206 protein-coding genes, 3 tRNA genes, 2 pseudogenes and 1 other annotated feature (2 of these 212 only partly in view) are annotated in these 229,679 nt (G+C 65.1%); of the genes and pseudogenes, 98 read left to right on the top strand and 113 right to left on the bottom strand.

Annotated features, from left to right (window positions below; all coding sequences use genetic code 11):
* From rnr to ruvX, 7 genes are all read right to left on the bottom strand, one after another.
* On the bottom strand, positions 1-1,544 hold the 5' portion of the coding sequence (gene rnr, locus EMQ25_RS07340; RefSeq protein WP_127187895.1) for a ribonuclease R. It extends 733 nt beyond the left edge of the window; only the first 1,544 of its 2,277 coding nucleotides appear in the window; it begins with the start codon at positions 1,542-1,544; its stop codon lies off the left edge, out of view.
* A 9-nt stretch (positions 1,545-1,553) separates the two neighbouring features.
* Entirely contained in the window at positions 1,554-4,220 is a 2,667-nt protein-coding gene (gene topA / locus EMQ25_RS07335; protein ID WP_127187894.1) for a type I DNA topoisomerase, read from the bottom strand.
* Between the two features lie 145 nt (positions 4,221-4,365).
* Positions 4,366-5,493: a DNA-processing protein DprA gene (gene dprA / locus EMQ25_RS07330; RefSeq protein WP_127187893.1), complete on the bottom strand. Its 1,128-nt coding sequence runs from the start codon at positions 5,491-5,493 to the stop codon at positions 4,366-4,368.
* Positions 5,493-6,098 carry a glycerol-3-phosphate 1-O-acyltransferase PlsY gene (plsY, locus tag EMQ25_RS07325; protein WP_127187892.1) on the bottom strand — a complete coding sequence of 202 codons (606 nt, stop codon included), beginning with the start codon at positions 6,096-6,098 and terminating at the stop codon, positions 5,493-5,495. The genes dprA and plsY overlap by 1 nt, the downstream gene beginning before the upstream one ends.
* Positions 6,095-7,393: a dihydroorotase gene (pyrC, locus tag EMQ25_RS07320; protein WP_127187891.1), complete on the bottom strand. Its 1,299-nt coding sequence runs from the start codon at positions 7,391-7,393 to the stop codon at positions 6,095-6,097. Before pyrC ends, plsY begins: the two co-directional genes overlap by 4 nt.
* The gene (locus EMQ25_RS07315) at positions 7,390-8,376 is read right to left on the bottom strand and encodes an aspartate carbamoyltransferase catalytic subunit (protein ID WP_127187890.1); all 987 of its coding nucleotides are present in this window, start codon (positions 8,374-8,376) and stop codon (positions 7,390-7,392) included. Before EMQ25_RS07315 ends, pyrC begins: the two co-directional genes overlap by 4 nt.
* Before the next feature lie 69 nt (positions 8,377-8,445).
* Positions 8,446-8,904 carry a Holliday junction resolvase RuvX gene (gene ruvX, locus EMQ25_RS07310; protein WP_127187889.1) on the bottom strand — a complete coding sequence of 153 codons (459 nt, stop codon included), beginning with the start codon at positions 8,902-8,904 and terminating at the stop codon, positions 8,446-8,448.
* Positions 8,905-8,973: 69 nt separating this feature from the next.
* Here ruvX and EMQ25_RS07305 point away from each other — a divergent pair, with 69 nt between their 5' ends.
* The 8 genes from EMQ25_RS07305 (at position 8,974) to gatB (ending at position 14,672) form a co-directional block, all read left to right on the top strand.
* Positions 8,974-9,513, top strand: a complete 540-nt coding sequence (locus EMQ25_RS07305; RefSeq protein WP_127187888.1) for a hypothetical protein — start codon at positions 8,974-8,976, stop codon at positions 9,511-9,513.
* Positions 9,514-9,582: 69 nt separating this feature from the next.
* Positions 9,583-9,870, top strand: a complete 288-nt coding sequence (gene gatC, locus EMQ25_RS07300) for an Asp-tRNA(Asn)/Glu-tRNA(Gln) amidotransferase subunit GatC (RefSeq protein WP_127187887.1) — start codon at positions 9,583-9,585, stop codon at positions 9,868-9,870.
* 4 nt (positions 9,871-9,874) lie between these two features.
* A complete protein-coding gene (locus tag EMQ25_RS07295; protein ID WP_127187886.1) occupies positions 9,875-10,357 on the top strand; it encodes a GNAT family N-acetyltransferase in 483 nt (160 codons plus the stop codon).
* A 41-nt stretch (positions 10,358-10,398) separates the two neighbouring features.
* Complete coding sequence (gene gatA / locus EMQ25_RS07290; RefSeq protein ID WP_127187885.1) at positions 10,399-11,883, top strand: Asp-tRNA(Asn)/Glu-tRNA(Gln) amidotransferase subunit GatA; 1,485 nt, start codon at positions 10,399-10,401, stop codon at positions 11,881-11,883.
* 4 nt (positions 11,884-11,887) lie between these two features.
* Positions 11,888-12,205 (top strand): hypothetical protein, encoded by a 318-nt coding sequence (locus tag EMQ25_RS07285; RefSeq protein ID WP_192895639.1) that lies wholly within the window; start codon positions 11,888-11,890, stop codon positions 12,203-12,205.
* 124 nt (positions 12,206-12,329) lie between these two features.
* Complete coding sequence (locus tag EMQ25_RS18350; protein ID WP_244606513.1) at positions 12,330-12,638, top strand: chorismate mutase; 309 nt, start codon at positions 12,330-12,332, stop codon at positions 12,636-12,638.
* A gap of 27 nt (positions 12,639-12,665) precedes the next feature.
* A complete protein-coding gene (locus EMQ25_RS07275; RefSeq protein ID WP_158625993.1) occupies positions 12,666-13,181 on the top strand; it encodes a GNAT family N-acetyltransferase in 516 nt (171 codons plus the stop codon).
* A 12-nt stretch (positions 13,182-13,193) separates the two neighbouring features.
* The gene (gene gatB, locus EMQ25_RS07270; protein WP_127187882.1) at positions 13,194-14,672 is read left to right on the top strand and encodes an Asp-tRNA(Asn)/Glu-tRNA(Gln) amidotransferase subunit GatB; all 1,479 of its coding nucleotides are present in this window, start codon (positions 13,194-13,196) and stop codon (positions 14,670-14,672) included.
* Between the two features lie 81 nt (positions 14,673-14,753).
* Here the strand turns inward: gatB and EMQ25_RS07265 are convergent, their stop codons facing one another.
* The gene (locus EMQ25_RS07265; protein WP_127187881.1) at positions 14,754-17,531 is read right to left on the bottom strand and encodes an Rne/Rng family ribonuclease; all 2,778 of its coding nucleotides are present in this window, start codon (positions 17,529-17,531) and stop codon (positions 14,754-14,756) included.
* A 593-nt stretch (positions 17,532-18,124) separates the two neighbouring features.
* Here EMQ25_RS07265 and EMQ25_RS07260 point away from each other — a divergent pair.
* The 3 genes and pseudogenes from EMQ25_RS07260 (at position 18,125) to prfB (ending at position 23,287) form a co-directional block, all read left to right on the top strand.
* Positions 18,125-19,417, top strand: coding sequence for an N-acetylmuramoyl-L-alanine amidase (locus EMQ25_RS07260; RefSeq protein ID WP_158625992.1), 1,293 nt, complete (start codon positions 18,125-18,127; stop codon positions 19,415-19,417).
* Positions 19,418-19,551: 134 nt separating this feature from the next.
* A pseudogene (locus EMQ25_RS07255) lies at positions 19,552-21,969 on the top strand (penicillin-binding protein 1A); the annotation flags it as partial.
* 201 nt (positions 21,970-22,170) lie between these two features.
* Positions 22,171-23,287, top strand: a protein-coding gene (prfB, locus tag EMQ25_RS07250) for a peptide chain release factor 2 (protein ID WP_127187878.1) whose coding sequence is annotated in 2 segments (ribosomal slippage) — positions 22,171-22,239 and positions 22,241-23,287 — 1,116 coding nt in all. Because the reading frame shifts where the segments join, the coding sequence is not laid out codon by codon here.
* Positions 23,288-23,343: 56 nt separating this feature from the next.
* On the opposite strand, the gene EMQ25_RS07245 is transcribed toward prfB, so the two are convergent.
* From EMQ25_RS07245 to EMQ25_RS07235, 3 genes are all read right to left on the bottom strand, one after another.
* Positions 23,344-26,121: an autotransporter outer membrane beta-barrel domain-containing protein gene (locus tag EMQ25_RS07245; protein WP_158625991.1), complete on the bottom strand. Its 2,778-nt coding sequence runs from the start codon at positions 26,119-26,121 to the stop codon at positions 23,344-23,346.
* A 276-nt stretch (positions 26,122-26,397) separates the two neighbouring features.
* Positions 26,398-27,570: a M23 family metallopeptidase gene (locus tag EMQ25_RS07240; protein WP_127187876.1), complete on the bottom strand. Its 1,173-nt coding sequence runs from the start codon at positions 27,568-27,570 to the stop codon at positions 26,398-26,400.
* Between the two features lie 111 nt (positions 27,571-27,681).
* Entirely contained in the window at positions 27,682-28,161 is a 480-nt protein-coding gene (locus tag EMQ25_RS07235; RefSeq protein WP_127187875.1) for a peroxiredoxin, read from the bottom strand.
* A gap of 159 nt (positions 28,162-28,320) precedes the next feature.
* Here EMQ25_RS07235 and EMQ25_RS07230 point away from each other — a divergent pair, with 159 nt between their 5' ends.
* On the top strand, positions 28,321-31,773 hold the full coding sequence (locus EMQ25_RS07230; RefSeq protein WP_127187874.1) for a hypothetical protein: 3,453 nt from the start codon (positions 28,321-28,323) through the stop codon (positions 31,771-31,773).
* Between the two features lie 54 nt (positions 31,774-31,827).
* On the opposite strand, the gene tyrS is transcribed toward EMQ25_RS07230, so the two are convergent.
* Both tyrS and EMQ25_RS07220 read right to left on the bottom strand, forming a co-directional pair.
* Complete coding sequence (tyrS, locus tag EMQ25_RS07225) at positions 31,828-33,066, bottom strand: tyrosine--tRNA ligase (protein WP_127187873.1); 1,239 nt, start codon at positions 33,064-33,066, stop codon at positions 31,828-31,830.
* Between the two features lie 34 nt (positions 33,067-33,100).
* On the bottom strand, positions 33,101-33,763 hold the full coding sequence (locus EMQ25_RS07220) for an alpha/beta hydrolase (protein WP_127187872.1): 663 nt from the start codon (positions 33,761-33,763) through the stop codon (positions 33,101-33,103).
* 234 nt (positions 33,764-33,997) lie between these two features.
* Here EMQ25_RS07220 and EMQ25_RS07215 point away from each other — a divergent pair, with 234 nt between their 5' ends.
* The 8 genes from EMQ25_RS07215 (at position 33,998) to EMQ25_RS07180 (ending at position 41,241) form a co-directional block, all read left to right on the top strand.
* A complete protein-coding gene (locus EMQ25_RS07215; RefSeq protein WP_127187871.1) occupies positions 33,998-35,152 on the top strand; it encodes a cysteine desulfurase family protein in 1,155 nt (384 codons plus the stop codon).
* Between the two features lie 66 nt (positions 35,153-35,218).
* Entirely contained in the window at positions 35,219-36,724 is a 1,506-nt protein-coding gene (gene sufB / locus EMQ25_RS07210; protein WP_127187870.1) for a Fe-S cluster assembly protein SufB, read from the top strand.
* Positions 36,725-36,780: 56 nt separating this feature from the next.
* Positions 36,781-37,542 carry a Fe-S cluster assembly ATPase SufC gene (sufC, locus tag EMQ25_RS07205; RefSeq protein ID WP_127187869.1) on the top strand — a complete coding sequence of 254 codons (762 nt, stop codon included), beginning with the start codon at positions 36,781-36,783 and terminating at the stop codon, positions 37,540-37,542.
* Positions 37,539-38,747 (top strand): Fe-S cluster assembly protein SufD, encoded by a 1,209-nt coding sequence (gene sufD, locus EMQ25_RS07200; RefSeq protein ID WP_127187868.1) that lies wholly within the window; start codon positions 37,539-37,541, stop codon positions 38,745-38,747. The genes sufC and sufD overlap by 4 nt, the downstream gene beginning before the upstream one ends.
* A 35-nt stretch (positions 38,748-38,782) precedes the next feature.
* Positions 38,783-40,003 carry a cysteine desulfurase gene (locus EMQ25_RS07195; protein WP_127187867.1) on the top strand — a complete coding sequence of 407 codons (1,221 nt, stop codon included), beginning with the start codon at positions 38,783-38,785 and terminating at the stop codon, positions 40,001-40,003.
* A gap of 11 nt (positions 40,004-40,014) precedes the next feature.
* Complete coding sequence (locus EMQ25_RS07190) at positions 40,015-40,413, top strand: SUF system Fe-S cluster assembly protein (protein ID WP_127187866.1); 399 nt, start codon at positions 40,015-40,017, stop codon at positions 40,411-40,413.
* Position 40,414: 1 nt separating this feature from the next.
* Entirely contained in the window at positions 40,415-40,837 is a 423-nt protein-coding gene (locus EMQ25_RS07185; protein WP_127187865.1) for a VOC family protein, read from the top strand.
* Between the two features lie 26 nt (positions 40,838-40,863).
* Positions 40,864-41,241: a HesB/IscA family protein gene (locus EMQ25_RS07180; protein ID WP_244606512.1), complete on the top strand. Its 378-nt coding sequence runs from the start codon at positions 40,864-40,866 to the stop codon at positions 41,239-41,241.
* 14 nt (positions 41,242-41,255) lie between these two features.
* Here the strand turns inward: EMQ25_RS07180 and EMQ25_RS07175 are convergent, their stop codons facing one another.
* The 3 genes from EMQ25_RS07175 to parE all read right to left on the bottom strand — a co-directional run bounded on the left by EMQ25_RS07175 (position 41,256) and on the right by parE (position 46,127).
* Complete coding sequence (locus EMQ25_RS07175; protein WP_158625990.1) at positions 41,256-42,317, bottom strand: GGDEF domain-containing protein; 1,062 nt, start codon at positions 42,315-42,317, stop codon at positions 41,256-41,258.
* 136 nt (positions 42,318-42,453) lie between these two features.
* Positions 42,454-43,947, bottom strand: a complete 1,494-nt coding sequence (locus EMQ25_RS07170; RefSeq protein WP_127188159.1) for a DEAD/DEAH box helicase — start codon at positions 43,945-43,947, stop codon at positions 42,454-42,456.
* A 149-nt stretch (positions 43,948-44,096) separates the two neighbouring features.
* Entirely contained in the window at positions 44,097-46,127 is a 2,031-nt protein-coding gene (gene parE, locus EMQ25_RS07165) for a DNA topoisomerase IV subunit B (RefSeq protein WP_127187863.1), read from the bottom strand.
* A gap of 246 nt (positions 46,128-46,373) precedes the next feature.
* Here parE and EMQ25_RS07160 point away from each other — a divergent pair, with 246 nt between their 5' ends.
* Positions 46,374-46,820 (top strand): hypothetical protein, encoded by a 447-nt coding sequence (locus EMQ25_RS07160; RefSeq protein WP_127187862.1) that lies wholly within the window; start codon positions 46,374-46,376, stop codon positions 46,818-46,820.
* A 75-nt stretch (positions 46,821-46,895) separates the two neighbouring features.
* Entirely contained in the window at positions 46,896-47,261 is a 366-nt protein-coding gene (locus EMQ25_RS07155) for a hypothetical protein (protein WP_127187861.1), read from the top strand.
* Positions 47,262-47,642: 381 nt separating this feature from the next.
* Here the strand turns inward: EMQ25_RS07155 and glnA are convergent, their stop codons facing one another.
* Both glnA and EMQ25_RS07145 read right to left on the bottom strand, forming a co-directional pair.
* Entirely contained in the window at positions 47,643-49,052 is a 1,410-nt protein-coding gene (glnA, locus tag EMQ25_RS07150) for a type I glutamate--ammonia ligase (protein ID WP_127187860.1), read from the bottom strand.
* Between the two features lie 73 nt (positions 49,053-49,125).
* Positions 49,126-49,464: a P-II family nitrogen regulator gene (locus EMQ25_RS07145; protein ID WP_127187859.1), complete on the bottom strand. Its 339-nt coding sequence runs from the start codon at positions 49,462-49,464 to the stop codon at positions 49,126-49,128.
* A gap of 386 nt (positions 49,465-49,850) precedes the next feature.
* Here EMQ25_RS07145 and EMQ25_RS07140 point away from each other — a divergent pair.
* The 4 genes from EMQ25_RS07140 to EMQ25_RS07125 all read left to right on the top strand — a co-directional run bounded on the left by EMQ25_RS07140 (position 49,851) and on the right by EMQ25_RS07125 (position 54,333).
* A tRNA-Leu gene (locus EMQ25_RS07140) sits at positions 49,851-49,935 on the top strand.
* A 67-nt stretch (positions 49,936-50,002) separates the two neighbouring features.
* A complete protein-coding gene (tig, locus tag EMQ25_RS07135) occupies positions 50,003-51,397 on the top strand; it encodes a trigger factor (RefSeq protein ID WP_127187858.1) in 1,395 nt (464 codons plus the stop codon).
* 83 nt (positions 51,398-51,480) lie between these two features.
* Positions 51,481-52,965: an NAD(P)H-hydrate dehydratase gene (locus tag EMQ25_RS07130; RefSeq protein WP_244606510.1), complete on the top strand. Its 1,485-nt coding sequence runs from the start codon at positions 51,481-51,483 to the stop codon at positions 52,963-52,965.
* Between the two features lie 144 nt (positions 52,966-53,109).
* Positions 53,110-54,333 carry a M23 family metallopeptidase gene (locus EMQ25_RS07125; protein ID WP_127187857.1) on the top strand — a complete coding sequence of 408 codons (1,224 nt, stop codon included), beginning with the start codon at positions 53,110-53,112 and terminating at the stop codon, positions 54,331-54,333.
* 47 nt (positions 54,334-54,380) lie between these two features.
* On the opposite strand, the gene EMQ25_RS07120 is transcribed toward EMQ25_RS07125, so the two are convergent.
* Entirely contained in the window at positions 54,381-55,175 is a 795-nt protein-coding gene (locus EMQ25_RS07120; protein WP_127187856.1) for an ion transporter, read from the bottom strand.
* 171 nt (positions 55,176-55,346) lie between these two features.
* Here EMQ25_RS07120 and EMQ25_RS07115 point away from each other — a divergent pair, with 171 nt between their 5' ends.
* The 14 genes from EMQ25_RS07115 to EMQ25_RS07050 all read left to right on the top strand — a co-directional run bounded on the left by EMQ25_RS07115 (position 55,347) and on the right by EMQ25_RS07050 (position 69,027).
* On the top strand, positions 55,347-57,341 hold the full coding sequence (locus EMQ25_RS07115; RefSeq protein WP_127187855.1) for a BCCT family transporter: 1,995 nt from the start codon (positions 55,347-55,349) through the stop codon (positions 57,339-57,341).
* A 69-nt stretch (positions 57,342-57,410) separates the two neighbouring features.
* Complete coding sequence (locus tag EMQ25_RS07110) at positions 57,411-57,776, top strand: PRC-barrel domain-containing protein (RefSeq protein WP_127187854.1); 366 nt, start codon at positions 57,411-57,413, stop codon at positions 57,774-57,776.
* A gap of 128 nt (positions 57,777-57,904) precedes the next feature.
* Positions 57,905-59,179, top strand: a complete 1,275-nt coding sequence (eno, locus tag EMQ25_RS07105; protein ID WP_127187853.1) for a phosphopyruvate hydratase — start codon at positions 57,905-57,907, stop codon at positions 59,177-59,179.
* A 64-nt stretch (positions 59,180-59,243) separates the two neighbouring features.
* Positions 59,244-59,642, top strand: coding sequence for an FtsB family cell division protein (locus tag EMQ25_RS07100; RefSeq protein WP_127187852.1), 399 nt, complete (start codon positions 59,244-59,246; stop codon positions 59,640-59,642).
* Between the two features lie 113 nt (positions 59,643-59,755).
* Positions 59,756-60,781: a pyruvate dehydrogenase (acetyl-transferring) E1 component subunit alpha gene (gene pdhA / locus EMQ25_RS07095; RefSeq protein ID WP_127187851.1), complete on the top strand. Its 1,026-nt coding sequence runs from the start codon at positions 59,756-59,758 to the stop codon at positions 60,779-60,781.
* Complete coding sequence (locus tag EMQ25_RS07090) at positions 60,778-61,074, top strand: hypothetical protein (protein ID WP_127187850.1); 297 nt, start codon at positions 60,778-60,780, stop codon at positions 61,072-61,074. The genes pdhA and EMQ25_RS07090 overlap by 4 nt, the downstream gene beginning before the upstream one ends.
* Before the next feature lie 20 nt (positions 61,075-61,094).
* The gene (locus EMQ25_RS07085) at positions 61,095-62,498 is read left to right on the top strand and encodes a pyruvate dehydrogenase complex E1 component subunit beta (protein ID WP_127187849.1); all 1,404 of its coding nucleotides are present in this window, start codon (positions 61,095-61,097) and stop codon (positions 62,496-62,498) included.
* Between the two features lie 12 nt (positions 62,499-62,510).
* The gene (locus tag EMQ25_RS07080; protein ID WP_127187848.1) at positions 62,511-63,863 is read left to right on the top strand and encodes a pyruvate dehydrogenase complex dihydrolipoamide acetyltransferase; all 1,353 of its coding nucleotides are present in this window, start codon (positions 62,511-62,513) and stop codon (positions 63,861-63,863) included.
* 9 nt (positions 63,864-63,872) lie between these two features.
* Positions 63,873-64,532 carry an SGNH/GDSL hydrolase family protein gene (locus tag EMQ25_RS07075; protein ID WP_127187847.1) on the top strand — a complete coding sequence of 220 codons (660 nt, stop codon included), beginning with the start codon at positions 63,873-63,875 and terminating at the stop codon, positions 64,530-64,532.
* Between the two features lie 37 nt (positions 64,533-64,569).
* Positions 64,570-66,009 carry a dihydrolipoyl dehydrogenase gene (lpdA, locus tag EMQ25_RS07070; protein ID WP_127187846.1) on the top strand — a complete coding sequence of 480 codons (1,440 nt, stop codon included), beginning with the start codon at positions 64,570-64,572 and terminating at the stop codon, positions 66,007-66,009.
* Between the two features lie 40 nt (positions 66,010-66,049).
* Positions 66,050-67,093 carry a Gfo/Idh/MocA family protein gene (locus tag EMQ25_RS07065; protein WP_127187845.1) on the top strand — a complete coding sequence of 348 codons (1,044 nt, stop codon included), beginning with the start codon at positions 66,050-66,052 and terminating at the stop codon, positions 67,091-67,093.
* A gap of 80 nt (positions 67,094-67,173) precedes the next feature.
* The gene (locus tag EMQ25_RS07060) at positions 67,174-67,428 is read left to right on the top strand and encodes a GlsB/YeaQ/YmgE family stress response membrane protein (RefSeq protein WP_127187844.1); all 255 of its coding nucleotides are present in this window, start codon (positions 67,174-67,176) and stop codon (positions 67,426-67,428) included.
* 208 nt (positions 67,429-67,636) lie between these two features.
* The gene (gene lipA / locus EMQ25_RS07055; protein WP_127187843.1) at positions 67,637-68,590 is read left to right on the top strand and encodes a lipoyl synthase; all 954 of its coding nucleotides are present in this window, start codon (positions 67,637-67,639) and stop codon (positions 68,588-68,590) included.
* Positions 68,590-69,027, top strand: coding sequence for a type II toxin-antitoxin system RatA family toxin (locus EMQ25_RS07050; protein WP_127187842.1), 438 nt, complete (start codon positions 68,590-68,592; stop codon positions 69,025-69,027). Before lipA ends, EMQ25_RS07050 begins: the two co-directional genes overlap by 1 nt.
* Here EMQ25_RS07050 and EMQ25_RS07045 read toward each other — a convergent pair.
* Together EMQ25_RS07045 and EMQ25_RS07040 are read right to left on the bottom strand one after the other, a co-directional pair.
* Positions 69,015-69,506, bottom strand: coding sequence for a CinA family protein (locus EMQ25_RS07045; RefSeq protein ID WP_127187841.1), 492 nt, complete (start codon positions 69,504-69,506; stop codon positions 69,015-69,017). The two genes, EMQ25_RS07050 and EMQ25_RS07045, sit on opposite strands and share 13 nt — an antisense overlap.
* A complete protein-coding gene (locus EMQ25_RS07040) occupies positions 69,507-70,700 on the bottom strand; it encodes a bifunctional 2-C-methyl-D-erythritol 4-phosphate cytidylyltransferase/2-C-methyl-D-erythritol 2,4-cyclodiphosphate synthase (RefSeq protein ID WP_244606509.1) in 1,194 nt (397 codons plus the stop codon). It lies immediately after the preceding gene.
* A gap of 253 nt (positions 70,701-70,953) precedes the next feature.
* Between EMQ25_RS07040 and dusB the strand changes: the two genes are divergently transcribed.
* From dusB to hflX, 7 genes are all read left to right on the top strand, one after another.
* Positions 70,954-71,886: a tRNA dihydrouridine synthase DusB gene (gene dusB / locus EMQ25_RS07035; protein ID WP_127188156.1), complete on the top strand. Its 933-nt coding sequence runs from the start codon at positions 70,954-70,956 to the stop codon at positions 71,884-71,886.
* Positions 71,883-73,004: a two-component system sensor histidine kinase NtrB gene (locus EMQ25_RS07030; RefSeq protein WP_127187840.1), complete on the top strand. Its 1,122-nt coding sequence runs from the start codon at positions 71,883-71,885 to the stop codon at positions 73,002-73,004. The genes dusB and EMQ25_RS07030 overlap by 4 nt, the downstream gene beginning before the upstream one ends.
* On the top strand, positions 73,001-74,452 hold the full coding sequence (ntrC, locus tag EMQ25_RS07025; protein WP_127187839.1) for a nitrogen regulation protein NR(I): 1,452 nt from the start codon (positions 73,001-73,003) through the stop codon (positions 74,450-74,452). Before EMQ25_RS07030 ends, ntrC begins: the two co-directional genes overlap by 4 nt.
* Positions 74,453-74,596: 144 nt before the next feature.
* Positions 74,597-76,939 (top strand): sensor histidine kinase NtrY-like, encoded by a 2,343-nt coding sequence (locus EMQ25_RS07020; RefSeq protein ID WP_127187838.1) that lies wholly within the window; start codon positions 74,597-74,599, stop codon positions 76,937-76,939.
* Positions 76,939-78,321, top strand: coding sequence for a nitrogen assimilation response regulator NtrX (gene ntrX, locus EMQ25_RS07015; protein ID WP_127187837.1), 1,383 nt, complete (start codon positions 76,939-76,941; stop codon positions 78,319-78,321). Before EMQ25_RS07020 ends, ntrX begins: the two co-directional genes overlap by 1 nt.
* Before the next feature lie 191 nt (positions 78,322-78,512).
* The gene (hfq, locus tag EMQ25_RS07010; protein ID WP_127187836.1) at positions 78,513-78,767 is read left to right on the top strand and encodes an RNA chaperone Hfq; all 255 of its coding nucleotides are present in this window, start codon (positions 78,513-78,515) and stop codon (positions 78,765-78,767) included.
* Between the two features lie 89 nt (positions 78,768-78,856).
* Entirely contained in the window at positions 78,857-80,206 is a 1,350-nt protein-coding gene (gene hflX / locus EMQ25_RS07005) for a GTPase HflX (RefSeq protein ID WP_127187835.1), read from the top strand.
* Positions 80,207-80,208: 2 nt separating this feature from the next.
* Here the strand turns inward: hflX and mazG are convergent, their stop codons facing one another.
* From mazG to EMQ25_RS06965, 8 genes are all read right to left on the bottom strand, one after another.
* The gene (gene mazG, locus EMQ25_RS07000) at positions 80,209-81,024 is read right to left on the bottom strand and encodes a nucleoside triphosphate pyrophosphohydrolase (RefSeq protein ID WP_127187834.1); all 816 of its coding nucleotides are present in this window, start codon (positions 81,022-81,024) and stop codon (positions 80,209-80,211) included.
* A 319-nt stretch (positions 81,025-81,343) separates the two neighbouring features.
* Complete coding sequence (locus EMQ25_RS06995) at positions 81,344-82,180, bottom strand: MBL fold metallo-hydrolase (protein WP_244606508.1); 837 nt, start codon at positions 82,178-82,180, stop codon at positions 81,344-81,346.
* The gene (locus tag EMQ25_RS06990) at positions 82,177-82,956 is read right to left on the bottom strand and encodes a TatD family hydrolase (protein ID WP_127187833.1); all 780 of its coding nucleotides are present in this window, start codon (positions 82,954-82,956) and stop codon (positions 82,177-82,179) included. The genes EMQ25_RS06995 and EMQ25_RS06990 overlap by 4 nt, the downstream gene beginning before the upstream one ends.
* Positions 82,956-84,521 carry a methionine--tRNA ligase gene (metG, locus tag EMQ25_RS06985; RefSeq protein WP_127187832.1) on the bottom strand — a complete coding sequence of 522 codons (1,566 nt, stop codon included), beginning with the start codon at positions 84,519-84,521 and terminating at the stop codon, positions 82,956-82,958. Before metG ends, EMQ25_RS06990 begins: the two co-directional genes overlap by 1 nt.
* Positions 84,518-85,561 carry an AAA family ATPase gene (locus EMQ25_RS06980; RefSeq protein WP_158625989.1) on the bottom strand — a complete coding sequence of 348 codons (1,044 nt, stop codon included), beginning with the start codon at positions 85,559-85,561 and terminating at the stop codon, positions 84,518-84,520. Before EMQ25_RS06980 ends, metG begins: the two co-directional genes overlap by 4 nt.
* Complete coding sequence (gene tmk, locus EMQ25_RS06975; RefSeq protein ID WP_244606507.1) at positions 85,558-86,229, bottom strand: dTMP kinase; 672 nt, start codon at positions 86,227-86,229, stop codon at positions 85,558-85,560. Before tmk ends, EMQ25_RS06980 begins: the two co-directional genes overlap by 4 nt.
* Positions 86,230-86,278: 49 nt before the next feature.
* Entirely contained in the window at positions 86,279-87,439 is a 1,161-nt protein-coding gene (locus EMQ25_RS06970; protein WP_127187829.1) for a D-alanyl-D-alanine carboxypeptidase family protein, read from the bottom strand.
* 50 nt (positions 87,440-87,489) lie between these two features.
* The gene (locus tag EMQ25_RS06965; protein WP_244606506.1) at positions 87,490-88,548 is read right to left on the bottom strand and encodes a septal ring lytic transglycosylase RlpA family protein; all 1,059 of its coding nucleotides are present in this window, start codon (positions 88,546-88,548) and stop codon (positions 87,490-87,492) included.
* A gap of 219 nt (positions 88,549-88,767) precedes the next feature.
* On the opposite strand from EMQ25_RS06965, the gene metH reads away from it, so the two are divergent.
* Together metH and EMQ25_RS06955 are read left to right on the top strand one after the other, a co-directional pair.
* Positions 88,768-92,529 carry a methionine synthase gene (gene metH, locus EMQ25_RS06960; RefSeq protein WP_127187827.1) on the top strand — a complete coding sequence of 1,254 codons (3,762 nt, stop codon included), beginning with the start codon at positions 88,768-88,770 and terminating at the stop codon, positions 92,527-92,529.
* Positions 92,529-92,870 carry a hypothetical protein gene (locus tag EMQ25_RS06955; RefSeq protein ID WP_127187826.1) on the top strand — a complete coding sequence of 114 codons (342 nt, stop codon included), beginning with the start codon at positions 92,529-92,531 and terminating at the stop codon, positions 92,868-92,870. Before metH ends, EMQ25_RS06955 begins: the two co-directional genes overlap by 1 nt.
* Here EMQ25_RS06955 and EMQ25_RS06950 read toward each other — a convergent pair.
* From EMQ25_RS06950 to EMQ25_RS06935, 4 genes are read right to left on the bottom strand one after another with little or no spacing between them, the layout of a single operon-like run.
* Positions 92,860-93,762 (bottom strand): bifunctional methylenetetrahydrofolate dehydrogenase/methenyltetrahydrofolate cyclohydrolase, encoded by a 903-nt coding sequence (locus tag EMQ25_RS06950; RefSeq protein WP_127187825.1) that lies wholly within the window; start codon positions 93,760-93,762, stop codon positions 92,860-92,862. The two genes, EMQ25_RS06955 and EMQ25_RS06950, sit on opposite strands and share 11 nt — an antisense overlap.
* 59 nt (positions 93,763-93,821) lie before the next feature.
* Positions 93,822-94,565 (bottom strand): 5-oxoprolinase subunit PxpA, encoded by a 744-nt coding sequence (gene pxpA, locus EMQ25_RS06945; RefSeq protein ID WP_127187824.1) that lies wholly within the window; start codon positions 94,563-94,565, stop codon positions 93,822-93,824.
* Positions 94,562-95,446 (bottom strand): 5-oxoprolinase subunit C family protein, encoded by an 885-nt coding sequence (locus tag EMQ25_RS06940; protein ID WP_127187823.1) that lies wholly within the window; start codon positions 95,444-95,446, stop codon positions 94,562-94,564. The genes pxpA and EMQ25_RS06940 overlap by 4 nt, the downstream gene beginning before the upstream one ends.
* A complete protein-coding gene (locus tag EMQ25_RS06935; RefSeq protein WP_127187822.1) occupies positions 95,443-96,111 on the bottom strand; it encodes a 5-oxoprolinase subunit B family protein in 669 nt (222 codons plus the stop codon). Before EMQ25_RS06935 ends, EMQ25_RS06940 begins: the two co-directional genes overlap by 4 nt.
* 154 nt (positions 96,112-96,265) lie before the next feature.
* On the opposite strand from EMQ25_RS06935, the gene EMQ25_RS06930 reads away from it, so the two are divergent.
* A complete protein-coding gene (locus tag EMQ25_RS06930; RefSeq protein ID WP_127187821.1) occupies positions 96,266-96,988 on the top strand; it encodes a tetratricopeptide repeat protein in 723 nt (240 codons plus the stop codon).
* A 117-nt stretch (positions 96,989-97,105) separates the two neighbouring features.
* Here EMQ25_RS06930 and EMQ25_RS06925 read toward each other — a convergent pair whose 3' ends face one another.
* Positions 97,106-97,807: a VIT1/CCC1 transporter family protein gene (locus tag EMQ25_RS06925; RefSeq protein WP_127187820.1), complete on the bottom strand. Its 702-nt coding sequence runs from the start codon at positions 97,805-97,807 to the stop codon at positions 97,106-97,108.
* 261 nt (positions 97,808-98,068) lie between these two features.
* On the opposite strand from EMQ25_RS06925, the gene EMQ25_RS06920 reads away from it, so the two are divergent.
* Positions 98,069-100,303: a hypothetical protein gene (locus EMQ25_RS06920; RefSeq protein WP_127187819.1), complete on the top strand. Its 2,235-nt coding sequence runs from the start codon at positions 98,069-98,071 to the stop codon at positions 100,301-100,303.
* Positions 100,304-100,653: 350 nt separating this feature from the next.
* Positions 100,654-100,709 (top strand) — a sequence feature (sul1 is cis-regulatory element that is thought to sense ions involved in sulfur or methionine metabolism; They are found in Alphaproteobacteria).
* 61 nt (positions 100,710-100,770) lie between these two features.
* Positions 100,771-102,255 carry a SulP family inorganic anion transporter gene (locus EMQ25_RS06915; RefSeq protein WP_127187818.1) on the top strand — a complete coding sequence of 495 codons (1,485 nt, stop codon included), beginning with the start codon at positions 100,771-100,773 and terminating at the stop codon, positions 102,253-102,255.
* 182 nt (positions 102,256-102,437) lie between these two features.
* On the opposite strand, the gene EMQ25_RS06910 is transcribed toward EMQ25_RS06915, so the two are convergent.
* Positions 102,438-102,836: a winged helix-turn-helix transcriptional regulator gene (locus EMQ25_RS06910; protein ID WP_127187817.1), complete on the bottom strand. Its 399-nt coding sequence runs from the start codon at positions 102,834-102,836 to the stop codon at positions 102,438-102,440.
* A gap of 51 nt (positions 102,837-102,887) precedes the next feature.
* On the opposite strand from EMQ25_RS06910, the gene EMQ25_RS06905 reads away from it, so the two are divergent.
* On the top strand, positions 102,888-103,214 hold the full coding sequence (locus EMQ25_RS06905; RefSeq protein WP_127187816.1) for a nuclear transport factor 2 family protein: 327 nt from the start codon (positions 102,888-102,890) through the stop codon (positions 103,212-103,214).
* A 97-nt stretch (positions 103,215-103,311) separates the two neighbouring features.
* Here the strand turns inward: EMQ25_RS06905 and EMQ25_RS06900 are convergent.
* Both EMQ25_RS06900 and EMQ25_RS06895 read right to left on the bottom strand, forming a co-directional pair.
* A tRNA-Ser gene (locus EMQ25_RS06900) sits at positions 103,312-103,399 on the bottom strand.
* A gap of 122 nt (positions 103,400-103,521) precedes the next feature.
* Entirely contained in the window at positions 103,522-104,430 is a 909-nt protein-coding gene (locus EMQ25_RS06895; RefSeq protein WP_127187815.1) for a TerC family protein, read from the bottom strand.
* 176 nt (positions 104,431-104,606) lie between these two features.
* On the opposite strand from EMQ25_RS06895, the gene EMQ25_RS06890 reads away from it, so the two are divergent.
* A complete protein-coding gene (locus EMQ25_RS06890) occupies positions 104,607-105,776 on the top strand; it encodes an FAD-dependent monooxygenase (protein ID WP_158625988.1) in 1,170 nt (389 codons plus the stop codon).
* A 57-nt stretch (positions 105,777-105,833) separates the two neighbouring features.
* On the opposite strand, the gene EMQ25_RS06885 is transcribed toward EMQ25_RS06890, so the two are convergent.
* The 3 genes from EMQ25_RS06885 to EMQ25_RS06875 all read right to left on the bottom strand — a co-directional run bounded on the left by EMQ25_RS06885 (position 105,834) and on the right by EMQ25_RS06875 (position 110,441).
* A complete protein-coding gene (locus EMQ25_RS06885) occupies positions 105,834-106,505 on the bottom strand; it encodes an invasion associated locus B family protein (RefSeq protein ID WP_127187813.1) in 672 nt (223 codons plus the stop codon).
* Between the two features lie 136 nt (positions 106,506-106,641).
* On the bottom strand, positions 106,642-110,076 hold the full coding sequence (gene mfd, locus EMQ25_RS06880) for a transcription-repair coupling factor (protein WP_127188154.1): 3,435 nt from the start codon (positions 110,074-110,076) through the stop codon (positions 106,642-106,644).
* Positions 110,077-110,153: 77 nt separating this feature from the next.
* A complete protein-coding gene (locus tag EMQ25_RS06875; RefSeq protein WP_127187812.1) occupies positions 110,154-110,441 on the bottom strand; it encodes an FAD assembly factor SdhE in 288 nt (95 codons plus the stop codon).
* 115 nt (positions 110,442-110,556) lie between these two features.
* Here EMQ25_RS06875 and recG point away from each other — a divergent pair, with 115 nt between their 5' ends.
* The 3 genes from recG to EMQ25_RS06860 are packed head-to-tail and all read left to right on the top strand — an operon-like array spanning position 110,557 to position 113,384.
* Positions 110,557-112,659: an ATP-dependent DNA helicase RecG gene (gene recG / locus EMQ25_RS06870; RefSeq protein ID WP_127187811.1), complete on the top strand. Its 2,103-nt coding sequence runs from the start codon at positions 110,557-110,559 to the stop codon at positions 112,657-112,659.
* A 57-nt stretch (positions 112,660-112,716) separates the two neighbouring features.
* A complete protein-coding gene (locus EMQ25_RS06865) occupies positions 112,717-112,959 on the top strand; it encodes a type II toxin-antitoxin system Phd/YefM family antitoxin (RefSeq protein WP_127187810.1) in 243 nt (80 codons plus the stop codon).
* A complete protein-coding gene (locus EMQ25_RS06860; protein ID WP_127187809.1) occupies positions 112,959-113,384 on the top strand; it encodes a type II toxin-antitoxin system VapC family toxin in 426 nt (141 codons plus the stop codon). The genes EMQ25_RS06865 and EMQ25_RS06860 overlap by 1 nt, the downstream gene beginning before the upstream one ends.
* A 3-nt stretch (positions 113,385-113,387) precedes the next feature.
* Here the strand turns inward: EMQ25_RS06860 and glmS are convergent, their stop codons facing one another.
* Both glmS and glmU read right to left on the bottom strand, forming a co-directional pair.
* Complete coding sequence (glmS, locus tag EMQ25_RS06855) at positions 113,388-115,214, bottom strand: glutamine--fructose-6-phosphate transaminase (isomerizing) (protein WP_127187808.1); 1,827 nt, start codon at positions 115,212-115,214, stop codon at positions 113,388-113,390.
* 3 nt (positions 115,215-115,217) lie between these two features.
* Positions 115,218-116,573, bottom strand: coding sequence for a bifunctional UDP-N-acetylglucosamine diphosphorylase/glucosamine-1-phosphate N-acetyltransferase GlmU (glmU, locus tag EMQ25_RS06850; protein ID WP_127187807.1), 1,356 nt, complete (start codon positions 116,571-116,573; stop codon positions 115,218-115,220).
* A gap of 189 nt (positions 116,574-116,762) precedes the next feature.
* Between glmU and EMQ25_RS06845 the strand changes: the two genes are divergently transcribed.
* The 3 genes from EMQ25_RS06845 to EMQ25_RS06835 all read left to right on the top strand — a co-directional run bounded on the left by EMQ25_RS06845 (position 116,763) and on the right by EMQ25_RS06835 (position 118,574).
* Entirely contained in the window at positions 116,763-117,701 is a 939-nt protein-coding gene (locus tag EMQ25_RS06845; RefSeq protein ID WP_127187806.1) for a hypothetical protein, read from the top strand.
* Positions 117,702-117,762: 61 nt separating this feature from the next.
* Positions 117,763-117,837: transfer RNA gene (locus tag EMQ25_RS06840), tRNA-Lys, on the top strand.
* A 107-nt stretch (positions 117,838-117,944) separates the two neighbouring features.
* Positions 117,945-118,574, top strand: a complete 630-nt coding sequence (locus EMQ25_RS06835; protein ID WP_127187805.1) for a hypothetical protein — start codon at positions 117,945-117,947, stop codon at positions 118,572-118,574.
* 4 nt (positions 118,575-118,578) lie between these two features.
* On the opposite strand, the gene pgi is transcribed toward EMQ25_RS06835, so the two are convergent.
* The 9 genes from pgi to gyrA form a co-directional block, all read right to left on the bottom strand.
* Positions 118,579-120,210 carry a glucose-6-phosphate isomerase gene (pgi, locus tag EMQ25_RS06830; RefSeq protein WP_127188153.1) on the bottom strand — a complete coding sequence of 544 codons (1,632 nt, stop codon included), beginning with the start codon at positions 120,208-120,210 and terminating at the stop codon, positions 118,579-118,581.
* Positions 120,211-120,326: 116 nt separating this feature from the next.
* Complete coding sequence (tgt, locus tag EMQ25_RS06825; protein ID WP_127187804.1) at positions 120,327-121,454, bottom strand: tRNA guanosine(34) transglycosylase Tgt; 1,128 nt, start codon at positions 121,452-121,454, stop codon at positions 120,327-120,329.
* Complete coding sequence (gene queA, locus EMQ25_RS06820; RefSeq protein ID WP_127187803.1) at positions 121,451-122,530, bottom strand: tRNA preQ1(34) S-adenosylmethionine ribosyltransferase-isomerase QueA; 1,080 nt, start codon at positions 122,528-122,530, stop codon at positions 121,451-121,453. The genes tgt and queA overlap by 4 nt, the downstream gene beginning before the upstream one ends.
* Positions 122,531-122,632: 102 nt before the next feature.
* Positions 122,633-123,028 carry a hypothetical protein gene (locus tag EMQ25_RS06815; protein ID WP_127187802.1) on the bottom strand — a complete coding sequence of 132 codons (396 nt, stop codon included), beginning with the start codon at positions 123,026-123,028 and terminating at the stop codon, positions 122,633-122,635.
* Complete coding sequence (locus EMQ25_RS06810; RefSeq protein WP_127187801.1) at positions 123,028-123,507, bottom strand: peptidylprolyl isomerase; 480 nt, start codon at positions 123,505-123,507, stop codon at positions 123,028-123,030. Before EMQ25_RS06810 ends, EMQ25_RS06815 begins: the two co-directional genes overlap by 1 nt.
* A 21-nt stretch (positions 123,508-123,528) precedes the next feature.
* The gene (locus EMQ25_RS06805; protein WP_244606505.1) at positions 123,529-124,092 is read right to left on the bottom strand and encodes a peptidylprolyl isomerase; all 564 of its coding nucleotides are present in this window, start codon (positions 124,090-124,092) and stop codon (positions 123,529-123,531) included.
* Positions 124,089-124,586, bottom strand: a complete 498-nt coding sequence (gene coaD, locus EMQ25_RS06800; protein WP_127187800.1) for a pantetheine-phosphate adenylyltransferase — start codon at positions 124,584-124,586, stop codon at positions 124,089-124,091. Before coaD ends, EMQ25_RS06805 begins: the two co-directional genes overlap by 4 nt.
* A gap of 54 nt (positions 124,587-124,640) precedes the next feature.
* Positions 124,641-125,255: a LysE family translocator gene (locus EMQ25_RS06795; RefSeq protein WP_127187799.1), complete on the bottom strand. Its 615-nt coding sequence runs from the start codon at positions 125,253-125,255 to the stop codon at positions 124,641-124,643.
* Positions 125,256-125,355: 100 nt separating this feature from the next.
* The gene (gene gyrA, locus EMQ25_RS06790) at positions 125,356-128,061 is read right to left on the bottom strand and encodes a DNA gyrase subunit A (protein WP_244606529.1); all 2,706 of its coding nucleotides are present in this window, start codon (positions 128,059-128,061) and stop codon (positions 125,356-125,358) included.
* A 293-nt stretch (positions 128,062-128,354) separates the two neighbouring features.
* Here gyrA and EMQ25_RS06785 point away from each other — a divergent pair, with 293 nt between their 5' ends.
* Together EMQ25_RS06785 and EMQ25_RS06780 are read left to right on the top strand one after the other, a co-directional pair.
* Complete coding sequence (locus EMQ25_RS06785) at positions 128,355-130,598, top strand: efflux RND transporter permease subunit (protein WP_127187797.1); 2,244 nt, start codon at positions 128,355-128,357, stop codon at positions 130,596-130,598.
* Positions 130,595-131,119 (top strand): hypothetical protein, encoded by a 525-nt coding sequence (locus EMQ25_RS06780; protein WP_127187796.1) that lies wholly within the window; start codon positions 130,595-130,597, stop codon positions 131,117-131,119. The genes EMQ25_RS06785 and EMQ25_RS06780 overlap by 4 nt, the downstream gene beginning before the upstream one ends.
* An 82-nt stretch (positions 131,120-131,201) precedes the next feature.
* Here the strand turns inward: EMQ25_RS06780 and ssb are convergent, their stop codons facing one another.
* Complete coding sequence (gene ssb / locus EMQ25_RS06775; protein ID WP_127187795.1) at positions 131,202-131,699, bottom strand: single-stranded DNA-binding protein; 498 nt, start codon at positions 131,697-131,699, stop codon at positions 131,202-131,204.
* A gap of 412 nt (positions 131,700-132,111) precedes the next feature.
* Here ssb and uvrA point away from each other — a divergent pair, with 412 nt between their 5' ends.
* The 4 genes from uvrA (at position 132,112) to EMQ25_RS06760 (ending at position 136,472) form a co-directional block, all read left to right on the top strand.
* Positions 132,112-135,006 (top strand): excinuclease ABC subunit UvrA, encoded by a 2,895-nt coding sequence (gene uvrA / locus EMQ25_RS06770; protein WP_127187794.1) that lies wholly within the window; start codon positions 132,112-132,114, stop codon positions 135,004-135,006.
* A gap of 178 nt (positions 135,007-135,184) precedes the next feature.
* On the top strand, positions 135,185-135,337 hold the full coding sequence (locus tag EMQ25_RS18030) for a hypothetical protein (protein ID WP_158625987.1): 153 nt from the start codon (positions 135,185-135,187) through the stop codon (positions 135,335-135,337).
* Positions 135,338-135,535: 198 nt separating this feature from the next.
* Positions 135,536-135,685, top strand: coding sequence for a DUF1127 domain-containing protein (locus EMQ25_RS06765; protein WP_127187793.1), 150 nt, complete (start codon positions 135,536-135,538; stop codon positions 135,683-135,685).
* A gap of 139 nt (positions 135,686-135,824) precedes the next feature.
* Positions 135,825-136,472, top strand: a complete 648-nt coding sequence (locus EMQ25_RS06760; protein ID WP_127187792.1) for a LysE family translocator — start codon at positions 135,825-135,827, stop codon at positions 136,470-136,472.
* 2 nt (positions 136,473-136,474) lie between these two features.
* Here the strand turns inward: EMQ25_RS06760 and EMQ25_RS06755 are convergent, their stop codons facing one another.
* Positions 136,475-137,125, bottom strand: a complete 651-nt coding sequence (locus EMQ25_RS06755; protein WP_127187791.1) for a glutathione S-transferase family protein — start codon at positions 137,123-137,125, stop codon at positions 136,475-136,477.
* Between the two features lie 81 nt (positions 137,126-137,206).
* Here EMQ25_RS06755 and EMQ25_RS06750 point away from each other — a divergent pair, with 81 nt between their 5' ends.
* Positions 137,207-137,767: a type 1 glutamine amidotransferase domain-containing protein gene (locus tag EMQ25_RS06750; RefSeq protein WP_127187790.1), complete on the top strand. Its 561-nt coding sequence runs from the start codon at positions 137,207-137,209 to the stop codon at positions 137,765-137,767.
* 101 nt (positions 137,768-137,868) lie between these two features.
* On the top strand, positions 137,869-139,251 hold the full coding sequence (trmFO, locus tag EMQ25_RS06745; protein ID WP_127187789.1) for a methylenetetrahydrofolate--tRNA-(uracil(54)-C(5))-methyltransferase (FADH(2)-oxidizing) TrmFO: 1,383 nt from the start codon (positions 137,869-137,871) through the stop codon (positions 139,249-139,251).
* On the opposite strand, the gene EMQ25_RS06740 is transcribed toward trmFO, so the two are convergent.
* From EMQ25_RS06740 to aspS, 4 genes are all read right to left on the bottom strand, one after another.
* Positions 139,211-141,004: a DUF4153 domain-containing protein gene (locus EMQ25_RS06740; protein WP_127187788.1), complete on the bottom strand. Its 1,794-nt coding sequence runs from the start codon at positions 141,002-141,004 to the stop codon at positions 139,211-139,213. The genes trmFO and EMQ25_RS06740 overlap by 41 nt on opposite strands.
* 80 nt (positions 141,005-141,084) lie before the next feature.
* A complete protein-coding gene (locus tag EMQ25_RS06735) occupies positions 141,085-143,367 on the bottom strand; it encodes an NADP-dependent malic enzyme (protein WP_127188151.1) in 2,283 nt (760 codons plus the stop codon).
* A gap of 97 nt (positions 143,368-143,464) precedes the next feature.
* Positions 143,465-145,024: an EAL domain-containing protein gene (locus tag EMQ25_RS06730; RefSeq protein ID WP_127187787.1), complete on the bottom strand. Its 1,560-nt coding sequence runs from the start codon at positions 145,022-145,024 to the stop codon at positions 143,465-143,467.
* A 175-nt stretch (positions 145,025-145,199) separates the two neighbouring features.
* Positions 145,200-146,972, bottom strand: coding sequence for an aspartate--tRNA ligase (gene aspS / locus EMQ25_RS06725; RefSeq protein ID WP_127187786.1), 1,773 nt, complete (start codon positions 146,970-146,972; stop codon positions 145,200-145,202).
* A gap of 193 nt (positions 146,973-147,165) precedes the next feature.
* Here aspS and rnd point away from each other — a divergent pair, with 193 nt between their 5' ends.
* Complete coding sequence (gene rnd, locus EMQ25_RS06720) at positions 147,166-148,320, top strand: ribonuclease D (protein ID WP_127187785.1); 1,155 nt, start codon at positions 147,166-147,168, stop codon at positions 148,318-148,320.
* A gap of 50 nt (positions 148,321-148,370) precedes the next feature.
* Here rnd and EMQ25_RS06715 read toward each other — a convergent pair whose 3' ends face one another.
* From EMQ25_RS06715 to ltnD, 9 genes are all read right to left on the bottom strand, one after another.
* Positions 148,371-149,141, bottom strand: a complete 771-nt coding sequence (locus EMQ25_RS06715) for an SDR family NAD(P)-dependent oxidoreductase (RefSeq protein WP_127187784.1) — start codon at positions 149,139-149,141, stop codon at positions 148,371-148,373.
* 11 nt (positions 149,142-149,152) lie between these two features.
* A complete protein-coding gene (gene denD, locus EMQ25_RS06710; protein WP_127187783.1) occupies positions 149,153-150,142 on the bottom strand; it encodes a D-erythronate dehydrogenase in 990 nt (329 codons plus the stop codon).
* A 15-nt stretch (positions 150,143-150,157) separates the two neighbouring features.
* Complete coding sequence (locus tag EMQ25_RS06705) at positions 150,158-152,101, bottom strand: D-apionate lactonase family protein (RefSeq protein WP_127187782.1); 1,944 nt, start codon at positions 152,099-152,101, stop codon at positions 150,158-150,160.
* Between the two features lie 17 nt (positions 152,102-152,118).
* A complete protein-coding gene (locus EMQ25_RS06700; RefSeq protein ID WP_127187781.1) occupies positions 152,119-153,087 on the bottom strand; it encodes an ABC transporter permease in 969 nt (322 codons plus the stop codon).
* Positions 153,084-155,012 (bottom strand): sugar ABC transporter ATP-binding protein, encoded by a 1,929-nt coding sequence (locus EMQ25_RS06695; protein ID WP_127187780.1) that lies wholly within the window; start codon positions 155,010-155,012, stop codon positions 153,084-153,086. Before EMQ25_RS06695 ends, EMQ25_RS06700 begins: the two co-directional genes overlap by 4 nt.
* A gap of 96 nt (positions 155,013-155,108) precedes the next feature.
* Entirely contained in the window at positions 155,109-156,095 is a 987-nt protein-coding gene (locus tag EMQ25_RS06690) for a substrate-binding domain-containing protein (RefSeq protein WP_204569920.1), read from the bottom strand.
* Positions 156,096-156,144: 49 nt separating this feature from the next.
* Entirely contained in the window at positions 156,145-156,900 is a 756-nt protein-coding gene (locus tag EMQ25_RS06685) for a FadR/GntR family transcriptional regulator (protein ID WP_127187779.1), read from the bottom strand.
* Between the two features lie 164 nt (positions 156,901-157,064).
* Entirely contained in the window at positions 157,065-157,832 is a 768-nt protein-coding gene (otnI, locus tag EMQ25_RS06680) for a 2-oxo-tetronate isomerase (protein ID WP_127187778.1), read from the bottom strand.
* Between the two features lie 3 nt (positions 157,833-157,835).
* Positions 157,836-158,744, bottom strand: coding sequence for an L-threonate dehydrogenase (ltnD, locus tag EMQ25_RS06675; protein WP_127187777.1), 909 nt, complete (start codon positions 158,742-158,744; stop codon positions 157,836-157,838).
* A gap of 103 nt (positions 158,745-158,847) precedes the next feature.
* On the opposite strand from ltnD, the gene EMQ25_RS06670 reads away from it, so the two are divergent.
* The 3 genes from EMQ25_RS06670 to otnC are packed head-to-tail and all read left to right on the top strand — an operon-like array spanning position 158,848 to position 161,769.
* Complete coding sequence (locus EMQ25_RS06670) at positions 158,848-159,858, top strand: LacI family DNA-binding transcriptional regulator (protein ID WP_280177628.1); 1,011 nt, start codon at positions 158,848-158,850, stop codon at positions 159,856-159,858.
* A 31-nt stretch (positions 159,859-159,889) separates the two neighbouring features.
* Positions 159,890-161,134, top strand: coding sequence for a 3-oxo-tetronate kinase (gene otnK / locus EMQ25_RS06665; RefSeq protein ID WP_127187776.1), 1,245 nt, complete (start codon positions 159,890-159,892; stop codon positions 161,132-161,134).
* Positions 161,131-161,769 (top strand): 3-oxo-tetronate 4-phosphate decarboxylase, encoded by a 639-nt coding sequence (otnC, locus tag EMQ25_RS06660; RefSeq protein ID WP_127187775.1) that lies wholly within the window; start codon positions 161,131-161,133, stop codon positions 161,767-161,769. The genes otnK and otnC overlap by 4 nt, the downstream gene beginning before the upstream one ends.
* A gap of 1 nt (position 161,770) precedes the next feature.
* Here the strand turns inward: otnC and EMQ25_RS06655 are convergent, their stop codons facing one another.
* From EMQ25_RS06655 to EMQ25_RS06640, 4 genes are read right to left on the bottom strand one after another with little or no spacing between them, the layout of a single operon-like run.
* Positions 161,771-163,333, bottom strand: coding sequence for a Ppx/GppA phosphatase family protein (locus tag EMQ25_RS06655; RefSeq protein WP_127187774.1), 1,563 nt, complete (start codon positions 163,331-163,333; stop codon positions 161,771-161,773).
* Positions 163,330-165,501, bottom strand: coding sequence for an RNA degradosome polyphosphate kinase (locus tag EMQ25_RS06650; protein WP_127187773.1), 2,172 nt, complete (start codon positions 165,499-165,501; stop codon positions 163,330-163,332). Before EMQ25_RS06650 ends, EMQ25_RS06655 begins: the two co-directional genes overlap by 4 nt.
* Positions 165,494-166,189: a P-loop NTPase family protein gene (locus EMQ25_RS06645; RefSeq protein WP_127187772.1), complete on the bottom strand. Its 696-nt coding sequence runs from the start codon at positions 166,187-166,189 to the stop codon at positions 165,494-165,496. The genes EMQ25_RS06650 and EMQ25_RS06645 overlap by 8 nt, the downstream gene beginning before the upstream one ends.
* A gap of 20 nt (positions 166,190-166,209) precedes the next feature.
* A complete protein-coding gene (locus EMQ25_RS06640) occupies positions 166,210-167,379 on the bottom strand; it encodes an AI-2E family transporter (RefSeq protein WP_158625986.1) in 1,170 nt (389 codons plus the stop codon).
* A gap of 130 nt (positions 167,380-167,509) precedes the next feature.
* On the opposite strand from EMQ25_RS06640, the gene purM reads away from it, so the two are divergent.
* The 5 genes from purM (at position 167,510) to EMQ25_RS06615 (ending at position 171,071) form a co-directional block, all read left to right on the top strand.
* The gene (purM, locus tag EMQ25_RS06635; protein ID WP_127187770.1) at positions 167,510-168,586 is read left to right on the top strand and encodes a phosphoribosylformylglycinamidine cyclo-ligase; all 1,077 of its coding nucleotides are present in this window, start codon (positions 167,510-167,512) and stop codon (positions 168,584-168,586) included.
* Positions 168,583-169,182, top strand: a complete 600-nt coding sequence (purN, locus tag EMQ25_RS06630; protein ID WP_127187769.1) for a phosphoribosylglycinamide formyltransferase — start codon at positions 168,583-168,585, stop codon at positions 169,180-169,182. Before purM ends, purN begins: the two co-directional genes overlap by 4 nt.
* Positions 169,183-169,282: 100 nt before the next feature.
* Positions 169,283-170,173, top strand: a complete 891-nt coding sequence (locus tag EMQ25_RS06625; RefSeq protein WP_158625985.1) for a DMT family transporter — start codon at positions 169,283-169,285, stop codon at positions 170,171-170,173.
* Between the two features lie 70 nt (positions 170,174-170,243).
* Positions 170,244-170,594, top strand: coding sequence for an ArsR/SmtB family transcription factor (locus EMQ25_RS06620; RefSeq protein ID WP_127187767.1), 351 nt, complete (start codon positions 170,244-170,246; stop codon positions 170,592-170,594).
* Positions 170,595-171,071 carry an SRPBCC domain-containing protein gene (locus tag EMQ25_RS06615; RefSeq protein ID WP_127187766.1) on the top strand — a complete coding sequence of 159 codons (477 nt, stop codon included), beginning with the start codon at positions 170,595-170,597 and terminating at the stop codon, positions 171,069-171,071.
* A 6-nt stretch (positions 171,072-171,077) separates the two neighbouring features.
* On the opposite strand, the gene EMQ25_RS06610 is transcribed toward EMQ25_RS06615, so the two are convergent.
* Complete coding sequence (locus tag EMQ25_RS06610) at positions 171,078-172,229, bottom strand: pyridoxal phosphate-dependent aminotransferase (RefSeq protein ID WP_425290228.1); 1,152 nt, start codon at positions 172,227-172,229, stop codon at positions 171,078-171,080.
* Between the two features lie 143 nt (positions 172,230-172,372).
* Here EMQ25_RS06610 and EMQ25_RS06605 point away from each other — a divergent pair, with 143 nt between their 5' ends.
* The 6 genes from EMQ25_RS06605 (at position 172,373) to aat (ending at position 176,584) form a co-directional block, all read left to right on the top strand.
* Positions 172,373-173,218 carry a DsbA family protein gene (locus EMQ25_RS06605; RefSeq protein WP_127187765.1) on the top strand — a complete coding sequence of 282 codons (846 nt, stop codon included), beginning with the start codon at positions 172,373-172,375 and terminating at the stop codon, positions 173,216-173,218.
* Positions 173,219-173,306: 88 nt separating this feature from the next.
* Entirely contained in the window at positions 173,307-173,744 is a 438-nt protein-coding gene (aroQ, locus tag EMQ25_RS06600; protein ID WP_127187764.1) for a type II 3-dehydroquinate dehydratase, read from the top strand.
* A gap of 23 nt (positions 173,745-173,767) precedes the next feature.
* Positions 173,768-174,265 carry an acetyl-CoA carboxylase biotin carboxyl carrier protein gene (gene accB, locus EMQ25_RS06595; RefSeq protein WP_127187763.1) on the top strand — a complete coding sequence of 166 codons (498 nt, stop codon included), beginning with the start codon at positions 173,768-173,770 and terminating at the stop codon, positions 174,263-174,265.
* A gap of 12 nt (positions 174,266-174,277) precedes the next feature.
* On the top strand, positions 174,278-175,624 hold the full coding sequence (accC, locus tag EMQ25_RS06590) for an acetyl-CoA carboxylase biotin carboxylase subunit (protein WP_127187762.1): 1,347 nt from the start codon (positions 174,278-174,280) through the stop codon (positions 175,622-175,624).
* A 2-nt stretch (positions 175,625-175,626) separates the two neighbouring features.
* On the top strand, positions 175,627-175,932 hold the full coding sequence (locus EMQ25_RS06585; protein ID WP_127187761.1) for a hypothetical protein: 306 nt from the start codon (positions 175,627-175,629) through the stop codon (positions 175,930-175,932).
* Entirely contained in the window at positions 175,916-176,584 is a 669-nt protein-coding gene (aat, locus tag EMQ25_RS06580) for a leucyl/phenylalanyl-tRNA--protein transferase (protein WP_127187760.1), read from the top strand. The genes EMQ25_RS06585 and aat overlap by 17 nt, the downstream gene beginning before the upstream one ends.
* Here aat and EMQ25_RS06575 read toward each other — a convergent pair.
* Positions 176,581-176,985: a DUF2155 domain-containing protein gene (locus EMQ25_RS06575; RefSeq protein ID WP_127187759.1), complete on the bottom strand. Its 405-nt coding sequence runs from the start codon at positions 176,983-176,985 to the stop codon at positions 176,581-176,583. The genes aat and EMQ25_RS06575 overlap by 4 nt on opposite strands.
* A gap of 18 nt (positions 176,986-177,003) precedes the next feature.
* The gene (locus EMQ25_RS06570) at positions 177,004-177,387 is read right to left on the bottom strand and encodes an NADH:ubiquinone oxidoreductase subunit NDUFA12 (protein WP_127187758.1); all 384 of its coding nucleotides are present in this window, start codon (positions 177,385-177,387) and stop codon (positions 177,004-177,006) included.
* 480 nt (positions 177,388-177,867) lie between these two features.
* On the opposite strand from EMQ25_RS06570, the gene EMQ25_RS06565 reads away from it, so the two are divergent.
* Complete coding sequence (locus tag EMQ25_RS06565) at positions 177,868-181,584, top strand: vitamin B12-dependent ribonucleotide reductase (RefSeq protein WP_127187757.1); 3,717 nt, start codon at positions 177,868-177,870, stop codon at positions 181,582-181,584.
* Between the two features lie 121 nt (positions 181,585-181,705).
* Here the strand turns inward: EMQ25_RS06565 and EMQ25_RS06560 are convergent, their stop codons facing one another.
* The 9 genes from EMQ25_RS06560 to EMQ25_RS06520 form a co-directional block, all read right to left on the bottom strand.
* Positions 181,706-182,284, bottom strand: a complete 579-nt coding sequence (locus tag EMQ25_RS06560) for a carboxymuconolactone decarboxylase family protein (protein WP_127187756.1) — start codon at positions 182,282-182,284, stop codon at positions 181,706-181,708.
* A 93-nt stretch (positions 182,285-182,377) separates the two neighbouring features.
* Positions 182,378-182,917, bottom strand: coding sequence for a pseudouridine synthase (locus EMQ25_RS06555; RefSeq protein ID WP_127187755.1), 540 nt, complete (start codon positions 182,915-182,917; stop codon positions 182,378-182,380).
* A 64-nt stretch (positions 182,918-182,981) separates the two neighbouring features.
* Positions 182,982-183,416, bottom strand: coding sequence for a thioredoxin TrxC (trxC, locus tag EMQ25_RS06550; protein ID WP_127187754.1), 435 nt, complete (start codon positions 183,414-183,416; stop codon positions 182,982-182,984).
* Positions 183,413-185,170, bottom strand: coding sequence for a SulP family inorganic anion transporter (locus tag EMQ25_RS06545; RefSeq protein ID WP_127187753.1), 1,758 nt, complete (start codon positions 185,168-185,170; stop codon positions 183,413-183,415). Before EMQ25_RS06545 ends, trxC begins: the two co-directional genes overlap by 4 nt.
* Before the next feature lie 6 nt (positions 185,171-185,176).
* Complete coding sequence (locus EMQ25_RS06540; protein WP_127187752.1) at positions 185,177-185,503, bottom strand: protein tyrosine phosphatase family protein; 327 nt, start codon at positions 185,501-185,503, stop codon at positions 185,177-185,179.
* A 27-nt stretch (positions 185,504-185,530) separates the two neighbouring features.
* Complete coding sequence (locus EMQ25_RS06535; protein WP_127187751.1) at positions 185,531-186,424, bottom strand: MBL fold metallo-hydrolase; 894 nt, start codon at positions 186,422-186,424, stop codon at positions 185,531-185,533.
* A 20-nt stretch (positions 186,425-186,444) separates the two neighbouring features.
* Positions 186,445-186,882 (bottom strand): DUF6691 family protein, encoded by a 438-nt coding sequence (locus tag EMQ25_RS06530; protein WP_127187750.1) that lies wholly within the window; start codon positions 186,880-186,882, stop codon positions 186,445-186,447.
* A complete protein-coding gene (locus tag EMQ25_RS06525; RefSeq protein ID WP_127187749.1) occupies positions 186,882-187,310 on the bottom strand; it encodes a YeeE/YedE family protein in 429 nt (142 codons plus the stop codon). The genes EMQ25_RS06530 and EMQ25_RS06525 overlap by 1 nt, the downstream gene beginning before the upstream one ends.
* A complete protein-coding gene (locus EMQ25_RS06520; RefSeq protein WP_127187748.1) occupies positions 187,307-187,528 on the bottom strand; it encodes a YgaP family membrane protein in 222 nt (73 codons plus the stop codon). The genes EMQ25_RS06525 and EMQ25_RS06520 overlap by 4 nt, the downstream gene beginning before the upstream one ends.
* Before the next feature lie 84 nt (positions 187,529-187,612).
* Here EMQ25_RS06520 and EMQ25_RS06515 point away from each other — a divergent pair, with 84 nt between their 5' ends.
* Complete coding sequence (locus tag EMQ25_RS06515; RefSeq protein ID WP_127188147.1) at positions 187,613-187,921, top strand: ArsR/SmtB family transcription factor; 309 nt, start codon at positions 187,613-187,615, stop codon at positions 187,919-187,921.
* Positions 187,918-188,523 carry an SAM-dependent methyltransferase gene (locus EMQ25_RS06510; protein WP_127187747.1) on the top strand — a complete coding sequence of 202 codons (606 nt, stop codon included), beginning with the start codon at positions 187,918-187,920 and terminating at the stop codon, positions 188,521-188,523. Before EMQ25_RS06515 ends, EMQ25_RS06510 begins: the two co-directional genes overlap by 4 nt.
* Positions 188,524-188,568: 45 nt before the next feature.
* Here the strand turns inward: EMQ25_RS06510 and sorU are convergent, their stop codons facing one another.
* The 4 genes from sorU to EMQ25_RS06490 all read right to left on the bottom strand — a co-directional run bounded on the left by sorU (position 188,569) and on the right by EMQ25_RS06490 (position 191,519).
* Entirely contained in the window at positions 188,569-188,922 is a 354-nt protein-coding gene (sorU, locus tag EMQ25_RS06505) for a SorU family sulfite dehydrogenase c-type cytochrome subunit (protein ID WP_192895637.1), read from the bottom strand.
* 40 nt (positions 188,923-188,962) lie between these two features.
* Positions 188,963-190,138: a SorT family sulfite dehydrogenase catalytic subunit gene (gene sorT / locus EMQ25_RS06500; RefSeq protein WP_127187746.1), complete on the bottom strand. Its 1,176-nt coding sequence runs from the start codon at positions 190,136-190,138 to the stop codon at positions 188,963-188,965.
* Positions 190,139-190,237: 99 nt separating this feature from the next.
* Positions 190,238-191,002, bottom strand: a complete 765-nt coding sequence (locus EMQ25_RS06495; RefSeq protein WP_127187745.1) for a hypothetical protein — start codon at positions 191,000-191,002, stop codon at positions 190,238-190,240.
* Entirely contained in the window at positions 190,992-191,519 is a 528-nt protein-coding gene (locus EMQ25_RS06490) for an RNA polymerase sigma factor (protein ID WP_244606503.1), read from the bottom strand. The genes EMQ25_RS06495 and EMQ25_RS06490 overlap by 11 nt, the downstream gene beginning before the upstream one ends.
* A 192-nt stretch (positions 191,520-191,711) precedes the next feature.
* On the opposite strand from EMQ25_RS06490, the gene EMQ25_RS06485 reads away from it, so the two are divergent.
* Positions 191,712-192,581 (top strand): SMP-30/gluconolactonase/LRE family protein, encoded by an 870-nt coding sequence (locus EMQ25_RS06485; protein ID WP_127187743.1) that lies wholly within the window; start codon positions 191,712-191,714, stop codon positions 192,579-192,581.
* Here the strand turns inward: EMQ25_RS06485 and EMQ25_RS06480 are convergent.
* The 10 genes from EMQ25_RS06480 to EMQ25_RS06435 all read right to left on the bottom strand — a co-directional run bounded on the left by EMQ25_RS06480 (position 192,578) and on the right by EMQ25_RS06435 (position 201,124).
* Positions 192,578-193,228, bottom strand: a complete 651-nt coding sequence (locus EMQ25_RS06480) for a ThuA domain-containing protein (protein WP_127187742.1) — start codon at positions 193,226-193,228, stop codon at positions 192,578-192,580. The two genes, EMQ25_RS06485 and EMQ25_RS06480, sit on opposite strands and share 4 nt — an antisense overlap.
* Positions 193,229-193,292: 64 nt before the next feature.
* A complete protein-coding gene (gene cfa / locus EMQ25_RS06475) occupies positions 193,293-194,315 on the bottom strand; it encodes a cyclopropane fatty acyl phospholipid synthase (protein WP_204569914.1) in 1,023 nt (340 codons plus the stop codon).
* Between the two features lie 152 nt (positions 194,316-194,467).
* Positions 194,468-195,820, bottom strand: a complete 1,353-nt coding sequence (locus EMQ25_RS06470; RefSeq protein ID WP_127187740.1) for an FAD/NAD(P)-binding protein — start codon at positions 195,818-195,820, stop codon at positions 194,468-194,470.
* 22 nt (positions 195,821-195,842) lie between these two features.
* Positions 195,843-196,292, bottom strand: a complete 450-nt coding sequence (locus EMQ25_RS06465; RefSeq protein WP_127187739.1) for an RrF2 family transcriptional regulator — start codon at positions 196,290-196,292, stop codon at positions 195,843-195,845.
* Positions 196,293-196,440: 148 nt separating this feature from the next.
* Positions 196,441-196,659 carry a hypothetical protein gene (locus EMQ25_RS06460; protein WP_127187738.1) on the bottom strand — a complete coding sequence of 73 codons (219 nt, stop codon included), beginning with the start codon at positions 196,657-196,659 and terminating at the stop codon, positions 196,441-196,443.
* A 123-nt stretch (positions 196,660-196,782) separates the two neighbouring features.
* The gene (locus tag EMQ25_RS06455) at positions 196,783-197,823 is read right to left on the bottom strand and encodes a sulfate/molybdate ABC transporter ATP-binding protein (RefSeq protein WP_127187737.1); all 1,041 of its coding nucleotides are present in this window, start codon (positions 197,821-197,823) and stop codon (positions 196,783-196,785) included.
* 14 nt (positions 197,824-197,837) lie between these two features.
* The gene (gene cysW / locus EMQ25_RS06450; RefSeq protein ID WP_127187736.1) at positions 197,838-198,707 is read right to left on the bottom strand and encodes a sulfate ABC transporter permease subunit CysW; all 870 of its coding nucleotides are present in this window, start codon (positions 198,705-198,707) and stop codon (positions 197,838-197,840) included.
* Complete coding sequence (gene cysT, locus EMQ25_RS06445) at positions 198,697-199,560, bottom strand: sulfate ABC transporter permease subunit CysT (RefSeq protein WP_127187735.1); 864 nt, start codon at positions 199,558-199,560, stop codon at positions 198,697-198,699. Before cysT ends, cysW begins: the two co-directional genes overlap by 11 nt.
* A 5-nt stretch (positions 199,561-199,565) precedes the next feature.
* A complete protein-coding gene (locus EMQ25_RS06440) occupies positions 199,566-200,588 on the bottom strand; it encodes a sulfate ABC transporter substrate-binding protein (RefSeq protein WP_127187734.1) in 1,023 nt (340 codons plus the stop codon).
* A 161-nt stretch (positions 200,589-200,749) separates the two neighbouring features.
* Entirely contained in the window at positions 200,750-201,124 is a 375-nt protein-coding gene (locus tag EMQ25_RS06435; protein WP_127187733.1) for a VOC family protein, read from the bottom strand.
* A 78-nt stretch (positions 201,125-201,202) separates the two neighbouring features.
* On the opposite strand from EMQ25_RS06435, the gene EMQ25_RS06430 reads away from it, so the two are divergent.
* Positions 201,203-201,823, top strand: a complete 621-nt coding sequence (locus tag EMQ25_RS06430) for a 5'-methylthioadenosine/S-adenosylhomocysteine nucleosidase (protein WP_127187732.1) — start codon at positions 201,203-201,205, stop codon at positions 201,821-201,823.
* On the opposite strand, the gene EMQ25_RS06425 is transcribed toward EMQ25_RS06430, so the two are convergent.
* The 6 genes from EMQ25_RS06425 to fni all read right to left on the bottom strand — a co-directional run bounded on the left by EMQ25_RS06425 (position 201,824) and on the right by fni (position 207,551).
* The gene (locus EMQ25_RS06425; protein WP_127187731.1) at positions 201,824-202,444 is read right to left on the bottom strand and encodes a zinc metalloprotease; all 621 of its coding nucleotides are present in this window, start codon (positions 202,442-202,444) and stop codon (positions 201,824-201,826) included.
* 34 nt (positions 202,445-202,478) lie between these two features.
* A complete protein-coding gene (locus EMQ25_RS06420; protein WP_127187730.1) occupies positions 202,479-203,318 on the bottom strand; it encodes a substrate-binding periplasmic protein in 840 nt (279 codons plus the stop codon).
* Between the two features lie 72 nt (positions 203,319-203,390).
* The gene (locus EMQ25_RS06415) at positions 203,391-205,097 is read right to left on the bottom strand and encodes a pyrroloquinoline quinone-dependent dehydrogenase (protein WP_127187729.1); all 1,707 of its coding nucleotides are present in this window, start codon (positions 205,095-205,097) and stop codon (positions 203,391-203,393) included.
* A gap of 34 nt (positions 205,098-205,131) precedes the next feature.
* The gene (locus tag EMQ25_RS06410; protein ID WP_127187728.1) at positions 205,132-205,584 is read right to left on the bottom strand and encodes a CHRD domain-containing protein; all 453 of its coding nucleotides are present in this window, start codon (positions 205,582-205,584) and stop codon (positions 205,132-205,134) included.
* Between the two features lie 171 nt (positions 205,585-205,755).
* Positions 205,756-206,205: a c-type cytochrome gene (locus tag EMQ25_RS06405; RefSeq protein WP_127187727.1), complete on the bottom strand. Its 450-nt coding sequence runs from the start codon at positions 206,203-206,205 to the stop codon at positions 205,756-205,758.
* Between the two features lie 257 nt (positions 206,206-206,462).
* Complete coding sequence (gene fni / locus EMQ25_RS06400) at positions 206,463-207,551, bottom strand: type 2 isopentenyl-diphosphate Delta-isomerase (protein WP_127187726.1); 1,089 nt, start codon at positions 207,549-207,551, stop codon at positions 206,463-206,465.
* Between the two features lie 143 nt (positions 207,552-207,694).
* On the opposite strand from fni, the gene EMQ25_RS06395 reads away from it, so the two are divergent.
* Genes EMQ25_RS06395 through EMQ25_RS06375 form a run of 5 tightly spaced genes read left to right on the top strand, consistent with a single transcriptional unit; the run spans position 207,695 to position 212,136 of the window.
* The gene (locus tag EMQ25_RS06395) at positions 207,695-208,642 is read left to right on the top strand and encodes a polyprenyl synthetase family protein (protein ID WP_127187725.1); all 948 of its coding nucleotides are present in this window, start codon (positions 207,695-207,697) and stop codon (positions 208,640-208,642) included.
* Entirely contained in the window at positions 208,639-209,607 is a 969-nt protein-coding gene (locus tag EMQ25_RS06390) for an ABC transporter ATP-binding protein (RefSeq protein WP_127187724.1), read from the top strand. Before EMQ25_RS06395 ends, EMQ25_RS06390 begins: the two co-directional genes overlap by 4 nt.
* Positions 209,604-210,812 (top strand): ABC transporter permease, encoded by a 1,209-nt coding sequence (locus tag EMQ25_RS06385; RefSeq protein WP_127187723.1) that lies wholly within the window; start codon positions 209,604-209,606, stop codon positions 210,810-210,812. The genes EMQ25_RS06390 and EMQ25_RS06385 overlap by 4 nt, the downstream gene beginning before the upstream one ends.
* A 21-nt stretch (positions 210,813-210,833) precedes the next feature.
* The gene (locus EMQ25_RS06380; protein WP_127187722.1) at positions 210,834-211,595 is read left to right on the top strand and encodes a fatty acid desaturase; all 762 of its coding nucleotides are present in this window, start codon (positions 210,834-210,836) and stop codon (positions 211,593-211,595) included.
* Between the two features lie 13 nt (positions 211,596-211,608).
* Complete coding sequence (locus EMQ25_RS06375) at positions 211,609-212,136, top strand: sterol desaturase family protein (RefSeq protein WP_127187721.1); 528 nt, start codon at positions 211,609-211,611, stop codon at positions 212,134-212,136.
* A gap of 3 nt (positions 212,137-212,139) precedes the next feature.
* On the opposite strand, the gene EMQ25_RS06370 is transcribed toward EMQ25_RS06375, so the two are convergent.
* From EMQ25_RS06370 to crtY, 3 genes are read right to left on the bottom strand one after another with little or no spacing between them, the layout of a single operon-like run.
* On the bottom strand, positions 212,140-213,072 hold the full coding sequence (locus tag EMQ25_RS06370; protein ID WP_127187720.1) for a phytoene/squalene synthase family protein: 933 nt from the start codon (positions 213,070-213,072) through the stop codon (positions 212,140-212,142).
* On the bottom strand, positions 213,069-214,559 hold the full coding sequence (locus EMQ25_RS06365; protein ID WP_127187719.1) for a phytoene desaturase: 1,491 nt from the start codon (positions 214,557-214,559) through the stop codon (positions 213,069-213,071). The genes EMQ25_RS06370 and EMQ25_RS06365 overlap by 4 nt, the downstream gene beginning before the upstream one ends.
* A complete protein-coding gene (gene crtY, locus EMQ25_RS06360; protein WP_127187718.1) occupies positions 214,560-215,759 on the bottom strand; it encodes a lycopene beta-cyclase CrtY in 1,200 nt (399 codons plus the stop codon).
* Between the two features lie 164 nt (positions 215,760-215,923).
* Between crtY and EMQ25_RS06355 the strand changes: the two are divergent.
* Positions 215,924-216,388, top strand: a pseudogene (locus tag EMQ25_RS06355) (cell wall hydrolase); the annotation flags it as partial.
* 396 nt (positions 216,389-216,784) lie between these two features.
* Positions 216,785-218,260: an AMP nucleosidase gene (locus EMQ25_RS06350; RefSeq protein WP_127187716.1), complete on the top strand. Its 1,476-nt coding sequence runs from the start codon at positions 216,785-216,787 to the stop codon at positions 218,258-218,260.
* On the opposite strand, the gene EMQ25_RS06345 is transcribed toward EMQ25_RS06350, so the two are convergent.
* The 4 genes from EMQ25_RS06345 to yajC form a co-directional block, all read right to left on the bottom strand.
* On the bottom strand, positions 218,261-219,112 hold the full coding sequence (locus EMQ25_RS06345) for a phytoene/squalene synthase family protein (RefSeq protein ID WP_127187715.1): 852 nt from the start codon (positions 219,110-219,112) through the stop codon (positions 218,261-218,263).
* Entirely contained in the window at positions 219,109-219,492 is a 384-nt protein-coding gene (locus EMQ25_RS06340) for an Mth938-like domain-containing protein (RefSeq protein WP_244606502.1), read from the bottom strand. Before EMQ25_RS06340 ends, EMQ25_RS06345 begins: the two co-directional genes overlap by 4 nt.
* A gap of 1 nt (position 219,493) precedes the next feature.
* Entirely contained in the window at positions 219,494-222,043 is a 2,550-nt protein-coding gene (gene secD, locus EMQ25_RS06335; RefSeq protein ID WP_127187714.1) for a protein translocase subunit SecD, read from the bottom strand.
* A 248-nt stretch (positions 222,044-222,291) separates the two neighbouring features.
* Positions 222,292-222,633 (bottom strand): preprotein translocase subunit YajC, encoded by a 342-nt coding sequence (gene yajC / locus EMQ25_RS06330; RefSeq protein ID WP_127187713.1) that lies wholly within the window; start codon positions 222,631-222,633, stop codon positions 222,292-222,294.
* Between the two features lie 191 nt (positions 222,634-222,824).
* Between yajC and EMQ25_RS06325 the strand changes: the two genes are divergently transcribed.
* A complete protein-coding gene (locus EMQ25_RS06325; RefSeq protein WP_204569908.1) occupies positions 222,825-223,703 on the top strand; it encodes an ATP-binding protein in 879 nt (292 codons plus the stop codon).
* Between the two features lie 30 nt (positions 223,704-223,733).
* Here the strand turns inward: EMQ25_RS06325 and EMQ25_RS06320 are convergent, their stop codons facing one another.
* The 4 genes from EMQ25_RS06320 to tpiA form a co-directional block, all read right to left on the bottom strand.
* Entirely contained in the window at positions 223,734-223,922 is a 189-nt protein-coding gene (locus EMQ25_RS06320) for a DUF4169 family protein (protein WP_127187712.1), read from the bottom strand.
* 11 nt (positions 223,923-223,933) lie between these two features.
* A complete protein-coding gene (locus EMQ25_RS06315; RefSeq protein WP_127187711.1) occupies positions 223,934-225,562 on the bottom strand; it encodes a CTP synthase in 1,629 nt (542 codons plus the stop codon).
* 114 nt (positions 225,563-225,676) lie between these two features.
* The gene (gene secG, locus EMQ25_RS06310; RefSeq protein ID WP_127187710.1) at positions 225,677-226,192 is read right to left on the bottom strand and encodes a preprotein translocase subunit SecG; all 516 of its coding nucleotides are present in this window, start codon (positions 226,190-226,192) and stop codon (positions 225,677-225,679) included.
* Positions 226,193-226,257: 65 nt separating this feature from the next.
* Positions 226,258-227,013: a triose-phosphate isomerase gene (tpiA, locus tag EMQ25_RS06305; protein WP_204569905.1), complete on the bottom strand. Its 756-nt coding sequence runs from the start codon at positions 227,011-227,013 to the stop codon at positions 226,258-226,260.
* Positions 227,014-227,248: 235 nt separating this feature from the next.
* On the opposite strand from tpiA, the gene EMQ25_RS06300 reads away from it, so the two are divergent.
* Together EMQ25_RS06300 and trpE are read left to right on the top strand one after the other, a co-directional pair.
* Positions 227,249-229,126, top strand: a complete 1,878-nt coding sequence (locus tag EMQ25_RS06300) for a peptidylprolyl isomerase (RefSeq protein ID WP_158625984.1) — start codon at positions 227,249-227,251, stop codon at positions 229,124-229,126.
* A 2-nt stretch (positions 229,127-229,128) separates the two neighbouring features.
* Positions 229,129-229,679, top strand: the beginning of a protein-coding gene (gene trpE / locus EMQ25_RS06295) for an anthranilate synthase component I (protein ID WP_425290227.1). Its footprint extends 988 nt past the window's final position; only the first 551 of its 1,539 coding nucleotides appear in the window; its start codon is at positions 229,129-229,131; its stop codon lies beyond the right edge, outside the window.

The raw sequence follows: 229,679 nt of genomic DNA, 5'->3' as shown, positions 1-229,679 counted from the left end.
AGCGAGCTCAGGAATTCCCGAAGTGCGGCCAGCTTCTCCCGGCTCGGCGAATCGTGGACCCGGTAGAGCAGGGGGGTGCGCCGCTGCTCCAGCGTTTCGGCCGCCGCGACGTTGGCCGCGATCATCATCTCCTCGATCAGCCGGTGTGCTTCGAGCCGCTCGGGAACATGGATGCGGGTCACCATGCCCTTGTCATCAAGGAGTATCTTGCGCTCAGGCAGGTCGAGATCGAGCGGGCTGCGCTTTTCCCGCGCGCGCGTCATTGCATGATAGGCGGTCCAGAGCGGCTTCAGAATCGGCTCAAGGATGGGCCCGGTCACATCGTCCGGGTTCCCGTCGATCGCGGCCTGAGCCTGCTGATAGCTGAGGCGTGCGGCCGAACGGAACAGCACCCGGTGGAAGGAGTGGCTCTTCTTGCGCCCATCGGCGCCGAGCACCATGCGCACGGCAAGGGAGGGACGGTTGACGCCTTGCTTCAGCGAACAGAGGTCGTTGGAGATCCGCTCGGGTAGCATCGGGACGACGCGATCGGGGAAGTAGACCGAGTTGCCGCGGAGGTATGCCTCCTTGTCCAGCGCGCTACCGGGGCGGACATAAGCGGCCACATCAGCGATGGCGACGTAGACGACATGGCCCCCGGGGTTCTTCTCGTCGGTGTCCGGTTCGGCATAAACCGCGTCGTCATGATCCTTCGCATCCGCGGGATCGATGGTGACGAGGGGAATGTGCCTCCAGTCCTCGCGCCCCTGGAGGCTCGCTTCGGCAGCTGCCTCGGCCTCCTTCAGCACCGCATTGGGAAAGCGGTAGGGGATTTCGAGGTTGTGAATGGCGATGAGGCTGATGGCGCCTTCGCTCTCGGGATTTCCGACGACCGTGGTCACGCGCGTACGCGGGATCATCATGCGGCCAGAAGTCTTGACCTCCACTTCGACGAGGTCGCCATCGCGGGCCTCACCCAGATCTCCGCTGGCGATGCGCATCTCGCGCTGCTTCCGGTCGATCGGGACCAGCCGTGCACCGCCCTCATCGAGCCGCACGATGCCGATCTGACCGCGACGCGGCTTGTCGAGGATCTTCATGGCGCGCGCCGTATAGTGCGGCACGAGCTCGTCGCCGGCATCTATCCGGGCGAGGATGCGATCGCCGGGCCCGGGAACGACGCGTGCGCCCTTGGGCTGCAGGACTTCGACGCGAGGACGTTCGCCCTCGTCTTCCTCGTTCCAGCTGGCGGGATAGGCGATCAGATGATCAGGATCGGCATCGGCCGGAATATCGAGCACGGTGACCGCAGGCAGCATGGCCGTCGGGCGCAGGCTCTTACGCTTGCGCGCAATCAGGCCCTCGCCCTCCATCTCTCGCAGAAGCACCTTGAAGGGCGTACGCATATCGCCCTTGATGCCGAAATACTTTGCGAGATCCCGCTTTCCGTCAAGGTCGGGCTCGTTGGCCATCGCCTCGAGCACCGCCTCGCGGCTTGGCAGTTCGCCCACCGCAAAGTGGCGGGAGCGCTTAGAGGAGGGGCGTTTCGTCGGCGCCTTAGCCATTCAGCTCTTTCAGGCGGTGGCCGCCTTTTTCCGGGTCGCGGCCGTCTTCGCCGCTGTTGATTTGCTCGCGGCCGCCTTAGTGGTGGCCGACTTGGTTGTCTTGGTTGCAGCCTTGGTGGCGGTAGCCGTCTTTGCCGCGGGCTTCTTGGCAGCAGGCTTCTTGGCCGCAGCCTTACGCGCGGGTTTCTTGGCGCCTGTGGCCGCAGCGCGGGCGGCGATCCATTCCAGCGCCTGCTCGATCGTCACGTCCTCGGGCTTCAGCTCCTTGGGGATGGTGGCGTTGACCTTGCCCTGGTTCACATAGGGTCCATAGCGACCGGCTCGCACGGTGATTTCGCCATCGGCATGCTCGAAGCTCTTGATCGCAGCAGGGGCAGCCCGTCCGCGTCCGCCACCGGCGGCCTTCTGCGCTATGAGATCCACGGCCCGGTTGATGCCGACCGTGAACACTTCTTCCGCGTCGGGCAGGTTGGCGTATTTCCCGTCATGCAGGATGAAGGGACCATAGCGACCGAGACCCGCCGTGATCATCTTGCCCGTTTCCGGATGGAGGCCCACCTCGCGTGGCAGCGAGAGAAGCTGCAACGCCTCTTCCAGGGTCACTGCGGCAGGCTCGAGGCCCTTCGGGAGTCCGGCGCGTTTCGGCTCCGGACCTTCTCCAAGTTGCAGATAAGGACCGAAGCGGCCCGATTTCAGGAGGACCTGCTCACCGCTTTCCGGGTCAACGCCCAGAATTCCGTCGCCGGGTGCCGCCTCGCCCGCGCCGCCGGTTGCAGCGTCGGAGAGCTGCATGGTGTGGCGGCACTCGGGATAGTTCGAGCAGCCGATGAAGGCGCCGAACTTGCCCAGCTTTAGCGAAAGCGTGCCGGTCCCACAGGTCGGGCAGCTGCGCGGATCGGAGCCGTCCGGCTTGGCGGGGAAGATGTGGTCGCCCAGAAGCTCATTGAGCGCATCGAGGACTTCGGAGACCCGGAGATCCTTGATCTCGGTAGCGTGGCGGGAGAAGTCCTCCCAGAAATCGCGCAGCACCTGCTTGTAGTCGAGCTCTCCGGCCGAAATGCTGTCGAGCTGTTCTTCGAGATTGGCGGTAAAGCCGAACTCGACATAGCGGGCAAAGAAGCTCTCGAGGAAAGCCGTGACCAGCCGGCCGCGATCCTCGGGGTAGAGGGCGCGCTTCTCGAGCTTTACGTAATTGCGATCCTTGAGCACGGTCAGGGTCGCGGCGTAGGTCGAGGGGCGGCCGATCCCCAGCTCTTCCATCTTCTTGATGAGGCTCGCCTCGGTAAAGCGTGCCGGCGGCTGGGTAAAATGCTGCTCGATATCGACTTTACGCAACTCTGGCCGGTCGCCGACGGCCAGCGGCGGCAGTTCGCGGCTGTCCTCATCGTCCCCGTCCTCGCGATCCTCCTTGGCCTCGACGCCATAAAGAGCAAGGAAACCCGGGAACGTGACAACCGATCCGACCGCCCGCAGCGTGATGGCGCGATCGGTGCCAACCACCTCGATGTCGGCAGTCGTGCGTTCGATCTCGGCGGCGCGCATCTGGCTGGCGAGCGTCCGCCGCCAGATCAGCCCGTAGAGCTTCTGCTGGTCTGGCTCGAGATTGCGCAAGGTATCGGGGTGGCGGAACATGTCCGTGGGGCGGATCGCCTCGTGCGCTTCCTGCGCGTTCTTGGCCTTGGTCTGGTAAATCCGGGCCTTCTCGGGGAGATAGTTGTCGCCGAATTCCTTGGCGATCGCGCGGCGCGCCTGATCGATGCCTTCGGGCGCCATCTGCACGGCATCGGTACGCATATAGGTGATGAGCCCGTCCTCGTAGAGCCGCTGGGCGACCTGCATGGTGCGCGACGGGGAGAAGCCGGCACGCGAGGACGCGTCCTGCTGAAGGCTGGACGTGGTGAAGGGCGGGTAGGGATTGCGACGGGTCGGCTTCTTTTCAAGGCTCGCCACGTTGAAGAGGCCCGCGTCGATGGCTGCCTTCAGCGCTCCAGCCTCGTCGCCTGACTTGATGTCGAGCTTGTCGGTCTTCTTTCCGTCGACCGAATAAAGACGGGCCTCGAATGCCTTGCCTTTCTCCGCCAACGTCGCGATCACCGACCAGTATTCCTCGGGCTTGAAACGCTCGATCTCGGATTCCCGGTCGCAGACAAGGCGCAGCGCCACGGACTGGACGCGACCTGCCGAGCGCGAGCCGGGCAGCTTCCGCCAGAGAATCGGGGAGAGCGTGAAGCCGACGAGATAGTCGAGCGCACGGCGTGCGAGATAGGCGTCGACCAGCGGGCCGTCGATGTCGCGCGGATGCCGCATCGCTTCGGTGACGGCATCCTTGGTGATGGCGTTGAAGACAACCCGGCTTACCGACTGATCCTTCAGGGCCTTCTTCTGCTTCAGCACGTCGAGGATGTGCCAGGAAATCGCCTCTCCCTCGCGATCGGGGTCGGTGGCAAGAATGAGTTCGTCGGCGTCCTTGAGAGCCCGGCCAATATCGGCCAGACGCTTCTTGGCTGCCGTGTCCACTTCCCAGGACATTGCGAAATCTTCTTCCGGGCGCACCGAACCGTCCTTGGACGGCAGGTCGCGCACGTGTCCAAAGCTCGCGAGGACCTCATAGTCCTTGCCGAGATACTTGTTGATTGTCTTGGCCTTGGCCGGACTTTCAACGATAACGAGCTTCATTCACTGCCGCTTTCAGAAACGAGTGTCCGCCTGCAACTGGCGCGCATCAACAAGAGTTGCCCAGCCATGTAGGGGGTGATCAACGCGGCGCAACATGGTGAAGCCCGGGCCAAGTGTCAACGGGGGAGGCTTTGCCCCGGGGCGATCAGCGTGTCACCCGCAGGGCGACCAACTGCCCGCTGGCCCATTCGATCCGGCCTGCCAGATCGAGCTCGAGCAGCAGCATCTGCATGGCGCTTGCGGAGATGCCTGTTTGGCCGATGAGGTCATCGACGGCGACCGGCGTCACGCTCAATGCAGACAGCAGTCGGTCACGATCGTCTTCGTTAGGCGGCTCGGTCAGATCCGGTGCGCCGAGTTCCGGCTCCCAGTCCGGCTCGAAGAGAAGGTTCGTCGAAGGATCGGCAGAACCGATCGTTTCAACGATGTCGGCGGCGCAGGTGACGAGGCGGGCCCCCTGCTGGATGAGGGAATTGCCGCCCTCGGCACGTGGATCAAGGGGCGACCCCGGCACCGCGAAGACGTCGCGGTTCTGCTCGAGCGCGAGCCGTGCGGTGATCAGCGACCCGGACCGCTTGGCGGCCTCGACGACGACGATGCCGAGCGAAATGCCCGACACCAGCCGGTTGCGCCGCGGAAAGTCCCGTGCTCGTGGCTCCCAACCAAAGGGCATTTCGGTGACGAGGCCGCCGCCATGGTCGAGTATCTCCTCGACGAGCGGGACGTTCTCCTGCGGATAAATCCGGTCCATGCCGCCGGCGAGGACGGCAAGCGTGCCGGTCTGCAGGCTTGCGCGATGGGCAGCGGTATCGATGCCGCGGGCCAGGCCCGAGATCACGGTGTAGCCGGCCCGCCCCAGATCGCCAGCAAGAATCGCCGTCATCTTCTGGCCTGCGGTCGAAGCATTGCGCGCCCCGACGATGCCTACCGTCTTTTCGAGGTCGAGACGCTCGCCGCCTACCATGGAGACAAGTGGGGGTGGCCCCGAAACGTGGCGGAGGAGGGGTGGGTAATCTGGCTCTCCGACGGCGACGAGTCGGCCGCCGAGATTTTCGAGTGCGCCAAATTCGTCTTCGGCTTCGGCAAGGCTGGGTACACGCACCCCGGAGCGCCCTGCAAGTCTAGGCAGGGCTTCGAGTGCTGCTTCGGCCGAGCCGAGACGATTGAGCAGCTGCCGGAAGGTGACTGGGCCGACATTGTCAGTACGGATCAACCGGAGCCAGGCAAGCTTTTGAGCGCGCGTCAGGGCATGTCCGGTCCGCACCGCCTCCATCAGGGCGCCTCGGCTTTCCTGCCCCCGATGCGGGGTTCGGTGCCGGCTCTGAGGCGGGCGATGTTGGGGGCGTGCCGGTAAAAGAGTATCGCCGCCAGCACAGCGATGGTCAGTGCAAGTGCGGGTCCCTCAAGGAAGAAAGCGATGATCGGCGTGGTAGCGGCCGCCACGAGGGCGGAGAGAGAGGAGATTCTTCCGACAAGGGCAACGAGCAACCAGGTGGCGCAGAAGATGAGGCCAAGCACCCAGTTGAGGCCGAAGAGGACGCCGATCAGCGTGGCGACGCCCTTGCCGCCATTGAAGCGCAGCCAGACCGGAAAGACATGGCCGAGAAAGGCGCCTACCGCTGCCGCCATCGCGGCCTCGCTTCCCCAAAGCCACGCCGCGAGGAGCACGGGCACGGCCCCCTTGGCGGCATCCAGAAGGAGTGTTAGCGCGGCGAGCCATTTCTTGCCGGTGCGCAGGACGTTCGTTGCGCCGATATTGCCCGAGCCAATGGCCCGAATGTCCCCGAGGCCAGCGGCGCGCGTCAGCAGCAGGCCGAACGGGACGGAGCCGAGCAAATAGCCAAGCCCCAGTCCGAGAACGAGATCAAGCGCGTTCACGCGTTCAGATCCTGCATGGAATAGACTTCAACCCCCGCGACGTATGTCGCCATCACCTTGCCAGCAAGTCGCGCGCCTTCAAAGCTCGTATTGCGGGAACGGGATCGCAGCGCCCGTTCGTCGACCTGCCAGGGATAGTCCGGATCAAAGAGGATGAAATCGGCGGGTGCGCCTTTTTCGAGACGCCCCGATGGCAGGCGCAGGATTTCCGCGGGCCGCAGGGTCAGGGCGCGAAGGACCGTGACGAGATCGACATCCCCGGAGTGCACAAGCCTGAGGGCGGCGGCGAGGAGGGTTTCGAGACCGACGGCTCCGTCGGACGCTTCAGCGAAGGGTTTGCGCTTCACCTCGCTGTCCTTGGGATCGTGATCGGAATGGATGACATCGATCGTGCCGTCGCGCAGCCCCTCGATCATCGCGCGCCGGTCAGCCTCGGCCCGCAGCGGCGGGGAGAGCTTGAAGAAAGTACGGTAGGGTCCGACGTCGTTCTCGTTGAGCGAGAGATTGTTTATCGACACGCCGCAGGAGAGACGGTCGCTTTCGCCGCGTGCTCGAGACATGATCGCAAGCGAAGACGCCGATGAGACCTGTGCGGCGTGATAGCGGACACCCGTGAGCCGGGCCAGTTGCAGGTCGCGCGCCAGCGGGATCGTCTCGGCCTCGACCGGAATGCCCTTGAGCCCGAGTACGGAAGCAAAGTGCCCTTCGTTCATCACGCCTTCGCCGGCAAGGCCCTTGTCGACGACGTGGTGGACGATCGGCATGTCGAAATTGGCTGCATAGCTCATCGCCGTGCGGAGGAGGGCGCTCGACTGGATCGAGCGGCGCCCATCGGAAAGGCAAACCGCGCCGGCTTCCTTCAGCAGGCCGAACTCCGTGATTTCGGCGCCCTCGAGGCCTCGCGTTATGGCGGCGGCCGGCAATATGTTGACGCGGGCCGTGGCTTTGGCCCGGCGCACGATGAAGTCGACGAGCGCGCCATCATCGATCACCGGCATCGTGTCGGGCATCGCAACGAAGCTCGTCACGCCACCTGCGGCGGCGGCATCGCCGGCGCTCTGCAGCGTTTCACGATATTCGCGACCGGGCTCTCCGGTAAATACGCGCATGTCGATGAGCCCCGGTGCGAGGACCAGCCCTTTTCCATCGAGGCGTGTCGCACCTTCGGGCAGAGACGGCGCGCGACCGGCGACGCGATCGTGGATGACCCTATCTTCCACCAACAGTGCCCCAGGGCCATCGTGGCCCGAGGCGGGGTCGACGATATGGACATTGTCGACGACGAAGCGGGTCATCGTGCATCTCCAGCAGGCAGCAGGGCATCGAGCACCGCCATGCGGACGGCAACGCCCATCTCCACCTGATCGGTGATGACCGAGCGGTTGCCGTCGGCGATCGCCGGATCGATTTCGACGCCGCGGTTCATCGGGCCCGGATGCATGACGATGGCATCGGGCTTGGCAAAGGCAAGCTTTTCGGCGTCGAGGCCGTAGAAGCGGTAATATTCGCGGGTGGAAGGGATCATCAGCCCGTTGGCCCGCTCATGCTGCAAACGCAGCATCATCACGACGTCCGCGTCGCGCAGGCCCTCGCGCATGTCGGTGAAGACCTCTGTAGCCATGTGCTCGACGCCGGCGGGCAGGAGATTGCGCGGCGCGATCACCCGGGTGCGGATGTTGAGGGCCCCAAGGAGCAGCAGGTTCGAGCGCGCGACGCGGGAATTGGTGATGTCGCCGCAGATGGCGACCGTGAGACCCTCGAGCCGCTTCTTGTGCTGGCGAATGGTCAACGCATCGAGCAGCGCCTGGGTGGGATGCTCATGGGCACCGTCGCCGGCATTGACGACCGAGCAGCTGACCTTCTGGCTCAGCAACTCAACCGCGCCGGAAGCCGAATGCCGCACGACGATGACGTCGGGGCGCATCGCGTTCAGCGTGGCCGCGGTATCGCTCAGCGTCTCGCCTTTGGCGACCGAAGACGTCCGCACCGACATGTTGACCACGAGCGCGCCGAGACGCTTGCCGGCGATTTCGAACGACGCCTGCGTGCGGGTTGAATTTTCGAAGAAGAGGTTGATCTGCGTCTTGCCCGAGAGCGTGGGGTAAGACTTCCGCTCCTGTCGCGAGACCGGGATCATCGCCTCGGCCCGGTCGAGCAGCGAGAGGATCTCGACCGGATTCAAGTCGGCGATGCCGAGCAGGTGACGCTTGGAAAATGGAGGGAAGGGACCGCCCGCGGTCCCGGTAGCAGGGTTGCCGGATGGCGAAGTGGCGGCCATGTCGCTCCGTCCCGATGGGTTCGGGGCGGTCTAGCCGAGCGGAGGGGGCTTGTACAGGGCGGCGCCGCTTTATCCCCGCCGCAGGCGCTCGAGCGCTCCCTGGAGGATGTAGCTGGCAGCGAGTTTGTCGACCACTTCGGCCCGCTTGTCGCGGCGTGTGTCGGCTTCGATCAGCATACGCGTGACGGCACTCGTGGAGAGCCTTTCATCCCAGAAGACGATGGGCAGCGCAGTTTTTCCGGAGAAGTTGCGAGCAAAGGCCCGGGTGGATTGCGCGCGAGGGCCCTCGGAGCCGTCCATGTTGAGCGGCAGGCCGAGCACGATCCCGACCACTGCGTTCTGCGTGCAAAGGGTCAGCAGCGCTTCGGCATCCTGGGTGAATTTCTGGCGCTTGATCGTCGTCAGCGGGGTTGCCGAGTAGCGCATCGCATCTGAGACTGCCACGCCGATCGTCTTGGTCCCGAGGTCGAGCCCGAGCAGTTTTCCCGAGGGAGGGAGGGCTGCGAAATCGTCTGGGGCCTCTGTCATTTCTGGCTCGCGGTTGGCTCGGTCATGTCCCTCCTATAGGCTCCGGCCCGGCTTGACGATGGAGCGACGATGAAAATCACCTGGTTCGGCGGGACGACGGTGCGGGTGCACCTCGGTGGCATGATCCTCGTGGTCGACGCCGCCGGGGCGCCCACGGGTATTGATCAGGCAGAACTCCTCTCTGGGGCGGATCGCTCGGTTTCCCTCTCAAGCCCTGACCCGTCCCTTTCTGTCATCGACCCCACCGGATGGCGGCCCCGCCGCGTGCGCAGGGCGATCGACGAAAATGAGAGGGAGGAACCCGTCGAGCTCTTCCTCATCGGTGACGGTAGCCTCCTCATCGAGGCAGTGGGAGAGCCCCCGCTAGTGCTGCTGTGCGGTCCTCCGCCGCGCTTCGGGCGCTGGGCCGACGATTCGGTGCTGGTGATGTTCGGCGCAGGCGAGGAGATGGCGGCGAGCGCGACGCTTCTGCTCGATATCGCACGCCCCCGGCTGATTGTTCTCGCCGCGCCTGAAAGCGAAGTCGATCCGGCCATTTCCGCGATCGCGGAGCATCTGGGTGGCGCGGGACTGGTCGCGCTGGAAACGGGCCTCGCGCTCGAAGTTTGACACCGGCTGGCCGCGCGTTGTTAAAAGCGCTAGACAAGCCGCTCTTTCCCGGACACCGCGAGGAACCCGATGTCGGTCGACGCCGCCACAGTCAAGAAGATTGCCCGCCTTGCCCGCATACGCATCACCGATGACGAAGTTGCGGGATATGAGAGCGAACTCAACGCCATGCTGGGCTTTGTGGAGCAGTTGAACGAGGTCGACGTGGACGGCGTGGAGCCGATGACGTCGGTAACCCCGATGGTTCTCCGCCGCCGTGAAGACGTCGTCACGGATGGAGGCTATCCCGAAAAGATCGTGGCCAACGCGCCGCTGTCCGAAGACAATTTCTTCATGGTCCCGAAGGTCGTGGAGTAGGGACATGACGGTTACGGTCGGGGTCGAGACGCCTCTACAGGACGATGTGCGCGAACTCGTGGCGCTCCTGAACGCGCATCTGCTTCCTCTGTCGCCCATCGAGTTCCAGTTCAAGATGACGGTGGAGCAGATGGCCGGGGCGGACACCACGGTTTTCGTCGCCCGAAACGAAGACGGCGTTGCGCTCGGGATCGGTGCGCTGAAACTGCATCCCGAAGCCGTCGGCGAGGTCAAGCGCATGTACACGCGCGAGGCCGTGCGCGGCGAGCGGGTCGGGTCGCAACTCCTTGCCGCGATCATCGAACGTGCGCGCGCAGAGGGCGTGAAGCGCTTGGTGCTCGAAACTGGGGAGGGGCCGGGGTTTGCCGGCGCACAGCGCCTCTACGAACGGCGCGGCTTTACCCGGTGCGGAGCCTTCCTCGACTACCCCGAGAGCCAGTGGTCCGCCTTTTACGAAATGAACCTTGCGGGCGATGTCGCGGCCTGAAGCCGTGCCCCGCGCACCAACGCTTTGAACGGAACGTGCAATTGACCGAACTGACCCGCCTGAGCCTCGCCGCTGCCCGCAAGGGTCTCGATGACAAGGCATTCTCGGCCGTCGAACTAACGGAGGCCTATCTCGGCGCTATCGCCGCGGCCAATCCGAAGCTCAATGCCTATGTCGCGGTTACCGATGACCAGGCCCGCGAGATGGCTGCGGCAAGCGACGAGCGGCTGGCGGCAGGCAAGGGTGGCCCGCTCGAAGGCATTCCGCTCGGCATCAAGGACCTTTTCGGGACCAAGGGCAGTCACACCCAGGCCGGCAGCCATATCCTTGACGGCTTCAAGCCCGAGTATGAATCCACGGTCACGGCCAATCTCTGGCGGGATGGCGCGGTGATGCTCGGCAAGCTCAACATGGATGAGTTCGCCATGGGCTCCTCCAACGAGACCTCCTATTACGGCCCGGTCATCAACCCATGGCGGGGCGAAGGATCCAATCTCGACCTCGTGCCGGGCGGGTCCTCGGGCGGCTCGGCGGCTGCCGTCTCGGCCTGGCTCTGCGCAGGTGCGACGGCGACCGACACCGGCGGTTCGATCCGCCAGCCGGCCGCCTTTACGGGCACGGTCGGGATCAAGCCGACCTATGGCCGGTGCTCGCGCTGGGGCGTCGTCGCCTTCGCGTCCTCGCTCGACCAAGCCGGGCCGATCGCACGGACCGTAGAGGATGCGGCCCTCCTGATGACGTCGATGTCAGGCTTTGATCCCAAGGACTCCACAAGCGCCGACCTTGCCGTTCCGGACTTCGCGGCGGCCGTCGAGCGCGGCGTGAAGGGCCTCGTGATCGGTGTTCCGCGCGAGTACCGCATGGACGGCATGCCCGAGGAGATCGAGGCACTCTGGCGGCAGGGCCTCGAGTGGCTCAGAGCCGAAGGCGCGACCGTTCGGGACATCTCCCTGCCGCACACCAAATATGCCCTGCCGGCCTATTACATCGTTGCGCCCGCAGAGGCGTCGTCCAACCTCGCGCGCTATGACGGGGTGAAATACGGGCTCCGCGTGTCGGGCAAGGACATCACGGACATGTACGAGCTCACGCGCGCCGCCGGCTTCGGCCGCGAGGTGAAGCGCCGCGTGATGATCGGCACCTATGTCCTGTCGGCGGGCTATTACGATGCCTACTACGTGCGGGCACAGAAGGTGCGCACGCTGATCAAGCGGGATTTCGAGGCGGTATTCGCCGACGGTGTCGACGCCATCCTCACCCCTGCGACGCCTTCCGCCGCTTTCGGGGTGGGAGACGAGGACATGAAAGCCGATCCGGTGAAAATGTACCTCAACGACGTCTTCACCGTTACGGTCAACATGGCCGGTCTTCCCGGGATCGCCGTGCCGGCAGGGAAGGACGCGAGCGGATTGCCGCTCGGTCTGCAACTGATCGGCAAGCCTTTCGACGAGGAGACGCTGTTTGCCGCCGGCCGCGTGATCGAGCGCAGCGCCGGGATCGATTTTTCTCCCAAGGTCTGGTGGTAGCCCCATGAGCGAAGACGTTTTCTCGACCCAGGACTGGTCCCAGCCGCCCAAATCGCTCTCGCTGCCTCTGCAGGCGCTCTGGTGGATCAAGAAGGGCGGCATGATCATGGGCCCTGAATGGGAGAACGCCCACGCCATCGTGCAGATGCAGGAAGGCGTGCAGGAATTCGACTGGATCCATGCCCTGCTGCACTGGATCGAAGCCGATATGGGCAATGCCGACTACTGGTATCGTCGCGCTGGAAAGAAGCGGGCTACCCCGAGCGTGTCCGCCGAATGGACCCACATCGCGACCGCGCTCAGCGGAGAGACGCGGCACTGAGCATCGTGGCGGCCGGGGTGCAGAAACCCTGCCGGGATCTCCTTCATTGAAACGCCACGCCCGGTTGAAATTGGCGACCGCCCATTGCACACCAAGGCCGAAATTAGGACCAAGGATCGAGCCCGTGACCAAGCCTCCCGCAAAGTGTAAAACCAAGGAAGACGTGCGCGCAGAGATCGACCGGATCGACCAGTCGCTGCTGGCCCTGTTCGCCGAGCGGCACCGCTATGTCACGCGCATGGCCCAGATCAAGACCGATCCTCATGAAGCCTATGACAAGGCCCGCATCGAAGCGATCATCGTGCGCCAGCGCGAGCGGGCCGAGGACATGGGGTTGGATGAGGATCAGGCGGAGTTGATCTGGCGCACCTTGATCGACTGGAATGTGAACTACGAAAAGGGCATTATCGCAGCACGCCGCCGGGACGACTGACCGGCGCCAACACCCGGAGCCATGCCGATGTTGCCCCAGATCGTGATCCGCAAGGCTGTGGCCTCCGAGGCCGAGACGCTGGCAGACATCGGTTATGTCGCCTGGGAGAGGGATTTGATGCCGTTCCTGCGGGTCGGCGACCGCGCAAGGCGTGCCGAGCAGGATCGGCTGAGCGCAGCCGTGCGCGACTCCCTCGACCGGATCATCGTTGCCGAGGCTGAAGGCGTTTCGGTCGGCTGGTGCAGCCGGGCGCGGGGCAGGGCCTACATTCCCTACCTCTTCGTCACCCCGCTCCTGCAGAACCACGGGATCGGCACCGCGCTTCTGCGCAGGATGGAGTCCATTCTCGAGCTCGAAGGCGCCGACGCAGTGCAGCTCGATACGCTGGCCGACAATGTGCGCGCCGTGAAATTTTATGAGCATCAGGGCTATCACATCCTCGCGCTCGGCCAGCAGGGCCGCGCGGGGCAAGACACCACAATGAACGTGCGGCTCGAGAAGCGCCTGCACCCCTATAGCGGGCCGGTGCCCGACATCGAATAAGGACGTCAAGACTTGACCATCATCGACACGCGCACGCCGCACCGAAAGAGCTTCATCGCCGGGGCGACCGGGGATTGGGAAATCATCATCGGCATGGAAGTGCATGCGCAGGTGACATCGGAGAGCAAGCTGTTCTCCGGCTCCTCGACCGAGTTCGGCCGCCCTGCCAATTCCAATGTGAGCTTCGTGGATGCCGCGATGCCGGGCATGCTGCCGGTGATCAACGAGGAGTGCGTGCGGCAGGCCGTGCGCACCGGGCTCGGGCTCAAGGCGCAGATCAACAAGCGTTCGATCTTCGACAGGAAGAACTATTTCTACCCTGACCTGCCGCAGGGGTACCAGATTTCGCAATATCTTGATCCGATCGTCGGCGAAGGTCGCGTTCTGCTCGATATGGGCGAGGAAACGATCGAGATCGGCATCGAGCGCCTGCACCTCGAGCAGGATGCGGGCAAGTCGATTCACGACCAGCATCCCAATATGAGCTTCGTCGATCTCAACCGGTCCGGCGTCGCACTTATGGAAATCGTCTCCAAACCCGACCTGCGCTCGGCCGACGAGGCGAAGGCCTATCTTTCCAAGCTCAGGACCATCCTGCGCTATCTGGGGACCTGCGACGGCAATATGGAGCAGGGCTCGATGCGCGCCGACGTCAACGTCTCGGTGCGTCGCCCGGGCGGCGCGTTCGGTACGCGTTGCGAGATCAAGAACGTCAATTCGGTGCGCTTTGCCGGGCAGGCGATCGAATATGAAGCGCGCCGGCAGATCGACATTCTCGAGGATGGCGGCACGATCGACCAGGAGACGCGACTGTTCGATCCCAAGCTCGGGGAGACGCGATCGATGCGCTCCAAGGAAGAGGCGCATGACTATCGCTACTTCCCGGATCCGGACCTCCTGCCGCTCGAATTCGACGATGCCTTCATCGCCAAGCTGGCCGAGGGCCTTCCCGAACTCCCCGACGAGAAGAAGGCGCGCTTCATCGCCGAGTATGGCGTCACCGCCTATGACGCCATGGTGCTGACGCTCGACCGCGCCGGGGCCGACTTCTATGAGGCCATGGCCAAGGGACGGGACGGGAAGCTGGCGGCAAACTGGTTCATCAACGAGTTTTCCGCGCGCCTCAACAAGGAAGGCATGGACGTCACGCAGAGCCCGGTGAGCGCCGAGCAACTGGGCGGTATCGTCGATCTCATCGGCAAGGGCGACATATCGGGCAAGATCGGCAAGGATCTGTTCGAGATCGTCTGGGCCGAAGGCGGGGATCCGGCCGAAATCGTCGAGGCCCGCGGCATGAAGCAGGTCACCGATCTGGGCGCGATCGAGACGGTGGTCGACGAGATCATTGCAGCAAATCCTGATCAGGTCGCCAAGGTGAAGGATAAGCCCTCGATGATCGGCTGGTTCGTCGGGCAGGTCATGAAGGCATCGGGTGGCAAGGCCAACCCGCAGGCGGTAAACGAAATCCTCAAGAGCAAGCTCGGCATCTAGCGAGCCGCACTTCCGGGTCAGACCAGCAGAATAGAAAAAGCCCCGCCAATCGGCGGGGCTTTTGCATGCGGGAGGCGGCGATCAGCCCCCGAGGAAGCCGCGCTGCCACCAGCCGGCTTTCTTCTTCGGCTTCTCTTCGCCTTCGGTCACTTCTTCGGCGGGTGCGGCCGTAGAAGACACCACGATTTCGTCCGCCGGAAGTTCCTTGCGGCGACGACGGGCCGGCTTTTCGTCCTCCTGCTCGGCTGCAGGGGCCGCGGCCTCTGGCAAGACCGGCTCGGGCAGGATCGGATCGGTCGGCGGAGGAGCGAGTTCCTCAGGCGGATTGGCTTTCTGCTCCCGAACGCTTGCGGTCGCTTCCACCTCTTCCACCGCTACCGGATCGGCCTTCTTGCGGCGCGTGCGCTTGGGCTTGACCGGAGGAAGGTCGAGGGCCGGATCGAGCACCGCTTCGGCGACGCTGGCGATCGTCGCGGCGTCTGCCGCGGCTGCCGGCGTCTCCTCGACGACCTTCTTACGCCGGGTACGCTTGGGCTTGGCGGGCGGCGTGTCCTCCACCGGAGCTTCAGCGGCTGCGGGCGCAGTTTCGGGCTCGGCGGGGCTTTCCTCGGCAGGTTGCGGGGCTTCGATCACAGGCGCAGCGTCCGCCTCGGCCTCCGCCGCTACCGGCGCTTCCTCTGGCACTTCGGGAGCGCGCGTCTCAGCCGCGACCGCTTCGGCAGGTGCGTCCTCGATCAGCTCGCCATTCTCGTTACGGCGGTTGCGACGACCGCCGCGCCGGCCACGACGCCGACGCTTGCGGGGCTCGCCGGAGTCATCGTGGTCCCCGCCATTCCCGGCCGCCTCGGTGGCGTCCTCATCGGCACCCTGGTCGAGTTCGACGGCCTCGTCGTCAGTGTCGCTGGTCCGCACCTGCTGAGCCGGGGTGCTCTCGTCTCGATCGCCACCGCGCCTCCGGCGCCGGCGCCGGCGTCCGCTGCGCTCTCCGCCTTCTTCGGAGCGCTGCTGGCTGCGGGCTGCGGCGGGTGTCTCCTCGGCCTCCTCGGCATCATCGTCCTCGTCGACCGCGGCGTCGTCGAGATCGTCCATGGCAGCTGTGTCGACGCGGACATGAGTGGCGTCGACCGCAACCTCGGAGTGATGCTGCGGACGCGCTTCGCCTCGTTCGATGAGGTAGTGAGCGGACCCCACGTGATCATCGGCCAGCAAGGTGATGGAGAGGCCGTGCTTGGCTTCAAGCGCCGTCAGGGTCTGGCGCTTGTTGTTGAGCAGATAGAGCGCCACATCGGTCGGCACCTTGACGTTGATCGACTGCCCGGGCTTGCGCAGCACATGATCCTCGATCGCGCGCATGACGAGCAGTGCGATGCTCTCCACGGAGCGCACGATGCCGGTGCCATCGCAGGTCGGGCATTTGTGCGTCGAGCTTTCCACCACGCCGAACCGGATGCGCTGGCGGCTCATCTCCATCAGCCCGAAATGGCTGATGCGGCCGACCTGGATCCGCGCCCGATCGTTCTTCAGGCAGTCCTTGAGCTTGCGCTCCACAGCCCGGTTCGACCGGTTCTCCGTCATGTCGATGAAGTCGATGACGATGAGGCCGGCCAGATCGCGCAGCCTCAATTGCCGGGCGACCTCCTCGGCGGCTTCCAGATTGGTCTGGAGCGCCGTGTCCTCGATATTGTGCTCCTTGGTGGAGCGACCCGAGTTCACGTCGATCGAGACCAAAGCCTCGGTGGGATTGATGACGATGTAGCCGCCGGAGGGGAGGGTGACCTGCGGGGAGAACATCTGGTCGAGCTGAGGCTCGATATTGAAGCGCGAGAAGATCGGCTGATCATCGGTGTAGAGCTGCACGTTCTTGGCGTGGCTCGGCATGATCATGCGCATGAAGTCCTTGGCCTCGCGGTGCGCTTCGACACCGGCGACCATCAACTCGTCGATCTCCTTGGAATAAAGATCGCGAATGGTGCGCTTGATGAGGCTGCCTTCCTCGTAGACGAGGCACGGCGCCTGGCTCTTCAGCGTCAGCGAGCGAACATTCTCCCAGAGCCGCTGGAGGTATTCGAAGTCGCGCTTGACTTCCGCCTTGGTGCGCGACGCGCCAGCGGTACGCAGGATGATGCCCTGTCCCTGTGGCACTTCGAGGTCGCCCACGATCTCCTTGAGCCGCTTGCGGTCGGCAGCATTGGTGATCTTGCGGGAAATGCCGCCACCACGTGCGGTGTTGGGCATCAGAACCGAATAACGGCCGGCGAGGGACAGATAGGTGGTCAGCGCCGCGCCTTTATTGCCGCGCTCTTCCTTCACGACCTGCACCAGCATGACCTGCCGACGCTTGATCACTTCCTGGATCTTGTAGTTCCGACGTGCCGGCGACGGCTTGCGGCGCTCCGGCATCTCCTCGAGCGCGTCGCTGCCGCCAACGCTCTCGACGGGCTCGTTGTTGCGCGGCGCCTGCTCGATATGGCCATTGTCGCCATCGGCGTCGCCGTCCTGCTCGCCATCGTCGTCAGCAGGCTGGCTGACGGAGGTCTCGGCAATCTCCGCCTCGGCCTCGTTATGATCTTCCTCCTCCTCGTCGCGCAGCAGTGCTTCGCGGTCGGCGACGGGAATCTGGTAGTAGTCGGGGTGGATTTCGGAAAATGCGAGGAAGCCGTGGCGATTGCCGCCGTAATCGACGAATGCGGCCTGAAGCGAGGGTTCTACCCGCGTGACCTTGGCGAGGTAGATGTTTCCCCGCAATTGCCGCCGCTGGGCGGATTCGAAATCGAACTCTTCGAGCCGGTTCCCGCTAGTGACGACGATCCGCGTTTCTTCCGGGTGGATGGCATCCACCAACATTCTCTTGATTGCCATAAAATTCTACTCCGCGCGCTCGCGCGCCAACGGCAACGGACCGGCGAGCCGGCCTCGGTTCGGTTGCGCAATGCGAGGCGAATGGTTTGAGGACGGGGGCGCTGACTGCGCCATCGACGGGAAGCAGGCCGGCAGCGTGGCTATGCATGACAATGGCGCAATCAAGGCTGTGGATCGCGTCGCGTCTCGTCTGCCTTACGGCCATATACCTCTTCCTTCACGGGCGAGGGCAGATCGTAATCCGTGCTCGCCGTTCGGCCGTCGCGGCCGAAATTCCGTTCAGAGGCGGGAACTTGCCGCATTCAGCAGCGACCGGGCAGGTGCTGCCGCGCGCCGCTCTCCGCTGCCAGCATATGCGGAGCGCGCCTTATGGGCTGGGGCTTCGACAGGATGCAGGGCAGCAGACCACCTCTATATTCGCTTTAGGACTGTTGGTGCGGATTGGCAACAGGAAACTGGTCGCGCGCCCCCCTCGGGACGCTGCACCGAGCCGTGACTTGCAGGCCATCGCAAATCACGTCCTATTCGCCCGATGCCCAAGAATCGCCCGATCAGTCGGGCATCAGCCGCTGGACTTTGGGAGACCGACACTTTTGTACAACCAGATCGTCAGAAGCCTCGCGCTCTGCCTCATGATGTTCGCCCTTGTCATTGGTCCGGCGGCTTCTGCCTTTGCACAGGATGGGCAGGAGGAGAGCGTTGTCGAGGGGGGCGAAGCGGCGGCCCTTGAGGGCGCTTCAACCGCATTGCCCGACGTGCAGGATGTCCGCGTGTCGAACACGCCTCAGCGGGCACGCCTGATCATCGATCTGTCCAATACCACCGCATTTGCCATCGCCTCTCTTTCCGAGCCAAACAGGATTGCCGTCGACGTCCGTGCAGCATCGGTTTCGGACGTCCGGACGGCGCCCGTGGCTGGCGAGGGGCTAATCGAGAGCTATACGGTTGAGCTTGCCGAGCCTGGTCGCGCGCGGACGCTACTGACCCTCGCCGAACCCGCGCAGGTGCAGCAGGCCTATCTGCTCGACGCGGTTGACGAGCAGCCGGCCCGCCTCGTGGTCGATTTCATCATCGATACGCCCGAAGGGTTTGCGGCCCGCGTTGCCGAAGATCTCGCCGCCTACACCGCCAATCCGGACCAGGCAGCAACGCCGACTGCTCCAGGCGGCTCTGCAATCGAGGCGGCAACGCTTCGCCCGCTCGTAGTCATCGATCCGGGCCATGGCGGCATCGACAATGGGGCTTCGACGCCCAGTGGCATCCACGAGAAGAATATCGTCCTCGATTTCGCGCTTCGCCTGCAGGACGTGCTCGTGGAAGCCGGGCGCTTCGATGTTGCCCTGACACGCTCCGACGACAGTTTCCTCAGGCTCGAGGATCGTGTAGCGCTTGCCCGGGAGAACCGTGCCGATCTCTTCATTTCCCTGCATGCAGACAGTTTCCAGCAGCCCGAGATCCGGGGCGCGAGCGTCTATACGCGCGACGAAAACGCGACCGATATCCTCGATCGCATCATGGCTGACCGCGAAAACAAGGTCGATATCATCGCCGGCTTTGCGATGCCCGAGATGACGCCGGCCGTCGTCGATATCCTCGTCGACCTCATGCGTCGCGAGACCCGGCGGCAGTCCTTCACTGCGGCCGATGCCATAATCCACCAGCTCGAGCCCGCGGTCGAACTCCGCAGATTTCCCCTCCGGCAGGCCGATTTCTTCGTGCTCCAGGCTCCGGACGTGCCATCGATCCTGGTGGAACTCGGGTTCTTGTCCAATGCAGACGATATTTCCAACCTGCTCGAGAGCGGTTGGCGGGATCGGGTTGTCGACGCGCTGGCGCGCGGCATATCGACATATTTCGATGGGCTAGAGGTCGCGGGTATCGAGTAGGGAGCCGATCGGGGCGCTGCGCGTTTGCCGCGGGGCGGTCGCGGGGGCGTGATTGGGTCCACCTGTCTACAAGGGGCCACCGCTCTGCTATGATTCTCGGGCGGCTCGGGCGCCCCTAACGGTAAGAAACGCGTATGTTCAGACTTCTCGGCTGGCTTTTCGGCTTCGGCATGTTCCTATCCCTCGCCGGGGTTGGCGTCGGTGCGCTCTATCTCCAGCAGATATCCAATGACCTGCCGGACTACACGGTTCTCAAGGATTACCAGCCGCCGGTCACGACCCGCGTGCATGCCGCGGATGGTTCGCTGCTCACGGAGTACGCCCGTCAGCGGCGTTTGTTCCAGCCGATCGAGACGATCCCGCCGGTGATCGTCCAGGCGTTCCTCTCGGCTGAGGACAAGGATTTCTATCGTCATGGCGGCATTGATTTCAACGGCATCGCGCGCGAGCTGCGTGACTTCGCTGTAGCCGCGATCGATGGCCGGAGCACCCGCTTGGCCGGTGCGTCGACGATCACCCAGCAGGTCGCCAAGAACTTCTTTCTCTCCCCCGAGCGCGAGATCGAGCGCAAGATCAAGGAAGCGGTGCTGGCGCTGCGCATCGAGGCAACGTTCTCCAAGGACAAGATCCTCGAGCTCTACCTCAACGAGATCTACCTGGGCTCGGTTGGCGGCCAGACCTATGGCGTGGCTGCCGCCGCCCTCAACTATTTCGACAAGGCGCTCTACGAGGTCACCCTGGCCGAAGCCGCCTATATCGCCGCACTTCCCAAAGGGGCGGAGAACTACCATCCGTTTAGGCACCCGCAGGCCGCTATCGATCGCCGGAACTGGGTGCTCGAGCGTATGCGGGAAAACGGCTATATCTCGCCTGAAGAGGCCGAGGAGGCAAAGGCCGAGCCGCTGGTCGTTGCGCCTCGCGAGACCGGGACGCGCCTCTATTCCGCAGAGTATTTTACCGAAGAGGTTCGCCGCCAGCTCGGTGCGCTTTATGGCGAGGATCAGCTCTATGGTGGCGGGCTTTCCGTTCGCACCACGCTCGAGCCGCGCCTGCAGGAATACGCCCGCAAGGCGTTGATGGATGGCCTCATCGCCTATGATCGCGGGCGCGGCTTTCGCGGGCCGGTCGCGAGTATCGAGATCGGTGAGGACTGGGGCGTGGACGTGTCGCGGATCACTCCGCTCCGCGATGTTCCCGAATGGACGCTTGCCGTCATCCTTGAGATGGAGGGGAACTCCGCGCGCATTGGGCTCAGGCCGAGCAACGAGGTCGGCGGCCGGCTGAGTGAAACGCGGGTGACGGGGACCCTCGCAGGCGCCGACATCCCTTGGGTCAGCCGACAGCTTTCGCAGGTGCTGAACGTCGGTGACGTCGTCTACGTCTCGCCTGTCGACGGCAAGGCGGATCACTTCACGCTGCAGCAGGTTCCAGAGATCGAGGGCGCGCTGACCGCGATGGATCCTCGCACGGGTCGTGTGCTGGCGATGGTGGGCGGGTTCTCGTTTGCCGAGAGCGAGTTCAACCGCGCCACACAGGCCCTGCGCCAGCCGGGGTCCTCGTTCAAGCCCATCGTCTATGCCGCTGCTCTCGACAATGGCTACACCCCGGCTTCCGTCGTTCTCGACGCGCCCCTCGAGATCGTCAATGGCGACGGAAGCATCTGGCGGCCGGAGAACTACGCCCAGCAGTTCTACGGACCGCAGACCCTGCGGAAGGGCATCGAGAATTCGCGCAATGTGATGACCGTGCGCCTCGCCAAGGACATCGGCATGCCGCTCGTCGCCGAGTATGCGAAGATGTTCGGCATCTATGACAGCATGCTGCCGGTGCTGGCCATGTCGCTCGGCGCCGGTGAAACGACCAATATGCGCATGACCGCTGCCTATGCGACCATCGCCAATGGCGGCAGGCGGATCACGCCAACCCTGATCGACCGGATACAGGATCGCTACGGCAAGACGGTCTATCGGCATGACGAGCGCGTCTGCCAGACCTGCCGGTCCGAGGCCTGGGTGAACCAGGCAGAGCCGGTCGTTCTCGATAATCGCGAGCAGGTCCTCGATCCGATGACGGCTTACCAGATCACCTCGATGATGGAAGGCGTCGTACAGCGCGGCACGGGAACGGCGGCGCGCGCATTGGGCCGTCCCGTGGCGGGCAAGACCGGCACATCGAACGACTACAAGGATGCCTGGTTCATCGGGTTTACCCCGCAACTCGCCGTCGGCGTCTATATCGGCTTCGATCAGCCCAGAAACATGGGTTCGCAGGCGACGGGCGGTGGCATGGCCGTGCCGATCTTCACGAACTTCATGACGCGTGCGCTCGAGGGCGAACCGGTGCTCGAATTCACGCCGCCTCCGGGCATGCAGCGCATGCTGATCGACCCTGCATCGGGGATCGAGGCCAATGGCGGTGGCGCGATTGCGGAGGCATTCAAGCCGGGCAGCGGACCGAATGCGCCCAATTCCGTGATCGGAGTGGGGTCAAACCAGTATTTCACGCCGCCGCAGGATTATGCCCAACCCCAGCGCACGCAGGCGCGCGAGAGCCGGGGCTTTTTCGACCAGCCGCGCAGGGCGCGCCAGCAGCCGCAGCCGCAGCGCGATCGAGGCTTTTTCAGCCAGCCCCGTAGCGGCAACTTCTGGGACTGAGGTCGCTTGGAGCGCGGCCGATCGCGCGGGTGCGGTTGATCGGTCGTGCCTGCTCGTCTACATGACCACGCACTGTCACAAGAAAAGCGGGGAAAGCCGATGAGAGCAGAAACCGAGCAGGTCATCGATGTAATCCAGCAGGCGTTGACCCTGCTAAGGAGGCATCTTTGACTGGGATAGCGCACAGACACGCCTGGACGCGCTGAACGCGCAGTCCGAATCCCCCGATCTCTGGAACGATCCGGAAAAGGCGCAGGACGTAATGCGCCAGCGCCAGGAACTCGAGGCCGCGATTGCGTCGGTGCACCGCTTCGAGCAGGGCATCAGAGACAATGTGGAGCTCATCGAACTCGGCGAGGCCGAGGGCGACGAGGACATCGTGCGCGAGGCCGAGCAGGCGCTCGTGGCCCTCAAGAACGAAGCGAGCCGTGTCCAGGTCGAAACTCTGCTTTCGGGCGAAGCCGACAAGATGGACGCCTATCTCGAGGTGCATTCGGGCGCCGGGGGCACGGAAAGCCAGGACTGGGCAAACATGCTCCTGCGCATGTACACGCGCTGGGCCGAGCAGCGGAAGTTCAAGGTCGAGACACTTGAAATCCATGACGGCGAAGAGGCCGGCATCAAGTCGGCGACAATCCAGATCAAGGGGCACAACGCCTATGGCTGGCTGAAGACCGAGAGCGGCGTTCACCGACTGGTGCGCATTTCGCCCTATGACAGCCAGGCGCGCCGGCATACGAGCTTTTCGAGCGTTTGGGTTTACCCGGTGATCGACGACACCATTAATATTGAGGTGTCCGAAGCCGATGTGCGGATCGACACCTACCGGGCGTCCGGCGCCGGCGGGCAGCACGTCAACACGACGGATTCGGCCGTCCGCATCACCCATATCCCGACCGGGATCGTCGTGCAGTGCCAGAACGAGCGAAGCCAGCACAAGAACCGGGCTACGGCCTGGGATATGCTGCGGGCGCGCCTCTATGAAGCCGAGCTGCAGAAACGTGAGGAAGCGGCAAACGCGGAGGCCGCCAGCAAGACCGACATCGGCTGGGGCCACCAGATCCGCTCCTATGTCCTGCAGCCCTATCAGATGGTGAAGGATCTCCGCACGAACGTGGAGACCTCGAATCCTGGGGCCGTCCTCGATGGCGACCTCGACCCGTTCATGGAAGCCTCACTCGCCGCAAGGGTCGGGCTCGAGCTCGGCAAGGACTGAATGCGAAGGGGCGCCCCCAAGGACGCCCCTTCCGTCCGACTGCCCCCGAATGGCAGTCAGAACCGACCTTCGAGGCCAATCCGCCCCGAAGCGGAGACTAATCCCGCCAGAGCACTGGAAACATCGATCGCTCCGTTGACCCGGACGTCACCGCCCAGATCGGCACTTGCCCCAAGCCCGGCATAGGTTCCCGTTTCCGAGCCTTGCGGCAGGGTGCGCGTCTCTACGTCTCCGAGATGGCTGATGGCTATGGTGCTGGCTCCGAGGCTGGTTTGCGCGTAGGCGCCCACACGGCCGGTCATGACGAGATCGCCCTGCACCAAGCGCGCCTCGATCCCCAACCGTGCATCGCCAAGCGCAGATGCCTGCTCGCCGACTGCAACGGCTGCGGCAGATCCCGTCTCCGCAAAACCCGAAATGGTGCTCGCGACATAGCGGGCTTCGCCACGCAGGTTCACCGTCATGCTACCGGTGTCCAGAACGGGCACCATGGCGCCGAGGCTCGGGGCAAGGATGTAGCCATCAAATGCTGCCGAGGCGATATCGGCGCCGTCGAAGGCGGCGACGGACCGTTCGCCCTGATGACTTCCGTAGCCCGCGACAAGAGCCGCATCGAAGGCCACCCCGCCCAGATCGTAGCGCCCGTGGACCGCTGCCATCACTGCGTCGGTCTGTAGACGATCCTCACCCGATCTGGCATCGCCAGAGAGATAGGCCGCTGCGACGCCGATCTCTGTTCTGGCGTCCAGCTGGCTGATCGCGCCAGCGGCCAGCCCAGCGTGGTAGGCGCTGTCCGTACCGTGCTCTGCCCAACGCCCGCCCGTGATTGCGCTGCCCCAGATGCGCGGACCCGTCAGCTGTTGCCCGGTGACCGCCAAGATGGGGTCGGTCGCCGGTGCGTATGAGAGCGCATAGCCCGGTGGGGCCGACCTCGCGCCGGCCATGATCTGGTCGGCCACGCTCGTCGCGAACTGCAGCACCATCGCTGACGTCTCACGCCCAGCGAGAGTGAAACCGTCGAGCGCCACAACGTTGATATCCTCGAAATCGGTGCCGGCAACGGCGTTGCGGAAGACAACCCGGTCGCCGCCGGAAAGGGTTTCGAGACCCTCGACGCGCAGCAGGGCGTTGCCTCCATATGCGGAGACATCGAGCGCGTCTTCCCCACCGCCGAACAGCACGTTCCCCAGGATCCTCGATCCATCGGCCAGGATGAGCCGATCGGTGCCATCCGGCCCGAATGCAATCGCTACGCCGTCGAGACCTGAAATCAGCCCACTATTGTGGATCGTTGCCCCGTCGAATGGATTTTCGGTGTCGATGAGAATGCCCGTGGGTCCGATGATGCGACCGCTGTTATCGAGCCTGAACGTCTGCCCATTGGCAACGAGCAGACCTGCTCCACCGGACCTCCCAAGGCTCTGGATGGTGCCCGAGTTGTCCACCCGGTCGACCGTCCCGAGGATCGTGAGGCCGCCCGACCGCTCCAGCAGTCCATCGGTACTGATCAAGCCAGTGTTGATCACGGCCCGGGCGCCGAACGTTGCAAGTCCGGCCGATTGCGCCCCGATTATCTGGCCTGAATTCGAGATCGTTCCGGTTCTGCCGAAGAACAGCGCACCGATGCCGTTCGCTTCGATCAGGCCCGAGTTGACGAAGCCGGCGGTGTCGCTATCGGCATCGGATCCGCTAAAGAGGGCAAAGTCTCCCCGCGTCCGGATGGTGCCAGAATTGTTGCCATCCAAGATATGTCCGGTGACGAACACCGCGCGCCCGTCGGTCGTTTCGATCAGTCCTCGGTTTTCGAACCGATCCATGCCAAGGCGGCTTCGCACCGCGCGGTCGAATGCGGCTATGGTGCCCGTGTTGAGGAAGCTGTCGATGACATCCGCCCCAACTCCGAAGCTTTGCCCTTCAATCGTGCCTGAGTTCGAGAAGGCGCCGAGCTGTCTCGCGGAAACCGCATAGGCCTCCGGTTGCGCGTCATCGGCGTCATCGATGACGTTCAGGGATCTGATGACGCCGGAATTGGTGAACGTCTGCACATCGTAGAGCACACGGACTGCGGACGAGGAGAGGCTCTGCAGCAGCCCGGCATTCTCGAAGCGCGAGACGTCGTCTTCGATCAGCACCGCCTCCTGATCGCGCCCGTCGATCCACCCACCGGCCAAATTGCGGAAGACGTCTACGCTACCGATCTCGAGGCCATTATTGCCCCCGGAGACCCGGCCCGCATTCTCTATGATGCCGGCGGAGAAGATGATGACTGCATCGTCGCGTCCGATGATCTCGCCGTCCGCTTCATTGCGAAACTGGCCGATCCTGCCCAGTTGAATGGCATCGCGCTCGGCGCTGCTGAGGTGCCCGGAATTGACGAAACGACCGATAAAGCCGCTGTGCTCAATGGCTCGGAACGTTGAGGCAACCGTGCCCTCGTTGACGAAAGTGCCGATTTCACCCTGCAGATCGATGCCGACGCCGATGGATCGGATGACGCCCGTACTACTATTGAGGAAAGTGTTTTCCACCGCGTTCTGGTCGCTGTCGACCCTCAGGCTTACGGCCGGGGCGTTTATCAGACTGCGGATCAGGCCATTGTTGGTGAAGTCGACAAGCGTGCCGGATCCGTCGCCATAGACCGCGGCATTGCCGATAGCGGTATTGCTTATGCTCCCATTGTTGAGGAACGAGGGGAGCGTCACCTCCACACCCGTTGTGATGGTCGGGCCGGCATCGACGACCTGCGCCTGAGCGCTGCCCGTCACGGTTGGGCCGAGAACCAGCGACATTAATGTAGCCGCGCGGATACTGCGGATTCGCGAAATCGTGGTCATCGTGGCTCCGTCGTCGGCACATCGTCTCGCCATCACGTGACGGAGGAAAAGTCTACGTGCGTCGATCTGGCGCCGGAACACCCAACACTAGGCATGACGTTCCAATTCTTGTGCGACCGTCCCGATGGGGTCGGTTCATTGCCGAGCGCGAACTCGACTCGGCACGAACCGCACCGCGCTCACCTGTGGTCGCCTGGGACTTGCCTCGTGGACGAACAAGAAAAAGCCCCTCGCGACGGTGCCGGAGGGGCTGGAGTACAACTCAGGCCACGGAGGTCAGACTGAGGTCAGGAAACGCTGGAGGCGGCGGCCCGCCTCGATGAAGGCCGTCGGGTCCAGGGGGCTGTCACGCCGACGGACTTCGAAGTGCAGGTGAGGGCCGGTGGAACGCCCGGTCGAGCCGACGCGGGCGATAGGCTGGCCGGCTGCAACCGACGCTCCGGGCGAGACCAAATAGGCCGAGAGATGCGCGTAGCGCGTGACAAGGCCGCTCTCATGGGTGATCTCCACCGTCTTGCCGTAGCCCGAACGCGTCCCGACGAAGCTGACCTTGCCGGCGCCTGCGCTCAAGACCGGCGTGCCCGTCGGCCGCGGAAAATCGATGCCGGCGTGGAAGGCGCGGCGGCCGGTGAAGGGATCCCTGCGGGTTCCGAAGTTGGAGCTGACGCGTCGGCCACCGTCGATGGGCAGGAAGATCGGGGCAGTCGAAAGCGCGTCGCGTGCAGCTTCAAACCGGATCAGGGCATCGATCGCCGCCTCCGCTTCTTCCGCGATCTCCGCGGCATCCTTTGCGTCGGTCGCAGGCACGAACGGGCCGCCCATGCCCTCCTGCAGGTCAGGAAGTCGCGCGTCGATCCCGATGGCCTTCAGTTCGGAGACAATCTCGGCGGTAGATCCCGATGCCGCCTGCGATATCGCTGAGAGCGCGTCCCGGCTCTCCTGCATCATCGCCGAAACCAGCGCTGCGTGCGCAGCAATGTCGTCGACGGCGGGCGAGGTCATCGGGGCAGGGGTCTTGTGTGGCGACCCGGCCAGGCTGAGGCTTCCCGTGACAAGCGGGGCCTCGGTGACGGAAGTCTTGATCGATGCCGCATTGATACCGAGTTCGGAGGCGCGACCGGCAATCTCCCGGATGTATTCGTGCTGTTGGCTCAGCAGCGACTGCTGCTGGGCGAGGTCCTGCAACTGAAGGTTGATGTCCCCGGCCTGCGCGTACTGGCGCGAGTGCAGGCGGTCAACTTCCACCCGCAACTGCACGATGCGGTCCTCATAGGCCGAAAGAATCTCCGCGTTCCGTCCGTTGAGGAGGGCTGCCACGTCGGCGCTCATCAGAAAGCCGACGAGGGTCAGGGCATTCGTCCCGCACAGAAGGGCGAAGAGCGTATAGGCCAGTGCCGGCCTCATGCCCTTGTGGTGTCGCGCGGACACCGACGAGTGGGGCGTGCGCATCGATCCAGTTACTCCTGACGCTGGGGCATTGCCCCCTGGATGTGACTGGAGCCGATGATGATCGGTTAAGGTTAATAAAGGGCCAAAACCTGGGAGAACTCCGTATCCGCCTCAGGCCCCTAAGGCTTTCGCCGCGTCAAGTACCTTAGCGGCGTGCCCCTTGATCCGCGAGACCGACCAGAGCCCGGCAATGCGTCCATCAGCATCGACCAGAACTGTCGTGCGGACGAGGCCCATATATTCGCGCCCATAGAGGCTCTTCTGTCGCCACAGGCCATAGGCCTCGATGGTGGTCCGCTCCGGGTCTGCGAGCAGTCGCATGGGCAGTCTGTATTTCTCGGCGAACCGGGCGTGGCAATCGACATCGTCGGGTGAGACGCCCGCCAGCGTGACCCCAGCCTCAGCGAAAGCGGTGGAGAGCTCGGAGAATTCGAGGTTCTCGCGCGTGCAGCCGTCGGTATCATCCTGCGGATAGAAGTAGAGAACGACGGCGCGACCCCGGTGGGCAGAAAGGCTGAAGGCCTCGCCATGCTGGTCCAGCAAAGTGAAATCCGGGGCGGTGGCTCCGATCGTCAGGTCGATTGCGGGCATCGGGGGAAAGGGTCCTTGGAGGTTGGTGGGGGTGTCGGCGCCATATTCCAGCCGGTATCATTGGGCAAGAGACCGCTCGCACAGGTTGATTCCCGGGCGTAGCATGCCATTGACGATCACGCTTTACGCCGGAAGACAGTGAAACCAGCGGCCAGCACAGTGCAGAGCGGGAAGACGCCCGGTCGGGCGGGACGGAGAGTTCGGCTTGCCGCCTGGCTTGCCGGCATCCCGATCGCACTGCTGGTTACGCTCTATCTCATTCTTCTGATCACTCCGATTCCGCTGCCCTTCGTGCGCGACCAGGCGCGCGACATGGTTCTCGCCAATCTGTCGGAGGCCAGCGATCTCGAGCTGGGCGACATGTCGCTGGCGCTCGAAAATTTTGTGCTCCCGGTCCTCCAGTTTTCCCCTGTCGTCTTCAAGGACAAGAAAACGGGTGGCCAAGTGCGCATGGAGGCCCTCGAGGTAGGGTTTTCGCCGTTGCGGGCTCTGGTTGGCCAGCCCGGGGCCATGGTCACCATGGTGGGGCCACACATCCAGATGAATCAGGATCTGTTTGGTCCACGGCTTTCGACGCTCGAGGTCATAGATGATCCAGACGGTGGGCCGCCGACCGTGCGGGTGCTCGAAGGATCGGATGCCTTCCCAGCCGTCGGGATAGGAGCCGAGGGCGTCGCAGTTCGAGGCCCCATGCCCGGCGGACAGCTCGGCGACCCCCGTTCGGACAATGAATGGTTGATCTACAATCTTGAAGCAATGGCGCAGAGCCTTGCCGACATCGTACTGCAAGCGGAGCGTGGGGTGTTCTCGCGTCTTGTCATCCGGGATGGCCGGATGGATATGAATGACGCTCTTTACGGCCTCTTCCGAAGCTTCAGCGCCATCTCTCTCGATATTGCGCCACGTCCGAACGGGCGCCTAACGGAAGGCCGCTTCTCCGCGACCTTCGGTGGACAGCGTATGGCGGGCGCGATCGCGCGGGAGGTCGAGGAAGACGGCAGCTCGCGGCTGCGTGCGGATGTCACGAATGTCGACTTCTCCGCCTTCATGCCCTTCATCAACGATCCCGAGGCGATGGTTTCGGTGGTTGGGACAGGGGCGATCTCGATCGATGTCGGCTTTAACCAGAGCGGCAAGATCGAAGAGGGTGTGTTCGACGTCGACATGACCGGCACCGATCTTCGGTTGCAGACGGACTATTTTCCCGTCGCCAGCAACATCATGCGGATCAATTGGGAGCCGGACGACGCCCGGTTCACCCTGGCCGAGACCCATCTGACCATCGGCCGGAGCACCGGGCGGATGTCCGGGGTATTCGTGCTCGGTCTGGACGATGCTTTCGGCCCCACTGTCGCGATATCCGTTCGGGCGCGTGATGTGGCGCTTCATCCAAACGACATGGAAGCGCCGGCGGAGCCCTTTGATGAGATGAACTTTTCGGGCTGGTCGGCGCCGCTATACGGCGCGGTCGGCATCGACCACATGGAGGCGCGCAAGGCAGACGCCCAGATCGAAACGCGTGGTCGCATCGACATGCTGCGGCGCGGCATGGGCTTTGATCTCGACATCGGCGGCGAAGGGGTGACGGCGGACGATCTGAAGCGGCTCTGGCCTTATATCATCGCCACAGAGTCGCGGGACTGGTTCGTAAAGAACGTCACCGAAGGCGTCGTGAAGACCTCGACCATGCGCTACTCTTTCCCGGTCGGCACCGTTGCGGTGCCCGGCGAGCCGCCCAAGCCGATCCCCAACAACGCCATCCACATCGACATGGTGGGGGAAGGCGTGAAGATCCAGGTCACCGAGAGCATGGAGCCGGTCGCCATCGACGGCGATACGCGCCTGCTGATGCGCGACGACGAGGTGACGATTGCCGCCGACGGCGCGACCATCGCGACGGACGGCGGAGAAATCGGGTTCGCGAATGCGGCGCTGGTGATGTCGGCCGGCGGCGACGATGCCAATGTCATCGAAATCTCGGGGGATGTGTCGGGAAGCATTCCCGCCATCGTGGCGCTTGCGAAGTCGCAGCAGCCCGACGCGATCGCCAATGCCGACATGCCGCTCGATCTCGATGCGCTGGAAGGTGAACTCGACCTGGCGCTGGTCGCCACGATCACCAATGGTCCTGAAGGCACGACACCCAGCCTCGACTACGTAATCAACGGCACGGTGGTCGATTTCGGTAGTGCGACGCCGATAGAGGCCCGCTCTATTGATGCCGGGCAGCTTTCGTTCACCGCTTCGCAGGCCGGCTATAGGGTGGTGGGGCAGGCGCAGATCGATGGATTGCCGGCTGATGTGGTGGTCGAGGGCACGCTCGAGGGCACGCCCGACATGCTGCTGAGCGCGACGCTTGCGGCCGAGGATCTCGCGGCCATGGGGTTCGATGCATCCGAATTTCTGACAGGCGAGGTGCAGTTCGTGGCGCGCCCGATGGCGGACGGCGCCATCCAGATGGCCGTCGACATCACGAGAGCAGGGCTCAACATTCGCGATCTCGGCGTCACCAAGCGCGCAGGCGTGGCCGGCAAGCTCGAGGCACTCATTCGCCAGGAGGGCACGACCACCGAGCTCAGCCAGATCAGCCTGGCCTTCGGCAATGTCAATCTTCGCGGCAGCCTGGACTTCGATGCCGAGGAAGGACTGCGCTCGGCGGAATTCTCGTCCTTCGCACTGAGCTCGGGCGATCGGGCGCAACTGGCGCTGACACCGATCCGCGGCGGCTACGCTCTACGGTTGCGCGGCGAGCAGCTCGATCTCAAGCCCATGCTGCAACGCTTCTTCGGGCTTGGTGAAGGATCCGGCGGGCCTCAGGCAACTCAGTTCACGCAGACCCTATCGCTCGATGTCGAACTCGAGCGAGCGCTGGGTTTTTATCGCACGACCGCTTTCAACGTCGATCTGGACATGTTGATCCGTGGAACCGACCTGCAGCGCGCAAACCTTCAGGCCCAGTTGGGCGGGGATCGCAGCGTCTCGATCACCACCAATCCCACGCCGGATGGACGCGTGATGTCGGTGGCCTTCAACGATTTCGGCACGCTGCTGCGGCTCGTGGGCGTCTACGCCAATATCGAGGGCGGCATTGGCAGCCTCGTGCTCAATGGCAATAGGTCGGCGAGCGTTGATCGCGGCACCTTCAACCTGCGCAACTTCGCGATCGTGGATGAAGACAATGTCGCTCAGATTCTCGGCAATCACAGCGAATCGCGCCAGTTGATCGCTCGGCAGAACAAGCTGAGCTTCACCTCGGGCAAAGTGGATTTCATCCGCCGTTCGGACCGGGTGGAGGTCACCGAAGGCGTGCTGACAGGCGACACGGTCGGCGGCACCATGCGAGGCTTCATCTATACCGACCGACGTCAGTACGACCTGGCGGGTACCTACGTGCCGCTCTTCGGGCTCAACAACGTCTTCCAGAAGCTGCCGATCTTCGGCCCGCTCCTCGGCGGGCGCGACGGCGAGGGGCTGCTCGGCGTGACTTTCGCCGTACGTGGGCCGCTCGACAGCCCCGATTTCCTGATCAACCCGGTTTCCATGCTGGTCCCGGGGGCGTTTCGCGCGCTCTTTGAATATCGCGCACGCGAGCAACCGAGACCCGCAGAATAAAAGGCCCGCCGTCCTTGGAGACGGCGGGCCGAATGTGAGGCGACTGGCCGGTGGTCAGACGGGCTTGAGCAAAGCGTGGCGCTTGCGGCCAACCGAAAGCTTGATCACGCCTTCGGGCAGAAGAGCATCGTCGCCGAGAGCGAGCTTCTCGTCATCAATGACCGTATCGTTGATACGCACTGCGCCCGAAGCGACGTGCCGCCGTGCTTCCCCATTCGAGGATGCAAGCCCTGCCTTTACCAATGCGCTGAGCACACCGATGCCCGAAGAGAGATCGGTAAGCGCAACTTCTGCTGTCGGCAAGGACAGGTCGATCGCGCCGGTTTCGAATGTGGCGCGGGCCGTTTCCGCTGCCTCCTGGGCGGCCTGCTCTCCGCGCAGCATTGTCGTCACTTCGGTCGCGAGGCGTTTCTTGGCCTCGTTGATGTCGTCACGGACGATCCGAGCGATCTCGTCGAGCGGGAGAACCGTGTAGAGCTTGAGGAAACGCTCCACGTCCGCATCCTCGGTATTGCGCCAGTACTGCCAGAAATCATAAGCCGAGAGCATGTCGGCGTTGAGCCAGATGGCGCCGTTCATCGACTTGCCCATCTTCTGGCCGGAAGCGGTGGTCAAGAGGGGCGACGTCAGCGCGTAGAGCTGCGGGGTTGCCATCCGATGGCCGAGGTCAATGCCATTGATGATGTTGCCCCACTGGTCCGATCCACCCATCTGCAGACGGACGTCGTAGCGCTTGTTGAGCTCCACGAAATCATAGGCTTGCAGGATCATGTAGTTGAACTCGAGGAAGCTCAGCGACTGCTCCCGGTCCAGCCGCTGCTTCACCGAATCGAAGCTCAGCATGCGGTTTACCGAAAAATGCTGGCCCACATCCCTCAGAAACTCGAGGTAGTTGAGCGGCAACAGCCACTCGGCATTGTTCACCATCAGCGACTTGTCGCCGGCAAAATCAAGGTACCGGGAAAAGACCTGCTTGATGCCATCGATATTGGCCTGGATCGTCTCGGCGCCCATCAGCTTGCGCGCCTCGTCCTTGAACGATGGATCGCCGACCATGCCGGTGCCGCCACCCATAAGCGCGACTGCGCGATGCCCTGTCTTCTCGAGCCAGTGCAGCATCATGATCTGGATGAGGCTGCCCACATGCAGCGACGAGGCCGTGGGATCGAAGCCGATATATCCGGTGACCGTCTCGCGCGACAGCAGGTCGTCCAGCCCGGTGTCGTCGGACATCTGGTGGATGAAGCCGCGCTCCGACAGGGTGCGGAGAAAATCGGACTTGTACTGTGCCATGGTGGTCCTGCTCGTCAGGGTAGGGGCAGGGGCCTCAGCGGCCCATGCCTGCCGCAATCTCGGCGCGGCGTCGATCGAGATACTCGCTCGAGGCGTCGATCAATGTGTCGACCTTGCCCTCGAAGAAGTGGTTGGCGCCTTCCACGATCTGCTGCTCGATCGTGATGCCTTTCTGGGTCTTCAGCTTGTCGACGAGCTTCTGCACCGAACTGGGCGGCGCGACGCGGTCCTTGTCGCCATGGATGATCAAACCCGAAGACGGGCAGGGGGCGAGGAAGGAGAAGTCGTAGAGGTTCTCCGGGGGCGCAACTGAAATGAAGCCCTCCACTTCAGGCCGGCGCATCAGAAGCTGCATGCCGATCCAGGCGCCAAACGAGAAGCCCGCGATCCAGCAGCCACGGCTTTCGCGGTTCAGCGCCTGCAGCCAGTCCAGCGCTGCTGCAGCGTCAGAAAGTTCGCCGATGCCGTGGTCGAACATGCCCTGGCTGCGGCCGACCCCCCGCGAGTTGAAGCGCAGCACGGAAAAGCCGCGCTCAGCGAACATGTAGAACAGGTGATAGACGATCTGATTGTTCATCGTGCCCCCAAATTCCGGGTGGGGGTGGAGCACGATGGCAACGGGCGCGTTGGGCTCCTTGCCCTGCTGATAGCGCCCCTCGAGGCGGCCCTCAGGCCCGTTGAAAATCACTTCTGGCATGGAAACTTTCCCTTGAGCCGTAACGCAGCACCAACCGGGCTTCGCCGGTCCTGTCGGCTTGACGAATGATCCGCTGCTACCTAAAACAGGGTTCGAAAACCAGTTTAGAATAATTCGAAACTGGCAGCCGCAGCAGGCGACGACCCTTAAGGGCCACGCCGCGCGCGGCAAGCGCTCCTTTTAATGAATGTGGGCGCCGGATTTCAAGAAGTGTTTCTCTAGGCCAGGCGCTCCATGTCGCACCGTGCGATCTATCTCGACCACAATGCCTCAACACCGCTTCTGCCCGAAGCGCGTGACGCATTAGTCGACGCCCTTTGCCTGACGGGCAATCCCTCGTCGGTACACGCACATGGCCGTGCGCTGCGGAACCTGATCGAAAGGGCGCGGGACCAGGTCGCCAGGCGCGCCGGAGCTGAGCGCGGCCAGGTCGTCTTCACGGGGTCCGCGACCGAGGCTATCACCCAGGCGATCGTCGGCGGCGTGCGCGCATTCGACATAGATGGCATCATCGTATCCAAGGGTGAGCACGTCTCGGTACTGAGGGCGGCCGAATCGACCGGTCGACGGCTGGCGCAGGCCAATCTCGACGCCGACGGCCGTATCGATGTGGAGCAGGTGGCCGAATGGCTACGCCAGGGTGAGGCCATTGGGCAGCGACTTCTCGTCGCGGTCCACAGTGTGAATGGCGAAACGGGGGTCGTGCAGCCCATCGAGGCGCTTGAGCGGCTGGTCGGGCCCACCCCGCACGTGCTTTTCGTCGATGCGGTGCAGAGTTTCGGGCGTGCACCGGTGGACTTTGCGAGTCGGGCTATCGATATGATGGCCGTGAGCGCGCACAAGATCGGCGGACCGGCCGGTGTGGGTGCGCTTCTGGTCAAAGGCCACGCGGATAGCGTTCGCCTCGTGCCCGGCGGCGGACAGGAGCAGGGAAGACGTGGCGGCACGGAGTCCGCGGCGCTCATTGCTGCGTTCGGGGCTGCTACTGAGGCCTTTCCCGATCGTTTCGACCGGTCGGCGGCCTCGGCTTTGGGTCATTCGATCGAAAGCGGGCTTGCGGCGCTGTCGCCTGATGCCGTGATCTTTGGTGCTGGTGTGGATCGTATCGGGCATGTCGTCAATTTCGCGGTTCCGGGTCTGAAGAGCTCGGTCGCGATGATGGGGCTCGATCTGGCGGGAATATCCGTCTCGTCCGGATCGGCATGCGCATCGGGCAAGGTGGGCGTGAGCCATGTGCTTGTGGCAATGGGCGTCGAGCGATGCCTCGCCGAGTGCGCGCTGCGCGTAAGCCTTGGCTGGACGTCGACCCAGGAGGACGCGACGGCGTTTCTCGCGGAATTTGAACACGTCCTTTCCCGGCATCGCAGCCGGCAAGGGCAGGCGGCCTGATCGGCCCCAAGAGATGAAATGCGCCGGACCTCGGATGCGGGTTCGGCGCCTGTCAGGAGAAGCTACATGTCAGCGCTCGATATCCCGACGCTCAAGGAAAACATCGATCTGGAGACGGTCGAGAAGGTCCGCGCGCTCGACGTGGACAAGTACAAGTATGGTTTCGAGACGACCATCGAGTCCGACCGCGCGCCCAAGGGCCTGAGCGAGGACACGGTCCGGTTCATCTCCGCCAAGAAGGGCGAGCCCGAATGGATGCTGGAGTGGCGGCTCGACGCCTTCCGGCGCTGGCTTACGCTCGACGAGCCGACCTGGGCGCGGGTGCATTATCCGCAGATCGATTTCCAAGACATGTACTACTACGCGGCGCCCAAATCGACCTCCGGGCCAAAGAGCCTCGACGAGGTCGATCCTGAACTGCTCGCAACCTACGAAAAGCTTGGCATCCCGCTGCGCGAACAGGAGATCCTCGCCGGGGTCGAAGGCGCGAGCGCCAATGTGGCTGTCGATGCTGTGTTCGATAGCGTCTCGGTCGTCACGACGTTCCGTGAAGAGCTTGCCAAAGTGGGCATCATCTTCTGCTCGATCTCCGAGGCGGTTCGGGAGTACCCCGATCTCGTGCGCCAGTATCTGGGCTCCGTCGTGCCGGTCAGCGATAATTTCTATGCCACGCTGAACTCGGCGGTCTTCACGGACGGCTCTTTCGTCTACATCCCCAAGGGCGTCCGCTGCCCCATGGAGCTGTCGACCTATTTCCGCATCAATGAGCGGAACACGGGCCAGTTCGAGCGGACGCTGATCATTGCCGAAGAGGGCAGCTATGTGAGCTACCTCGAAGGCTGCACGGCACCCATGCGCGACGAGAACCAGCTCCACGCGGCCGTGGTCGAGCTCGTGGCGCTCGATGATGCCGAGATCAAGTACTCGACGGTGCAGAACTGGTATCCGGGCGACAAGGACGGCAAGGGCGGCATCTACAATTTCGTCACCAAGCGCGGCGACTGCCGTGGCCACAACTCCAAGATCTCCTGGACGCAGGTCGAGACCGGATCGGCGATCACCTGGAAATATCCCAGCTGCATCCTGCGCGGCGACAATTCGCGCGGCGAGTTCTACTCGATCGCGATCTCCAACGGCCACCAGCAGGTCGACAGCGGCACCAAGATGATCCACCTGGGCAAGAACACGTCGAGCCGCATCATCGCCAAGGGCATCGCCGCCGGGTTCTCGGACAACACGTATAGAGGCCAGGTTTCGGCACATGCGAAGGCCAAGAACGCACGCAACTTTACCCAGTGCGACAGCCTGCTGATCGGCGATACATGCGGGGCCCACACCGTGCCCTATATCGAGAGCCGAAATGCCAGCGCACACTTCGAGCACGAGGCAACGACCTCGAAAATCTCGGACGACCAGATGTTCTACTGCATGCAGCGCGGGCTTTCCGAAGAGGAGGCCGTTGCCCTCATCGTCAACGGGTTCGTGCGCGACGTCCTCCAGCAGCTTCCCATGGAGTTCATGGTGGAAACCCAGAAGCTCATCTCGATCAGCCTCGAAGGCAGCGTCGGCTAACCATCAGCGTCATCCGGGTGGCGCCATAGGCGACCCCGGCACATTGGAGAAAGACAGTGACAACCCCCGTTCTCGAAATCCGCAACCTCCACGCCCGCATCGAAGAGCGTGAAATCCTCAAGGGCGTGAACCTCGTCATTCCCGCAGGGGAAGTCCACGCCATCATGGGCCGCAACGGCTCGGGCAAATCGACGCTCTCCTACGTCCTCGCGGGCAAGGAAGACTATGAGGTCACCGAGGGCGAAATCCTCCTCAACGGCGAAAACATCCTTGAGATGGAGCCGGACGAGCGGGCCGCGGCGGGCCTGTTCCTTGCCTTCCAGTACCCGATCGAGATCCCCGGCGTCGCGACGATGACCTTCCTCAAGGCTGCGATCAACGCGCAGCGCAAGGCTCGTGGAGAGGCAGAGCTGTCCACCCCCGACTTCATGCGTGCCGTGAAGGAAGCGGGTGCCCAGCTCCAGATCGACAGCGACATGCTCAAGCGCCCCCTCAATGTCGGTTTCTCGGGTGGCGAGAAGAAGCGTGCGGAAATCCTGCAGATGGCTCTTTTGAAGCCGTCGCTTGCAGTCCTCGACGAGACCGATTCCGGGCTCGATATCGATGCGCTGCAGGTCGTCTCCAAGGGCGTCAACGCCTTGCGTGACGGCCAGCGCTCGATGCTCGTGATCACGCATTACCAGCGGCTGCTGAACCACATCGTCCCGGATGTCGTCCACGTGTTCTCGGACGGCCGTATCGTCGAGAGCGGCGACAAGGATCTCGCGCTCCAGCTCGAGGCCAAGGGCTATGCCGGCTTTGACGGGGAGGCGGCATGAGCGTCCTCACTCCCGTCCGGCTCGGGCCTGCCGAGCAGACCCTCATCGCGCAGTTGCAGTCCGCGGGAGCGGCCGCTCAGGCGGAGCGTCTCAGCGGCTCAGGCCTGCCGACGCGTCGGGTCGAAAGCTATCACTACACCGATCTCAAGCAGCTGCTGCGCAGCGTGCCGCCGTTGGCCGGTGCTGCCCCCGGCGCGAGCGCGCCGGCACTCGAAATCGCCGGTGCATATCGGCTGATGATCGCGAACGGTCGCGTTCAGGATGCGGGGACGGCGCCTGCCGGGGTGATTGTCGGTCGCTCCGAGGGCTCGGTTCTAACGATGCGCGACGACGTGCTCGTCCGGCTCAACGCCGCCCTTGCGGGGGAAAGCCTCAGCCTGACCCTCGAGGGCAGTGTCGATCCGGTGATCCAGATCGATCGGCGCAGCGAGGGCGAGGCAGCCCATTCGGCCGGCTCGGTGCGCATCTTCGTCGCCGACGGCGCGAGCGCGACCATCGTCGAGACATATTCGGGCAGCGACGCTGCGCACGTGTCGAACCACGCCAGCTACATCTCGCTGGGCAAGGGCGCACGTCTCAGCCACATCGCGGTCGATCTCTCAAGCGGCCAGGCAACGCATTTTGCGACGCACGAGTACCAGCTCGCCGAGGATGCGAAGCTTCATACGCTCGCGATCCATGCAGGCGCCTCGCTAGCCCGCACTCAGATCTTCGCGCGGTTTGCAGGCGAGGGATCGCATGCCGATTTCTCGGGCCTCAACCTCGTGAAAGACGGGCAGCATCTCGATATCACGCTCGACGTGAACCATGCTGTGCCGAACACCACGAGCCAGGAGCGCTTCAAACAGATCGCCCGTGGCCGTTCGCGCGCCGTGTTCCAGGGCAGGCTCGTCGTCGCGCGCCACGCGCAGAAGACCGATGCCAAGATGATGATGCAGGGCCTGATGCTCTCGGACGAAGCCGAGATTCTCAGCAAGCCTGAGCTCGAAATCTACGCCGATGACGTGGTGTGCGGCCATGGTTCAACCTGCGGACAGATCGACGAAACCTCGCTGTTTTACCTGATGAGCCGCGGCATTCCGCGTGCCGAAGCCGAGACCATGCTTGTCCGCGCTTTCCTTGAGGAGCTCGTCGATCCGATCGAGGACGCCGAACTCAACGAGGCGCTGACGGCGGTGATCGACGGATGGTTGCTCGGCCGCTGAAAGTGGTCGGATCACCCCAACACGCAGGGAACGCCATGAGCTTCGCGCTGGAACAGGTTCGAGCCGACTTTCCGATCCTGGATGAGAAGATCCACGGCAAACGGCTAGTCTATCTCGATAACGCAGCATCGGCACAAAAGCCGGTGCAGGTGCTCGAGCGCATGGACCATGCCTTTCGGCACGAGTATGCAAATGTGCACCGCGGGCTGCATACGCTCGCCAACCGCGCGACCGAAGCCTACGAAGGCGCGCGCGAGAAGGCGCGACGCTTCCTTAATGCATCTCGCGTCGAGGAGGTGATTTTCACGCGATCGGCCACTGAGGCGATCAATCTCGTCGCGCAGAGCTTTGTCGCGCCGCGCATAGGCGAGGGTGACGAGATCGTCATCACGATGATGGAGCATCACTCCAATATCGTGCCTTGGCACTTTCTGCGCGAGCGCAAGGGCGCGGTCATTCGCTGGGTCGATATCCGGGACGATGGTAGCTTCGATATCGATGCCTTCGTTGCCGCGCTTGGACCACGGACTAAGATGATCGCCGTCACGCACATGTCGAACGTGCTCGGCACGCTGGTGCCGATCGCCGAGATCGCCGCCATCGCCCGGGAGCGCGGTATCCCGCTGATGGTCGATGGCAGCCAGGGCGCCGTGCACACCAAGGTCAATGTGACCGACCTCGGCGTCGACTTCTACATTGCGACCGGTCACAAGCTCTACGGGCCGACGGGGATCGGTCTGCTTTACGGACGCTATGATCTGCTGGCCGCCATGGAACCCTATCAGGGCGGCGGCGAGATGATCGAAACCGTCACGCAGGAGGGGGTCGTCTATGGCGCACCGCCCAACCGGTTTGAAGCGGGTACGCCGCCGATCATTCAGGCGATTGGCCTCGGCGCTGCCCTCGACTACATGGAAGCCCTCGGGCGCGATGCGATTGCCGAGCATGAGGCTGACCTGACGGCCTACGCCAGCGAGCGCCTCTCGCGCATCAATGCCCTCCGCATCATCGGGTCCGCCCCCGGGAAGGGTGGCATATTCTCCTTTGCCATCGAGGGCGCGCATGCCCATGACGTGTCGACCATTCTTGATCGCTACGGCATAGCGGTACGTGCCGGCACCCATTGCGCGCAGCCACTCCTCGCACGCTTCGGTGTCAGCTCTACATGTCGGGCATCGATAGGCCTATATAACGGCAGGGACGACATCGACGCGCTCGTCGAAGGCATCGAGAAAGCGCGGACATTCTTTTCGTAAAGGTGGTCGACATGACCGGAGACGACACAACACCCGCAGAAGCCCCCGCACCGAGCGATGCGCGGATTGCGCCCACGCACACCGGAAGTCTGCCTGCTGACGAGGTGGAGCGCCTGACGACCGACCTCATCGCGGCGCTGAAGACCGTCTACGATCCGGAGATCCCGGTCGACATCTATGAGCTCGGGCTGATCTACAAGGTCGACCTGGATGACGATCGCAACCTTGAGATCGACATGACCCTCACCGCGCCTGGCTGCCCCGTTGCCGGTGAGATGCCGGGTTGGGTAGAGAACGCGGCGCGCTCGGTCGAGGGCATACAGGACGTCAAGGTCAACATGGTCTTCGATCCTCCCTGGAGCGCGGAGCGCATGTCGGAGGAAGCGCAGGTCGCGCTCAACTGGTGGTAGGATGAACCGGCCGGCCCTGACGGGACTTCTGGAAACCGGCGTCTACGTGACCGACGTCGCGAAGTCACGGGCATTCTATGAGGGTCTCTTCGGCTTCAAGGCCATGGTCGCGGACGAGCGGATTTGCGCTTTTGATGTCGCGCCCGGCACGGTCTTCATCCTCTTCCGGCGCGAGGGTACGTCCGAGCCTGTCGCCGTCCACGGTGGTGGCATCATCCCTCCTCACGATGGTGGTGGACGTCAGCATTTCGCCTTTTCCATCCCTGAGGGTGCAATGGCGGACTGGAAGACCTATCTGGAAGAGCGGAACGTCGCGATTGAAAGCGAGGTTGACTGGCCGCAGGGTGGGCGTAGCCTCTATTTCCGCGATCCGGACGGGCTGCTCGTCGAGCTTGCCACGCCCGGCCTCTGGTCGAACTACTGAACGGCGCTTTGCGCCCGGAGATGAAAATGGCCTTCAAGATCATGACGCTGACCGAGAACGCGGTGGAGCGGATCAACGAGATCATCGAAGACAGCGAGCGTCCTGTAACGGGCGTGCGGGTCGGCGTCAGAAATGCCGGCTGTGCGGGGATGGCCTACACTCTCGACTACGTCGCGGAGCCGGTAGCCGGTGACGATCATGTCGAGCAGGACGGTGTCCACGTCTATGTCGAGCCCAAGGCGACGATGTTTCTTCTTGGCACGATCATGGATTTCGAGCAGAGCAAGATGAGCTCGGGCTTCACCTTCAAGAACCCGAACCAGACCGGTGCCTGCGGCTGCGGAGAATCAGTGCAGCTGAAGCCTGCCGATCTCAAGGCCATCGCCGAAGCGCGAGCCGTCTGAAGCCTGGCTGACAGTCAGGCAGCGACGATGTCGCCGCTCTTGATCTGGTCCTCGCCGATTACGCGGTTGCGGCCGGCGTTCTTGGCGGCATAGAGGCAGCGGTCCGCTCGCTCGATGAGGCTTGCGGCGTTATCTTCGGGGAGCAGCAGCGCAACGCCTAGCGAGGCCGTAATCCGCCCGAGCGTCTCATTCGTTGAGCGCTTCAGCAACTCCTTGGCCTGAACAGCCTTCCGGATATTCTCGGCAACCGTCACTGCGCCCGCCAGATCGGTGCGCGGCAGGATAGCCGCAAACTCTTCGCCGCCATAACGCGCGACGATATCCCGGCCCTTGACGTTCGACTTCAGCGTCATGGCAACGAGCCTCAGGACCTGATCGCCCGTCTGGTGGCCCCATGTGTCGTTGAAGCGCTTGAAATGGTCAATGTCGACCAACAGCAGGCAGAGTGGCGTCTCAAACTCCCGCGCGTCTTCGATGGCCCCGATCAGGCCCTCATCGAAATATTTGCGGTTGAAGATCTTGGTCAGCGGATCGAGCATGGATTCGCGCCGCACCTCGTCGAGATCGCGCTGCAACTCGGCCATGTCTTCCTGGGAAGCCGTCAGCTTGTCCTCAAGCTCGCCATTGGCCTGCTGCATGCGCATCGTCTCTTCGAGCAGCCGGGCGACGAGATCGCGCAGGAGTTCAGCCGACACGTCGCCGCCAAGATCGCTCGACGCCGTCCGCAGCGATCCCGAATAGCCCTCGGCCGTGCTCATGACGCTGTTGATCGCCGCATGGACCGCCCCGATCCGCGCGGACATGCGTTCCGAGACGCTCGAGATCCTGGCGCTCGCATCGTGAGAGCGAAGGAACTCGTTGTATAGCGTCTCGGCAATGTCCAGAGTTGCAGTGCCGTCGCGCAGCAGGGCGTTGATGCGCTGATTGAGCGAGGGGTTTACCCCTGTGGCATAGGTATAGAACAGCTCGTAGAACTGTGGATAGGGCGCAATCCCGCTTCGCTTCAGAAGCTCGATGGCAGCGTTGGCATAGCCGAGCGCACGTTTGAATTCCTGATCCGACAAAAGAGTCCCCACGCTTTTTCTCGGTCTTTGGCGCCGGCCATTCTTTGCCATACCAATTAAGTTGGCGTTAAACCGACCCTTTCAACACGGCGCCACCATGTCGATCGGGTGCATTCAACTTAGGTGCGCTCCGAAGTCCGCGGCGGCACTATTGTAGCTTGGCAGATCGAAGGAGAAAGGCGGGGATGGGGCTGTCCGGACCGAACGGTGAATCCGGATAGTTTCCGCTCGGCGCAGCCGCGTCGTCAGCGGTCTTATCGACCGGACGTCTCTGGCTTTGTTCAGATTTCCGACCGCGGCGCTGTCGCCCGCCAGACGTGGGCTCCGACTTGGCCTCGATTTTTTCCGGCTCTACCTTCGGCTCGACCTTCTCGGGTGCCCCCTGGGACTTCGGAGCTCCAGCTTCTGATTTCGCTTCGGGTGTCTTCCGACCGCCACGGCTCGTGCGCCCGCGGCTCCGCGACGCGCGCGGAGCGTCTTCAGCGCTTTCAGCTGACTCGTCCACCGTTGATGGCGATCCCTCGTGCAGCGGAATCGACCTCTGGATCAGCTTTTCGATAGCGTCGACATATTTTCCGTCTGACGGCCCGACGAGCGTGACCGCAGAGCCCGAGCGGCCCGCACGCCCCGTTCGTCCGATCCGGTGCACATAATCTTCGGCGTGGGTCGGGGCATCGAAATTGTAGACGTGGCTCACCGCGGGAATATCGAGCCCGCGGGCAGCGACATCGCTGGCGATCAGGAGCGTCAAGCGGTTGTTGCGGAAGGCGTCGAGGGTTTCGGTGCGGCTCTTCTGGTCCATGTCACCATGGAGCGCTCCGGCATTGAACCCGTGGCGCTGCAAAGAGCGGGCAAGGGTCGCGACGTCACGCTTGCGGTTGCAGAAGATGATTGCGTTGGTCAACCCTTCGGCGTCGCGCAGCAAGCCCCGCAGGGCGGCGCGTTTCTCGTCCGGCTTGCCGGACACGCGAAGCTGGCTCTGCGCGATCGTATCGGCAGTGGAGTTCTGCCGGGCAACTTCGATACGGATCGGGTCGCGAAGGAAGCGGCTCGTCAGCCGCTGGATTTCAGGCGGCATCGTCGCGGAGAAAAACAGCGTCTGGCGCCGTGCCGGCAGGAGGCCGCAGATGCGCTCGATGTCCGGGATGAACCCCATGTCGAGCATCCGATCCGCCTCGTCGATGACGAGGATGTCGACGCCGGTCAGGAGAATGCGCCCACGCTCGAACTGGTCGAGCATACGGCCGGGGGTCGCGATCAATACGTCGGCGCCGCGGTCCAGTTTCTTGTTCTGCTCTTCGAAGGAAACGCCGCCGATCAGCAAGGCAACCGAGAGGCGGTGATTCTTCCCGTACTTCTCGAAATTCTCGTGAACCTGTGCGGCAAGTTCGCGCGTCGGCTCCAGGATGAGCGTGCGCGGCATGCGTGCTCGCGCTCTGCCCTTCTCGAGGAGCGTCAACATCGGCAGGACGAATGAGGCCGTCTTGCCGGTGCCCGTCTGTGCGATGCCAATTATGTCCTTCTTATCAAGGACATAGGGTATCGCCTGGGCCTGGATGTCGGTGGGCTTGGTGTAGCCGGCTGCGGCAACCGCTTCGGTCACCTTGGTGCTGAGGCCAAGCCCGGAAAAGTCACTGGTCAAATTTTCTGTCCATGCAGGGTGGGGTGGTACGGCGGCCACCCGTATGGCGGCCGTCAGCGGACGTACCCCTTGCGCAGCGGGACCATAGGGCAAACACCTGTCGAATCAAAGTGTTTCCTACCGCTTGATTAATGCCCAGCGTTCCTTGGCTAAATATCGAGCGCCGTGACGAACTCTGCGTTCTCCTGGATGAAGGCGAACCGCATTTCGGGTTTGTTTCCCATGAGACGGTCCACCGACGATGCGGTATCGCTTCGGTCCTGCAGAAGTTTCACCTGCAACAGAGTGCGTGTCTTCGGGTCCATGGTCGTTTCGCGGAGGTGCGCATGTGGCATTTCCCCCAGTCCCTTGAAGCGCGTGATGTCGATCTTGCTCTTGCCGTTGAACTCGGCGGCGATTAGCTCGTCCTTGTGCCGATCGTCCATCGCATAGACCGTCTTCGCGCCCTGGCTGATCCGATAGAGCGGCGGCATTGCGAGATAGAGATGACCATCGTCGATGAGCTTCGGCATCTCCTGGAAAAAGAAGGTCATCAAGAGCGACGCGATGTGGGCCCCGTCGACATCGGCGTCCGTCATCAGGATGATCTTGTCGTAACGCAGATCATCCTCACGATAACGGTCGCGCGTTCCGCAGCCGAGGGCCTGGATCAGGTCGGCGATGGCCTGGCTCGAGGCCACCTTGTCGCGGCTCGCGCCCGCAACGTTGAGGATCTTGCCGCGGAGCGGCAGCACTGCCTGGCTTGCACGGTTGCGCGCCTGCTTGGCGCTACCACCGGCCGAGTCGCCTTCCACGATGAAGATCTCGGCGCCCTGAGCGGCAGTTTGCGTGCAGTCGGCGAGCTTGCCGGGGAGCCGAAGCTTTCGGGTCGCGCTGGCCCGATCGATCTCCTTCTCCTTGCGCCGACGCATGCGTTCTTCGGCGCGTTCTATCGCCCAGTCGAGCAGCTTGCTGGCCTGGTTGGGCGAGGCCGCCAGCCAATGGTCGAATGCGTCGCGAAGCGCTGTATCGACGATGCGGGTCGCTTCAGGAGAAGAGAGCCGATCCTTGGTCTGGCCGACGAATTCGGGCTCGCGCACGAATACCGAAAGCATCGCGCTACAATGCCCGAAGACGTCTTCGGCCGTCAGCACGGCGGCGCGCTTGTTGTTCGTGAGCTCTGCATAAGCTTTGAGGCCGCGGAGCAACGCGGTGCGCAGCCCGGTCTCGTGTGTGCCGCCCTCTGCGGTCGGGATCGTGTTGCAGTAGGACGAGACGAACCCATCCCCGAGACACCAGGCGATCGCCCACTCAGTCGCCCCATGCGTCCCGGGCTTGCCGGACCGGCCGGAGAAGACTTCATCGACAATCCGGGGCTCGCCCTCGATCCTGTCGGTCAGGAAGTCCCGCAGGCCGCCAGGATAGTGGAAGCTGGCCTTGACCGGCACCTCGGCGGTCGCGACGGCCTCATCGCACGACCAGCGCAACTCGACGCCGCCGAACAGATAGGCCTTCGCACGGGTCATCTTGAAAAGGCGGGCAGGGGAGAACTCAGCCTTGCCCGCGAAAATCTCGGGATCGGGATGGAAGCGGACAGTGGTCCCGCGGCGGTTTTGCACTTTGCCGATCGTTTCAACGCCGGTCACGGGCTTGCCGCGAGCGAATTGCTGGCGATAGAGGATCTGGTCCCGGGCAACTTCGATGACCAGCATGTCCGAAAGCGCGTTTACGACCGATATGCCGACGCCATGCAGCCCGCCCGAGGTTTCATAGGCCTTGGAATCGAACTTTCCGCCCGCATGCAGCGTCGTCAGAATGATCTCGAGCGTCGAGCGGTTGGGGAACTTCGGGTGCGCCTCGACCGGAATGCCGCGACCATTGTCGGTGACGGTCAGAAAACCATCCGCGCCGAGATGCACTTCGATCCGGTTGGCATGGCCGGCGATCGCTTCGTCCATGCAATTGTCGATGACTTCAGCGAACAGGTGGTGCAGCGCATTGGCGTCGGTGCCACCGATATACATTCCGGGCCGACGGCGCACCGGTTCGAGCCCCTCGAGCACCTCGATGTCTGCCGCCGAATAGCTTTCGCCTCCGGACTTGACAGGTGCCATGGTAGGCGGGACGACAGGCTCTGTAGCGGGGGCAGGGGGCACGGAAGGGGCTGCCCCAAGGCCGAAAAGATCATCGCTTTGCGACATGAGATTCCTGAAGCTGGCGTCGAATCGGTGGGATCCGGCTCATAGCATGGTGGGAGTTTACCTAGTGTTTCCGATCCGTTCCGGCAAGGCGGCCCGATTTCCACGGCTTTTCGCGCCGAGAGCGCTCCGGGGCACCAAAATGAACGCAGCATGAATGGCGAATTCCGGATCCGTTCAACCCTGCGGCGCTAGCTTACGAACATCGCTTCTGGCTCAGCGGCGCAACCCCTTCGAGGAGACGATCAAATGTCCGCTCTTTCCACCCTGAAGACCACCGGCCGCGCCGCGGTCATCGCTCTGGCCCTCGGTGCCGCTTCGCTTGGCGCGACGCCAGCGAGCGCCCAGTCCTTCAACTTCAATCTTGGCGTCGACTCGGGCGGCCAGCCCTCGTTCGGGTTCGGCGTCCAAAGCGGCGAGCGCGGCTTTCACCGGCCCGGTCGCGGTGGCGGACGCTGGGAGCGGTACTGCTTGACCAACCGGGAAATCGTTCGCGGCCTGGGCAGCTACGGCTACCGCGATGCCGACATCACGCGCAATCTCGGCCGTGATCGCGTCGAAGTGGTCGCCCGCTATGGTCGCGATTGGTACCAGATGCGCGTCGATCGCTGCACCGGTGTCGTCGACCGCGTCGAGCGGCTGCGCCGGCCCGGCGGGCGTCCGGGCGGCGGGTTCGGCCTGCAGTTCAACTTTTAGCGGCAGCGTCCCGCCAGTGGAACCGGCCCCTTGTGGGCCGGTTTCTGCATTTGGGGAGTGAGAGGAGAGATCGAAATGAGAACGACGCGAGACTTCAGACGTATCCTGCGTTCCGCCCTTGTCGGCCTTTCGCTCGCGGCCGCGAGCGTAACGGCGATGCCGGCGCAGGCGCAGCCCGGCTTCGACATGCATTTCGGATTTGGCACGGGGTTTGTGGATCGGGACAGGGATAGGCGCCCACGCTTCTTCCAGCCGCCTTGCCTCACTGATTACCAGATCCGGCAGCGCATTGCCGCGCGCGGCTACTCGAACATCTATCTCAATGTCGCCCGGCGGCCCTACATCCAGGTCCGCGCCACCGAGGGGCGCTGGGTCTACCTGATCGAGTTCGATTTCTGCCGCGACGAGATCGTAGGCCGCGAGCGGCTCCGCCCGGCCTGACGTTTACCAAGCGTTTGCATCTTGTAAGCGGTTTTTTAAGCCTGTCGCGCTAAACATAGGCCATACGGTTTTTGTTTGGAGTTGCCGTATGGCTGGGGCCGCGAAGCGATGCGTAGCGTATCTGTCGCTGCCGCCCGAGCAGACTGCGAAATGGATGCAGGCCGGGATAAAGAGTATCGCGTACCGGCCTGCTCATTTTGCCTTGCCCCGCACGATAATCATCTGCGCCGTGGCCGCTGTGTTCTTCATCATCTAGAAATAGTCTGACTTCCACGCCTCTCTACCGTGAAGAGAGCAGACGCGCTTGCATCAGTTCTGTTGATAGACACCGATGCAAAAAAAGGGGCCCCGCAGGGCCCCTTCTTCGTTCGGGTCGACCGATCAGGCCGAGTAGTACATCTCGTACTCGACCGGGTGCGGGGTGTGCTCGAACTTGATGACTTCTTCCATCTTGAGCGCGATGTAGGCATCGATCTGATCGTCGTCGAAGACGCCGCCGGCCTTGAGGAAGTCGCGGTCCTTGTCGAGGTTCTCGAGCGCTTCACGCAGGGAAGCCGAGACGGTCGGGATCGAGAGCAGCTCCTGCTTGGGCAGCTCATAGAGATCCTTGTCCATCGGGTCGCCCGGGTGGATCTTGTTCTTGATGCCGTCGAGGCCGGCCATCAGGAGCGCTGCGAAGCCGAGATAGGGGTTCGCCAGCGGATCGGGGAAGCGCACTTCGACGCGCTTGGCCTTCGGCGACTGGCCGAAGGGGATGCGGCAGGAAGCCGAGCGGTTGCGAGCCGAATAGGCCAGCAGCACGGGGGCTTCGAAGCCAGGCACCAGGCGCTTGTAAGAGTTGGTGGTCGGGTTGGTGAAGGCGTTGATCGCCTTGGCGTGCTTGATCACACCGCCGATGTAATAGAGCGCTTCCATCGAAAGGCCCGCATACTGGTCACCGGCGAATAGCGGCTTGCCATCCTTCCAGATCGACTGGTGGCAGTGCATGCCCGAGCCGTTGTCGCCATAGACGGGCTTGGGCATGAACGTCGCGGTCTTGCCATAGGCATTGGCGACCTGATGGATGACGTACTTGTAGATCTGCACGTCGTCGGCCGACTTGATGATGGGCGCGAACTTGATGCCGAGCTCGTGCTGGGCCGACGCCACTTCGTGGTGGTGCTTCTCAACGACCACGCCCATCTGCGCCATCGCCTCGAGCATCTCGCCGCGGATGTCCTGTGCGCTGTCGAGCGGGGGAACGGGGAAGTAGCCCTTCTTGGTGCCGATGTGATGGCCGGTGTTGCCCATCTCGTATTCGGCGTCGTTATTGGTGGGCAGCTCGGTCGAGTCGACCTTGAAGCTCACATTGTAAGGCGTGGCCGAGTAGCGCACGTCGTCGAACAGGAAGAACTCCGGCTCGGGGCCGAACACGACCGAGTCGCCGATCCCCGACGCCTTCACATAGGCCTCGGCCTTCTTGGCCGTGGTGCGCGGGTCGCGGTTGTAGGGCTGGTAGGTCATGGGTTCGAGAATGTCGCACACCACGGCCAGCGTGGACGCACCGAAGAACGGGTCCATGTAGGCCGCGTTCGGATCGGGCATCAGGACCATGTCGGACTCGTTGATGGCCTTCCAGCCACCGATCGACGAGCCGTCGAACATCGTGCCTTCTTCGAAGAGATCCTCGTCGACCACCGAGGCGTCCATCGTGACGTGCTGCAGCTTGCCGCGCGGGTCGGTAAAGCGCAGGTCCACGTACTTGATGTTCTCGTCCTTGATCTTCTGGAGGATGTCGCTTCCGGTCGTCATAGGTTCTTCCCCTGTATAAGTCGGAAATCGTTGGTTCTGGTAGTCGGCGCGTTACGGCTCAGGCGGGAGGGGCCTAGAGCGCGTCGTCGCCGGATTCGCCGGTGCGGATGCGGATCGCCTGCTCGACGGAATAGACGAAGATCTTCCCATCGCCAATGCGCCCGGTCTGGGCGGCATTGCGGATAGCTTCGACGGCCTTGTCGGCGAGATCGTCTGGGCAGACGACCTCGACCTTGACCTTCGGGAGGAAGTCCACGACGTACTCGGCGCCGCGATAGAGCTCGGTATGGCCCTTCTGGCGGCCGAAGCCTTTCGCCTCGGTCACGGTGATACCCTGCAGGCCCACCTCCTGAAGCGCTTCTTTGACTTCGTCGAGCTTGAAAGGCTTTACGATAGCCTCGATCTTTTTCATGCGGGCCTCCACAAGAGCATTTTCGGTTCGGCGACAAAAAGCCTCCGATCCGCACTAGAAGCGTCCGCTGGTTGCAGCCGCTCGTGGCGTGTCATCCACGCCGCCCACCTTAATGCATGGTCCGTGCCACACCGGCCAAGTCCGAGAAAATCCTTTGGATATAGCGGGTTAGCTGCAACGTAACCGGCTCTCTCAGAACGTGAGGCGACCGCTGGTGCTTAAATCTTAAGCGAAGTGGCTAGGAATTGCGCAGTCATGGATGTATGGCGCGTGACGGATTGCGTAAGGAATGGGCGGGCCGGCAGGCAGTGGCCATGGAAACAGGCTTTGACTGGCCTCCCAACTTACGCTAGACCCTCGCGACCCCGGCCAAAGGGCGGTTTCTCGCGGGTGTGGCGGAACTGGTAGACGCACTGGATTTAGGTTCCAGCGCCGCAAGGCGTGGAGGTTCGAGTCCTCTCACCCGCACCAGTACCGGTATTCCGGGAGCTTGCACGACGCCTCGGCCAACTGACAGAGACGAAAGACGGTATTACCCATGCAGGTCACAGAAACCCTCAATGAAGGCCTCAAGCGCAAGCTCGCCGTCACGATTCCGGCGCAGGATCTCGCTTCGCGGCTGGATGCCAAGCTCGATGAGATCAAGGGCAAGGCAAACCTAAAGGGTTTCCGGCCCGGCAAGGTGCCGATGGCGCACCTCAAGAAGATGTATGGTCGCTCCGCCATGTCCGAAGTCATGCAGGAAGCGATCAACGCCAGCGTCAACGAGACGCTTTCCGGCCGCTCCGAACGCGCCGCGACCCAGCCCAAGATCGATCTCACCGAAGATCAGGCTGAGATCAATCGCGTGCTCGATGGCGAGGGCGATCTCGCCTTCGAGGTGAGCTATGAAGTCCTGCCGTCCGTCACGCTGATGGAACTGAGTGGCATCGCCTACGACAAGCCCGTCGTCGAGGTCGAGGCAGCCGATGTCGAGAAAGAGCTCGAGCGCCTTTTCCGTGAGCGTCGCGGCTATGAAGACAAGGGCGATGACGCGGTTGTCGAAGACGGCGACCGGCTCGGTCTGTCCTTTGTCGGCAAGATCGACGGCGAGGCCTTCCAGGGTGGGAGTTCTGATCACGCTCACCTGACCGTAGGTTCGGGCGAGTTCATCCCCGGCTTCGAAGAGCAGCTGGTCGGCCTCAAGAAGGGCGAAGAGAAGCAGATCGAAGTGACCTTTCCCGAGGATTACGGGAACAAGGAACTGGCCGGCAAGAAGGCAACCTTCGACGTCACCATTCTTCATGTCGATGGCCCGAAGTCGGGCGAAATGGACGATGAGTTCGCCAAGTCGCTCGGTCTCGACGATCTCGACAAGCTTCGCGAGATCGTGAAGTCGCAGATGGAATCGGCGCTGGGCTCCATGGGGCGCCAGCACATCAAGCGTCAGATTCTCGATGCGCTCGATGAGGGGCACAAGTTCGACGTCCCCGAGGAACTGGTGGAAGCCGAGTTCAACGCGATCTGGAACCGCGTGAAGCACGAGATCGAGCATCACGGCCGCAGCTTCGAGGATGAGGGCACGACCGAGGAAGAGGCTCGTGCACAGTACCGGACGATCGCCGAGCGCCGGGTGCGCCTTGGCCTCGTGGTGGCCGAGATCGGCAACACCAACAAGATCGACGTTACTGACGAAGAGCATCAGCAGGCGCTGATCGCCGAAGTCCGCCGCTTCCCGGGTCAGGAGCAGCAGGTCTACGATTACTATCGCAAGAACCCGCAGGCTCTGGCTTCGCTGCGCGCGCCGGTGTTCGAGAACAAGGTCGTCGACTACGTCGTCGGGCTCGGCACGGCGAACGACAAGCCGATGACGCGCGAGGAACTGGCCAAGCTGATCCAGGCCGAGGACGATGGCGAGGAAGGTGATCACGATCACCACCACCACGACCACTGATCGAAGCTTGACGTTTCGCCTCTTTGAGGGCCGCCCGGGAACGGGCGGCCCTTTTTGCTGTTTGGAATTGCGGGAGGAAACTTATGAACGGCCCGAGCGCGAAGGACGTCCTCCTTCTGACCCCTCAGGAAATGGCCGCGGCTGACCGTAGTGCAGCCGCGCTGGGTATTCCGACCCTGGGCCTCATGGAGAGGGCAGGAGCCGCCGTCGCGGATGCGGTGATTGCGCGCTTTCGACGTCAGGATGTGACGGTTCTCTGCGGCCCGGGGAAAAATGGCGGCGACGGGTTCGTCGCTGCGCGTCTGTTGCGCGATAGGGGGTGGTCCGTTCGCGTCGCGCTGGCGGGCGAACGTGACGCTCTCAAAGGCGATTGTGCCACAAACGCTTCTCGCTGGGGCGATGCGGTGCTCAATGCTGATGCATCGGTCCTGGACGGCGCACCCATCGTGATCGACGCCCTATTCGGGGCCGGTCTGTCTCGAGACATCGATGGCGCGGTCGCCCGCCTGATCGAGGCCCTGAACGCCTCCGGCCTGCCGGTGATCGCAGTGGACGTGCCCTCAGGATTGGACGGTGCGACGGGGGCGGTGCGCGGCATCGCGGTCAAGGCCGATGTCACCGTCACCTTCGTTCGGAAGAAACCTGGGCATCTTATTCTGCCTGGCCGAGAGCTTTGCGGAGAGCTCGTGCTTGCCGACATCGGGATGCCTGATGCAGCTTTTGCAACCTTAGGCGCCAACGCCTGGGAGAACGATCCGGCTCTGTGGCAACTGCCTCCGGCAGATCCGGCCGGACACAAGTACGGAAGGGGGCATTGCGTCGTTGTTTCGGGTGGCGCGCTGGCGACCGGCGCCACGCGGCTTGCCGCTTTCGCTGCCCTGAGGAGCGGCTCTGGCCTTGTCAGCCTTGCAGGTGCACAAGACGCCCTTATGATCCATGCTGCTCACGTCACCTCGATCATGCTGAAGGAGGCGGACAGCCCGGAGGCGCTTGAGGCACTGCTTGAAGATCGTCGCTTGAACGCGGTCGTCTATGGCCCCGGCGCGGGGCGGGGCGAGGCGGTGAGGGGGCGCGTCCTCGCACTTCTGCGCACAGGCGCGTCGATCGTGCTCGATGCCGACGCGATGACGGCATTCGCCGACGATCCGGAAGCGCTTTTCCAAGCTATTGCCAGTCTGCCAGACCGGGTGGTCGTCCTGACGCCGCATGAGGGAGAGTTCGCCCGGCTTTTCGGCAAGATGACTGGCGACAAGGTCACGCGTGCCCGAGAGGCGGCAAGGCGCGCCTCGGCCATTGTCATTCTCAAAGGCTCTGACACGGTGGTCGCTGCACCGGATGGGCGAGCGGCGATCAACGCAACGGCGCCCGCCTGGCTCGGTACGGCCGGGGCCGGCGATGTGCTCGCTGGTATGGTTGCCAGCCTCCTGGGGCAGGGTATGCCCGGCTGGGAAGCGGCCGCCGCGGCCGTGTGGATACATGGCACGGCGGCGCAGGCTTTCGGTGGTCCCGGGATGATCAGCGAGGACCTGCCGGGCCTGATCCCCGCCGTTCTCAAGGGTCTCGGCTAGGCTTTGCACGGCGCCGCTAGGGTAACCTTACCCGTCGCTTAATCGCTGCAGAACAAATTGCTGCAAATCGCATGGGTCTTAAACTCGTCTTTACCTTAACCGCCTAGCTTCAGGGGTGTTGAGTACCTGTGTTCGAGTGGACTGATGAGTAAACGCATGACCGGTAAGGCGCTTAAAGGCACTGTAGCATTGGTCGGTATCCTTGCCGGCGCCGTCGCCCTTTCAGGGTGTACAGCGATTGGCGGCCGGGCGTTCGGAGATCCCACGGTAACGGGCTCGGCCAGTGCCGGCGGAACCGGCAACCTGTCCCAACCCATGCCGATGGCGCTGGCCTCCTCCCAGCGCGTTGCGGCTGGTCCCTTCACGCCCCCCGCCGAGATCGGCGGCGGTGGCGGTGGTTACGTCACGGGCCCCTCCGCAATGGTCGGCGGGCAGGGCGCCATGACCACGGTTTCGACCGAGACTTTGCCTCCGCTCAATTCCTCAAACGGGAACCTCCCAGCCATGCCCGCTCAGCAAGCCCTCGCACCCGCGATGGCGGACCGTATGCCCGTCCCGCCTGCCGTCGCCGCTGCATCTGCTCCCAATCTCGTCTCCGTCTCGCAAGACGGGTACACCCATGTGATCGAAAGCGGCGAGTCGCTCTATACCATCGCCCGCCGCTATGACGTGACTGCGCAGTCGATCATCCAGGCGAACGGGCTGTCCTCCCCGGACAAGATCGTCGTCGGCCAGCGGATCACCATTCCCGGGCGCTCCGACCTCGGCGCGCGCAGCCAGGTTGCGGCCAACGACGCTCCGACGCAGAGCCCGATCCTCGGTTCGATCCCGCAGCGTCCTGAGAACACCGCAGCCATCACCGATGCATCGCTGATCGAAGCACCGGCAGCGCGCGCGGAGAGCACCGCTGCCGCAGCGCAGACGCTTAACGAGGCTGCGCGTCCCGCTCAGCAGCAGCAGGTTGCTTCGCTGCCCGCCCCGGCAGAACCGCAGATGTCCGGCGCGGAGAAGTTCCGCTGGCCCGTCAGCGGGCGCGTGATCACCGATTTCGCCTCTTCCCGCGGCACCGGCATCAACATCGAAGCGCCTGAAGGCGCGACCATCCGCGCCGCCGAGAACGGCACCGTCATCTATACGGGCAGCGGCGTCGAGGGGTATGGCAATCTGATCCTCATCCGCCACCCGAACGGATATGTATCGGCCTATGCTCATCTGGGTTCGATGACCGTCAATCGCGGCGACGTGGTGAACCGCGGCGACAGCATCGGGACCGCTGGCACAACCGGATCGGTAACGCGTCCTCAGCTCCACTTCGAATTGCGCAAGGGCGCGACGCCAGTCGACCCGATGCCGCTTCTGGCAAGCTGAGCGCCGCTCCCCAGACTTCAAAGGGCCCCGCCGAGCGCGGGGCCTTTTTATTTGTTGCGGTATTCGTTGCGCATTTCAGCGAGCTCGCCGCGCAGCAGGCGCAGTTCGGCCATCACCGCCTCGTTGGCGTCCTGGATTGCATGCCGATCCTCGCTGGCGGCGGCCTCGCTCTCGTGCTGCATGGCCGAGACGATCACACCGATGAAGAGATTGAGCACCGCGTAGGTCGTCGAGATGATGAACGGGACGAAGAACAGCCACGCCATCGGGTAGACTTCCATCACCGGTCGCACGATCCCCATCGACCAGCTTTCGAGCGTCATGATCTGAAAGAGCGAGTAGAGCGAACGGGGGATCGACCCAAACCAGTCCGGGAATGAGGCGCCGAAGAGGTTGGTGGCCATGACAGAGAAGACGTAAAAGACCATCACCAGCAACACGATGATCGAACCCATGCCGGGCAGGGCCGCGATCAGTCCGCCGATCACGCGGCGGAGAGACGGGACAACCGAAATCAGCCTCAAGACCCGCAAAATGCGGAGTGCACGCAGCACCTGAAGCGGGCCGGTGGTGGGAAAGAGCGCGAGCGCCACTATCGAAAAGTCGAAGATGCTCCATGGATCGCGGAAGAACGAGAGCCGGTGGACGTAGATGCGCAGCACGATCTCGATCACGAATATCGCGAGGATGACGCGATCGAGGAGTTCGAGCAGGTCGCCAAAGGCTCTCATGACCCGAGCGTCGGTCTCCAACCCGAGTACGATCGCATTGGCAATGATGATGCCGATGATCGCGGCTTCCCAGGCGCGGGATTCGATGAGGGCTTTGAGGCGGGCGCGCATATGGTGACCTTGTGTGGAGCTTTCGCCGCAGAGGTCAATATGAGCCGGGTCCCGGCGTCAAGCGCATCATCGCTGCCCGAATTGGAACACAATTTGCTCGGGCGGGTTGTCGTTGCCGGAGATCAGGCTTTAGGCTTGGTACCAATCCCCAACAGCCAAGGACGATGATGCATGGCCGATGACGCCCCGCGCACCCAGCCCGACAAGCCGGTCCGGATCCTGATCAACCCTCCGGTCTTTTTCGGGTCCGCCGGGACGATCGTTGGTTTCTCGCTCTTTGCGATAGTCTTCCCGGAGATTGCGGCAGGTGGGTTCGGCACGGCGCAAGCCTGGATCCTCGATACGTTCGGCTGGCTCTATGCGCTTGCCGTGGCCGGCTTCGTGATCTTCTGCGCGGTGCTGGCCTTCGGCGAAACGGGCAAGATCAAGCTCGGGCCGGACCACGCGGAGCCCGAATATTCGTACCCTTCATGGTTCGCCATGCTGTTTTCCGCCGGTATGGGCATCGGGCTGATGTTTTTCGGCGTTGCCGAGCCGATCCTGCATTTCTCAGCGCCGCCCACAGGCGATGGCGGCACGCTCCAGGCGGCGCGGGACGCCATGGTCACGACCTTTTTCCACTGGGGCATTCACGCCTGGGCCATCTATGCGGTCGTTGGACTCTCCCTGGCCTATTTCTCCTTTCGTCATGGGCTACCCCTGACGATCCGGTCCGCGCTGCACCCGCTGATCGGGGACCGCATTCATGGGCCGATTGGGCATGCCGTCGACATCTTCGCCGTCGTCGGGACCGTCCTTGGCGTGGCCACCTCCTTGGGTTTCGGGGTCGCCCAGATCAATTCGGGCCTCGCATTCCTCATCGGGATCGAGGAATCGGTCACCATGCAGGTGGTGCTCATCGTCACCATTACCCTGATTGCAACCGGATCGGTGATGACAGGACTCGACAAGGGTGTGCGCAGGCTGAGCGAGCTCAATCTGGGCCTCGCGTTCGTGCTGCTTCTATTCGTTGCCGTACTCGGCTCGACCACGTTCCTCCTGCAGGCCACGGTGCAGAATCTCGGCGCCTATCTCAGCCAGTTCGTCGACCGGACCTTCCGACTCTATGCCTATGAGCCGAATTCCTGGCTCAATGACTGGACGCTCTTCTATTGGGCGTGGTGGATCTCCTGGTCGCCCTTCGTCGGCATGTTTATTGCGCGCATTTCGCGCGGGCGCACGATCCGCCAGTTCATCGTCGGCGTGCTGCTGGTCCCCCTCGGGGTGACGGCGGTCTGGTTTACCGTGTTCGGCAATTCGGCCATCGCGCTCGATCTCGGCGTGGCGGCCGGTGCAATCAGTGCGGCCGCAGCCGCGAACACGCCGGTGGCACTCTTCACGTTCCTCCAATACTTCCCGTTCGCGGGGGTCACCTCCGTCATCGCCGTCATCCTCGTCGTGATCTTCTTTGTCACCTCATCGGACTCGGGCTCTCTGGTGGTCGACACGATCACCGCCGGCGGGCGTGATGATGCGCCGGTTTGGCAACGCATCTTCTGGGCGATGGGGGAGGGGCTGGTCGCAATCGCGCTTCTGCTGGCGGGCGGGCTCGGCGCCCTTCAGGCTGCTACGCTCATCGGGGCACTCCCTTTCACCATTGTCATGCTGTTTGTCTGCTATGGCCTCTGGAAGGGCCTGGCCGACGAGCGCATTCGCGCCGGAAGCGAGCGCCTCCCAGTGCCGCCAGCCGGCGGCAAGCCGATCAGCTGGCAGAAGCGGCTGTCCATTCTTCTCGATTATCCCACCCGCCAGAAGGCAGAGGCTTTTCTTTCCGGGCCGGTCCGTGAAGCTTTGGATGCAGTCGCTGCCGAAATGCAGACGCGCAGCGTCGATGCGAAGGTCAGCTCGGACGAGAAGGGGATCGCCCTAGAAACCGGATCACGCGAGGCGCCCGAGGCCTTCCGCTACGCCGTGCGCGTGCGCGCCTATCACGTGCCTGACTTTGCGATGCGCGATCTGCCCCCATCACGCGGAGACGAGCGTCGGCGGTACTACCGGGCCGAGGTCTATTTGCGGCAGGGCGGACGGAATTACGACGTCATGGACTACACCCGTGAGCAGATCATCGCGGATGTCCTCACCCAGTATGAGCGGCACCTGCATGCGGTGCACCTCGGCGCTGGATAGGGCGCGGGGATCGGAACCGGCCCAGCGACGGTTCGTTGTGTTACCGAACGTCCAAGAAGGAGAACAAGAATGACCACTGCATCAGGTCACACAACGGCAATTCGCGCGTCGCGCGTCATCGGAACGACGGTAAAAGATGGTTCGGGCGACACGCTGGGCAAGATCGAGGACATCATCCTGGACAAGACCGACAACACCATCATGTTTGCGGTGGTCGGGTTCGGCGGGGTCCTCGGAATCGGTGAAAAATACCATCCGCTACCCTGGTCGGTGCTCGATTACGAAAAGGACGCCGACGCATATGTCGTGCCCTATACCCGCGAGCAGCTTGAAGCGGCTCCCAGCGATACGATCAGCGAGCTGACGAAGGACGACGGCGCGCAGTACCGCGATCGGGCCTACGAATATTACAAGGTTCAGCCCTACTGGAGCTGAGACAAGAACAGCTGAGCAATGGGCGGCCCCGGTGGTCGCCCATTTTTTTATGGGTCGACCCTTTTCCTCAGTCGCGCCAGTCAGTAGACAAAGCGCTCGGGTTCCCCAACGAGCGCAAAGGGTTTCGCATGTCCGCAATCATAGATGTCACGGGCCGACAGATCTTCGACAGCCGCGGCAACCCCACGGTCGAAGTCGATGTGGTGCTCGATGATGGCAGCTTTGGCCGTGCAGCCGTGCCCTCGGGCGCATCGACCGGTGCCCACGAGGCCGTCGAGTTGCGCGATGGTGGCAAGAGCTATGGCGGCAAGGGCGTCACCAAGGCGGTCGACAACGTCAACACGCTGATCTTTACCGAGATCCAGGGCTTGGATGCGCTGGACCAGATCGTGCTCGACCGCACGATGATCGAACTGGACGGCACCCCCAACAAGAGTCGCCTTGGCGCAAATGCGATCCTTGGCGTGTCGCTTGCCGCCGCCAAGGCCGCGGCCGACTCGTCCGACCTTCCGCTCTATCGCTATATCGGCGGCCCGAACGCCCATATGTTGCCCGTACCGATGATGAACATCATCAATGGCGGCGAGCATGCGGACAACCCGATCGACATCCAGGAATTCATGATCATGCCCGTCGGCGCCGAAAGCGTCGCGGATGCGGTGCGGATCGGCGCGGAGATCTTCCACACCCTGAAAAAGGGTCTGGCGGCCGAGGGGCACAATACAAACGTCGGGGACGAGGGCGGCTTCGCGCCAAACCTCTCGTCTACGGACGCAGCGCTCGGCTTCATCATGGCCTCGATCGAGAAGGCCGGCTATCGCCCCGGAGAAGATGTCTATCTAGCGCTCGATTGCGCTTCGACCGAATTCTTCAAGAACGGCAAGTACGAGCTCTCCGGTGAAGGGCGCTCGCTCGGGCCCGACGAAATGGTCCGCTACCTCGCCGACCTCACCACACGCTTTCCGATCATTTCGATCGAGGACGGAATGGCCGAGGATGATTGGGACGGCTGGAAGGGATTGACGGAGGCAATCGGCGACAAGGTTCAGCTCGTCGGTGATGATCTCTTCGTCACCAATACCGAGCGGCTTCGCTCGGGGATCAAGATGGGCGTCGCCAACTCCATTCTCGTCAAGGTCAACCAGATCGGGTCGCTGAGTGAAACGCTCGATGCCGTCGATACCGCCCACCGTGCCCGCTACACCTCCGTGATGTCGCACCGGTCCGGCGAAACCGAGGATTCGACCATCGCTGATCTCGCGGTCGCCCTCAATTGCGGGCAGATCAAGACGGGTTCGCTCGCGCGCTCCGACCGGCTCGCCAAGTACAATCAGCTGATCCGCATCGAGCAACAGCTCGGGCAGGCGGCGCGTTATGCTGGACGGACCATCCTGCGCGGCTGAGACTTCAACCTCACCTTAACCCTACGGGGGCGATCATGATGTCAGAAGCATCTGGATTGCCCCCATGTCGACACGCCTCAAACGCCCAGCCTTCTGGCGACCGCTCGCGGTCAGCGTCGCTCTGTTCGCATTCCAGGGCTATCTCGGCTACAACGTAGTGTCGGGCCAGTTCGGCATCGAGAGCCAGAAGCAGATGCACGAGGATATCGCGGTCCTCCAGATGCGCTCCAACGTGCTTCAGGCGGAGATTGACGCCTATCGCCATCGTGTCGAGCTGTTCAATGCCGCCAAGCTGGACCCTGACATCCTCAGCGAGCGTGCGCGCGCGCTTTTGAGCATGGCGCAGGCCGACGAGGTGCTGATCATGGTTGACCCGCGGACGGGTTTACCAATTCTAGGTTCATCCGAGCAGTTATCTCAAAATCAGTTAACTCGACTTATAACAAGTGCTTCAACGCGATAGCTGTCCAGGCTGCGATGAAATCTCCGTTGGTATGAGCGCCCTGAAGGCGCTAATATGGGAGGGCAGGGTCCGTATCGGTTCCCGCTCAACGCCTTCCACTCGGAGCAAAGCCAATGGCGCGTAAAGCGGCCGCAAATGCGGCAAAGAACCAGAGCCCAACAAACTTCCCCGAGTTTACCGCAGAGGAAGAGCTTCAGGCCTATCGCGACATGCTGCTCATCCGCCGGTTCGAAGAGAAGGCGGGGCAGATGTATGGCATGGGGCTGATTGGCGGCTTCTGCCACCTCTATATCGGTCAGGAAGCGGTCGTTACCGGCATTACCATGGCTTCGGAAAAGGGCAAGGACGCCCAGATCACCGGCTATCGCGATCATGGCCACATGCTCGTCATGGGTCTCGATCCGAAAGGCGTCATGGCCGAGTTGACGGGCCGGCAGGGCGGGCTCTCCAAAGGCAAGGGCGGCTCGATGCACATGTTCTCGAACGAGCACCGCTTTTATGGCGGGAACGGCATCGTCGGCGCGCAGGCGTCGCTTGGTACCGGCCTTGCCTTCGCCAGCAAATACACTGGGGACGGTTCCGTCAGCATCACGTATTTCGGGGACGGCGCGGCCAACCAGGGCCAGGTCTATGAGAGCTTCAACATGGCAAAGCTCTGGAACCTGCCGGTGGTCTACATCATCGAGAACAATCGTTACGCGATGGGTACGTCAGTCGAGCGTTCGTCCGCGACAACGGACTTTTCCCAGCGCGGTGCGTCGTTCGACATTCCGGGCGAGCAGGTCGACGGCATGGACGTGCGGATGGTGCGCGACGCCGCTCGCCGCGCCATCGAACACGCCCGATCCGGCAAGGGTCCCTATATCCTCGAGATGATGACCTATCGCTATCGCGGGCACTCCATGTCCGACCCTGCCAAGTACCGTTCAAAGGACGAAGTGACCTCGATGCGTGCCGAGCGCGATCCGATCGAGCAGTCCAAGAAGCGTATGCTGGAGCGTGGGATCATCGACGAAGCCCGGCTCAAGGAACTCGAGACCGAGATTCGCGCCATCGTGACGGAGGCGGCTGATTTCGCCACCAACGACCCCGAGCCCGATACGGCCGAACTCTGGACGGACATTTACGCCCCGGCATGAACGTCCTCATCCTGATCCTTGCTGCGCTGGTCTGGCTGGTGGCCCTTGTCGGGTTTGTCCAGATCGTGCGCGGCGCGGTCGGGATTGCCCGGCTGGCGCCAGTCGGCACCGGGCCGGTGGAGGTTCTCTGGCCGCTCGGGCGGCTCGACTACCCGGCCATCGAGGCACGCCTCGGCCAGGCCGCTGCCCCACATGTCGCTCGCTTTCGCAAGGGGATCAGGTACTTCGTCATGGCAATCATCCCCTTCTTCGCCCTCATTATCATGAACATCGTCACAGGCCAGGCGGCCTGATCCGCATTCCGGAGCCCCAAATGCCCAATATCCTCATGCCCGCCCTGTCGCCGACCATGGAAGAGGGCAAGCTATCCAAATGGCTGGTCAAGGAAGGCGACACCGTTTCGCCCGGTGACGTGCTCGCCGAAATCGAAACCGACAAGGCGACGATGGAAGTCGAGGCCGTCGATGCCGGCACCGTCGGCAAGCTCCTCGTGGAGGAGGGCACGGACGCCGTAAAGGTGAATACGCCGATTGCATTCCTCGCGGTCGAGGGCGAGGACGAAGCCGCACCGGCCGAAAAGGCGCCAGACGCGGCCGCGCCCAAGGAGTCCGAGCAACCCGGGCCTGATGCGGCCGAGGCGAAATCGAGCCAGCCGACGATTACTGAGAAGGCCGCGCCGGCTGCTCCTCAGTTCACCGCCGAGAGCGACCCCGACCTGCCTGAGGGCGTGGAAATGGTCGAGATGACCGTCCGCCAGGCGTTGAACGAGGCCATGGCTGAAGAACTTCGTCGTGACGAGCGCGTCTTCGTGATGGGCGAGGAGGTGGCCGAATATCAGGGTGCCTACAAGATCACCCAGGGCCTGCTGCAGGAGTTCGGTGCACGGCGCATCATCGATACCCCGATCACCGAGCACGGCTTTGCCGGCCTCGGCGTCGGCGCCGCCTTCGCCGGGCTGCGGCCCATCGTCGAGTTCATGACCTTCAACTTTGCGATGCAGGCGATCGACCAGATCATCAATTCGGCGGCCAAGCAGCTCTACATGTCCGGCGGGCAGGTCTCGGCGCCCATCGTTTTTCGCGGCCCCAACGGTGCGGCTGCGCGCGTCGCCGCCCAGCACAGCCAGGACTATTCGGCCTGGTACAGCCACATCCCGGGCCTTTACGTCATCGCGCCTTACAGCGCCGCCGATGCCAAAGGCCTTCTGAAGGCTGCGATCCGCTCCGACACGCCGGTCGTCTTCCTCGAAAACGAGATTCTCTACGGTCAGACCTTTGAAGTGCCCAAGGTCGACGATTACGTGCTGCCGATCGGCAAGGCGCGGATTGCCCGCAAGGGCAAGGATGTGACCATTGTCGCCTACTCGATGGGGATGCGCTACGCCACGCAGGCGACCGAGAAGCTGGTCGCCGCGGGGGTGGACGTCGAGCTGATCGACCTGCGCACGCTGCGCCCGCTCGACAGCGCGACGGTGATCGAATCGGTCAAGAAGACCGGCCGCTGCGTCACCGTCGAAGAAGGCTGGCCGCAGGGGTCGATCGGCTCGGAGATTGCGGCGCGCGTGATGGAAGAGGCGTTCGATTATCTCGACGCGCCCGTCATGCGGGTTACCGGGAAAGACGTGCCGATGCCCTATGCGGCCAATCTCGAAAAGCTGGCCCTGCCCAATGTCGACGAAGTGATCGCGGCCGTTAACGCCGTGACCTACCGCTCGTAAGGAGAGTTCGCGATGCCGATCGATATCACAATGCCGGCGCTCTCTCCGACCATGGAAGAGGGCAAGCTCGCGAAATGGCACGTCAAGGAAGGCGACAGCGTCTCCTCGGGTGACGTCATCGCAGAAATCGAAACCGACAAGGCTACGATGGAGGTCGAGGCCGTCGACGAGGGCAAGATCGGCAAGATCGTCGTCGCCGAAGGCACCGAGAACGTGAAGGTCAACTCCGTCATCGCGGTTCTCCTCGAGGATGGCGAGAGCGAGAGCGACATGAAGGCTACGCCGCCTGCCGAGGAGAAGAAGGCACCCGAAGCGCCCAAGGCCGATGCGCCCAAGGATGCCGGCGCTCAGCCGCAGGCGAGGGGGACATCCGCCAGTGCCGCCGATGCTCCAGCTCCGGGCAAGGCCGAACCGCAGAAAGCCAGCAAGCGCCCGGACGGCGAGCGCGTGTTTGCATCGCCGCTCGCCCGCCGGCTCGCCAGGGAAGCCGGCCTCGAGCTTTCCGCAATCAACGGCACCGGCCCGAAGGGTAGGATCGTCAAGGCGGATATCGAGGGCGCAAAGGCCGGGAAGGGCGGAGCGAAACCGGCTCCGGGCGCTGCCGCCACCGCTCCGGCGGGCGGCATGACCAAGGATCAGGTCATCGCACTCTACGAAGAGGGTAGCTACGAGCTCGTACCCAATGACGGCATGCGCAAGGTGGTCGCCCAGCGGTTGACCGAGTCCAAGCAGACCGTGCCGCACTTCTACCTCACGCTCGATTGCCGGATCGATGCGCTCATGGATGCCCGCGAACAGATCAACGGGCTGGCACCGAAATCCAAGGACGGAAAGCCTGAGTACAAGCTCTCGGTCAACGACTTCATCATGAAGGCCTGGGCTGTCGCCCTGCAGCGCGTGCCGGCCGCAAACGCGACCTGGGCTGGCGATTCCATCCTCTACCACAAGCGCTCCGACGTGGCTGTTGCGGTGGCTGTGCCTGGGGGGCTATTCACGCCGGTCGTGAAATCCTGCGACACCAAGAGCCTGCGCCAGATCTCCGAAGAGGTCAAAGACCTCGCCGGGCGGGCCCGTAACAAGAAGCTTGCGCCTCATGAGTATCAGGGCGGGGCCTCTTCCGTGTCCAATCTGGGCATGTTCGGCATCAAGCATTTCGCTGCGGTCATCAACCCTCCGCACGGCACGATCCTTGCGGTCGGCGCCGGCGAGGAACGCGTCTATGCCGAAAAGGGCCAGATCAAGACCGGCACGTTCATGACCGTCACTCTGTCCTGCGACCACCGCGCCGTCGACGGCGCGCTAGGGGCGGAATTGCTGGGTGTCTTCAAGGGCCTGATCGAAAATCCTGTCATGATGCTGGCCTAGGAGCCATCGATGAAGACGATCCTCGCCTATGGCGACAGTCTGACTTATGGCCACAATGCCGAGGGCTGGGGAACGCCCGACGCCGGAGGCGGCCGGCATGCCTTCGAGGATCGTTGGCCGTCGGTTCTGGAGGCTGGTCTCGGTGGGCGGGCGCGGGTCATCCCCGAGGGGCTGGGCGGTCGCACGACGGCTTTCGACGACTGGAGCGCGGTGACCGATCGCAACGGGGCGAGAGTGCTTCCGACCATTCTCGGCAGCCACATGCCGCTCGATGCTGTCGTGATCATGCTCGGAACGAACGACCTCAAGACCTATCTCAATGGCTCCGCCTTCGGCGCCGCCATGGGGGTCAAGAGGCTGGTGGAGATCATCCGGACCTTCCCCTACGCGCCGGGCGTTGCCGTCCCGCAAGTGGTGATTGTCGCGCCGCCCCGCGTGGTAAAGACGAGGCATCGCGATCTCTCGCACATGTTCGCCAACGGACTCGATGAGTCAGCGCTGTTCGGCACACACTACGCCCGCGTCGCCGAGGATCTCGGCTGCGCTTTTTTCGACGCCGCTACGGTCGCGACCGCGACCGAACTCGATGGCGTCCATCTCGATGCGGAAAATACGCGCGCCATCGGCACTGCGCTCGTTCCGGTCGTAAGCAAACTCCTCGGCCTCTGAGTGCCCTCGGGCACCGGCCGATTGAAAAGAGGTAATTATGGCTGACCAATACGATCTCATCGTCATCGGCGCGGGTCCTGGCGGCTATATCGCTGCCATTCGCGGCGCGCAGCTGGGGATGAAAGTCGCGATTGTTGAACGCGAGCACATGGCCGGCATCTGCTCGAACTGGGGCTGTATCCCGACCAAGGCGCTGCTGCGTTCGGCCGAAGTCTACGGGCACATGGCCCACGCAAAGAATTACGGGCTCACCGCCGACAGCTTCGGCTTCGACATGGGCGCCATCGTCAAGCGCTCGCGCGACATCGCTGCGCAGATGAACAATGGCGTCCAGTTCCTGATGAAGAAGAACAAGGTCGACATCATCTGGGGCGAGGCGAAGATCACCAAGCCCGGCGAGATCAACGTCGCGCCGACCAAGAAGAAAATCGTCCAGCCTCAGGGCCCGGTGCCGAAGAACACCTTGGGCGAGGGGACCTATAAGGCGAAGAACATCATCGTCGCGACCGGAGCGCGCCCCCGCGTGCTACCAGGGATCGAACCTGATGGCGACCGCATCTGGACCTATTTCGAAGCGATGAAACCGGCGGAAATGCCAAAATCGCTGGTCGTCATGGGCTCGGGGGCGATCGGGGTGGAATTCGCTTCGTTCTATCGTTCCATGGGGGCGGAGGTGACGATCATCGAACTGCTGCCTCAGATCATGCCGGTCGAGGATGCTGAGATCGCGGCTCATGCCCGCAAGCGCTTCGAGAAGCGCGGCATCAAGATCATCACCGACGCGAAGGTGACCAAGGTCGAGAAGGTCAAGGACGGGATCACGGCCCATGTCGAACTCAAGGGTGGCGAGAAGCAGACGGTTACGGCCGAGCGTCTGATTTCGGCAGTTGGCGTCCAGTGCAATACCGAGGGTCTCGGCCTCGAGACCGTCGGGGTCAAGATCGATCGCGGGGCGATCGTGGCGGACGGCCATGGCCGCACCAATGTTGCCGGCATCTGGGCCATCGGCGATGTCGCTGGCCCGCCAATGCTGGCCCACAAGGCCGAGCATGAGGCGGTTATCACGGTCGAGACGATCGCCGGCGAGAAGGTTCACGGGCTCGACAAGTCGAAGGTCCCCGGCTGCACCTATTGCGAGCCGCAGCTGGCGAGCGTCGGGCTGACCGAAGCCAAGGCCAAGGAGTCGGGGCGCGAGATCCGTGTCGGGCGCTTCCCCTTCATCGGCAATGGAAAGGCCATCGCTCTCGGCGAGCCGGATGGTCTCGTCAAGACCATCTTCGATGCCAAGACCGGCGAGCTGCTGGGCGCGCACATGGTAGGCGCCGAAGTCACCGAACTCATCCAGGGTTTCGTCGTGGCCATGAACCTCGAGACCACCGAGGAAGAGCTCATGCACACGATTTTCCCGCATCCGACGCTAAGCGAGACGATGAAGGAAAGCGTGCTCGACGCCTATGGTCGCGCACTGAACATGTAGTTCGCGACCCATTGCGCCCTGGCGCGCAGGAAGGCCTGACATGATCAAGGCGATACAGGTGGGCCTCGGCTTCTGGGGCTTCGACTGGACACGGAAAGTGCTGCCTAACGTCCCGACGGTCGAGATGGTCGGCTATGTGGATGCGAACCCCGATGCACTGCTGCGCGTCCAGAACGAGCTCGGCATTCCGGCTGCGCAGTGCTTCACCAGCCTTGCCGAGGCGCTGAAAGCAGTCGACGCGGCGGATCTGGTGATCGCGACCCTGCGCACCGAAGCGCATTTCCCGGTGGTGTGCGAAGCGCTGGAACTGGGTCTCAATGTTCTCGTCGAGAAGCCCTTCACGACCACTATGGCGGAGGCCAAGGCGCTCGTGGCGCTGGCCGAGCAGCAGAGCCGCCTTCTCATGGTCAGCCAGAACTATCGGCACCAGCCGGCGCCCATCGCGGTTGCCGAACTGATCGGTGCGCAGAAGTTCGGGCCGGTGAACATGGTTTCGGTGGATTTCCGCCGCCACGCACCCACACAGGGTTATCGGTACTGGGATTTCCCCGATCCGCTACTCGCTGACATGTCGATCCACCATTTCGACCTGATGCGCATGGTGCTCGGCGATGATCCGAGGCGCGTGTCCTGCCGCACCTGGAACCCGGCCGGCAGTCCGTTCGCCCACCACCCGGTCGGGCTCGCAACCATCGAATTCGAGCGCGGCACCATCGTCAGCTATCGCGGCTCGTGGATGAGCAGCGGCCCGGTGACGCCCTGGGCCGGGGAGTGGGCGGTCGACTGTTCGGGCGGCGAGATCTGGTGGACTTCTCGCGACGAGTTCCTGGGGCAGTCCGGTTCAGATCGCGTTCGCCTTCGCCCCCTGGAAGGCGAAACTCAGGATGTCGCTCTTGTGGCGCCACGCTATGCCGATCGGCTCGGCACGCTGGCATCCATCGCGCAGGCGATCGAGACCGGCGCAATCCCGGCGCGCTTTAGTTCCGGGCGCGACAATCTCTTCAGCCTTGCCCTCGTTCAGGCCACCATCGCGTCCGCCATGCGCGACGGTGAATGGGTGGATATCGATGAAATCATGGCTTGAGCGCGGCTTGTTTGAGATTGGCGCGCATCCCTTTGCCGACATTGACGTTGTCGTGATGTCAACGGTCTCAGGAGGGACATATGGAAGGCATCGGCTGGATCGGGGCGATCATCATCGGCGGCATTGCCGGTTGGATCGCAGAGAAAATCATGAAGACCGACCACAACATGCTCATGAACATCGTCATGGGTATCGTGGGGGCATTGGTGGCAAACGCCATCCTCTTCTTCATCTTCGGAAATACGCTTGGCGGCGTGATCGGTCAGCTCATTGTGGCGGTGATCGGTGCATGTCTGCTGATCTGGATCTTTCGCGCAATTCGCGGGCGCGGATAGCGGCGGGGCTGCGCCTTCGGGCGCACTCCGCTCCTCACCACATCGCTGTTATGGGGCCAGCAAATAGCTGGCCTGCGGGCCGGCCCATTTGTGGTGCCGGCCTTCTGCGCTATATAAAGTCCCAAACCGAAGGGACAGCGCCACGACCTGTCCCCCGATACAAACCTTCCGCAGGCCTCGTGCTGCGGTACGCCCTTAGGAACGCGTCTTGGTCACATTGATCGATCTGCGGGACGAGGCTCGTCCCCGCCATCCCGAGAAGGCTCATCGCCCCGATACGGAGATGCTGCGCAAGCCCGACTGGATCCGGGTGCGTGCACCCGGTTCTGCGGTCTACAAGGAAACCCAGAAGATCGTTCGCGAGAATAATCTCGTGACGGTGTGCGAAGAGGCGGGTTGCCCGAACATCGGCGAGTGCTGGTCCAAGAAGCACGCGACCATGATGATCATGGGCGAGATCTGTACGCGTGCCTGTGCTTTCTGCAATGTTCGGACCGGCCTACCGCTGGCGCTCGATCCGCATGAGCCCGAAAATGTCGCCAAGGCGGTCGAGACCCTCGGGCTTGAGCATGTCGTCATCACGTCGGTGGATCGTGACGATCTGCCGGATGGCGGCGCGCGGCATTTTGCCGAGGTGATCCTAGCCATCCGCGCGCGGACGCCGCGGACCACCATCGAAATCCTCACGCCTGATTTCCTCCGCAAGGAGGGAGCGCTCGAGATCGTCGTGGCGGCAAAGCCCGACGTCTTCAACCACAATCTCGAGACCGTGCCGAGCAAATATCTGAAGGTGCGGCCTGGGGCGCGCTACTTCCACTCCATCCGGCTCCTGCAGCGGGTCAAGGAAATCGATCCGACGATATTCACCAAGTCCGGCATCATGGTCGGGCTCGGCGAAGAGCGGAACGAAGTTCTGCAGCTGATGGATGACCTGCGGTCGGCGGACGTTGATTTCCTGACCATCGGTCAATACCTGCAGCCGACCCGCAAGCATCACCCGGTGCTTCGCTTCGTCACCCCGGAGGAGTTCAAGTCCTATGCGACGGTGGCGACGGCCAAGGGTTTTGCGCTGGTGTCGGCGAGCCCGCTGACCCGGTCCTCGCATCACGCCGGCGAGGATTTTGCACGTCTCAAGGCCGCCCGGATGGCAAAGCACGCCTGATGAATCTCTATCTCGAACGTCATGTGCCGCATCTGCCGGAGCGGATGCTTTCGCTGGTCGGCGACCTCGACACCTATCCGCGGTTCATCCCCAATTGCCGGGCCATGGAGGTGCGGCGCGACCCCGTCGATCCGGACGTGCGGTTTGCGAGGATGACGATCGGGTTTGGTCCGGTGACACAGTCCTACACCAGCCGTGTCGCAATCAATGAGGCCGCGCGCACCATCAGCGTTCGCGCCGTCGACGGGCCTTTCTCATATCTGGACAGCACGTGGCGTTTCGAGCCCGAAGGGCAGGGGACCCGCGTGCGGTTCGACATCGACTTCAAGATCTCCAATCCATTGCTCGCCAAGGTGGCCGAACCTGCTTTCGCGGCCAAGCAGGACGAAATTCTCGATGCTTTCGTTGCCGAGGCGGATCGGCGCTACGGGGCCTGAGCGTCCAGCACCATCTGGAGCGCGACAAGTATCGTGGCTGCCCGCACCTGTGCGCGCCCGAGATCGCCGAAGCGCTCTACGCGGTGGGTCGTGCCGCCTGGCGCCGCGCATGCGAAATGAACCAGCCCGACGGGTTTGACTGCGCTTCCGCCTCCTGGCCCGGCAATCCCCGTGACGGCAATCACGATGTCCGCGCCGCTTGCGGTGCGGCCACCCTCCGCCATCGCGCGCGCTACTGGCTCCGAGACCGCACCATGGGCGACGAGCAGTGCTTCCGGAACGCCGACCATCGCCGATTTGGCGCTATTGGAATAGGTGACGAACCCGCCATAGACCGCAGCCGAAGACCCTGGAATTTCGGTGAGGGCGCCGGCGATCAATCCGCCCGTGCAACTCTCGACGGTGGCGATCGTCAGCCCTGACGCGGTGAGCTTTGCGATGACGGTCCTCGCGAGACTGTCGATCTGCGGGTGCGCCATCTAGGCGCTCCGGGGCAGTTCGACGCTCGCCGAGGCAAGTGCGACCATACCCTCCCTGCGGCCTATGAAGCCGAGCCTTTCATTGGTCGTCGCCTTTACCGCGACCCGGTCAGGCGTAATTCCGCACATGGCAGCAATCGCTTCCCGCATGGCCGGCACATGTGGGCCGATCTTTGGCGCCTCGCAGACGAGCGTAAGGTCGAGATTGACGATACGGCCTCCGCGGGCTGCGACGAGGCTGGCCGCGTGTTCGACGAAGATGCGCGAGGCCGCGCCCTTCCACTGGGGGTCGCTTGGAGGAAAGTGCTGACCGATATCGCCCTCGCCGATCGCGCCGAAAAGCGCATCGCTGAGGGCGTGGAGGGCCACATCGGCGTCCGAATGGCCTTCCAGCGTCCGATCATGCTCGATCCGCACGCCGCCAAGAAAGACGGCATCGCCCTCGGTGAAGGGATGGACATCAAAGCCAGTCCCGATCCGCGTTTCCATCGTCGGGATGTTTCCGGTCATCAGGCGCTCCGCGCGTTCGAAATCTTCAGGCAGGGTGATCTTGATGTTGCGCGAACTGCCGGGCGCAAACGCCACTTCGAGGCCGGCCCATTCGGCAATCGCTGCGTCGTCGGTGAACTCGCGAGGCAGGCGTTCGGCGCGCATGTGTGCCGAAAAGATCTGGGCGAAGCGGAAACCCTGAGGCGTCTGTGCGGCAAATAGCCGGCTACGCTCTTCGGTCAAGGCAACCCTGCGCCCATCATCGGAGCGCTTGATGGTGTCGGTCACCGGAACGACGGGCAGGGTGCCGGCGCTGTCCGCGAGGCCGGCAATGACCCCGTCGACAATCTCGGGCGTGACCATGGGCCGGGCTGCATCGTGGATCAGCACGAGGTCCGGCTTCATGGGGGCAATTGCCTTCAACCCTGCCAATACGGATGCCTGGCGGGTCGCGCCCCCGTGGACGGGTGGGAGCAGGCGAGCATCGCTGATGCCGATGCCTTCATAGCGCGCATCGTGTTCGGGATGGATCACGGCCAGCACATGGGTGATGCGGTCGGCGCTCAGCAGGGCCCTCAAAGTATGCTCCAGCACCGGTCGCCCGGCGAGGAGATGGTACTGTTTGGGATCCGCGCTGCCGGAGCGTGCGCGTTCGCCCCGACCGGCTGCGACGACGATGGCGACAATTGTGGACGCTGCGCTCAAATCTTCATCCTGATGTCGTTTTTCTGCTGCACTGAAGCCTCTGACGGTCTATCCGCGGGGCCCGACCACGGCAAGCTGCCCGCTCCCAGATTCCCGATCAGCGGCGGTTTGTCCGGTTGCGTCTGGCATGATTTTGACTATTGTGCGGGCATTCTGCGCGCTCTGAACAATTCCGGTGCATACGTTGACCGACACTGCCTGCGCCTTGAGCATTGGACGGCACACGCTAGCCAATCGCGCTCTCCTCGCCCCAATGGCCGGGATTACCGATGCCCCCATGCGTCAGCTCGCCGAGCATTATGGGGCGGGTCTGGTCGTGTCCGAAATGATAGCCAGCGCGGCGCTCGGCACCGGGCATGCCGATATGGTGCGCAAGCTCGGAAAGTCCGGCCAGCTCCCGCATGTCGTGCAGCTAGCCGGGTGCGAAGCGCAGTGGCTGGTCCGCGGAGCCGAGATTGCCGCTGACGCCGGCGCGGACATCATCGATATCAATCTGGGGTGCCCCTCGAAGCGGGTCACGAACGGCTATGCGGGCTCGGCCCTCATGCGCGTCCCGGACCAGGCGCTCGCTCTGATCGAGGCGGTGGTGAAGGCGACCGCACTTCCGGTGACCGTGAAGATGCGTCTCGGATGGGACGACGACAGCCTCAATGCGGCGGATATCGCGCGCCGGGCGGTCGATGCCGGCGTGCAGATGATCACCGTTCACGGACGGACCCGGCAGCAGTTCTATAAGGGCACTGCGCGTTGGGCGCTCGTGCGGCCTGTGGTTGATGCGGTCGATGTGCCGGTGGTCGTCAATGGCGACATCACCGACATCTCCAAGGCCCGCGAGGCACTCAAGCTTTCAGGTGCTGCGGCGGTGATGATCGGGCGCGGCGCGCAGGGGCGGCCCTGGTTGGTGGGCCAGATCGGGGCTGCGCTCAATGGCGCGCCGGTTCAGGCGGCACCGCAAGGAGCGGAGCTGGCCGAGCTCATTGCCGGGCAGTACGAGCGGATGCTCGTCGAATACGGCCAAGAGGTCGGCGTACGTGTCGCCCGCAAGCACCTCGACTGGTACCTCGAGGGAAATGAAATCCAGATCGACCGGGAGAAGCGCAAGACGCTGCTGGGCTCGGAGGATCCCGCACAAGTGATGCAGATGATTGGCGCGATCTACGGCGCCGGCTGGAAGGACGCCGCATGACCAAGACCATCCTCCCCGAGCTGTCGACCGCGGTGCTGCAGGCGCTGCCGCAGCCGGTGATCGTCTGCGAGGAAGATCATACCATCGCCTTCGTCAACTATGCTGCAGAAGCGTTTTTTGGAGCGTCTCTCTCGGTCCTGACGCGCCAGCGGCTCGACGATCTCATTGCTTTCGGCTCGCCGATTCTGTCGCTGCTCGAGTCCGTCATAGAGCGGCGCGCACCAATGACGGAGTACCGCGTGCGTGTAGGCTCCTCCCGGTTCGGTGATGAGCGGATCGTCGACGTTTTCGCAAGTCCGATGCCTGAGGCCGGAGACCGCGTGGCGCTGCTCTTCCAGGAGCGGACCATGGCCGACAAGATCGACCGGCAACTCGTCAGCCGGGGTGCGGCGCGCTCGGTCACAGGGCTGGCGTCCATGCTCGCCCACGAAATCAAGAACCCGCTGTCGGGGATTCGCGGTGCGGCCCAATTGCTGGAACAGAGCGTCACGAGCGAAGAGTTGCCGCTAGCAAGGCTGATCCGTGAGGAGACCGACAGGATCGTCGACCTCATCGACAAGGTGGAGGTCTTCGGGGACGAGCGGCCTATGGAGCGAGAGCCGATCAACATCCATGTCGTGCTCGACCGGGTGAAGCTTCTCGCGCGGAGCGGAGTGGCGCGCAACATCAGCTTTTCCGAGGAGTATGACCCGTCCCTGCCGCCCGTGCTCGGCAACAGGGATCAGTTGATCCAGGTCTTTCTCAACCTCGTCAAGAATGCCGCCGAGGCACTCGAGCGGACGCAGAAGCCCGAAATACGGTTCTACACAGCCTTCAGGCCGGGCATCCGCATCAGCGTCACGGGCGTCTCCGAACGCATCTCGCTGCCGCTCGAAATCATCATAGAGGACAACGGGCCGGGGGTTCCGCCGGACCTGCTGCCCATCCTCTTCGATCCCTTCGTCACCACCAAGGCGAACGGGTCGGGACTGGGTCTGGCGCTGGTCGCCAAAATCATCGGCGACCATGGGGGGGTAATCGACAGCGACAGCCGACCGGGGAGGACGCGTTTCCGCATCCTCCTGCCGGTGGCGAGCGGAGGGTCGCTGCCTGTTTCAAAAGAGGCTGAATCTCTATGAGCGGACATACCGTCCTTCTTGCTGACGACGATGCGGCGATCCGCATGGTGCTCAATCAGGCACTGACGCGGGCAGGATATGAGGTGCGGCCCACCGGCAACATCTCGACCATGTGGAACTGGGTTTCGCGCGGGGAAGGCGACATCCTCATCACCGATGTCGCCATGCCCGATGGCAATGCCTTCGACGTGATGCCGAAGATCAAGAAGCTGCGTCCCGATCTGCCGATGATCGTGATGAGCGCTCAGAACACCTTCATGACGGCCATCCGCGCAAATGAGGTGGGTGCCTATGAGTACCTGCCCAAACCCTTCGACATCACCGAGGTCCTCTCGGTGGTGGCGCGGGCGCTCGCTGATGCCAAGAAGCCGACGCCCGCGGAGCGACGGGCCGAGGAGCCGGGCGAGCACATGCCGCTCGTCGGCCGTTCGGCGGCGATGCAGGACATCTACCGCGCCCTGGCGCGGCTCATGCAGACCGATTTGACGGTCATGATCACGGGGGAAAGCGGGACCGGCAAGGAACTGGTGGCGCGAGCGCTCCATGATTTTGGAAAGCGCCGCAACGGGCCTTTCGTCGCCATCAACATGGCCGCGATCCCGCGCGACCTGATCGAAGCAGAGCTTTTCGGGCACGAGAAGGGCGCCTTCACCGGCGCCACGGCCCGGTCCTCCGGCCGCTTCGAACAGGCCGAGGGCGGAACGCTCTTCCTGGACGAAATCGGCGACATGCCGATGGACGCCCAAACGCGCCTCCTGCGCGTGCTGCAGGAGGGTGAGTACACCATGGTCGGTGGGCGCACGCCGATCAAATCGAACGTGCGCATTGTCGCGGCGACGCACCGCGATCTGAGCCAGATGATCCGGCAGGGGCTCTTCCGCGAGGATCTGTATTATCGCCTCAACGTAGTGCCCATCCGCCTGCCGCCGCTGCGCGAGCGTTCGGACGATATCGGCGATCTGGTCATGCACTTCCTGCGGGCCGCCCAGCGCGAGGGCGAGCCGGTGAAGACGATCTCGCCAGAAGCCATCCGGCTGATGCAGAACTATTCCTGGCCGGGGAACGTGAGGGAGCTCGAAAACCTCGTACGCCGGCTTTCCGCACTTTATGCCGACGAATCGATCTCGCTCGAGATCGTCGAAAGCGAGCTCAACCTCGCAGACCGGCAGCCCGTGGTTAGTGCCTCGGGGCATGTCGATGTTTCGACGGCGGTGGAGGCGCATGTATCGCAATTGCTGCGGGAGCATGAGCCGAACCTTCCGCCGGCCGGGCTCTACCAGCGCGTGCTCGACCGGGTGGAGGCGCCGCTGATCGCCATGGCCCTCAACGCGTGCGGTGGCAACCAGATCAAGGCTGCAGACCTGCTCGGCCTGAACCGCAACACGCTGCGCAAGAAGATCAGGGCGCATGCGATCGAAATCGTGAAGCAGAGCCGTCGGCAGGGCTGAGGCTGGCAGCAAGGGAAGCGCCTCCCAGTCGCCAAGTGTCACATTTTGGCAACATTTGTCTTGAAGGGTTGCGACAAGTCGGCCACACTATGATGCCATGATGTTTCGATAGCTGGACGGCCACTCCCAGCAGCAAGTGTGGACATGAGCGAGGCAACCCTGGCACCAGAAGCGATGCGCTCGCCCATCGATAGCGGGGCCGATGCGCCCCCGCGCGCGCCCGCCTTCTTTGGCAATCGCAGGGGTTTCCGCTTTCTCGGGCTGATCGTCGTCCTCGCCTCGGTGCTCGTCTCGTCGGTCTCGTTCCTCGTCATGACGGGCACGACCGAGATCGATCCGGCGCCCGAGGTCTGGACAGTGATGTGGGTGCTCAACGGCATCCTCGTCATGATGGTGGTTGCGCTCGTCCTGACCGAGGCGGTGCTCCTCATCCAGGCGCGCATGCGCAATCAAGCCGGCTCCGGCCTCCAATTGCGCATGGTGGGGATGTTTGCGTTCGCAGCTTCCGTCCCCGCCGTCATCGTCGCGGTGGTGGCGATCATCTCGCTGAACCAGGGTCTCGACCAATGGTTTTCGGACCGGACGCGCACGATCGTTGAAAGTTCGCGGCTCGTTGCGCGCTCCTACATGCTCGAGCACGCGCAGGTTCTGCGCGACGATATCATCTGGGTGGCAAGCGAACTCGAGCAGGCGCGGGGGACATTCGAGAGCGATCGCAGCCGCTTCGAGCGCATCCTCACTGCGCTCGCCATCACGCGGTCTCTACCCTTCACCTCCCTTATCTCGGGGGACGGGGACACGCTGATGCGCGCGCAAATCAATGCGCAGGGCACGCCTCCACAGGTGCCGGATGGCCTGACCGAGGGTGTCGAGGAGGGCGTGCCGACGCTCATCGCCCCGGGACGGACCAATCTCGTCGGCTCCGTCGTCAAGCTGCGCAATTACGAGGATACCTTCCTGTTCGTCGCCCGTCCCGTCGACCCCGAGGTGCTCGAATTCATGCGCCTGACGGACGAGAACATAACCGAGTATCGCGAGTATGCGTCCAACCGCCTTGTGTTCCAGATCACGTTCACGATCATGTATTTCGGCCTGGCGCTGGTGCTGCTACTTGCTGCGCTCTGGATCGGCATTGCGCTGGCCAACCGCTTCGTCGATCCGATCCGGAACCTCATGGTCGCCTCCAACCGCGTCAGCCGCGGTGATCTCGATGTTCAGGTCCCGGTTCAGGAGGGCAGGGGCGATCTTCGGGATCTCAGCAACCGCTTCAACCGCATGACGCAGCAGCTGAAGAACCAGCGTGAAGCTCTTGTTCGCGCTAACGAAACCAATGAAAAACGTCGGCAGTTTACCGAAGCCGTGGTGGAGGGCGTCTCGGCAGGCATCGTGGGGCTCGACGCGTTTGGCGCGATCACGCTGGTCAATGCACGCGCCAGCGAAATGTTCGGGGTAGACGAGATCACCCTGATTGGCCGCGGCATCGATGAAATGGTGCCTGCGCTTGCCCCCATCATCGAGCGGGCCAAGTCCTCGCGGCGCGGGCAGATCCGCGACCAGATCGAGATCGGCTCCGGTCCTGACTATCGCACCTATCAGGTGCAGCTGACGCGCGAAGGGACGATGACGGAATCCAAGGGCTATGTCGTCACGCTGGATGACATTACCGACCTGCTTTCGGCGCAGCGCACCGGCGCCTGGGCCGATGTCGCCCGCCGCATTGCCCACGAGATCAAGAATCCGCTGACACCCATTCAGCTGTCCGCCGAGCGCCTGCGCCGCCGATATGCTTCGAAGCTCTCGGACGATTTCGAGGTCTTCGACAAATGCATCAACACCATCGTGCGGCAGGTCGGAGACATCGGGCGGATGGTGGATGAATTCTCATCCTTCGCGCGTATGCCCGAGGCCACGCTCGAGCGGGGAGACCTCTCGGACACCGTCCGCCAGGCCGTGTTCCTCGAAAGCGTTCGCCTGCCCGAGATCGAGATTGCCATCGATCTGCCAGACGAAACTCTGGAAGCCGTCTTCGATCACCGTCTGATCTCACAGTGCCTGACCAATCTCATCAAGAACGCGGTTGAGGCCATCGAAGGCGTCGGGCTCGACCAGATCGAGGCGCCACGGATTATCGCCAGTGCCCAGCGCGAGGGGGATTTCGTGCGCGTCTCGATCTGCGACAATGGCAAGGGCTGGCCGAAGGACAACCGCCAGCGCCTGCTGGAGCCCTATATGACCACCCGCGAAAAGGGCACTGGGCTCGGCCTAGCCATCGTCGCCAAGATCATCGAGCAGCATGGCGGCACGGTGGAACTGGTCGACGCCGATCCAGATCCGCATGGCCGCGTCGGCGCCTGCTTCACCTTTACCCTGATGGCGCACATGCCTGAACGGCAGGCCGAGGAGGCAGCCGATCCGCGGACGGCGGACGGCACGTTCGGGCCCCAACAACAAGAGGAGCCGCTCTTGCCAGCGGTCGCAAACAAATAATGGCGCTCGACATTCTCATCATCGATGACGAGGACGATATCCGCGACCTCATCGCGGGCATTCTGGAAGACGAGGGCTATGAGACCCGGCAGGCCCATGACGCGGATTCGGCGCTGAACGAAATCGCGCGCAGGCGCCCCAGCCTCGTCTTTCTCGATATCTGGATGCAGGGCAGTCGTCTCGATGGATTGCAGCTGCTCGACGTTCTGCAGGCGCACCATCCGGAGATGCCCGTCGTGATGATCTCGGGGCACGGCAACGTGGAAACGGCCGTCTCGGCGATCCGGCGCGGGGCCTATGACTACATCGAAAAGCCATTCAAGATCGACCGCCTCCTGCTCATCACGCAGCGGGCCATGGAGGCAACGCGGCTCAAGTCTGAAGTCGCGGATCTGCGAGAACGCTCCACCGGCAAGACGGTGGAGATGGTCGGGACGTCCCCGGCGCTCCACCAGATCAGGTCCCTTATCGAAAAATCCGCGCCCACCAATTCCCGCATTTTCATCTCGGGTGCCTCGGGAACGGGGAAGGGGCTCTGCGCCCGCCTGATCCATCAACGCAGCCCGCGCGCCGATTCTCCATTCGTGGAAATCAACTGCTCGCTCTATTCGGCCGACGAAGTGCAGGTGGTGCTGTTCGGAAGAGAGACGCGCGAAAAGACCGGGACCTTGCGGACGGAAGTCGGGGCTCTCGAACGCGCGCATGGGGGTACGCTCTATCTTTCCGAGATCACAACGCTGCCTGCCGCGGCCCAGGCCTCGCTGCTGCGTACGCTGGTCGAGAACAAGTTCAACCGCGTCGGCGGAGCGGTTGCGGTGCCGATCGACGTCCGGATCATCTCCTCGAGCTCGCAGAACGTCGCGCAGCAGATCGAGGAAGCCCAGTTCCGTTCCGACCTCTTTCATCGTCTCTCGATAGTCCCGATACAGCTCACGCCGCTCCGAGAGCGCCGCGAGGATGTGCCGGCGCTGGTCAAGGTGTTCATTGAGCAGGTGTGCCGAATGCACAATCTGGCGCGGCTCAGCATCGGGGAGGATGCCGTCGCTGTTCTTCAGGCCCAGGAGTGGCCGGGCAATGCCCGTCAACTCCGCAACTCGCTTGAGCGCCTCCTCATCCTCCTGAAGGACCAGGCGCCCGAGAACGGGGTCATTACCGCTGCAATGCTGCCTTCGGACATCGGCGAGGTGCTTCCGACAGTTGGGGATACGGACGCTTCGGCGCATCTGATGAGTTTGCCGCTGCGTGACGCTCGCGAAGTTTTCGAGCGTCAATACCTGCTTGCGCAGATCGAGCGCTTTGGCGGCAACATCTCCAAGACCGCCGAGTTCGTGGGGATGGAACGCAGCGCGCTCCATCGCAAGATCAAGTCTCTCGGGCTCTGAGGCCGGCCAAAGCATCAACCGGCCCATGCATTTGCGCCGGGTAGGCAGCGTTTTGCAAACATGCCATACTCTTGATGTCGCTCCTCAAGGGAGTGACACCTCCCGGGGGACGGGGCGGTATCTCCGGGGTGGACAAATTGGCGATCCGAAGGATCGTTGAAGACACACTGCCGCCGAAAAAGAGGCCAAAAATGCCCGGCGAAAAGACGCAAAATCTTCAGGACGCGTTCCTGAACCACGTGCGCAAGCAGAAGGTCCCGGTCACCATCTTTCTGGTCAATGGGGTCAAGCTTCAGGGCGTCATCACTTGGTTCGACAATTTCTGCCTGCTGCTGCGGCGCGATGCTCAATCGCAGCTCGTCTACAAGCATGCGATCTCGACCATCATGCCCGGCGCACCCATCCAGCTGTTCGACCCGGAACACAACGCTGCCGACAGTGATTAACTCTGCAGTGCCGCGCCTTCGGGTCGCGGCAGATGCAGAACAGGAGAGCGCGCCCGTCACGCGTTGAGCGGGGCAGGGCGCCATAATTGATGGGCGAATTCGAAGAAGAGGAACTTGGTCTACAGCCTTTCGTGGACCAGACGATCGCGCCGACCCGCGCTGGGCTGATCGTGCCCGACATCCGCGGGCGGTTTTCTCGTCACAGCATCGAAGCGCGTCAGGCCGAATTCGAAGGGCTTGCCGAGGCCATCCGCCTCGACGTGCGCTTTTCAGAAGTCGTTCGCGTACGTGAGGTCAAGCCGTCGACGCTCCTCGGAGGCGGCGTGGTCAAGAGCCTGGCCGACCGGGTGAAGGCTGACGACATCGAGCTCCTGCTCGTGGATGCAGCGCTTACGCCGATCCAGCAGCGCAACCTCGAGCGCGAGACCGGCGCCAAGGTGCTCGACCGTACCGCGCTCATTCTCGAGATTTTCGGCGAGCGCGCGGCAACGCGTGAGGGCGTGCTCCAGGTCGAGCTCGCCCATCTCAACTACCAGAAGAGCCGGCTCGTGCGCTCCTGGACCCACCTTGAGCGCCAGCGCGGTGGCTTCGGCTTCCTCGGTGGGCCAGGCGAGACGCAGATCGAGAGCGACAGGCGCCAATTGCAGGAGCGTATCGCGCTTCTCGAAGAACGCATCGAGAAGGTGCGGCGCACGCGCTCCCAGCAGAAGGGCAGGCGCGATGACGTGCCGTTCCAGGTGGTCGCGCTGGTCGGGTACACCAATGCGGGGAAGTCCAGCCTGTTCAACGCACTGACCGGCTCGGAGGTGTTCGCCAAGGATCTGCTGTTTGCGACGCTGGACACCACCGTGCGCAAGATTGCGCTGCCGCATGGGCGAGAAGTGATGCTCTCGGACACGGTGGGGTTCGTCGCCGATCTGCCGACGGACCTCGTCGCGGCGTTCCGGGCAACGCTCGAAGAGGTCGTGGATGCCGACGTCGTCCTGCATGTGCGGGACGTCGCCAATCCCGACCACAATGCGCAGGCCGAGGATGTCCTGAAGGTCTTGGGCGATCTGGGTGTCACCGCCGACAGTGCAGCGATCATCGAGGTCTGGAACAAGATCGATTTGATCCCGGCGGAAGATCGCGAGGTGCTGCTCGAAGGCGTGCATCCGGCGGGGAGGGTGGTTGCCACAGTGCCCGTCTCGGCAGTAACGGGCGAGGGGCTGGACGACCTCAAGCTTGCCGTTGAAACCGCGCTCGCAGAGCAAAGCCGGCGCTACAAGCTTTATCTGCCGCACAGCGACGGTGCAGAGGTCGGATGGCTCTACAACCACGCCGAGATCATTTCCCGCGACGAGAGTGACCCGGAGGGCGTCACATTCGAAGTGCGGGTCGAGCCTCGACATAGTGCAGCCTTTGCAAGCCGCTATGCCGGCAGGATCATGCCTGCCTGAGTTCAGCGCTGCTTATCGGCGCGGCGTATTTCCGTCCAGTAAGCCTCCAGTTGAGCGAGGCCGGCCTCGTCGAGGGCCACACCATCCTCGCGGCAGCGCTCTTCCACATGGTGAAACCGTCGGGTGAACTTGCGGTTGGCATCGCGCAATGCGCCTTCGGCATCAACACCCAGATGGCGCGCCAGGTTGGCAACCGAAAACAGTAGATCGCCGATCTCCTCATGCATGGCCGGCTTGTCGCCATCCGCCATGGCGCCCCGAACTTCTTCGAGCTCTTCTTCGACCTTGTCCAGCACCGAGGCGCCATCGGGCCAGTCGAAGCCGACCCGCGCCGCACGCTTTGCCAGCTTCTCGGCGCGGGCCAGGGCCGGCAGAGGCAGCGGGACATCGTCCAGGACAGAAGACGTCGCCTCGACAGTCTTCCGCGCAGCTTTCTGAGCACGCTCATCGGCCTTGATGTCTTCCCAGCGGGCCTTGGCGCCGCCAGCATCTGCGGCCGCGACGTCTCCGAAGACGTGCGGGTGACGCCGGATCAGCTTACGCGTGATCGCCTCGATCACGTCGCCAATATCGAAGAGCCCGCGCTCGGCGGCCATTTGCGCGTGGTAGATCGGCTGCAGGATCAAATCACCGAGTTCCTCGCGAAGGTCGTCAAAATCCTCTCGCTCGATCGCGTCGGCAACCTCATAGGCTTCTTCGATCGTATAGTGCCGGATCGATGCGAAATCCTGTTCCAGGTCCCACGGGCAGCCGGTCTCGCGATCGCGTAGCGCAGCCATGATCTCGACCAGTCGTGAGAGCTCGCGTGAAGGCTGCATCTGAGGCTCCTGCAGGAATCGATGACGCACCGTAGCGGAAGATAAGGGGGCTCGCATTGGTCGACGACGCAGTGGTGGCCGGGCTGAGGGCTCGATGCAGGTTCACGAAAAGGGGACGGCATCAGCTGATCGAGAGGCCAGCAAAGGCCAGTCGTACTGGGACAACGTCACCGACCCGGTTTTCGCATAAGAGATATTATGGAACTTTTGGGTAGATCGATTTGTTGATTTTGCTGCGTTTTCAGCGCTCCAGCGCTGCGATTGCCGATTATGGCTTGGATACGGGAGGCGTGGATAAATTCCCGCGCTGCCGCTTGTCTCAGTCGAGGACCCTACCGGCGGTGACGTCGATCTTCATGCCGTCGAATGCCGGCTGGACGTTTGGCGGGGTCGTCGCCAGCAGCTCAGTGTAATCGAGATCGATGTGCAGGTTGGTCAGCACCGCCTGGCGAGGCGCAAGCTGCTCGATGAGCCTGAGCGATTCCGGCAGGCTCAGATGGCTCGGATGCGGCGTCGGCCGCAAGGCGTCTAGAACCCAGATGTCGAGATTGCTCACGCTTGGCAGCGCCTGTGGCGGCAAGGCTGAGAGGTCGCAGGAATATGCGAAGCCGCCAACGCGAAAGCCCAGCGAATTGATGTTGCCGTGGATCTGGTCGAAGGCGCGCACGGTGATCGTTCCGCCCGGACCATCGACCTCGAGCGTATCGCCAGGCTCGATGATGTGCTGGTTGAGGATGGGCGGATAGTCACTGCCGGCCGGCGCGGTGAAGCAATAAGCGAAGGACGGCACGATCCGGGCGGCGGCTTCCTGGGTGAAGTAGACGTTCACCCGGCGCCGGTTGTTGAGCGCCAGGACCCGGAGGTCATCGATGCCATGAGTGTGGTCGGCGTGCTCGTGGGTGTAGAGAACGGCGTCGAGCCGGTCCACTTCGGCCTCGAGAAGCTGCTCGCGAAGGTCGCAGCCTGTATCGATGAGGACGCGTGTGGGCGCCGTAATGCCCTCGGTAAACCCTTCGAGCAGCAGCGAACAGCGTCGCCGCCTGTTGCGCGGCTCGTTTGGGTCGCAGGCGCCCCAGATATTGCCGATGCGCGGGACGCCGCCGGAGGATCCGCAGCCCAGGATTGTCGCGATGATCCTCTGGGCAGCAGGCATCATGCCATTCCGGTCTTGGAGAACAGACGCGCGAAGTTCGCGGTCGTCTGGTCGGCCAGTTGGCCGAAGGATACGCCGCGGATCTCTGCCAGTTTCTCGGCAGCGTGTCGCGTGTAAGCCGGCTCGTTCGCCTCCCCACGATGCGGGATCGGCGCCAGATATGGAGCGTCGGTTTCGACGAGTATCCGGTCGCCAGGCACTTCACGGGCGATCGCGCGGATCTCCTCGGCATTCTTGAAGGTGATGATGCCCGAGAAGGAAATATAGCCACCCAGCTCGAGGCCGACCCGCGCGAGTTCCGGCCCTGCGGTGAAGCAGTGCAATACGAAGGGGAAGGCCCCCTCCTCCGCTGACTGCTGAAGGATCCGGACCATGTCATCGTCTGCCGCACGGCTGTGGATGACCAGCGGCAGGCCGGTTTCCCGGGCGGCGACGATGTGGCGCCGCAACCCTTCTGCCTGTGCCTCGCGCGGGGCGTTGTCGTAGAAATAGTCGAGGCCCGCCTCCCCGATCGCAACGCATTTGCGATGCTCGGAGAGCGCGATCAGGTCCTGCGCGGCAATATCCAGTTCCTCATCGGCATTGTGCGGGTGAGTGCCCACCGAGCACCAGACCTGGCTGTAGGCGTCGGCGATCGCGGTGATCGTGTCGAATTTCTTGACCCGCGTGCATATGGTCACCATCGCGCCGACGCCGGCGGTCTCGGCGCGCGCCAGCACCGCCGGTAGATCGGCCGACAGGGCTTCGAAATCGAGATGGCAGTGGCTGTCGACCAGCATCAGGCGCCAGCCTTGTCGCGCTCGAAGCGCTGGAAGACGGGCTCTGGCGTCAGCAACACCGTGCCGGGCTTCAATGCACCCGCGTCATCGGCATCGGACATCAGCCGGTCGGCATCGGAAACCGCGAGGAAGTCGAGGATCTTGCCTGCCGATCCGGGGATGAACGCCAATGCGGGGATCGTGACACGCCTGATGGTTTCGGCGGTAACGTAGAGCACCGTGCCCATCCGCTCGAAATCGGTTTTCTTCAAGGCCCAGGGTTCCTGGCTCGCGAAGTAGCGGTTTGCTTCTCCGACCACCTCCCAGAGTGCGGCGACTGCCTCGTGCACGAGCTGCCGGTCCATCGCCTCGCTCGCGCGGGTAATCGCGGTATCGGCGAGGGTGAGCAAAGCCTGGTCGGCTTCGCTATAGGCACCAGGTTTCGGCACGACGCCGGCGCAGTTCTTGCCGATCATCGAAAGCGAACGCTGCGCCAGGTTACCGAGGTCATTGGCGAGATCGGCATTGTTGCGATTGATGAATTTGTCGCGGCCGAAATCACCATCCTGCCCGAAGCTGACCTCGCGCAGGCAGTAGAACCGGACGGGGTCGATGCCGAACTCCTCGATCAGGGCGAACGGATCGATGACGTTGCCGAGCGATTTGCTCATCTTCTTGCCCTCGACCGTCAGGAAGCCATGGGCGAAGACGCGGTGCTGCACCGCAAGGCCTGCGCTCATCAGGAATGCCGGCCAGTAGACGGTGTGGAAGCGCACGATGTCCTTGCCGATGACGTGCAGGTCTGCCGGCCAGTAGCGCCTGAAGCTTTCGCTTTCGGTATCGGGATATCCGACGCCGGTGATGTAGTTGGTCAGGGCGTCCACCCAGACATACATCACGTGCCCCGGAGCGTCGGGCACGGGGATGCCCCAGTCGAAGGTGGTGCGGGAAATCGAAAGGTCCTGCAGCCCGGATTTGACGAAGGACATCACTTCATTGCGGCGCTCGCGCGGTGCGATGAAGTCGGGGTTGTCCTCGTAATGCTTCAGCAACCGGTCCTGATAGGCCGATAGGCGGAAGAAGTATGATGGCTCCACCACCCACTCGACCGGCGCGCCGGAAGGGGCAAACTTTCGCCCCTCGCCGTCCTCGGAAAGCTCGCTCTCGTCGAAATAAGCTTCGTCGCGCACCGAATACCAGCCTTCATAGCTCGACTGATAGATGTCGCCATTGGCGAGCATTTTGCGCCACAGATCCTGAGCGGACCTGTGATGCCGCTCTTCGGTCGTGCGAATGAAGTCGTCGTTGGAAATGTCGAGCGCACCCGCCAACGCCTTGAACCGTGCGGCGTTTCTTTCTGCGAGCTCCTGCACGGTGATGCCCTGGGCCTGGGCGGTCTGCACCATCTTGATGCCGTGCTCGTCAGTGCCCGTGAGGAAAAAGACGTCCCGGCCCTCGAGTCGCTTCCAACGCGCGATCGCATCGGTGGCGATCATCTCATAGGCATGCCCGATATGCGGGTCGCCATTGGGATAGGAGATAGCAGTGGTGACGTAGAAGGGTTCGCGGTCTTGCTTGTCGGTCATGGTCGCTCGATCGGGGGCGCGTGAAGCTCGGCATGGCTGCGGATCGCGTCGAGAACCGCAGTCAGGGTCTGCCGGGCATCGAGGTTGAGGCTATCCGCCTCGGCAAACAGGGCGTGCGCCTTGTCCCATAGCTCGTTTGCGGAGGCAAGCCGGCTGCGCTGAGCCGGGCCGGCGATCGCCGCCTCGCGCGCCTCGCGAGCGAGGGCAGCCAGAATGAGTTCTCGGGCAAACCCCGCTTCCGCCCCGGCCTTGTCGGCTGCGATGGCGTCGGCAATTGCCATATGGGCGGCCGGCGTCATGAGCGGGTTGTCGAGCCATCCGGATAGAACGGGCAGAACCCCCTCGCCGCCCAGCATCAGCGCCTCGAACCCGCGGCGTGGTCGGCCGGAAGCGAGTTTCACCGCCTCGCCGATCTGGGCACTATCCGACGCTCCTCCGTTCGCGCTCAGCACTGCCCGGACGTCCTCATCGGGCAACGGCCGCAGCGCGACGACATGGCAGCGAGAGCGGATGGTTGGCAGCAACGTGCCCGGGCGGTGCGAGACGAGCAGGAAGACCGTATCGGCGGGCGGCTCTTCGAGGGTCTTCAGCAGCGCGTTGGCAGCGCTCGGATTACAGTCGTCTATGCTGTCGATGATGGCGATGCGGTGGCCCGCGCGCCCCCGCGTCCGCCGCATGCGCTCGCGCAGATCGCGAATCTCGTCGACGCGGATCACGGTATAGAAGCTGCGTGCGTCCTTGAGCTGTTTGCGCAGCACGAACAGGTTGGGATGTGCGTCCGCAATCACCTGCTCGTCGACGCGGTGGGCGTCCTCATCCCCAGTCGCGGTGAGGATGTCGCGGGCAATGCGGAAGGCCAGGGTCGCCTTGCCGATGCCCTGTGGTCCATGCAGCAGGATTGCTCCGGGCAGTCGGCCTGCCGTGATCTGCTCGCGGATCGCCGCAAGTGGCCCGGCGTGACCGAAAAGATGCGGCTGGTGTTCGGGCAGTGGGACGCCGTCGAGCTGGTCCGGTTCGCGCCGTTCGTCCGTCCCGCTCACGATCCGCGCCCGGCAAGCAGCTCGGGGAAGCGTTTGGTCAGGACCGACCAGATGCGGATCTCCAGCGCATCCGGGGTCTGGGCCGCGGGAATGACCACGCACCGCTCGGGATTGTTGCGCGCGATTTCAAGGAACGCCTCGCGGAGCCGGCTATGCCATTCAAGGTCTTCCTTCTCGAACCGGTCGCCGGTTTCGACCAGGGCGCCCTCCAGTTCCCGGCGGCTGACGCGGTCGAACGCTTCCTCGGGGTCCATGTCGAGCACTATGGTGAGATCCGGGGCGTGCCCGTCGAGCGCGAGCACCTCGAGGCCCGTGATCAGCTTCTCGTCTACCCCGCCGGTCAGTCCCTGATAGGCGCGGGTGGAATCATGGAAGCGGTCCGAGATCACCCATTTCCCCGATGCGAGGCTCGGGGCGATCAGCTCCTTGACGTGGTCATGGCGGGCAGCCGCAAAGAGCACGGCCTCGGCTCCGGCACCCCAGCTCTCGCTGCGCCCCTGCAGGATGTAGGAGCGGATCGCCTCGGCCTTGGGGGTGCCGCCCGGTTCGCGCGTCGCAACCGCGTCAACCGAGAGGCGGCGCAGCGTCGCGAGCAGGCGCTTGACCTGGGTGGACTTGCCGACCCCCTCGCCGCCTTCAAAAGTGACGAAGCGGGCTGGGCGCGGCAAAGGCACATCCAGCATGGATTGATCTATCCCGATTATGTCGCCCCTGGGCTCAGAGCCAGCCAATGGCCAGGTGCTTCAGGGCGTCCGTTGCCTTGCGCATGAGATCGCCCTCGCCGACATCGCGGCCGGCAAAGAGTGGCGTCTGCTGCACCAGCACCCCATTGCACATCACGTGCAGTTCGGCAACTTGCGTTCCCTCGGCCACCGGGGGCCGGAGGGGCCCGCGATAGACGATGCTCGCCTGCGGGCAGTTCTGTGCGCCGCGGGGAATGAAAAGGTCGATCTTGCCATTGCCGACCAGCGGAACGCTGGGCTCGGCACCGCCATAGACGTCGGCGTGCCCGACCACGGCGCCTTCGGGATAGATCGGCAGCAGCTCGAACCCGCGCGTGCCCCAGGTGATGAGCTTACGCCCCTCTTCGGCGCGCTCGCGCATGCTGTCGAGGCCGTGCACGACCGCGATCAGCCGACGTCCGCCCGCCGTGGTCGAGGCGACGATGCCATAGCCGGCAGCATTGGTGTGTCCAGTCTTCAGGCCGTCCACGCCGATCCCCATCTCGACCAGCGAGTTTCGGTTCTGCTGGCGGATGTTGTTCCAGGTGAATTCCTGCTCCGAGAACATGTGATAGTGCTCGGGATATTCCCGGATCAGATAGCGTCCGAGATCGGCCAGATCGCGGGCCGTCGAATACATGTCGGGGTCGGGAAGCCCGGCGGCATTGGTGAAGTGGGAGTTCTCGAGCCCGATCCGCTGGGCGGTCTGGTTCATTACGAGCGCGAAGGTTTCTTCAGTTCCTGCAATGCCTTCGGCGAGCGCGATGGAGGCGTCATTGCCCGACTGGATGATGACCGATCGCAGCAGGTCCTCGACCCGGACGCGGGAATTGAGCTCGGCGAACATGGTGGAGCCCCCCGATGCAGCGCCGCCGGTGCGCCAGGCATGTTCGGAGATGAAGAACTCGTCATCCATGGTGAGCCGGCCGCGCCGGATCTCGTCGAAGACGACGGCGATCGTCATCAGCTTGGCCATGCTGGCCGGCTCGAGACGCTCGTCGGCATTCTTCTGATAGAGCATCGTGCCCGACTCGAAGTCCATCAGCGCGGCGAACTCGGCGGTGGTGGAGAAGTCCTGTGCGCCGGCAGTTCCGCCGAACGACGCCAGACCCAGGACGGCAAGGACTGCGCCTATCCTTCTGATGCGGTTGAGCATGTCCATTCTCCCACCCATAGAATTCACCAGGTTGCCCGCCCGGCTGCAGTCTAGCGCAAGGAGAGGCCCGTGAGACCCAGCCTGTCGGCCAGCGCGATCACATCGGTGCGACCGACGCCGGGCTTGAGTCGGGTCAGCGTCAGCTGCGTTGCGCGCCGGCCGCCGATCTCGATCTCCGTTTCTTCGACCGCGCCGAGCAGTGCGAACTCGGTAGCCAGCCTATCGGCATTGTCGCGATTGGCAAAGGCGCCGAGGCTGAGCCGGATGGCGCGGGCATCTTCGTCGATGGTCTCAGCCCAGGCGTCGAGGGCGTTCGGTCGCGTGGCCATGGCTTCGGCCGCCGCGTGTGCGGCGCTGATGGCGCGGGCGCCTTCGGCAGGGTCGGCATAGCCGAACATGCCGCCGATGAAGTCGCTCGCCATGCCCACGAGGGAGGTCGGGCGCCCTCCTCCGCTCGAGGCTACGCGGGTGTTTCCCTGCTGCGGGAGCGGGGGACCGGAGACGCTGGCGAGGAGCATGCGGGTGTCGTCGCCCTCGAGCGGCGCGGGGCCGACATAGGCGACGTGGACGTTGGTCGAGCCCTTGTTGACATAGCCGAGGAGCTCGGCGGACCGGTGCGAGAGGTCGATGATCCGGCCCGCGACGTAGGGGCCGCGGTCGTTGATGCGGACGGTGACGGCGCGGCCATTGTCGAGATTGGTGACCCGGACATAGGACGGCAGCGGCAGCGTGGGGTGGGCGCCGGTGATTGCGTTGGCCGAGAAGATCTCGCCATTGGCCGTCTTGCGGCCGTGGAAATCCGAGCCGTACCAGGACGCGGTGCCGGTGGCGCTATAGTCGGGTTGGTGTGCAGGAGTGTAGGTAACCCCCCGCACCGTATAGGCATTTCCGACCTGATAGCGCCCGCCGCCGCGTGGCGGGTTGGGGTTGGTGGTGACGCGGGGGGAGACCGCGACGCCATATTCGGACGAGGTGAAGGCGGCCCGCTTGACGGTCGCTCCGGTGCCTACGAAGCCGCCTCCGCTGCAGGCGGCGAGCAGCGCTCCGCTCGCAATGCAGAGGACGGAAAGGCGGGCTGCCCGGCGAAGGGAGCGGGGGTTGGAAGTCAAGAGCACATACCTCGAGTCGATCCTGACGGCGACCATAACCAAGGTTCGCCGGCTTATCCCCCATCGGACGCGATCGTGGTTGCCCTGCGGTTAATTCGATACAATGTGGCGTCAAATTTTATCGAAATTACACAAGTTTGAAATCGGGCTGGCCATCATATAAAGAAATCTTTATATGCTCGACCCGAATGTCGCGCCAACCAGTATCGGGCACGCAGAATGACCGCTTCCTCCTCATCCGCCCCCTCGCCTCTTCCCCGTCAAGACGGAAAAGAAATCCTCGCGGCGTTGAACGCTGCGGCAGCGGAGCGAATCCTCATCCTCGACGGTGCGATGGGGACGATGATCCAGAAGCTCGGTTTCACCGAGGATAACTTCCGCGGCGAGCGGTTCGAGGATTGGGAGCGCCCCCTGCAGGGCAATAACGACCTGCTGGTTCTGACCGAGCCCAAGGCGATCGAGGATATCCACTACGCCTACGCGATGGCGGGCGCTGATCTGCTCGAGACCAACACGTTCTCCTCGACGACGATCGCCCAGGCCGATTACGGCATGGAGGCGCTGGCGCGCGAGATGAACGTCGCGGCAGCGCAGATCGCGCGTCGGGCTGCCGACCGCGCGCAGAAGGATGATGGCCGACGCCGTTTCGTCGCCGGTGCGGTCGGCCCGACCAACCGGACCGCATCGATATCCCCGGACGTCAACAATCCCGGCTATCGAGCGGTGAGCTTCGATGAGTTGCGGATCGCCTATGGCGAGCAGATCGAGGGGCTGATCGAGGGCGGCTCGGACATCATCCTGATCGAGACGATCTTCGATACGCTGAACGCCAAGGCGGCGGTGTTCGCGTGCAACGAGGTGTTCGCGCGGATGGGCGTGACGCTGCCGGTGATGATCTCGGGCACGATCACCGATCTGTCGGGCCGGACCCTGTCGGGCCAGACGCCGACCGCCTTCTGGTACGCGCTGCGCCATGCCGAGCCCTTCACCATCGGGCTCAACTGCGCCCTCGGAGCCAATGCGATGCGGGCGCATCTGGCGGAACTGGCCGGAGTGGCCGATACGCTGGTCTGCGCCTATCCCAATGCGGGGCTGCCCAACGAGTTCGGGCAGTATGACGAAAGCCCAGAGGCGATGGCCCACCAGATCGAGGGCTTTGCCCGGGACGGGCTCGTCAACATCGTGGGCGGCTGCTGCGGCTCGACGCCCGAGCACATCGCGGCGATCGCAAAAGCCGTCGGGCGGCACGCGCCGCGCGCGGTGCCCGAAGCCGAGAAGCTGATGCGGCTATCCGGGCTCGAGCCCTTCACGCTCACTGCGGACATCCCCTTCGTCAACATCGGGGAGCGCACCAATGTCACCGGGTCGGCCCGGTTCAGGAAGCTGATCACCGCGGGCGACTACGCGGCCGCGCTCGATGTCGCGCGCGACCAGGTCGAGAACGGCGCCCAGATCATCGACATCAACATGGATGAGGGCCTGATCGATTCCGAGAAGGTGATGGTGGAGTTCCTCAACCTCGTCGCCTCCGAGCCCGACATTGCGCGGGTACCGGTGATGATCGACAGCTCCAAATGGGAGGTGATCGAGGCCGGGCTCAAATGCGTGCAGGGCAAGCCGCTGGTCAACTCGATCTCGATGAAGGAGGGCGAGGAGACCTTCCTGCGCCAGGCGCGACTCTGCCGAGCATATGGCGCCGCAGTGGTCGTGATGGCGTTCGACGAGAAGGGGCAGGCCGACACCGAGGCGCGCAAGGTCGAGATCTGCACTCGCGCCTACAAGCTCCTGACCGAAGAGGCCGGCTTCCCGCCCGAGGACATCATCTTCGATCCCAACGTCTTCGCGGTCGCCACGGGCATCGAGGAGCACAACAATTACGGCGTCGACTTCATCGAGGCCACGCGCCGGATCATCGAGACGCTGCCGCACGTGCACATTTCGGGCGGGGTTTCGAACCTCTCCTTCTCGTTCCGCGGCAACGAGCCGGTGCGCGAGGCGATGCATGCGGTGTTCCTCTACCACGCCATCCAGGCGGGCATGGACATGGGGATCGTCAATGCCGGGCAATTGGCCGTTTATGAATCGATCGACCCCGAGCTCCGCGATGCCTGCGAGGACGTGATCCTCAACCGCAATCCGGATGCGACGGAGCGGCTGCTCGACCTTGCCGAACGCTATCGCGGCGCCGGCGGACGGGAGGCAAAGGCCAAGGATCTGTCCTGGCGCGAAAAGCCGGTCGAGGAGCGCATTGCCCATGCGCTGGTCAACGGCATCACCGAATATATCGATGCGGACACCGAAGAGGCGCGCCTCAGGGCGGAGCGCCCGCTGCATGTCATCGAGGGCCCGCTGATGGCGGGCATGAACATCGTCGGCGACCTGTTCGGCGCGGGCAAGATGTTCCTGCCGCAGGTGGTGAAATCGGCCCGCGTGATGAAGCAGGCCGTGGCGGTGCTGCTGCCCTACATGGAAGCCGAGAAACTCGCAAATGGCGGGGAAGGCCGGCAGAGCGCAGGCAAGATCCTGATGGCGACGGTGAAGGGCGACGTGCACGACATCGGCAAGAACATCGTCGGGGTCGTGCTCGCCTGCAACAATTACGAGATCATCGACCTCGGGGTCATGGTGCCGGCGAGCAAGATCCTCGAGACGGCGAAGGCCGAGAAGGTCGACGCGATCGGGCTTTCGGGGCTGATCACCCCCTCGCTCGACGAAATGGCGCACGTTGCCGCCGAGATGGAGCGCGAAGGCTTCGACATTCCGCTGCTGATCGGTGGGGCGACGACCAGCCGCGTCCACACGGCCGTCAAGATCCACCCGCGCTATGCGCGCGGGCAGACCGTCTATGTAAACGATGCGAGCCGCGCGGTGGGCGTGGTCTCCAACCTGCTCTCGGACCAGATGCGGGAGGGGTTCGTGCAGACGGTGCGGGACGAGTACCGGCAGGTGGCCGAGCGCCATGCGCGCAGCGAGGAGGAGAAGCTGCGGCTGCCGCTGGAGCGGGCTCGGGAGAACGCCTTCCGGCCCGACTGGTCGAGCTATGTCCCGCCCCGCCCGAGCTTTCTGGGCACGCAGGTGTTCGAGGACTGGGATCTCGAGGAGCTGAGCCGCTACATCGACTGGACGCCCTTCTTCCAGACCTGGGAGTTGAAGGGCCGTTATCCGCAGATCCTCGAGGACGAGCGGCAGGGCGAGGCGGCGCGGCAGCTCTTTGCCGATGCGCAGGCGATGCTTCAAAAGATCATTTCGGAGAAATGGTTTACGCCCAAGGCGGTGGTGGGCTTCTGGCCGGCCGGCGCCGTTGGCGAGGACATCAGGCTCTTCACCGATGAGGCGCGCACGAGCAAACTTGCGACGCTCTTCACCCTGCGCCAGCAATTGTCCAAGCGCGACGGGCGGCCGAACATGGCGCTGGCCGATTTCGTGGCTCCGGTCGAGAGCGGCAAGGCCGATTATCTCGGCGGGTTCGTGGTGACGGCCGGCACCGGGGAGATCGAGATCGCCAAGCGGTTCGAGGCGGCCCATGACGACTATTCCTCGATCCTCGTGAAGGCGCTGGCGGACCGCTTTGCCGAAGCGTTTGCCGAGCGCATGCACGAGAAGGTGCGCAAGGAATTCTGGGGCTATGGGGCGGACGAGACCTTTACCCCCGAGATGCTGATCGGCGAGCCTTATCGCGGCATCCGCCCGGCGCCGGGCTATCCCGCCCAGCCCGACCACACCGAGAAGACGACGCTCTTTTCGCTGCTCGACGCCAAGGCGCGGATCGGGGTCAGCCTGACCGAAAGCTATGCGATGTGGCCGGGCTCGTCGGTTTCGGGGCTCTATTTCTCGCATCCCGAAAGCTATTATTTCGGGGTGGCAAAGGTGGAGCGAGACCAGGTGGAGGATTATGCCGCCCGCAAGGGCATGGCGGTGGCCGAAGTCGAGCGCTGGCTCGGGCCGATCCTCAACTACGTGCCGGGCGCGAAGGCCAATTGATGAGCAGCCCGGGCGATGCCCGCATACCAGTGAACGTGGTGGCGGGGCCCCTGCCCCCGATGTCCGAGGGCGTCGCGGTCGTGACCCTTGCCGGCGCGCTCCACGCGCATGCGCCGGGCGCGGAATGCCCCGCCTGCGCGAGCCGCGCCGATGTGCGCACCGCGCTTTTCAATCTGCTCGAGGAAGCGCGGCTCGGGCTGCGCCCCGAGCCGCTGGAGGTGATCGTGGACGCCGGATCGCCCGAACGGGCCGAGCGGGCGCGGGCGGCGCTTTCAGGTCTATTGCCGGCGACGGGGCTGCGCGACCACAGGGTCGCGCGCCGGTTCGTCCTCAAGGCGTAAGGTCGCTCGGGGGCACGAGCCCGTTGATCAGCGAGGCCGTGGTGACCGTGTTGGCGAGGAGGCAGGCGATGGTCATCGGGCCAACACCGCCCGGCACCGGGGTGATCGCGCCGGCGATCCCCAGGGCGCTTTCATAATCGACATCGCCGACGAGGCGGGTCTTGCCCTCGCCCTTTTCGGGCGCAGGCACGCGATTGATGCCGACATCGATGACGGTCGCGCCGGGCTTCAGCCATTCGCCCTTGACCATCAGCGGGCGCCCTACGGCGGCCACCACGATATCGGCCTGCGCAAGCAGCGCGGGCAGATCGCGGGTGCGCGAATGGGCGATGGTGACTGTGCAGTTTTCCCGCAGGAGAAGCTGGGCCATCGGCTTGCCGACGAGATTGGAGCGGCCGACGATGACGGCGTTGAGCCCCGACAGCGTGCCGAGCTGGTCGCGCAGCAGCATGAGACAGCCGAGCGGCGTGCAGGAGACCGGCGCCGGCAACCCGATGGTGAGCTTGCCGACATTGGCCGGGGTAAAGCAATCGACGTCCTTTTCGGGCGCGATGGCTTCGATGACGCGGATGGGGTCGATGTGATCGGGCACGGGCATCTGCACGAGGATGCCGTGGATCGCGGGGTCGGCATTGAGCCGGCCGATCAGCGCGAGGAGCTCGGCCTCGGGGACCTCCGCGGCGAGCTCGTATTTTTCAGAATGCATGCCGACTTCGGCGGTCTGGCGAGCCTTGTTGGTCACGTAGACGCGGCTGGCGGGGTCCTCGCCCACGATGACGACCGCTAGGCCGGGCGTGATCCCGTGATCGGCCTTCAGCCGTTCGACATGGCCGGCAATGCGGGCGCGCAGGCCCTCGGCATAGCTCTTGCCGTCGATGATGGTCGCAGTCATGGCAGACCCCCGCTTGTTGTCGGGCGGGATATGAAGGAGATCGCGGCCCGGCGCAAGGTTCAGAGGGCGGCGCGGATGGCGATGCCGGCCCCGGTCAATGCCGCGCGCACCGCACGGGCGATGGCGATGGCCTCGGGATTGTCGCCATGGATGCAGAGCGAGCGGGCGCGGGTGCGCAGGATCGTGCCGTCGCTGGCGACGAGCTCGCCCGATTCGGCGAGGCGAAGGGCGCGTGAGGCGATGGCGGCATGGTCGTGCAGGACGGCACCGGGTTCGGCACGGGGCACGAGGAGCCCGTCGGCGCGATAGGCGCGGTCGGCATAGGCTTCGGCGATGATTGCGAGGCCGAGGGCATCGGCGGCGCTGACCTGGGCGGTCGCGTCGAGCGCGAGGATGGCGAGGCCGGGATCGAAGGCGCGGACGGCCGAGAAGCAGTGGCGCGCGAGGGCCTCGTCTTCGGCGGCCATGTTGGCGAGCGCGCCGTGGAGCTTGACGTAGCGGAGCGGCACAGCCTCCTCGGCGGCGATGGCGGCGAGCGCTTCGAGCTGGGTGCGGAGCTGGCGCTCGAGGGTGGCGGGCGCGAGGGTGAGCCGGGTGCGGCCGAAATTTTCGGGATCGAGGAAGCCCGGGTGGTAGCCGGCGGTGACGCCATGGCGGCCGGCGGCGCGGAGGGCGGCGCGCATGGAGGCGGGGTCGCCGGCATGGCCGCCGCAGGCGATCGAGGCGCTCGAGACGATGGCGAGCATCTCGGCATCCCCGCCCAGGCCTTCGCCGAGATCGGCATTGAGATCGAGATGGGTCACGGGCGGGCTCTATCGAGAGTGACGGACCGGAAGCGGACGGGCGTGCCGGGGCGGAGCTGGGCGAAGCGGTCGCGATCGGCGGAGATGATGGTGGCGATGCGCGGATAGCCGCCGGTGGGCTGGTGATCGGCCATCAGCACGATGGGCGTGCCGTCGCCCAGGATCTGGATGTCGCCGGGGACGATGGCGTCCGACACGAGCGAGAGGATGGCGGCGCCGGCAAAGACCCCCTCCCCGTCATCGAGGCGGACGCCCATGCGGTCGAGCCGGCGCGAGACGGTGAAATCGGCCTCGAGGAAACGGGTGCGGAGCGCTGCGGGGAAGCGATCGGCATGGAGACCCCAGAGGATGCGGATGGGGCCATCGGCGGGTGCGGGTGGGACGGGTTTGGCGGGCTCCGGCGCGCAGGCGGGGCCGAGCGGGACGCTATCGCCCGGGGCGAGCGCGCGGCCGGCGAAGCCGCCGAGGCCGATGGTGAGATTGGTGGCGCGGCTGCCCATGAGGGGCGGCACGAGGATTTCCCGGTCGAGCCGCAGATAGCCGTAATTGCCCGAGGGGCCCGGCGCGATGGCGATGCGGTCACCGGGCGCGAGGCGGGCGTGGCCGGGCCAGGGGAGCGGGCTGCCATTGCGGGTGATGGCGAATGCCCCGCCGGCAAAGCCGATCAGCGTCGGGCCGCCCGCAAGGGTGAAGGCGAGGCCGGCGGCGGTGAATTCGAGCCCGGCGGTACCGCGGGCGGGAAGCGCGGCGCCGGCAGCGGCGAAGGCGGCGCGATCCATGGGGCCGGAGGCGGCGACGCCGTGGCGGAGCGCGCTGAAGCGGCCCGCATCCTGGATCGAGACGAGCGGGCCGGCACGGGTGATTTCGAGGGCGGCGCTCATGGAACGGACCGGAAGGCGACGAGATCGCCGGGGGCGAGGCGGGTGACGGGCTCGCGCGCCGGATCGAAATTGCGCAGATCGGTCCGCCCGATGACGTGCCAGCCGGTGGGGATGGCGGTGGCGGCGATCGCGGTCTGCCCGGCGGCAAAGAGCACGCTGCCCGCGGGCACCGAGCGGCGCACCGCCTGCCGGCGCGGCAGGTGGAGCGGCTCGGGATGGAAGCCACAATAGACGAAGCCGGGCGCAAAGCCGGTGGCGAGGACGCGGAGCGGGCCGGCGGCATGGGCGGACAGGAAGCCCGATCGGGTGAGGCCGGTGGCGGCGAGCACCTCTTTAAGATCGGGCCCGTCCGGGCCGCCATAGGCGATTGCGATCTCGTGGGTCACCGGGGATTCGGCTTCGGCGGGCGGGAGGCTGCCGACCCGGAGGCGGATTTCGCCCGCCAGATCGGCAAAGCGCGTTCTGCGCGGATCGTAGCGGAGGAGGACCGAGACGAGGCTGGGCTGGATTTCGAGCACGCCCTGTGGCGGGGCAGCGAGAAGCGCGCGGCCAAGCGCAATGGCGGCTCGGTTGGCCGGCTCGGAGAGCGCATCGGCAAAGCGGATGAGGAGCGCCGCATCGCCGAGGGGCAACAGCGTCGGGCGGAAGGACGGATCGGGACTCATCGGGCGGTGGCGGGCATCAACGGCATGGCGCGACGATAGGAGGGTTCGGGCGCGGGGCCAAGGGCAAGCGGGCCCCCTGCCCCGAACGGGGGGTTGTCTCACGCGTGGGGCAGCTTAGCCTTTGCGGGTTGGTTGAGTATGGCCGGGGTGAGGCATGGATTTTCGCGCGGCGTTTTCGCGGGTGCTGGGCGGGCGGCCCGCGGGGTTCGAGGATGGGGTGGCGGCCCATGAGGCGGGCGACTATGCCCGGGCGCTCGCGATCTTCGGGGGGCTGGCGGAGGCCGGAGACGCCGGGGCGGAATATTGGCTGGGGGCGATGCACCAGCTGGGACAGGGGGTGGCGCAGGACCATGCGGCCGCCCTCGCCCATTACCGGCGCGCGGCGGAAGCGGGGCACCTCCATGCGCAGTTCAGCATGGGGCTGGCGCACATGCTGGCGCGGGGCGTGGCGCGCGACCATGTCGAGGCGACGCGGTGGTACCGGATGGCGGCCGAAGGCGGGCTCGTGGACGCGCGCTACGCCATGGGGGTGGCGCACCGGGACGGGCTCGGGGCCGAGCGCGATGCGGACGAGGCCGTGCGCTGGTTCGCACTCGCCGCCGAACAGGGCGATGCGGCGAGCCAGTACGAAATGGGGATCCATTGCCTCTTCGGGGACGGGATTTCGCGTGACCCGGCGCGGGCGGTGCACTGGCTGGCGCTTGCGGCAGCGCAGGGCCATGCCGGGGCGCAGACGCGGCTCGGGCTGTGCCTGCGCGACGGCGTGGGGGTGGCGCCCGACGAGGCGGATGCGCGCCGGATGCTGGAGCTGGCGGCGGCACAGGGGGATGGGCTTGCCCGCCATGCGCTCGAGAAGACCGCGAGCGGCGCCGCATAGAAAAGCCGCCTGCCCCAGGGGAGGACAGGCGGCCAGGTCGGTCAGGCGTCGTTTGTCGTTGCGAGGGGAGAATGCGGGGCGCGCACATGGGTTGCGCGGCTAACCGATGTTAATCCTTCAGACGACGGTGCCGAAAAGCGCGCCGATGGCGGCGGTGAGGCCCATGGCGAGCGCGCCCCAGAAGGTGACGCGCAGGGTGGGCCGGAGGATGCCGGCGCCCCCTGCCCTCGCCCCGAGCGCGCCGAGGAGCGCGAGGAAGGCGAGCGAGGCGAGCGCCACGCCCCCGACAAGCAGCGATGGCGGCAGGACGAACACCATGAGGAGCGGCAGCGCGGCCCCCACCGCAAAGGTGGCGGCGGAGGTCAGCGCCGCCTGCACCGGGCGGGCGGTGGTGATCTCGGAGATACCGAGCTCGTCGCGCGCATGGGCGCCGAGCGCATCGGCTGCCATCAGCTGGTCGGCGACCTGCCCGGCGAGAGCGGGATCGAGACCGCGCCTGACGTAGATTTCGGCAAGCTCGGCGCGCTCGAACTCGGGCTGGGTCTCGAGCTCGGCCCGCTCGCGCGCGAGATCGGCCCGCTCGGTATCGGACTGGGAACTGACCGAGACATATTCGCCCGCCGCCATGGACATGGCGCCCGCCACGAGCCCGGCAACGCCCGCGATCAGCACTTCGGACGTGCCCGCCGAGGCCGCGGCGACGCCGACGATGAGGCTGGCGGTGGAGACGATCCCGTCATTGGCCCCCAGCACCGCCGCCCGCAGCCAGCCGATCCGCTCAATCAGATGATTTTCGCGATGGGGATGGAATGGCGACATGTCGGGCCTCCGGGGGCGGAGGATAGCAGGTGTAGGGTGTGGGCGGGAGGGGGTGTGGGGGGTGTCGGTCGGGATACGACGCCATCCCGGCCGGTCGATTGGACTTGGTAACTTCCGATAAGCGGACACTGTCAGGCCGCCCAACTATCAGGTGGACGCAGCCACCTCCCACTTGGCACATCGGTTGCCGCTACCAGCATAGTGGACCCAACCCAGATGCCAAAGGATCAATCTCGGGCTAGTGTTCAGGCGGAGGTAAACATGGCATTCGAGGGCACTACCGAAGACCAGCTAGAGGCAACGGCCGCCTCTCTCCTCTCAGATATGGAAGATCTGGCCGCACGGATGCGGGCGATCATTGCCGCGCAGCCACCGCACGACCTGCTGGGATACATCCAGGCGCAGCGGGCTATGGGTGCCATGTTCGAATCCGACGCGGAACACCCGAAAGAAACGGACGCGACGCGGTTAGACCTGATCAACGATAGCCAGTTCCTGCTTGAGTACGTCCACGCTGTCCTGGCGTCGGACCCCGAGACGGACGCGGAGTTCGACGAGGCCGCCTGTGTCGAACTTTGTGAACTCAGCAAGAAACTGCGAATGCAGGCCATCATCCACGCCATGGCCACCTCGGCAGACACCGAAACCGGCATCTTCGGACCAAGCACGGCTGAATTGCAGTTCCGGGCGAAATCCAACTGGGTCATGCTGCGGGGTAATCGATACCAAGTCCTAGAAGGCGAATTTTTCGCCTATGTGCTGGCCCCACACGACGGGATGCTGCGCGATGCGTATGGTGTGGGCGCTGCCGATATTGCGGCGGGCTTTCAGGACATGGCTGACGCTGCCCGTGCCGGCCACGCCAACGCCTTTGACGAGGTTGCCAAACACTTTGACGCCGCACAAGCCTTTGCGGAGGCTCGGGGGAAGTCATTTGATGAAGTGGCGGCCGAGTGGGCCGAAACCCATTCCGCTGATATTCGGGCGGCGGCGCTTGCCATGGATGACATGGTTAGGGGTGGCACAAGCAACGTGAGCCGTCACACGAAGCTCCCCGGCGACCTTCTAGCCGACCTGGCTTACCGACGCGGCGAGGAAACGGAGTTCTTTGCTCCCGGTTCCTATGCCGGGACACCATATAGGACGTTGCCCGCGCGGAAGAAGCCGCTAATCCAGCTAGGCAAGGAATACTACGCCGTCGATCCGTGCCTGCCTCGCGACGCGGGCTACCGCGCGTTGCTTTGGAACCTGCTGAACCGCAAGCCGGAGTACAAAAAGGACTTTGAGGACCGCCAGAAGGCTCTGGGTGAGACCGCATTCGCTGACCTGCTATCTTCGCAGCTGGAAGGCGCGACGATCTACAACGAGGTCTACTACCGCGACCCCGTAAGCCGGCAGTGGGTAGAGAATGATACGCTCATTCTTCTCGACGATGTGCTGTTTCTGGTTGAGGCCAAGGCGGGTGCCGCCGCTACAATCGCCTCTCCCGCCCTCGACTTCGATCGCCACGCACAAGCAGTGCAGGACCTTGTGGTCAAAGCCTACAAACAATGCAGGAGATTTTTCGACTATCTCGACTCCGCGGACGAGGTGCCGATTTTCACCTGGACGGGCAAGAAGTACCTCGAGTGCGGCCGCCTTCGGCGCGCGGACTATCGCGCCATGTTTCCGGTTGGCCTTACAGTAGAGTCGTTTTCGCCGTTTTCCGCCTTCTGCAAGGAACTTCCGGAAATCCTACCAATACTGGGGAGACACGCATTCGTGTCCCTCTCGATTGACGACCTCTTCGTACTGCGGCGCTTCCTGCCCACGGCGGGTGAGTTTGCGCATTACATGGAGGTGCGCCAGGCCGTTGCGGGCATGCGCGGTGCCCACCTGTTCGATGAGTTGGACCATCTGGGAGCCTACATCTGGAAGAACCGGTTTGACATGGAGATCGCGGACCAGCAGCGAGCGCAAGGGCGGCCCAGCCTAATAATCTGGGACGGCATGAGCGAGAAGGTGGACCGTCACTTCGAAGGTGAGGATTGGGCGGCGCGCCCTATTCCGCGTCAAGCCTATCCTGATGGAGTTTTGCAGCTGCTCGCGGCATTAGAAAAAACGGGCGCAGCCGGGAGGCTGGGTGCGGACAGCCATATCCGCAACTATGATGAGAACACCCGTGTCGAGCTTGCCAAGATGCTTGAGAAGTGTCTTGGGACCCTCAAAGAGCATCCTGCGCGGTACTTTTTGATCGCGGGCGAACCTTCTCTGTTCGTGTGGCTTCAACGAGCAGATGCCGCTCTAGATTGGGCCTCGATGCAAGACAAGGCCAGTGCGGCGGCGCTCTCCGTGCAGGCGATGAGTGTTGTCGGACTGGTGGTGGCGGCGTATGCGGGCGGCGACATTGTCGATGCGCGGCAGGTTCAAGTGGCGGTTCCAAGGACGAAGACCGCGGACAACGCGCACATATATATGGATGCGGAACGGATGTCTGGTCGTGCAGTGAAGCTCTAGCGAACGATCGGTGACTGGCTGCCACCGAAGCTTGGGATGGGCGCCGCAAGCGGAGACTAGTGTGGCCATCGAGTACCAGCCGTAATGGGCGCTGGTCGCACGTAAAGGTCCCACTACAGAGTGCGCAACCCCACCCGGACCGTCCGGTTCTCGTCAAGCAGCTCCCATAAGCTGCCAGTCTCCAACCCACCACCATCCGGTCGCAGGAAGCGCGGCGGCGACAGTGGCGCGGTGCACGGTCTCTGCGCAGCGGTCGGCTATGGCCATCAAGTCCGCCTGAACCCGCCGCCCCCTCCCCCAACTTATCAGTTGTTGCCTCATCCCGAGTGTGGCAAAGGGTGGGCACTCATCCTGGACCCGGTGCAATTCCGGGTGGCTCTTCCGGCCGCCGATCCGCCGGACAATCAAGAAAACCCAGATTTGCCCGGGCGCGCCTTGCGCACCGCCGGCTGGGATTTGTGATCTTGATGCTCAAAATCGAAACCATCCGCCGTGACTGGTTCACGGATATCCGTTCAAACGTGCTTTCGGGCGTGGTCGTCGCCCTTGCCCTGATCCCCGAGGCGATCGGCTTTTCGATCATCGCCGGGGTCGACCCGCGGGTCGGGCTCTACGCTTCGGTGGTGATCGCCATCGTCATCTCGTTCGCGGGCGGCAGGCCGGCGATGATCTCGGCTGCGACAGCCGCCACGGCGGTGCTGTTCGGTGCGCTGGTGCGCGATCATGGCCTCGACTATCTGCTGGCGGCGACCATTCTCGCGGGGATCATCCAGATCGTCGCGGGCTGGCTGCGCGTGGGCTACATCATGCGCTTCGTGTCGCGCTCGGTGCTGACGGGGTTCGTCAATGCGCTGGCGATCCTCATCTTCATGGCGCAACTGCCCGAACTCATCGGCGTCACGTGGGAAACCTATCTGATGATCGCGGCGGGCCTTGCGATCATCTATCTCTTTCCGCGCATCACGCGGGCCATCCCCTCCCCGCTGGTCTGCATTCTCGTTCTGACCGGGGTGGCGCTCGCCATCGGCATCGACATCCGCACCGTGGCCGATCTCGGGGAATTGCCCGATGTCCTGCCCGTGTTGCTCTTTCCCAACGTGCCCTTTACCCTCGAGACGCTCCTGATCATCCTGCCCACTTCGGCGGCGGTGGCGGCGGTGGGGCTGCTCGAAAGCCTGCTGACGGCCTCGATCGTCGACCAGATGACCGATACGGGCAGCGACAAGAACCGCGAGAGCGTGGGCCAGGGGATCGCCAATATCGCGAGCGGCCTCTTCGGCGGGATGGCCGGCTGCGCGATGATCGGGCAGTCCGTCATCAACGTGAAATCGGGCGGCAGGACGCGCCTCTCCACCTTCGTGGCGGGGGCGTTCCTGCTGTTCCTGCTGCTGGTGCTTGGGGATCTCGTCGGGCTCATCCCGATGCCGGCGCTGGTCGCCATCATGATCATGGTGTCGGTCAGCACGTTCCGCTGGACATCGCTGCGGGACCTCGCCCACCATCCGCGGCGCTCGAGCCTCGTGATGCTCGCAACCGTCATGGTGGTGGTGTGGACGCACAATCTGGCGCTGGGCGTGGGCGTGGGCGTGCTGCTGTCGGGCATCTTCTTTGCCTGGAAGGTCGCGCAGATCTTCCGCCTCACCTCCCGGCTCTCCGAGGACGGGATGCGGCGCGACTATCTGGTCGAGGGGCAATTGTTCTTCGCGTCGGCGGAGGATTTTCTGGGCGCCCTCGACTTCGCCGAGCCGGTGAAGACGGTCGTCATCGATGTGAGCAAGGCCCATATCTGGGACCTGACGGGCGTCAACGCCATCGATATCGCGGTGCTGAAGTTCCGCCGGGCGGGTGTCGAGGTGGAGGTGATCGGCCTCAACGAGGCGAGCGCCACGATCATGGACAGCCTTGCGAGGCACGACCAGCCCAACGCGATGGCGAAGGTGCTGGGGCATTAGGCTGCGGCGGGGGGGCGTCAGGCGGAGGCGTCTTCGTTTTTGGTCGAGGAGGTCAGCCCTCGACCGTAAGCGATGAGCCATCACCGAGCGCGATGATTTCGGCTTCCTGGGCGGCGCCAGCGGCGCTCATCAGGCCAGAGAGGATGCCCTCCCCCGATCGGGGGGCGGGGACACGCTCGTTTCTAGGGGGCTGCGGGATCGGGCGACGGGGTATGCTCGCTGCGCTCTGCGCTCCAGGCGAGGAGGGCGTCGAGCGCGGGGCAGAGGGCCTGGCCCCACTCGGTGAGGCAATATTCGAACTTGGGCGGCACCTGGTGGTGGACGATCCTCCTCACGATGCCATCGGCTTCGAGCTGGCGGAGCTGCTGGATCAGCATTTTCTGCGAGATGCCGGCGATGGCGCGTTCAAGGTCTGAAAAGCGCCGGACCTGGCCGCCGAAGAGATGGAAGAGGATGATGAGCTTCCACCGGCCCTCGAGCATCCGCAGGACGCTCTCGACGCCATCGGCGGCGGATTCCCGCGTGTGGGAATTGGGCTCACCTGCGGGTAAGTACCCTACTTTTTCGTCCGTTCTTGTCATCCCGTCAGATTAGGCCGATCTCAGCGCGGAGACAATCGATGGAGATTTTCGATGCCAATCCCCCTGCCCGCGCCGATCGCGGCGTATTTTGCCGCCGATCGTGAGGACGCCGACGCCGTCGCCCGGTGCTTTACCGAAACGGCCGTCGTTTCGGACGAGCGCCAGACCCATGTGGGGCGCGACGCCATCCGGAAGTGGAAGACGGAGACTTCGAGCAGATTCAGCTACCGCACCGAGCCGTTCGCGGTTGCGGAGGCGGATGGCGAGACGGTGGTGACCGGGCATCTGACGGGCGATTTCCCGGGCAGCCCGATCGATCTGCGCTATGCGTTCGTACTCGAGGGCGAGAAGATCGCGCGGCTCCGCATCGCGCCGTGACGGGACCAGAGCGTGAACGTAAGAATGGCTAACCTCGGGATAGGTTAGCCAAGTCCAGCCCTTAACCACTTAAAATCATTGATGACGAACGAGGGGGTGGCGGAAGGGGTGGGATTCGAACCCACGGATGGTTGCCCATCGGCGGTTTTCAAGACCGCTGCAATCGACCACTCTGCCACCCTTCCGGACCCGGCGGGCGCGGGGCCGGCCGGGGCGTTTGCGGTTTAGGCTTTTTGGGGCGGGCTGTCCAGATCGGCTCGCGGGATGAGAAGCCCCGGCCGCGGGCTGGACGCGGCCGGGGGAGACGTCACTTCTTGCGGGGCGCGGATTTGGGGCGGGCGCGGGCGCGGCTCGCCGGGGTCGAGCGTGGGCGGATGCGCGGTTCGGCCGGCTCGGCGAGAACCGGGCCGGGACCCGAGGGGATCGCTGCGGCGAGCGCCCCCTGCCCCGGCAGCGTCGCGGCTGCGGCAAGGCGCGTGGGGTTGGCCGTGTGGCGAGCCTTTCGCCGCCGGGCGAAGATGTGGAACGCCTCGACCAGCACCGAGAAGGCCATGGCCGAATAGATGTAGCCCTTGGGGATGTGGAAACCGAGCCCGTCGGCGACCAGCGATACGCCGATCAGCAGGAGGAAGGCGAGCGCCAGCACCTTGGTGGTGGGATTTTCCGCAACGAAATGCGCGATCGGGCCCGAGGCGAGGAACATCACCGTAACCGCGACGAGCACGGCGGCGATCATCACGACGACCTGGTCGGCGGGCACCATGCCGACGGCCGTGACGATGGAATCGATCGAAAAGACCATGTCGATGATGACGATCTGCCCGATGATGGCCGAGAAGGTCGCCGAGACGGCTTTCTTTTCAAGATCGGCCTCGTGCGGCTCCTCGATCTCGGCATGCATTTCGTGGGTGGCCTTGTAGATCAGGAAGAGGCCGCCGGTGAGAAGGATGATGTCCTTCCAGGAGAGATCGAAGCCGAAGGCGCTGATCACCGGCTGGGTGAGCCCGATGATCCATGTGATCGCGAACAGCAGCAGGATGCGGAAAACGAGCGCGAGGCCGATGCCGATCTTGCGCGCACGGTCGGCCTCGGCGGCGGGGAGCCGCGAAACGAGGACCGAGATGAAGACGATATTGTCGATGCCGAGGACGATCTCCATGACCGTCAGGGTGCCAAACGCGATCCAGATGGTGGGATCGGTGAGAAGTTCCAGCATTTGAAGGGGGCTCCGGGCCAGTGCCTTGGCGAATGTAGCGCGGCCGGTGCGCCCTGCCCATGGGCTTTGCATGGGGCGCGGACGGGCCGGACGTGCGCCAATAACGCGCGGCCGGTCGGCTGGTTCAGCACGGTACGGAATGTTACGTCTCTCTCATGAAACGGCAGGAGGCGGCGATGGTCCGGGTCCATGAAGCAGTGGTCGTAGGCGGGGGGCTGACCGGGCTCGGTGCGGCGCATGCACTGGCGCGGGCCGGGGTCGACACGCTTCACCTCGCGCCGAAAGGGCGGCCCGATGCGCGGACTTCGGCGCTGATGATGCCGAGCGTGCAGTATCTGGCGGAGGCCGGGCTGCTGGCCGATCCGGCGGCGATCGGGACGGCGCTCGAGGCGATCCGGATCATCGATGCGACGGACCGGCTGGTGCGGGCGCCCGAGACGCTCTTCGAGGCGCGCGAGGCAGGGCTCGAGGCTTTCGGGTGGAACCTGCCCAATGCACGGCTGGCCGAAGCCTTCGAGGCGGCGGGACGCGCCCTGCCCGGCCTGACGACGCTCGACATCGGCATGAGCGCGATGGCGGCGGGCGAGAACGGCAGCCATCGGCTGACGCTCGGGGACGGCTCGATCGTCGAAGCGGCGCTGGTGGTGGGCGCGGACGGCAAGGGGTCGCCCGTGCGCGGCGCAGCAGGGCTCAGGGTACGCGAGCGGGCGTTCCGGCAGGCCGCTCTCGTCTGCGACCTGACGCTGGAGCGGCCGCTCGAGGGCGTCTCTGTGGAATTTCACTATCCGGACGGGCCGTTCACGCTCGTGCCGGCGGGGGAGAACCGGGCCAACCTCGTCTGGATCGACCTGCCCGAACGGCTCGAGGCCGCGCGAGGCGCGGGCGAAGCAGGCTTTGCGGCAGCGCTGATGGCGAAGTCGAAAGGTCTATTCGGGGCGCTGAAGCCGGTGACCGGCGCTTTCGTCTTTCCGCTCAGCACGCTCGGGGTCGACCTCGCCGGGCGCGACGGAGTGGTGCTGGTGGGGGAATCGGCGCACGCGTTCCCGCCCATCGGCGCGCAGGGGCTGAACCTCGGGTTGCGCGACGTGGCCGATCTGGCGCGTGTCATCGCGCTCGAGGGCGGGCGGCAGGAGGGCTGGGCGGAGCGGGTCAGTGCAGACTATGCCCGATCGCGGGCGCCCGACCTGTTGCGCACGGGCGCGATGGTGGACGGGCTCTTCCGCTCGCTGTTGAGCGAAATGCTGCCCGCACAGACCGCGCGGGCGGGCGGGCTCTGGGCGCTGAAGCTGCTGCCGGGCCTGAGGCGCCGCGCCTTCGGGCTGGGCATGGGCGCAACAGGGCGCTGAGGCCATGAAAAAGGGCGCCCGAGGGCGCCCTTCGCATGTGGGTCGATGCGAGCCCGATCAGGGCGCGGCCGGAGCCTCGGGAGCAGCCGGCGCGGCGCCGGCACCGTCGAGCTGCTGGCGCATCTGCTGGGCGCGATCCTGAAGGACCTGCTCGAGGGCGGAAGGCGTCGTGCTTTCCTGGGCGAATTCGTCGAAGGTCAGCGTCGCCTCGCCATCATAGACGGAGGTGAAGCCGGCCAGATCAATCTCGATGACGAGATCCTGATTCTGCCGGTTCTTGGCGGTGAGCTTGAGCTTGCCGCCGCGCTTCAGCGACGTCACATAGGCTTCGTTGATGACGAGCTGGGTGGCGCAGGACTGCGGGTCGCACAGCATGAAGGGCACGCGGATCGGGTTGCCGCCATCGATCTGCCAAGTAAGGCCGAAGGGCAGCAGCACGCCGAGCGGAACCGCGGCGACGGCGAGCAGGCGGCTCTCCTGACCCGGATCGTCGCGCAGCAGGAAGGAACCGAGGAACTGGCCATTGTTCAGCACGACCTGGCGCATGATGCAGGCTTCTTCGCCATTATCGAGCGGGTCGCAGACCTTGAGCCAGTTCTGCTCGGGCGTGCGCGGCGCGGCAGCGGCGGCAGGCGCTGCGGCCTCGCCATTCTGCGCGAACGCAGCACCGGCCGGCATGACGAGGGCCGCGGCTGCTAGACCGGCGAGGAGAATGTTTTTGAGGGTCATCGAGTGTCCTTGGAGCTCCCTTGGCAGGTCCGGTGACGCTCGGCCATCCGGCTGTAGACCACGCCCTTCAAGGGCTCAAATCGGGCAATAACATGACACCCCGCCCTTACAGAAGCGTTATCGCAGAAGGTGTTGCCTAGGCGCTGCTGCCTTCGGCGAGGCGGGCAAGGCGCGCAAGGATTGCCGCGGTGCCCTTGAGGCGCTGCTCGGGCGTCGGCCAGTTGCGCGCAAAGACGAGCTTCTGGTCGGGCTTGATGCGGACATTGCTCGCCGGATCTGAGACGAGGCGCACGAGACCGGCCGGATCGGGGAACTCGTTGTTGCGCAGCGTGACGACTGCGCCCTTGGGCCCGGCATCGACCTTTTCGACATTGGCGGTGCGGCAGAGCGCTTTGACCAGGATGATCTTGAGGAGCGCCTCCACCTCGTCGGGCAAAGGACCGAATCGGTCGATGAGCTCTGCGCCCAGCGCGTCGATCTCGCGGGCATCGGCGAGATCGCCGAGGCGGCGGTAGAGCTGCATGCGCAGCTGCAGATCAGGCACGTAGTGCTCTGGGATCATCACCGGCATGCCGAGCGAGATCTGCGGGCTCCACTCATTGGTATCCTCGTACTCCGCCTCGCCCGAGCGGAGGGCGGCGACGGCTTCCTCCAGCATGGACTGATAGAGCTCGAAGCCCACTTCGCGGATGTGCCCGGACTGCTCCTCGCCGAGGAGATTGCCGGCGCCGCGGATGTCGAGATCATGGCTTGCGAGCTGGAAGCCGGCGCCGAGGCTTTCGAGCGATTGCAGGACCGTGAGGCGCCGCTCGGCGGTATCGGTGAGCTTCCGGTCCGCAGGGACGGTGAAGAGCGCGTAGGCGCGCTGCTTGGAGCGCCCGATGCGGCCGCGGATCTGATAGAGCTGGGCAAGGCCGAAATGATCGGCCCGATGCACGATCAGCGTGTTGGCATTGGGGATGTCGAGGCCCGATTCGACGATGGTGGTGGCGACGAGGACATCGAACTTGCCGTCGTAGAAATTGTTCATGATGTCGTCGAGCTCGCCCGGCGCCATCTGGCCATTGGCGACGACGAAGGAGACTTCGGGCACCTGGGTGCGCAGGAACTCGGCGATGTCGACCTGGTCCTTGATGCGCGGAACCACATAGAAGGACTGGCCGCCGCGGTATTTCTCGCGCAGCAGCGCCTCGCGGACGCTGAGCGCGTCGAAGGGCGAGATGAAGGTGCGGATGGCGAGGCGATCGACGGGCGGGGTCGCGAGGAGGCTCAGATCGCGCACGCCGGTGAGCGCCAGCTGCAGGGTGCGCGGAATCGGTGTCGCGGTGAGGGTCAGGACGTGGACGTTGTCGCGGAGCTCCTTGAGGCGCTCCTTGTGCGCGACGCCGAAATGCTGCTCCTCATCGACGATGAGGAGCCCCAGATCGGCGAACTTCACGGTCTTGGAGAGGAGGGTGTGGGTGCCGACGACGATGTCGACCTGGCCCGCGGCGAGGCCCTCCTTGGTTGCCTTGAGCTCGGCGGCGCTGACGAGGCGGGAGGCCTGCGCGACGCGCACCGGGAGGCCGGAGAAGCGCTCGGCGAACGTGCGGTAGTGCTGGCGCGCGAGGAGCGTCGTGGGCACGACGACGGCGACCTGGCGACCCGATAGCGCGACCGCGAAGGCGGCGCGGAGCGCGACCTCGGTCTTGCCGAAGCCCACATCGCCGCAGACGAGCCGGTCCATGACGCGCCCGGAGGTCAGATCGTCGAGCACGGCGCCGATGGCGTTGAGCTGGTCCTCGGTCTCGTCATAGGGGAAGCGGGCCGCGAATTCATCATAGGCGCCGACCGGATATTCGATGGGTTCGGCGCGCGAGAGCTGGCGGGCGGCCGCGATCTTGATGAGCTGCTCGGCCATCTCGCGGATGCGTTTCTTGAGCTTCCCCTTCTTGGCCTGCCACGCCACGCCGCCGAGCCGGTCGAGCTCGCCACCCGTTTCTTCCGAGCCGTAGCGGGAGAGCAGCTCGATGTTCTCGACGGGGAGGTAGAGCTTGTCGCCGCGCGCGTATTCGATCTCGACGCAATCATGGGGCGCGCCTGCCGCTTCGATGGCCTTGAGGCCGATGAAGCGGCCGATGCCGTGATCGACGTGGACGACGAGATCGCCGGCGGCGAGGCTGGTCGCCTCGGTGAGCGCGTCGCTCGCCTTCTTGCGGCGCTGCGGGCGCAGGAGGCGTTCGCCCAGAATGTCCTGCTCGGAGAGGACGAGCATTTCGTCCGTTTCGAAGCCGGATTCGAGCCCCAGGACGACGAGCGCGGTGGTGTTGGGCGAGGTGGTCGCCGCATCCTGCCAATTGGCGGCGAGACGCGGATGGGCGAGCCCGTGATCGGCAAGGACCTGTGCCATGCGATCGCGCGAACCCTCGCTCCAGCAGGCGATGATCGTGCGGCGGCCGGATTTGCGCTGCTCCTTGAGGAGCGCGACGACGGCGGCGAAGAGGTTGGTCTCGGGGCTCGCGCGCTCGGCAGCGAAATTGTGCGCGAGCCGGCCGCCGGCATCCTCGATGCCCCTGCCCTCGCCCGGCACGAAGGGCGTGAACTGGACGATGTCGCCGCCCGGCAGGTGGGCGATGTCGGCCTCGATCTCGTAGAGTTCGCCGGGTGGCACGGGCTTGTAGGGGGCGCCGGAGGTCGTCGCCTGCTTTGCGGTGCGGGCGTCCTCGCGGGCCTCGTAATAGTCGGCAATCTGGGTCTGGCGGTCGGCAAAGGCCTCGCGCACCTGATCATCGAGGACGAAAGGCGCATCGCCCACATAGTCGGCGAGCCGGTCCATGTGGTCGTAGAAGAAAGGGATCCAGTGCTCCAGGCCGGGAAAGCGCTGCCCGGCGCTGATGCTGGTGTAGAGCGGATCATCGACCGTGTTGCCGCCGAAGGCGGCGGTGTAGCGGGTGCGGAAACGGCGGATGGTCTCGGCGTCGAGCACCACCTCGCTCATCGGCGCGAGCGCAATGCGCTTGAGATTGCCCGTGCTGCGCTGGCTGTCGGGATCAAAGGTGCGGATGGTTTCGAGCTGGGCGCCGAAGAAATCGAAGCGCAGCGGGCTCTCCATGCCGGCGGGGAAAAGATCGATCAGCCCGCCGCGAACCGCATATTCGCCGGTCTCGCGGACGGTGGGGACGCGCAGATAGCCATTATTGGCGGCCCAGGCGATGAGCTTTTCGCTATCAACCACCTGCCCGGCGGCCGCCGAGAAGCTCATGGTCGCGACGGTTTCGCGCGGCGGGAGCTTCTGGATCAGCGCGTTGACGGCGGTGAGGACGATGGCGCCTTTGGTCGCCGGATCGGTGAGCGCGGCGAGCGCGGTCATGCGGGCGGAAATGGTGACGCCATTGGGCGAGACGCGGTCATAGGGCAGGCAGTCCCAGGCCGGCAGGGTGAGCACCGGATGGCCGGGCAGCATCTGCTCGAGGATCTCCGCCATGCGCTGCAGGCGCCTGCCGTCGCGCGCAACGAAGACGGCGGCGACCGGCGCGTCGGGCTCGGCAGCGAGGCGCTGCTCGAGCTGGCGCGCGAGCACGATCGGCTGCATGCCGTCGGGCACATTGGCGATGGTGCGGATCGGGGACGGAAGGTCCGTCTTGGACGTCTTTGCGGTCACGGGGCGGATTACCGGGAGGAGGACTGGCGGAAGGCGACAAGCTCGGCGATGAGCTCGGAATCGGCCGAGGGCGGTGGAGGTTCCTGCCCCATCACCCATTTGAGCAGCAGCACGTCCTCCTCGGCGATGAAGGCCTCGAGCCGGTCGAGGGCGGCGCCGTCGAGCCGGTCGAGATGTGCATCGACATAGGGGCCGAGAATCAGGTCCATCTCCTGCGTGCCGCGATGCCAGGCGCGATAGCGCAGGCGCTTGCGGCGCATCAGGATGTCTTCTCCGGCTGGGGACTGGTCGGCCATGAGCGGACGATCTCGCAATTTGAAGGCGCTTTCCTTACGCTCTGGCGTGGTAAATGTCAGCCCTTAGCCACAGCGCGCCTTGCCGCAGGCGCATTCGAGCATTCAGAGCCCACCTTTGTCCCGTCCCGCCATACTCGATCCGCTGTTCCGTTCGCTGCGCTCGAGCAAGGGCGTCGGGCCGCAGCTGAGCGCGCTGTTGGCGCGGTTCTTCGGCGCGCCCGAGGGACAGGACGCGATCGCGCTCGACCTTCTGATGCACATGCCGTCGGGCTTCGTCGACCGGCGGCGGATGGACGGGGTGGCAAACACCTATCACGGGCACATCTCGACGCTGAAACTCCATATCGACCGGCATCTGCCCCCGCCGCGCGGCAAGCCGCACGTGCCGCATCGGGTGATGGCCCATGACGAGACGGGAGATATCCAGCTCGTCTTCTTCCGCGCGCAGGGGGGATGGGTGGAGCGGGCGCTGCCGGTGGGCGAGACGCGCTTCGTTTCGGGCGAGGTCGGGTTCTTCAACGGCGAAAAGCAGATCACTCATCCCGACTATATCGTCGAGCCCGAGAAATTCGAGACGCTGCCGCTGGTCGAGCCGGTCTACCCGCTGACCCATGGGCTGAGCGCCAAGGTGCTGGTGAAGCTGACCCGCCAGATCCTCGATACCGTGCCGGAGCTGCCCGAATGGGTGCCCGAGGCCCGGCGCGGCCCCTGGCCCGGCTTTCGCGAGGCGATGGCGCGGGTGCACCTGCCGCAGAACCCGGCAGATGCGGAACTGGGCGGAGCAGCGCGCACGCGGCTCGCTTACGACGAATATCTCGCAGGCCAGCTGGCGCTGCTCCTCGTGCGCAGCGAACTCGTGGCGCCGCGCGGCGTTGCGCGCGTCTTTACCGGCGCCATCACCGAGCGCGTGGCGGCCGCCCTGCCCTTTTCGCTGACGGCGGGCCAGCAGGCGGCGCTCGAGGACATCCGCCGCGACCTCGCCGCGCCCGAACGCATGTCGCGGCTGCTGCAGGGCGATGTCGGCTCGGGCAAGACGGTCGTGGCGCTGATGACGATGGCGGCGATGGCCGAAAGCGGCGCGCAATCGGCACTGATGGCCCCGACCGAACTTCTGGCGGCGCAGCACTACAAGACCCTGAAGCCGCTCTGTGAGCGGGCGGGGCTCGGCATCGTGCTGCTGACGGGCAAGCAGAAGGCGGCAGAACGGCGGGCGGCCCTGGAGGACCTGGCGAGCGGCGCGACCTCCATTGCCGTCGGGACCCATGCGCTCTTCCAGTCGGGCGTCGCGTTCCGCGATCTGGGGCTGACGGTGGTCGACGAACAGCACCGGTTCGGCGTCCACCAGCGGCTGGCACTGTCGGAAAAGGGCCGGCACACCGATCTGCTGGTGATGACGGCGACGCCGATTCCGCGCACGCTGGTGCTCACCCATTTCGGCGACATGGCAGTCAGCATATTGCGCGAGAAGCCGGCGGGGCGTCAGCCCATCGACACCGCGGTGCTGCCGATCGGCGAGTATGAGCGCGTGGTGGCCCGGCTTCGGGCGCGGATCGATGAGGGGGCGCAGGCCTTCTGGGTGTGTCCGCTGGTGGAGGAAAGCGAGACGCTGGACGTGGTCTCGGCCGAGGACCGGTTCGCCGAACTGCAGGCTGTGTTCGGCGCGGAGGTGGCGCTGGTGCACGGGCGGATGAGCGGAGCCGCCAAGCAGGCGGTGATGGCCGATTTTGCCGCGGGGCGCACGCGCATACTGGTGGCGACTACGGTGATCGAAGTGGGCGTCGACGTGCCCAATGCCTCGATCATGATCATCGAGCACGCGGAGCGGTTCGGGCTGGCGCAGCTGCACCAGCTGCGCGGGCGGGTCGGGCGCGGGGCAAAGCGTTCGGCGTGCCTGTTGCTCTTCAAGACGCCGCTGAGCGAAACGGCGGAGGCGCGGCTCGAGACGATCAAGTCGACCGAGGACGGCTTCGTGATCGCCGAACGCGACCTGGAACTGCGTGGCCAGGGCGATGTGCTCGGGACGCGGCAGTCCGGCATGCCGGGCTATCGGCTCGCCGTGCCGGACGTGCACAGCTATTTGCTCGAATGGGCCCATGAGGATGCGATTGAGGCGCTGGCGCGCAATCCGGGACTGGCCGGCGCCGAGGGCGAAGCCATGCGCGTGCTGCTGCACCTCTTCCGCAAGGACCTCGCCATCCCCCTGATCCGGGCGGGTTGAGATTGGAGAGGGGCCGTCCAGATGTTATATGATCAGGGAGATGGTCAGGAGGCCGGGATGAGTGCAGTCAGTCTTGCCGATGCGAAGGCGCGGCTCAGCGAACTCGTCAATCGTGTGGAAGCCGGAGAGACGATCGAGATCACCCGGAAAGGCAAGGTGGTGGCGCGGCTCGGGCCCGCGGTGACGCCGAAACCGCCGGTGGACGTGGAGCGCCTGCGCGCACATCTGGCGCGCATCCCTTTTCAGGATGAGCCCGCTGTCGACACTGTTCGCGCGATGCGCGACGACGATCGCTATTAATGATCTACGTCGATACCAGCCTGCTGGTCGCGATGCATGTGACAGAACGGGACAGCGAACGCGCACTCGGCTGGTTCGCCCGGATTGCAGGCGCGCAACTGGCTCTCTCAGACTGGACGGAGCTGGAGTTCGCCTCAGCACTCTCGCGCAAGATGCGTAGCGGAACGCTCAGCATGGACACACGCCTGCTGATCGATGAGGCCTTCTCGGTTACGCAGGCCAGCAACTTTCAGCGGCTCGAAGTCGGCAGCGCCGATTTCACCCTCGCCGCTGCCATGGTGCACCGCTTTCAAACCGGACTGCGAGCAGGCGATGCGCTGCATCTCGCCCTCGCCAAACGGCACGGGGCATCTCTCGCCACGCTCGATCGGACCCTCGTCGCCGCTGCAGGTGAATTCGGCGTTGTCGCTGAGATTGTCGACTGACCCCTACTCCACCGTTACCGATTTGGCGAGATTGCGGGGCTGGTCCACGTCCGTGCCCATCATCACGGCGGTGTGGTAGGCGAGGAGCTGGACCGGGATCATGGCGAGGATGGGCGCGACGAAGCTCTCGACCTTCGGGATGACGATGGTTTCGGCGACGCCTTCGCCGACGGCGCGCGCGCCATCCTCGTCGGTGATGAGGATGATCTGGCCACCACGGGCGGCGACCTCCTGCATGTTGGAGAGGGTTTTCTCCATCAGCTCGTCCGAGGGCGCGACGACGATCACGGGCATCGCCTCGTCGACCAGCGCGATGGGGCCGTGCTTGAGCTCGCCTGCTGCATAACCTTCAGCGTGTATGTAGCTGATTTCCTTGAGCTTCAGGGCGCCTTCCATGGCGACAGGGAACATCGGGCCGCGCCCGAGATAAAGGACGTCGCGCGCCTTGGAGAGCCGCCGGGAGATCTCGACGATCTGGCTTTCGGTGCCGAGGGCGGCGGAGACGGCGCTCGGGAGGGCGACGAGCGCCCGGACGAGTTCGGCCTCGCGGGTGCGATCAAGCGTGCCGCGCGCAACGCCGGCGGCGATGACGAGGCTGGCGAGCGCGGTGAGCTGGGCGGTCAGCGCCTTGGTGGAGGCAACGCCGATCTCGGGCCCGCAAAGGGTCGGGAAGACGACCTGGCTTTCCCGGGCGATGGTGGATTCGGCGACGTTGACGATGGAGGCGACGTATTGCCCCTGCCCCGCGCAGTAGCGGAGCGCGGCGAGCGTGTCGGCGGTTTCGCCCGACTGCGAGATGAAGAGGGAGAGGCCGCCCTTTTCGAGCGGGGGCTCGCGATACCGGAACTCGGAGGCGACATCGACATCGACCGGCAGGCGGGCATGGCGCTCGAACCAGTATTTGGCGATCGCGCCGGCGAAGGACGCGGTGCCGCAGGCGCTGATGGTGAGCCGCGAGAGATCCGCGAAATCGAACGGAAGCGCCTCGCGCAGGGCGACCGCTTCATTGCCCATGTCGACGTAGTGGCTCAGCGTGTGTGAGATGGTCTCGGGCTGCTCGTAGATCTCCTTGGCCATGAAGTGGCGGTGATTGCCCTTGTCGACGAGGAGCGCCGAGGCCTGCGAGAGCTGGGTTTCGCGCCGGACGATGCCGTCCGAACCGTCGCGTATGGTGACGCCGGCGGGCGTGATGACGGCCCAGTCCCCGTCTTCGAGATAGGTGAGGCGCGAGGTGAAGGGCGCGAGCGCCATCGCATCGGAGCCCAGATACATCTCGGCGGTGCCGTGCCCGATGGCCAGAGGCGCACCGCGCCGCGCGGCGATCAGCATGCCCTCTTCGCCCTTGAAGAGGAAGGCGAGGGCGAAGGCGCCGCGCAGGGCCTTCAGCGTCGTGGCCACGGCCGCTTCGGGGGCGAGGCCGCGATCGAGCTCGCGGGTGACCCAGAGCGCGACGGACTCGGTATCGGTCTGCGTCTTGGGCAGATAGCCGTCCTTGCCGAGATCGGTGAGAAGCTCGCGGAAGTTCTCGATGATTCCATTGTGGACGATGGCGACGCGCTCGGTGGCGTGGGGATGGGCATTGTGCTCGGTCGGCGCGCCATGGGTGGCCCAGCGCGTGTGCCCGATGCCGATGGTGCCGCCCAAAGGCTCGAAGGCGAGTTTCTGGGCCAGATTGCCGAGCTTGCCCTCGGCGCGGCGGCGACCGATCGTGCCGCCATCGAGCGTGGCGACGCCGGCGCTGTCATAGCCGCGATATTCGAGCCGCCGCAGGGCCTCGACGAGGCGCGGGGCGACGGGTTCGGTGCCGATGATGCCGACGATGCCGCACATGGATTACTTCCCCGATTTCTGGGCCTTGAGCGCGCGGGCGCGCTCGCGGAGGGTTGCGGCATGGCCGGGCTTAACGACCTGGCGGGCACGCCCGAGCGCCAGAGCATCCGCCGGCACGTCCTCGGTGATGACGCTGCCCGAGCCGACGAAGGCGCCCTCGCCGATCTCGACCGGCGCGACGAGCGAAGAATTGGAGCCGATGAAGGCCCCTGCCCCGATCACCGTGCGGTGCTTGTTGGTGCCGTCGTAATTGCAGGTGATGGTGCCGGCGCCGAGATTGGCCTTCGCACCGATGCTGGCATCGCCCACATAGCTCAGGTGGTTGACCTTGGCGCCGGCAGCGATCTCGGCCTTCTTGACCTCGACGAAATTGCCGATTTTCGCACCGTCGCCGATTTCGGCGGCCGGGCGGAGGCGCGCGAAGGGCCCGATTTCGGCGCCGGCGCCGATCGTCGTGCCCTCGAGATGGCTGAAGGCGCGGATGATTGCGCCCTCGCCGATGCGGACGCCCGGACCGATGAAAACCGAAGGCTCGATCAGGACGTCGCGCGCGATTTCGGTATCCCAGGAGAGCCAGGTGGTCGCCGGATCGCGCAGGGTGACGCCGGCGGCCATGAAGTCCTGCCGCCGCAGATCCTGGAACTGGCGTTCGGCCTGGGCGAGCTGGGCGCGGTCATTGACGCCGAGCACTTCATCGGCCGGAGCGGTGGTGAAGGCGACCTCGCGTCCATCGGCATTGGCGAGCTCGACGGCATCGGTCAGGTAGAATTCGCCCTTGGCATTGGCATTGCCGATGCGATCGATGATGGCGCGCAGGGCCTCGGCGCGGAAGCCCATGATGCCCGAATTGCAGAGCGTGACGGCGCGTTCGGCTTCGCTCGCATCCTTGTGCTCGCGGATGGCGCGCAGGCGGCCGCCCTCGGTGAGGAGGCGCCCATAGCCCGTGGGGTCAGGCGTATCGAAGCCCACGACGACGATGTCCGCGCCCGCCTCGAGCCGGGCGGAGACGGCGGCGATGGTGTCGTGCCGGACGAGCGGGCCATCCCCGAAGAGGACGACGACATTGCCGGTCCCTGCTGAAAAGAGGTCGCGGGCGGCGCGCACGGCATGGGCGGTGCCGAGGCGCTCGGCCTGGGTCACCATCGCGGCGCCCGGATAATCGGCGGCGACCATGGCGGCGACACCCTGATGATCGGGGCCGATGACGACCGAAAGGCGAGCGGCGCCGGCGCGCGTGGCCGAAGCGAGGACGTGGCCCAGCATGGGGCGACCGCCAATGGGGTGCATGACCTTGGGAAGGCTCGAGCGCATGCGGGTGCCCTCACCCGCTGCCAGCACGATCGCCGCTAGTTCAGCCATTTTCGCTTCCTGCCTCTTTCGTCGCTGTTTTGGCCGGGATTGGCACGAAACTAAGGCCGATCCCTTGGCAAACCGATAATGCCCGCGGCACTGGCGGGGCTGCGCCCTTCGATTTCGTTCCAACCGGACGTGGCGAAACACTAAACTGCACGGATCGGCGATGATTCGACACTCCGTCCGGGGGGACGCTTGGCGCGTGCTGCAGACCAGTTCCGGCAATCGGACGTGACCGCATGGGCGCTGGTGGCGCTCTGCTGCGGCGCGTTTGCCGTGCTCGCCGCCAATGTGGGTGCGCGCGTGCCCCCGCAGGTCTTCGCGGCACTGCATGCGAGCCGGGCGGACGGGGCGACGCTCAACCAGCTGCATGGCGAGCTCATCAGCCAGCAGGCGGCGATCGCTCAGCTGCGGCAGGAAAACGCCACGATGTCGGCGCGGTTCTCGCTCGCCGAGCAGCGGGGCAGCGAGACGTCGCGGCGGGTGGGTGCGCTGGAGGTCTCGATACCGGACCTGCTCGAAATCCTGCCCGACAATGCGCCCATCGACCGGAGCAATCTCACCGCCTCGATCGGCGCGGCGGCCGAGAGCGGAGATGCGCCCGAACAGTTCGACGTGTTCGGCGGGACGATGAGCGTGCAGCGCGGGCCGATGATGCCCCAGGCGGCAGTTCTGGTGGCGGGGGACGGATCGCTGCAGCCCATGCCGCCCGTGCCCGAGCCGTTGGCGGAGCCCGAGCCCGAGGCCGACGCCCCGGCAGGCGAAGAGGAGGCGGCGCTCGAAGTGCCGGCTGCCCCTGACGCCGAGGATGACGGCACGGCGCTGCTGGCGGCGCTGCAACTCGAAACGATCGAAGAGCTCGAGGCGGCGCAGGCGGTGGCGCTCGGGCCGGATGTGGCGCGCGGCGACGCGGACGCCGCGTGGACGGACATCGCCGCCAAGGTCGGCATGCTGCTGATCGGGCTCGAACCGCGCTTCGATGGCGAGGGCGAGGCCGGACGGCTGGTTGTGGGCCCCCTCGCCTCCCCGAATGCGGCGTCGGCGCTCTGCCAGCGCCTGCTGCCGGTCGGCATCACCTGCGACCCGGTGCCCTATCGCGGGGAAAGGCTGGGCGGAGCGGCGGAAGCGGGCTGAATTGCGGTTGACAGGCACGGGCCAGCGACTATGTTCCGCGCCCAGACGTTCCGTCCCCGGAGCGCCGGTAGCTCAGTGGTAGAGCATTCGACTTTTAATCGAATGGTCGAGGGTTCGACCCCCTCCCGGCGTACCAATCTCTCCTGATCGAAGGCGATGATGCGGCAGGGCCGCGACGGCCCCGTGCAACTCGCGGGGCTCTGGCGCCGTTGGACGTCAAAAGATGCCATGGAGACGCCACACATGCAGCGCCCGCCCCTCCTGCTCATTGCATTGCTCATCCTCTCGGCCGCCCCTGCGCTGGGCCAGCCGGCGGCTGAAGGTTCGGGGCTTTCGGGCACAAGCGTCGAAGCGTTGGGCGGAAGCGTCGGGGTTTCGCTCGATGTTGGCGGCAGTCTCGATGCGCGGCCGAGCGACGGCAGCATGGGTGGCTCCGGTAGCGTCGGGGTTTCGACCGGGATCGGCTCGGTCGGGGCGGGTCTCGATGTGAGCCTGCCAACGGGCGGGCAGCGCGGGGAGCCGGAGAGCGTGCCCGTGGGGACGACCATCGGGCAGGCCTCGACCGGGATCTCGACGCAGCCGCTTCCGACCGAGACCGAAGAGGTCGCGGCATCGACCTGCAGCGACACCGTGTCGGGTCGCCTGATGCATGCGGCCGAGATCGTGCCGATCGGCGCAGAGAGTGCCGTCGCCATCGTGCCGCTCTGCGACGGGGTTTCGATCGACGGATCGGGCATGGCCGAACTCGCGCCCCTCGTGGCGGACAATGCCCGGCTTGCCGATGCGCTCGCGACCGCCGGGCACGATGCCGGTGACGTCGTCGCGATCACGAGCGCCGAAGGGGCGATCGTTCTCTATGTGCCACAGGGTTGAGCGCTCAGGCGCTCAGCGCGTGGAAATGCTCGAGCAGGCCGCGCGTGGAGCTGTCGTGGTCTTGGGCGTCTGCTTCGCCCGTCACCTTTGGCAGGAGCGCCTTGGCAAGCTGCTTGCCGAGCTCGACACCCCATTGATCGAATGAGTTGATGCCCCAGATGGTGCCCTGGACGAAGACCTTGTGCTCATAAAGCGCGATGAGGCGCCCGAGCATGCGCGGATCGAGCTTCTCGTAGATTAGGGTGTTCGACGGCCGGTTGCCGGGAAACACCTTGTGAGGAGCGAGCGCGGCAATGGCGGCTTCGTCCAGCCCCTCGGCGCGCAGTTCGGCCTCCACCTCATCGCGCGTCTTGCCCAGCATCAGTGCTTCGGACTGGGCGAGGCAGTTGGCGACTAGCTTGGCATGGTGCGGCGGCAGCTTCTCCTGCGGGACGACGGCGAGCAGGAAATCGCAAGGGATGACGTCGGTCCCCTGGTGGATCAGCTGATAGAAGGCGTGTTGGCCGTTGGTGCCGGGCTCGCCCCAGACCACGGGACCAGTCGACCAGCCGACCGGCGCGCCCGAGAGCGTCACCGATTTGCCGTTCGATTCCATGTCCTGCTGCTGGAGGTAAGCGGGAAAGCGGCTCAGCCTCTGGTCGTAGGGCAGCACGGCGTGGGTCGGGAAACCCCAGACATTGCGGTACCAGACCCCGAGCAGGCCCATGATGACCGGCAGGTTCTGCTCGAGCGGGGTCGTGCGGAAATGCACGTCCATCTGCGCGGCGCCGGCGAGGAAGGCCGAAAAATTGTCGAACCCGATGGCGAGCGCGACGGGCAGGCCGATCGCCGACCAGACCGAGTAGCGGCCGCCCACCCAGTCCCAGAAGCCGAAGATGCGATCTTCCTGGATGCCGAAGGCGGCGCAGGCGGTGAGATTGGTGGAGACGGCGGCGAAATGGCTGCCGACGGCGCCCTCCCCGAGCGAGCGGGCGATCCATGCGCGGGCAGAGCCGGCATTGGTCATGGTCTCGTCGGTGGTGAAGGTCTTGCTCGCGACGACGAAGAGCGTCGTTGCAGGGTCGAGGCGCTTCAGCGTGTCATTGATGTGGGCGCCATCGACATTGGAGACGTAGTGGGCGCGCAGGTCGGGCCGCGTGTAGGGCTCGAGCGCGAGTGTGACCATGGCCGGGCCGAGATCGGACCCGCCGATGCCGATGTTGACGATATCGGTGAAGCGCCGACCGGTAGCGCCGGTAAGCGCGCCGCCGCGTACCGCATCGGTGAAGACGCGGATGCGCTCGAGCGTCTCGCGCACGGCCGGCATGACGTCACGGCCGCCGAGGAGGACGCGGGTATCGTCCTGATGGCGCAGAGCCATGTGCAGCACGGCGCGGTTCTCGGTGGTGTTGATCGCCTCGCCCGACCACATCGCGTCACGCCGCGCCTCGAGGTCGGCCGCGCGGGCGAGATCGAAGAGTGCGGTCATCGCCTCAAGGTCGATGCGGTTCTTGGAATAGTCGAGCAGGAGGTCGCGCTCGGTGGCCGAGAAGGTGCGGAAGCGTTCCGGATCGGCGGCGAACAGCGTGCGCATGTCGGTGCGCTCGAGCCGAGCGCGATGGGCGCTCAGGCCCGCAAAGTCTGGAGCGTAGGTCATATCGTTCATCGTCTTTTTGGCCCCTTGATTGCCGGCCTGAGGCCGACGCAGCAAGACTGGCCCAGATGGCCCCCGGGGACAAGCCCGGACCCCAAGGGTCAAGGCCCCGTACGATTTCAGACCGGTGGCAGGTCGCCTTTTGCCCAGCCCTCGCGCGTCTCGGCGGCGAAGTCGGCGAATCGGCCGGCTTCGATCGCCGCGCGGGCGCCTTTGACGAGGGTCTGGTAGTAGTGGAGGTTGATCTGGGAGAGGATCATGGCGCCGAGGATTTCCTCGGTGCGCACCAGATGGTGGAGATAGGCGCGCGAGAAGCGGCGGCAATTGGGATTTTCGGAATTCGCATCGAGGGGACGCGGATCATCCTTGTGCCGGGCGTTCTTGAAGTTGACGACGCCCATCGCGGTATAGGCGTGGCCATGCCGGCCGGCGCGGGTGGGATGGACGCAATCGAACATGTCGATGCCGCGCCCGATTGCGCCCAGAATGTCGTCGGGCTTGCCGACACCCATGAGGTAGCGCGGCTTTTCCTTCGGCATTTCGGGGGTGAGATCTTCGAGAACGCGGAACATCACCTCCTGCGGCTCGCCGACCGCGAGGCCACCCACCGAATAGCCGTCAAAGCCGATGGAGGCGAGCCCGGCGGCCGAGCGGGCGCGCAGCGCGGCATCGTCGCCACCCTGCACGATGCCGAAGAGCATGCGCGCCGGCTGCTGACCGAAGGCGGCCTTGGACCGGTCGGCCCATCGGAGCGAGAGCTCCATCGCGCGTTCCATCTCCTTGTGCTCGGCGGGCAGCGCGATGCATTCGTCGAGCTGCATGATGATGTCGCTGTCGAGCAGGAGCTGGATTTCGATGGAGCGCTCGGGCGTCAGCTCGTGAGCCGACCCATCGATGTGGGAGCGGAAGGTGACGCCGCGTTCATCGAGCTTGCGCAGCTTTGCTAGCGACATCACCTGGAAGCCGCCGCTATCGGTGAGGATGGGGCGCTGCCAGTCCATGAAATCGTGCAGGCCGCCAAGGCTCGCGACGCGCTCGGCGCCGGGGCGCAGCATCAGGTGATAGGTGTTGCCGAGGAGAATGTCGGCGCCGGTGTCACGCACCTGCTCGGGATACATCGCCTTGACGGTGCCAACGGTGCCGACGGGCATGAAGGCGGGCGTTTCGATTGCGCCGCGCGGCATGTCGATGCGGCCGCGCCGGGCGAGGCCGTCGGTGGCCGAAAGGGTGAACTTCGTCTTGGTCATTCGTCTTCGTCCCGGCTCCGGTCGCGCATGAGGAGCGAAGCGTCCCCATAGGAGTAGAAGCGGTAGCCGTCCTCGATCGCATGGCGATAGGCGTCGCGCATGGTGTCGAGCCCCGAAAAGGCACTGACGAGCATGAAGAGCGTCGAGCGCGGCAGGTGGAAATTGGTCATCAGCATGTCGGCGACGCGGAAGCGGAAGCCGGGGGTGATGAAGATGTCGGTCTCCCCGCTGAAGGGCGCGAGGCGGCCGGTGGCACGGGCCGCGGTCTCGAGAAGGCGGAGACTGGTCGTGCCCACCGCGATGATGCGGCCGCCGGCGGCGATGCGGGCATTGAGCCGGTGTACGGTTGCCTCGGTGATCTCGCCCCATTCGGCGTGCATGCGGTGCTCGGCGGTGTCCTCCACCTTGACAGGGAGGAAGGTGCCCGCCCCCACATGGAGCGTGACGCGCTCGAGCCCGACGCTGCGGTCCGACAGGGCCTGGAGCAGGGTTTCGGTGAAATGCAGGCCCGCAGTGGGCGCGGCGACGGCGCCATCGACCGCCGCATAGACGGTCTGGTAGTCGACGGCATCGCGGGCCTCGGGCTTGCGCTTGGAGCCGATATAGGGCGGCAGCGGCATCGCGCCATGGGCCTTGATCGCCTCGTCGAGCTCCGCACCGCCAAGATCGAATTCGATGGTGACTTCACCCGTGTCGCCCTTGCCGGCGAGGGTGGCGCCGAGCTTCGGGCCCTCCCCCTCGCCCAGTTCGAGCCGGTCGAGCAGCCCGAGGCGCTTGGCAGGGCGGGCGAAGGCGCGCCAGGTGTGCGCGTCGACGCGCTTGTGGAGGTTGAACGAGACCGCGGCGCGCGACTCCCCGCGGATGCGCTCCCCGGTGAGCGCGGCGGGCAGCACGCGGGTGTCGTTGACGACGAGCACGTCGCCGGGGGCGAGAATGTCCACGAGATCGCGAACGTGCCGGTCGGCGAGACCGGTCGCGGGATCGACCACGAGCAGGCGCGCGGCATCGCGCGGCTCCACCGGATGGAGCGCGATCAGGGAGTCGGGGAGCTCGAAATCGAATTCGTCGACGCGCATGGGACGGGGTCCGGGATCTGGAGGCCGCAAGGAAAAGGCCGGCACTCGCGCGCCGGCCTCTCCCCACTAAGCATTGTCGGCCTGGATCGCAAGCGGGGTGGCTCAGGGCCCCTCGCAGACCATCGCGTAGGCGCCCACTCCGGGCATGGCGAGCGTGCCGGCCATGACGAAATCGCGGCCCTCGCTCGCCTTGGCGAGACGCAGTTCACCGACGATGTCGTTGACGGCTTCGTCGGTGAAGCTCGCCCAGAGACCATCCTCGGTCTCGAAACCCTGGCCGGCGACGATCAACGTGCCGGGGGCGATCACGGGATCAGTGCTCCAGCTCTCCTCGCCAATGGTGATCTCGGCGCGGAGGATGGAGAGGACGCTGAGCGTCCCCACCGAAAGCGTCATGGTCGCATCGCCCGCGGGATCGGTGCAGGTGATGGTGCCTGTCGCCATGGCCGGCTGGGCGAACCCGGCAAGCAGCAGGACGGCCGGCAGCAGGGTCCGCATCAGGCTGCGAGGTCCGCCGCGACCTTGACGCTGACCATCTTGTCGGGGCTCTGGACGGGCTCGCCGCGCTTGATCTGGTCGACGTTTTCCATGCCCTCGATCACCTTGCCCCAGACCGTGTACTGACGGTTGAGGAAGGGCGCGTCCTCAAAGCAGATGAAGAACTGCGAGTTGGCGCTGTCGGGGTTCTGGGCGCGTGCCATGGAGGCGGTGCCGCGCACGTGGGGCTCGGAATTGAATTCCTGCTTGAGGTTGGGGTATTTCGACCCGCCGGTGCCGGTGCCGTTGGGGCAGCCGGTCTGGGCCATGAAGCCCTCGATCACGCGGTGGAAGGCGATGCCGTCGTAAAACCCCTCGCGCGCCAGCTTCTTGATGTGGGCGACGTGGTTGGGGGCGAGGTCCGGGCGCATCTCGATGACGACGTTGCCCTTGGTGGTCTCGATGACCAGCGTGTTCTCGGGATCCTTGTAGTCAGCCATTATCGGCTCCAATCTTGCTCGTTAGCGATATTCGATGGTTGCGGAAACGATGCTGTCGGGGTTGGCGACGGCGCCGTTATTGCGGGGATCGCCCTGCTCGAGGGCATCGACGTAATCCATGCCGGAAACGACGTTGCCGAAGACGGTGTACTGACCGTTGAGGTGCGGCGCATCGGCATAGACGATGAAGAACTGGGAATTGGCGGAGTTGGGGTTGGCCGAACGGGCCATGCCCAGCGTGCCACGGACGAAGGGCGTGCTGGTGAATTCGGCAGTGAGGTCTGGCAGGTCGGACCCACCCATGCCGGTGCCGGTCGGATCGCCGGTCTGCGCCATGAAATCGGTGATCACGCGGTGAAAGACGACGCCATCGTAGAAGCCCTGCTCGGCAAGGGCGACGATGCGCTCGACATGGTTCGGCGCAAGCTCTGGCTGGAGGGCGATCTCGACGGTGCCATCCTCGAGTTCGAGCAGGAGATGGGGCGTGCCATCCTGGGCGAAGCCGGCGGTGCTGCCGAGAGCGAGGACGGACGCGAGGGCCAGCGTGCCGGCAAGGCGGCGGGCGGTGGTCTTGAAGAGCATCATGCTTTTGTCAGTGCCTTGAGTACGATGGTGGGGACGAAGGCGGAAATGTCACCGCCCATCTCCGCTATCTGGCGCACGAGTGTGGCCGAGATGTGCCTGACATGGGGGCTGGAGGGCACGAAGACGGTCTGAAGGTCCGGCGCCATCTGCGCATTCATGCCCACCATCTGCATCTCGTAATTGTAGTCGGTGGTGTCGCGCAGGCCGCGAATGATGAGCGTTGCGCCGTTCTGGCGGGCGGCGTGAACCATGAGCCCGCCGAAATCGACGATCTCGAATTCGGTGGCGGTGCGCTTGCCCACGGGCTCGAGCGTCTGGCGCAGAATGGCCATCCGGTCGGGATGGGAAAAGAGCGGCTGCTTGGAGTGGTGGGTGCCCACGGCGACGACGAGCCGGTCGACGAGCCGGCAGGCGCGTTCGATGACGTCCAGATGCCCATTGGTGAGCGGATCGAACGAGCCGGGATAGAAACCTACGAGTCGGGTCACGGCCATGCCTCCACTGCCTTCTCAAGCCCTTGGGGCTTCTCGCACTTCAAGCGTACAAACTCAATGCTGGAGCGCAAGCCAGACCGCGGCGCCGATGAGGAGCGCGCCGGCAATCTGGTTGACCCGGCGCGCACTGCGCCCGGCGAGCAGGTGCCGCGCCCGGGCGGCGATGACGATATAGGCGCCGTCGGTGATGAGTGCCGCGCCCATTTCGATCAGCCCCAGCACGAGGACCTGCGGCCAGGCGGGATAGGCGGGATTGACGAACTGGGGGAGGAAGGCGCCGAAGAAGAGGAGCGCCTTGGGATTGGACCAGAGCACCATGATGCCCGAGAGGACGAGCCTCCCCGGTGCGCCGGCATCGTCGACGCGGTCGATCTCGACCGTGCTGCGCGAGGTGAGATAATTGACGCCCATCCAGAGCAGGTAGGCCGCCCCGACATATTTGATGAAATCGAAGGCGAAGGTGACGAAGCCGACGACCGCTTCGAGCGCGACGGCGACGACGATCACCATGCCGAGCCGCCCGATCTGCGCGCCGAGCTCGAGCCAGAAACCGGCGGCAAGCCCGCGCGCGAGCGAGGTGGAGACGATGGCAGAGACCGTCACCCCCGGCACGATGGTGACGACGAAGGCCGCGACGATGAAGGAAACGAGCGTGGGAAGATCGAACATCGGGGGGCCGTGAAAAGCGGTCTTCAGCGGAAGGCCCGCCCGTGGCAGATGCCAGGGCGGGCCTTTCTAATGCGTGCTGACGAGGTTGCGCGGGGCCGGATCAGGCCTCGCCGCCCTCCCCTTCAGCGGTCGGCTCCTCGCCGTCCTCGGCATCGTCCTCGCTGCCGGTGTCGTTGATCCGCTCGACCGAAACGACCTTCTCGTCCTTTGCGGTGTGGAAGATGCGGACGCCCTTGGAGGCGCGGCTGGCAAAGCGGATGCCTTCAACCGGCACGCGGATCAGCTGGCCGCCATCGCTGACGAGCATGAGCTGATCGGACTCTTCGACCGGGAAGGCCGCCACGAGCTGGCCGATTTCGTCGAGCTTGGAGAGATCGGTCGCCTGGATGCCCTTGCCACCGCGATTGGAGATGCGGAAATCGTACGAAGACGAGATCTTGCCGAAGCCCTTCTCGTTGACCGTCAGCACGAATTGCTGGGCCGCATCCATCTGGGCGTAGCGCTCGACCGAGATCGCGGCCTCGCCGGCATCATCCTCGGCATCCTCGCCACCCTGCGGCTCGGCATCGGCGTCCTCGCCCGTGACGGCACGCCGATTGGCGGCGTACTGGCGGATGAAGGTGTTGCGCTCGGCGGGGGTCGCATCGAAATGCCGGAGGATCGACATGGAGATGACGCTGTCCCCCTCGCCCAGCGAGACGCCGCGCACGCCGGTGGAATCGCGGCCCTTGAAGACGCGGACGTCCCCGATCTCGAAGCGTATGGCGCGCCCGAGCGCAGTGGTCAGCAGCACATCGTCGCTTTCGCGCGCGGTCTCGACGCCGACGATGCCCTCTTCGTCATCGAGCTTCATGGCGATCTTGCCATTGCGGTTGACGGAGGTGAAATCGGCCAGCGAATTGCGGCGCACCGAGCCTGAGGTCGTGGCGAAGACGATGTCGAGATCGCTCCATTCGCGCTCGTCCTCGGGCAGCGGCATGATCGAGGTGATCCGCTCGCCCTGGTGGAGCGGGAGGATGTTGACCAGCGCCTTGCCGCGGGCATTCGGCGCGGCCATGGGCAGGCGCCAGACCTTGAGCTTGTAGACGATGCCACGCGAGGAGAAGAACAGCACCGGGGTATGGGTGCTGGCAACGAACAGGCGGGCGACGAAATCCTCATCCCGCGTCGCCATGCCCGAGCGGCCCTTGCCGCCGCGGCGTTGCGCCCGGTAGCTCGAGAGCGGCACGCGCTTGATGTAGCCGCCGTGGGTGACGGTGACGACCATGTCCTCGCGGGCGATAAGGTCTTCGTCCTCGAAATCGGCGGCGCTTTCCTCGATCGAGGTTTTGCGCGGGGTGCCGAACTGGTCGCGGATCTCGGTCAGCTCGTCCCGGATGATGGCGCGGACGCGATCGCGGGACCGCAGGATGTCGAGATAGTCGGAGATCTCTTCGCCGAGGCCGTTGAGCTCGTTGCCGATCTCGTCCCGGCCGAGCGCAGTGAGGCGCGACAGGGTCAATGCGAGAATGGCGCGGGCCTGCACGTCGGACAGGCGGAACGTGCCGTCCTCCTGGATGCGGTGGCGCGGATCGTCGATGAGCGCGATCAGGGGCGCGACATCGCGCGCCGGCCAGTCACGTTCCATGAGGCGTTCACGGGCAGTCGCCGGATCGGGCGCGGCGCGGATGAGCGCGATCACCTCGTCCACATTGGCGACGGCGACGGCGAGGCCGACGAGCACATGGGCGCGGTCGCGCGCCTTGTTGAGGAGGAATTTGGTGCGCCGGGTAACGACCTCCTCACGGAAGTCGATGAAGGCGGAGAGAATGGGCTGCAGCCCCAGAAGCTCGGGCTTGCCGCCGTTCAGAGCAACAAAATTGCAGCCGAACGAGGTTTGCAGCGGGGTGAAGCGGTAGAGCTGGTTCAGCACCACGTCGGCGACGGCATCGCGCTTCAGTTCGACCACGACGCGCATGCCGCTGCGATCGGATTCGTCGCGGATGTCGGAGATGCCCTCGATGCGCTTTTCGCGCACGAGATCGGCGATCTTCTCGATCATCGTCGCCTTGTTCACCTGGTAGGGAATCTCGGAGATGATGAGCGCCTCGCGCTCCTTGCGCACCTCCTCCACCTCGACGCGGCCGCGCATGAGGATCGAGCCGCGCCCGGTTTCATAGGCCGAGCGGATGCCCGAACGCCCGAGGATGATCCCGGCGGTGGGGAAGTCGGGGCCCGGCATGATCTCGAGGAGGTCATCGACCGTGATCTCGGGATTGTCCATGGTGGCGAGGACGGCGTTGATGACCTCGGTCAGATTGTGGGTGGGGATATTGGTGGCCATGCCCACCGCGATGCCGCCGGCGCCGTTGACGAGCAGGTGCGGGAACTTGGCGGGCAGGACGACGGGCTCTTTCTCGGAGCCATCGTAATTGTCCCGGAAATCGACGGTGTCCTTGTCGAGGTCGTCGAGCAGCGAGCCTGTGACCTTTTCCATGCGCACTTCGGTGTAGCGCATGGCGGCGGGCATATCGCCATCGACGGAGCCGAAATTGCCCTGGCCGTCGATCAGCGTGACGCGGAGCGAGAACTCCTGCGCCATGCGCACGAGGGAGAAGTAGACCGCATCATTGCCGTGCGGATGGTATTTACCGATGACGTCGCCGACCACGCGCGCCGACTTGCGGTAGGGCTTGTTATATTCATAGCCCTGCTCGTGCATGGAATAGAGGATGCGCCGATGCACGGGCTTGAGCCCGTCGCGCACGTCGGGCAGCGCCCGGCTCACGATGACGCTCATGGCGTAATCGAGATAGGACTTGCGCATCTCGTCGGAAATCGAGATCGGCGCGATGTCACTCGGGCCGCCGGGGCGGGCCTGATCTTCTGGTTTGTCTGTCACTGGGCTCTTGGCGGTTGGCAGAATTGACCATGATATAGGCGATTCCTGTCGGGTTTGCCACGCCGGTGCCCTCTCCGGCCCGATCCCTGCCATTGGCGTGGTTGGGCGGGACCATGCTTTTTGGATCACGTTCGGGACGGGAAGCGCCCCCGCGGCTGGACGCGCGCGAGATGAGCCCATAGTAATCCACGGGCTTGACTGTTGGGGGAACAGAATCAGTGTCTATCGGCTTCGGACTCGAGCGGCTGGGCCTCCTGACGCTCCGCTATCCGCGCATCGTTGCGGCTCTCGTCATTGCGTTCACGGCGCTCTGCGTCGCGCAGACCCCCCGGGTTTCAGTCGATGGCGACCTGATGCGCGTGTTCAACGCGTCCGGCGAGCATTTCGAGCGCTATGAGGATTTGACGGCGACATTCGGCACGTTCGAGGACGATGCCTATGTGCTTGTCACCACCGATCGGCTGACCGATCCCGACGTGATCGAAGAGCTGCGCTTTCTCGCCTTCGAGCTCGAGCTCAACGACTATGCGGTGGGCACGCTCTCGCCCTTCTCGCTCCGAAAGCCGGCAGGCGACGACCAGACCGTGCCCGCGGTGCCCGAGAACATGTCGAGCCCCGAGGAAGTGCGGCAGGTGCTGACCGAGCTGCGCCAGACCGACCCGATCATGCAGAACCTGATCGTGGAAGACCTCTCGGGCATGGTGATGATCATGTTCCCCAACAACGAGCTGACGAGCGCGCCGGGCGGCACGCAGGCGATGATCGCGAGCCTGCGGGAACTGGTCGCGCTCTATGACAGCGACGACGTGCGGGTCGAGCTGACCGGTCCGCCGATCTGGACATCCGAAATGCTGGACGCGAGCATGGCGGACCAGACCAAGTTCTCGATCTTCGGGTTCCTCATCGGGGCCGTGATCGCGCTTCTCACCCTGCGCAACATCTGGGCGGCGCTGATCGCGACGGTTGCGCCGGGGCTTGCGGTGCTCTGGGTGATCGGCACGGTGATGCTGCTCTTTGGCTCGTTCACCTTCCTCACCATCATCGTGACGACGCTGGTGCTGGTGCTGTCCTTCGCCGACAGCATGTATTTCACCTTCTCCTGGATCCGGCTCTGGAACGAGGGGATGGACCCGCGCGAGGCGCTGCGACAGGCGATCATCAGGGTGTTGCCGGCCGCAGCGCTGACCTCGCTCACCACCATGGTGTCGTTCGCCACGCTGACGGTGGTGCAGGGCCAGGGCATCGAGGAGTTCGGGCTCTCTGGCATGGTTTCGGTCGGCATGGCCTATGTCTGCGTTGCGACCTTCTCGCCCCTGATCATGCTGCTCGCGATCCGGCTCGGCTTCGTACCGCCGCGCAAGCTGTCGGTCGCGGTGACGGCGCCCATTCCACCGGCACGCATGCTGGTCAATTCCGGAGCCAAGGCGCTGGCGATCGGCGGGCTGATCGCCGCCGTCGCGATGCTCTATCCGCATTTCCAGCTGCAGCCGCGGTTTTCCTTCGAGGATTTCCTGCCCCGGGATTCGGCGGCGCTGCAAACCGCCGAGAGCATCGATTCGGGCGTCGGCGGGGTGGCGCCCGTCTATGTGCGCGTGCCGCTCGAGGGCAATGATCCGAACCTGACCGATGCGGACTTCGAGCGCGTGCGCCAGGTGCACGAGATTCTCGAGGCGAGCGTGGGTGAAGGCAAGGTGATCTCGGGGGCGAGCCTCTTCACCTATTCGGATGCGGGGTTCAGCCGCGAGCAGATCTTCGATGCGGTCGGGCCATTCCTCAGGCAGCGCTTCGTGACCGATGACGGCAGCCAGGCGCTGGTGACGGGTTTTCTTCCCACCATCATCGATTCCAACGAACTGCGCCGGATCGTCAACGACACCGATGCGGCGCTGGCGGAGGCGGGGATCGCGGCCGAAACGTCCGGCTATCGGCTGATGACGACGTTTGCGAGCACCGACATCATCGAGGCGCTGCGCAATTCGCTGATGGGCGCGATCGTGCTCAACATCTTCCTGATCAGCCTCGCCTTCCGGTCCTGGAAGATCGGCCTCGTCTCGCTCGTGCCGAACGTGCTGCCGATCCTGGGGACCGAGCTCTATCTCTACTTCTCGGGCACGGGCCTGCAGATCACCACGGTGATCGCTCTCACCATCGCCTTCGGCATCGCGCTCGACGACACCATCCACTATCTCTCGACCTATGTCCGGCACCGCCGCAATGGCGAGAGCAACAAGGAAGCCGTCGACGCCGCGCTGGTGCGGGTGGGGCCGGCCATCGTCGCGACGACGATGATCCTCTGCGCCGGCGTGTCGGTGGTCGCGTTCTCGGCGCTCCCGCAAGTTGCTATATTCGGCACACTCGTTGTGATAACGCTGCTCTGGGCAGTCTTCGCCGACCTGTTGATCCTACCGTCTCTATTGATCGCCGGGGGGCGCTTCTTTGATTCACTTGGAGAACAGAAATGATTGAACCGAGGCAGCTGATGCGTGCAGCCGCGCTCGCCGGGATACTGGCCGTGTCGGGCGGACAGGCCGTGCCCGTCGCCGCCGCCCCTGCCGATGTGGCGCTCCTCAAATCCTATGTCGGGGAGTGGCGCGGGCGCGGGCAGATGCGCGGCGCCAACACCGAAACCGTGGTGTGCCGCCTGTCGCTGACCGAGGGCAATCAGGACCGGGTCAACTATAACGGCCGCTGCACGCTGGCGGGCGCGAACCTGTCGATCGCCGGCACCCTGGCCTATGTCGATGCGAACCGCCGCTTCGAGGCGGTGATGAGCTCGAACACCGCCTTCCAGGGCGTGGCGATCGGGCGCAAGCAGGGCAACAACCTCGTCTTCAACCTGCGTGAGCGCGATACCAGCGAGGGGAACGACATGACGATCACCTCCAACATCACGCTCTCGGGCAGCCAGATCAGCGTCGACTTCAACGTCGTCGACGCGAAGTCGGGCAGCACGGTCTCGGCGCGGGTGCCGTTCTCCAAATAGGCATCTGCCGGGCTGAAATAAGGAAAGGCGGCCCTTGGGACCGCCTTTTTCATTTCGCGTTCGCTGTCGAGCCGCCCTGCGATCAGAACGGGATATCGTCGTCGGAGCCACCCGATTCGAAGGCCGGCATGCTGGATGGACGGCGACCGCCGCCCTCCCCGCCGCCACGACCACCTTCGAACTGGCGCGGGCTGGAGAAGCCGCCGCCACCGCCCTCACCGCCCTCGCCGCGCCCGTCGAGCATGGTGAGGGTGGAGTTGAACCCCTGCAGGACGATCTCGGTGGAGTATTTGTCCTGGCCCGACTGATCCTGCCATTTGCGGGTCTGCAGCTGACCCTCGATATAGACCTTGGAGCCCTTGCGCAGATATTGCTCGGCGACGCGGGTCAGCCCTTCGGAAAAGATCACCACGCGGTGCCATTCGGTGCGTTCGCGCCGCTCGCCGCTGTTCTTGTCGCGCCAGTTTTCCGAGGTGGCGACGCTGAGATTGACCACCTTGCCGCCGCTCGGCAGGCTGCGTACCTCGGGATCGGCACCCAGATTGCCGACGAGGATCACCTTGTTCACACTGCCTGCCATGTTCCGTCCTTCCTGAACTTCCGGGGCCGACTGGCCCGATTTCGGCGCGCATCCTAAGACTTTTGCGCCCCGATGTCGGGCGACAAATCCGATATGGCGTCGCGTAACCCACAGGGAAAGCGAGGCCGATGCGCATAGGTTCCGTTTATGTTCTTCCGAACCCGCCCGGAGTCAAGGGGCCTGGCGGCACGACCCACTTATCCACAGGCGCTTGCCGAATCCCCGTGTTCCGCATATGTTCCTGATCGTGCCCGCAGCGCATGGCTGGGGTGAGGCGAGCGGACGCCTCCTCGCTTGCGGGTGCGCAGCCTTGCGCCTATCTGAACCACGAGCGCACTCCGCCCGTTGAGGGGCACAGCAGCATCGACCTGCCGCACCGTCCGGCGCGGGGGCACATCCACGGACGGTATTGATGGCCGACACTCCCAATCCCAATCGCGAGATCGTCATTCGTGGCGCCAAGGAGCATAACCTCAAGTCGGTCGACCTGAGGCTGCCGCGCGACAAGCTGATCGTGATGACGGGGCTGTCGGGATCGGGAAAATCCTCGCTCGCCTTCGACACCATCTATGCCGAGGGCCAGCGGCGCTATGTCGAGAGCCTCTCGGCCTATGCGCGCCAGTTTCTCGAGATGATGCAGAAGCCCGATGTCGAGCAGATCGACGGGCTCTCGCCGGCGATCTCGATCGAGCAGAAGACCACCTCGCGCAATCCGCGCTCGACGGTGGGCACGGTCACCGAGATCTACGACTATCTTCGGCTGCTGTTCGCGCGCGTCGGCGTGCCCTATTCGCCGGCCACGGGCCTGCCGATCGAAAGCCAGACCATCAGCCAGATGGTGGACAAGGTGCTGGCGCTGCCGCCGAGCACGCGACTGTTCCTGATGGCGCCGATGGTGCGGGGACGCAAGGGCGAGTTCAAGCGCGAGCTCGCCGAGCTGATGCGCAAGGGGTTCCAGCGCGTCAAGATCGACGGGGAATTCTACGACATCGAGGACGCCCCTGCCCTCGACAAGAAACTGAAGCATGACCTGGAGATCGTCGTCGACCGCATCGTCGTCGGGCCTGAGATCGCGTCGCGGCTGGCCGAGAGCTTCGAGACGGCGCTGCTCCTCGCCGACGGTATCGCGATCGCCGAATTCGTGGACGAGAAAGAGAAGGACGGGAGCGCGCGGCGGATGACCTTCTCGGAGAAGTTCGCCTGCCCGGTTTCCGGCTTCACGATCGCCGAGATCGAGCCGCGGCTGTTTTCGTTCAACAATCCCTTCGGCGCCTGCCCGGTCTGCGACGGGCTCGGGACGGAAGCCAAGATCGATCCCAATCTCATCGTCTCGGATGTGACGCTGTCGCTGCGCGACGGAGCGATCGTGCCTTGGTCGAAGACGTCGGCGCCATATTACCAGCAGACGCTGAACGCGGTGACCAAGCATTTCGGTGCCTCGACCGGGACGACCTGGCAGGACCTGCCCGAGAACGTGCGCGATGCGGTGCTCTACGGCACCGGCCGGACGCCGATCAATTTCGTCTATGACGATGGCCTGCGCACCTACAAGAGCACCAAGCCCTTCGAAGGCGTGATCGGCAATCTCGAGCGCCGCTACCGGGAAACCGAGAGCGCAGCCATGCGCGAGGAAATCGAGAAATACATGTCCTCGGCGCCCTGCGTCGCGTGCAATGGCTATCGGCTGAAACCCGAGGCGCTGGCGGTGAAGGTCGGCGGCGTGCATATCGGGCAGGTCACCGAGAAATCGATCCGGCAGGCAGCGGTCTGGTTCGAGACGCTGCCCGAGGCGCTCAACGAGACGCAGCGGGCCATCGGCGAGCGCATCCTCAAGGAGATCCGCGAGCGGCTCGAATTCCTCAACGATGTCGGGCTCGACTATCTGACGCTGGCGCGCAATTCAGGGTCGCTCTCGGGCGGCGAGAGCCAGCGCATCCGGCTCGCGAGCCAGATCGGCTCGGGACTGACGGGCGTACTCTACGTTCTCGACGAGCCCTCGATCGGGCTGCACCAGCGCGACAATGCGCGGCTGCTCGACACGCTGCGGCGACTGCGCGACCTCGGCAACACGGTGATCGTGGTCGAGCATGACGAGGACGCGATCCTCACCGCCGACCATGTGGTGGACATCGGCCCGGGCGCGGGCGTCAATGGCGGGCGCATCGTCGCCGAAGGCACGCCGGACGATATTCTGCGCCATCCCGACAGCCTCACCGGCCAATATCTCTCGGGGCGGATGGGTATCGCGACGCCGCCCGAACGGCGCAAGCCGAACGCGGCGCGGGCGCTCCATCTCGATGGGGCGACGGGCAACAATCTGAAGAATGTTTCGGTCGACGTGCCGCTCGGGCTCTTCGTCGCGATCACCGGGGTTTCGGGCGGCGGTAAGTCCACCCTGATGATCGACACGCTCTATCAGGCCGTGGCGCGCCGGCTGAACGGTGCGCGGGTCAACCCTGCGCCGCACAACCACCTCACCGGGCTCGAGCACCTCGACAAGGTGATCGATATCGACCAGAGCCCGATCGGGCGCACGCCGCGCTCGAACCCCGCGACCTATACGGGCGCCTTCACCCCGATCCGCGAGTGGTTTGCCGGCCTGCCGGAATCCAAGGCGCGCGGCTACGGGCCGGGGCGGTTCTCGTTCAACGTCAAGGGCGGGCGCTGCGAGAAGTGCGAGGGCGACGGTGTCATCAAGATCGAGATGCACTTCCTGCCCGACGTGTACGTGACCTGCGAGGTCTGCAAGGGCAAGCGCTACAATCGGGAGACGCTGGAGGTCGAGTTCAAGGAGAAGTCGATCGCGGACGTCCTCGACATGACGATCGACGAAGCTGTGGAGTTCTTTGCCGCGGTGCCCTCGATCCGCGACAAGTTCGCGACGCTGCAGCGCGTGGGGCTCGGCTATGTGAAGGTCGGCCAGCCTGCAACGACGCTTTCGGGCGGCGAAGCGCAGCGGGTGAAGCTCTCCAAGGAATTGTCCAAGCGCGCGACGGGGCGGACGCTCTACATGCTGGACGAGCCGACGACGGGCCTGCATTTCCACGACGTCGCCAAACTCCTCGAGGTGCTGCATGAGCTGGTGGACACCGGGAACACGGTGCTCGTGATTGAGCACAATCTCGAGGTGATCAAGACCGCGGATTGGGTGATCGATCTCGGGCCCGAGGGCGGCGACGGTGGCGGGGAGATTGTCGGGATGGGAACGCCCGAAGAAGTGGCGGCCAACCCGCGCTCGCACACCGGACGCTTCCTCAAGGAAGTCATGGAGCGCCGGCCCGGCAAGATCGGCCAGGCGGCGGAATAGCCAGACTGGCCGGATTGGCCATCCGGGAGTTTGGGCCTTTTTGGAATGTGACGATTGTGCGGTCGCGGCATGCGAGTGGCGCATGGCGACCCTGAGGGCGAGGTGATGGCTGGCCGCCGCGATTCGCGCGATCATGGTGGCGTTCGGAGCTGCAGGACGCAAGCCGAGAGGAACGCCGATGTTCGTAAGAGCCGTATGGCGCACGAGGCGCCTCGTGGATGTGAAGCAGACCCTGCGCGAAAACGACGTGCCCTCGACCAGCGGGACGGGCATGCTCGGGATCGCCGGGCCCGACTTCACCAAGATGACCCGTGGATTGTTCGACCGCTGAAGCCTTACGGCGGTCTCAGGTATTGACGGCCGCCGGAGCGCCCGGCGGCCGTCGCGTTTTGGCCATCGCGCTTAATGCAGTGTGAAGGAAAACCGATCGAGGCCTGCATCCGGCGCATGGCAAATCTGAGCAATCTGGGTCTGCTCATCGGGACCGACGAGGACTAGATATCTCCCTGTAAGACAAGGAGACAGACAAATGGACATTCGCAAGACTTTCAAGAAGTGGGCCGCCTACCAGCAGACCGTCCGTGAGCTCGCCGCTCTCGACAATCGTCAGCTCTCTGATCTGGGCATCACCCGCACCGACATCCAGCGTATCGCCCGCGATCATGCCAACACCCTCTAAAGGTTGTTGGTCAGCATCTAGCGTCGAAAAGCATCGAACGCCCGCTTCCTGAAAGGAGCGGGCGTTTTGCTTTGTGCGGACAGATCTGGAAACGTGGCGGCGCGCGAGCTAAGCTGCTTCTTTGAAAGTTGCTTTACCCATGATCGACGCTGGCGCACTTACCCTCTATATCGCTGCGGCCCTGCTCCTGGCCATCACGCCCGGGCCGGGCATTTTCTATGTCGCGGCGCGGACTTTGTCGGGCGGACGGGCGGAGGGCATCGCGTCGAGCTTCGGGACGGGTGTCGGGGGCATCGTGCATGTCGTCGCCGGCGCGGCGGGCGTATCGGCGATCGTTCTCGCCAGTGCCGAGCTCTTTACCCTTCTCAAGATTCTGGGCGTGATTTATCTCGCCTGGATTGGTGTGCGCACCATCCTCGCCGCCCGGCGGGAGCCGCTTCGTTTCTCCATCGACAATGGAGGTGCAGCGCCTTCGGGCGTGAGGCGGGCGTTTCGCGAAGGGGTGATCGTGGAGGCGCTGAACCCCAAGACCGCCGCGTTCTTTCTCGCTTTCATTCCCCATTTCGTCGATCCGTCTACCGGCAGTGTGGCGCTTCAGTTCGTGGTGCTCGGCCTCGTTTCGGTAACCCTGAATACGCTGGCCGACATCGTCGTGGCGTTTATTGCCGGGCGGATTTGCGACGGCGCAACGACGCGGCCCAAGCTGGTCCGGCGGCTTCGGGCGTTTTCCGGCGCCAGCATGATCATGCTTGCGGCACTTCTCGCCACAGCTCGGCGGCCGGGATAGCCTCAGAACGCCAGCCGGCCACGCAGCTCTTCATAGGAGACGCAGACGGCCTTGCGGTAGGCGGGGCGGTCGAGGAGGCGGGCGTACCAGGCTTCGAGATGGGGCAGCGGGGTGCGCTCCACGTCCATGGTCATCCAGCGATACATCGATGCGCCCGAGACGATGTCGGCGTAGGTCAACCGATCGCCGGCCATGAAGGGCGTCCGTGCCAGCTGACGGTCCATGATCGCATAGGCCTCGTTGGCGCGTGCGACGGCGCGATCGATGGCCACCGGGTCCTGCTCCTCGGGCGGGGTGCGCACGAGCAGCCAGAAGACCTGCAGCCAGCCCTGCTGCAGGGTGGTCGCGGTCCAGTCGGTCCACTGGTCGACGATGGCGCGCTCGGCGAGCGGCTCGGGGCAGAGCGTGCCCATCCCGTAGGCGGCGGCGAGATAGCGGACGATGGCGTGGCTCTCCCAGAGGACGAGGTCTCCGTCGCGCAGCGTGGGCACGAGGCCGTTGGGGTTCATGGCGAGATATTCGGGCGTCCTGTTGCCGCCAAAGCTGCCGGCGAGCGGGATGCTGGCATAGTCGAGCCCGAGCTCCTCGAGCGCCCATATGGCCTTCTGTACGTTGGACGAGTTGAGCCGTCCCCAGATCGTGATGTCGGCCATGGTCCAATGCTCCCTATAGGCTGGAACCGCGCTGCGCGGCGCGCCGTTGAAGCTCCATACCAACAGATATGGAGCAGAATCATGCGTGATCTTTCAGGCAAGACCATCGCCATCGTCGCGACCAACGGGTTCGAGCAGTCCGAACTCGAAGTGCCGCACAAGACGCTCAAGGATGCCGGTGCGACCGTGCACATCATTTCGCTCGAAGCCGGCGAGATCAAGGGCTGGGACAAGACCGACTGGGGCAATGCGGTCAAGGTCGACCGGACGGTGGATCAGGTTTCGGCGGACGATTACGACGCCATCGTGCTGCCGGGCGGGCAGATCAACCCGGACCTGCTGCGCGTCGAGACATCGGTGCTCGATCTCATCAAGGCATTCTGGACGCAGAAGAAGGTCGTCGCGGCGATCTGCCATGCGCCCTGGCTGCTGGTCGAGACCGGCATCGTCAAGGGCCGCAAGGTGACGTCTTATCCGTCGGTCAAGACCGACGTGATCAATGCAGGCGGGCTCTGGGAAGACAGCACTGTCGTCACCGACCAGGGGCTGATCACGAGCCGCAATCCGGACGATCTGCCGGCTTTCTGCGACAAGATCGCAGGAGAAATCCTCGAGGGCCGGCACGAGCGTCGCGCGGCCTGAGACGACAGATCACCGAGCCTTGATGGGGGGCGTGCCGGAAGCGGCGCGCCCCTTTTGCCGGCGCGATTGCGCGGGGCCCGGGCGCCTGCTATCAGCCGGCCATGTCAACAGAACCCATTCATATCATCGGCGGCGGGCTCGCCGGATCAGAAGCTGCGTGGCAGGCCGCCGAGGCGGGCGCCCGCGTCATCCTGCACGAGATGCGACCGGTGCGCGCCACCGATGCGCACCACACCGACGGGCTCGCAGAACTCGTCTGCTCCAACAGCTTCCGCTCGGACGATCACGAGCACAATGCGGTGGGGCTGCTGCATGAGGAAATGCGGCGCTGCAACTCGCTGATCATGAAAGCGGCGGACAAGCACAAGCTGCCGGCAGGCGGCGCGCTGGCGGTCGACCGCGATGCGTTTTCCGAGGAGGTGACGCGCACCATCGCCAACCACCCCTCGATCGAGATCGACCGGGCAGAAGTGGCGGGCCTGCCGCCCGCGGAGTGGACCAACGTCATCATCGCAACGGGTCCCCTCACCTCCCCGGCGCTGGCGGAGGGGATCGCGAAGCTCACGGGCGAGGATTCGCTGGCCTTTTTCGACGCGATCGCGCCGATCGTGCACGCCGACAGCATCGATCGCGACATCGTCTGGGCGCAGTCGCGCTATGACAAGGCGGGACCGGGTGGCACGGGGGCGGACTATCTCAACTGCCCGATGGACGAGAAGCAGTACAACGACTTCGTGGATGCGCTGCTGTCCGCGCCGCTGCATGAATTCAAGGACTGGGAGAAGGTGCCCTATTTCGACGGGTGTCTGCCTATCGAGGTGATGGCCGAGCGCGGCCGCGAAACGCTGCGCCATGGGCCGATGAAGCCGGTAGGCCTGACCAATCCGCGCAACCCCACGGTCAAGCCGCACGCGATCGTGCAGCTGCGCCAGGACAATGCGCTCGGCACGCTCTGGAACATGGTCGGCTTCCAGACCAAGATGCGGTATGGCGTGCAGACCGAGATTTTCCGGATGATCCCGGGGCTCGAGAACGCTCAGTTTGCGCGGCTCGGCGGACTGCACCGGAACACGTTCATCAACTCGCCCAAGGTGCTGGGACCCGATCTGAAGCTCAAGGCCGATCCGCGGCTGCGGTTCGCCGGCCAGGTAACGGGCGTCGAAGGCTATGTGGAGAGCGCAGCGATCGGGCTCGTCGCTGGCCGGCTTGCCGCGGCGGACGCGCGGGGCGAGACCCTGCCCACGCCGCCGATGACGACGGCGTTCGGCGCACTCATCGCGCACATCACGGGCGGCCATATCGAGGCGGAAGCCTATTCGGGTGCGCGCTCGTTCCAGCCGATGAACGTCAATTTCGGGCTCTTTCCGCCCGTGACCATCAGCAAGCCCGAAGGCGTGAAACGCTGGAAGTCGGTCGAGAAGACGCAGGCCAAGCGCCGGGCGATCACCTCGCGCGCGCTGGCAGACCTTCAGGGCTGGGTCTGACCTGCTCCAGCGGACGCTCTGAAAAGAGCGTTCCGGCGAGGTTGGTGAGGCGGCGCGCGACGGCGTCGCCTTCTTCGCGCAGCTCGATCGAGGCGCTGTCGAGCGCGATGCGATAGCGCGTGCCGCCGATCAGGAAGTCGATGACCGGATCGATGGCGGTGCCTTCATGCTGGCTGGCGACCCAGTCGGCAAGGTCGATCTCGACGAGGCGGAATTGCTGGCGGACCTGCAGGCGGTTTTCGGTAAGCCGGAAGGCGAGCGGACCGGCATTCGAGGCAAAATCCCCGGCCTGCACCGCGCCGACGAGATGGGGCGTCCTCGAAACGTCGACACTGCCGCCGAAGCGCTGCCGGTCTACCGACAGGTAGGTCGTCCCCGGCCCCACAAGGCCTTCATCGGGAACACCCCAGCCGCTGAGCAGGGTTTCGATGGGCCGGCGCGCACCATCATAGGCGACGCCATGGCGCGCGAGAACTTCGCGCAGCGCGGCGCTGTCGCGCGCCTCATAGGCGAGATAGGTCATCGCGCTGCGGGCGGCGCGGGCCTCGGCGACGGTCCAGCGGGCAACTGAGTCCGGGCCGGTGATGCCACCCGAGACCAGCAGCCGCTCGAGGCGGGCCGACTGGTCCCAGCGCGGTGCGTTCTCATAGCTCCACGGGCCGACTGAAATGAGGGCGAGGATTATTGCCGCAATGGCGGGGATAAGGCGGATATCGCCGCGCCGGAGGATGAAGAAGGCTGCGAGGAGCGCCGCCCAGACGCCGCCGGCGACGAGGAAGATGCGCTCGGAGGTCAGCCCGTAGGCATCGACGCGGATCCAGACCGCGACGGCGAAGAGCCCCAGCGGCACGAGGGTGAGCCAGAACCATATCCGACGGAAGAGCCGGACGAGCGCACGCTCGCGCATGAAGGCGGGGTGCAGAAGAAGATAGGTGGCGGCGCCGCTCACGACATAGCCGAGCACCATCCAGCCGAGCATGCCCTGGGGCAGCGTGCCGGTGACGGCGATCTGCACGGTGTAGGCGAGGAGGATGCCCGCATAGGCGAACAGCACGGGGGCGAGGATGAACTGGCCCAGAAAGCCGACGGCGCGGGCGAGAAAATCGGGACGGCGCAGCGCATTGGGGTCATAGGCATCGAGCCGCGGCAGCGTCGTCAGCCAATATACGGGCGCGAGGAAGGCCCCGACCACGGGCAGCACGACATCGTAGAAGAAATCGCGTGTTTCGAGGCCGAAGAGGATGGCGAGGGAGCGCTCGATCGCGACCATGCCGAGCGCGACCAGCAGGAAGGCGATGATGGCGAGGATCGCCGTGGTCGCGCCCTGATGGTTGAGCCACCAGAAGCGGTCCTGCTGCTCGGCCCTGAGGCTGCCGCGGCCGATGCGGGTGAAAGCCGACACCGAGAGCCAGAGCACCGCGATCACCGGCAGCACGTATGGGGCGATTAAGGGTTCGGCCAGGGGCAGGCAGGCAAGGCCGGCGAGCGGTGGCAGCACAAAGGCGAGAAGCGGCCCGGGGATCCCGTCATAGGGGCGCGATTCGCGGTAGAGCACGCCTGCGGTGCCGAAGAGGAACGCGACGCCGAGCCCGAGAACGGCGCGCGGCCAGAAATCGTCGCTATCGGAGAGGAGCCCGGTGGCGACGCCGACGAGAATGGCGGCGGCGATGGCAGCAAGGACTACCGGCAGGGGGAAGCGCCAGAGTGTGGCCAGCGCATCCGGCGCCAGTGCGAAGCGCGATCTCCAGCTCATTACGGCCCTCCAGCCCCCGACGGGATCATCCCCGAACGGCATGGTAGCGCCGTTCGGGGCATATCCAAGGCCGGACTGGCTTACTCGGCTGCTGCAGTAAGCCCGAGCGCCTCTGTCGCGGCGATGGCGGTCATGTTGACGATGCCGCGGCTCGTCGTCGAGGGCGCGAGGATGTGCGCGGGAGAGCCGGGACCCATCAGGATCGGCCCGACCGAGATCGCCTCGTTCATCTCCTTGAGCAGGGTCATGGAGAGGTTCGCCGAATCAAGGTTCGGGAAGATAAGAAGGTTGGCTTCGCCGCGCAGGACCGTGTCGGGGATGTAGCGCTCGCGCAGCTGCTCGGACAGGGCGAGGTCGCCCTGCATTTCGCCCTCGACGATCATCTCGGGGGCGACAGCCTTCAGCTTCTGATAGGCCTCGCGCATCTTGTAGGCGGTGTCGCCGTCACGCGAACCAAAGTTCGAGTAGGAGAGCAGCGCCACCCGGGCCTCGATGTTGAAGCGCTTGAGGTGGTCGCGCGCCTGCAGCGCGATCGAGACGATCTCGTCGGCTGTCGGCTCCATGTTCACATAGGTATCGGCAAGGAAGAACGCCCCACGCGGCATGATCAGCATGGAGAGCGCCGAGACGTCCTTGATGCCGTCCTGCAGCCCAAGGACCGAACGGATGTCGCGCACGTGCTTGATGAAGCGGCCCTGTAGGCCGCAGAGCAGCGCATCGGCCTCCCCGCGCTTGACCGCGAGCGCACCGATGACAGTGGTGTTGGTGCGCACGATGGTGCGGGCCGTGTCCGGCGTGACGCCGCTGCGGCCGACGAGGGAGTGGAAGAGGCTGACATAGTCTCGATAGCGCGGATCATCCTCGGGGTTGATGATCTCGAAATCGCGGGTGGGATCGAGGGTGAGCCCGAAGCGGGCGATCCGCTGCTCGATGACCGCCGGACGGCCGATGAGGATGGGCCGGGCGATGCGCTCCTCGAGGATGACCTGGGCGGCGCGCAGCACACGCTCGTCCTCGCCATCGGCGAAGGCGACGCGCATCCCCTGCCCGTGCGCCCGGTCGATGATCGGCTTCATCACGAGGCCGGACCGGAACACGAAGCGGTTGAGGCTGTCGCGATAGGCATCGAAATTCTCGATCGGCCGCTTGGCGACGCCGGTCTCCATGGCAGCGGCGGCAACGGCCGGGGCGATGCGCAGGATGAGCCGCTGGTCGAAGGGGTTCGGGATGATGTGATCGGGCCCGTAGATCGCGGGCTGGCCGGTGGGCGACACCTCGAGGCCGGGATCATGCGCAAGCTTGGCGATGGCCTTCACGGCGGCGAGCTTCATCTCCTCATTGATGGTCGTCGCGCCCACGTCGAGCGCGCCGCGGAAGATGAAGGGGAAGCAGAGGACGTTATTGACCTGATTGGGATAGTCCGACCGGCCGGTGCAAATCATGGCGTCGGGCCGGATGGCGCGGGCCTCTTCGGGCATGATCTCGGGCACGGGATTGGCGAGGGCCAGCACGAGCGGCTGGCGGCCCATGCGGGCGACCATTTCGGGCTTCAGGACGCCGGGCGCCGAGAGGCCGAGGAAGATGTCGGCGCCGTCGATGACTTCGGCGAGGGTCGTGGCGGTGCTGTCCTGGGCGAACTCCCCGCGCCAGCGATCGGTCACGTCGGGCCGGTTCTTGGTGACGAGCCCGTCCTTGTCGGCGACCCAGATGTTCTCGTGGCGCGCACCAAGGGCGACGAGGATCTTGAGGCAGGCGATGGCGGCGGCGCCGGCACCGGAGGTGCAGATCTTGACGTCCTCGATCTTCTTGCCGGAAAGCTCGAGGCCGTTGAGGACGGCGGCGCCGACGATGATGGCAGTGCCGTGCTGGTCGTCGTGGAAGACCGGGATGTTCATGCGCGCGCGGAGCGCTTCCTCAATCTCGAAGCAGTCCGGGGCCTTGATGTCTTCGAGGTTGATGCCGCCGAAAGTAGGTTCGAGTGGCGCGACGACCTCGATGAATTTCTTGGGGTCGGTCTCGTCGACCTCGATGTCGAAGACGTCGATGCCGGCGAACTTCTTGAATAGGACTGCCTTGCCTTCCATCACCGGCTTGCTCGCGAGGGCGCCGATTGCGCCGAGGCCGAGCACGGCGGTGCCGTTGGAGATGACCGCGACTAGATTGCCGCGCGAGGTATAGCGCACCGCCGCATCGGGGTCGGCAGCGATTTCTTCGCAGGGAGCGGCGACGCCGGGGGAATAGGCGAGCGCGAGGTCGCGCTGGTTGCCGAGGGGCTTGGTGGGGCGGATCTCGAGCTTGCCGGGCTTGGGATATTCGTGGAAATGCAGCGCGGCCTCGCGCAGCGCACGTTTCTGTTCGGTCATGTCGGTAGACACAGGCACGCCCCCCTTCTTTCTAGCGGCCTCGTCAATGTCACTAAATGGCGCCGTTGAAAAGGCCGACGGGCGGGATTCCGCCTCTTCAGGCCGCGTCCGGCACGCCCTGGCCGACCGGTGCGACGTTCTGCCCGTGCCGGGCATGCAATGCACGCGCCAGCTCCCGGAAGGAATTGACCTTGAGCGCCGGGGCGAAGAGGTAGCCCTGCGCCATCACGACACCGCGCGCGCGGAGGTAAAGCGCCTGGGCCTCGGTCTCGACGCCCTCGGCGACGATCTCTGTGCCGAGGTCCCGCGCCATGGCGATCAGCCCATCCAGAATGGGCACCTGGGTGGCGCCTGGCTTGATCATGTCGACGAAGACGCGGTCGATCTTGATGACGTCGACGCCGAGCGTCTCGATGTAGGCGAGGTTGGAATGGCCGGTGCCCGCATCGTCCATGGCGAGCCGGGCGCCGAGGGCGTGGAGGCCCGAGATGACGCTGTTGGCCTGGAGCGAATTGCCGAGCGGGCGGCGTTCGGTGATTTCGAAGACGAGCTGGCGGTAGTTGATGGGGCTGCCGCCGAATATGGCCTGCACGTCCTCCACGATGGTGCTGTCGCGGAAATGGCCCTCGAAGAGGTTGATGCTGATCTTGAGGCCGGGCACTTCGGTGCAGAGATCGGAGAGGTCGGTGCGCACCTGCTGCATGAGGCTCAGCGTCATCGGGATGGCGAGCCCGGTCACCTCCGCATAGTCGATGAAGGCGCCCGGCGGCACGACTTCGCCCGAGCGCTTCTCCCAGCGGCAGAGCACCTCGCAGCCGGCGAGTTCGCCTGTGCGCAGGTTGATGACGGGTTGGTAATAGGGCTTGAGCTCTCCAGCAACGATGGCGCGCTCGAGATCGACGGCGGGAATGGCCGAGCGGCGCACATATTGCAGGGCGAGGAAGAGGAACGCACCGCTCATCACGCAGGCGATAAGGGTGAAGCTGAGGTCCAGATCGGCATAATCGGCGCGTACGAGCGCGAAGGGCATCGCCGCATCCACCCGGATGGGCAGCTCCCCGACGAAGGCGCTGGCGGAGATGTATTCGGTTCCCGAACGCTGATCATAGCCCGTCGGATCGCCGACGGTGACGATATCGGTCCCGTCGGTCAGGGCGATCCGCAGGACGGAGGCCGGGGGCATACCGAGAGCCAGCCCCTCGAGCGGATTGGCAAGGACGGGTACGAAAGCTGCGACCGTGCGGTTGTTGCCGAATCCCTGGGTGACCTTGAGGACGGGCATGTCGAGCCCGTTCATCTGCACGACCGCGAGGCGCTCGGTCTGGCGCGGCAGGCCCAGATCCTGCGAGAGCGCGACATAGTCGACCTCGCGCCCCAGCGCGTCACAGAACTGCACACCGTCGCTGTTTTCGACCAGCACTTGGCGCAGCGAGAGGCTGGCGCCCATTTCGGCATGGACGTTGGAAAGGAAGGTCGGGGTGCAGAGCGAAGGGCTCTGGGACAGGATCCGGCGCAGGGAGCCCACGGCGGCGTTCGCCGAATCGGAGATACGCTCGGCGAAGGTGTCGACCCGCTGCTGGATCACGGCCCGCTCGCGGACACGCACGTAATTGTCGAGGAGATAGTCTACGGCCACGACGGGCGCGAAGGCCAGCATGGCGCTGACCAGCACTAGGATATGAGAATATCTCGCTCTCACTGCCGGTGAACTTTCGACGCCGCAACGTCTACCGAAATAGCAGCGACAGGCTTAAGGCCCGGTTAATGCGCGTTAACTGGTAAGGCCTGAATGCGGAGACGGAGGGCGCCGCAGCGGGCGCCCTCTTCCATCATCAGTCCTTCTTTTCGACCGCGATGCGGATCGAGAGTTCGCGCAGCTGCTTGGCCGAGACACTCGAGGGCGCACCCATCAGCAAGTCTTCGCCCTGCTGGTTCATCGGGAAGGCCGTGACCTCGCGCAGATTGCTCTCATGGCAGAGGAGCATGATGATCCGGTCGATGCCCGGCGCAATGCCGCCGTGCGGCGGCGCGCCGTACTGGAGGGCGCGCAGCATGCCGCCGAACTTGTCCTCGAGGGTCGACATGTCGTAGCCGGCGATCTCGAAGGCACGCCGCATGATGTCGGGCCGATGGTTCCGGATGGCGCCCGAACTCAGCTCGTAGCCGTTGCAGACGGCATCGTACTGGAAGGCATTGATGGTGAGCGGATCCTGCGTCTCGAGCGCCTCGAGGCCGCCCTGCGGCATGGAGAAGGGGTTGTGCGAGAAATCGACCCGCTTCTCTTCCTCGCTCCACTCGAACATCGGGAAGTCGACGATCCAGCAGAAAGCGAACTGCTCGACGTCGAGGAGGTTGAGTTCGGTGCCCGCACGTGTGCGCGCTTCGCCGGCGAACTTGTAGAATTTCTGAGGCAGGCCGCAGACGAAGAAGACCGCGTCCCCATCCTTGAGGCCGAGCTGGGTGCGGATGGCCTCGGTGCGCTCGGGGCCGATGTTCTTGGCGATCGGGCCGGCGCCCTCGCCATCGCGGAAGAAGATGTAGCCGAGGCCCGGCTGGCCCTCGCCCTGTGCCCAGGCGTTCATGCGGTCGCAGAAGGCGCGGCTGCCGCCGGTCGGCGCGGGGATCGCCCAGACTTCGACCTTGGGGTCGTTGGCGATCTGCCCGGCAAAGACCTTGAAGCCCGAGCCGGAGAAATGCTCGGTGACGGCTTCCATCTCGATGGGGTTGCGCAGGTCCGGCTTGTCCGAACCATATTTGCGGATGGCTTCGGCATAGGGGATCTGCGGGAATTTCTGCGTGACCCGCCAGCCATTGCCGAATTCCTCGAACACGCCGCGCAGCAGCGGCTCGACGGCGTCGAACACGTCCTGCTGCTCGACGAAGCTCATCTCGATGTCGAGCTGGGTGAACTCCGAGGACCGGTCATGGCGGGGATCCTCGTCGCGGAAGCACTGCGCGATCTGGAAATAGCGATCGAAGCCCGCGATCATCAGGAGCTGCTTGAACTGCTGGGGCGCCTGCGGGAGCGCGTAGAACTTGCCCGGGTGCAGGCGCGACGGCACGAGGAAGTCGCGCGCGCCTTCGGGGCTCGACGCGGTCAGGATCGGGGTCTGGTACTCCATGAAGCCCAGATCCATCATGCGCCGCCGGATGGAGGCAATGACCTTGGAGCGCAGCACGATGCGGTTGTGCAGCCCGTCGCGGCGCAGATCGAGGAAGCGGTATTTGAGGCGCGTCTCCTCGGGATAGTCCTGATCCCCGAAGACCGGCATGGGCAGCTCGGCGGAACGGCCCAGAACCTCGATCTCGCGGATGAAGACCTCGATGGCGCCGGTGGGTAAATTGGTGTTGACCGTCTCGGGCGTGCGGGCCTTCACCTCGCCGTCGATCCGCACGACCCATTCGGCCCGGACCTTCTCGACTTCGGCGAAGGCGGGAGAATCAGGATCGACCACGCACTGGGTCAGCCCGTAATGGTCGCGCAGGTCGATGAAGAGCAGGCCGCCATGATCGCGGATGCGGTGGACCCAGCCGCTCAGTCGCACGGGATTGCCGACATCCCCCGTGGTGAGCGCTGCGCAGGTGTGCGAACGGTAGCGGTGCATCTGACGTCTCTGATCTATACGGAATGGCTGGATTCGGGCCGGAAAAGCGCATGGGGCAGCCCTTTTGTCAAGGCGAGCCCCCTGCCCGGCTTTACCATGCGCGCAAAGCATTGAACGCCAGACGCGAATCCGCACTGGAGCCAAGGCCCATCCCCTGTTAGGAGAATATTAACACATTGAGAATGGCGGGATAATGGAGCTCATCACCACAACGGATGCCCTTGCAGACTTCACCGCGCGGGCGCGCGAATTCGATTTCGTTACGGTCGATACCGAGTTTCTGCGCGAGACGACCTACTGGCCAAAGCTCTGCCTGCTGCAGGCCGCGACATTGGACGAGGCGGTGCTTGTCGATCCCCTCGCGGCGGGGATCGACCTGGCGCCGTTCTTCGGGCTTCTCGACGATGCGGACGTGACCAAGGTGTTCCATGCCGCCCGGCAGGACATCGAGATCTTCGTAAAGCTGACGGGGCGGGTGCCGGCCAACATCTTCGATACCCAGATCGCAGCGAGCGTCTGCGGCTTCGGCGACAGCGTTTCCTACGACAATCTCGTGCGCTCGGTGGTGGGCGCGGAAATCGACAAGAGCTCGCGCTTCACCGACTGGTCGGCACGGCCGCTGAGCGAGAAGCAGCGCAGCTACGCGCTGGCGGACGTGACCCATCTGCGCGACATCTACAAGGCCCTGCGCGAACAGGTGCGCGAAACGCGGCGCGAAGATTGGGTCGAGGACGAGCTTGAGACGCTGCGGCGGATCGAGACCTATGTGGTGACCCCGTCGGAGGCCTGGCAGAGGCTGAAGGCCAAGATCAACCGGCCGCGCGACCTTGCGGCGCTGCAGGTGCTGGCGGCATGGCGCGAGGAGCGTGCGCAGAGCGCCGACCAGCCGCGGAGCCGCATTCTCAAGGACGACGCGTTGGCCGAACTGGCGATCCAGCGGCCGACTTCGCCGCAGGCCTTCGAAAAGCTGCGCGCAGTGCAGCGCGGCTTTGGCCGCTCTTCGGCGGCGGCGGAGATCATCGCGCTCCTGAAGCAGGTGGAGGAGCTGCCGAAATCCGAGCTGCCGGCCATGCCGGAGCGCTATCGAGGGCCCTCGCCCAAGGGCGCCGTCGGCGACCTCATCCGGGTGCTGCTGAAGGCGGTGTCCGAGGAGCATGGCGTGGCGCCGAGGATCATCGCGACATCCGACGACATCGACGCGCTGGTGCTGGACGACGATGCGGACGTGGCGCCGCTCAAGGGCTGGCGGCGCAAGCTCTTCGGGGAGAAGGCACTCGCCATCAAGCACGGGCGGCTGGGGCTCGCGGCGACCCGGAAGGGCGTGGTGGAGTTCGAGATCGACGCCTGAGGCAGAGGCCGGCGCCGCTCACGGGTGCGCCGGCCGAGTTCCCCCGTGAGTTACTGGGCGAGGAACCCGCCATCGACCGGCAGGGTGTGCCCAGTGACCATCCCGGCGGCGGGGGATGCGAGGAAGAGGACGGCGGCTGCGACCTCCTCGGGTTCGGCAAGGCGCCCGAGCGGCGTCATCGCCTCGATGCGGCGGACCAGCTCGGGCTGGGCGAGGAGCGGCGCTATGAACGGCGTCTTCACATAGGTGGGTGCGACTGCGTTGACGCGGATGCCGGATGCGGCCCATTCGACGGCGAGCGCGCGCGTCATGTTGACGATGGCGCCCTTGGTGGTCTGGTAGGAAATGTTGGGATAGAGCCCGCCGCCCGAAAGCCCCATGATCGAGGCGGTGTTGACGATGGCACCGCCCCGACCCGCCGCCAGCATCTGGCGGGCTGCAGCCCGGGCGCAGAGGAAGCTGCCGGTCATGTTGACCGAAACGACTTTCTCCCAATCGCCCAGCGAATGCTCGACCGCCGGATGACGGAGCGCGATGCCGGCGCTGTTGACGAGGACGCCGATTTCCGGGAGCGCGGCGAAGGCGGCATCGACCGCGGCCTCATCGGCGACGTCAAGCGTGACGCCCGTGGCGCCCGGGATCCCGGAGCCCGCTTCTTCGGCCTTTGCGCCGTCCCGATCCATGACGATGACGCGGGCGCCGGCGGCGCCGAACATGCGGGCGACCGCAAGGCCGATGCCGCTGGCGCCGCCGGTTACCGCCGCGACAGTGCCGTCGAGGCGAAAGTTACCGGCCGCGGCCGGTGCAGAATCGTTTGGCATGAGCCCTCCCCTCAGCCGCCGATGCGGCCGCCGAGCTCGTCCTCTACATGGATGCGGATGATCTCGTCAAAGGAGGCATCGCCGACAAAGCCGAGCGCCAGCGCGCGCGCCGGATCGAAATCGCGCGGCCAGCCGGCGACAATCTCCCCGATCATCGGGTCGGGCTCGCGCCGGATGAGGGCGACCGCTCGATCGCCGGCCACGCGGCGCAGAGCCTCGATCTGCTCACCGACCGTGGCCGAAAGGCCGGGCATGTTGAGCACGCGCCGCAGCCCGACCGCCTCGAGGTCGATCTCGGCGGCATGGCGCAGGAAGCCGACGGCGCGGCGGGGGCTCACATGCCAGTGCCGGACACTCTCGTCGACTGGCAGCACGGCCTCCTGACCGCTGAGCGGCTCGCGCAGGATGTTGGAGAAGAAGCCGGAGGCCGCCTTGTTCGGCTTGCCCGGGCGGATGCAGACGGTCGGGAGCCGAATCCCGATGCCTTCGAAGAAGCCCTTGCGCGAGTAATCGGCGAGAAGCAGTTCGCCGATCGCCTTCTGCGCGCCATAGCTGGTGCGGGGGGTGAGGAAGAACTCGTCGCCGATCTTGTCCGGGAAAGGTGCGCCGAACACCGCAATGGACGAGGTGAAGACGACGCGCGGCTTGTAGGGGGCGTTCTGGCCCTCATGCCGGATGGCATCGAAGAGGTGCCGGGTGCCGTCCAGATTGATGGCATAGCCCTTGTCGAAATCGAGTTCGGCCTCTCCCGACACGATCGCCGCGAGATGGAAGACCGTGTCGGGGCGGCCCGACACCAGTTCGGTCGAAACGGCAGGGTCGGCGATGTCGCCGGACTTGATGACGACTTCGCCCGTGAAGCCCGCTGGGGCGGTCGGGGGGATGACGTCCATCAGGGTGAGCTTTTCGACCGGCTGGCCGGCGAGGCTTTCCCCCGATGCGATGCTTTCGGCGAGCTTGCGCCCCACCATGCCGGCGGCGCCGATGATCAGAACGTGCATTGGAGATCCTTCTGGTTAGCTGGCCCGGTCGGCCATGAGCCGCACCACCGCATAGGCATCAAGAGTGAGGGGCTCGCCCCCGGCTGATTTCGAATTATCGAGGAAGGCGGGGTCTTTCGCCGCCTCGGCAAAGCTGTCCGCATCCAGCCGGGCGACCGCGCCGACCGCGAAGTCCGGCGCGATGGTGATCGCTTCGCCGGTCAGGTTGGCGAGCCAGACTTCCGTGCCCTCGCCGGTGTGGATTGCGAGGCCCAGGAGCTGGCCGGGCCGGGAAATGTCGAGGGCAAGAAGCTCCGCCCCCTTGCGGGCGGCAAGCCCCCGGAGGACGTGGAAAACGGGATAGACGCCTCCGGCCGTGTCGAAGAAGGGCTGTGGCAGACCGGTCTGCGCAGCCACGGCGCCATGCGCACCGACGGGCGCCCCGATGGCGATGGCCGAGGCCCCACCATAGGCAAAGCGCGCGAAATAGCCGAGCGCCCACGCGGCGCCCAGCAGGCCGCGCTGGCGGGGATCGTTGCGGTTCATCGCCTGGCGGATGTTTTCGGGGTTCTCCTTGGGCGCCTCACCATAGGGATTGTCGCGCATTCCCATGGCAGACGGACCGACGGCGTAGGGGCGCTCCCCGGCGATGGCCACGGCGCTTCGGGCAATGGCCGGGAGGGCCTGGACGGTTTCGGTGACCGAGCGGTCGTCGCCCGCGTGAACGAGAGCGGATGTCGTGAAGCTCACGAGATCCAGCGCCTCGGTGGGCGGCCGCTTGCGGTTGAGCTCAGTGAAATAACTGAACATGCCGCCGCCGATCCGGGCCTCGGGGAAGGCCCGGCGGGTCACCTCATACATCTCGCGCGCCGGGGGGGCGGGCGGCCATTCGCTGCCGGGCAAGGTGCATTTGAGATCGGGCGCCGGCGAAACGAGCACGGTCCTGAAGGGTGAGCCCAGAGCCTCGCAGATCTTGCCGAGCGCGGCGATTTCGCTTTCAAAGCCATCGACGGAGGTGACGACCGCTTCGAGCCATGGCTCCGCGCCGATCTCCCGGGCGAACGCGACTTGGGCACGCAGCGTCGCCTCGTCATGGCCTCGGCGCGCATCATGGTGGCAGATGATATGGGCGGCGCCGATCTGGGACACGGTGCTGGCGACGGAGCTCGCTGCGGCCGTGTCGGCGGGATCGAGCCCGAGCCCCAGAGGCGGCACCTGCCCCGTGGGCGAGCCTATGGCGACCGTGACCGGCGCGTCCGAGGCACCCGTTGCGGCATTTCCTTCGATCGTAAGGGTGATCGCCTGCTCCAGCGTCTCACCCCTTGCGATCGTGTAGGGCCATGGCAGGGCGAGCGGACGCACATAAGTCTTGTAGGAGGCGTCGGTCCAGTTGCGCTGGTCCTCCATCTCGAAAGTGTCACCCTCCATGCGGCAGGCGACCCTGAGCCCATCGGTCCAATGGGTGAGTTGGCGCAGATCCATCATGGGCTGGACGGGGTCGATGAGATCGGGGAAGCGGTGCTCGACGACCCGCCCGTCGGTGTGGGCCATCTCCACGCGCTCGCCGGCGACGCCATCGATGGGATGGAGGATGACGAAGCCCGTGCGGTTGGTGAGGAAGTCGGTTTCGGCCGTTCCCCGGCTCGAAAAGACCAGCCGACCGCTCGCCTGCCCCTCGATATGGGCCGAGTACGAGAAGGCCTGCGCGGCATCGGCGGCGCGAGCGGTGTAGGTGACGACGAAGCCATCGGCGCGTTCGTCCACCGTCAGGTCCTCGATTACGGGATCATAGGTGCCCCAGTCACGGTCGCGCACGATGAAGGAGATGGCGCGGATGACTTCGATGCCACCGAAGCGGATGTAGCGGAGGTTGCCCGCTTCCAGCTCGGCCGTGAGCGGACCTGCGCGAAGGATGCGCGGGGGCGTGACGGGCTGCTCGGTGCCGAAGAGCCGGATGGCGCGACTTGGGGTCTCTGACATGGATGCCTCCTTCTTGTTCAGCGCGCCGAGCGCCAGTTGACGAGCCGCTCGGCGAGAAGCGCGAGGATGATGATCGAGCCGATGGCAGTGCCCTGCCAGAAGGGCGAGACGCCCATGAGGTTGAGGCCGTTCCGGATCATCACCATGATCAGCACGCCGATCAGCGTGCCGATGATCGACCCCCTGCCCCCGTAAAGGCTCGCGCCGCCGATGACGACGGCGGCGATGGCGTCGAGCTCCATCTGGTTGCCGGCAAGCGGATCGGCCGAAAGGATCTGGGCGATCGAGAAGGTGATGGCGACGGCCGCGAGTGCGCCCGAAATGACGTAGGGCAGGATGGAATAGAGCAGCACGTTGAGGCCGGCAGCGCGGGCGGCCTCCTTGTTGGAACCCACCGCATAGATGGTGCGGCCGCCCTTGGTGTAGGTGAGATAGGCCCAGGCCAGAGCGTAAAGCGCGAGCAGGAACAGAACGTTGGCCGGGATTCCCAACACGACGGTATAGACGATGTTGGAGAGATCATAGGGGATTGCCGAGATCGCGGTCTGGCCCGAGAAGATGTAGGCGAGGCTGCGCGCGATGGCCATCATGCCGAGGGTGACGACGAAAGGCGCGAGGCCGAAAACCGCGACGAGTACCCCCGAGACGAGCCCGATGCCGCCCCCCGCGAGGACAGCCGCGCCGATGGCGAGCGGGATCGGCATCTGCTGGAGCGCGAGCCCCAGGACGATGCCGGTGAGGCCCGCGACCGACCCCACCGAGAGATCGATGCCCCCGGTGAGGATGACGAAGGTCATGCCGACGGCGACGATGCCGATCACGACGGACTGGTCGAGGATGTTGAAGATGTTGTTCTGCGTGAGGAAATAGGGCGAGAGCAGCGACAGGGCCACGGCCAGCACGAGGGCGAGGCCCAGCATGCGCACTTCGAGGCTCTTGGCGATCCGGCCAAGGCCGCCGGCAAGGGGTGACGTGGAGGTGGTCATCGGTTTGGTCCTGTTGTCTCTTCGGCGTCGGTGCGGGCGATGACGCGCTCGACGATGTCGCGCGGGTCGGGCACGGCCTTGCCCGCAGCGAGGGTGAGGCCGATCCAGCCCAGATCGTGCCCGCGCTTGTTGCGCATGGGCACGAGCAGGGTCTGGAGGCCGGTTTCGGGCTCGGTGACGAAGCCCTCGGATTTCTCGGTGACGGCGCGGGCAATCGCGGTTTCCGCCCCGGTGGCGGCCTCGCCGGCAGCAAGGCCGATCTCGGGGGCGCCATCGGCCGATGCGGCGCCGAGGCAGATGAGCTCGTCTCCGTCGACCAGCGCCCAGAAGGCGGTGGCACCGAACTCCGCGCTGAGGCTTCTGAGCAGGCTCACATTGCGCTCGGTCGAGGTCCGCGGCGCGGCAAGCAGAGTCAGCTTTTCCTCGTTCAGAACGCTCGTGGGCAGATTGGCGATGGAGAGCCCGTCGCTGACCACGACGACACGCTCGCAGACCCCGAGGAGCTCCTCGAAATCCGAGGAGATGACGATGACGGCGACGCCTTCGGCCGCGATGTCGCGGAGAATGGCGTAGATCGAGCTGCGCGTGCCGATATCGACGCCCTTGGTCGGCTCGTCGAGGATCAGGATTGTGGGTTCAACCAGCAGCCAGCGGGCGATGATCACCTTCTGCTGCATGCCGCCAGAGAAGTTGAGGAGGTTCGAATCGAGCCGGTCGGCGGGGAGGCCGAGCTTGCCGAGGAGATCTGTGACCTTGCGGCTGCGCTGGCCGTAGCCGAGGCCGAACCCCTTATGCCGGCCGATATGGGCGAGCAGCAGATTCTCGCGCACGGTCAGGTCGGGCACGATGTTCTGGGCCCGCCTGTCCTCGGCGACGAGGCCGATGCCGAGGGCGATCGCATCGGCGGGCGTGCGCGGATCGACGGCCTTGCCATCGATGCGGATGGTGCCGGCGTCGCGCGGCCGCAGCCCGAAGATGGCCTCGACGGCTTCCGATCGCCCCGCGCCGACGAGACCGCCGAGGCCCAGCACCTCCCCGCGGCGCACGGAAAAGGAGACATTGCGCACTTCGGGCCGGGCGGCGAGGTTCTCGACCTCGAAGACGATTTCGCCGCTTGGAGTGGCCCGCACGGCTTCACGGTTGCCGTAGATCGCGTCGAGCTCGCGGCCCACCATGTGGCGGATGATGTCGGACTGGCTCAGCTGCGCGGTTTCAAGATTGCGCGCGACGGTCGTGCCTTCACGCAGGATGGTGACGCGATCGGTGATCGCGAAGACCTCCTCGAGCCGGTGCGAGACGAAGATGAGGCCGCGCCCATCATCGCGCAGGCGGGCCATGATGTCGAAGAGGCGATCGACCTCGGAGGGGCTGAGCGACGCGGTCGGTTCATCGAAGATGACGAGGCTCGCATCGAGTGCGAGCGCCTTGGCGATCTCGACGAGCTGCTTTTGTGCTGCCGACAGGCGCCGCACCTCGGCGTCGAGCGGCAGGGCATGGTCGCGGCCGAGGCGGGAGAGAATGGCGTGGGCGCGCTTGCGCAGCGCGCCGTAGGAGAGCCGGCCGGCGCGGCCGAGCTCGGGCAGGAAGATGTTCTCGAGCACCGACATCTCGGGCGCGAGGCTCGTCTCCTGCGCGACGAGCGCGATGCCGGCGCGCAGGGCATCGCGGGTCGAGCGGATGGCGAAGGGAGAGCCGGCATAGCTCATCTCGCCCGCATCGCGCGCGATGTGGCCGCTGACGATGCGCGAGAGCGTGGACTTGCCCGCGCCATTGGCGCCGAGCAGGCCGTGCACCTCCCCTGACCGCACTTCGAGTGCTGCGTCGACAAGGGCACGGGTGCTGCCGAAACGCTTGGAGACGCCGGACGCGGACAGCATGATCGTGCCGCTCGCGGTCTGCTCGATACTGGCCGTGGCCATGGTCATGACTTGCCTCTGCCGATTGGGTGCGGCCCGCCACGGACGCCGGATGATCCGGCGCCCGCACTGGGCGAGCCGCAGGTTCGCGTCAGGGTCGAAGGCCTATTGGACTTCGCCCGCGAAGACCGTCTGGCTGATGGTGGGCAGCATTTCCTCGATGTTCGAGGAGGTGACGATCACGATCGGCACGAGGATCTCCTTTTCCACCTCATTGCCTTCGAGATGGTCGAACAGCGCCTCGGCGGAGGTCTGGCCCATCAGGTAAGGCTGCTGCATGCCCGAGGCGACGAGTTCGCCGGACTGCAGGAGCGGGACGAACTCTGGAATACCGTCGAATGCGGCAACCAGCACCTCGCCCTCGCGACGGGCGGCGCGGATGGCACGGAGTGCGCCGATCGCGGGCTGGTCGGTCTGGACGAAAAGGCCCCGCATCTCGGGATTTGCGGTCAGCATGTCCTGAGTGAAGCGGAAGGTCTCGTCGGCGGTGTAGGACTGCATCTGCTGAAGGCCGGCGTCGCCGGTGATGCCCGCCGCGGCGAGCGCGTCCTTGAAGCCGGCGGTGCGGGCCTGGCCGTTGAGGCGGGCCTGCGAGATGGAGACGATACCGACCGAGCCATCTTCCCAGCCCTTTTCGATGAGGGCTTCGGCCAGGGCAGCGCCCGTGCCGTTGGCGCCTTCATAATTGTCCGAGATGATGAAGGAGACGTAGTTGCCGCTATTGGTGCCGATATCGGCGATGACAACCGGAATGCCGGCATTCTCGGCGAGCTGCAGCACGCTCGGAGCGGTCGAGCTGTCGGTTGGGGAGAGCACGATGCCGGCGACGCCGCGGGCGATCGCGTCCTGCGCGTTCTGGAGCTGGGTCTGGGCGCTATTGGCCGAATCGAGGGCCTGGAAGCCGTAGCCCTTCTCGGTCGCCACCGCTTCGACGCCGCGCGCGAGATAGCGCCAGAACGGCAGGTCGAGGCCGGGGGTGAGGTAGACGATGTTCTGGGACTGGGCGAGCGCGGGTGCGACGCCGCCGAAGCTGAGCGTGATGGCAGTGGTCGCCATGGCAGCCATGGCCAGTAGTTTGCGACGGGTAGTCATAGTTCGATCCTCCCTGGGATGAGCCGCATGGGCGTGCGGCCTGTTGCCCTCAGCGCCGCCTGCCGCCCGTCTGGGCCAGCAGGTTCCGGGTCGAGGTATAGATGCGCTCTTCATGCGCGGCGAAGGCCGCCATGGCCGCGACGCGGTCGCGCTTTTCGAGCGCGGCCACGATGGCCTGATGGTCGGCGAAGCTCTGGGCGATGGTGCCCGGCTGCGAGATGGCGCGCCGGCGGTGATCCATCATGTAGGTGTAGAGATCGGTGACGATGTCGGCGAGGAGCGGGTTTCCGCACGCCCGGTAGATGGCGACGTGGAATTCACGATCGCAGATGAGGAACTGCACCGGGTCCTCGATGCAGGCCGCCTGGGCGCGGAGCGAACGGTGGAGCCGCTCGAGCGTCTCGCGCGGGAATTTTTCGGCTGCGTCGCCCACCACCTGCTGCTCGATCAGGAGCCGGGCGCCGTGCACCCAGTCGAGATCATAGCTGTCGACGTTGAGCCGGTTGGTGATGCCGACCGCCATGCCGGAGAAGTCGACATTGGCGACGCGGGTGCGAGTGCCGTGGGCGACTTCGAGGATGCCCTTGGCTGCGAGCGTCTGGATGGCGCCGCGGACGGTTTCGCGGCTGACCGAGAGCGCGGCGGCGAGCTCGCGCTCGCTCGGCAGCTCGTCACCCACCTCCATGACGCCCGAGGCGATGAGCGCGGCGAGCTTGTCGGCGATCACGTCCTTGATCGTCCGGCGTTCGAGGGAACGGCCGAGACCCGTGGACTTGTCGAGCAGCAATTTGTGAGCCGCAAGCACGCCGGGTTCCTCCTCCCCGTGATCCGGTGGTCCATCCACCAGACCAGTTGAGAGAACCTTATCGGCGCGTGGGTGTCAACCCTCTGCAGGCGAGCTGCAGGCGCGGTTCGAGGGCCAAGCAAAAACGCCGCCCCGATCGGGGCGGCGGTGATAAAGGCGTGGGGTCAGAGCCGCTCGCGCCAGGAGAGGCCGGCGACCGTATCGCCTGCGGGCCGGTACTCGAGGCCGACATGCCCGGTGTAGCCGAGCCGGTCGAGCGTGCGCAGGATGGCGAAATCGTCCAACTCTCCGGTGCCCGGCTCGTTGCGGAGCGGAACCGAGGCGAGCTGGACGTGGCCTGTGATCGGCAGCGTCGCCTCGAGCGCCCGGGTCACGTCGCCATGCAGGATCTGGCGGTGATAGATGTCGAACTGAAGCTTCAGGTTCGGCCGGGCGAGATCGGCAATGAGGTCTGCCGCCATGCCGAAGTCATCGAGCAGATAGCCCGGCATGTCGCGCCTGTTGAGCGGCTCGATGAGGAGATCGAGCCCTGCTTCGCCCAGCCGGTCCGCCGCTTCGGCGAGCCGGTCACGATAGGCGGCGCGCGCGGATGCATCTGTCGATGGCGCGATCCCGGCCATCATGTGGAGCCGCGGCACGGCGAGCACCTGCGCATAGTCGAGCGCCTTGTCGAGATAGCCGCGCCATTCCCCGACACGATCAGGGAAGACCGCGATACCGCGCTCACCCTTGCTCCAGTCGCCCGGCGGCATGTTGAAGAGGACGACCTCTACGCCGGCATCGGCGCGCGCGCGGGAGACTTCGTCGGTCGGAAAATCATAGGGGAAGAGGAATTCCACCGCATCGAAGCCTGCGGCCGCAGCGGCGGCGAAGCGCTCGAGGAACGGGACCTCGTTGAACATCATGGTCAGATTGGCGGCAAGGCGCGGCATGGATCAGTCCTCCTCGGTTCCGGGCAGTTTGACCCCGGTGATCCGGGCGATCAACCGGGCGACGGATGCGTCATCGTCGCGCCCCATCCCGGCGGCGGATGTCGCAAGGAACATCTGCTGGGCGGCGCTCGTCAGCGGCAGCGGGAATTTCTCCTTGCCGGCGATGGTCGAGAGGATGCCGAGATCCTTGACCCAGATGTCGGTGGCGCTGTGCGGGGTATAGTCTCCGGCGAGGATGTGCGGCACGCGATTGGCGAACATCCAGCTGTTGCCGGCCGAGGCGGTGATCACCTCGTGCACGGTCTCGAGGTTGAGCCCGAGCTTGCTCGCCAGCGTCATCGCCTCGCAGGCAGCCGCGATGTGAATGCCCGCGAGGAGCTGGTTGATGATCTTGTAGGCGCTGCCGAGGCCCGCTTCGTCGCCCAGCCGGTAGACCTTTGCGGCAATGGCCGAAAGCACCGGATCGGCGGCGGCGAAGGCCTCCTGGCTGCCCGAGGCCATCACGGTGATCTCGCCGGCGAGCGCCTTGACCGACCCACCACTCACTGGCGCATCGAGGTAGAGAAGCCCCTGCCCTTCGGCCTTCGCCGCAAGTGCGCGCGCATCGTCGGGCGCCATAGTGGCCGACGAGATGATGACGCCACCGGGCGCCATGGCTTTCGCAATGCCGCCCGCCCCGAAGAGCGCATCCTCGGTCTGGGCGGCGTTGACGACCATAAGAAGCACGGCCTCGGCGCCTTCGGCTGCCGCTGCGGGATTGTCGAATACCTGGCCGTTCTCTGAGGCGAAGCGGTTACGTTGCGCGTCGGACAGGTCGCAGCCACGCACGTCGATCCCTTCGCGCAGCAGCGAAAGCGCTGCGCCCAGACCCATGGACCCCAGGCCGATCACGGCCACCCTCATTCCACCCATCCGCAGTTCCTCCGAGATGACAGCGCTGACATTTCTTCCTTAGCCCGCTTGCACGGCCGAGCCAACCCGATATGGTGCCGCTGTCATAAATGATGAGGCGGATGTGAAGCGACCGGCTACCCATGGGGTCACTCTGGCGGACGTCGCGCGCATGGCCGGCGTCAGCGAGATCACGGCCTCTCGCGTGATGCGCGACAGGGGTCCGATCCGTGCAGAGACCCGGGACAAGGTGCTGCGTGCGGTCGCTGCCACGGGTTATGTCCGCAATGGTCTTGCCGGTTCGCTCGCCTCGGCGCGCTCCAACCTTGTCGGGGTTATCCTGCCCTCGCACACCAACAACGTCTTTCCCGAAGTCATGGCCGGCATCGGGCAGGCACTGTCGCGCTCGGGCTATCAGCCGGTGGTCGGGGTGACCGACTACGACCCTGCAACCGAGGAAGCGCTGGTGCGCTCGCTGCTGGCCTGGAAGCCTGCTGCAATGATTCTGACCGGGCTCGAGCACACGCGCGAAACCCGCCGCATGCTCGAAACCGCCAGCATCCGTGTCGCCGAGATCATGGACATCGACAATCGACCCATCGATCTCGCCATCGGGTTTTCCCATCTCGAGGCCGGGCGTGCGAGCGCCCGGCATCTGCTGGCGCGCGGCTATCGCCGGATTGGCTATGTCGGCCACGACCTCGATGCGGATCTTCGGGCTGCGGCGCGGCTCAAGGGGCTCGTCGACCAGCTGGGTGAAGCGGGCGCGCCGCTCGAGCGGCGTCACCTGACGGGTGGCGCGAGCTCGGTACAGCGCGGACGGAGCGGGCTCGGCGCTCTGCTCGCCCAGCATCCCGATTGCGACGTGGTCGTTTTCTCCAATGATGACATGGCCGTGGGCGGTGTCTTTCACGCGATGGCGGAAGGGATGGACGTGCCGGGGCGCCTTGGGCTCTTCGGCTGCAATGGGCTCGATATCGGCCAGGCGTTGCCTAAGCCGCTTTCGACGCTGAGGGCGAACCGGCAACGAATCGGCGAGATCGCGGTGGAGCGGATCGTGATGGACGACGGGCCCGAGACCGGGCCCGCCATCATCGATGTAGGATTTGAGATCGTCGCCGGCGCGACCGCGTGACGAGGATTAGAAGGCAGGAAAGGACGCTCCAATGTTCATTGGCGCAATCGCGGACGATCTGACGGGGGCGACGGACCTCGCGCTCATGCTGGCTCGGGAGGGGCTCGAAGTGCTGCAGGTGGTCGGCGTGCCGGCCCCGGACAGCGATTTCGGCAGCGCCGAGGCGGTCGTCGTTTCCCTGAAATCACGCACCAACCCGGCCGAAGAGGCGGTGGCTATGTCGCTGGCATCGGCGGAGGTGCTGCTGGCTGCGGGGGCGCGGCAGCTCTTCTTCAAATACTGCTCGACTTTCGATTCGACCGATGAGGGCAATATCGGGCCGGTGACCGACGCGCTTCTGAAGCGGCTGGGGGAAACCCGCACCATCGCCTGCCCGGCTTTTCCGGTGAACAAGCGCACCGTCTACAAGGGGCACCTGTTCGTCGGGGACGAGCTGCTCTCGGACAGCCCGATGAAGGATCATCCGCTCAACCCGATGCGGGACGCGAACCTCGTGCGCGTGCTCGGGCGACAGGCGAAAACGCCCGTGTCGCTGATCGCCTATGAGACGGTATCGCAAGGGCCCGACGTTCTGGCGGAAGCGTTAGAGCGGCTTAAGGGCATTGCCATTGTCGATGCGGTGAGCGATGCGGACCTGAGGACCATCGGTCGGGCCGCGAAAGGCCTGCGGCTGATCACTGGCGGTTCGGGCGTCGCGCTTGGCCTGCCTGCCAATTTTCTCGAGGCGCCGCGGGCGCCGGACACCGAGCCTATGGCGGCGGCGCCCGGACGGGCCGTGGTGCTCGCGGGCTCCTGCTCCACCGCAACCCGGCGACAGGTCGCCGCTGCCATCGCTGCGGGCATGCCGGCCATGCGGCTCGACGCCATGGCGATTGCCGAGGGCCGCACCCGCGTCGAGGATGCGCTGGCTTTCGTGCGCGAGCATGCCGATGCCATACCGCTCATCTATTCAAGTGCCGAGCCCGAGGCCGTACGCGCGGTGCAGGAACAGCTGGGCCGGAACGCGGCGGGCGAGACGGTGGAGCACTACCTGGCCGCTGTGACGCAGGCGCTGAAAGACGAGGGGTTCACCCGGTTCCTCGTTGCGGGCGGGGAAACCTCGGGTGCGGTGGTGGCGGCGCTCGGCGTCTCGGCGCTGCGGATCGGACCCGAGATCGATCCGGGCGTGCCCTGGACGGTCTCGCACGGCACCGACCAGAAGCTAGCGCTGGCGCTGAAATCGGGCAATTTCGGCACGGACGACTTCTTCATCAAGGCCTGGGACCTTCTCAAATGACGGCGACCATCAGCGAAGAGACCCGGGCGCGCGACGAGATCTGCAAGGTCGGCCGCTCGCTGTTCGAACGGCGACTGACCATGGGATCGACCGGTAATATCAGCATGCGGCTCTCGGACGGGACGCTGCTGATGACCCCGACCAATGCGAGCCTAGGAGACCTCGACCCCGCCAGACTGTCGCTGCTCGACAGTGATGGTGCGCACATCTCCGGGGACAAGCCGACCAAGGAGGCGTTCCTCCATTCGTGCATGTATTGCGAGCGGAATGCCGACCACGCGGTGGTGCATCTGCACTCGACCCATTCGGTGGCGGTGTCGATTCTCGCCGATGTCGATCCGGCCGACGTGCTGCCCCCGCTCACGGCTTATTTCGTGATGCGGGTGGGGCGGCTGCCCCTCATTCCCTATTTCGCTCCGGGCGACAGGGATCTGGCGTTGGCGGTGAAAAAGGAGGCCGGCACCCATCACGCCGTGCTGCTCGCCAATCATGGGCCGGTGGTGTCGGGCAAGACCCTTCGCGAGGCCCAGTACGCGACCGAGGAGCTCGAGGAGACGGCCCGGCTCTTCCTCATGCTCGATGGACGGCCGATCCGGCCGCTGACGCCAGCACAGGCCGACGCGCTGAGAAAGTAGCTCAGGCGGCCGGTTCGGCGGCAAGCACCGCGATGGACGTCGACTTCACCCCGCTTGCGACATTGCCCAGCTGGTCGAGCCTGCCGCGCAGATGCTCGCCATCGAGGAAGGCGAGATCGGCCGGCAGGTGGAGGGTCAGCGTCTTGTCGAGGAGGGTGAAGCGGGCGCGCGGGAGGACGCCCGGCATGGCGGCGGACATGGGATAGCCAACGCGGAAGGCCGCCGCGATCAGCCGCGCACGGGCCGATCCGTCCTCGCCGGCGAGCGCCATCAGCGGCTGGGCGACGTGCTTGGACTTGAGGCCCATATAGCGAAGCGCCAGCACCTGGGAGAGGAAGGCGCGGCCGGGATGGTCAATGCCGGTCAGCGCGCTGTAGGCAACCATATCGACGCTCTGGGTGCCGCGATAATCGGGATGGCCGCGCCAGCCGATATCGGCGAGAAGGCAGGCCACATGCCGGAGCCGGCGCTCGGCGGGCGTCTCCTCTATGGCGAGGGCCGCGAAAATATCGTCGGTGAACGCCATCAAATCATTGGCGTGGGCCGGCGACCGCGAGCGCAGCAGCGACATTTCCTCGGCCGCCTGCATCAGCGGGTCGACCGCCTGCTCGCGCGGGTCGAGGAGGCCGTAGAGATAGCCCTCGCGCACGCCGAGGGCTGAAAAGACCACCTTGTCGAACCCCCCTGCCCGCAGCACTTCGCCGAGGACCGACGCGCCATAGGGCACGAGATCGCGCCGCGACGAGCTGACGGCGTCGCTGCCGGGCATCGGCTTGCCTTCGGCAAGGGCGGAAACGATGTCGTCGCAAAGCTTGAGGACGGTCTCGCTCCGCACCTCGTAGTGCTGGATCATCCGGAGCGGATAGTCTTCCTCGGCCTGGAGGATCTTGGCGAGGGACCGCCAGGTGCCGCCGATGGCGCAGAAGGTGCGACCCTCCTGACCGGTGCAGAGCTCGGAGGTCGCGAGCCGCTCGCGCACGATGTCGGGAGCCTTGGCAGGGGTGTTGTCGCTATCGTCCTGAAGGCGGATGACGCCGAGCTGGTGGGTCTCGCCGACCGATTCGGTGCCATTGAGCATCGAGGACAATTCGAGGCTGCCCCCACCGAGATCCCCGACGACGCCGTCGAAATCGGGCATGCCGGCAATGACCCCGAGGGCGGCGAAATGGGCCTCCTCCTCACCGCTGAGCACGCGGACGGGCGCGCCCATGATCTTCTCGACCGCTTCGACGAAGGCGGCGGCATTGGCCGCATCGCGCACGGCGGATGTCGCGAGAATATGGACCCGGCCGACGCGCATGAGCTTGGACACGAGCGCGAAGCGCTGGATCGCCGTCAGCGCGCGATCGATGTTCTCGTAGGCGAGCCGCCCGGTGGCAGCGACGCCGCGACCGAGCGCGCAGCTCGACTTTTCGTTGTAGAGCGCGGTCAGCGCCCGGGCGTGCCGCTCATAGACGACGAGACGGACCGAGTTGGAGCCGATATCGAGCACCGCCACCGGCCGCGCACCCTTGATGCGACCCTGGGCAGTCGGGTCGGCGTCGACGCCCCAGAACTGGTTCACTCATCCCCCTCGTCACTGTCGCGTCGGCTGGCACTGCCGCGCCCGGACAGGCTGGTGTTGGTCATGAAATAGTCGTGGGCGTTGAAGGGTTCCTCACCCTCCTTGAGACGCACGCGGTGGGAGCTGCCATCGGGCAGCACTTCCCAGCTCTGCTGGTTGTCCTTGAAATAGGCCACCATCATGCGGTCGAGGATCTGCTTGTGCACGGTCTTGTTGAGGATCGGCACCATGACTTCGACGCGCCAGTCGAGATTGCGCTGCATGATGTCGGCCGAAGACATATAGACCCGCGCTTTGCGCGAGGGCATTTCCTCGCCCTGCCCGAAGCAGAAGACCCGCGAGTGTTCGAGGAAGCGTCCGACCACCGATTTTACTCGGATGTTGTCGGAGAAGCCCGGTATGCCGGGCCTGAGGCAGCAGATGCCGCGCACGATCGCCTCGACCTTCACCCCGGCCTGGCTCGCATCATAGAGCGCATCGATGATCTCGGGATCGACGAGCGAATTCATCTTGAGCCAGATGGTGGCAGGCTCGCCCTTACGGGCGTGCTTGATCTCGCGGGCAATGCATTCGAGCAGGGTCTGGCGCAGGTTCACAGGCGATGCCGCGATCGCCTCGAGCTCGGTGGGGCGGGCATAGCCGGTGATGAAGTTGAACACGCGCGCGACGTCGCGGGTGATCGAGGGGTCGATCGTGAAGTAGCTGAGGTCGGTATAGATCTTGGCCGTGATCGGATGATAGTTGCCCGTGCCGAGGTGGCAGTAGGAGACGAGCTTGCCCTGCTCGCGCCGGACCACCTGGCTCATCTTGGCGTGGGTCTTCAATTCGATGAAGCCGAAGACAACCTGGGCGCCGGCGCGTTCGAGGTCGCGTGCCCAGCGGATATTGGCCTCCTCGTCGAAGCGGGCCTTGAGCTCGACGAGCGCGGTGACCGACTTTCCAGACTCCGCGGCGAGGACGAGCGCCTTGACGATCGGGCTGTCGCGCGAGGTGCGATAGAGCGTCTGCTTGATCGCGACGACGTCCGGATCGCGCGCGGCCTGCATGAGGAATTGCGCGACGGTATCGAAGCTCTCGAAGGGATGGTGGACCAGCAGGTCCTTCTGCCGGATGGCGGCGAACATGTCGCCATTATAGTCGCGGACGCGCTCGGGGAAGCGCGGCATGTAGGCGGGAAATTTGAGGTCCGGGCGGTTGATGTCGCAGATGCGCGCAGCGTCTGCGAGCCCCAGGAAGCCCTCGACCTCAAAGGTATCGGCGCTGGTCACGCCGAGCCGGTCGGCGATCTGCCGGCGCAGGGCGCGCGGCATCTTCTTTTCGATCTCGAGCCGGATCACCTGGCCACGCCGACGCTGGCGGAGGGCCGATTCGAACTCGACGACCAGGTCGGCCGCTTCGTCGTCGATCTCGATCTCGCTGTCGCGGATGACGCGGAACGCTCCGGAACCGGCGACCTCATAGCCCGGGAACATCTTGTGGAAGAAGAGATTGATGAGCGTGTCGATGGTCACCACCTCGACGCGCCCGTCGGTCGCGAGACTGGGCGGAAGGGTGATGAAGCGGTCCAGATTGTGCGGAACGCGCACGAGCGCCGTCATCGCGGCGGCATCGCCGGGGCCGGTGAGCTCGAAGGCGAGCGAAAAGCCGAGATTCGGGATGAAGGGAAAGGGGTGCGCCGGATCGACCGCGATCGGAGTCAGGACCGGGAAGATCTCCTCGCGGAAGAGCTTCTGGAGGTATTTGGTCTGGTCGGGGGTGAGATCGTCGATCTCATGGATCACGACATCGCGAGCAAAGAGTTCTTCCCGCAGGGTCTGCCAGTGATCCTGCTGCTCGAGGTGCAGGTGCTGGGCGAGGGTCGCGATTTCCTCGAGCTGTTCGGTAGGGGTCAGACCATCCGCACTCTTGCGCGTGATGCCTGCGCGCACCTGGTTCTTGAGACCAGCGACGCGCACCATGAAGAATTCGTCGAGATTGTTCGCCGAGATCGAAACGAACCGGAGCCGCTCGAGCAGCGGGTGATTGACGTTGCCCGCCTCCTCCAGCACCCGCATGTTGAACTGCAGCCACGAGACCTCGCGATTGACGAAGCGGGCCGGACTCGCGCGGAGCGCGTCGATGTCGCTCGCCGTGGGCTCGGCCTCGGCAAACTCGGTCAGGTCAGTCATGATCGTCGGCCTCGTCCCAATCCTGTGCCGCCCCGCGCTCGGCCAAGGCTTCGGCAGCGATGGCGCGGGTGATCGGCGATTTACGTGCAAGGGCCAGCCGATCCATCGTCTCGACAAGCGCGACCGCCTCCTCGGCGGAGCGCTCCATGCGCTGGACGAGATAGGAGAGAACGCGCGGCTCGACGGAGATCTGCCGGTCCCCGAAGAGCTTTACGAACATCTGTGACAGCTGGATGTCGTGGCTGACCGTTATGGCAAAGCGCGCGGCGAGCCGGGCGCGCGAGAGAAGGTCCGCGGTGCGAAACGGCCAGTCCGCGACTTCGCTACGGGCGGTCAGCAGGAGCGGACGGCCCGCACGCATACTCTGATTAAGGAGATGAAAGAGCGCGGCCTCCTCGAAGCCCGCCCGGTCGGCATCCTCGACGATCAGCGGCAGGGTGCCGCCCTCGGTCGCGGCAGCCTGCGCCTGGTCGGGCCCGACGAAGGCGGCGCCGCTACGGTCCGCGAAGATGCGTGCCAGATGCGACTTGCCCGAGGCGCCCGGCCCCACGATCAGCGTCAGCGGCCCGGGCCAGGCGGGGAAGGCGCGGATGTGATCTAGCGCCAGCCGATTTCCCTCGCCCACGATCAGGTCGTCCTCGGCATGGGAGGGCGTGTGCCCGTATTCGAACGGCAGCTGACCTTTCATGGGCTGGCCCGGGTCTGCTCTCATGTCGCCCCGCGGGTGCGGCGGCCGGCGCGCGGGCGGGGTGCGGGCGGCGTAGGCGCGACCTCGCCCATGGTCGCAGCGGCAGCGGCCACGGCAACCTCGTCGTCGGTCCGCCCCAGATAGAGCGTGCTGCCCTTGTACTTGCTGATCGCATAGCGTGTCAGCACGCCCGCGATGGCCGCGAGCGGCACGGCCAGCAGCAGCCCCACGAAGCCGAAGAGCAGCCCGAAGGCAAAGAGCGCGAACATCAGCCAGACCGGATTGATGTTGATGCTCGAGCCGACGAGCTTGGGATAGAGGATGTTGCCCTCGAGGAACTGGCCGACGAGGAAGATCGCAAAGACGATCGCCACCATCACCCAATCGGGCCAGAACTGCACGATGCCGACGCCGACCGAGAGCACGAAGCCGATGGCGAAGCCGACGAAGGGCACGAAGCTGAAAAGCCCGGCGATGAGCCCGATGGCGAGGCCGAAATTGAGCCCCACCAGCGAAAGCGCGCTCGCGTAATAGATGCAGAGCACGAGGATGACGCCCCCCTGCCCGCGGATGACGCCGGCCATGGAGCGGTCGATCTGGTCGATGACGCCGCGGATCTCGGTGCGCTGCTCGCGCGGCAGCAGGTCGTCAAGCCCGCGCACCATGCCCTCCCAGTCGAGCAGCATGTAGAAGGCGACGACCGGCGCGACGATGATGAAGGCGAGCGTGTTGATGAGCCCGAGCCCGCTCGCGGCGATGCCGGCGGTGAGCGAGCCGACGAAGCCGAGGAGATTGGCCGTCAGCTCGCCGAGTGTCTGCTCGAGCTGCGCGGCGCGCTCGGGCCCGAGCCATTCATTGAGCTGGGGAGCATAGGAGCGCGCGAGCGCCTGGAGGTCTGTGACATAGCCCGGCAACCTCTGGACGAGCCCGATCGCCTGGCTGATCACGAGCGGCATGAAGCTGAGGATCAGCCCGAGAATGATCGACAGGACGCTGAAGAGCGCGAGCGCCGAGGCCCAGCCGCGGCTGATCCGGATGCGCTGGAGAAGGTTGACCAGCGGATTGAGGAGGTAAGCGAGCGCGAGCCCCACGACGAAGGGCAGCAGGATGGAGCGGAACACCCAGAGCAGCAGGATCGACACGACGAAGAAGCCGATCCAGATGGCAACATGATTTCGCAGTGTCATCATCCGGGGCAACCCTTGCGTCCAATGGGCGGAGCCGCTATCAGCGCTCTCGTGGTCAGCCCTTGGATACGCCACACGCATGGTCGTGGCCAGACCCATTTTCTCGACCGGAATCCGACTGTGGGGATAGGCCTTGTCTGATACGCCGAACGTGCCATCGAACGGACTTTCCTACAAGCAGGCGGGTGTGGACATCGACGCGGGCAATACGCTCGTCGATGCGATCAAGCCAGCCGTGCGCTCGACCCGCCGTCCCGGCGCCGATGCGGAGATCGGGGGGTTCGGCGGGCTTTTCGACCTCAAGGGCGCGGGCTTTACCGATCCGATCCTCGTTGCGGCCAATGACGGGGTGGGCACCAAGCTCAAGATCGCCATCGATACCGGCAATCACGCGACGATCGGCATCGACCTCGTCGCCATGTGCGTCAACGACATCATCGTGCAGGGCGCCGAACCACTCTTCTTTCTGGACTATTACGCCACGGGCAAGCTGGACGTCGCGGTCGCGACCTCGATCGTCGAGGGCATTGCCGAAGGCTGCCGGATCGCCGGCTGCGCCCTGATCGGCGGGGAAACCGCCGAGATGCCGGGCATGTATCACGGCAAGGATTACGACCTCGCGGGCTTTGCGGTCGGCGCCGCCGAGCGCGGTACGCTCCTGCCGCGCGGCGACATCGCCGAGGGCGACGTGCTGGTCGCGATCGGCTCGTCGGGCGTCCATTCCAACGGCTATTCTCTTGTGCGCCGGATCGTCGAGATTTCCGGGCGCGACTGGTACATGCCGGCGCCGTTCGACCACGACACTTCACTTTCGGACGCCCTGCTCGTGCCGACCCGCATCTACGTTCGGCCACTCCTCGCGGCGCTGCGCTCCGGGCTCGGCATCAAGGCGCTGGCGCACATCACGGGCGGTGGCTTCATCGACAACATCCCGCGCGTGCTGCCCGCCCACCTTGCCGCCCATGTCGATCTTTCGGCGGTGAGCGTGCCAGCGGTCTTCCCCTGGCTCGCCAAGGTCGGCGGGCTCGACCAGCACGAAATGCTGCGGACCTTCAATTGCGGGGTCGGGATGCTCGTGGCCGTCGCGCCCGAGGATGCCGATGCGCTCGTTGCGCAGCTCGTGGCCGCCGGCGAGACGGCCGCGATCGCCGGCCGGCTGACGGCACGCACGGGCGAGCCGGTCACCTTCGAAGGCAAACTCGCATTGTGAGCGCGGCCCCGGTCAGGAAGCGGGTTGCCGTGCTGATTTCGGGCCGCGGCAGCAACATGCAGTCGCTCGTGCACGCAGCGGCGGCAGCCGACTATCCGGCCGAGATCGTCGGGGTCTTTTCAAACCGCGCGGATGCTGGCGGGCTCGCCTTCGCTGCCGAGCACGGCATTCCGACCGCCGTGCGCTCGCATCGGGATTTCAACACCCGCGCCGATTTCGACGCCGAGATCGAAGCGGTGCTCGAAGGCTGGGGCGCCGAGATCGTCTGCCTTGCGGGCTTCATGCGCATCCTCTCGGAGGGGTTCGTGGAGCGCTGGCGGGGGCGGATGCTCAATATCCACCCTTCCCTGCTGCCGGCCTTCAAGGGCCTCGACCCGCATGGACAGGCGCTGGCCGCCGGCGTCACCGAGCATGGCTGCACGGTTCACTGGGTGATCCCGGCGCTGGACGACGGTCCAGCGATCCTCGCTGCGCGCGTACCGGTGCTGCCCGATGACACCGCAGATACGCTGGCTGCGCGCGTGCTCGTGGAAGAGCACAAGCTCTATCCTGAGGCTCTGGCGCGCGTGGCGCGCGGCGAGGCCTGGCTCGACTGAGCATTCTCCTGCCATCACCGGAAGTGATGGCTCCCATCGTCAAAATCGGTTCGACGGTTCTGCGGGGCAGGCCTATGGTCCGCGCCTTCGGAGAAACGTCATGGCTTTGCGCGACTGGTTCTGGGTCATTCTTCTGGGCAGCATCTGGGGCTGCTCGTTCATGTTCAATGCGCTGCTGATCCGCGAACTGGGGCCGCTGTGGGTGGCGACGGGTCGGGTGGGCTTTGCCGCGCTCGCCTGCTGGGCGGTATTCATCGCCATGCGCAAGCCGCTGCCGCGCGACCCGAAACTCTATGCGTTGCTCGCCCTGCTCGGGCTCGTCGCCTATTCGCTGCCGTTCACGCTCTTCCCCATCAGCCAAGGCGCACTGCCCAGTGGTGTTGCGGCCATCATCAATGCGCTGACCCCGCTTATGACGGTGACGATCGGTCATTTCTGGCTCGGTGGCGAAAAGGCCGACGCGGTGCGCTTCGGGGGTGTGGGCATCGGCTTTCTGGGTGTCGCCATTCTTTCGCTGCCAGCCGTGGCGGGCGGCGGGACCGCCGAGATCTGGGCCATCGGGCTCTGCCTCCTCGCGACCGTCTGCTACGCGGTCGGGCTCAACTTCGCCCGCACCTTCCGGGGCGTCGACCCGACGACCATCGCGACGCTCGCCCTCACCGGCTCGACAATCGGGATCCTGCCCGTCGCGCTCGCCGTCGAAGGGGTACCTGTGATCACCCAAGGCACCACCTGGGCGGCGTGGGTTGCGATCGGTGTCGTCTCGACAGGGTTCACCTTTCTCGTCATGTACCGGCTACTGCCCCGGATCGGGGCGACCAATTTCTCGGTCACCACTTTCATTGCGCCGCTGGTCGCGATTTCGCTTGGCGTCGTGGTTCTGGGCGAAGAGATCCATCCCGAGCATCTGATCGGCATGATCGGCATCTTCGCCGGGCTCATGCTGATCGATGGGCGGCTCGTGCGGCGGCTGCGTCGGGCCAGGGCCTGAGCCTTGCGCCAGCTTGACTTCAGGCTGCGCTTTCCATAACCATTAGGTTACAGAACCTCATGGTTGGACGATGCCCGAAGAGACTCTCGACCTGACCTTTGCCGCCCTCGCCGACCCCACCCGACGGGCCATCCTCGCCCGCCTGTCGCGGGGGGAAGCCACGGTCACCGAGCTCGCCGAGCCCTTCGCCATGAGCCAGCCGGCCATTTCCAAGCACCTCAAGGTGCTCGAGCGGGCGGGCCTCATCTCGCGCGGGCGCGACGCTCAGCGCCGGCCGTGCCGGATCGAGGGCCCTGCACTGGCCGCGGTCAATGGATGGCTCGAAACCTACAGGGACATCTGGGACCAGAACTATCGCCGGCTCGACGCGGTTCTCGCCGACATGCAGGCGGATGGCAAAGACACGACGGGAGGACACTGAATGAGCAGTCTCGAAGTCACGATCCCGACCGATCGCGAGGTGCTGACGCGTCGCCGCTTCAGTGCGCCGCGCGGGCTCGTCTACCGGGCGCACACCGAACCCGACCTTATCAAGCGCTGGCTGCTTGGCCCGCCGGGCTGGACCATGCCCGAATGCCGCTTCGATGCGCGCGTGGGCGGCAGCTATTTCTATCGCTGGGCCCATCCGACGGAGCCGGGTTTCGCGCTGACCGGGATCATCACCGAGATCGATCCGCCCGACCGCATCGTCTCGCGGGAGAATTTCGACTCCCAATGGACCGGAGGCGAGACGGAGGTCACGCAGGACTTCATCCCCGACGGAGACGGCACCATCGTTGCGCAGCGTATCCTTTTTGCCTCCCGTGAAGCGCGCGAAGCGGGGATGGCGACGGGCATGACGGACGGCATGGCCATGAGCTTCGATGCGCTCGAACGGCTCCTCGCCGAGCTCGCCTGACCGGCCTCAGCGGCCGACGAAGCCGGCGATGCGCTGGAGCGCCTTGTCCATCGTCTCGGGCGAGCCGGCAAAGGAGAAGCGCAGATAGCGCTTGCCATCGGTGCGGTCGAAATCGATGCCGGGCGTGCTCGCTACGCCGGTCTCGTCGAGCAGGCGCATGCAGAAATCGAGCGAATCATTGGTGAAGGCGCTGACGTCTGCATAGGCGTAGAAGGCGCCGTCCGGCAGGCCCGGCAGGCCGAAGCCGATTGAGGCGAGGCCCCTGCTCAGCCGGTCGCGATTGACGGCATAGCGGGCGCGCTGGGCTTCGGCGTACTCTGTCTCCCCGAGCGCCGCGCGCGCGGCGATCTGACTCAGCGTGGGCGCCGAGATGAAGAGGTTCTGCTGCAGCATCTCGGTGCGGCGCACGAGATCCTCGGGCAACACCATCCAGCCGATCCGCCAGCCGGTCATGCAGTGATATTTCGAGAAGCTGTTGATGATGATGGCATCGGCCGCGAGCGGCAAGGCACTGGCCGAAGGCACGCCATAATCGAGCCCGTGATAGATCTCGTCGGAAATGAGCCGGATGCCGAGCCGGGTGCAGCTGGCCGCGATCTCGGCCAGGGCCGTCCGGTCGACGCTAGCGCCCGTGGGGTTGGCGGGCGAGGCAAAGAGCAGACCCGCGAAGGGCGTGCGGGCATGGGCCGCCTCGATGTCGGCCGCGCTGAGGCGCCACCCGTTTTCGGCAGTGACCGGAATTTCCACCGGCCGGAAGCCGAGCCCTACGAGCGTATTGAGATAGGCCGGATAGCCCGGGCGGGTGACCGCGATGGCCGCGCCCGGTGCAAAGCTTGAAAGGAAGGCGAGGATGAAGCCCGATGACGAGCCCATGGTGACGACGATGCGCTCGGGATCGGGGACGACGCCATGCCGGACGCCATAGCTCTCGGCGATGGCGCGCCGGAGTTCGATCTGGCCTTTGGAATGAGTATAGCGCTGCGCCTCGGGCAACGCGGCGCGGACCGCCTCGATGACGCGCGGCGCGGGCGGCACGTCGGGCTCGCCGGTCTGCAGGTAAAGCACGTCGCGCCCGGCCGCCTCGAGCGCCTTGGCGCGCGCCAGGATCTCCATGGCGTAGAACGGCTCGAGCCCGAGTTCGGCGGCCTCTGTCATCAATCGGTCCCACTTGCTGGCAAGAAGGGATTGCGGTAGCGCGATCCGGCAGCGGCCTCAAGTGCAAAGGCCTGCGACCCGGTGTCGGGTGCCGCGGGCCGCCAAAACTGCTAGAGGCTCCCCCACGCCTTTCCGCCGGAGACGACATGCCGCGCCTCACACTTGCCCTCGTGGCCCTCAGTGCCGCCCTCGCCGGCGGTCTGGCCGCCACGCTTCTTACGCGCGATGCCGCGCCGGACGAGGCCGCAATCCGCTCGATCGTCGAGACCGTCCTCGCCGAAAGGCCGGCGCCAGCCACCGCAGAGCCCGCGCCGTTGAGCGCCGAGGCGATCAATCCGCTGATCGAAGATTATCTGATGAGCGATCCGCGCATCCTCGAGCGCATGTCGACCGCGCTCGACATCGAACTTAGGACGGCTCAGGCGGCTGAGACGCTGGCGGCGCTCGAGACTTACCGCACGCAGATCTATGAGGATGCCGACAACATCATCCTCGGCAATCCCGAGGGCGACGTCACGCTCGTCGAGATGTTCGACTACAATTGCAGCTTCTGCCGCAATGCCCTGCCCGACCTCGCGGCGCTCCTCGATGAGGATCCGAACCTTCGCGTGATCCTCAAGGAATTCCCGATCCTCTCGCAGGAATCGGTGGCGGCGGCGCGGGTGGGCGTCGTCGTCGCGCGCGCCGACGTCGACTATTGGGACTTCCACGAAACGCTCTTTACGGGCCGTGGGCAGGTTACGGGCCAGACGGCGCTGGCGGCGGCCGCGGAACTCGGGCTCAATCCGGTGTCGGTCGAACTCGACATGCAGGCAGCGTCTGTGACCGAGGCGATCCAGCGCTCCTACGCGCTCGCACAGGCGCTCAACATCACCGGCACGCCGACCTACATCATCGGGGACGAGCTGATCCCCGGCGCCATCGGGCTCGAGGAGCTGCGCGGCCGGATCGCCAACATGCGCGCCTGCGGCAGCACGCAGTGCGACGGATGAGCCGAACCGGCGGAATCTTTGCGTTTTTCGTGAACTTCCTGTAGTGCGGCTTGCGCCGCCCCCGAGCGCGGTGCACAAGCGGGACATCATGGCCAGAACGATCCTCATCCTCAACGGACCGAACCTCAACATGCTTGGCGTACGCGAGCCGGGCACCTATGGCTCGCAGAGCCTCGCCGATATCGAGGCGATCTCACGTGAGGAAGGCGACCGACTGGGCTTTGCGGTCGATTTCCGCCAGTCCAATCACGAGGGCGAGCTGGTCACCTGGATCCAGCAGGCCCACGGCACCGCCGATGCGATCATCATCAATCCGGCGGCCTACACGCACACTTCTGTCGCGATCCACGATGCGCTGCGCGCGGTGGCCCTGCCGACGATCGAGCTGCATCTGTCCAACGTGCACCAGCGCGAGGACTTCCGACATCGCTCCTATGTCTCGCTGGTCGCCTATGGCGTGATTTGCGGGTTCGGGGCTCACGGGTATAGGCTGGCGCTGCAAGCGCTTGCCGACAAGCTTCAATAAGACATCCCCCAAGGGAGACAGAGATGACCAAGGCATCGCAGGTTGATCAGGACCTGATCCGCGCCATCGCCGAGCTGCTCAACCAGCAGAACCTTGCCGAGATCGAGATCGAGCACGAAGAGTTCCGCGTGCGCGTGACGCGGTCCTACGCAAGCCCGGCCATGCCGCAGATGGCTGCGCCGCAATATTACGCGCAGATGCCGGCGCCGCAGCCGACCGCGCCTGCAGGCGGCGTCGCCGCAGCGAGCGCAGCGGCCCCGAGCGCAGCAGAGGACCTGGCAGCCAATCCGGGCACCCTCACCTCGCCCATGGTCGGCACGGCTTACCTCGCGCCCGAACCGGGCGCCAAGCCCTTCGCCGATGTCGGCACCAAGGTCAGCGAAGGCCAGACGGTGCTGATCATCGAGGCGATGAAGACGATGAACCAGATCCCCGCGCATCGCTCGGGCACGATCACCCGCATCCTGGTGCAGGATGCGCATCCGGTCGAATATGGCGAACCGCTCGTCGTGATCGAGTAAGGAGACCGGCCCATGTTCTCCAAGGTCCTGATCGCCAATCGCGGCGAGATCGCGCTGCGCATCCTGCGCGCCTGCAAGGAGCTCGGCATTTCGACCGTTGCCGTGCATTCGCAGGCCGACGCCAACGCCATGCACGTGCGGCTGGCCGACGAGAGCGTCTGCATCGGGCCCGCCCCGGCGCGCGACAGCTATCTCAACATCCCCTCGATCATGGCGGCATGCGAGATCACCGGCGCCGATGCGGTGCATCCCGGCTACGGCTTTCTCTCCGAGAACGCCCGCTTCGCGCGCATCCTGACCGAGCACAAGATCACCTTCATCGGGCCCTCCTCGCACCATATCGAGATCATGGGTGACAAGATCACGGCCAAGAAGACGGCTGTCGAACTTGGCATCCCCGTGGTTCCCGGATCGGATGGCGAAGTGCGGACCGAAGAAGAAGCCCGGGCGCTTGCCGGCGACATCGGCTATCCGGTGCTGATCAAGGCGACTGCCGGCGGCGGCGGGCGCGGCATGAAGGTTGCCCGTACTGCCGAAGAGCTGGGCGTCGCCCTTTCGACTGCGCGTTCGGAAGCCAAAGCCGCCTTCGGCAATGATTCCGTCTACATCGAGAAATATCTCGGCAAGCCGCGCCATATCGAGGTGCAGGTGCTCGGCGACGGCCAGGGCAATGCCGTCCATTTGGGCGTGCGCGACTGCTCGCTGCAGCGGCGCCACCAGAAAGTGTGGGAAGAGGCCGGCGCGCCGACCATCACGCCCGACGAGCGCGACAAGATCGGCGAGATCTGTGCCGTCGCCATGCGCAAGCTCCAATACTCCGGCGCCGGCACGATCGAGTTCCTCTATGAGAATGGCGAGTTCTATTTCATCGAAATGAACACCCGCCTGCAGGTCGAGCACCCGGTCACCGAGCGCATTACCGGCATCGACATCGTCTACGAGCAGATCCGCGTCGCCTCGGGCGAAAAGCTCTCGATGACGCAGGACAAGGTGCAGTTCTTCGGTCACGCCATCGAAGTGCGCATCAACGCCGAGGACCCGCAGACCTTCGCGCCCTCGCCGGGCAAGATCACCTTCTACCATCCGGCCGGCGGGGTCGGGGTGCGGGTCGATTCGGCGGTCTATCAGGGCTATTCGATCCCGCCCTATTACGACAGCCTGATCGGCAAGCTGATCGTCTACGGGCGCAATCGGCCCGAATGCCTGCAGCGGCTGCGCCGCGCGATCGACGAGTTCGTGGTGGATGGCGTGAAGACGACGCTGCCGCTCTTCCAGCGCCTGATCAAGGAGCCGGACATCATTGCCGGCGACTACGATATCCACTGGCTCGAAAAATACCTCGCCGCGAACAAGGCCTGATTATGCCGGAAGCCGAAGGTCCTGCACTGCCGGCTTCCGACACCCTCGCCTTCTTCGAGGTCGTCCGCTTCGTGCACCCAGATCCGGAATTTGCCGAGATTTCTGGGCGCGAGGGGTTCGTGAACGGCAAGGGCGTACCGGCGGACGATGAAGTCGCGGTCTACTTCTACGATCTCGAGCGGGTCTGGTGCGTGCCTGTCAGCCATTGCATGAGCACTGGCCGCATCGATGAGGCCGAAAAAGCCTCCTACGAAGCGGGCTACGCGGCCTATCTCAAGAGGCATGGACTCGATGGCCCGCAAGGGTAACGATCCCTTCTCGGTGGAGCTGACGCCCGACCTCATCGTGCGCGCCTACCGCGCCGGCATCTTTCCCATGGCCGAGGACGCCGATGCGGCGGACCTGTTCTGGGTGTCGCCCGAGCGGCGCGGCGTCATCCCGCTCGATGGCTTTCGCGTCTCGAAGAGCCTGCGCAAGACCCTGCGGACCCACCCTTACGCGATCCGGATCGATACCGATTTCCCCGGCGTCATCGAGGGCTGCGCGACCTCTGGGACCGAGCGCGAGAGCACCTGGATCAATCCCGAGATCAGAAGGCTTTATGGTGCGCTCTTCACGCGCGGGCTCTGCCATACGGTGGAGGTGTGGGACGGCGATGCGCTGGTCGGCGGCCTTTACGGTCTTGCCCTCGGCGGCGCCTTTTTCGGGGAGAGCATGTTCCACCGGCGCACCGATGCCTCCAAGATCGCGCTGGCGCATCTGGTGGATCGCCTGCGCGCGGGCGGCTTCACGCTGCTCGACACGCAGTTCGTGACCGACCATCTGCGCAGCCTGGGCGGCATGGAAATTCCCCGCGTGGAGTACGAGACGCGCCTTGCGATCGCGCTGCAGCAGCCGGCGGATTTCTTTGCGATAGACCGCCCTCGGACCAGTGGCGCGGCAGAGACCCCGGAGGATTAGCCGGCGGGCGGCGGCACGTCCGTCGTCGTCTTGCATTCAACGAGCCAAACGTCATAGACCGCGTGATCGACGGCATTGAGCGCGGGGCTGTCTGCGAACATCCAGCCCGCGAAAATCCGGCGCACGGTGCGCTGCAGGCTCACCTGGTCGACCTCGATGAAGACCGATGGTCCATCCGAGCTATCATCGCCGGTGTGGCTGTAGCAGACGCGCGGCGTGATCTGGAGCGCGCCGAACTGGACCGTCTCGTCCATATAGACGTCGAAATTGGTGATGCGGCCCGTGATCTTGTCGAGCCCGCTGAACGCGGCGACCGGATTGGCGATGGTCGCGGCGGATGCCGCGCCAACGGACATGCAGGCCGCGATGGCGAAGGCGGAAACGAACCGGGCGGAATGCATGACTGCTCGGATGACGGCTTACTCGGGCGACCAGGCGTCGTAATCGCCGGTGACGCGGGGGCGCTGGCCTTTGGTCAGCAGGCTGCCATCGGGCCGATAGGCGAGCGGCGTGCCGGTCAGGTTCTGCAGATGCGGCTTTTCCCAGGCGCGGGCGGCATAGGTCTCGCTGCTCGGGGGCGTATCGGTGCGGTGATGCATCCAGCCATGCCAGCCGGGGGGAATCGTGCTCGGCTCGGCAGGCCCGTTATAGACCACCCAGCGCTTGTCCCCGGCCTTGGCCTCGAAATAGCGATTGCCGAACTCGTCCGAGCCCACATAGCGGAAGAAGCGCCACAGATAGAGGCGCGTGCCCCAGGTCTGCCCGTGCCACCAGACGAAGATTTCGGCGAGGAACTGTTTCATGCCCGTTTCCAAGTGAATGCCAGCGGCCCGCATCTAGCATGGGCATGGCGCAGGTGCCAGCATCTTGGCGCGTGCCGCCCATCACTTGTATGGGCGTCCATGCACAGGGGCAGCGCTGAGGACCGAAAAAATCCGCCTTGACACCGATTGGCCGCTCGGCAGGCTCGACGCGCCATTAAAAGAGTCTGCGCCCACTGACGCTTAGAGCCCGAAAATGCGGAATCGGTGCAGGCTCGACGGTTTTCGCGAACCTGCGTCACGAATTGATGACGCTTGCGAGTTATCCCCGCAAATCCCATATTAAACACCAGATTTTGTGGAACAGAGCATGTTCCACACCATCCCTAGATAGCTGTGGGCGGCGAAATTTTTGCCGTGACCGTGGCGACGGGTTGCGCGAATTAGAGTGGGCCGACGCCGAGTCCCCCCTCCGCGCCGCCCCCAGCCCGCGACCACAAGACGCCAAGGAAGAGATCGAGCATGCGCATTGAACGCCGCTACACCAAGCCAGACCAGAGCGCCTATGCGGGCATCGACTTCCGCACGACCACGAGCGAGATCCGCAATCCGGATGGTTCGATCGTGTTCAAGCTCGATGACATCGCCGTGCCCGCCAGCTGGAGTCAGGTGGCGGCCGACATCATCGCGCAGAAATATTTCCGCAAGGCCGGCGTCGCCAAGGTGCTGAAGAAGGTAGAGGAAAACTCCGTCCCCTCCTGGCTCTGGCGCTCCGTCCCCGACGAGAAGGCGCTCGCCAAGCTGCCCGAGGCCGATCGCTACGGCTCGGAAATCGACAGCCGGCAGGTCTTCGACCGGCTCGCCGGCACGTGGACCTATTGGGGCTGGAAGGGCGGCTATTTCAACAGCGAAGCCGATGCGCAGGCCTTCTTCGACGAGCTGCGCTATATGCTCGCCACCCAGCGCGTCGCGCCGAATTCCCCGCAATGGTTCAACACGGGCCTGCACTGGGCCTATGGCATCGACGGCCCCGGCCAGGGCCATTTCTACGTCGATCCCTTCACCCACAAGCTCGTGCAGTCCAAATCGGCCTATGAGCATCCCCAGCCGCACGCCTGCTTCATCCAGTCGGTCAATGACGACCTCGTCAACGACAATGGCATCATGGATCTCTGGGTGCGCGAAGCGCGCCTCTTCAAATACGGCTCGGGCACGGGCACGAACTTCTCGAAACTCCGCGGCTCGGGCGAGCGGCTCTCGGGCGGCGGCAAGTCCTCGGGCCTGATGAGCTTCCTGAAGATTGGCGACCGGGCAGCGGGCGCCATCAAGTCGGGCGGCACCACGCGCCGCGCCGCCAAGATGGTGGTGATCGACATCGATCACCCCGATATCGAGGAATACATCAACTGGAAGGTCAAGGAAGAGCAGAAGGTGGCGGCCCTCGTCACCGGCTCCAAGACCGTCTCCAAGCATCTGAAGGCCATCATGAAGGCCGCCGTCAATTGCGAAGGCAATGGCGACGACTGCTTCGACGTGGCCAAGAACCCCGCGCTGAAGCGCGAGGTGCGCGCCGCCAAGAAGGCCATGGTGCCCGAGAACTACATCTTCCGCGTCATCCAGTTCGCGCGGCAGGGCTACACCGATCTCGAGTTCCCCATCTACGATACGGACTGGGATTCCGAGGCCTATCTCACCGTCTCGGGCCAGAACTCGAACAATTCGGTGCGCGTCACCGACGATTTCCTGCGCGCCGTCGAGGCCGATGGCGAGTGGAACCTGACCGCACGGCAGGACGGGCGCGTCACCAAGACGCTGAAGGCCCGCGATCTCTGGGAACAGGTCGGCTATGCCGCCTGGGCCTCCGCCGATCCCGGCATCCAGTACCACACCACCATCAATGAGTGGCACACGAGCCCGGCCGCCGGCCCGATCGTCGCGTCCAATCCGTGCTCGGAATACATGTTCCTCGACGACACCGCGTGCAACCTCGCATCGGTGAACCTGCTGCCCTATCGCAATGGCGATGGCAGCTTCGATGTCGCCGCTTACGAGCACACGGTCCGGCTCTGGACCATCGTGCTCGAGATCTCGGTGATGATGGCGCAGTTCCCCTCGCGCGCCATTGCCGAGCGGTCTTTCCAGTACCGCACGCTGGGCATCGGCTACGCCAATATCGGCGGGCTCCTGATGACCTCGGGCATTCCCTATGATTCGGCCGAAGGCCGGGCCATTGCCGGCGCGGTCACGGCCATCCTCACCGGCGTCTCCTATGCGACCTCGGCCGAAATGGCCGCCGAGCTCGGCGCGTTCGCCGACTATGAGCGCAATGCGGCCGACATGCTGCGGGTCATCCGCAACCACCGCAACGCTGCCCATGGCAATGCGGAGGGCTATGAGGGCCTCTCGATCAATCCGGTGCCGCTCGACCACGCCTCGCTCACCCAGGACGCGCTCGGCGATCGTGCTCGCGCAGTATGGGACGAGGCGCTCGCGCTCGGCGAAAAGCACGGCTATCGCAACGCGCAGGTCTCGGTCATCGCGCCGACGGGCACGATTGGTCTGGTCATGGATTGCGACACGACCGGCATCGAACCCGACTTCGCGCTCGTGAAGTTCAAGAAGCTGGCCGGTGGCGGCTATTTCAAGATCATCAACCGCGCCGTGCCCGAGGCCCTGCGCACGCTCGGCTACACCGAGAGCCAGATCGCCGAAATCGAGGCCTATGCCGTCGGCCATGGCAATCTCAACCAGGCGCCGGGAATCAATCCGGGTGCGCTACGCGCCAAGGGCTTTGGCGATGACAAGATCGAGGCGCTCAACGGCGCGCTGAAATCGGCCTTCGACATCAAGTTCGTCTTCAACCAGTGGACGCTGGGCGCCGACTTCCTGAAGTCGCTCGGCGTGACGGATGCGCAGCTCAACGACTTTTCGTTCGAGCTCCTGCCCTTCCTCGGCTTCTCGAAGAAGGACATCGAGGCGGCCAATATCCATGTCTGCGGGGCGATGACGCTGGAAGGCGCGCCGCACCTCAAGGCCGAGCACCTGCCCGTCTTCGATTGCGCCACGCCCTGCGGCAAGATCGGCAAGCGGTACCTCTCGGTCGAGAGCCACATCCTGATGATGGCGGCCGCGCAGCCCTTCATTTCGGGCGCCATCTCCAAGACCATCAACATGCCCAATGATGCGACCGTCGAGGATGCCAAGGAAGCCTACATGCTCTCCTGGCGCCTGGCGCTGAAGGCCAACGCGCTCTATCGCGACGGCTCCAAGCTCAGCCAGCCCCTCAACTCCTCCGTGCTCGCGGCCGCCGATGACGAGGAGGACGAGGACGTCGTTGAAACCATCGCCGCCATGCCTGCGGCCGTGCGCGCCGAGCATGTCTCCGAAAAGATCGTCGAGCGCATCATCGAGCGCGTCTATCGCGAGCGCGAGAAGATGCCGGACCGCCGCAAGGGCTACACCCAGAAGGCGGTCGTGGGCGGACACAAGGTCTACCTGCGCACCGGCGAATATGATGACGGGCGGCTGGGCGAGATCTTCATCGACATGCACAAGGAAGGCGCCGCCTTCCGCGCGATGATGAACAATTTCGCCATCGCCATCTCGCTGGGGCTGCAATATGGCGTGCCGCTCGACGAATATGTCGAGGCCTTCACCTTCACCCGGTTCGAACCGGCTGGCATGGTGATGGGCAATGACCGGATCAAGAACGCGACCTCGATTCTCGACTACGTGTTCCGCGAGTTGGCCGTCAGCTATCTCGATCGCAACGACCTGGCGCATGTGAACCCCGACAGCCCGACATCGCTCGGCAAGGGCGTGGCCGAGGAACAGGGCGCCCGCCCGGTGTCCGCCGCCCCTGCCCCCATTCCTGCGGACCGCTTCGTCTCGCGCGGCATGACGCGGGGCAAGGTCGCCAACAAGTCGCTGATGATCGTCTCGGGCGACCATCAGCCCCATGCGCCGGTGCAGGCGATCCATGGCGGCACGGTGACCGCGCTCAAGGCCTCGACGGCATTGAAGCACGACACCCAGATCGCCCCCGCCGCCTTCGCGCCGGCCGAGCTCGACCCCATCCCGAGCCCGCCGACCGCCAAGGATGCCGGCACCCTGCGCGCCGAAGCCCAGATGAAGGGCTATACCGGCGACCAGTGCACCGAGTGCCACAACTTCACGATGGTGCGAAACGGCACCTGCCTGAAGTGCGACACCTGCGGCACGACGACGGGGTGTAGCTGAGAGTGCTGCCGGTAAAGACCTGATCTTGAAGATGGCTGCTGTTCACACAGCAGCCATCTCCTTTTTCAGAGGCCGACATCATCGGCGCCATCGATGTCCGTCTTTCACGAGTCTTTGGTGTTCAGCGCCGACCCACCGACATCTCGTCCCGCACGCTCGGGTCATCATCGAGAAATTCGGGCTCGGCCTCCGCGCCGACGGCATCGAAATATCGGCTGAGGAAATTGCGGAAAGAGGCTGCGAGCGCGATGTCGGCGATGTTGAGGTCGGTCAGCCCGACGGCACGCAGGGCGTCGATGTCGGCCTCTGCAATGCGCGAGGCGTCGATCGTGATCTGCTCGGCGTATGCCAGCATCGCGACCTGCTGGTCGGTGAGCCCGGCCTTGCGAAAATCCCGATGGACGGCGAGCGTCTGCTCCCGGCCGATCATCGCCGACAGCGCCTTGAAGTAGACGTGCGAGCAATAGCTCGAAGGCACGGAGCGGGCGACGACGAAGGTGATGAGCCGGAAGTTCAGGAGGCCCAGCGAAAACCCGTCCCGCAGCTGATGCAGGAGGTGCTCGACCGGGGCCAGCATGTCGGGCCGCGCCGACCAGCATTGCGTCGCCTGTATCACCTTGCCGGTGGACGCCATCTCGCTGGCGTAGATCGCTGCAATCTCGCCCTCGGCCTCCGCGGGCTCTATGGTTTTGAGAAACATCGACACCTCCCGTGCGGTTGGCAGCGGCTGCATTCTCGCTCGGAAGCGGGGCGGTTGGAAGGGGCTGACGCGTGGGATCGCCTCAGGCTCCGCTCAAACCTCCACTTCCCGCCACGCGCCGGGCGGCAGGTTCTCGAGGGTCCAGTTGCCGATCGACCAGCGGACGAGGCGGAGCGTGGGGAGGTTGATGGCGGCGGTCATGCGGCGGACCTGCCGGTTACGGCCTTCGGTGAGGGTGATGGCGATCCAGCGGTCCGGCACGCTCTTGCGGAAGCGGACGGGTGGATCGCGATCCCAGAGCGCTGGCGGATCGATGAGACGCGCCTTTGCCGGCCGTGTCGGCCCATCCTTGAGCACGAGGCCGGCCCGCAGGGGTGCGAGATCGTCATCGGAGGGGTCGCCCTCCACCTGCACCAGATAGGTCTTGGGCAGCTTGAAGCGCGGCGAGGCGATGCGGGCCTGGAGCGCCCCGTCATCGGTCAGGAGCAGCAGCCCCTCGCTGTCCTTGTCGAGCCGCCCCGCCGGATAGACGCCGGGCACCGGCACGTAGCGGGCAAGCGTCTGCTCGCCGGGGCTGCCGGTGAACTGGCACAAAACCCCGAAAGGCTTGTTGAGGAGAATGAGGCGCGCCATGTCGTGCCGGCTCCCGGTTGGAAAGCCGCCTTGATGGGGCAGGCGGAGCGGTTTGTGAACCCCGTCAGGCCTTTTGCGCCTGCGCCCAGGCGACGATCTGGCTTGCCGGCATCGCGCCCGAAGTCCGCGCCACCTCCTTGCCGCCTGCAAAGAGGATCATGGTGGGGATGCCCCGGATAGCGAGCCGGGCGGCGATCGGCTGGTTGTCGTCCGAATTGAGCTTGATGAGGCGCATGCCCGGCTCAAGCGCCAGCGCGGCCTTCTCGAATTCGGGCCCCATGACCCGGCAGGGCCCGCACCAGGGCGCCCACACGTCAACGAGGACGGGAAGGCTCGAGCGCGCGATCTGGCGCTCGAAGGCCGCGCCGCCAAGGTCGACCGGCTGACCCGAAAAAAGCGCTGCGCCACACTTGCCGCACTTGCCGGCCCGCGCCTTTTCGCCCGGCGGGACCCGGTTGGCCGCGCCGCAGGCTGTGCAGATGGCGATGGTGTCGCTCATGCGGTTCTCTCCTCGGGCATGGCAGGCGCCCCTGCCCCCTCCGCGCGCAACGCGGCAATGGCGCACATGGCCTGGTGGTGGCTGAGATGCACTGCACCACTCAGATGGTCGAGGAAGTCGCTCGCTTCAAGCCGGTCCATCACGGGGCCCTTCACTTCGGAAAGGTGGAGCCTGACCCCCAGATCGGCGAGCCGGGCATGGATCGCCTCGAGGCTTTCGAGGGCAGACATGTCGATGGCGTTCACCGCCGAGCAGAGCAGCACCACATCGGTCAGCCCCGGCCGATCGGCGACTTCGCCATAGACGAGATCCTCGAGGTAGCGCGCATTCGCAAAATAGAGGCTCTCATCCACCCGGATCGAGAGCACGCCCGGCATGGTGTCCACCTTGTGGCGCTTGACGTTGCGGTAATGCTCGGTGCCGGGCACCTGCCCCACAATGGCGGCGTGGGGCTTGGAGGAGCGGTAGAGGAAGACGAGGATGGACGCGGCGACCCCGAGCGAAATACCGGTTTCGACCCCGAAGACCAGCGTGCCGAGAAGCGTGATGGCAACCGCGGCAAAGTCGGCCCGCGAATAGCGCCAAGCCCGCCGCAGGATCGAGAAATCGACCAACGTCAGCACGGCAATCACGATGGTGGCGGCGAGCGTCGCCTTGGGCAGCACCGCAAGGACCGGCGTCAGCAGCAGCGTCGCGCCGGCAATGCCGATGGCGGTGAAGGCGCCGGCTGCAGGCGTCGCTGCGCCGGCATCGAAATTGACGACCGAACGCGCGAAACCGCCGGTCACGGGATAGCCGCCACCGAGCGAGGCCGCCACGTTCGAGGCGCCGAGCCCGATCAGTTCCTGATTGGGGTCGACGCGCTCCCGCCGCTTGGCGGCCAGCGTCTGCGCGACCGAAATCGATTCGACGAACCCCACCACCGAGATGATGAGCGCCGGCACAACGAGCGCCTGCAGCGTTCCGAGATTGAAGCTCGGCAGCGACAGGAGGGGCAGGCCCTGAGGCACCTCCCCGACGAGCGCCACGCCGCGCGCGCCCAGATCGAGGCCGGCCGAGAGCGCCATGGTGAGGAAGACGACGAAGACCGGCCCGGCCCGCACGATGATCCGCGAGACACTCCTGTTCATGCCCATCCGCTCGAGCAGCCGCCCCAGATCCCGCCGCATCCAGATGAGGAGGACGAGCGACAAGAGCCCGATCGCGAAAGTCGGCCAGTGGATCGCTCCGAGATTGGCGAAGATCGAGGCCAGCAGATCGGGCATTGCATGGCCTTCGGTGCGGATGCCGAGCAGGCCGCCGACCTGGCTCGTCGCGATGATGATGCCCGAAGCGGTGATGAAGCCCGAAATGACCGGATGGGAGAGGAAATTGGCGATGAAGCCGAGCCGGAAGAGCCCCATGCCGAGCAGCATCAGCCCCGAAAGTCCCGCCAGCATGATGGCGGCGCTCGCATAGTCCGCGCTGCCCTCGGCGGCGATCCGGCCGACGGCCGCAGCCGTCATCAGCGAGATGACGGCGACCGGACCCACGGCCAGCGCGCTCGAGGTGCCGAAGATCGCATAGGCGATGAGCGGCAGTATGGAGGCGTAAAGCCCCATCTCGGGCGGCAGCCCGGCAAGCAGCGCATAGGCCAGCGATTGCGGGATCAGCATGATGGTGACGATGACCGCAGCGACGAGATCGCTGGTCAGGGTCTGCCGGTTGTAGCGCCGTCCCCAGTCGAGGATGGGCAGATGGGGACGGAGCGACATGATGGCCTAGCGTTCGAGCGTTGCGTAAAGGCTGCCGGCTCGCGCGCCGGAACGGCAATAACCGAGGACGGGCCGCGGCAGGTCGCGCCACGCCTCGTGGAAGCGGATCACCTGCCCGTCGCCCAGCGGGCCCGAAACGGGGATGTGCACCGCAACAATCCCATGAGCCTTTGCAGCCTCCGCAACGGTCGCGAAATCGGGCTGCCCGGCCTCCTCGCCATCGGGGCGGGCACACACGATGGCCTTGTACCCTGCATCCGCTATGGCGGCCAAATCGGCTGGCGTCACCTGACCCGTCGTCGCAAATTCCCTGTCTATCGTCTTGATCTGCATGATATTCTCCTTGATCTGGGCCGTGGCTCAGAGTCCGTTGATCGGGACCTTGAGATAGGTCTTGCCGTCCTTGTCCTTGGGCGGAAGCTGGCCGGCCCGCATGTTCACCTGCAGCGAGGGGATGATGAGCTTGGGCATGGCGAGCGTCGCGTCACGCTCCTCGCGCATCCTGACGAAGCTGTCCTCGTCGGTCCCGTGTCCGACATGGATGTTGTGGTCGATCTCGTCGCCCACTGTCGTCTCCCACTGGATGTCGCGGCCGTTCGGCCCGTAGTCGTGGCACATGAAGAGGCGGGACTCCCGCGGCAGGCTCAGGACACGCTGGATCGAGCGATAGAGCGTGCGCGCATCGCCGCCCGGAAAATCGGCGCGTGCCGATCCGCCATCGGGCATGAAGAGCGTATCCCCGACAAAGGCAGCATCGCCGATCACATGGGTCATGCAGGCCGGGGTATGCCCAGGGGTATGCATCACATGGGCGACGAGATTGCCGATCCGATAGCTGTCGCCATCCTTGAACAGGCGGTCGAACTGGCTACCGTCCCGCTGGAATTCGGTGCCCTCGTTGAAGATCTTGCCGAACGTGTCCTGGACGATGGTGATGTTCTCGCCGATGCCGAGCTTTCCGCCCAGTTGGGACTGGATGTAGGGCGCCGCCGAGAGGTGGTCAGCATGCACATGGGTCTCGATCAGCCATTCGAGCGTCAGCCCGTGCTCGCGAATATGGGCGATGATCCGGTCGGCCCCGTCATAGGTGATGCGTCCGGCGGCGTAATCGATGTCCATCACCGAATCGATCACTGCGCAGGCATTCGAAGCTGGGTCCTTCACCACGTAGGAAATGGTGTTGGTGGGCGCATCGAAGAAGGCGGTGACCTCCGGCTTGACCGAAAGATCGGGCGTGAAGGGAAGCGTGGACATGTCGTTCTCCTTTGCGTGTGTCATGCGGTACGCGCCCTCGCCGAGAGCGCGATGCTGAGCGTGCGTGCCGCCACGATGCCGGCGAGCATCGATGCGACGAAGACGAAGGCCGAGCTTTCGCCGAGCCCGAGCGCCGGAATGGCGCCGCCGGGGCAGAACCCGGCAATGCCCCAGCCGATGCCGAAGGCCGCGGCGCCACCCAGCAGCGGCGCGTCGATCCTGCGGCTGGCCGGCAGGTGGAAACGGTCCGCGAGAACCGGCTTTTCGCGGCGCAGGACGAACGCGTAGCCGACTGCCGTCACCAGCAGCGCGCCGCCCATGACGAAGGCGAGCGACGGATCCCAGGTACCGAACAGATCAAAGAAGTTCAGCACCTTTGCGGGGTTCGCCATGCCCGAGAGCGCTATGCCGGTGCCGAAGACTAGACCGATGATGGCGGCGAAGACGATGCGCTGCATCAAAACCCTCCCAGGACGTTCCGGATGACGAAGACCGTGCCGATGGCCGTGGCCATGAACATGGCCGTTGCCGCGATCGAGCGGGGAGAGAGCCGGGCGATGCCGCACACCCCGTGCCCTGAGGTACAGCCGGATCCGAAGAAGACCCCTGCCCCGACGATCACGCCGCCGACGACCAGCCAGGGCGTTGGCACCGGGCTTTCGAACGCCACGGCCTGCCCAGTCAGCGCCACGACGATGATGGGCGCAACGATGGCGCCCGCGAGAAACGCGACGCGCCACGCCCAGTCCGTGGCACCGGGCGGGATGAGCCCGGTGATGATGCCGGTCATGCCCGCGATGCGACCATGGAACGCCATCAGCAGCACTGCCGAGAGCCCGATCAGCGTGCCCCCGAAAAACGAGAGCAGTGGAGTGAATTCAGTCATCGACGAAGAACCCTTGCAGTTGAGATGCCGAACGGCAGGTAGAGCGGACAGAACCGCAGCGTGGCGGTAACGACGAGGACGATGCCGATCCCGATCGCGCCCCAGTAGAAGAGGGGTGAGGCGAAAACGGAAAGGCCCGAGAAAAGGGCGAGTGCGATCAGGGTGAGCCCCAGCACGAGCCGGACGATACGGTCGGGCGTGCCGACATTGATTTTCATCTGAACCTCCTTGAAAGCGCGAAGGCGGAGGACGATACTGTCCCTACGCATCCTCTTATATAAGAACTTTCTAATATGATCAAGATGGACATCGCACAAATGGAGGCCAATGCCGACGCGGCCTCCCGGCTCCTCACCGCCATGGCCAATCCGAAGCGGCTGATGATCCTGTGCAATCTGCTGGGCGAGGAGGTCAACGTGACCGAGCTCGGGACGCGCGTGGGACTGGGCCAGTCGCCCCTCTCCCAGCACCTCTCCAAGCTGCGCGCCTGGGGGTTCGTGACGACGCGGCGGGATGCGCAGCAGGTCTATTACAGCCTCTCCTCACCCGAGGTGAAGCAGGTGCTCGAGACGCTCTACGCGCTTTACTGTGCGCCGGAGGCCGCCGCATGAGCACGGAATGGGACCGCCGCTACGATCGGCCGGACTATCTGTTCGGGGAAACGCCCAACGCTTTTCTCGCGGGCGAAGTCGAACGGGTTCGCCTCCACAGGCGGGCGCTCGCAATCGCCGATGGCGAAGGTCGCAACGGGGTCTGGCTCGCCGAACAGGGCCTCGATGTGGTCTCCATCGATGCCTCGGCGGTTGCCCTTCAGAAGGCCCGCCGCCTCGCCGCACATCGGGGCGTCACCATCAGCACCGAGCTCGTCGACCTCGAACGGTTCGACTGGCCGGAGGCGGAGTTCGACCTCGTCGTTGCGATCTTCATCCAGTTCGCGGGCCCCGCATTCCGCCGCCCCCTCTTTGCGGGCATGACCCGCGCGCTGGCACCGGGCGGAACCCTGTTGCTCCATGGCTATCGGCCCGAGCAGCTCGGATACGGTACCGGCGGGCCGCCTTTTCTCGAAAACCTCTATACCGAGCCGATGTTGCGCAGCGAATTGCCCGGTCTCGAGATCCTCTCGCTCACGAGCCATGACAGCGTCATCGAGGAAGGCACGGGCCATTCCGGGCTGTCGGCGCTGATCGACCTCGTCGCCCGAAAGCCGGACTAGTCGAGACGAAACGGTCGGGGACGCGAAGGCCCCCGGCCGTCAGATTTACTCGGCGCCCGTCACATGCGCGACGTAATGGGCGAGCGCATCGATCTCCTCCTCGGAGAGGTCGGTATAGGGCCGCATGGGCCCGATGCCCTGCGTCACGGCCCGGGTCACAACCTCGACGGTCGGGCGAAGATCGTCCAGCACCGGACCGATGGCGCCCTCGGTGCCTGCATCGGCCAGCGTGTGGCAAATGCCGCAGGCCGGCTGCGCGCGTTCGAGGAACACCGTACGCCCCAGTTCCAGCTTCGCCTCATCCGGCGCCTCCGCCTCGGCCATGGCCGGGGCGGCTGCGAACGCCAGGGTTGCGATGAGAAGTCCGCGCAGCAGGCTGCGCCCGTTCGAAGAACCCATAGGTCTCACTTTTCCTGTCTCGATATCGGGATGCCGGGGCCTAGGCGACCGACACCTCGAGGCCCGGGCGCCGCCAGCCATTGTGGTTGTACCCGGCCTCGTTCGGCTCGGTTTCCTCCGGCTGCTGGTTGCCCTCGCTGTCGGTAGCGCGACTGACGATGGTGTAGGTGCCGGGCTCCAGCTCCTTGGAGAGGACGAAGGCCCGCCATGCGTAGCGGCCGAGGTCCGGGCCGATGAATTCGGCCGCTTCCCAGGTTTCCCCGCCATCGACGGAGACCTCGACGCTCTCGACGGCGTTCATGCCGCCAAAGGCGAGGCCGGTGATCTGGTTCATGCCGGCCGAGGCGCTCTCGGACGGGCCGGTGACCCAGGATTTCACCGCCATCTCCCAGACGGACGGATACTCGGGCGAACCCTCCGTTCCCACGGGATGAATGCGGTAGCGGGTCGCCTGGATCAGCGCATCGGTTTCATCTTCGGTAAGAGCAAGCCGGTTGATGTATTTGATATTGTTGACGCCGGTGTAGCCGGGAACGATCATGCGCAGCGGGCCGCCATGGGCAAGCGAGATCGGTTCGCCATTCATGTCCCAGGCGAGCATGATGCTGTCGAGTGCCTCGATTGGCACCGACCGCTCCACCAGCACGTCGAGCCGCTCGATGCCTTCGGGGATCTCCTCGCCACCGGTGCCGGTCACGTAGCGCACCCCGGAAACGGCACCGCCAAGCCGCTCGACCACGGTGCGCAGCGGCACGCCGGTCCACATAACGCAGCCTGCCGCGCCGGTCTGCCACGGCGTACCGCCGGGGGAATGCTCGAAATAGGCCCGGCCATTGCCCGAGCACTGCAGGACCATCGCCATCGTTTCGACGCCCATGGTCTTGAGTTCGCCGAGCGTCAGCGTGCGCGGCTCGCCGACGCCTTCGAAGGTGATCTCCCAGGCATCCCGATCCTCGAGGATCGATGCGGGCGGCGGCGTGACATTGTTGCGAACATAGAGCAGACGATCGGGCGTCACCGGCTGTACGCCCTGCGCCGAGCGCAGCGTTTCGATCGTGTTGTTGCTGTGGACGATGAGCCCGTCCGCATCCTTGTAGGCGACATATTCAGGCAGCGGGCGGGCTTCCTGCGCCATCAGCCGGCTCGAGGCCAGCAGCACCACGGCGCCGGCCGAACCGGCAAGCAGATTGCGCCGGCGTATGTCGATCTTTTCCATCGGATCCTCCCTCGGGATGGCTTCAATTGGAGGAAGAGACGAACGGGCCGGCCGGTTTATTCCCTGCGCTCAAGAAAAATTTCGCTCAGAACTCAAAACTCACGCAATGCAGGGCGTCCGCGGGATCTCGATCGCAGCAATTTCGACCCGGTCACCACGGGCCGAGGCCGCCTCCAGCGCTGCAGAAAGCGCATCGAACCGCAGCGGGTCCATATTGCGCGCCACGGCGACGAACCCGGCCCCGCCTGCCTGCCAGGCATGGACGAGCGGCGCACCGTCGCCTTCCGCCACCGCTTCTAGGGCAGCGGGATCGAGAGGCGCCGACAGTTCGAAGACGCTCAGCCGACACCCGCGCGGGCCGGCATAGCCACGATGGGACGCGGTGACGCCGGCGAGTTCGAGGCCGAAACTGCCATGGATCTGGACGAGCCCGGCATCGGCGAGAAGCTGCTGGCCGGGCGCGACGGCCGGACGCAGGGCGCTCTCCTCGTTGATCGAGAGGCGCCAGCCATCATGTTCGGCAAGGATCGCTTCGAGAAGCACGCGCTCCTGGGAGGGAGCCGCGTCGCGCCAGAACTGCCCGCCGACCGCAGCGATGCCGAGCGTCAGGACGACGGCCGCAGCGGCCGCGAGATGGCGAAGAGCCGGCCGAGGACGGCGCGGCCGGGCCGGCAGCGCACGCGGCGTTTCGCCGTGCCCGAGCCCCGAGACGGCGGCCTTAAGCCCATGGATTTCCGCCACCTGCCGGGCAAGGTTCGAATCGGCCGCGATTCTCGAGGCCAGCGCAGCGGCCGTCGCCGCATCGAGCTCTCCATCGACATAGGCCGAGAGCGTCTCGAAATCCGTGGTCGGCTCAACGGGCATTGCGGCTCTTCTGGGCAGGAAATGGAATGACGCGGTCGCCGGCGAGCAGGTCGAACATGCACTGCCTCGCCCGGCTCACGCGGCTCATCACGGTCCCCTTGGGGATGGACAGCAATTGTGCCGTTTCCTCGTACCCGAAGCCGCCAATGTCAACCAGCGCCAGCACTTCCTGGTGCTCGATGGAAAGCATGGCAAAGGCCTCGCGGACGACGAGGCCGGTCTCCACCGGATGCTCTCCCGGCCTGGCCGGCGCCGGTTCACCCTCTGCCAGTTCGCGGTCGAAACCCGCCCGCCGCCGGTCGGCGCGCTGCCCGTCGATCCAGAGATTGCGCACGATGCGAAAGAGCCAGGCTCGAAAGGCGGGGTCGGCCTCGGGCAGGTCACGCGCCCCGATCGCTCGCAACACGGCGTCATGGAACAGGTCCGACGCGGTTTCCCGATCGCGGGTCAGGCCAAAGGCATAGCGATAGAGCCGGTCGCTGACCGGCGCGAACCGCCGTTCGAACTCGGCTGACACCCTCACCTCCCGGCGCCCGACGGCGCTCATTTGCGCCAGATGAGCACGGCCGGGGCGGCCCGGGCAAGGGCGGAGGCGCGGGCGTCGGTCTCACCCGGGACGCCGCGAAGCACATTTCTGCACGCCGGAAGTGGCGCATAGTCACCCCCTTTGTGTTAGGACCGGTGCCGAAATCCCCGAGGAGGAACACCCTTGCCCGTCGCCATCGAGACCATCACCGACACCCGAACCGTACTGGGCGAGAGCCCGGTCTGGTCCGGCCAGGAGAATGCGCTTTACTGGATCGATATCCCCGGCAAGGCGCTTTTCCGGCTCGACATGTCTGAAGCCGCGCCGCGCCGGTGGGACCTTCCCACCGAGCCGGGCTCGATCGGCCTTTTTGCCAATGGCGACATCCTCATTGCGCTACGGACCGGCATCGTCCGGTTCGTTCAGGCAACCGGCGCGATGACGCCCCTCGCCGCCCCCGACTATGATCAGGCCCGCCTCCGCTTCAATGATGGCCGCCCGGACCGGCGCGGCCGGTTCTGGGTCAGCACCATCGACGAATCCCGCCAGCACGCCGACGCCCGGCTCTACCGCTATGCCGATGGCGCGCTCGACACGCTCCACGAGGGCGGCATCACAGTGGGCAACGGGCTCGCCTTCAGCCCCGACGACAAATGGCTCTATTTCTGCGACACGCCCTCGCGCCGCATCTGGCGGTTCGCCTTCGATATCGAAACCGGCACCATCCGCGACCAGACGGTCTTCGCCGATATCGAGGAAGGGCTCGGCCGGCCCGATGGCGCCGCCATCGATGCGGAGGGGTGTTACTGGTCGGCCCTGATCGACGGCATCGGCAGGTTCACGCCCGAGGGCAGGCTCGACCGGCACATCGAGATCCCCGCCGGACGGATCACCATGTGCGCCTTTGGCGGGACTGGGCTCGACACGCTCTTTCTCACCACGGCAAGCCCGGGCGCGGTGCAATTGCCGCGCGAACCGGGGCCGCTTGCGGGACGCCTGCTTGCCATCCGCCCGGGCGTCAGCGGCCTGCCAGAACCGCGGGTTGCGGGCTAGGCCAGCCTGGCCGCCCAGAGTAGGCCGCGCAGCAGGATCGTGCGGGTCTGCGGCCGATCGAACTCGGCGGCCTTGTGCCCGAGCGCGGAATAGAACACCCGCCCCTGCTCGAAGCGGCGCTTGTAGACGACGGGGATCACGGCGCCCCTGGCCGCCGGGTCCGGCACCCCGTCGAACGTCGTCGTCGCGAGCACCTCGAGGGTGGGATCGACCAGCATGTAATACTGCTCGGAGCGATAGTCGAAGCTCTCGATCCCGGCCATCACGGGGTCGTCGGGCCGCGTCACGTCGACCCGGAAATCGCGCACATTGCCCGGGTGGCCGACAAAGAGGCAGCCCGTCATGTAGTGGAAAAGATAGGCCTCGCGGAAAGTGGTCGCGAGGGCATGGTGATGCCCGCCGAGCCCGACGCCCCCGCGCACTGCGCCCATGAGGTTGTCGAGCGCTTCCCGCTCGATCGCGCCGCCGGTGATGTTGGGTATGACGAGCCGGCGCAAGGCAAGGTCGGGATCGCCGAACGCGCCGATATCGGCTGTCACGTCGACCGACAGCCCCTCCCCCTCCAGCATGGTCCGGATGATCTGCGCAGTCTTTTCGGGCTCGTGGGTTTCGAGCCCGCCCCAGGCGATGAGTACGTCGCGCGCCATTGGTCCTCCGCGGGCATATCGAGGGTGCACCCTGCCGCGTGGTCCGCAGCAATTCAATACTGGCTCAGCGCACGCTGATATAGCCGCCGGGCACCCCCTCGGGCGACAGCACCACCTGCCAGAGCTGCGCCCGGCGCGCACGGAAGACAGCTGCGAGGGAGAGGAGGTAATAGCGCCACATGCGCCTGAACCGCGCGCCGTACCGTCCCTCCAGCTGAGGCCAGGCTCTTTCGAAATTGTCGTGCCACGCCATCAGCGTCGGATCATAGTCGGCACCGAAATTGTGCCAGTCCTCGACCACGAAAAGCCCTTCGGCCGCCTGGCCGATCTGGCGCTGGCTGGGCAGCATGCCATTGGGAAAGATGTATTTCTCGAGCCAGGGATCGCCATGGGTGGTCGTGAGGTTGCCCCCTATGGTGTGAAGGAGCATGAGGCCGTCTTCCGCCAGCAGCGATCGCGCCTTCTCGAGATAGGCCCGGTAGTTCTTGTGCCCCACATGCTCGAACATGCCGATCGAGACGATGCGGTCGAAGCGTCCCTCGAGGTCCTGATAATCCATGAGAAATGTCTCGATCGGCAGCCCCTCGCGGTGCGCGTCGGCGAATGCGGCCTGCTCGCGCGAAACGGTCACGCCCGTTCCCGCTATGCCGTAATGACGGGCCGCATGGCGCAGAAAGCCACCCCAGCCCGAGCCGATGTCCAGCACGCGCATGCCGGGCGTGAGGCCCATCTTCCTGCAAACGAGGTCGAGCTTGGCCACTTGCGCCGACGCGAGATCATGCGCGTCTTTCCAGTAGCCGCAGGAATAGACCATGAGCGGGTCGAGCATGGCGGCATAGAGATCGTTGCCGAGATCGTAGTGCCGTTCGGCCACTTCGAAAGCATGCCGGCGCTGGGGATTGAGCAGGGCCCCGCGCAGCATGCTGGCCAGCACCGCGCCATCGGGCCGAATACGGGACGGCAGATCGGCCCGCAACACGCGATGGATCATCTGGTCCAGTGCGGGGCTATCCCACCAGCCATCCATATAGGCCTCGCCGAGACCGAGAGCGCCATGGGCGATCACCGCCGATGCGGATGTCGGCAAGCGCCAGCAGAGGCTCGATCGTCTGCCGGCGGCCGGCATCGAGGCGGGCGGGTAAGATCGTGCGGTGCAACATGGACATGGGACTGACCCGTCACTGGTGCAGCCCTATTGTCCTCCCGGCGCCTGTGCCTTGCAAGCCCCCGCGTGCAGTCTCAGCTGCCGGTTGCGAGGCGCCGCGCCAGGGTGGCGCATTGCACCCTGATGTCGGGAATGGCCTCGATCTCGAAGAACCGTCCACGGGTCAGCGGCCCCACAGCAAAGAGCCGTCCCGAAACTGCGCCCTCGGCCGGGATCACGTCGCAGGTCGTCGTCACATCGAGCCCGATATTGAGTGCATCCGGGCGCGCCGCACCGCTCGCGACGAGGTCGCGGATCACCGGATTGGAGCTGGCACGGACATCGACGCTGACCCCGCCGCAATCATAGACCCGCGCGACATCGATGGTTTCGGTGGCCTCGGCAGGAAGGCCGCGGCGCCTGATTGTGGCGCGGGCCATGTCCTCATGCCGGGACACGTCGAGGAAATGCCCGGCAATCAGGGTCACCTGCCCGCTCGCCACGGCATCCACCATGCGCTGGTGCAGATGGGGCGGCACGCGATGGCGATGCACGTTCCAGAACGGGCGCACATGGCGCAGGAACTGGCGGCGCGTGCGCTCGGACCAGCTCTGCCAGATGCGCTGGTTGTAGGGGCGCAACCCGTCGACCACGCTGCGCCAGTCGCCGCCCGCAGCCTGCGTCTCGCGCACCAGGGCCCGGAACCACCGCATGATGTAGCCAAGATTGGTGCCGAACGGCACGTCGGCTGCGTCGATGCTGATCGGCGGGACGTCCCTGTGACCGCGCGGCAGAAGCCCGTTGCGGGAGACGACAAGGATCGGCCCGCGATGATCGGCCTCGGCCAGCGCGATCCAGGCATCCACCATCGAAAGCCCCGATCCCAGGATCATCACCTTGGCATAGGGGTCGATCGGGGTGTCGTCATCGGCTCCGACGCGTACCGCGATCCCGCGGCTCCGCGCCGGCTGCGTCTCGTGGCCGACCGCAAGCACGCCGACATGCCCGGCAATGCTCGTGCCATTGGCAAGCGCAACATCGGTGCCCGAGGGGTTCTGGCGGATCGCGAGAACTTCCTCGGAGAGCACCTGCAGTCGTCCCGGCCGCAGGGCCGCCGCTTCGCGCAGCACGTCTTCGAGATAGCGGCCATAGAGGCGGCGCGGAACGAAGGTGTAGTCTCCGTCCGGCAGGGGCTCGCCCGTTTGCTGCAGCCAACGGTAGAAATGGCCGGGATCATCGGCAAAGGCACTCATGCCGCGCGCGGGCACGTTGACCCGATGATCGCGCTGGCGTGCCGAATAGGCGACGCCCTGCCCGAACTGGCCTCGGCGTTCGACGAGGGTCACCCGCAGATCCGACGAAGGCTGGCGCAGCAGGTGTACCGCCAGGAGCACGCCGCTTGCGCCCCCGCCGATGATCGTGATGCGTTCATGGCCGGCAGCGTTCATTGTCGCCTCCTGATAGATGTCCTCAGGCGCGGATCTGGGCGCTGGCAAACGCCTCCGGGCCACCGGCGGCCTGCATCGCGACGAGGCTCGTATTGTCGAGGACCTCGGCGATCGCGTTCCTCACGTCGAGCATCACCCGCCGCACCTGGCAGGTTTCGACGTCGCAATCCTCGCAGGGTTGATAGCGCGTCTTGCTGGCGCACGGAAAGGGCGCGAGCGGTCCGTCGAGGACGCGTACCACATGGCCTATCCTGATCTCCTCGGCGGGGCGGGCAAGGCAATAGCCGCCGAGCTTGCCCTTGCGGCTGTACACGAAGCCGGCATTCCGCAATTCGCCGAGGATGGCGTCCAGAAATTTCTTGGGGATGTTGTTTTCGCGGGCGATATCGCCGACGAAAGCGAGCTGTCCCTCCGGCACCTGGCTCAGATGCACGAGGGCCTTGAGCCCGTACTTGCCCTTTCGCGTCAGCATGGAGATGCGTGTTCCGGCACTTGCCGCCCCCGGCAGGCCGCCGGGAGCGTATTGAAGTAAGATGCGGCAGACCTGCCGCCCGGGGCCCTTCATAAAGTCGATCGGACTTGTGAACAAGCCGATGCACGCCCCGTTTCAAGCCCCCGGCCTAAAGCGGATAGGGCCAGTTGGACATCGCATAGCGACGCTCGAGGTCTGCCTCGAGATCCAGCGGCTTGCCGGCGCGCAGGATGGCGCTGTCGCGCTCGGGATCGGTCGGTAGATCTTCGGCAGGCTTGCCGCCGAAGAAGCGTCTCTTGCTGGGCGCCTCGGCATCGTCGACAGGCGAGCCTTTGGCAGGGTGCAGAATTCCAAGGAAGAAGACCATGTCCGTCACTCCTTCTTGGGCCCGCCGATCGCGGGCCTGGAGACTGAGTGTGCGTAACTCTATAAACTTGGTCGAGATTGAAATTCGCGTCTGATCGTCCCCCGATGGAAGAATTCTCTCCGGTCAGACCGCTTCGGGAAAAAACCGCCAGCGGCGCGGCCGAAAGGCGAGTCGCGTCTTTTCCCCCGCCGGATGGTCGAATGGCAGGTCGAGCTCCACCTTGCGATGGTCACCACCGACCGAGAGCTCGACCCGGCGGGTGCCACCGACGCGCCGGTGACCGGCGACGACACCGGCCAGTGCCGCGTCCGCCTCGACCAGATCGACGTCGTGCGGGCGGAAATAGAGCTTGCCCTTCCCCGGCGCCTGATCGGTCGCGGCAACGCCGATCGCGCGGCCGTCGACCCAGAATTCGCCATTCTCCACCGTCGCCGGCAGCTCGCTCGATTCCCCGATGAACCCGAAGACGAAGGGCGATGCGGGCCGGTCGTAGACGTCGTCCGGGGTGCCGACCTGCTCGATGCGCCCCTGGCTCATCACGCAGAGGCGGTCCGACAGCTCGAGCGCCTCTTCCTGGTCGTGCGTCACGAACACGGTCGTGTGCCCGGTCCGGTCGTGGATCTCGCGCAGCCATTTGCGCAGCTCGCGCCGGACCTGCGCATCGAGCGCGCCGAACGGTTCGTCGAGCAGCAGCACGCGCGGTTCGATGGCGAGCGCCCGGGCAAGCGCGACGCGCTGGCGCTGGCCGCCCGAGAGCTGGTTGGGGTAGCGCTTCTCGAGGCCCGAGAGCTGTACGAGGTCCAGAAGTTCCAGCGCCTTGCGCCGGATCTCGGCTGCTGCCGGGCGCGTCTCGCGCGGCCGCACCTTGAGCCCGAACGAGACGTTCTCGAGGATCGTCATGTGCCGGAAGAGCGCATAGTGCTGGAAGACGAAGCCGACATTCCGCTCCTGCACCGATTTGTGGGACGCATCCTCGTCGCCGAAATAGATTGCACCCGAGGTCGGATATTCGAGCCCGGCGATCAGCCGCAGCAGCGTCGTCTTGCCCGAGCCCGACGGGCCGAGCAGCGCAATGAGCTCGCCCGAAACGATGTCGAGCGACACATCGTGCAGCGCGGGGAAGCGATCGAATTCCTTGCGGACGTTCTTGACGGAAACCTGCATGAATTATTCCTGGATCAGTGGCGCCCGGAGGCGGCCAGTTCGTCGCCGAAGCGCCATTCGAGTATCGACTTCAGCACCAGCGTGACAAGCGCGAGCAGCGCCAGCAGCGAGGCCAGCGCGAAGGCGGCGGTCCCATTGTATTCGTTGTAGAGCATTTCCACCTGCAGCGGCATAGTGGTCGTCTGCCCCCGGATCTTGCCCGAAACCACCGCGACCGCGCCGAATTCGCCCATCGCGCGGGCGTTGCAGAGCAGCACGCCGTAGAGCAGGCCCCATTTTATGTTGGGCAGCGTGACGCGGAAGAAGGTCTGCCACCCATTGGCGCCAAGCGAGATCGCCGCTTCTTCGTCGCCCGTCCCCTGATCCTGCATCAGCGGGATCAGTTCACGCGCAACGAACGGGAAGGTGACGAAGATCGTCGCGAGCACGATGCCGGGCACCGCAAAGAGGATCTCGACCCCATTGGCCCGCAGCCAGGGGCCGAGCAGGCTCCCCGAACCGAACAGCAGGACGTAGACGAGCCCGGAAATCACCGGCGAGACCGAGAAGGGCAGGTCGATCAGCGTGATCAGGAAGGCCTTGCCCTTGAACTCGTACTTGGCGATGGCCCACGCCGCGCAGATGCCGAAGACCACGTTGAGCGGCACCGCGATCGCAGCCACCAGCAGGGTCAGACGGATCGCCGACTGCGCATCACGCGATTGCAGCGACTGGAAGAAGACCCCGACCCCCTGCCGCAGCGCCTCGTGGAACACCGCATAGAGCGGCATGACGAGGAACAGTCCCATGAAGGCGAGGCTGATCGCGATCAGCAGCCATTGCACGCCGACCCTTTCGCTCGTTGGCGAGCGGCCGGTGCGCGAGAAAAGTCCGCTAGTTGCCATAGCCGTACCGCTTTCTGCTCCATGCCTGCACGAGGTTGATGAAAAGGAGCATCAGGAACGAGATCGAGAGCATCACCGTCGCGATGACGGCGGCGCCCGTATAGTTGAACTCCTCGAGCCGGATGACGATGAGGAGCGGCGCGATCTCGGAGACAAAGGGGATGTTCCCCGCAATGAAGATCACCGATCCGTATTCGCCCACCGCCCGCGCGAAGGCGAGCGCGAAGCCGGTGAGGATGGCCGGCGCCAGCCCGGGCAGGATGACGCGCGTTATGGTCTGGAAGCGGTTGGCGCCGAGGGTTGCCGAGGCTTCCTCGATCTCGCGGCTCACCTCCTCGAGAATCGGCTGGACGGTCCTGACGACGAAGGGCAGGCCGATGAACACCATGGCGATGACGATGCCGATCGGAGTGTAGGCGATCCGGATGCCCAGGGGCGCAAAGAGCGCGCCTATGGATCCCGATGGCGCGTAGATCGCCGTGAGCGCAATCCCCGCAACTGCCGTCGGCAGTGCGAAGGGGAGATCGACGATGGCGTCGAACACCCGGCGCCCTGGAAAGCGATACCGCACCAGCACCCAGGCGATCAGCGTGCCGAAGACGACGTTGATCGACGCGGCGATCAATGCCGTCGTGAAGCTCGTGCGCAGCGATGCGAGAACCCGAGGATCTGTTGCTGCCGCCCAGAAACCGGCCGGGCCGATGCCCGCGGCGCGCAGCATCAGGGCAATGAGGGGAATGAGAATGATGAGGGAGAAATAGGTCAGCGTGAAACCGAGCGTCAGCCCGAAACCGGGGATGACGCTCGGCTGTTTCAGTCGCCAACCCGCTCGAATGGGAGCGGCTGTGGCCATGCGGATCAGCCCCCGGGGCCGGAGTAAATCTGGTCGAAGATCCCGCCATCTCCGAAGAAGGCGGGCTGCGCCTCGCGCCAGCCGCCGAACTCTTCGATGGTCACGAGGTTGACTTCGCCGAAGCGGGCGATGTCTTCAGGGGCGGCCGCTTCGGGGCGGTAGGGCCGGTAAAAGTGCTTGGCGGCCAGCGCCTGGCCAACATCGGAATAGAGATAGTCGAGATAGGCTTCCGCCACTTCGCGCGTGCCCTTGCGATCGACATTGGCCTCGACCAGCGCCACCGGCGGTTCGGCGAGGATGGAGATCGAGGGCGTGACGATCTCGAAGGCCCCTTCCCCGAATTCCTCGAGCGCGAGGTAGGCTTCGTTTTCCCAGGCGAGAAGCACATCGCCGAGCCCGCGCTGCACGAAAGTCGTGGTCGAGCCGCGAGCACCCGAATCCAGCACCGGCACGTGCCGGTAGAGCTCGGATACGAAATCGCGCGCGCCGTCCTCGCTACCGAACTCGTTACGGGCCCAGGCCCAGGCGGCGAGAAGATTCCATCGCGCGCCACCCGAGGTCTTCGGGTTCGGCGTGATCACCTCGACGCCATCGTCGATGAGGTCGCCCCAGTCCGCGATCCCCTTGGGATTGCTGGGCCGTACGAGGAAGACGATGGTCGAGGTATAGGGGGCGTTGTTGTTCTCGAGCCGTCCTCGCCAGTCGTCGGGGATCAGGTCGGTCGCGTCGGCGATCGCGTTGATGTCACTTTCGAGCGCGAGCGTCACGACGTCGGCTTCGAGGCCATCGATCACCGTCCGGGCCTGTGAACCCGAACCGCCATGGGTCACCTGGATGGCCACGGTCTGGCCGGTCGTCTCCTGCCAATGGGCCGCGAAGGCCTCGTCGAACTCGCGATAGAGTTCGCGCGTGGGGTCGTAGGACACGTTGATAATCGTCTGGTCCTGGGCATGCACGGTCAGTGCGAAGCCGAGCGACAGTGAGGCCGTCAGTGCGCCATAAGCGAGGACGGTTGCCAGTCTTTTCATCGCTCTCTCCTTGGTTAAGCGAGCCCATTAATGCTATCTTTTCAGTAGACATTCACAAGCGCGCCGCATTTCGTTTGGAGGCGAAGCGGGAGAAAAAATGAGCGGGGAGACCTGCTGCCGGGAGACGCTGATGGCGTGATGCCGGGTCACCCGTCCCGTGGTCAGCTGCCCTCCACGATCCCCAGAATGTTGCCTTCGGAATCCTTGAACCAGGCATTCTTGACTTCGCCAGTGTCCATCAGCCCGTCGACGGTGGAAAGTTCTGGGTAGTCGATGAATTCGACGCCCGCCTCGCGCATCCGCTTCATGTCCTCCTCGATGGTATCGGTATAGAAGGACATCAGCGTATGGGGTGCCTGCCCGGCATTCGGGGTCTGGTAGAGAAAGAACTCCGTGCCCTCTCCCAGCACGTAGCTGGCGCCCATGTCGTGATATCGGCTTTTCGGTTCGAGCCCGAGCCTGTCGCGATACCAGTCCGTCGCGCGCTTGAGGTCATGTACGGGGATCATCGTTCCGACGCGTCTGTTGGCGAGCATCGCCGCTCTCCTTGATGGGTGGCAAATGAACGTCTAGTTCTGGGGCAAAACGCACGCCCCTCCGTCACGGATCCCGCCATGACCCGCCAACGCCATCCTATCCTCTATCTGATGGCCGCCGATGCCGAGTATGGCGCTGCGCTGAGGTCCCGCATAGACCCGGTCATGATCGGGGTCGGCCCGGTCGAGGCCGCCATCAACACGACCCGCGAACTCGCCAGGCGCAGAGAGGCCGGCTCGCTCCCGCAGCTCGTCGTTTCCCTCGGCTCCGCCGGTTCGAACCGCCTGAGGCAGGGCGGCGTCTATCAGGCGCGCTCGGTTTCCTATCGCGATATGGATGCGAGCCCGCTGGGCTTTCCCCGCGGCGTCACGCCCTTCCTCGATCTACCCGCCGAGCTGCCGCTCTCCCCGATCCTCGAGGGTCTCGAGACCGCCCGGCTTTCGACCGGCGCCAACATCGTCTCGGGTACAGCCTATGAGACCATCGATGCCGACATGGTCGACATGGAGACCTTCGCGATCCTGCGCGCCTGCCAGGCCTTCACCGTCGGGCTCATTGCGCTTCGCGGCATTTCCGATGGCGCCGAAGACCTCGGCAGGCTCGAGGACTGGACGCGTTACCTCCACATCGTCGATGAGGGACTGGCCGGGGCCGTGGATCTCATCGAGGCGGCCTATGCCGCAGGCCGGCTCGACTGATCAGCCGCCGAACCCGAGGAATACGAGGTTTCGGACGGGCGTAACGAGAGGCTGCATCCAGGTTCCGCGCGTCAGCACCATCAGGATGACGATGGCAGACCCGATCCAGAAGCTCTGCTTTGCGATCGCAGCGGCCGCGCGCGGCGCGAAGGCGGCGAGGATCAGCCCCCCGGTCAGGGGCGGCAGCGGCAGGAGATTGAACACGGCAAACCACGCCGCGCAGTCGGCGATCGTCGTCATGCCCATCACGACATAATTCGAGATCGTCGGATCGAGGAGGCTCGCGGCGAGAATCCGGGCCTGCAGCACGAGCATGCCGAAGCCGATCAGCACGAGAAGGCTCAGCACGACGATTGCGACGATTCCGGCGCGCCCGTCACGGACGTCCTTCGGCGCGATGTCCATCGGGATGATCCACCCCGTCCTGCCGGCGATGCCGGCAACGAGCCCGAGGACGTTGAGGTGGTTGAGCGGATTGAGGGTCAGCCTGCCGTCATATTGTGGGCCGCGGTCACCGAAGGCCCGCGCGAGCAAGGCCAGCGAGAAGCCGTGGACCGCCATCAGCACCACCATGGCGATGATGCGCATCATGATCTGCGGCATCGAGATTTCGGTCAGCATCGAGCGCTCAGGCCTCCCGACCCGCAGCCCGTCATCACTGCGCGCTCAGCGTTGGAATGCCCGCAGCCTCGACCAAGGCGTCGATCGTGCCGTCCGCCCGCAGGGCGGCGATGGCCTGGTCGATCTCGTTGCGAAGAAAGGCGTTGTGTTCGCGCAGCATCATGCCGATCGGGCTCGGCGGGGTCGTCACAGGATCCAGTGGCACGAGCCGGATCCCCTGCCCTTCGGGATCCCCGTCGGTCAGCTGACCGATCGTCGGGGTCCAGAAGATGGTGCCTTCCACCCGCCCGTCATTGAGGAAATCGAGGCCCTGCTGCGCCGATGAGAACGGATAGCGCGTCCAGCGCTGCTCTTGGGGCAGCACGGACTGGTACTCCATCAGCCGCGCATCGGCGAGGGTATAGAGCAGTGAACCGATCGGACGGCCCGGCGGAATGTCCCCGAGGCGGCGATAGTCCGGATTGGTGACGCCGAGGACGAACGGCGCTTCGAAATAGGGGCTCGAGGGCAAGAGCCAGTCCGAGGACAGATTGCCCGCGATCGAAAAGCCCATCACCGCATCGCACTGCTCGGCGAGCTGGATGAAGACGGCCTCCCAGAAATCGTCGCCCAGGAGCGGCACGCGGTTGTCGTAGACGCGGAAATCGGCTTCGAGCAGCAAAGCGTCGGCAATCGCCTGGCCGATCTCGCGATCGACCGCGAAGGTCGGGCTCACTTCCCAGATGCAGAAGGTCACCGTGCTGCCGCGCAGCCAGCGGCGCTCCTGGTGCAGTTCGGGCGGAACGTATGGAATGGCGATCTGAGCGATCGCCTCGGTGCCCACGAAAGCGAAGGCCGCCAGCGCCGCGCACAGGCGGCGTTTCATAGAAGTCATCACCACGGTCTCCTCCCGGGCAGACGATGAAGGGGCCAGTCGGCCCCTTCAGAGTTCATTTGACGACGCCGATCAATCGTTCTGCGGCAGCGCGAAGACGTAGACGCCGTTGCCCACGCTCGGATGCACGATATCGGGGGTCACCAGACGCGGCACGTTCCGCGGGCTGCCGCCACCGAGGCCGGTGGTCACGGCGATATACTGCCGGCCATCGACTTCATAGGTGATCGGGAAGCCCTGAACAGAGGTCGGCAGGCGGGTCTGCCAGACGACGTCGCCGGTTTCCACGTCATGGGCCTTGAAGTAGCGGTCGAGGTCGCCCGCAAAGGCGATGCCGCCGGCGGTCGAGAGGATGCCGGTGAGATAGGAAGCGCGCTGTTCGACGCTCCAGACCTCTTCCATCGTCTCCACGTTGATCGCCGAAAGCTTGCCCAGATTGCCGTTGGTGCCGGGCATCTCGAAGAACCAGCGATCGGCCTGCGAGCCGCCCGAACCCGTCACGAGCTCGACTTCGCGGCCACGGATCTCCATGCAGCTCTGGCTGAGCGGGATGATCAGGAGCTGCGAGGGCTCGTAATAGCTCGTTGCGGGCCAGTCATGGCCGCCTGCCGTGCTCGGGCAGACCGAGAGCGTGTCGCCGACCTGGGCGTTGCGGATGTCCTCGCGATAGGTCGGACGGCCGTTTTCGTCGAAGTCGATCCAGGCGTTCTGGAAGGTCGCGAACATATGGTCGAGATAATCGCCATTTTCGCGGTCGAGCTTCCACAGGATGCCGCTCTTGCCGATCGTCATGACGGTCTTTTCGTCGCCGATATCGATCAGCACGCGCTCGAACACGTCGTCCCAGTCCAGCGCTTCGCCGGGCGAATGCTGGTAGTACCAGACGATCTCGCCGGTCTGCGGACGCACCGCGATGGTCGAGCTCGTGTAGAGCGCGTCATCCTCGGTGGTCATGCCACGGCTGGCGGGCACCCAAGGCTTGGGCTGGGCAACACCGACATAATAGAGGTCGAGTTCGGGATCGTAGCTGCCGGTGATCCAGGTGTCGCCGCCGCCGCGCAGTTCGTTCGGCAGGTCGGCCCAGGTGTCGCCGCCTTCTTCGCCCTGGCGGGCGATGGTGGACGTACGCCAGAGTTCCTCGCCCGTCTGGGCGTCGTGGCCGGTGAAGTAGCACCCGTCCTCGTAGAACTGCTGGCAGCCATTGAGCTGGGCGATGACGACGCCATTGACCACCATCGGGCCCGACGACGAGAAATAGGCCTTCGTGTAGTCGGCCCGCTCGGTCTCCCAGACGAGAGCGCCGGTGCGCGCATCGAGCGCGACGACGAAGCCGTCATCGGCCGACAGGTAGATCTTGTCGTCATAGATGGCGATGTTGCGCGCCGGGCGGCCGAGGCCGACCTCTTCGGGCATGTCGCGCCGATATTCCCAGATCAGGTCGCCCGAAGCTGCGTCGAAGGCCTGAACGATGTCGCCGGGATTGGGCAGGAACATCATGCCGTCATAGACGAGCGGGGTCGGCTGGTTGGTGCCGGGCTCCATCGCCCAGGACCAGACGAGCTCGAGCCCGCGCACGTTCTCGGACGTGATCTGCTCGAGCGGGCTGTAGCCATGCCCGTCATAGGTGCGGCGCCAGTGGATCCAGTCCGCCGGATCCGGATCGGTCATCATTTCGTCGGTAAGCGGCGTGAAGTCTTGCTGCGCCAGGGCTGCGGGCACCGCGCCCAGCAGGGCCGTCGACGCCATCAGCGCGGCGAGGCCGTATTTGATCGAGACCATGATTGTCTCCCCTCCTCTTAGTGTGTCGATCCCATCACTGGGCGTTGTTGGCGACGAGCCAGGCGCGCAGTTCGCCGGTGTCGTTGCGCTCGGACTTCACGACCACGTAGATCGAATTGTCCTGGAGCATTGCGAGCTGCTCGTCGTCGAGCTCGATCTCGCCCGAGAAGCTGCCATCGGTGGCGCCGCCTTCGATCTCGATCTGGGCGATCTCGGGCCCGGTCTGGGCCATCGGCCCGGTATGGACCGCGAGCACGGTCGCCGGGCTGCGAAGCCCCTCGAACTCGCCTTCGATGGTCAGCGTGCTGCCATCCAGCGTGGCCGAGACGTGGCCGGTGCCTCCGATCAGCGGGCGATTGGTGTCGGCGACGGGCATGAAGCCGAGCTTGTCACCGAAAGTGGTTGCGTCTTGCGCGACCGCGCCAGACAGGGCCAGGCCCAGGCTGACGACGGAGACCAGGACGGTCGAGTGCAGTTTGCGAAGCATAGTCCTCCCTCTCCCTCATTTGGGTTCATCTTCGAGCCGTCGGACATGGTGCCCGACGGGAGTCTGCGGATCGCCGGCCCAGAAAACGGGCGCGACGGATCGATCGCCGGCCGGGTGGCCGGCGTCCTGTCGTGAAATCGATTGCGGACGGCCCCTCGGGGCCCGTCATGCCTACTCGGCGATGCCGGCGGTCTCGGCGGTCAGCGGACCGTACTCATTGCCCCACGCGTTCATCACGTAGTGGCCGACGGCCAGCAGTTCCTCTTCGCTCAGCACGCCGTCGAAGCCGGGCATCTCGCTGCCGCCCTGGGCGATCTGGCGATAGACGAAGGCGGGATCGGCAAGCCGGCCATTGCCCACGAGGCCGGGGCCCACATCGCCGCGTCCGCTGGTGCCGTGGCAGGCCGAGCAGAAGTCCTGATAAATCGGCTCGCCTTCGCTCATCATGGCGGCGAGCATCTCATCGTCCGCCTGCGCAACGCGCAGTACAGGAGCTGCTGCGTCGAAGACCGAACCCGTCAATGCGGGCGCGCCCGGAAGTCCACCGGCAATCGTGGCCGACGCCAGGGCACCGCCCAAGACCGCCGCCAGACCAAAACTCAAAACCTTCTTGCCGATCATCTGTCCTGGGCTCCTCGCTTTTAGGTTGGGTCCAGCCTAGTCCACGCTTTGCCGCCAATGCAACTACGCTTAGACCGGCGTTCTAATTTTGACGGAACGCTCTGAAGCCTCTTCAAAGCCGCGGGCAGTGCCCGAACTCTGGCAAAGCTGAGGCAGAACGCCGCATTTCGCCCCAATGGGACACCACAGGGTCGCCGGGCGCCGTGGCCGCGCCTAATCCGAAAGTATTAGCCGGTTCTCCGGATGCGTCGCCGGTTCTACCGGGCGAAAAGCGACTCGGGCAGTGCCGAGGGCACGCGATGGATCGGTGCCCGCCGCAGCGCTGAAAGATCGGCCGATCCAGTGCAGAAGCACGCGATCCGCAGCTGCGCGATGACGATGCCGAAATGCTCGACGATGGCCTCCGGAGACGTATTGGCCGCCGCCAGTACGCCCGCGGCCTGCCCCGCGATATCGGCGCCGAGACGGATAGCCTTGGCCACGTCGATGCCGTCGCGAATCCCGCCCGATCCCACGATCACCGCATCGGAGCAGGCTTCGCGCACCGAAAGAATTGCGTCAGAGGTCGACTGCCCCCAGCCGGCAAAGGCCGAGGCAATCGCCGCCTCCGAGGGGTTGCGCGCGCGCCCTGCCTCGACGGCAGCCCAGGAGGTCCCCCCGGCGCCCGCCACGTCGATAACCGCGACCCCGCAATCGACGAGCCGCCGCGCCAGCGCACCGGTTATCCCCGAGCCGACCTCCTTTGCCGCGATCGGGACCTCGAGCACCCGCGCCAGCGCCTCGATCCGCATGAGCAGCCCGCGCCAGTCCCGGTCGCCTTCGGGCTGCACCGCTTCCTGCAGCGGGTTGAGGTGAATGATGAGCGCGTCGGCGCCGATCATCTCGACGGCGCGCCGCGCCTCATCCGGGCCGTAGCCGAGATTGAGCTGTGCCGCGCCGAAATTGGCGAGAATCGGAATGGTCGGTGCGCGCTGGCGCAGATCGAGCCCGAGCCCGCTGGCGGATGCGCCTTCGATGGCCACCCGCTGCGAGCCCACCGCAAGCGCGATGCCGAGGGCCTCGCAGGCTTCCGCCAAATTGGCGTTGATCGCTGCGGCACGCGCCGGCCCGCCCGTCATCGAGCTCACAAGCAGGGGCGCGCTCATCCGCTTTCCGAGGAAATGGGTGCCGATATCCACGTCTTCGAGCGAGATTTCGGGAAGGGCGATATGCTCGAATGCGAATCGTTCAAAACCCGTGCTGATGCCCGGTGCCGCCGCGCCCTTGCCCTCGAGCACCAGTTGCAGGTGCTGGTTCTTCCGATCCGTGAGCAGTGCGGCCTCCCATTCACGGCATTTGCAGGACATTGTGCTTGCAGTTTGGGCGCGCCCGCTCAAAACTGCAACACAGGTTATGAGTGGGCCCGTCCGCTGCAGCGGGAAGGTCCGTGCGCCGGGTCAGCGCACCTGCGGCAGTCGCAAAGCTGTCCATCGATTGAAGGGACGCGGTCATGGGCGAAATTCAGGAGCTTGCCGGACGGCGCGAGGGTTCGGGCCCGTTGCGCGGTGCACCCTCGCCACTGCTCGCCGATTTCACCCGCCTCCGCGAAGCGATCGACCGGCGCCTGGGGGAACTCGTGCCCTCGGCCGAACAGCGACCGCAATCGCTCAATGGCGCCATTCGCCACGCGCTGCTCGCACCCTCCAAACGCGTCCGGCCGGTGCTCGCCTATCTCGTTGCCGCGCCGGACGAGGCGAGCCACGCCGCCGTGCTCGACGCTGCCTGCGCGCTCGAAATGGTCCACACCGCCTCGCTCATCCTCGATGATCTGCCGTGCATGGACGATGCGGCGCTGCGTCGCCAGCGGCCGACCACCCATGTCGCCTTTGGCGAAGCGACGGCGATCCTCGCGGCCATCGCGCTCATGAACTGCGCCTATGGCATTCTGGCCGATATCGACGCCCTTCCTGCCGAAACGCGGTCCCGGCTCTCCGCGATCATGGCGCGCGCCATCGGCTGCGAGGGTCTTGTCGCCGGCCAGGAGCTCGACCTCAATTTCCGCGACGGGCTCGACCGCGACGCGGTGGAGGACGTCAACTGGCTGAAAACCGGCGTGCTTTTTGTCGCATCGGCGGAATTTGGCGCGGTAATCGCCGGGCTCGGCCCGCGCGAGACGGCCGCCATCGGCCGGTATGCCCGCCATCTGGGTCTCGCTTTCCAGACCGCGGACGACCTGCTCGACCAGACCGCCGCCGCGGCCGATATCGGCAAGGATGTCGGAAAGGACGGCGGCAAGCCCACCCTCGTCTCCATGCTCGGGGTGGAGCGGGCGCGTCTCAGCTTCGAGGAGCATCTGGCGCAGGCCGATGCGGCACTCGTTGAGTCCGGGGTTTCGCCCGAGCCCATGCGCGCCCTCGTCAGCCGCATCTTCGCTGCCAAGGGGATCGTCACGCCTTGAGTGCAAACCGGTTCGCTGCCGATCGCGGCGAGGCGGTTCTCGAAGTGGACCGGCTCGACGTCCGGTTCGGCAAGAGACATGTCCTGAGGCATCTCGAGCTCGAGATCGGGCGCAGCGAGGTCTTCGGCCTGCTCGGCCCGAACGGCGCGGGCAAGACGACTTTGATCCGTGCCATCTGCGGGCGCGTGCGCCCCGCCTCGGGCGATATCCGCATCGTCGGCCAGTCCAACCGCGATCGGCACACTTTGCATCACATCGGTCTCGTGCCGCAGGAAATCGCGCTCTACATGCATCTGACCGCGCGGGAGAATCTCGACGTCTTCGGCGCGCTGTCGGGGCTCTCGCGCAGCGAAAGGCGGCAAGCGATCGCATGGGCGGCCCATGCCACGCGGCTCGACGAACGGCTCGAGGAGCGCGTCGACATCTTTTCGGGCGGCTGGAAGCGCCGCGTGAACATCGCCGCCGCCATCCTGCACCAGCCCGACCTTCTCATTCTCGACGAGCCGACCGTCGGGGTGGATGTCGATGCGCGCAACGAGTTGCACGAGGTCATTCGCGATCTTAGTGCCGGCGGCATGGCGGTGCTTCTGGCAACGCATGACCTCGACCAGGCCGAGGCGCTCTGCTCGCGAGTCGGCTTTCTGCGCGGCGGAGTGATCGGCCCCCAGGGCGCACCGCGCCATCTCATCGATCTCGCCTTTCAGGGCGGCAAGGAGGTGATGCTGGAGCTGCGCCGCCCGCCCGAAGCCGAGGGTCGAGCGGCCCTCGCCGAAGCGGGCTTCATGCCTTCGCACAACACCACGATCTGGACGACGCTCGGCATGGTGATCGACGAGACGCTGACCGGTCTGTCGGCACGGCTCGAGAGCCTCGGTTCGCCCGTGCGCGAAATCCGTGTCCGCGAGCCCGGGCTCGACAGTCTCTTCCTGCATCTGGCGCGAAACGAGGCAGGGCCCGACCGATGATCTTCGCCATGCTTCGCGTGATGGCCCTCTCGCTGATCCGCGATCGCGGAGCGCTCGCCATGGCGTTCCTGCTGCCCCCGACCATCTTCGTGATCTTCGCGGCGATCTTCTCGGGCACCAGCGGCGACGAGCTGGAGCTGCAGGTCGGCTACACCGTCCTTGCGCCCTCTCCTGTCACCGAGCGGCTCGAGACCGCGCTGCGCGCCGAGCCCGGCCTGCGCGTCCTCTCGGATAATCCGGTCGACGAAGCGGCCCTTCGCAGCGCCGTCGAAGCGGGCCGTGCCGATGCGGGCATACTCGTGCGCAGCGCCCTCGACAGTCCCAGTGACGAGGCGCCGATCGTCGTCTTCGTCGATCCCGGCAAGGCCATGGCCGGCGGGATCGTTGCAGGGCAGGTTCAGCGCCTTGTCGCCGAGACCCTTCCGGAGATCGGCCTCGCGCGGACCGCGCCGCTCGTCGAGCAACTGGTCGGCGGGTTCGACCCCGGCCAGTCCGCCCGCCTCGCGGCCGGGCTCGAGGCAATCGCCGCCGATGCGGGCGACACGCCTGCCGAAGGTGGCGGGCTCGTCGCCCAGCAGGTCGTCGGGGGTGGCGGCAATAGCGGCGGCGCGGTCACCTATTACGCGGGCGCGGTCGCCATCCTCTTTCTCCTCTTTTCGGCGATGCAGGGGGCCGCGACCCTGATCGAGGAGCGCAATTCGGGCATCGTCGACCGCCTCGCCGTCGGCCCCGCCGGCACGGATGTGGTCGTCATCGGCAAATATCTCTTCCTCACCGCTCAGGGCGTCATCCAGGTCGGGCTCATCTTCCTCGTCGCCGCCCTCGCCTATTCGGTGGACGTCAGTGCCGATCCCCTCGCCTGGCTCCTCACCACGCTCTTTGCCGCCATGGCGGCCTCGGGCCTCGCGCTTTTTGTCGCGTCGGCATGCACCAGCAAGCAACAGGCTCAAACAATCTCCACATTCGTGGTGCTGGTCTTTTCGGCCATAGGCGGCAGCATGGTGCCCCGCTACATGATGCCGCCTTGGCTGCAGGATGTCGGCTGGTATACTCCCAATGCCTGGACGATCGAGGCCTATCATGGGGTTCTCTGGCGCGGCGAGGCGCTGGCCGACCTGACCGGTTCGCTCCTGCCGCTGGCGCTGACCGGCCTTCTGGGGCTACTGGCATCGATTGCGATATCCCGCGCGAGACTGAGGCTCTGATGCCTCCTGGAGATGGTTGAAATGGCCGCTACCGGATCGCTTCCCGCTCTCTCCCGCCGTGACACGGCGATCAGCCTGACGCTTGCCGCACTCGTCGTCGGCGCCTGGCTCGCCGTGCATGTCGGCAGCATCTTCTTTGTGGACTGGTCGGTCTACTGGCCGGCCATCCCGCTCGTCGTCGCGCTGCAGACCTGGCTCAGCGTCGGGCTCTTCATCGTCGCGCACGACACCATGCATGGCTCGCTCGTGCCCGGCCGCCCGGACATCAACCGGCTCATCGGCCGCATCTGCGTGGGGCTCTACGCAGGCTTTTCCTACGAGACGCTCTATCGCAGCCATCACGATCACCACCGCCATGCCGGCACCGCGCTCGACCCCGATTTCGACGCCAACCATCCCAGCAGCTTCTGGCCGTGGTATCTCAACTTCTTCCGCACCTATTTCGGCTGGCGCGAATTCGGCTTCCTCACCATCGCGGTGGTGCTCTACGTCGTCATCCTGCGCGAACGCTTCCCGCTCATTCTGCTCTTCTGGGCGCTGCCAGCGATCCTCTCGTCCATCCAGCTCTTCTATTTCGGCACCTACCGGCCGCACCGGATCGAGGAAAACGAGACCTTCCCCGACCGTCATCGCGCCCGGTCCAACGACTTCTCCTGGCCGGTGTCGCTGTTGACGTGCTTTCATTTCGGCTACCACCACGAGCACCACGACAAGCCGTGGGTTCCCTGGTGGAAGCTGCCGACCGTCCGCGCAACCGAGGCGCGCCCGGCCGTGATTTCCTAGGAGCCTCTACTCGATGGATCTTCTCTATTTTCTGGTGCCTGCCGCCATCACCCTCGCCACGGTGGTGTTCATGGAGTGGTTTGCCGCCTTCTCGCACAAATACATCATGCATGGCTGGGGCTGGGGCTGGCACCGATCCCATCACGAGCCGCATGAGGGCATGCTCGAGGAGAACGACCTCTACGCCGTCGTCTTCGGGGTGATCGCCATTGCCCTCTTCTGGGCGGGCGCCCTCTGGTACTGGCCGCTCTGGTACGTAGCGCTGGGGCTCACCATCTACGGCTTTCTCTATTTCGTGGCCCATGACGGGCTCGTGCACCAGCGCTGGCCGTTCAAATACGTGCCGCGCAAAGGCTATCTGAAGCGCGTCTACCAGGCCCATCGCCTGCACCATGCCGTGCAGGGCCGCGATGGCTGCGTCTCTTTCGGCTTCGTCTACGCCAAGCCGGTCGACAAGCTCGTCAAGGAGCTCGACGCCAACCGCAAGGGCTATGACCGCACCGCGCTCAGCGAGGACGAGAACCGCCCCACCGCCCATTGAGGCTCAGAGGGGCCGACGGTAAAGCCCCGTGCGGGGCACGTCGGCCCGTCCCATCCGGCTCGCCGCCACGTCCGTAAGCGAAATCGCAAGCAGCGCCATCTTCTCGGTCTTGCTGGTGGAAACGCGCCGCTCCCAGGCCGCCGGCCCGCCGCGACGCAGGCGCTCCCCGATCTCGCGATAGACGCGCCGCGCAGCGGCGATCGCCCAGGCCGAACGCGGCGGCAGCGCCGCCATGCCCTGATAGGCCGAGGCATAATAGGTCTCGGCGATTTCGAGCAGCCTGAGCGCCGCCCGGTGCAGCGGCGCGCGCTGCGCCGGGTCCGCCGCATCCACCGTGCCGATCCCCTCGGCGGCGAGGAACTCTGCGGGCAGATAGACCCGCCCCGCCCGCGCATCCTCGATCACATCCCGCGCGATATTGGTGAGTTGGAAGGCGATGCCGAGGTCCGAAGCCCGGTCGAGCACGCCGGGGGCCCGTGCGCCCATGATCATCGCCATCATCACGCCCACGACCCCGGCGACGTGATAGCCATAGTCGAGCGTGTCCTCGAGCGTCTCGTAGCGGCGCTCGGTGACGTCCATCTCGAACCCGTCGAGCAGCTGGCGCGGATAGACCGCCGGCATCTGGTGGCGCTCGGCCACCCGTCGCAGGGCCTCGAAGATCGGGTCGTGGGCCTTGCCATCGATAAGTGCCGCGTCGGTCTGGGCCCGCAGCAGCGCCAGCCGCTCGGCCTGCCCGGTACGAAAATCGGCGATCTGGTCATGTCCGGAGGTCTGGCCGTCGATCACGTCGTCGCAATGCCGGCACCAGGCATAGAGCATCACCGCGTCGTCCCGGGTCTGCCGGTCGAAAAGGCGTGCCGCTGCGGCAAAGCTTTTGGAGCCCTTGGCGATCGACTGTTCGGAAAGCGCGACGACGCCGTCGGCGCTGCTCATTTCTGCGCATCCTCGATCATCAGCCCGGCCGTCGCCTTGGCCGACCCCACGACGCCGGGAATACCGGCGCCGGGATGCGTGCCTGCCCCCACGATGTAGAGATTGGAGATCTCGTCATCCCGGTTGTGCGGGCGGAACCATGCGCTCTGGGTCAGGATCGGCTCGACCGAAAAGGCCGAACCCAGATGGGCATTGAGCTCGTCGCGGAAATCGAAAGGCGTGAAATGGCGCACCGTCACGAGGTCGCGCCGAAGATCGTGGATATAGTGCTCTTCGAGGTAATCGAGGATGCGGTCGCGATATTTCGGTCCCTCGACCGCCCAGTCGATATCGGCCGTCCCGAGGTGCGGCACCGGGGAAAGCACGTAATAGGCGCTGCCACCCTCAGGGGCGAGGCTGTCGTCGGTCACCGATGGCGCGTGCAGATAGAGCGAGAAATCCTCGGCCAGCCCGTCCGCCGAGAAGATCTCGCGGATCAGTTCGCGATAGCGAGGCCCGAACAGCACCATGTGGTGCCGCAGGTCCGGGCGCTTGGTCGAAAGCCCGAAATAGACGACGAAGAGCGACATCGAGAACCGCTTCTTCTCGAGCGCCCGCGCCTGCTTCTCCCCTCGCGGGGTTCCGCGCAGCAGCGCCTTGTAGGTGTGGACCACATCGGCATTGCTCGCGATCATGTCGAAGGCGTCGCGCCGGCCATCCTTCAGCACCACAGCTTTCACCCGGTCGCCCTCGGCCTCGATCCGGTCGATCTCGGCATTGAGCTCGACCTTGCCGCCCAGATCTTCGAGCAGCCGCACCATGCCTGCGATCAGCGCGCCCGTGCCGCCCTTGGCGAACCAGACCCCGCCCTTGCGCTCGAGCGCATGGATCAGCGCATAGATCGAGGAGGTGTCGAAGGGATTGCCGCCAACGAGCAGCGAATGGAAGCTGAACGCCTGCCGAAGCTGGTCGTCCTTGATGTAGCTCGCGACCTTGGAATAGACGCTGCGATGGCTTTCGAGCCGTATCAGTTGCGGCGCCGCCTTGATCATCGACCAGAAATTGAGGAACGGCACCGTACCGAGCTTTTCGTAGCCCTCCCGATAGAGGTCCTCGGAATAGGCGAGGAATTTGCGATACCCCTCGACGTCGTCGGGCGATTTCGCCGCGATCTGCCGGTCGATCGCCTCCTGGTCGTTGGCATAGTCGAAGCGGTACCCGTCCTCCCAGCAGAGCTGGTAGAAAGGCGTCACGGGCAGGAGCGTCACATAGTCCGACATCTTGCGTCCGCTCAGCGCCCAGAGCTGCTCGAGGCAATCGGGGTCGGTGATCACGGTCGGGCCCGCGTCGAAGGTGAAGCCGTCATCGCTGTAGACATAGGCGCGCCCGCCGGGCTTGTCGCGCTTCTCGTAGACTTTGGTCTGCACGCCCGCGCTCTGCAGGCGGATGGCCAGCGCCAATCCCCCGAACCCCGCACCGATCACTGCCGCACTGCGTGTCATGCTCATCTACTTTCCGGCATCCTGGAGAAATCTGCGTTCGCTGAGGCAAGAGAGCGCCCGGCCGATGGGTACGGGCGGCTTGCCGATGAGGATCCGCGCAATGTCGGCGGGCGTCGTGCGGCCGGCATAGAAGCGCTCGATCAGGCTCTGCGGCAGGCGATAGAAGCGCTCGAGAACGAGGTGCCGCCGCGTCGGTATTGCCGCACGGAACAGCATGCGGTTGAGAAGCCGATAGAAGGACTGGGCCCGCGCGCGCCCGAGCGCGTGTTCGCGGATACGCCCGGCCAATGCCGCGCTGCCGGTGGGCCAGCTGTCGGCGACGACATTGGCGACCCTCACCGCTTCGGGCAGGCTGTAGCCGGTGGTGGGATGAAAAAGCCCTGCGCGCATCCCGGCCTGTGGCACATCCGGGGGCGCGTCGCGCCAGAAGGCCTCGGCATCGAAGGCAAGCGCGATGGGCAGTACGCCATGCTCCTCGCGGACGACGGATTTCACTTCCCACCCCCGCGCGGCGGCGTACTCCGAAATGTCCCCGGCAAGCGCCTGCAGGTCGAGCGCCTCCCCATCGGCATAGCGGGTGTCTTCGATCAGCAGCCGGGTGGGTGAGAATGGCAGCAGGTAGACGAACCGATAGCCGTCCTTCTGGTCCACCGAGGCGTCCATGATCATCGGCACCGAAATGCCGTGCGGGGTCTCGGTTTCGATCTCGAGCCCGACGAATTTCTGAAAGCCCAACTGCATGTGCGGGCTCTTCCGGTGCCCGCGCGCATCGATCACGCAATCGGCCGCAACCGTTTCTCCGCTCGCGAGCACCACGCGGTCGGCATGAACCTCCGCGACCGGCGCGCCCGTGCGGATTTCGACGTTCGGCAGGCTTTCGACCGCCGAACGCACCGAGGCCGAGGTCAGCGAGGCATAGCCTGTCCCGAGCGTTCGGGAATGGGCGCGAAACCGCACCTGCTGGCCCGTCCAGCTATGGGCCGCCACCGGCAGCACCCAGTCGAGATCCTCGGGGCTGAGATCGGCCGTATGGAAGGACCATGTGTGTTCGCCGAACGGCTCAGTCGCACCATCGATCATGGTGATGCGCACCTGCGGGTCCTGCCGCGCCATGCGCAGCGCAATCAGCCCGTTCGCCAGGCCTGCGCCCACCAGCAGCAGGTGGCGGCTTCCGGCGTCGGTTTGCTGTGGGTCGGCTGGGGTCATGAGGGCTCGTCTGGAGGGGCTGCGCCTATAGGGCCCATAGGCCGGACCCGGGTCAAGCGCCAAGGTCCGAAGTCACTACGTCGCCTGTCCGATTGCGGATCTCAATCAAATCTTAAGCCCGTTCCCGCAATCTTTTCCAATCTCCGACAGACCGGGAAAAGTTCATGCGTTTCGCCCGTCTCCGCACGCCTCTTGCCGCCATCGTCGCCGCCCTCTCCCTTTCGGGATGCTTCGGGTTCGGCTGGGGCGGTGGCGGCTTTGCCAGCGTTTCGGAGAAGGAATGTCTGATGCGCGCGATGTATTTCGAATCCATCCGCTCGAGCCGCGACGGCATGCTGGCCGTCGGCACAGTCGTCATGAACCGCGTCCAGGACGACCGCTATCCCAGTTCGATCTGCGGCGTGGTGGGGCAGAAGAACCAGTTCGCACAAGGTGTCCTCACCCGTCCGATGAGCGAAACGCGCAGCGTTGCCCTTGCGAGCGAAGTCGCCGATTCGATCATTCGCGGGCAGCGCCATCATGGCGTCCGGCAGGCGCAGCATTTCCACACTGCGGGCCTCCGCTTCCCCTACGACAACATGTTCTACGTGCTCGAGGCGGGCGGCAACGAGTTCTACGAGAAGCGCAATCCGCGGACCGGCGTGCTTGCCTATTTTCCTTAACCCTTCGTTAAGGATTTCGGCACACCATCGGCGTGCTTAAGCAGAGGGCAGGGTTACGCCACCGGGATCGTGGCCCCTGCCCTCGCCCATTTCGGCGCCCGCTTCTGCGTTCCGCTCAGCACAAATGAAAAGGGCTGCACCTGCTTTGGGCAGGTACAGCCCCGCAAGGGGTCGCCGCACTGTTGAGGGCTTGGGGGCAGCGGCGAGCCGCCTCGCATGCGTTCACCGGTGCATGGGTCGTTTGCAGTATCCAGCGAACTCCACCATAGATGGCGTGGCAATGGGGCGGTAAAAGCCCCCATCACTGAAGCGTGAAGCGCGGGTTCCGCGCCTTGCGCCATCCGGTCCCCTGCGAGAGCGAACATGACGATCATCAGCCCCCCGCACCTCCCCAACAAGACCTTCTCCGACCCGGAAGCGGCGTGGGAATACGTGGCCGAGATCTACGCGCGAAATACCCGTTTTATCCGCGAGCATCTGATGGCGCTTGCGCAGGGCGTCATTCCGCAGGGGCGCGTGCGGGCCTTCTATCCGGTGGTGCAGCTCACCTCGACGAGCTACGGCAAGACCGATTCCACCCTGCCCTATGGCTACCTCCACACCCCCGGCATCTACCGCACCACCGTCACCGCGCCTCTGCTCTTCAAGACCTATCTGATCGAGCAGTTCACGGTCATCCTGCGCAATCATGGCGGGGTCATCGAAGTGGGGGAATCGGATACCCGCATTCCGCTCCATTTCGCGCTGGGGGTCAGCGAGCGGCTCGATGGCGAGGCTCTCAATCGTCTCGACATTCCGCTCCGCGACATCTTCGACGCCCCCGATCTCGTCGATGCCGATGACGAGATCGCCAACGGTACCTTCATTCCGCCAGCAGGCGGCCCCTACCCGCTTTCGGCCTTCACCGCTCCGCGCGTCGATTATTCGCTCTTCAGGCTCAGCCACTACACCGGCACCGAGCCGCAGCATTTCCAGAACTTCGTGATCTTCACCAACTACCAGTTCTACATCGACGAGTTCTGCCGGCTGGCGCACGATCACATGCAGTCCGGCCACGCCCATTACGACAGCTTCGTCGAGCCCGGTGGCCGCATCACCCACAATGCGCGCACGGGCCAGGGCGTCACCGGCACGCTCGCGGCCCGCATGCCCCAGATGCCCGCCTACCACCTGACCGCAGGGCGCGGGCGCGGCATCACCATGGTCAATATCGGCGTCGGTCCCTCGAACGCCAAGACGATCACCGACCATATCGCGGTGCTTCGCCCCCATGCCTGGCTGATGCTCGGCCATTGCGCTGGCCTGCGCAATTCCCAGGAGCTGGGCGATTACGTCCTGGCGCATGCCTATGTGCGCGAAGATCACGTACTCGATGCGGACCTGCCGCTCTCGGTGCCGATCCCGGCGCTCGCCGAGATCCAGATCGCGCTCGAGCGTGCCGTTGGCGAAATCACCAAGCTCGAAGGCCTCGAGACCAAGCGCATCATGCGCACCGGCACCGTCGCCACCTTCGACAACCGCAACTGGGAATTGCGCGACCAGCGCGAGATCACCCAGCGTCTCAGCCAGTCGCGCGCAGTGGCGCTCGACATGGAGAGCGCGACCATCGCCGCCAACGGCTTCCGCTTCCGTGTCCCCTACGGCACGCTGCTCTGCGTTTCGGACAAGCCGCTCCACGGCGAGCTCAAGCTGCCCGGCATGGCCTCCGATTTCTACCGGACACAGGTCAACCAGCACCTGCTGATCGGCCTGCGCGCCATGGAAATCCTGCGCTCCGAACCTGCCGAGCGGCTCCATTCGCGCAAGCTGAGAAGTTTTGCCGAAACCGCCTTCCAGTAATCAGCCGCGCCGGAGCCGCCAGCCGGCCAAGACCGCAATCTTGCGCCAGTCGGCGAGATCGGCCGGCGCCGCGAAGGGCGAACCCGCCTGTCGCTCGACCAGCGCCAGCTGGCGCCGTAATACCGCGATCTGCGCGAAGGCGGGCCGAAGCGGCGTCGGCAATGCCCGGATCGCGGTCTCCGCCTTGTCGAGATGGAGCCGCGCCAGTCCCACGAACTGGCCATGGGCCTCGGCCAGCCCCTCGCTCGGCGTCCCTGAAAAGATCTCGTGCTCGCTGACCCCGTTAGCGGTCAGCATGGCGAGCGGCAGCATGATGCGCCCCCGGCTCGACATGTGCCCGAAAGCCCGCAAATGCCCCACGAGTGCGTTCGCGACGCCCAGATGCCCCGCCGCATCGCCCGGCTCCACCGGCTGGCCGTCATTGAGGATCATCGCGGCATACTGGAAAAGCACCGAAACGGTCTCGCCGGCATACCCTTCGAACGTCGGCAGATCCGGCATCGGATCGTCATAGAGGTCGAAGCGCCGGGCCGCGATCAGCCGGAGGAGCGGCACCGTCGGCAGCCCGTACTCGCCGATGGCCGAGAGCAGCGCGTCCGCAACCGGATTGGCCCGGACCGAGCCATGGCCCTCCCCCGAAAGCGCATCGGTCCACCATTGGAGGCGGATTTCTCCCGGCGCCGGTTCGCTGACCCGCTCGCGCACCGCCGCGATTTCGGCGGCAAAGGCATAGAGCGCCTGGATCGGCGCACGCCGGGCCTGCGGCAGCACGAGGCTTGCGAGATACCGGTCCCTGTCGTGTTCGCGAAGGAAATCGGCGACGATTCCGTCGCGCTCGGCAGGCGCTGTCACCGGGCCCGCTCCACCGCAACGAGCGCAGCGCCGACCGCCCGACCCTCACCCAAGAGGACGTTGTAGGTCCGCACCGCCCCGCCGGTGGCGATCGCCTCGATGATCACCTGGCGGGCGCGAAACGCCTCGCGGATTTCGCGCGGCAGCGCCGCAATGTCCGCGCCGAGCCCGATCAGCAGCACGTCGATCTCGTCGGCGACCGCGAGCGCGGGCGCCAGCGTTTCGAGCGTTACCTCGGCGGCGCTGGTCGGGGCCCAGCCATGCATGCCGCTCGGCAGGCAGAGCAGCGAGCCCCGGTGCGACATGTCCGCGAACCGGAACCCGCCATTGCCATAGGCGTCGATGCCGGCCTGGTAGGGATAGTGGCCGAGATCGCTCACGCTAGACCATGGCGCCGTCGGGACGCTTCTCCTTGGCCTCCTCCTCGATCTCCTCGGGCCGCGCGCGCAGTCCGAGATAGATGAGGATGGGCGCGGCGATGAAGATCGAGGAATAGGTACCGATCACCACGCCGAAGGTCATGGCGATGGTGAAGCTGCGGATCACCTCGCCGCCGAACACCACGAGCGCAAGGAGCGCGAAGAATGTGGTGAGGCCGGTCAGGATCGTCCGCGGCAGGGTCGAGTTGATCGAAACGTCGATCAGCTCGCTCAGCGACATCTTTCGATATTTTCGCATGTACTCGCGGATACGGTCGTAGATCACCACGGTGTCGTTGAGCGAATAACCCACGATGGTCAGGATCGCCGCGATACTCGTCTGATTGAATTCGAGCCCCGCTATGGCGAACAGGCCGATCGTCATGATGATGTCGTGCAGCGTCGAGATCACCGCACCCACGGCGAACTGCCACTCGAAGCGGAACCAGAGATAGACGAGGATACCGAAGAGCGCGACGGCCACGCCGATGACGCCGGTGATGGCCAGCTCGGCCGAGACGGTGGGGCCAACCACTTCGGTGCGCCGCACTTCGTAGCTGTCGCCCAACGCACCCAAAATCTGGGAAACTGCCGCCTGCTGGGCCGTGTCGCCGCCCGGCTGGGTCTCGACGTTGATCAGCACGTCCTCCGGCGAGCCGAAGCCCTGCACCTGGTAGGAGCCGAGATCGAGTTCCCCGAGCGTCGAGCGGATTGCGGCGAGGTCGGCCGGGCCTTCGACGGACTGGATCTCGATCGAGGAACCGCCGCGGAAATCGACACCGAGGTTCAGCCCGTTGATGGCGAACCAGCCCAGCGAGAGAATCGAGGCCGCCACCGAAAGCGCGATGGCATAGCGGCGCCAGGCCATGAAGGGGATCTTCGTGCCGTCGGGGATGAAGCGGACGAACTGCACCTTGAGGGTTTTGGGACGGAACCAGCGATACCACCGCCCGACGATGAAGAGCGTCACGAGATAGGCCGTGAACAGCGTCGTCAGGATGCCGATGGCGAGGGTGACGGCAAAGCCCTGCACGGGGCCGGAGCCGAGGAAGAACAGGACAACCGCCGCGATCAGGGTCGTCAGGTTGGAATCGAGAATGGTGGTCATGGCGCGCTCGAAGCCCGCCTCGATCGAGGAGACGATCGATCTGCCCGCCGCGTACTCCTCGCGTATGCGCTCGTAGATGAGCACGTTGGAATCGACCGCCATGCCGATGGTCAGCACGATGCCGGCGATGCCCGGAAGCGTGAGTGTCGCGCCGAGCATGGAGAGGGCGCCGAGGATCAGCACGACGTTGAGAACCACGGCAATGTTGGCAAAGAGCCCGAACTTGCCATAGGCGAGCAGCATGAACCCGAGCACGGCTAGACCGCCAACGATTCCAGCCAGAACGCCGGCGCTCACGCTGTCTGCACCCAGGCTCGGGCCGATGGAGCGCTCCTCGATCACGTCGAGGCTGGCCGGCAGCGCACCGGCACGCAGCAGGACGGCAAGGTCATTGGCAGTCTCGGTCGTGAAGCTGCCCGAAATCTGACCCGTGCCGCCGGTGATCGCCTGCTGGATGACGGGCGCGGTGATCACCTGGTTGTCGAGCACGATGGCAAAGCGACGGCCGACATTGCGCGAGGTGATTTCGCCGAAGACGATGGCGCCGCGCGTATCGAAGCGGAAGGTCACCACGGGTCGGCTCGACTGCTGGTCGTAGCTCGGCTGCGCGTCGGTCAGCGATTCGCCGCCGAGCGAGACTTCCTCGAAAATGAGCTCGTCCGGGCCGTCCATCGAGGGCAGGATCATCGTCCCCGGCGGCAGCCCCTGGGCCTGCGCCTGTGCGGCGGTCATCGAGGGATGAACCATGTGGAAGGTCAGGCGCGCCGTCTGCGAGATCAGGTCCTTGAGGCGCTCGGAATCGCCGAAGCCCGGCACCTGGACGAGCACGCGATCGGTGCCCTGGCGCTGGATCGCCGGCTCAGTCGTGCCGACTTCGTCGATACGGCGGCGGATCACCTCGATCGACTGCGCGACGAGGGCGGACATGCGCTCCTCGATGCCGTCTGGCGTGAGGGCGACGCGCAGACGTCCGTCGGCGGCCTCGCTGAAGGCGAGTTCGTTGGTGCCGGCGCCGGCAAAGAGCGCGCTGGCGATCTGATTCTGCAGCGTCTGGAGCGCCGCATTGGCCGCGTCGCGCTGGGCAGGGTCGGTCAGTTCGACAAGGATGCCGTTGCCCGACGGGTCGTTGGTGATGATGTTGCCGATGCCGTTCTGGTTGGCCAGAACGTTCCGGGCGTCACGCCGAAGGTCGGTCAGCCGCTGGGCCACGATCTGGTCGCGATTGACCTGCAGCAGCAGGTGCGATCCGCCCTGCAGGTCGAGACCGAGCGTGATCTCCTGATTGGGCATCCAGTCGGGAAGCGATGCGCGCGTGTCTTCATTCAGGAAGTTGGGCAGTAGGAAAGCCAGTCCCAACAGGGCAACGATGAAGATGATTGCCGTGCGCAGCCGCGAAAATTGCATGTCGTGTCAGTCCTGAAAGCCGCGGTCGCCCCTCGGGGCCGGCCCGGTGTGCCTGTCAAATGACGAATAGGGGCGCGCATGGGCTCCCCGTATCCAGATCGACCCCAGATGGTGAGGCGCGGCACAAATTGCCAGCGCTTCCGGAACGAGGAGGTCGAGGCGGGCCGCATGCGCGCAAAACCCGCCCCCATTATGTCGAAAACCCGACCCCGGCTTCACGCTTGCGGGATCGGGCCTTGGTCTGCCGGTCAGGCCGGCTTGTTGTCGTTGACCGGTTCGGCCTTGCTGCGCACGTCCGCAACCATGTGCCGGACGATCTTGACGCGCGTGCCCTGGGCGATCTCGACTTCGAGATCCTCGCCATCCACGGCCTTGATGACCTTGCCCACGATGCCACCGCTGGTGACCACCGTATCCCCGCGCCGGATGGCCGACAGCATGGCCTGCTGGGCCTTGAGGCGCTTCTGCTGCGGGCGGAAGATCAGCAGCCAGAAGATGAGGATAAGCAGCAGGATGGGGATCAGCGAGGTGAAGATTTCCGCTGCTCCGCCACCACCGGCGGCTTGTGCATAGGCAGGGGTAACGAACATTGAGAACTCCTTGGCGTCCAGGTTGGCTGTCGCTTGTCAAAAGGCCGCCGGTAATTCCATATTGGCGGCCAATCCGGCAATGGGCATACCCACCCGGCACGAAATCGCGCGGACTATACAAGTGCGCCTTGGCGATTGCAAAGCCAATCAGGGCGCCGTCACCCGCCGAATCCCGGAGGATTTTCCGACAAGTGAACACCGAAGACCAGCTCGCGCGGATCGCGGATTCGCTCGACCGCATCGCCCTGTCCCTGCAACACGCCCTGCCTGCCCGGCCCGCGTCCGAACCGGACCTCGGCGAGGCCGACGCCTATCACTGGGAAGCGGCCGAAGGCCGGCTTCTGCCGGTGAAAAAAGTGTCGCGCGTGCCGCTCGATCTCCTCAAGGGCATCAGCGATGTGAGCAGCATCCTGCTCGACAACACGCTGCAGTTCGCCCGCGGCCACGGCGCCAACAATGCGCTCCTCTGGGGCGCGCGGGGCATGGGCAAGAGCTCGCTGGTCAAGGCCGTGCACGCCCATATCGGTGCCCTCGACGAGCCCGGGCTCAAACGGCTCATCCTCATCGAGATTGCGCGCGAGGATATCGAATCGCTTCCGGTGCTGATGCGCCGCATCGGGCAGGACGAGGCCCGCTTCATCATCTTTTGCGACGATCTGAGCTTCGACCGCGACGAGACGAGCTACAAGGCGCTGAAAACGATTCTCGATGGCGGGCTCGAGGGCCGACCGGACAACGTGCTCCTTTACGCGACGTCCAACCGGCGCCACCTCATGCCGCGCGACATGATCGAGAACGAACGCGCCACCGCGATCAACCCGGGCGAAGCCGTGGAGGAAAAGGTCTCCCTTTCGGATCGCTTCGGGCTCTGGCTCGGCTTCCACAATTGTGACCAGCCGACCTATCTCGCCATGGTGCGTGGCTATTGCGACGCTTACGGAATGGAGATCGACGACGAGACCCTGCGGGCCCGCGCCATCGAGTGGTCCGCCACCCGTGGCGCCCGCTCCGGCCGCGTTGCAATCCAGCTCGTGCGCCAGCTCGCCGGTGAAATGGGCAAGGCCGTCTGACCATGGCCCGCTGAATGGCGAAGGGGGCCTCTAGGCCCCCTCCCCGTCCTCGCGCCGGTGGCCATCGAGCCTGCGCCCGGCAAGCTTCGCCTCGGCTTCGGTCTTTTCCCGCTCGGCCTTGCTGCGCCCGAACAGTACCCGGTTCTGGGCGGCCGCCTCGTCCTTATCGGCCCGCGCCTTGCGCTTCCTCGCCATCCGCAGGTTGACGATCTCGGCCATCGAAGGCGCCCCTAGACCAGTCGGCTCTGCTCGACCGCCGCCGCGATGAACGAGGCAAAAAGCGGGTGCGGCTCGAAGGGCTTGGACTTCAGCTCGGGGTGGAACTGCACGCCGATGAACCAGGGATGGTCGGTGCGTTCGACGATCTCGGGCAGCTTGCCGTCGGGCGACACGCCCGAGAAGAAGAGCCCGTTCTTTTCGAGCACCTTGCGGTACTCCATGTTCACCTCATAGCGGTGCCTGTGGCGCTCGGAGATGTGGGTCGTCCCGTAAATGTCGGCCACCCGGCTGCCCCGCCGCAGCTGGGCGGGATAGGCGCCGAGCCGCATCGTGCCGCCCAGATCGGTGTCCGTGCGGCGCGTCTGGGTCTGGTTGTCCTTCACCCATTCGGTCATCAGCCCGACGATCGGCTCACGGGTCGGGCCGAATTCGGTGGAGCTGGCGCTCTTGATGCCAGCTGTGTTCCGCGCCGCCTCGATGCACGCCATCTGCATGCCGAAGCAGATGCCGAAATAGGGCACGCTGCGCAGCCGCGCGAAGCGGGCCGCCTGGATCTTGCCGTCCGAGCCGCGCTCCCCGAACCCGCCGGGCACGAGGATGCCGTCGATGTGCTCGAGATAGGGCGCCGGGTCGTCGCGCTCGAAAATCTCGCTGTCGATCCAGTTGATGTTGACCTTCACCCGGTTGGCGATCCCGCCATGGGTCAGGGCTTCCGAGAGCGATTTGTAGGCGTCCTTGAGGCCGGTATACTTGCCCACGATGGCGATGTTGACCTCGCCTTCGGGGTTGTGGAGCCGCGCCGAAACCTCGCGCCACGCATCGAGCTTCGGCTCGGGCGCATCGGTGATGCCGAACGCGGCGAGGATCTCGCGATCGAGCCCTTCTTCGTGATAGGCGAGCGGCACGTCGTAGATCGAGGCGACGTCGAGCCCCTGGATCACGGCGCTCTCGCGCACGTTGCAAAAGAGCGAGAGCTTCTTCTTCTCGCCTTCCGGGATCGGCCGGTCGCAGCGCACGAGCAGCACGTCGGGCGCGATGCCGATGGAGCGCAGCTCCTTGACCGAGTGCTGGGTCGGCTTGGTCTTCAGTTCGCCCGCGCTCGGAATGTAGGGCATCAGCGTCAGGTGCAGATAGCACGCATGCCCGCGCGGCAGGTCGTTGCCGAGCTGGCGGATCGCCTCGAAGAAGGGCAGCCCCTCGATGTCGCCCACCGTGCCGCCGATCTCGACCAGCACGAAGTCGAACTCTTCATTGCCCTCGACCACGAATTCCTTGATCGCGTCGGTGACGTGGGGAATGACCTGCACAGTCGCGCCGAGATAATCGCCGCGCCGCTCCTTGGCGAGAATGTCCGAATAGAGCCGCCCGGTGGTGATGTTGTCGCGCCGATTGGCCGCGCGGCCGGTGAAGCGTTCGTAGTGGCCGAGGTCGAGATCGGTCTCGGCCCCGTCATCGGTGACGAAGACCTCGCCATGCTGGGTTGGCGACATGGTGCCGGGATCGACATTGAGATAGGGGTCGAGCTTGCGCAGGCGGACCTTGTATCCGCGCGCCTGCAGCACGGCGCCGAGCGCGGCCGAAGCCAGCCCCTTGCCCAATGAGGACACCACGCCTCCGGTGATGAAAACGTACCGAGCCATGGAACTTGACCTTATGGGTTCGTAACTCTGATTCGGAAGCGTCCTCGAAACGCTCCCCACAAAAGAAGAAGGGGATGTCGCCATCCCCTCCCCGGTATCTCGTGTGCCGCCGCCTCAGTTGGCGGGCGCGGCGGGTGCGATGCTGTTCGCAGGCGCCGCAGGTGCGGCGGGCGCCGTTGCCGGAGCCGCATCGACCGGAGCTGCCGGTGCCGCATCGACGGGCGCCGATGGCGTCGTCGGCACGGCGAGGCCGGGATCGGATGCCGGTGCGGCAGGGGCAGCAGGCGCAGCAGGCGTTGCCGGCGTGTCGCCCTGGAGCTGGTTGAGCGCATCGAGCACGGTCGTGGGCGCAACGGCACCCGCGCCGACCCCGTCCGCCGCGCGATCGAGGATCGACTGCGTGCTGCGGTCGAGTTCGGCAAGAATGGTGAGCCCGATCGCGGTCGCGAAGAACAGCGTCGCAAGCACTGCCGTCGTCCGCGTCATCAGGTTGGCAGACCCGCGGGCCGTCATCATGCCACCGGCATTGCCGCCCATGCCGAGCCCGCCGCCTTCCGAACGCTGCAGCAGGATCACTGCAATCAGCGCCAGGACGATCAGCAAATACGCAACAATCAGGACGTTGGCCATCTCAACTCGGTCTTCCAGTTTTGGATTTGCGGGCCTTCTACAACCACGAACCCGCGATTGCCAGCCTAAACCGAGCAGATAATGGCATAGAAGTCTTTCGCCAAGAGGCTGGCTCCACCGACGAGCCCGCCATCGACATTGTCGATCATCAGGATCTCGCGCGCGTTGATCGGTTTCATCGAGCCCCCGTAGAGGAGCCGGATCGCCGCCCCGCGGTCCCCGAAGCGCTCGACGAGCCTCGCGCGCAGGGCGCCGTGCATCTGGCCGATCTCCTCGTTCGTCGGCGTGCGACCGGTGCCGATGGCCCAGACCGGCTCATAGGCGATGACCACCTCGTGTGAGGCCGCCTCGTCGGGCACCGAGGCTGCCAGCTGGGCGCCGACCACGGCCTCGGCTTGCCCCGCATCGCGTTCGGCCTCGGTTTCCCCCACGCAGATGATCGGGGTCAGCCCAGCCGCGAGCGCCGCCACTGCCTTGCGGCGCACCAGATCGTCCGTCTCGCCATGGTCGGCGCGGCGCTCGGAGTGCCCGACGATCACGAACTGCGCGCCCGCATCGGCCAGCATGGCGGCCGAAATGTCCCCGGTGTGCGCCCCGTTCTGCGCCACGTGGCAATCCTGTCCGCCCGTCAAAATTCCGCTCAGGGCGCCCTGGTCGGCCATCTGGGACAGAAGCGTTGCCGGCGGGCAGATCGCCACGATGCAGCGCGGCGGCTCCCCGGTCGTCAGCAGGCTCGCGAGATCGGCGAATTCACCGAGCGATGCGCCCAGCCCGTTCATCTTCCAGTTTCCAACGATCAGCGGCGTCATGCGTGCACTCACCTCTTCGGTCTCCTACTTGCTTTGAACCGGACTTTGCCATAACCCCCGCCATGGGGCAGGTTCCGGAGCCTGTCCAGCGCGCCGGTGGGTTTCAAGCCGAAACGCCCGACGCATAGAAAAAGTCGAACCCCATCGCGCACCGGCCGGGGAATTCCGGTTTCCCCGCTTGTGCACAATGCTAGTATCGGCCGGCCGGCCATTCGGCCAGCCCTTCATACGCCTGGAACCAGACGACATGCTCGACAGCCTGCGCGCCTTCGGCCGGACCTGGCCCGCCAAGATCTTCCTCGGCATCCTCGTCATGAGCTTTGCCCTGTTCGGGATATCCAATGTGATCTTCGACCTGGGGTCCAATACAGTGGCCCGCGTGGGAGAGGAAGACATCAGCGCGCGCGAGTTCCAGCGTGGCTACCAGGCGCAGATCAACGCCTTCTCCCAGCAGACCGGCATGGTCCCCACCCCGCAGGATGCGGTCGCGATGGGCATTCCGACCGTCGTGCTGAACCGGCTTGCGGCGGACGCTGCGATCAACCGGCTCGGCGCCGATTTCGGGCTTGGCGTCTCCGAGGACAGGCTCGCCCAGCTCGTGCGGCAGGATCCCTCCTTCGGCGGCACGCTCGGCGGCTTCGATCGCGCCAATTTCGTGCGCGTCCTGCAGGCCAATGGCTTCACCGAAGCTGAATATTTCCAGCTCCAGCGCAATGCGGCGCGCCGCCAGCAGCTGTCGCTCGGCCTCTTCGGGGGTACGCCTGTCTCGACCACGGCGCAGGAGCTGGTGAACCGCTACACGGGCGACAGACGCAGCATCGACTACATCGTCCTCAACCAGGCCAACACCATGCCGGTCGAGGAACCGACCGAGGAGGCCCTGCAGGCCTATCTCGAGGAGAACCAGGCCAGCTTCCGCGCCCCGGAGACCCGCAACGTCAAGATCATCTCCTTCTCGCCCCAGACCCTGGCCGAGAACATGGAGGTGTCCGACGCCGAGATCGAGGCGGAATACGAGCGCACCCGTCAGAACTACGTCCGGCCCGAACGCCGCACCCTCCAGCAGGTGGTGCTCTCCACTCCCGAACTCGTCTCGCGCTTCGAGGCGGGCCTCGAGGCGGGCGAGAGCTTTGAGGATCTCGTCGCCGAAGCGGGCGTCACGCCCAGCCAGCTCGGCACCCTCGCCCGCACCCAGGTGACCGACAACAATCTCGGCAACGCCGCCTTCGGCCTCGAAGAGGGCGCGTTCGCGATCATCCCCGGCATTGGCGGCCGCCGTGCCGTGCACGTCTCGGCCATCGAGGGTGGCGGGGAAACCCCGCTCGCCGAAGTCCGCGACCGGGTCGCCGAAAGCGTCGCGCTTGCGAATGCGCGCGCCGGCTACATCGAGACGCTCGACCAGATCGAGGAGCTGCGCGCCTCCTTCCAGCCCATCGAAACGATCGCCGAGCGCTTCGGGCTCACCCTTCACGAAGTCGGGGTAACCGCTGCGGGCGGCGAACTCTCCGTCCTCAGCGATCTCGATGCCGAGAGCCGCCAGCGGATCGCGACGCAGATCTTCTCGACCGCAGAGGATGCCCCTCTCGCCCCGACGATTTCACTCGGCGCGAACAACAACGTCTTCTTCGAGCTCGATTCCGTCGAGCCTGCGCGCGATCTCGCTCTCGACGAGGTGCGCGACCAGGTGGTTGCCGCCTGGACTGCGCGCGAAACCGATCTCGCGCTTCAGGAGCAGGTGCAGACCCTCGTCGCCGATCTCGAGGCCGGAGAGGACTTCTTCGAGGTCGGGATGCAGGTCAACCAGTTCCCAACCCTCTCCCAGCCGCTGAGCCGCGCCGGTGATGGCACGCAGGTGCTTGACGGCGCCGTCGCCGAAGCCGCTTTCGGCGGGGGCGTCGGCCATGTCGGCTCGGCCGTCAACGGCGCCGGCGACTATGTCGTCTTCCGCGTCGTCGAGATCACGCCGGCCCAGTCCGAGCCGGCCCCGGAAACCCGCGAGTTCGTGACCGAGGCGCTGCGCGACAGCCTTTATCTCGATTTTGTCGCCGGTCTTCGGGACGAAGCAGGCCTCAGGATCAACCAGTCGGCCCTCAACCAGCTTCTCGCGGCTGACGAGGCGCTCTGAGCATGAATGCGGTGGACATGTCGGTAAAAGGTCCTGAGCACGATCCCTTCGAAGACTTCGCCGCAGGTTATGCGGCGGGGCGCTCGCAGATCGTCTTCCGGCGCATCGTGGCCGACCTCGAAACCCCGATCGGCACCTATCTGAAGCTGGCCGAGGGCCGTCGCAACACCTTCCTGCTCGAATCGGTGCAGGGCGGATCGGTGCGCGGGCGCTATTCGATCATCGGGCTCGAGCCCGACGTGATCCTGAAGGTCGAGGGGGGCGTGGCCTCCATCAATCGACACGCCGCATGGCGGGACGACAGCTATGAAGCGCTGGACGCAGCCCCGCTCGACGCGCTCCGCGCTCTCGTCGCCGAATCCCGCATCGACATGCCCGACGGCTTGCCGCCGCAATCGGCGGGCGTTTACGGCTATCTCGGCTACGAGATGGTCAGGTACATGGAGACCCTGCCCGACACGCAGGATGAAGGTCTCGGCTTTCCCGAAGCGATCCTGATCCGCCCTACCCTGCTCGCCATTTTCGACACGCTCAAGGACGAGCTCTATCTCAC

It is taken from the genome of Arsenicitalea aurantiaca (assembly GCF_003994485.1).
GTDB classification, from domain to species: Bacteria; Pseudomonadota; Alphaproteobacteria; order Rhizobiales; family Devosiaceae; genus Arsenicitalea; species Arsenicitalea aurantiaca.
Note: the sequence above shows the minus strand (reverse complement) of the source record. Positions and strands in the feature narration are given on the sequence as shown.

Coding starts and splice junctions, on each gene's coding strand:
- EMQ25_RS06525 (WP_127187749.1), bottom strand. CDS start 187,310: ATGACTGAATTCACTCCACTGCTCTCGTTTTTCGGGGGCACGCTGATC.
- queA (WP_127187803.1), bottom strand. CDS start 122,530: ATGCGCGTCGACGAATTCGATTTCGAGCTCCCCGACTCCCTGATCGCG.
- hflX (WP_127187835.1), top strand. CDS start 78,857: ATGGGCGAATTCGAAGAAGAGGAACTTGGTCTACAGCCTTTCGTGGAC.
- mazG (WP_127187834.1), bottom strand. CDS start 81,024: ATGCAGCCTTCACGCGAGCTCTCACGACTGGTCGAGATCATGGCTGCG.
- aat (WP_127187760.1), top strand. CDS start 175,916: ATGGCCCGCAAGGGTAACGATCCCTTCTCGGTGGAGCTGACGCCCGAC.
- secD (WP_127187714.1), bottom strand. CDS start 222,043: ATGCAATTTTCGCGGCTGCGCACGGCAATCATCTTCATCGTTGCCCTG.
- EMQ25_RS06350 (WP_127187716.1), top strand. CDS start 216,785: ATGACGATCATCAGCCCCCCGCACCTCCCCAACAAGACCTTCTCCGAC.
- EMQ25_RS06560 (WP_127187756.1), bottom strand. CDS start 182,284: ATGTTTCTCAAAACCATAGAGCCCGCGGAGGCCGAGGGCGAGATTGCA.
- pdhA (WP_127187851.1), top strand. CDS start 59,756: ATGGCGCGTAAAGCGGCCGCAAATGCGGCAAAGAACCAGAGCCCAACA.
- EMQ25_RS06905 (WP_127187816.1), top strand. CDS start 102,888: ATGCCAATCCCCCTGCCCGCGCCGATCGCGGCGTATTTTGCCGCCGAT.
- sorT (WP_127187746.1), bottom strand. CDS start 190,138: ATGGAAAAGATCGACATACGCCGGCGCAATCTGCTTGCCGGTTCGGCC.
- EMQ25_RS06375 (WP_127187721.1), top strand. CDS start 211,609: ATGGATCTTCTCTATTTTCTGGTGCCTGCCGCCATCACCCTCGCCACG.
- pyrC (WP_127187891.1), bottom strand. CDS start 7,393: ATGACCCGCTTCGTCGTCGACAATGTCCATATCGTCGACCCCGCCTCG.
- EMQ25_RS07090 (WP_127187850.1), top strand. CDS start 60,778: ATGAACGTCCTCATCCTGATCCTTGCTGCGCTGGTCTGGCTGGTGGCC.
- metG (WP_127187832.1), bottom strand. CDS start 84,521: ATGACCGACAAGCAAGACCGCGAACCCTTCTACGTCACCACTGCTATC.
- EMQ25_RS06740 (WP_127187788.1), bottom strand. CDS start 141,004: ATGAGCTGGAGATCGCGCTTCGCACTGGCGCCGGATGCGCTGGCCACA.
- sufB (WP_127187870.1), top strand. CDS start 35,219: ATGTCAGCGCTCGATATCCCGACGCTCAAGGAAAACATCGATCTGGAG.
- EMQ25_RS06700 (WP_127187781.1), bottom strand. CDS start 153,087: ATGACCACCTCCACGTCACCCCTTGCCGGCGGCCTTGGCCGGATCGCC.
- EMQ25_RS07275 (WP_158625993.1), top strand. CDS start 12,666: ATGTTGCCCCAGATCGTGATCCGCAAGGCTGTGGCCTCCGAGGCCGAG.
- EMQ25_RS07195 (WP_127187867.1), top strand. CDS start 38,783: ATGAGCTTCGCGCTGGAACAGGTTCGAGCCGACTTTCCGATCCTGGAT.
- EMQ25_RS07145 (WP_127187859.1), bottom strand. CDS start 49,464: ATGAAAAAGATCGAGGCTATCGTAAAGCCTTTCAAGCTCGACGAAGTC.
- EMQ25_RS07080 (WP_127187848.1), top strand. CDS start 62,511: ATGCCGATCGATATCACAATGCCGGCGCTCTCTCCGACCATGGAAGAG.
- EMQ25_RS07295 (WP_127187886.1), top strand. CDS start 9,875: ATGACGGTTACGGTCGGGGTCGAGACGCCTCTACAGGACGATGTGCGC.
- topA (WP_127187894.1), bottom strand. CDS start 4,220: ATGAAGCTCGTTATCGTTGAAAGTCCGGCCAAGGCCAAGACAATCAAC.
- EMQ25_RS06370 (WP_127187720.1), bottom strand. CDS start 213,072: ATGAGCAGCGCCGACGGCGTCGTCGCGCTTTCCGAACAGTCGATCGCC.
- EMQ25_RS06435 (WP_127187733.1), bottom strand. CDS start 201,124: ATGCTCGCCAACAGACGCGTCGGAACGATGATCCCCGTACATGACCTC.
- EMQ25_RS06605 (WP_127187765.1), top strand. CDS start 172,373: ATGCCGCGCCTCACACTTGCCCTCGTGGCCCTCAGTGCCGCCCTCGCC.
- EMQ25_RS07075 (WP_127187847.1), top strand. CDS start 63,873: ATGAAGACGATCCTCGCCTATGGCGACAGTCTGACTTATGGCCACAAT.
- otnK (WP_127187776.1), top strand. CDS start 159,890: ATGTTCATTGGCGCAATCGCGGACGATCTGACGGGGGCGACGGACCTC.
- denD (WP_127187783.1), bottom strand. CDS start 150,142: ATGCACGTTCTGATCATCGGCGCCGCCGGCATGGTGGGGCGCAAGCTC.
- tig (WP_127187858.1), top strand. CDS start 50,003: ATGCAGGTCACAGAAACCCTCAATGAAGGCCTCAAGCGCAAGCTCGCC.
- otnI (WP_127187778.1), bottom strand. CDS start 157,832: ATGCCGCGCCTTGCCGCCAATCTGACCATGATGTTCAACGAGGTCCCG.
- uvrA (WP_127187794.1), top strand. CDS start 132,112: ATGGCCGACACTCCCAATCCCAATCGCGAGATCGTCATTCGTGGCGCC.
- EMQ25_RS06730 (WP_127187787.1), bottom strand. CDS start 145,024: ATGCTGGCCTTCGCGCCCGTCGTGGCCGTAGACTATCTCCTCGACAAT.
- yajC (WP_127187713.1), bottom strand. CDS start 222,633: ATGTTCGTTACCCCTGCCTATGCACAAGCCGCCGGTGGTGGCGGAGCA.
- EMQ25_RS06465 (WP_127187739.1), bottom strand. CDS start 196,292: ATGCTGACGCGAAAGGGCAAGTACGGGCTCAAGGCCCTCGTGCATCTG.
- EMQ25_RS06575 (WP_127187759.1), bottom strand. CDS start 176,985: ATGCATTCCGCCCGGTTCGTTTCCGCCTTCGCCATCGCGGCCTGCATG.
- EMQ25_RS07245 (WP_158625991.1), bottom strand. CDS start 26,121: ATGACCACGATTTCGCGAATCCGCAGTATCCGCGCGGCTACATTAATG.
- metH (WP_127187827.1), top strand. CDS start 88,768: ATGACCGCTTCCTCCTCATCCGCCCCCTCGCCTCTTCCCCGTCAAGAC.
- EMQ25_RS07050 (WP_127187842.1), top strand. CDS start 68,590: ATGAATCTCTATCTCGAACGTCATGTGCCGCATCTGCCGGAGCGGATG.
- EMQ25_RS06480 (WP_127187742.1), bottom strand. CDS start 193,228: ATGGCGCGCGACGTACTCATCGCCTGGGGCGGGCTCGAAACCCACGAG.
- EMQ25_RS06470 (WP_127187740.1), bottom strand. CDS start 195,820: ATGAACGCTGCCGGCCATGAACGCATCACGATCATCGGCGGGGGCGCA.
- aspS (WP_127187786.1), bottom strand. CDS start 146,972: ATGCACCGCTACCGTTCGCACACCTGCGCAGCGCTCACCACGGGGGAT.
- EMQ25_RS06520 (WP_127187748.1), bottom strand. CDS start 187,528: ATGAAAATCAATGTCGGCACGCCCGACCGTATCGTCCGGCTCGTGCTG.
- EMQ25_RS06935 (WP_127187822.1), bottom strand. CDS start 96,111: ATGAGTCCCGATCCGTCCTTCCGCCCGACGCTGTTGCCCCTCGGCGAT.
- EMQ25_RS07180 (WP_244606512.1), top strand. CDS start 40,864: ATGGCCTTCAAGATCATGACGCTGACCGAGAACGCGGTGGAGCGGATC.
- EMQ25_RS06860 (WP_127187809.1), top strand. CDS start 112,959: ATGATCTACGTCGATACCAGCCTGCTGGTCGCGATGCATGTGACAGAA.
- EMQ25_RS06795 (WP_127187799.1), bottom strand. CDS start 125,255: ATGTTCGATCTTCCCACGCTCGTTTCCTTCATCGTCGCGGCCTTCGTC.
- EMQ25_RS07030 (WP_127187840.1), top strand. CDS start 71,883: ATGACCAAGACCATCCTCCCCGAGCTGTCGACCGCGGTGCTGCAGGCG.
- EMQ25_RS07065 (WP_127187845.1), top strand. CDS start 66,050: ATGATCAAGGCGATACAGGTGGGCCTCGGCTTCTGGGGCTTCGACTGG.
- EMQ25_RS06760 (WP_127187792.1), top strand. CDS start 135,825: ATGATCGACGCTGGCGCACTTACCCTCTATATCGCTGCGGCCCTGCTC.
- EMQ25_RS06810 (WP_127187801.1), bottom strand. CDS start 123,507: ATGGCTGACTACAAGGATCCCGAGAACACGCTGGTCATCGAGACCACC.
- trmFO (WP_127187789.1), top strand. CDS start 137,869: ATGTCAACAGAACCCATTCATATCATCGGCGGCGGGCTCGCCGGATCA.
- dusB (WP_127188156.1), top strand. CDS start 70,954: ATGGCCGGGATTACCGATGCCCCCATGCGTCAGCTCGCCGAGCATTAT.
- hfq (WP_127187836.1), top strand. CDS start 78,513: ATGCCCGGCGAAAAGACGCAAAATCTTCAGGACGCGTTCCTGAACCAC.
- EMQ25_RS07115 (WP_127187855.1), top strand. CDS start 55,347: ATGGCCGATGACGCCCCGCGCACCCAGCCCGACAAGCCGGTCCGGATC.
- EMQ25_RS06950 (WP_127187825.1), bottom strand. CDS start 93,762: ATGACTGCGACCATCATCGACGGCAAGAGCTATGCCGAGGGCCTGCGC.
- mfd (WP_127188154.1), bottom strand. CDS start 110,076: ATGCAGCCGATCGTGCTCGCGCGCCAGCTCGAGCAGCGCCTCGCTGCC.
- cysW (WP_127187736.1), bottom strand. CDS start 198,707: ATGGCAACTAGCGGACTTTTCTCGCGCACCGGCCGCTCGCCAACGAGC.
- EMQ25_RS06585 (WP_127187761.1), top strand. CDS start 175,627: ATGCCGGAAGCCGAAGGTCCTGCACTGCCGGCTTCCGACACCCTCGCC.
- glnA (WP_127187860.1), bottom strand. CDS start 49,052: ATGACGACCGGAAGCGACATCCTCCAGAAGATCAAGGACGAGAACATC.
- EMQ25_RS06425 (WP_127187731.1), bottom strand. CDS start 202,444: ATGCTGACCGAAATCTCGATGCCGCAGATCATGATGCGCATCATCGCC.
- aroQ (WP_127187764.1), top strand. CDS start 173,307: ATGGCCAGAACGATCCTCATCCTCAACGGACCGAACCTCAACATGCTT.
- cysT (WP_127187735.1), bottom strand. CDS start 199,560: ATGGCCACAGCCGCTCCCATTCGAGCGGGTTGGCGACTGAAACAGCCG.
- secG (WP_127187710.1), bottom strand. CDS start 226,192: ATGGCCAACGTCCTGATTGTTGCGTATTTGCTGATCGTCCTGGCGCTG.
- ruvX (WP_127187889.1), bottom strand. CDS start 8,904: ATGACAGAGGCCCCAGACGATTTCGCAGCCCTCCCTCCCTCGGGAAAA.
- ntrC (WP_127187839.1), top strand. CDS start 73,001: ATGAGCGGACATACCGTCCTTCTTGCTGACGACGATGCGGCGATCCGC.
- sufD (WP_127187868.1), top strand. CDS start 37,539: ATGAGCGTCCTCACTCCCGTCCGGCTCGGGCCTGCCGAGCAGACCCTC.
- otnC (WP_127187775.1), top strand. CDS start 161,131: ATGACGGCGACCATCAGCGAAGAGACCCGGGCGCGCGACGAGATCTGC.
- EMQ25_RS06865 (WP_127187810.1), top strand. CDS start 112,717: ATGAGTGCAGTCAGTCTTGCCGATGCGAAGGCGCGGCTCAGCGAACTC.
- EMQ25_RS18030 (WP_158625987.1), top strand. CDS start 135,185: ATGTTCGTAAGAGCCGTATGGCGCACGAGGCGCCTCGTGGATGTGAAG.
- accB (WP_127187763.1), top strand. CDS start 173,768: ATGACCAAGGCATCGCAGGTTGATCAGGACCTGATCCGCGCCATCGCC.
- EMQ25_RS06570 (WP_127187758.1), bottom strand. CDS start 177,387: ATGAAACAGTTCCTCGCCGAAATCTTCGTCTGGTGGCACGGGCAGACC.
- EMQ25_RS07125 (WP_127187857.1), top strand. CDS start 53,110: ATGAGTAAACGCATGACCGGTAAGGCGCTTAAAGGCACTGTAGCATTG.
- EMQ25_RS07060 (WP_127187844.1), top strand. CDS start 67,174: ATGGAAGGCATCGGCTGGATCGGGGCGATCATCATCGGCGGCATTGCC.
- coaD (WP_127187800.1), bottom strand. CDS start 124,586: ATGGCCGTGACCCGACTCGTAGGTTTCTATCCCGGCTCGTTCGATCCG.
- sorU (WP_192895637.1), bottom strand. CDS start 188,922: ATGGGTTCTTCGAACGGGCGCAGCCTGCTGCGCGGACTTCTCATCGCA.
- EMQ25_RS06540 (WP_127187752.1), bottom strand. CDS start 185,503: ATGCAGATCAAGACGATAGACAGGGAATTTGCGACGACGGGTCAGGTG.
- EMQ25_RS06405 (WP_127187727.1), bottom strand. CDS start 206,205: ATGATCGGCAAGAAGGTTTTGAGTTTTGGTCTGGCGGCGGTCTTGGGC.
- EMQ25_RS06565 (WP_127187757.1), top strand. CDS start 177,868: ATGCGCATTGAACGCCGCTACACCAAGCCAGACCAGAGCGCCTATGCG.
- accC (WP_127187762.1), top strand. CDS start 174,278: ATGTTCTCCAAGGTCCTGATCGCCAATCGCGGCGAGATCGCGCTGCGC.
- EMQ25_RS06625 (WP_158625985.1), top strand. CDS start 169,283: ATGGCTTTGCGCGACTGGTTCTGGGTCATTCTTCTGGGCAGCATCTGG.
- gatC (WP_127187887.1), top strand. CDS start 9,583: ATGTCGGTCGACGCCGCCACAGTCAAGAAGATTGCCCGCCTTGCCCGC.
- EMQ25_RS06750 (WP_127187790.1), top strand. CDS start 137,207: ATGCGTGATCTTTCAGGCAAGACCATCGCCATCGTCGCGACCAACGGG.
- EMQ25_RS07285 (WP_192895639.1), top strand. CDS start 11,888: ATGAGCGAAGACGTTTTCTCGACCCAGGACTGGTCCCAGCCGCCCAAA.
- EMQ25_RS06715 (WP_127187784.1), bottom strand. CDS start 149,141: ATGCCAAACGATTCTGCACCGGCCGCGGCCGGTAACTTTCGCCTCGAC.
- EMQ25_RS06690 (WP_204569920.1), bottom strand. CDS start 156,095: ATGACTACCCGTCGCAAACTACTGGCCATGGCTGCCATGGCGACCACT.
- parE (WP_127187863.1), bottom strand. CDS start 46,127: ATGTCGCAAAGCGATGATCTTTTCGGCCTTGGGGCAGCCCCTTCCGTG.
- EMQ25_RS07045 (WP_127187841.1), bottom strand. CDS start 69,506: ATGGCGCACCCGCAGATCGACAGTCTCGCGAGGACCGTCATCGCAAAG.
- EMQ25_RS07130 (WP_244606510.1), top strand. CDS start 51,481: ATGAACGGCCCGAGCGCGAAGGACGTCCTCCTTCTGACCCCTCAGGAA.
- EMQ25_RS06620 (WP_127187767.1), top strand. CDS start 170,244: ATGCCCGAAGAGACTCTCGACCTGACCTTTGCCGCCCTCGCCGACCCC.
- EMQ25_RS06695 (WP_127187780.1), bottom strand. CDS start 155,012: ATGACCATGGCCACGGCCAGTATCGAGCAGACCGCGAGCGGCACGATC.
- EMQ25_RS06910 (WP_127187817.1), bottom strand. CDS start 102,836: ATGACAAGAACGGACGAAAAAGTAGGGTACTTACCCGCAGGTGAGCCC.
- EMQ25_RS06735 (WP_127188151.1), bottom strand. CDS start 143,367: ATGACCGAACAGAAACGTGCGCTGCGCGAGGCCGCGCTGCATTTCCAC.
- EMQ25_RS06380 (WP_127187722.1), top strand. CDS start 210,834: ATGGCCGCTACCGGATCGCTTCCCGCTCTCTCCCGCCGTGACACGGCG.
- EMQ25_RS06640 (WP_158625986.1), bottom strand. CDS start 167,379: ATGATGACACTGCGAAATCATGTTGCCATCTGGATCGGCTTCTTCGTC.
- fni (WP_127187726.1), bottom strand. CDS start 207,551: ATGTCCTGCAAATGCCGTGAATGGGAGGCCGCACTGCTCACGGATCGG.
- EMQ25_RS06535 (WP_127187751.1), bottom strand. CDS start 186,424: ATGTCCACGCTTCCCTTCACGCCCGATCTTTCGGTCAAGCCGGAGGTC.
- EMQ25_RS07190 (WP_127187866.1), top strand. CDS start 40,015: ATGACCGGAGACGACACAACACCCGCAGAAGCCCCCGCACCGAGCGAT.
- glmS (WP_127187808.1), bottom strand. CDS start 115,214: ATGTGCGGCATCGTCGGCATCATCGGCACCGAACCCGTCGCCCCGCGC.
- EMQ25_RS06755 (WP_127187791.1), bottom strand. CDS start 137,125: ATGGCCGACATCACGATCTGGGGACGGCTCAACTCGTCCAACGTACAG.
- EMQ25_RS07155 (WP_127187861.1), top strand. CDS start 46,896: ATGAGAACGACGCGAGACTTCAGACGTATCCTGCGTTCCGCCCTTGTC.
- EMQ25_RS06940 (WP_127187823.1), bottom strand. CDS start 95,446: ATGAGCGCCGCCCTCGAAATCACCCGTGCCGGCCCGCTCGTCTCGATC.
- EMQ25_RS06460 (WP_127187738.1), bottom strand. CDS start 196,659: ATGGTCTTCTTCCTTGGAATTCTGCACCCTGCCAAAGGCTCGCCTGTC.
- EMQ25_RS07085 (WP_127187849.1), top strand. CDS start 61,095: ATGCCCAATATCCTCATGCCCGCCCTGTCGCCGACCATGGAAGAGGGC.
- EMQ25_RS06615 (WP_127187766.1), top strand. CDS start 170,595: ATGAGCAGTCTCGAAGTCACGATCCCGACCGATCGCGAGGTGCTGACG.
- EMQ25_RS06530 (WP_127187750.1), bottom strand. CDS start 186,882: ATGCAGCGCATCGTCTTCGCCGCCATCATCGGTCTAGTCTTCGGCACC.
- eno (WP_127187853.1), top strand. CDS start 57,905: ATGTCCGCAATCATAGATGTCACGGGCCGACAGATCTTCGACAGCCGC.
- EMQ25_RS07235 (WP_127187875.1), bottom strand. CDS start 28,161: ATGCCCGCAATCGACCTGACGATCGGAGCCACCGCCCCGGATTTCACT.
- EMQ25_RS06765 (WP_127187793.1), top strand. CDS start 135,536: ATGGACATTCGCAAGACTTTCAAGAAGTGGGCCGCCTACCAGCAGACC.
- EMQ25_RS06430 (WP_127187732.1), top strand. CDS start 201,203: ATGACCCGCCAACGCCATCCTATCCTCTATCTGATGGCCGCCGATGCC.
- glmU (WP_127187807.1), bottom strand. CDS start 116,573: ATGGCTGAACTAGCGGCGATCGTGCTGGCAGCGGGTGAGGGCACCCGC.
- EMQ25_RS06915 (WP_127187818.1), top strand. CDS start 100,771: ATGCTCAAAATCGAAACCATCCGCCGTGACTGGTTCACGGATATCCGT.
- EMQ25_RS06995 (WP_244606508.1), bottom strand. CDS start 82,180: ATGATGCCTGCTGCCCAGAGGATCATCGCGACAATCCTGGGCTGCGGA.
- EMQ25_RS06705 (WP_127187782.1), bottom strand. CDS start 152,101: ATGTCAGAGACCCCAAGTCGCGCCATCCGGCTCTTCGGCACCGAGCAG.
- EMQ25_RS07305 (WP_127187888.1), top strand. CDS start 8,974: ATGAAAATCACCTGGTTCGGCGGGACGACGGTGCGGGTGCACCTCGGT.
- EMQ25_RS06875 (WP_127187812.1), bottom strand. CDS start 110,441: ATGGCCGACCAGTCCCCAGCCGGAGAAGACATCCTGATGCGCCGCAAG.
- lpdA (WP_127187846.1), top strand. CDS start 64,570: ATGGCTGACCAATACGATCTCATCGTCATCGGCGCGGGTCCTGGCGGC.
- EMQ25_RS06650 (WP_127187773.1), bottom strand. CDS start 165,501: ATGACTGACCTGACCGAGTTTGCCGAGGCCGAGCCCACGGCGAGCGAC.
- rnd (WP_127187785.1), top strand. CDS start 147,166: ATGGAGCTCATCACCACAACGGATGCCCTTGCAGACTTCACCGCGCGG.
- EMQ25_RS06930 (WP_127187821.1), top strand. CDS start 96,266: ATGGATTTTCGCGCGGCGTTTTCGCGGGTGCTGGGCGGGCGGCCCGCG.
- EMQ25_RS06815 (WP_127187802.1), bottom strand. CDS start 123,028: ATGCGGACCCTGCTGCCGGCCGTCCTGCTGCTTGCCGGGTTCGCCCAG.
- EMQ25_RS07110 (WP_127187854.1), top strand. CDS start 57,411: ATGACCACTGCATCAGGTCACACAACGGCAATTCGCGCGTCGCGCGTC.
- EMQ25_RS06300 (WP_158625984.1), top strand. CDS start 227,249: ATGCTCGACAGCCTGCGCGCCTTCGGCCGGACCTGGCCCGCCAAGATC.
- EMQ25_RS07240 (WP_127187876.1), bottom strand. CDS start 27,570: ATGCGCACGCCCCACTCGTCGGTGTCCGCGCGACACCACAAGGGCATG.
- EMQ25_RS06415 (WP_127187729.1), bottom strand. CDS start 205,097: ATGGTCTCGATCAAATACGGCCTCGCCGCGCTGATGGCGTCGACGGCC.
- EMQ25_RS06515 (WP_127188147.1), top strand. CDS start 187,613: ATGGACATCGCACAAATGGAGGCCAATGCCGACGCGGCCTCCCGGCTC.
- EMQ25_RS06925 (WP_127187820.1), bottom strand. CDS start 97,807: ATGTCGCCATTCCATCCCCATCGCGAAAATCATCTGATTGAGCGGATC.
- EMQ25_RS07220 (WP_127187872.1), bottom strand. CDS start 33,763: ATGCCAGAAGTGATTTTCAACGGGCCTGAGGGCCGCCTCGAGGGGCGC.
- gyrA (WP_244606529.1), bottom strand. CDS start 128,061: ATGCGCAAGTCCTATCTCGATTACGCCATGAGCGTCATCGTGAGCCGG.
- pgi (WP_127188153.1), bottom strand. CDS start 120,210: ATGACCTACGCTCCAGACTTTGCGGGCCTGAGCGCCCATCGCGCTCGG.
- EMQ25_RS06645 (WP_127187772.1), bottom strand. CDS start 166,189: ATGAAAGGTCAGCTGCCGTTCGAATACGGGCACACGCCCTCCCATGCC.
- EMQ25_RS06970 (WP_127187829.1), bottom strand. CDS start 87,439: ATGCTCAACCGCATCAGAAGGATAGGCGCAGTCCTTGCCGTCCTGGGT.
- EMQ25_RS06495 (WP_127187745.1), bottom strand. CDS start 191,002: ATGCCCGTTGAGCCGACCACGGATTTCGAGACGCTCTCGGCCTATGTC.
- crtY (WP_127187718.1), bottom strand. CDS start 215,759: ATGACCCCAGCCGACCCACAGCAAACCGACGCCGGAAGCCGCCACCTG.
- EMQ25_RS06990 (WP_127187833.1), bottom strand. CDS start 82,956: ATGCTGGTCGACAGCCACTGCCATCTCGATTTCGAAGCCCTGTCGGCC.
- EMQ25_RS07160 (WP_127187862.1), top strand. CDS start 46,374: ATGTCCGCTCTTTCCACCCTGAAGACCACCGGCCGCGCCGCGGTCATC.
- EMQ25_RS06545 (WP_127187753.1), bottom strand. CDS start 185,170: ATGTCGCTCCGTCCCCATCTGCCCATCCTCGACTGGGGACGGCGCTAC.
- EMQ25_RS06440 (WP_127187734.1), bottom strand. CDS start 200,588: ATGAAAAGACTGGCAACCGTCCTCGCTTATGGCGCACTGACGGCCTCA.
- EMQ25_RS07185 (WP_127187865.1), top strand. CDS start 40,415: ATGAACCGGCCGGCCCTGACGGGACTTCTGGAAACCGGCGTCTACGTG.
- ntrX (WP_127187837.1), top strand. CDS start 76,939: ATGGCGCTCGACATTCTCATCATCGATGACGAGGACGATATCCGCGAC.
- EMQ25_RS06365 (WP_127187719.1), bottom strand. CDS start 214,559: ATGAGCATGACACGCAGTGCGGCAGTGATCGGTGCGGGGTTCGGGGGA.
- EMQ25_RS06920 (WP_127187819.1), top strand. CDS start 98,069: ATGGCATTCGAGGGCACTACCGAAGACCAGCTAGAGGCAACGGCCGCC.
- EMQ25_RS06385 (WP_127187723.1), top strand. CDS start 209,604: ATGATCTTCGCCATGCTTCGCGTGATGGCCCTCTCGCTGATCCGCGAT.
- EMQ25_RS06420 (WP_127187730.1), bottom strand. CDS start 203,318: ATGACTTCTATGAAACGCCGCCTGTGCGCGGCGCTGGCGGCCTTCGCT.
- EMQ25_RS07120 (WP_127187856.1), bottom strand. CDS start 55,175: ATGCGCGCCCGCCTCAAAGCCCTCATCGAATCCCGCGCCTGGGAAGCC.
- EMQ25_RS06955 (WP_127187826.1), top strand. CDS start 92,529: ATGAGCAGCCCGGGCGATGCCCGCATACCAGTGAACGTGGTGGCGGGG.
- EMQ25_RS06835 (WP_127187805.1), top strand. CDS start 117,945: ATGCAGCGCCCGCCCCTCCTGCTCATTGCATTGCTCATCCTCTCGGCC.
- EMQ25_RS06455 (WP_127187737.1), bottom strand. CDS start 197,823: ATGCAGGTTTCCGTCAAGAACGTCCGCAAGGAATTCGATCGCTTCCCC.
- trxC (WP_127187754.1), bottom strand. CDS start 183,416: ATGAGCGACACCATCGCCATCTGCACAGCCTGCGGCGCGGCCAACCGG.
- EMQ25_RS07215 (WP_127187871.1), top strand. CDS start 33,998: ATGTCGCACCGTGCGATCTATCTCGACCACAATGCCTCAACACCGCTT.
- tgt (WP_127187804.1), bottom strand. CDS start 121,454: ATGACCAAGACGAAGTTCACCCTTTCGGCCACCGACGGCCTCGCCCGG.
- ssb (WP_127187795.1), bottom strand. CDS start 131,699: ATGGCAGGCAGTGTGAACAAGGTGATCCTCGTCGGCAATCTGGGTGCC.
- EMQ25_RS06410 (WP_127187728.1), bottom strand. CDS start 205,584: ATGCTTCGCAAACTGCACTCGACCGTCCTGGTCTCCGTCGTCAGCCTG.
- EMQ25_RS06895 (WP_127187815.1), bottom strand. CDS start 104,430: ATGCTGGAACTTCTCACCGATCCCACCATCTGGATCGCGTTTGGCACC.
- EMQ25_RS06395 (WP_127187725.1), top strand. CDS start 207,695: ATGGGCGAAATTCAGGAGCTTGCCGGACGGCGCGAGGGTTCGGGCCCG.
- EMQ25_RS06885 (WP_127187813.1), bottom strand. CDS start 106,505: ATGACCCTCAAAAACATTCTCCTCGCCGGTCTAGCAGCCGCGGCCCTC.
- EMQ25_RS06780 (WP_127187796.1), top strand. CDS start 130,595: ATGATTGAACCGAGGCAGCTGATGCGTGCAGCCGCGCTCGCCGGGATA.
- EMQ25_RS06315 (WP_127187711.1), bottom strand. CDS start 225,562: ATGGCTCGGTACGTTTTCATCACCGGAGGCGTGGTGTCCTCATTGGGC.
- EMQ25_RS06320 (WP_127187712.1), bottom strand. CDS start 223,922: ATGGCCGAGATCGTCAACCTGCGGATGGCGAGGAAGCGCAAGGCGCGG.
- dprA (WP_127187893.1), bottom strand. CDS start 5,493: ATGGAGGCGGTGCGGACCGGACATGCCCTGACGCGCGCTCAAAAGCTT.
- EMQ25_RS07020 (WP_127187838.1), top strand. CDS start 74,597: ATGAGCGAGGCAACCCTGGCACCAGAAGCGATGCGCTCGCCCATCGAT.
- EMQ25_RS07315 (WP_127187890.1), bottom strand. CDS start 8,376: ATGGCCGCCACTTCGCCATCCGGCAACCCTGCTACCGGGACCGCGGGC.
- EMQ25_RS07100 (WP_127187852.1), top strand. CDS start 59,244: ATGTCGACACGCCTCAAACGCCCAGCCTTCTGGCGACCGCTCGCGGTC.
- EMQ25_RS06805 (WP_244606505.1), bottom strand. CDS start 124,092: ATGATGCTCTTCAAGACCACCGCCCGCCGCCTTGCCGGCACGCTGGCC.
- EMQ25_RS06890 (WP_158625988.1), top strand. CDS start 104,607: ATGGTCCGGGTCCATGAAGCAGTGGTCGTAGGCGGGGGGCTGACCGGG.
- EMQ25_RS06555 (WP_127187755.1), bottom strand. CDS start 182,917: ATGGCGCGCCTCATTCTCCTCAACAAGCCTTTCGGGGTTTTGTGCCAG.
- EMQ25_RS06510 (WP_127187747.1), top strand. CDS start 187,918: ATGAGCACGGAATGGGACCGCCGCTACGATCGGCCGGACTATCTGTTC.
- ltnD (WP_127187777.1), bottom strand. CDS start 158,744: ATGGGTGGAATGAGGGTGGCCGTGATCGGCCTGGGGTCCATGGGTCTG.
- EMQ25_RS07265 (WP_127187881.1), bottom strand. CDS start 17,531: ATGGCAATCAAGAGAATGTTGGTGGATGCCATCCACCCGGAAGAAACG.
- tyrS (WP_127187873.1), bottom strand. CDS start 33,066: ATGGCACAGTACAAGTCCGATTTTCTCCGCACCCTGTCGGAGCGCGGC.